At 44.5% G+C, this 230,686-nt stretch carries 184 protein-coding genes, 2 tRNA genes, 1 other RNA gene and 28 pseudogenes (1 of these 215 running past the window's edge); 96 read left to right on the forward strand and 119 right to left on the reverse strand.

Translation table 11 applies throughout. From position 1 onward, the window contains the following. Positions 1–47: 47 nt before the first annotated feature. The 10 genes and pseudogenes from rlmH (at position 48) to V6N89_RS11780 (ending at position 10,089) form a co-directional block, all read left to right on the forward strand. A pseudogene (gene rlmH, locus V6N89_RS11735) lies at positions 48–520 on the forward strand (23S rRNA (pseudouridine(1915)-N(3))-methyltransferase RlmH). A 30-nt stretch (positions 521–550) separates the two neighbouring features. Next, positions 551–2,470: a penicillin-binding protein 2 gene (gene mrdA, locus V6N89_RS11740; protein WP_338517694.1), complete on the forward strand. Its 1,920-nt coding sequence runs from the start codon at positions 551–553 to the stop codon at positions 2,468–2,470. Further along, a complete protein-coding gene (gene rodA, locus V6N89_RS11745; protein ID WP_346992723.1) occupies positions 2,467–3,582 on the forward strand; it encodes a rod shape-determining protein RodA in 1,116 nt (371 codons plus the stop codon). Before mrdA ends, rodA begins: the two co-directional genes overlap by 4 nt. A gap of 64 nt (positions 3,583–3,646) precedes the next feature. Then, positions 3,647–4,525: a septal ring lytic transglycosylase RlpA family protein gene (locus tag V6N89_RS11750; RefSeq protein ID WP_338520263.1), complete on the forward strand. Its 879-nt coding sequence runs from the start codon at positions 3,647–3,649 to the stop codon at positions 4,523–4,525. 357 nt (positions 4,526–4,882) lie between these two features. Then, on the forward strand, positions 4,883–6,067 hold the full coding sequence (locus V6N89_RS11755) for a serine hydrolase (RefSeq protein WP_431189799.1): 1,185 nt from the start codon (positions 4,883–4,885) through the stop codon (positions 6,065–6,067). Between the two features lie 100 nt (positions 6,068–6,167). Next, positions 6,168–6,431, forward strand: a complete 264-nt coding sequence (ybeD, locus tag V6N89_RS11760) for a DUF493 family protein YbeD (RefSeq protein ID WP_338517695.1) — start codon at positions 6,168–6,170, stop codon at positions 6,429–6,431. A gap of 87 nt (positions 6,432–6,518) precedes the next feature. Next, positions 6,519–7,102 (forward strand): annotated as a pseudogene (gene lipB, locus V6N89_RS11765) (lipoyl(octanoyl) transferase LipB). Next, positions 7,095–8,057 carry a lipoyl synthase gene (lipA, locus tag V6N89_RS11770; protein WP_338517697.1) on the forward strand — a complete coding sequence of 321 codons (963 nt, stop codon included), beginning with the start codon at positions 7,095–7,097 and terminating at the stop codon, positions 8,055–8,057. Before lipB ends, lipA begins: the two are co-directional and overlap by 8 nt. Before the next feature lie 169 nt (positions 8,058–8,226). Then, positions 8,227–9,234, forward strand: coding sequence for an asparaginase (gene ansA, locus V6N89_RS11775; RefSeq protein ID WP_346992724.1), 1,008 nt, complete (start codon positions 8,227–8,229; stop codon positions 9,232–9,234). 13 nt (positions 9,235–9,247) lie between these two features. Continuing rightward, positions 9,248–10,089: pseudogene (locus tag V6N89_RS11780) on the forward strand (DUF2797 domain-containing protein). A gap of 74 nt (positions 10,090–10,163) precedes the next feature. On the opposite strand, the gene V6N89_RS11785 reads toward V6N89_RS11780, so the two are convergent. After that, positions 10,164–10,715, reverse strand: a complete 552-nt coding sequence (locus tag V6N89_RS11785; protein ID WP_338517698.1) for an NAD(P)H nitroreductase — start codon at positions 10,713–10,715, stop codon at positions 10,164–10,166. 140 nt (positions 10,716–10,855) lie between these two features. Beyond that, complete coding sequence (locus V6N89_RS11790; protein WP_338517699.1) at positions 10,856–11,461, reverse strand: HvfX family Cu-binding RiPP maturation protein; 606 nt, start codon at positions 11,459–11,461, stop codon at positions 10,856–10,858. Between the two features lie 46 nt (positions 11,462–11,507). Between V6N89_RS11790 and V6N89_RS11795 the strand changes: the two genes are divergently transcribed. From V6N89_RS11795 to V6N89_RS11805, 3 genes and pseudogenes are all read left to right on the forward strand, one after another. After that, entirely contained in the window at positions 11,508–11,684 is a 177-nt protein-coding gene (locus V6N89_RS11795; protein WP_338517700.1) for a hypothetical protein, read from the forward strand. A 241-nt stretch (positions 11,685–11,925) separates the two neighbouring features. After that, positions 11,926–13,792 (forward strand): annotated as a pseudogene (sppA, locus tag V6N89_RS11800) (signal peptide peptidase SppA). 55 nt (positions 13,793–13,847) lie between these two features. Beyond that, entirely contained in the window at positions 13,848–14,378 is a 531-nt protein-coding gene (locus V6N89_RS11805; protein WP_338517701.1) for a SprT family zinc-dependent metalloprotease, read from the forward strand. 63 nt (positions 14,379–14,441) lie between these two features. On the opposite strand, the gene yfbV is transcribed toward V6N89_RS11805, so the two are convergent. Next, positions 14,442–14,891, reverse strand: coding sequence for a terminus macrodomain insulation protein YfbV (gene yfbV, locus V6N89_RS11810; protein ID WP_338517702.1), 450 nt, complete (start codon positions 14,889–14,891; stop codon positions 14,442–14,444). Between the two features lie 469 nt (positions 14,892–15,360). Between yfbV and trxB the strand changes: the two genes are divergently transcribed. From trxB to infA, 4 genes are all read left to right on the forward strand, one after another. After that, complete coding sequence (gene trxB, locus V6N89_RS11815; RefSeq protein WP_338517703.1) at positions 15,361–16,320, forward strand: thioredoxin-disulfide reductase; 960 nt, start codon at positions 15,361–15,363, stop codon at positions 16,318–16,320. Positions 16,321–16,370: 50 nt separating this feature from the next. Then, positions 16,371–17,117 (forward strand): leucyl/phenylalanyl-tRNA--protein transferase, encoded by a 747-nt coding sequence (gene aat, locus V6N89_RS11820; protein WP_338517704.1) that lies wholly within the window; start codon positions 16,371–16,373, stop codon positions 17,115–17,117. Continuing rightward, the gene (locus V6N89_RS11825) at positions 17,114–17,827 is read left to right on the forward strand and encodes an arginyltransferase (RefSeq protein ID WP_338517705.1); all 714 of its coding nucleotides are present in this window, start codon (positions 17,114–17,116) and stop codon (positions 17,825–17,827) included. Before aat ends, V6N89_RS11825 begins: the two co-directional genes overlap by 4 nt. A 135-nt stretch (positions 17,828–17,962) precedes the next feature. Then, complete coding sequence (infA, locus tag V6N89_RS11830; RefSeq protein ID WP_014949333.1) at positions 17,963–18,181, forward strand: translation initiation factor IF-1; 219 nt, start codon at positions 17,963–17,965, stop codon at positions 18,179–18,181. 154 nt (positions 18,182–18,335) lie between these two features. Here the strand turns inward: infA and clpA are convergent, their stop codons facing one another. Then, entirely contained in the window at positions 18,336–20,612 is a 2,277-nt protein-coding gene (gene clpA / locus V6N89_RS11835) for an ATP-dependent Clp protease ATP-binding subunit ClpA (RefSeq protein WP_346992725.1), read from the reverse strand. Between the two features lie 24 nt (positions 20,613–20,636). Next, positions 20,637–20,957: an ATP-dependent Clp protease adapter ClpS gene (gene clpS, locus V6N89_RS11840; protein WP_131092825.1), complete on the reverse strand. Its 321-nt coding sequence runs from the start codon at positions 20,955–20,957 to the stop codon at positions 20,637–20,639. Between the two features lie 209 nt (positions 20,958–21,166). Between clpS and cspD the strand changes: the two genes are divergently transcribed. Further along, positions 21,167–21,385, forward strand: coding sequence for a cold shock domain-containing protein CspD (cspD, locus tag V6N89_RS11845; protein ID WP_014949330.1), 219 nt, complete (start codon positions 21,167–21,169; stop codon positions 21,383–21,385). Between the two features lie 403 nt (positions 21,386–21,788). Here the strand turns inward: cspD and V6N89_RS11850 are convergent, their stop codons facing one another. After that, positions 21,789–24,008, reverse strand: coding sequence for an NADP-dependent isocitrate dehydrogenase (locus V6N89_RS11850; protein WP_346992726.1), 2,220 nt, complete (start codon positions 24,006–24,008; stop codon positions 21,789–21,791). 474 nt (positions 24,009–24,482) lie between these two features. On the opposite strand from V6N89_RS11850, the gene V6N89_RS11855 reads away from it, so the two are divergent. From V6N89_RS11855 to V6N89_RS11885, 7 genes and pseudogenes are all read left to right on the forward strand, one after another. Beyond that, positions 24,483–25,025 (forward strand): rRNA large subunit pseudouridine synthase E, encoded by a 543-nt coding sequence (locus tag V6N89_RS11855; RefSeq protein WP_338517706.1) that lies wholly within the window; start codon positions 24,483–24,485, stop codon positions 25,023–25,025. A gap of 187 nt (positions 25,026–25,212) precedes the next feature. Next, positions 25,213–26,322, forward strand: coding sequence for a tRNA 2-thiouridine(34) synthase MnmA (mnmA, locus tag V6N89_RS11860; RefSeq protein WP_338517707.1), 1,110 nt, complete (start codon positions 25,213–25,215; stop codon positions 26,320–26,322). Next, the gene (gene hflD, locus V6N89_RS11865; protein WP_338520264.1) at positions 26,322–26,948 is read left to right on the forward strand and encodes a high frequency lysogenization protein HflD; all 627 of its coding nucleotides are present in this window, start codon (positions 26,322–26,324) and stop codon (positions 26,946–26,948) included. The genes mnmA and hflD overlap by 1 nt, the downstream gene beginning before the upstream one ends. A 14-nt stretch (positions 26,949–26,962) precedes the next feature. Beyond that, positions 26,963–28,332 (forward strand): annotated as a pseudogene (gene purB, locus V6N89_RS11870) (adenylosuccinate lyase). A 90-nt stretch (positions 28,333–28,422) separates the two neighbouring features. Next, a complete protein-coding gene (locus V6N89_RS11875; protein WP_338517708.1) occupies positions 28,423–29,217 on the forward strand; it encodes an adenylate/guanylate cyclase domain-containing protein in 795 nt (264 codons plus the stop codon). Positions 29,218–29,366: 149 nt separating this feature from the next. After that, on the forward strand, positions 29,367–30,395 hold the full coding sequence (locus V6N89_RS11880; protein ID WP_346992727.1) for a JmjC domain-containing protein: 1,029 nt from the start codon (positions 29,367–29,369) through the stop codon (positions 30,393–30,395). A 9-nt stretch (positions 30,396–30,404) separates the two neighbouring features. Then, the gene (locus V6N89_RS11885; protein ID WP_338517710.1) at positions 30,405–30,863 is read left to right on the forward strand and encodes a GNAT family N-acetyltransferase; all 459 of its coding nucleotides are present in this window, start codon (positions 30,405–30,407) and stop codon (positions 30,861–30,863) included. 6 nt (positions 30,864–30,869) lie between these two features. Here V6N89_RS11885 and V6N89_RS11890 read toward each other — a convergent pair whose 3' ends face one another. After that, positions 30,870–31,298 carry a DUF4826 family protein gene (locus tag V6N89_RS11890; RefSeq protein WP_338517711.1) on the reverse strand — a complete coding sequence of 143 codons (429 nt, stop codon included), beginning with the start codon at positions 31,296–31,298 and terminating at the stop codon, positions 30,870–30,872. A gap of 321 nt (positions 31,299–31,619) precedes the next feature. On the opposite strand from V6N89_RS11890, the gene V6N89_RS11895 reads away from it, so the two are divergent. Together V6N89_RS11895 and V6N89_RS11900 are read left to right on the forward strand one after the other, a co-directional pair. Beyond that, positions 31,620–31,835: a PGPGW domain-containing protein gene (locus V6N89_RS11895; RefSeq protein ID WP_346992728.1), complete on the forward strand. Its 216-nt coding sequence runs from the start codon at positions 31,620–31,622 to the stop codon at positions 31,833–31,835. Between the two features lie 166 nt (positions 31,836–32,001). Then, a pseudogene (locus V6N89_RS11900) lies at positions 32,002–32,261 on the forward strand (xanthine dehydrogenase family protein molybdopterin-binding subunit); the annotation flags it as partial. 188 nt (positions 32,262–32,449) lie between these two features. Here the strand turns inward: V6N89_RS11900 and V6N89_RS11905 are convergent. Continuing rightward, complete coding sequence (locus V6N89_RS11905; protein ID WP_338517712.1) at positions 32,450–32,599, reverse strand: hypothetical protein; 150 nt, start codon at positions 32,597–32,599, stop codon at positions 32,450–32,452. A 251-nt stretch (positions 32,600–32,850) separates the two neighbouring features. Next, positions 32,851–35,225 (reverse strand): annotated as a pseudogene (gene ppsA / locus V6N89_RS11910) (phosphoenolpyruvate synthase). Positions 35,226–35,495: 270 nt separating this feature from the next. On the opposite strand from ppsA, the gene ppsR reads away from it, so the two are divergent. Next, the gene (gene ppsR / locus V6N89_RS11915; protein ID WP_338517713.1) at positions 35,496–36,308 is read left to right on the forward strand and encodes a posphoenolpyruvate synthetase regulatory kinase/phosphorylase PpsR; all 813 of its coding nucleotides are present in this window, start codon (positions 35,496–35,498) and stop codon (positions 36,306–36,308) included. On the opposite strand, the gene V6N89_RS11920 is transcribed toward ppsR, so the two are convergent. Further along, positions 36,305–37,147 (reverse strand): tetratricopeptide repeat protein, encoded by an 843-nt coding sequence (locus V6N89_RS11920; protein ID WP_338517714.1) that lies wholly within the window; start codon positions 37,145–37,147, stop codon positions 36,305–36,307. The two genes, ppsR and V6N89_RS11920, sit on opposite strands and share 4 nt — an antisense overlap. Positions 37,148–37,424: 277 nt before the next feature. On the opposite strand from V6N89_RS11920, the gene V6N89_RS11925 reads away from it, so the two are divergent. Next, complete coding sequence (locus V6N89_RS11925; protein ID WP_338517715.1) at positions 37,425–38,261, forward strand: hypothetical protein; 837 nt, start codon at positions 37,425–37,427, stop codon at positions 38,259–38,261. Positions 38,262–38,267: 6 nt separating this feature from the next. On the opposite strand, the gene V6N89_RS11930 is transcribed toward V6N89_RS11925, so the two are convergent. Together V6N89_RS11930 and V6N89_RS11935 are read right to left on the reverse strand one after the other, a co-directional pair. Then, complete coding sequence (locus tag V6N89_RS11930) at positions 38,268–40,229, reverse strand: tetratricopeptide repeat-containing sulfotransferase family protein (RefSeq protein WP_338517716.1); 1,962 nt, start codon at positions 40,227–40,229, stop codon at positions 38,268–38,270. Between the two features lie 115 nt (positions 40,230–40,344). Continuing rightward, positions 40,345–43,048, reverse strand: a pseudogene (locus tag V6N89_RS11935) (TonB-dependent receptor). A gap of 319 nt (positions 43,049–43,367) precedes the next feature. Here V6N89_RS11935 and V6N89_RS11940 point away from each other — a divergent pair. Both V6N89_RS11940 and V6N89_RS11945 read left to right on the forward strand, forming a co-directional pair. After that, complete coding sequence (locus V6N89_RS11940) at positions 43,368–45,338, forward strand: BCCT family transporter (RefSeq protein WP_338517717.1); 1,971 nt, start codon at positions 43,368–43,370, stop codon at positions 45,336–45,338. Positions 45,339–45,367: 29 nt separating this feature from the next. Next, positions 45,368–45,847, forward strand: coding sequence for a MarR family winged helix-turn-helix transcriptional regulator (locus tag V6N89_RS11945; RefSeq protein ID WP_338517718.1), 480 nt, complete (start codon positions 45,368–45,370; stop codon positions 45,845–45,847). Positions 45,848–45,965: 118 nt separating this feature from the next. Here V6N89_RS11945 and V6N89_RS11950 read toward each other — a convergent pair whose 3' ends face one another. Further along, the gene (locus V6N89_RS11950; protein WP_338517719.1) at positions 45,966–46,313 is read right to left on the reverse strand and encodes an RnfH family protein; all 348 of its coding nucleotides are present in this window, start codon (positions 46,311–46,313) and stop codon (positions 45,966–45,968) included. Next, a complete protein-coding gene (locus V6N89_RS11955) occupies positions 46,310–46,741 on the reverse strand; it encodes a type II toxin-antitoxin system RatA family toxin (protein WP_338517720.1) in 432 nt (143 codons plus the stop codon). Before V6N89_RS11955 ends, V6N89_RS11950 begins: the two co-directional genes overlap by 4 nt. Positions 46,742–46,928: 187 nt before the next feature. Between V6N89_RS11955 and smpB the strand changes: the two are divergent. Beyond that, positions 46,929–47,409: pseudogene (gene smpB, locus V6N89_RS11960) on the forward strand (SsrA-binding protein SmpB). A gap of 36 nt (positions 47,410–47,445) precedes the next feature. On the opposite strand, the gene V6N89_RS11965 reads toward smpB, so the two are convergent. Continuing rightward, a complete protein-coding gene (locus tag V6N89_RS11965; RefSeq protein ID WP_338517721.1) occupies positions 47,446–48,669 on the reverse strand; it encodes an NADH:flavin oxidoreductase/NADH oxidase family protein in 1,224 nt (407 codons plus the stop codon). 130 nt (positions 48,670–48,799) lie between these two features. Here V6N89_RS11965 and ssrA point away from each other — a divergent pair. Continuing rightward, positions 48,800–49,159: a transfer-messenger RNA gene (ssrA, locus tag V6N89_RS11970) on the forward strand. Between the two features lie 204 nt (positions 49,160–49,363). Here ssrA and V6N89_RS11975 read toward each other — a convergent pair. Both V6N89_RS11975 and V6N89_RS11980 read right to left on the reverse strand, forming a co-directional pair. Next, the gene (locus V6N89_RS11975) at positions 49,364–49,732 is read right to left on the reverse strand and encodes a hypothetical protein (protein ID WP_338517722.1); all 369 of its coding nucleotides are present in this window, start codon (positions 49,730–49,732) and stop codon (positions 49,364–49,366) included. A 448-nt stretch (positions 49,733–50,180) separates the two neighbouring features. After that, positions 50,181–51,182, reverse strand: a complete 1,002-nt coding sequence (locus V6N89_RS11980; protein ID WP_346992729.1) for a GGDEF domain-containing protein — start codon at positions 51,180–51,182, stop codon at positions 50,181–50,183. A gap of 401 nt (positions 51,183–51,583) precedes the next feature. Between V6N89_RS11980 and V6N89_RS11985 the strand changes: the two genes are divergently transcribed. The 7 genes from V6N89_RS11985 to V6N89_RS12015 all read left to right on the forward strand — a co-directional run bounded on the left by V6N89_RS11985 (position 51,584) and on the right by V6N89_RS12015 (position 58,281). Beyond that, entirely contained in the window at positions 51,584–52,303 is a 720-nt protein-coding gene (locus V6N89_RS11985; RefSeq protein WP_338517724.1) for an ABC transporter ATP-binding protein, read from the forward strand. After that, positions 52,303–53,745 carry a DUF3526 domain-containing protein gene (locus tag V6N89_RS11990; RefSeq protein WP_346992730.1) on the forward strand — a complete coding sequence of 481 codons (1,443 nt, stop codon included), beginning with the start codon at positions 52,303–52,305 and terminating at the stop codon, positions 53,743–53,745. The genes V6N89_RS11985 and V6N89_RS11990 overlap by 1 nt, the downstream gene beginning before the upstream one ends. Then, entirely contained in the window at positions 53,742–55,055 is a 1,314-nt protein-coding gene (locus V6N89_RS11995) for a DUF3526 domain-containing protein (protein WP_346992731.1), read from the forward strand. Before V6N89_RS11990 ends, V6N89_RS11995 begins: the two co-directional genes overlap by 4 nt. Beyond that, complete coding sequence (locus V6N89_RS12000; protein WP_338517727.1) at positions 55,045–57,240, forward strand: TonB-dependent siderophore receptor; 2,196 nt, start codon at positions 55,045–55,047, stop codon at positions 57,238–57,240. The genes V6N89_RS11995 and V6N89_RS12000 overlap by 11 nt, the downstream gene beginning before the upstream one ends. A gap of 217 nt (positions 57,241–57,457) precedes the next feature. Next, positions 57,458–57,712 (forward strand): DUF4437 domain-containing protein, encoded by a 255-nt coding sequence (locus V6N89_RS12005; RefSeq protein ID WP_338517728.1) that lies wholly within the window; start codon positions 57,458–57,460, stop codon positions 57,710–57,712. Next, complete coding sequence (locus V6N89_RS12010) at positions 57,663–57,818, forward strand: DUF4437 domain-containing protein (RefSeq protein ID WP_346992732.1); 156 nt, start codon at positions 57,663–57,665, stop codon at positions 57,816–57,818. The genes V6N89_RS12005 and V6N89_RS12010 overlap by 50 nt, the downstream gene beginning before the upstream one ends. A gap of 34 nt (positions 57,819–57,852) precedes the next feature. Beyond that, positions 57,853–58,281: a DUF4437 domain-containing protein gene (locus V6N89_RS12015; RefSeq protein WP_338517730.1), complete on the forward strand. Its 429-nt coding sequence runs from the start codon at positions 57,853–57,855 to the stop codon at positions 58,279–58,281. 334 nt (positions 58,282–58,615) lie between these two features. Here V6N89_RS12015 and V6N89_RS12020 read toward each other — a convergent pair whose 3' ends face one another. The 9 genes and pseudogenes from V6N89_RS12020 to V6N89_RS12060 form a co-directional block, all read right to left on the reverse strand. After that, positions 58,616–59,218, reverse strand: coding sequence for a DUF3307 domain-containing protein (locus V6N89_RS12020; protein WP_346992733.1), 603 nt, complete (start codon positions 59,216–59,218; stop codon positions 58,616–58,618). A gap of 20 nt (positions 59,219–59,238) precedes the next feature. Further along, positions 59,239–59,907: a hypothetical protein gene (locus V6N89_RS12025; RefSeq protein ID WP_338517732.1), complete on the reverse strand. Its 669-nt coding sequence runs from the start codon at positions 59,905–59,907 to the stop codon at positions 59,239–59,241. A 191-nt stretch (positions 59,908–60,098) separates the two neighbouring features. Next, positions 60,099–60,902: a sterol desaturase family protein gene (locus V6N89_RS12030; RefSeq protein ID WP_338517733.1), complete on the reverse strand. Its 804-nt coding sequence runs from the start codon at positions 60,900–60,902 to the stop codon at positions 60,099–60,101. Between the two features lie 7 nt (positions 60,903–60,909). Then, complete coding sequence (locus tag V6N89_RS12035) at positions 60,910–61,545, reverse strand: CDP-alcohol phosphatidyltransferase family protein (protein WP_338517734.1); 636 nt, start codon at positions 61,543–61,545, stop codon at positions 60,910–60,912. After that, positions 61,539–62,192, reverse strand: a complete 654-nt coding sequence (locus V6N89_RS12040) for an ATP-binding cassette domain-containing protein (protein WP_338517735.1) — start codon at positions 62,190–62,192, stop codon at positions 61,539–61,541. Before V6N89_RS12040 ends, V6N89_RS12035 begins: the two co-directional genes overlap by 7 nt. Next, on the reverse strand, positions 62,179–63,963 hold the full coding sequence (locus tag V6N89_RS12045; protein WP_338517736.1) for an ABC transporter permease: 1,785 nt from the start codon (positions 63,961–63,963) through the stop codon (positions 62,179–62,181). Before V6N89_RS12045 ends, V6N89_RS12040 begins: the two co-directional genes overlap by 14 nt. Further along, positions 63,963–65,204, reverse strand: a complete 1,242-nt coding sequence (locus V6N89_RS12050) for an ABC transporter substrate-binding protein (protein WP_338517737.1) — start codon at positions 65,202–65,204, stop codon at positions 63,963–63,965. Before V6N89_RS12050 ends, V6N89_RS12045 begins: the two co-directional genes overlap by 1 nt. 42 nt (positions 65,205–65,246) lie before the next feature. Further along, positions 65,247–67,404: pseudogene (locus V6N89_RS12055) on the reverse strand (FAD-dependent oxidoreductase). A gap of 16 nt (positions 67,405–67,420) precedes the next feature. Further along, a complete protein-coding gene (locus tag V6N89_RS12060; protein WP_346992734.1) occupies positions 67,421–69,760 on the reverse strand; it encodes a TonB-dependent receptor in 2,340 nt (779 codons plus the stop codon). Between the two features lie 157 nt (positions 69,761–69,917). Between V6N89_RS12060 and V6N89_RS12065 the strand changes: the two genes are divergently transcribed. After that, on the forward strand, positions 69,918–70,331 hold the full coding sequence (locus V6N89_RS12065) for a hypothetical protein (protein ID WP_338517738.1): 414 nt from the start codon (positions 69,918–69,920) through the stop codon (positions 70,329–70,331). A gap of 16 nt (positions 70,332–70,347) precedes the next feature. Here V6N89_RS12065 and V6N89_RS12070 read toward each other — a convergent pair whose 3' ends face one another. Further along, entirely contained in the window at positions 70,348–70,809 is a 462-nt protein-coding gene (locus V6N89_RS12070; RefSeq protein WP_338517739.1) for an EVE domain-containing protein, read from the reverse strand. 216 nt (positions 70,810–71,025) lie between these two features. Here V6N89_RS12070 and V6N89_RS12075 point away from each other — a divergent pair, with 216 nt between their 5' ends. Then, positions 71,026–73,308 (forward strand): YgiQ family radical SAM protein, encoded by a 2,283-nt coding sequence (locus V6N89_RS12075; RefSeq protein WP_338517740.1) that lies wholly within the window; start codon positions 71,026–71,028, stop codon positions 73,306–73,308. 70 nt (positions 73,309–73,378) lie between these two features. Here the strand turns inward: V6N89_RS12075 and V6N89_RS12080 are convergent, their stop codons facing one another. The 3 genes from V6N89_RS12080 to V6N89_RS12090 all read right to left on the reverse strand — a co-directional run bounded on the left by V6N89_RS12080 (position 73,379) and on the right by V6N89_RS12090 (position 76,727). Further along, positions 73,379–73,765, reverse strand: coding sequence for a hypothetical protein (locus V6N89_RS12080; RefSeq protein WP_338517741.1), 387 nt, complete (start codon positions 73,763–73,765; stop codon positions 73,379–73,381). Continuing rightward, positions 73,765–75,438, reverse strand: coding sequence for a S41 family peptidase (locus V6N89_RS12085; protein WP_338517742.1), 1,674 nt, complete (start codon positions 75,436–75,438; stop codon positions 73,765–73,767). Before V6N89_RS12085 ends, V6N89_RS12080 begins: the two co-directional genes overlap by 1 nt. A 200-nt stretch (positions 75,439–75,638) precedes the next feature. Next, the gene (locus V6N89_RS12090) at positions 75,639–76,727 is read right to left on the reverse strand and encodes an SMP-30/gluconolactonase/LRE family protein (protein WP_338520265.1); all 1,089 of its coding nucleotides are present in this window, start codon (positions 76,725–76,727) and stop codon (positions 75,639–75,641) included. A 257-nt stretch (positions 76,728–76,984) separates the two neighbouring features. Here V6N89_RS12090 and V6N89_RS12095 point away from each other — a divergent pair. Beyond that, a pseudogene (locus V6N89_RS12095) lies at positions 76,985–77,570 on the forward strand (demethoxyubiquinone hydroxylase family protein). 238 nt (positions 77,571–77,808) lie between these two features. On the opposite strand, the pseudogene V6N89_RS12100 reads toward V6N89_RS12095, so the two are convergent. From V6N89_RS12100 to ahpC, 6 genes and pseudogenes are all read right to left on the reverse strand, one after another. Next, a pseudogene (locus V6N89_RS12100) lies at positions 77,809–79,262 on the reverse strand (PepSY-associated TM helix domain-containing protein). A 15-nt stretch (positions 79,263–79,277) separates the two neighbouring features. Then, on the reverse strand, positions 79,278–79,814 hold the full coding sequence (locus V6N89_RS12105) for a hypothetical protein (RefSeq protein WP_338517744.1): 537 nt from the start codon (positions 79,812–79,814) through the stop codon (positions 79,278–79,280). Between the two features lie 8 nt (positions 79,815–79,822). Next, positions 79,823–80,818, reverse strand: coding sequence for a TonB-dependent siderophore receptor (locus V6N89_RS12110; protein ID WP_346992735.1), 996 nt, complete (start codon positions 80,816–80,818; stop codon positions 79,823–79,825). After that, complete coding sequence (locus tag V6N89_RS12115; RefSeq protein ID WP_346992736.1) at positions 80,802–81,959, reverse strand: TonB-dependent siderophore receptor; 1,158 nt, start codon at positions 81,957–81,959, stop codon at positions 80,802–80,804. The genes V6N89_RS12110 and V6N89_RS12115 overlap by 17 nt, the downstream gene beginning before the upstream one ends. Positions 81,960–82,106: 147 nt before the next feature. Then, positions 82,107–83,696, reverse strand: coding sequence for an alkyl hydroperoxide reductase subunit F (ahpF, locus tag V6N89_RS12120; RefSeq protein WP_346992737.1), 1,590 nt, complete (start codon positions 83,694–83,696; stop codon positions 82,107–82,109). A gap of 168 nt (positions 83,697–83,864) precedes the next feature. Continuing rightward, on the reverse strand, positions 83,865–84,422 hold the full coding sequence (ahpC, locus tag V6N89_RS12125) for an alkyl hydroperoxide reductase subunit C (protein ID WP_431189800.1): 558 nt from the start codon (positions 84,420–84,422) through the stop codon (positions 83,865–83,867). 252 nt (positions 84,423–84,674) lie between these two features. Between ahpC and V6N89_RS12130 the strand changes: the two genes are divergently transcribed. From V6N89_RS12130 to V6N89_RS12140, 3 genes are all read left to right on the forward strand, one after another. Next, positions 84,675–85,991: a DUF2252 family protein gene (locus V6N89_RS12130; protein ID WP_338517747.1), complete on the forward strand. Its 1,317-nt coding sequence runs from the start codon at positions 84,675–84,677 to the stop codon at positions 85,989–85,991. Positions 85,992–86,219: 228 nt separating this feature from the next. Beyond that, entirely contained in the window at positions 86,220–87,083 is an 864-nt protein-coding gene (locus V6N89_RS12135) for a hypothetical protein (RefSeq protein WP_346992738.1), read from the forward strand. Then, on the forward strand, positions 87,001–88,158 hold the full coding sequence (locus V6N89_RS12140; protein WP_346992739.1) for an ExeM/NucH family extracellular endonuclease: 1,158 nt from the start codon (positions 87,001–87,003) through the stop codon (positions 88,156–88,158). The genes V6N89_RS12135 and V6N89_RS12140 overlap by 83 nt, the downstream gene beginning before the upstream one ends. Before the next feature lie 54 nt (positions 88,159–88,212). On the opposite strand, the pseudogene V6N89_RS21765 reads toward V6N89_RS12140, so the two are convergent. Both V6N89_RS21765 and V6N89_RS12155 read right to left on the reverse strand, forming a co-directional pair. Beyond that, positions 88,213–89,897: pseudogene (locus V6N89_RS21765) on the reverse strand (response regulator). A gap of 311 nt (positions 89,898–90,208) precedes the next feature. Beyond that, complete coding sequence (locus V6N89_RS12155; RefSeq protein WP_338517751.1) at positions 90,209–90,880, reverse strand: 2OG-Fe(II) oxygenase; 672 nt, start codon at positions 90,878–90,880, stop codon at positions 90,209–90,211. A 446-nt stretch (positions 90,881–91,326) separates the two neighbouring features. Between V6N89_RS12155 and V6N89_RS12160 the strand changes: the two genes are divergently transcribed. From V6N89_RS12160 to V6N89_RS12175, 4 genes are all read left to right on the forward strand, one after another. Then, positions 91,327–92,880, forward strand: coding sequence for a GNAT family N-acetyltransferase (locus V6N89_RS12160; protein WP_338517753.1), 1,554 nt, complete (start codon positions 91,327–91,329; stop codon positions 92,878–92,880). A 159-nt stretch (positions 92,881–93,039) separates the two neighbouring features. After that, positions 93,040–93,855 carry a hypothetical protein gene (locus V6N89_RS12165; protein WP_338517754.1) on the forward strand — a complete coding sequence of 272 codons (816 nt, stop codon included), beginning with the start codon at positions 93,040–93,042 and terminating at the stop codon, positions 93,853–93,855. Positions 93,856–93,959: 104 nt separating this feature from the next. Further along, on the forward strand, positions 93,960–94,697 hold the full coding sequence (gene rluF / locus V6N89_RS12170) for a 23S rRNA pseudouridine(2604) synthase RluF (RefSeq protein ID WP_338517755.1): 738 nt from the start codon (positions 93,960–93,962) through the stop codon (positions 94,695–94,697). A gap of 237 nt (positions 94,698–94,934) precedes the next feature. Then, positions 94,935–97,208: a diguanylate cyclase domain-containing protein gene (locus tag V6N89_RS12175; protein ID WP_346992742.1), complete on the forward strand. Its 2,274-nt coding sequence runs from the start codon at positions 94,935–94,937 to the stop codon at positions 97,206–97,208. 44 nt (positions 97,209–97,252) lie between these two features. On the opposite strand, the gene rpsO is transcribed toward V6N89_RS12175, so the two are convergent. The 13 genes and pseudogenes from rpsO to V6N89_RS12245 all read right to left on the reverse strand — a co-directional run bounded on the left by rpsO (position 97,253) and on the right by V6N89_RS12245 (position 113,796). Next, entirely contained in the window at positions 97,253–97,522 is a 270-nt protein-coding gene (gene rpsO / locus V6N89_RS12180) for a 30S ribosomal protein S15 (protein WP_202261699.1), read from the reverse strand. Positions 97,523–97,629: 107 nt separating this feature from the next. Beyond that, positions 97,630–98,934, reverse strand: coding sequence for a hypothetical protein (locus V6N89_RS12185; protein WP_346992743.1), 1,305 nt, complete (start codon positions 98,932–98,934; stop codon positions 97,630–97,632). Between the two features lie 157 nt (positions 98,935–99,091). Beyond that, positions 99,092–100,063 (reverse strand): tRNA pseudouridine(55) synthase TruB, encoded by a 972-nt coding sequence (gene truB, locus V6N89_RS12190; RefSeq protein WP_338517759.1) that lies wholly within the window; start codon positions 100,061–100,063, stop codon positions 99,092–99,094. Beyond that, positions 100,064–100,465, reverse strand: a complete 402-nt coding sequence (gene rbfA, locus V6N89_RS12195) for a 30S ribosome-binding factor RbfA (RefSeq protein WP_338517760.1) — start codon at positions 100,463–100,465, stop codon at positions 100,064–100,066. A 115-nt stretch (positions 100,466–100,580) separates the two neighbouring features. Further along, positions 100,581–103,191, reverse strand: a pseudogene (gene infB / locus V6N89_RS12200) (translation initiation factor IF-2). Between the two features lie 24 nt (positions 103,192–103,215). Continuing rightward, positions 103,216–104,712 carry a transcription termination factor NusA gene (nusA, locus tag V6N89_RS12205; protein WP_338517761.1) on the reverse strand — a complete coding sequence of 499 codons (1,497 nt, stop codon included), beginning with the start codon at positions 104,710–104,712 and terminating at the stop codon, positions 103,216–103,218. Positions 104,713–104,757: 45 nt separating this feature from the next. Then, complete coding sequence (rimP, locus tag V6N89_RS12210) at positions 104,758–105,216, reverse strand: ribosome maturation factor RimP (RefSeq protein WP_071817471.1); 459 nt, start codon at positions 105,214–105,216, stop codon at positions 104,758–104,760. Positions 105,217–105,540: 324 nt separating this feature from the next. Next, positions 105,541–106,543, reverse strand: a pseudogene (locus V6N89_RS12215) (response regulator). A 2-nt stretch (positions 106,544–106,545) separates the two neighbouring features. After that, a pseudogene (locus V6N89_RS12225) lies at positions 106,546–109,911 on the reverse strand (MHYT domain-containing protein). Between the two features lie 306 nt (positions 109,912–110,217). Beyond that, positions 110,218–110,294: transfer RNA gene (locus tag V6N89_RS12230), tRNA-Met, on the reverse strand. 55 nt (positions 110,295–110,349) lie between these two features. Next, positions 110,350–110,426 (reverse strand) — tRNA-Met (locus V6N89_RS12235). A gap of 204 nt (positions 110,427–110,630) precedes the next feature. Next, positions 110,631–110,933 (reverse strand): 4a-hydroxytetrahydrobiopterin dehydratase, encoded by a 303-nt coding sequence (locus tag V6N89_RS12240; protein WP_338517764.1) that lies wholly within the window; start codon positions 110,931–110,933, stop codon positions 110,631–110,633. Between the two features lie 168 nt (positions 110,934–111,101). Further along, positions 111,102–113,796: pseudogene (locus V6N89_RS12245) on the reverse strand (TonB-dependent receptor plug domain-containing protein). Positions 113,797–114,223: 427 nt separating this feature from the next. On the opposite strand from V6N89_RS12245, the pseudogene V6N89_RS12250 reads away from it, so the two are divergent. Together V6N89_RS12250 and V6N89_RS12255 are read left to right on the forward strand one after the other, a co-directional pair. Continuing rightward, a pseudogene (locus tag V6N89_RS12250) lies at positions 114,224–115,169 on the forward strand (mechanosensitive ion channel family protein). Positions 115,170–115,266: 97 nt separating this feature from the next. Continuing rightward, positions 115,267–115,422 carry an entericidin A/B family lipoprotein gene (locus V6N89_RS12255; RefSeq protein ID WP_346992746.1) on the forward strand — a complete coding sequence of 52 codons (156 nt, stop codon included), beginning with the start codon at positions 115,267–115,269 and terminating at the stop codon, positions 115,420–115,422. A 67-nt stretch (positions 115,423–115,489) separates the two neighbouring features. On the opposite strand, the gene V6N89_RS12260 is transcribed toward V6N89_RS12255, so the two are convergent. Continuing rightward, entirely contained in the window at positions 115,490–115,939 is a 450-nt protein-coding gene (locus V6N89_RS12260) for a MaoC family dehydratase (protein ID WP_338517765.1), read from the reverse strand. A 224-nt stretch (positions 115,940–116,163) separates the two neighbouring features. On the opposite strand from V6N89_RS12260, the gene V6N89_RS12265 reads away from it, so the two are divergent. After that, positions 116,164–117,066 carry a LysR family transcriptional regulator gene (locus V6N89_RS12265; protein WP_338517766.1) on the forward strand — a complete coding sequence of 301 codons (903 nt, stop codon included), beginning with the start codon at positions 116,164–116,166 and terminating at the stop codon, positions 117,064–117,066. Positions 117,067–117,114: 48 nt separating this feature from the next. On the opposite strand, the gene V6N89_RS12270 is transcribed toward V6N89_RS12265, so the two are convergent. The 3 genes from V6N89_RS12270 to ydiJ all read right to left on the reverse strand — a co-directional run bounded on the left by V6N89_RS12270 (position 117,115) and on the right by ydiJ (position 122,100). Continuing rightward, positions 117,115–117,837: a CocE/NonD family hydrolase gene (locus tag V6N89_RS12270; protein WP_346992747.1), complete on the reverse strand. Its 723-nt coding sequence runs from the start codon at positions 117,835–117,837 to the stop codon at positions 117,115–117,117. Then, a complete protein-coding gene (locus tag V6N89_RS12275; protein ID WP_346992748.1) occupies positions 117,827–118,993 on the reverse strand; it encodes a CocE/NonD family hydrolase in 1,167 nt (388 codons plus the stop codon). Before V6N89_RS12275 ends, V6N89_RS12270 begins: the two co-directional genes overlap by 11 nt. 62 nt (positions 118,994–119,055) lie before the next feature. After that, the gene (ydiJ, locus tag V6N89_RS12280; RefSeq protein ID WP_338517769.1) at positions 119,056–122,100 is read right to left on the reverse strand and encodes a D-2-hydroxyglutarate dehydrogenase YdiJ; all 3,045 of its coding nucleotides are present in this window, start codon (positions 122,098–122,100) and stop codon (positions 119,056–119,058) included. A gap of 255 nt (positions 122,101–122,355) precedes the next feature. Here ydiJ and V6N89_RS12285 point away from each other — a divergent pair, with 255 nt between their 5' ends. Then, positions 122,356–123,357, forward strand: a complete 1,002-nt coding sequence (locus tag V6N89_RS12285; RefSeq protein ID WP_338517770.1) for a CobW family GTP-binding protein — start codon at positions 122,356–122,358, stop codon at positions 123,355–123,357. Between the two features lie 13 nt (positions 123,358–123,370). Here V6N89_RS12285 and V6N89_RS12290 read toward each other — a convergent pair whose 3' ends face one another. After that, a complete protein-coding gene (locus tag V6N89_RS12290) occupies positions 123,371–124,681 on the reverse strand; it encodes a dihydroorotase (RefSeq protein WP_346992749.1) in 1,311 nt (436 codons plus the stop codon). A gap of 74 nt (positions 124,682–124,755) precedes the next feature. Beyond that, positions 124,756–125,208, reverse strand: a complete 453-nt coding sequence (locus V6N89_RS12295) for a Fur family transcriptional regulator (RefSeq protein WP_338517772.1) — start codon at positions 125,206–125,208, stop codon at positions 124,756–124,758. A gap of 285 nt (positions 125,209–125,493) precedes the next feature. Between V6N89_RS12295 and V6N89_RS12300 the strand changes: the two genes are divergently transcribed. The 4 genes from V6N89_RS12300 to V6N89_RS12315 all read left to right on the forward strand — a co-directional run bounded on the left by V6N89_RS12300 (position 125,494) and on the right by V6N89_RS12315 (position 130,443). Continuing rightward, complete coding sequence (locus V6N89_RS12300) at positions 125,494–125,883, forward strand: DUF3718 domain-containing protein (RefSeq protein WP_338517773.1); 390 nt, start codon at positions 125,494–125,496, stop codon at positions 125,881–125,883. A gap of 292 nt (positions 125,884–126,175) precedes the next feature. Beyond that, positions 126,176–126,568, forward strand: coding sequence for a DUF3718 domain-containing protein (locus tag V6N89_RS12305; protein WP_338517774.1), 393 nt, complete (start codon positions 126,176–126,178; stop codon positions 126,566–126,568). Positions 126,569–126,757: 189 nt separating this feature from the next. Continuing rightward, a complete protein-coding gene (locus V6N89_RS12310) occupies positions 126,758–129,790 on the forward strand; it encodes a DUF3857 domain-containing transglutaminase family protein (protein ID WP_338517775.1) in 3,033 nt (1,010 codons plus the stop codon). Between the two features lie 254 nt (positions 129,791–130,044). Next, the gene (locus V6N89_RS12315) at positions 130,045–130,443 is read left to right on the forward strand and encodes a DUF3718 domain-containing protein (RefSeq protein WP_338517776.1); all 399 of its coding nucleotides are present in this window, start codon (positions 130,045–130,047) and stop codon (positions 130,441–130,443) included. Positions 130,444–130,534: 91 nt separating this feature from the next. Here the strand turns inward: V6N89_RS12315 and V6N89_RS12320 are convergent, their stop codons facing one another. After that, on the reverse strand, positions 130,535–131,041 hold the full coding sequence (locus V6N89_RS12320) for a GAF domain-containing protein (protein ID WP_338517777.1): 507 nt from the start codon (positions 131,039–131,041) through the stop codon (positions 130,535–130,537). Positions 131,042–131,399: 358 nt separating this feature from the next. On the opposite strand from V6N89_RS12320, the gene V6N89_RS12325 reads away from it, so the two are divergent. Both V6N89_RS12325 and V6N89_RS12330 read left to right on the forward strand, forming a co-directional pair. Then, positions 131,400–131,798 carry a DUF3718 domain-containing protein gene (locus V6N89_RS12325; RefSeq protein WP_338517778.1) on the forward strand — a complete coding sequence of 133 codons (399 nt, stop codon included), beginning with the start codon at positions 131,400–131,402 and terminating at the stop codon, positions 131,796–131,798. 406 nt (positions 131,799–132,204) lie between these two features. Further along, on the forward strand, positions 132,205–132,603 hold the full coding sequence (locus tag V6N89_RS12330; protein WP_338517779.1) for a DUF3718 domain-containing protein: 399 nt from the start codon (positions 132,205–132,207) through the stop codon (positions 132,601–132,603). Positions 132,604–132,732: 129 nt separating this feature from the next. Here the strand turns inward: V6N89_RS12330 and V6N89_RS12335 are convergent, their stop codons facing one another. The 4 genes and pseudogenes from V6N89_RS12335 to V6N89_RS12350 form a co-directional block, all read right to left on the reverse strand. After that, complete coding sequence (locus tag V6N89_RS12335; protein WP_338517781.1) at positions 132,733–133,641, reverse strand: alpha/beta fold hydrolase; 909 nt, start codon at positions 133,639–133,641, stop codon at positions 132,733–132,735. A gap of 159 nt (positions 133,642–133,800) precedes the next feature. Then, positions 133,801–135,603 (reverse strand): acyl-CoA dehydrogenase C-terminal domain-containing protein, encoded by a 1,803-nt coding sequence (locus tag V6N89_RS12340; protein ID WP_338517782.1) that lies wholly within the window; start codon positions 135,601–135,603, stop codon positions 133,801–133,803. 11 nt (positions 135,604–135,614) lie between these two features. Further along, positions 135,615–136,798 (reverse strand): annotated as a pseudogene (locus tag V6N89_RS12345) (acetyl-CoA C-acyltransferase). A gap of 22 nt (positions 136,799–136,820) precedes the next feature. After that, positions 136,821–138,941, reverse strand: a complete 2,121-nt coding sequence (locus V6N89_RS12350; RefSeq protein ID WP_338517783.1) for a 3-hydroxyacyl-CoA dehydrogenase NAD-binding domain-containing protein — start codon at positions 138,939–138,941, stop codon at positions 136,821–136,823. 439 nt (positions 138,942–139,380) lie between these two features. Here V6N89_RS12350 and V6N89_RS21770 point away from each other — a divergent pair, with 439 nt between their 5' ends. The 4 genes and pseudogenes from V6N89_RS21770 to V6N89_RS12365 all read left to right on the forward strand — a co-directional run bounded on the left by V6N89_RS21770 (position 139,381) and on the right by V6N89_RS12365 (position 141,305). Next, positions 139,381–139,890 (forward strand): alpha/beta fold hydrolase, encoded by a 510-nt coding sequence (locus tag V6N89_RS21770; protein ID WP_431189801.1) that lies wholly within the window; start codon positions 139,381–139,383, stop codon positions 139,888–139,890. Positions 139,891–139,910: 20 nt separating this feature from the next. Continuing rightward, positions 139,911–140,099 (forward strand): hypothetical protein, encoded by a 189-nt coding sequence (locus V6N89_RS21775; protein WP_431189729.1) that lies wholly within the window; start codon positions 139,911–139,913, stop codon positions 140,097–140,099. A gap of 9 nt (positions 140,100–140,108) precedes the next feature. Then, positions 140,109–140,874: pseudogene (locus V6N89_RS12360) on the forward strand (SDR family NAD(P)-dependent oxidoreductase). 164 nt (positions 140,875–141,038) lie between these two features. After that, complete coding sequence (locus V6N89_RS12365; protein ID WP_338517784.1) at positions 141,039–141,305, forward strand: hypothetical protein; 267 nt, start codon at positions 141,039–141,041, stop codon at positions 141,303–141,305. 12 nt (positions 141,306–141,317) lie between these two features. On the opposite strand, the gene V6N89_RS12370 is transcribed toward V6N89_RS12365, so the two are convergent. After that, a complete protein-coding gene (locus V6N89_RS12370) occupies positions 141,318–143,831 on the reverse strand; it encodes an excinuclease ABC subunit UvrA (RefSeq protein ID WP_338517785.1) in 2,514 nt (837 codons plus the stop codon). A gap of 178 nt (positions 143,832–144,009) precedes the next feature. Here V6N89_RS12370 and V6N89_RS12375 point away from each other — a divergent pair, with 178 nt between their 5' ends. Then, positions 144,010–145,437: an alpha-amylase family protein gene (locus V6N89_RS12375; protein WP_338517786.1), complete on the forward strand. Its 1,428-nt coding sequence runs from the start codon at positions 144,010–144,012 to the stop codon at positions 145,435–145,437. 115 nt (positions 145,438–145,552) lie between these two features. On the opposite strand, the gene V6N89_RS12380 is transcribed toward V6N89_RS12375, so the two are convergent. The 4 genes from V6N89_RS12380 to V6N89_RS12395 are packed head-to-tail and all read right to left on the reverse strand — an operon-like array spanning position 145,553 to position 149,559. After that, positions 145,553–146,527 carry an NADPH:quinone oxidoreductase family protein gene (locus V6N89_RS12380; protein WP_338517787.1) on the reverse strand — a complete coding sequence of 325 codons (975 nt, stop codon included), beginning with the start codon at positions 146,525–146,527 and terminating at the stop codon, positions 145,553–145,555. 45 nt (positions 146,528–146,572) lie between these two features. After that, the gene (locus tag V6N89_RS12385) at positions 146,573–147,631 is read right to left on the reverse strand and encodes a phosphotransferase family protein (RefSeq protein ID WP_338517788.1); all 1,059 of its coding nucleotides are present in this window, start codon (positions 147,629–147,631) and stop codon (positions 146,573–146,575) included. Positions 147,632–147,640: 9 nt separating this feature from the next. After that, positions 147,641–148,861, reverse strand: a complete 1,221-nt coding sequence (locus tag V6N89_RS12390; protein ID WP_346992750.1) for an acyl-CoA dehydrogenase family protein — start codon at positions 148,859–148,861, stop codon at positions 147,641–147,643. A gap of 11 nt (positions 148,862–148,872) precedes the next feature. Next, positions 148,873–149,559, reverse strand: coding sequence for a histidine phosphatase family protein (locus V6N89_RS12395; protein WP_338517789.1), 687 nt, complete (start codon positions 149,557–149,559; stop codon positions 148,873–148,875). 340 nt (positions 149,560–149,899) lie between these two features. On the opposite strand from V6N89_RS12395, the pseudogene V6N89_RS12400 reads away from it, so the two are divergent. Continuing rightward, positions 149,900–152,452, forward strand: a pseudogene (locus V6N89_RS12400) (TonB-dependent receptor). A 4-nt stretch (positions 152,453–152,456) separates the two neighbouring features. Here V6N89_RS12400 and V6N89_RS12405 read toward each other — a convergent pair. The 4 genes from V6N89_RS12405 to V6N89_RS12420 all read right to left on the reverse strand — a co-directional run bounded on the left by V6N89_RS12405 (position 152,457) and on the right by V6N89_RS12420 (position 155,124). Continuing rightward, positions 152,457–153,461 (reverse strand): XdhC family protein, encoded by a 1,005-nt coding sequence (locus V6N89_RS12405; protein ID WP_346992751.1) that lies wholly within the window; start codon positions 153,459–153,461, stop codon positions 152,457–152,459. 17 nt (positions 153,462–153,478) lie between these two features. Further along, complete coding sequence (locus tag V6N89_RS12410) at positions 153,479–153,832, reverse strand: DsbA family protein (RefSeq protein ID WP_346992752.1); 354 nt, start codon at positions 153,830–153,832, stop codon at positions 153,479–153,481. Between the two features lie 32 nt (positions 153,833–153,864). Next, positions 153,865–154,119: a DsbA family protein gene (locus V6N89_RS12415; RefSeq protein ID WP_346992753.1), complete on the reverse strand. Its 255-nt coding sequence runs from the start codon at positions 154,117–154,119 to the stop codon at positions 153,865–153,867. Between the two features lie 228 nt (positions 154,120–154,347). Then, positions 154,348–155,124 (reverse strand): SGNH/GDSL hydrolase family protein, encoded by a 777-nt coding sequence (locus V6N89_RS12420; protein WP_346992754.1) that lies wholly within the window; start codon positions 155,122–155,124, stop codon positions 154,348–154,350. A 78-nt stretch (positions 155,125–155,202) separates the two neighbouring features. On the opposite strand from V6N89_RS12420, the gene hemN reads away from it, so the two are divergent. Continuing rightward, complete coding sequence (gene hemN / locus V6N89_RS12425; protein ID WP_338517796.1) at positions 155,203–156,576, forward strand: oxygen-independent coproporphyrinogen III oxidase; 1,374 nt, start codon at positions 155,203–155,205, stop codon at positions 156,574–156,576. A 43-nt stretch (positions 156,577–156,619) separates the two neighbouring features. Here hemN and V6N89_RS12430 read toward each other — a convergent pair whose 3' ends face one another. From V6N89_RS12430 to moaB, 8 genes are read right to left on the reverse strand one after another with little or no spacing between them, the layout of a single operon-like run. Further along, positions 156,620–157,693, reverse strand: coding sequence for an ATP-binding cassette domain-containing protein (locus V6N89_RS12430; protein WP_338517797.1), 1,074 nt, complete (start codon positions 157,691–157,693; stop codon positions 156,620–156,622). 1 nt (position 157,694) lies between these two features. Beyond that, a complete protein-coding gene (gene modB, locus V6N89_RS12435) occupies positions 157,695–158,429 on the reverse strand; it encodes a molybdate ABC transporter permease subunit (protein ID WP_338517798.1) in 735 nt (244 codons plus the stop codon). Beyond that, complete coding sequence (modA, locus tag V6N89_RS12440) at positions 158,426–159,349, reverse strand: molybdate ABC transporter substrate-binding protein (protein ID WP_346992755.1); 924 nt, start codon at positions 159,347–159,349, stop codon at positions 158,426–158,428. Before modA ends, modB begins: the two co-directional genes overlap by 4 nt. Further along, a complete protein-coding gene (locus tag V6N89_RS12445; protein WP_338517800.1) occupies positions 159,349–159,588 on the reverse strand; it encodes a molybdenum cofactor biosynthesis protein MoaE in 240 nt (79 codons plus the stop codon). Before V6N89_RS12445 ends, modA begins: the two co-directional genes overlap by 1 nt. Before the next feature lie 5 nt (positions 159,589–159,593). Continuing rightward, entirely contained in the window at positions 159,594–159,842 is a 249-nt protein-coding gene (locus V6N89_RS12450) for a molybdenum cofactor biosynthesis protein MoaE (RefSeq protein ID WP_346992756.1), read from the reverse strand. 2 nt (positions 159,843–159,844) lie between these two features. After that, positions 159,845–160,093 carry a MoaD/ThiS family protein gene (locus V6N89_RS12455; RefSeq protein ID WP_346992757.1) on the reverse strand — a complete coding sequence of 83 codons (249 nt, stop codon included), beginning with the start codon at positions 160,091–160,093 and terminating at the stop codon, positions 159,845–159,847. Positions 160,094–160,107: 14 nt separating this feature from the next. Continuing rightward, the gene (gene moaC, locus V6N89_RS12460) at positions 160,108–160,587 is read right to left on the reverse strand and encodes a cyclic pyranopterin monophosphate synthase MoaC (RefSeq protein ID WP_338517803.1); all 480 of its coding nucleotides are present in this window, start codon (positions 160,585–160,587) and stop codon (positions 160,108–160,110) included. Continuing rightward, a complete protein-coding gene (gene moaB, locus V6N89_RS12465; RefSeq protein ID WP_338517804.1) occupies positions 160,584–161,090 on the reverse strand; it encodes a molybdenum cofactor biosynthesis protein B in 507 nt (168 codons plus the stop codon). Before moaB ends, moaC begins: the two co-directional genes overlap by 4 nt. Positions 161,091–161,215: 125 nt before the next feature. On the opposite strand from moaB, the gene V6N89_RS12470 reads away from it, so the two are divergent. Both V6N89_RS12470 and V6N89_RS12475 read left to right on the forward strand, forming a co-directional pair. Further along, a complete protein-coding gene (locus tag V6N89_RS12470; protein WP_346992758.1) occupies positions 161,216–161,965 on the forward strand; it encodes a HesA/MoeB/ThiF family protein in 750 nt (249 codons plus the stop codon). A 48-nt stretch (positions 161,966–162,013) separates the two neighbouring features. Next, on the forward strand, positions 162,014–163,135 hold the full coding sequence (locus V6N89_RS12475; RefSeq protein ID WP_338517806.1) for a succinylglutamate desuccinylase/aspartoacylase domain-containing protein: 1,122 nt from the start codon (positions 162,014–162,016) through the stop codon (positions 163,133–163,135). Between the two features lie 101 nt (positions 163,136–163,236). On the opposite strand, the gene V6N89_RS12480 is transcribed toward V6N89_RS12475, so the two are convergent. Then, positions 163,237–165,606 (reverse strand): zinc-dependent metalloprotease, encoded by a 2,370-nt coding sequence (locus V6N89_RS12480; protein ID WP_346993803.1) that lies wholly within the window; start codon positions 165,604–165,606, stop codon positions 163,237–163,239. Positions 165,607–166,054: 448 nt separating this feature from the next. Between V6N89_RS12480 and V6N89_RS12485 the strand changes: the two genes are divergently transcribed. The 5 genes from V6N89_RS12485 to V6N89_RS12505 all read left to right on the forward strand — a co-directional run bounded on the left by V6N89_RS12485 (position 166,055) and on the right by V6N89_RS12505 (position 170,000). Further along, positions 166,055–166,900, forward strand: coding sequence for an enoyl-CoA hydratase/isomerase family protein (locus V6N89_RS12485; RefSeq protein WP_338517807.1), 846 nt, complete (start codon positions 166,055–166,057; stop codon positions 166,898–166,900). Between the two features lie 12 nt (positions 166,901–166,912). Further along, a complete protein-coding gene (locus tag V6N89_RS12490; RefSeq protein ID WP_338517808.1) occupies positions 166,913–167,146 on the forward strand; it encodes a YdcH family protein in 234 nt (77 codons plus the stop codon). Positions 167,147–167,208: 62 nt separating this feature from the next. Beyond that, positions 167,209–168,414, forward strand: a complete 1,206-nt coding sequence (locus V6N89_RS12495; protein WP_346992759.1) for an aminotransferase class I/II-fold pyridoxal phosphate-dependent enzyme — start codon at positions 167,209–167,211, stop codon at positions 168,412–168,414. Between the two features lie 92 nt (positions 168,415–168,506). Then, complete coding sequence (locus V6N89_RS12500; protein ID WP_346992760.1) at positions 168,507–169,682, forward strand: saccharopine dehydrogenase family protein; 1,176 nt, start codon at positions 168,507–168,509, stop codon at positions 169,680–169,682. Between the two features lie 141 nt (positions 169,683–169,823). After that, positions 169,824–170,000 carry a hypothetical protein gene (locus V6N89_RS12505; RefSeq protein WP_346992761.1) on the forward strand — a complete coding sequence of 59 codons (177 nt, stop codon included), beginning with the start codon at positions 169,824–169,826 and terminating at the stop codon, positions 169,998–170,000. Between the two features lie 2 nt (positions 170,001–170,002). Here the strand turns inward: V6N89_RS12505 and hmpA are convergent, their stop codons facing one another. Further along, the gene (gene hmpA / locus V6N89_RS12510; RefSeq protein WP_338517810.1) at positions 170,003–171,199 is read right to left on the reverse strand and encodes an NO-inducible flavohemoprotein; all 1,197 of its coding nucleotides are present in this window, start codon (positions 171,197–171,199) and stop codon (positions 170,003–170,005) included. A 66-nt stretch (positions 171,200–171,265) separates the two neighbouring features. After that, on the reverse strand, positions 171,266–171,535 hold the full coding sequence (locus tag V6N89_RS12515; RefSeq protein WP_338517811.1) for a hypothetical protein: 270 nt from the start codon (positions 171,533–171,535) through the stop codon (positions 171,266–171,268). Positions 171,536–171,781: 246 nt separating this feature from the next. On the opposite strand from V6N89_RS12515, the gene norR reads away from it, so the two are divergent. Then, complete coding sequence (norR, locus tag V6N89_RS12520) at positions 171,782–173,353, forward strand: nitric oxide reductase transcriptional regulator NorR (protein WP_338517812.1); 1,572 nt, start codon at positions 171,782–171,784, stop codon at positions 173,351–173,353. Between the two features lie 50 nt (positions 173,354–173,403). On the opposite strand, the gene V6N89_RS12525 is transcribed toward norR, so the two are convergent. The 8 genes from V6N89_RS12525 to V6N89_RS12560 form a co-directional block, all read right to left on the reverse strand. Continuing rightward, positions 173,404–173,853, reverse strand: a complete 450-nt coding sequence (locus V6N89_RS12525) for a GyrI-like domain-containing protein (RefSeq protein ID WP_338517813.1) — start codon at positions 173,851–173,853, stop codon at positions 173,404–173,406. A gap of 74 nt (positions 173,854–173,927) precedes the next feature. Next, the gene (locus V6N89_RS12530; RefSeq protein ID WP_338517814.1) at positions 173,928–175,337 is read right to left on the reverse strand and encodes a sensor histidine kinase; all 1,410 of its coding nucleotides are present in this window, start codon (positions 175,335–175,337) and stop codon (positions 173,928–173,930) included. Continuing rightward, a complete protein-coding gene (locus V6N89_RS12535) occupies positions 175,327–175,845 on the reverse strand; it encodes a YfiR family protein (protein WP_346992762.1) in 519 nt (172 codons plus the stop codon). The genes V6N89_RS12530 and V6N89_RS12535 overlap by 11 nt, the downstream gene beginning before the upstream one ends. 30 nt (positions 175,846–175,875) lie before the next feature. Continuing rightward, the gene (locus V6N89_RS12540; RefSeq protein WP_338517816.1) at positions 175,876–176,976 is read right to left on the reverse strand and encodes a TonB-dependent receptor plug domain-containing protein; all 1,101 of its coding nucleotides are present in this window, start codon (positions 176,974–176,976) and stop codon (positions 175,876–175,878) included. After that, positions 176,973–177,947, reverse strand: coding sequence for a TonB-dependent receptor plug domain-containing protein (locus V6N89_RS12545; protein WP_338517817.1), 975 nt, complete (start codon positions 177,945–177,947; stop codon positions 176,973–176,975). The genes V6N89_RS12540 and V6N89_RS12545 overlap by 4 nt, the downstream gene beginning before the upstream one ends. 223 nt (positions 177,948–178,170) lie before the next feature. Beyond that, positions 178,171–178,662 carry a GNAT family N-acetyltransferase gene (locus V6N89_RS12550; protein ID WP_338517818.1) on the reverse strand — a complete coding sequence of 164 codons (492 nt, stop codon included), beginning with the start codon at positions 178,660–178,662 and terminating at the stop codon, positions 178,171–178,173. 14 nt (positions 178,663–178,676) lie between these two features. Continuing rightward, on the reverse strand, positions 178,677–179,003 hold the full coding sequence (locus V6N89_RS12555) for a hypothetical protein (protein ID WP_338517819.1): 327 nt from the start codon (positions 179,001–179,003) through the stop codon (positions 178,677–178,679). 147 nt (positions 179,004–179,150) lie between these two features. Further along, positions 179,151–179,753, reverse strand: a complete 603-nt coding sequence (locus tag V6N89_RS12560) for a LysE family translocator (RefSeq protein ID WP_338517820.1) — start codon at positions 179,751–179,753, stop codon at positions 179,151–179,153. Positions 179,754–179,965: 212 nt separating this feature from the next. On the opposite strand from V6N89_RS12560, the gene V6N89_RS12565 reads away from it, so the two are divergent. Both V6N89_RS12565 and V6N89_RS12570 read left to right on the forward strand, forming a co-directional pair. Next, the gene (locus V6N89_RS12565) at positions 179,966–181,387 is read left to right on the forward strand and encodes a PLP-dependent aminotransferase family protein (RefSeq protein WP_338517821.1); all 1,422 of its coding nucleotides are present in this window, start codon (positions 179,966–179,968) and stop codon (positions 181,385–181,387) included. 94 nt (positions 181,388–181,481) lie between these two features. Then, the gene (locus tag V6N89_RS12570; RefSeq protein WP_346993804.1) at positions 181,482–181,901 is read left to right on the forward strand and encodes a hypothetical protein; all 420 of its coding nucleotides are present in this window, start codon (positions 181,482–181,484) and stop codon (positions 181,899–181,901) included. A gap of 12 nt (positions 181,902–181,913) precedes the next feature. On the opposite strand, the gene V6N89_RS12575 is transcribed toward V6N89_RS12570, so the two are convergent. The 8 genes from V6N89_RS12575 to V6N89_RS12610 form a co-directional block, all read right to left on the reverse strand. Then, on the reverse strand, positions 181,914–182,948 hold the full coding sequence (locus V6N89_RS12575; RefSeq protein WP_346992763.1) for an ATP-binding domain-containing protein: 1,035 nt from the start codon (positions 182,946–182,948) through the stop codon (positions 181,914–181,916). Then, positions 182,890–183,903, reverse strand: a complete 1,014-nt coding sequence (locus V6N89_RS12580) for an AAA family ATPase (RefSeq protein WP_346992764.1) — start codon at positions 183,901–183,903, stop codon at positions 182,890–182,892. The genes V6N89_RS12575 and V6N89_RS12580 overlap by 59 nt, the downstream gene beginning before the upstream one ends. Further along, positions 183,900–184,622: a PD-(D/E)XK nuclease family protein gene (locus tag V6N89_RS12585; RefSeq protein ID WP_346992765.1), complete on the reverse strand. Its 723-nt coding sequence runs from the start codon at positions 184,620–184,622 to the stop codon at positions 183,900–183,902. The genes V6N89_RS12580 and V6N89_RS12585 overlap by 4 nt, the downstream gene beginning before the upstream one ends. Beyond that, a complete protein-coding gene (locus V6N89_RS12590; RefSeq protein ID WP_346992766.1) occupies positions 184,591–187,728 on the reverse strand; it encodes a UvrD-helicase domain-containing protein in 3,138 nt (1,045 codons plus the stop codon). The genes V6N89_RS12585 and V6N89_RS12590 overlap by 32 nt, the downstream gene beginning before the upstream one ends. Beyond that, complete coding sequence (locus tag V6N89_RS12595; RefSeq protein ID WP_346992767.1) at positions 187,725–190,313, reverse strand: hypothetical protein; 2,589 nt, start codon at positions 190,311–190,313, stop codon at positions 187,725–187,727. Before V6N89_RS12595 ends, V6N89_RS12590 begins: the two co-directional genes overlap by 4 nt. Then, entirely contained in the window at positions 190,261–190,863 is a 603-nt protein-coding gene (locus V6N89_RS12600) for an exodeoxyribonuclease V subunit gamma (protein WP_338517829.1), read from the reverse strand. Before V6N89_RS12600 ends, V6N89_RS12595 begins: the two co-directional genes overlap by 53 nt. A 70-nt stretch (positions 190,864–190,933) precedes the next feature. After that, complete coding sequence (locus V6N89_RS12605) at positions 190,934–191,059, reverse strand: hypothetical protein (protein ID WP_346992768.1); 126 nt, start codon at positions 191,057–191,059, stop codon at positions 190,934–190,936. Then, a complete protein-coding gene (locus tag V6N89_RS12610; RefSeq protein WP_346992769.1) occupies positions 191,052–191,300 on the reverse strand; it encodes an exodeoxyribonuclease V subunit gamma in 249 nt (82 codons plus the stop codon). Before V6N89_RS12610 ends, V6N89_RS12605 begins: the two co-directional genes overlap by 8 nt. A 554-nt stretch (positions 191,301–191,854) precedes the next feature. On the opposite strand from V6N89_RS12610, the gene V6N89_RS12615 reads away from it, so the two are divergent. Next, on the forward strand, positions 191,855–192,511 hold the full coding sequence (locus tag V6N89_RS12615) for a dUTP diphosphatase (protein WP_338517833.1): 657 nt from the start codon (positions 191,855–191,857) through the stop codon (positions 192,509–192,511). Positions 192,512–192,578: 67 nt separating this feature from the next. Here V6N89_RS12615 and V6N89_RS12620 read toward each other — a convergent pair. The 8 genes and pseudogenes from V6N89_RS12620 to V6N89_RS12655 form a co-directional block, all read right to left on the reverse strand. Next, a pseudogene (locus V6N89_RS12620) lies at positions 192,579–194,259 on the reverse strand (AMP-binding protein). Positions 194,260–194,634: 375 nt separating this feature from the next. Continuing rightward, positions 194,635–196,332 carry a putative bifunctional diguanylate cyclase/phosphodiesterase gene (locus tag V6N89_RS12625; RefSeq protein WP_346992770.1) on the reverse strand — a complete coding sequence of 566 codons (1,698 nt, stop codon included), beginning with the start codon at positions 196,330–196,332 and terminating at the stop codon, positions 194,635–194,637. Further along, positions 196,263–197,399 (reverse strand): two-component regulator propeller domain-containing protein, encoded by a 1,137-nt coding sequence (locus V6N89_RS12630; RefSeq protein WP_346992771.1) that lies wholly within the window; start codon positions 197,397–197,399, stop codon positions 196,263–196,265. Before V6N89_RS12630 ends, V6N89_RS12625 begins: the two co-directional genes overlap by 70 nt. Positions 197,400–197,521: 122 nt before the next feature. Continuing rightward, a complete protein-coding gene (locus V6N89_RS12635) occupies positions 197,522–198,721 on the reverse strand; it encodes a ligand-binding sensor domain-containing protein (RefSeq protein ID WP_338517838.1) in 1,200 nt (399 codons plus the stop codon). A 183-nt stretch (positions 198,722–198,904) separates the two neighbouring features. Next, positions 198,905–200,290 carry a ribonuclease J gene (locus tag V6N89_RS12640; protein WP_338517839.1) on the reverse strand — a complete coding sequence of 462 codons (1,386 nt, stop codon included), beginning with the start codon at positions 200,288–200,290 and terminating at the stop codon, positions 198,905–198,907. Between the two features lie 128 nt (positions 200,291–200,418). Further along, the gene (locus V6N89_RS12645; RefSeq protein WP_338517840.1) at positions 200,419–200,769 is read right to left on the reverse strand and encodes a DUF2750 domain-containing protein; all 351 of its coding nucleotides are present in this window, start codon (positions 200,767–200,769) and stop codon (positions 200,419–200,421) included. Between the two features lie 44 nt (positions 200,770–200,813). After that, positions 200,814–201,641, reverse strand: coding sequence for a LysR family transcriptional regulator (locus V6N89_RS12650; RefSeq protein WP_338517842.1), 828 nt, complete (start codon positions 201,639–201,641; stop codon positions 200,814–200,816). A 127-nt stretch (positions 201,642–201,768) separates the two neighbouring features. Next, positions 201,769–201,936, reverse strand: a complete 168-nt coding sequence (locus tag V6N89_RS12655) for a hypothetical protein (RefSeq protein ID WP_338517843.1) — start codon at positions 201,934–201,936, stop codon at positions 201,769–201,771. Between the two features lie 304 nt (positions 201,937–202,240). On the opposite strand from V6N89_RS12655, the gene maoP reads away from it, so the two are divergent. After that, complete coding sequence (gene maoP, locus V6N89_RS12660; protein WP_338517844.1) at positions 202,241–202,597, forward strand: DUF413 domain-containing protein; 357 nt, start codon at positions 202,241–202,243, stop codon at positions 202,595–202,597. A 216-nt stretch (positions 202,598–202,813) separates the two neighbouring features. Then, a complete protein-coding gene (locus V6N89_RS12665; RefSeq protein WP_338517845.1) occupies positions 202,814–203,560 on the forward strand; it encodes a PRC-barrel domain-containing protein in 747 nt (248 codons plus the stop codon). A 22-nt stretch (positions 203,561–203,582) separates the two neighbouring features. Here the strand turns inward: V6N89_RS12665 and V6N89_RS12670 are convergent, their stop codons facing one another. Beyond that, a complete protein-coding gene (locus V6N89_RS12670) occupies positions 203,583–203,894 on the reverse strand; it encodes a metalloregulator ArsR/SmtB family transcription factor (protein WP_338517847.1) in 312 nt (103 codons plus the stop codon). 177 nt (positions 203,895–204,071) lie between these two features. Here V6N89_RS12670 and V6N89_RS12675 point away from each other — a divergent pair. Together V6N89_RS12675 and V6N89_RS12680 are read left to right on the forward strand one after the other, a co-directional pair. Beyond that, positions 204,072–204,420 (forward strand): annotated as a pseudogene (locus tag V6N89_RS12675) (rhodanese-like domain-containing protein). 78 nt (positions 204,421–204,498) lie between these two features. Beyond that, positions 204,499–205,412: pseudogene (locus V6N89_RS12680) on the forward strand (LysR family transcriptional regulator). An 11-nt stretch (positions 205,413–205,423) separates the two neighbouring features. Here the strand turns inward: V6N89_RS12680 and V6N89_RS12685 are convergent. Continuing rightward, a complete protein-coding gene (locus V6N89_RS12685; protein ID WP_338517848.1) occupies positions 205,424–206,029 on the reverse strand; it encodes an exopolysaccharide biosynthesis protein in 606 nt (201 codons plus the stop codon). A gap of 420 nt (positions 206,030–206,449) precedes the next feature. On the opposite strand from V6N89_RS12685, the gene V6N89_RS12690 reads away from it, so the two are divergent. The 11 genes and pseudogenes from V6N89_RS12690 (at position 206,450) to V6N89_RS12745 (ending at position 215,878) form a co-directional block, all read left to right on the forward strand. Continuing rightward, complete coding sequence (locus tag V6N89_RS12690) at positions 206,450–207,781, forward strand: sigma-54-dependent transcriptional regulator (RefSeq protein ID WP_346992772.1); 1,332 nt, start codon at positions 206,450–206,452, stop codon at positions 207,779–207,781. Positions 207,782–207,805: 24 nt separating this feature from the next. Further along, entirely contained in the window at positions 207,806–208,042 is a 237-nt protein-coding gene (locus V6N89_RS12695) for a hypothetical protein (RefSeq protein WP_338517850.1), read from the forward strand. Continuing rightward, positions 208,035–209,549 carry a sensor histidine kinase gene (locus V6N89_RS12700; protein WP_338517851.1) on the forward strand — a complete coding sequence of 505 codons (1,515 nt, stop codon included), beginning with the start codon at positions 208,035–208,037 and terminating at the stop codon, positions 209,547–209,549. The genes V6N89_RS12695 and V6N89_RS12700 overlap by 8 nt, the downstream gene beginning before the upstream one ends. Next, entirely contained in the window at positions 209,539–209,991 is a 453-nt protein-coding gene (locus V6N89_RS12705) for a response regulator (RefSeq protein WP_346992773.1), read from the forward strand. Before V6N89_RS12700 ends, V6N89_RS12705 begins: the two co-directional genes overlap by 11 nt. Before the next feature lie 12 nt (positions 209,992–210,003). Next, positions 210,004–212,065, forward strand: a pseudogene (locus V6N89_RS12715) (response regulator). A gap of 269 nt (positions 212,066–212,334) precedes the next feature. Beyond that, entirely contained in the window at positions 212,335–212,655 is a 321-nt protein-coding gene (locus tag V6N89_RS12720; RefSeq protein WP_338517856.1) for a DUF883 domain-containing protein, read from the forward strand. A 17-nt stretch (positions 212,656–212,672) separates the two neighbouring features. Continuing rightward, a complete protein-coding gene (locus V6N89_RS12725) occupies positions 212,673–213,209 on the forward strand; it encodes a hypothetical protein (protein WP_346992774.1) in 537 nt (178 codons plus the stop codon). Positions 213,210–213,262: 53 nt separating this feature from the next. Beyond that, positions 213,263–213,520: a hypothetical protein gene (locus V6N89_RS12730; protein WP_338517860.1), complete on the forward strand. Its 258-nt coding sequence runs from the start codon at positions 213,263–213,265 to the stop codon at positions 213,518–213,520. A gap of 31 nt (positions 213,521–213,551) precedes the next feature. Continuing rightward, positions 213,552–214,130 (forward strand): CC0125/CC1285 family lipoprotein, encoded by a 579-nt coding sequence (locus V6N89_RS12735; RefSeq protein WP_346992775.1) that lies wholly within the window; start codon positions 213,552–213,554, stop codon positions 214,128–214,130. Positions 214,131–214,451: 321 nt separating this feature from the next. Further along, complete coding sequence (locus tag V6N89_RS12740; protein WP_338517865.1) at positions 214,452–215,096, forward strand: phosphoribosyl-AMP cyclohydrolase; 645 nt, start codon at positions 214,452–214,454, stop codon at positions 215,094–215,096. Between the two features lie 83 nt (positions 215,097–215,179). Beyond that, positions 215,180–215,878, forward strand: coding sequence for a DUF2490 domain-containing protein (locus V6N89_RS12745; RefSeq protein WP_338517866.1), 699 nt, complete (start codon positions 215,180–215,182; stop codon positions 215,876–215,878). Positions 215,879–215,930: 52 nt separating this feature from the next. Here V6N89_RS12745 and yfbR read toward each other — a convergent pair whose 3' ends face one another. After that, entirely contained in the window at positions 215,931–216,578 is a 648-nt protein-coding gene (gene yfbR, locus V6N89_RS12750; RefSeq protein ID WP_338517868.1) for a 5'-deoxynucleotidase, read from the reverse strand. 221 nt (positions 216,579–216,799) lie between these two features. Here yfbR and V6N89_RS12755 point away from each other — a divergent pair, with 221 nt between their 5' ends. Continuing rightward, positions 216,800–216,976 carry a DUF1328 domain-containing protein gene (locus V6N89_RS12755; RefSeq protein ID WP_025255564.1) on the forward strand — a complete coding sequence of 59 codons (177 nt, stop codon included), beginning with the start codon at positions 216,800–216,802 and terminating at the stop codon, positions 216,974–216,976. 33 nt (positions 216,977–217,009) lie between these two features. Beyond that, positions 217,010–217,204: a hypothetical protein gene (locus tag V6N89_RS12760; protein WP_159489361.1), complete on the forward strand. Its 195-nt coding sequence runs from the start codon at positions 217,010–217,012 to the stop codon at positions 217,202–217,204. A gap of 64 nt (positions 217,205–217,268) precedes the next feature. Here V6N89_RS12760 and V6N89_RS12765 read toward each other — a convergent pair whose 3' ends face one another. The 7 genes and pseudogenes from V6N89_RS12765 to V6N89_RS12795 form a co-directional block, all read right to left on the reverse strand. Then, a complete protein-coding gene (locus V6N89_RS12765; RefSeq protein WP_338517869.1) occupies positions 217,269–217,484 on the reverse strand; it encodes a hypothetical protein in 216 nt (71 codons plus the stop codon). Further along, positions 217,485–220,256, reverse strand: coding sequence for a DUF349 domain-containing protein (locus V6N89_RS12770; RefSeq protein WP_338517870.1), 2,772 nt, complete (start codon positions 220,254–220,256; stop codon positions 217,485–217,487). 46 nt (positions 220,257–220,302) lie between these two features. Further along, a complete protein-coding gene (locus tag V6N89_RS12775) occupies positions 220,303–220,596 on the reverse strand; it encodes a YeaC family protein (protein ID WP_338517871.1) in 294 nt (97 codons plus the stop codon). Then, positions 220,593–220,922 (reverse strand): zinc ribbon domain-containing protein, encoded by a 330-nt coding sequence (locus V6N89_RS12780; protein ID WP_338517873.1) that lies wholly within the window; start codon positions 220,920–220,922, stop codon positions 220,593–220,595. Before V6N89_RS12780 ends, V6N89_RS12775 begins: the two co-directional genes overlap by 4 nt. Before the next feature lie 223 nt (positions 220,923–221,145). Beyond that, positions 221,146–222,807: pseudogene (locus V6N89_RS12785) on the reverse strand (alanine/glycine:cation symporter family protein). A gap of 173 nt (positions 222,808–222,980) precedes the next feature. Continuing rightward, positions 222,981–224,114, reverse strand: coding sequence for a M14 family metallopeptidase (locus V6N89_RS12790; RefSeq protein WP_346992776.1), 1,134 nt, complete (start codon positions 224,112–224,114; stop codon positions 222,981–222,983). A 164-nt stretch (positions 224,115–224,278) separates the two neighbouring features. Further along, a complete protein-coding gene (locus V6N89_RS12795) occupies positions 224,279–225,727 on the reverse strand; it encodes a glyceraldehyde-3-phosphate dehydrogenase (RefSeq protein WP_346992777.1) in 1,449 nt (482 codons plus the stop codon). A 149-nt stretch (positions 225,728–225,876) separates the two neighbouring features. Between V6N89_RS12795 and V6N89_RS12800 the strand changes: the two genes are divergently transcribed. Further along, positions 225,877–226,755 (forward strand): DUF2989 domain-containing protein, encoded by an 879-nt coding sequence (locus tag V6N89_RS12800; protein WP_338517874.1) that lies wholly within the window; start codon positions 225,877–225,879, stop codon positions 226,753–226,755. Between the two features lie 151 nt (positions 226,756–226,906). On the opposite strand, the gene msrB is transcribed toward V6N89_RS12800, so the two are convergent. The 3 genes and pseudogenes from msrB to glgX all read right to left on the reverse strand — a co-directional run. Then, positions 226,907–227,311, reverse strand: coding sequence for a peptide-methionine (R)-S-oxide reductase MsrB (gene msrB / locus V6N89_RS12805; RefSeq protein ID WP_346992778.1), 405 nt, complete (start codon positions 227,309–227,311; stop codon positions 226,907–226,909). A 111-nt stretch (positions 227,312–227,422) separates the two neighbouring features. Continuing rightward, positions 227,423–228,977 (reverse strand): annotated as a pseudogene (gene gndA / locus V6N89_RS12810) (NADP-dependent phosphogluconate dehydrogenase). Positions 228,978–229,181: 204 nt separating this feature from the next. Further along, positions 229,182–230,686 (reverse strand): annotated as a pseudogene (gene glgX / locus V6N89_RS12815) (glycogen debranching protein GlgX) (it continues 584 nt past the right edge of the window).

The following is a 230,686-nucleotide window of genomic DNA, read 5'->3' on the forward strand; positions in this document are numbered from 1 at the left end:
TTAATAGCGTCGCTAAGCGTTTGTAAGCAAGTAGTAAGGGAAACGAAGTGCGCATACAAATTGTCGCAGTGGGAACGAAAATGCCCAACTGGGTAAATGCTTAGGTGTAGACGAGTTTATTCGTCGCTTTCCCAGTGACATGCCGGTAAATTTTACCGAAATACCCGCGGGAAAACGCGGCAAAAATGCAGATATAAAGCGGATACTTGAGAAAGAAGGCGAGCTTATGCTTGCTGCTATCCCAAAAGGAAATCGTATCGTCACGCTTGAAGTTACAGGCAAACCCTGGGATACCCCCACCCTCGCCAAGCAGTTGGACCTTTGGAAAATGGATGGCCGAGATGTCAGCCTTTTAATAGGTGGCCCCGAAGGATTAGCCCCTCAGTGTATTGCTGCTTCTGAGCAAAAGTGGTCTCTATCAGCCTTAACATTGCCACACCCACTTGTTCGTATTATTCTCACAGAGAGCTTATACCGTGCGTGGTCTGTGACCCAAAATCATCCCTATCACAGAGAATAGGTCGCGAAACCACAAATGCAAAGGACGTCAATGCACCGAAAACGCCAAGCTATTCGCGACCACTCTGCTGAAGCAAACCTTTTTGCGCGTAGAGCAACCATCGCGTTTATTATTGTCATTGCAATGCTGGGTGTTGTCCTAAACAATTTGTATTCTTTGCAAGTAACTCAGTACGAAGATTACCAGACGCGCAGCAACGGCAATCGCATAAAAGTACTGCCTGTTGCGCCTAATCGCGGCCTTATTTACGACAGAAATGGCATATTGCTCGCTGAAAACCGCCCAGTTTTCAGTCTTGAAGTTATTCCTGAACAAGTCGAAGATATTGAAGACACGTTGGAAAAGCTCACGGCATTGATGGGCATCACTGACGACGAGTTAGAGCGTTTTCAGTCATCACTGAAAGGCACCCGCCGATTCAAGCCCGTAGCATTGCGCACGCAATTAAGCGAAGAAGAAGTCGCACTCTTTTCGGCCAGCAAGCACAAGTTCCCTGGCGTTCAGATTGAGGCGCGTTTGGCGAGATATTACCCCTATAAAGAGACGCTCACGCATGCGCTTGGCTACGTTGCTCGCATCAACAAACGCGATCTCCAAAAACTTGTCGAAGCAGGGCTTGAAGACAACTACGCCGCTACGCATGATATTGGAAAGCTAGGTATAGAAAAATACCATGAGGAGTTATTACACGGGAAAGTTGGCTATCAGCAGGTAGAAGTCAACAATCAAGGGCGCATTATTCGCGTTCTTAACGTTGAACCGCCAACCCCAGGCAAAGACATCGTACTCAACCTAGATTTATCGTTACAGCTCGAAGCGCAACGCATCATTGAAGGGATCCGCGGCGCTATCGTGGTAACAGATGTGAAAACAGGTGGCGTGCTCGCGCTCTACTCAAACCCAAGCTACGACCCTAACTTATTTGTTCATGGTATAAGTAGTAAGAATTACTCCGCATTACTTAATTCGCCAGACCGTCCTTTAATAAATCGTGCAACGCAGGGGCAATATCCGCCTGCGTCAACGGTCAAACCGCATTTAGGGTTACTAGGTCTCGAAGAAGAGATAATTACGAAAGATTACACCATAAAGGATACAGGGCGTTATCGTCTTCCTAACGTGAGCCATGTATGGCGCGATTGGCGTTCATGGGGGCACGGCGACGTTGACCTTACCAAGGCCATTGCGGTGTCGTGCGATACCTATTATTACGAGCTGGCTTATAAGCTAGGCATCGACAAAATTAGCGAAGCTATGTATGAGTTTGGCTTTGGCGATTTTACGGGTATTGATTTATACGAAGAATCTGATGCCAATATGCCAAGTCGAGGGTGGAAACGTGCACGGTTTAACCAACCTTGGTACATTGGCGACACAATACCTGTAGGTATCGGTCAAAGTTATTGGACGACGACGCCAATTCAACTCAATCACTCTGTAAATACCCTTGTCAATAGAGGCGAGCGTTTTATTCCTCAAATTATTAGGGGCTACATGAATACTGATAGTTCTATCGACCTTATACCACTTAAGTCGCTTCGCCCTATCGAGATCAAAAAGCAAGAAAATTTAGATATTATCTTAAACGCCATGCATGAGGTGGTAAGTGGTGAAGAAGGCGGAGCAAGAAATGCATTTGCGAATACTCATTACGACTCTGCTGGAAAGACAGGCACAGCACAACTTTTTTCTGTTGGACAGAACGAAAAATATGATGCAGAAAAAGTTGACGAAAGACTTCGGGATAATGCGATGTATGTCGGCTTTGCTCCTTTCAATGACCCTGAAATATCCGTAACAGTCGTATTAGAAAATGTTGGTGGTGGTAGTAAAAATGCTGCCCCGGTAGCAAGGCAGATTATGGATTTTTATTTCAGAGATCGTGTGTTTGAAACCGTGAACAACGATATTGATGACCAAAACGACCAGACGTTAAGTAATTCGCAATGAAACGAGCAATGTTAAACCCAAACAAAGTTAGCTTTTTACAGCGAATTCATATCGACGGCTGGTTATTATTGGGGCTATTGGTATTAAGTGGCGTGGGATTGGTAACCCTCTACTCGGCATCAGGCCAAGACATGGGGCAGATGCAGCGCCAATTTGTTCGCTTGGGGTTGAGCTTTGTCGTTATGCTAGCACTTGCCCAACTTCCTCCTGGGTTTTATCGAAGGTTGTCTATCTACGCGTTCGTTATTGGCTTGTTGATGCTTATCGCCGTACTGCTTTTTGGTGATATGGGCAAAGGTGCTCAGCGTTGGCTGGACCTTGGTTTTGTTCGTTTTCAGCCCTCTGAATTAATGAAACTTGCCGTTCCTATGATGGTGGCCTGGTATATCAGTAAATATACCATGCCACCTAACACAACCCATATCATCGTTGGTTTTTCTTTAGTGGTTGTCCCTACTATTTTGATTGCCAAACAACCCGATTTAGGCACGTCTTTGCTTATTGCCAGTTCAGGTATTTTCGCCATCTTTTTAGCAGGTATGAGCTGGCGCCTTATTTCTGTCGTCGCAGCTATGATTGGCGCTTTTGCCCCCGTGATGTGGTTCTTTTTAATGAAGGACTATCAAAAACAGCGAGTACTGACATTTCTAAACCCTGAAAGCGATCCGTTAGGTTCGGGTTATCACATCATTCAATCTAAGATAGCCATCGGCTCAGGTGGTATTGAAGGGAAAGGCTGGCTTCAAGGTACGCAATCTCAACTAGAGTTTTTGCCCGAAAGGCACACAGACTTTATTTTTTCAGTGTTTAGTGAAGAATTTGGATTGACTGGGGTTGTTGTTTTACTAGCAATCTACCTGTGTATTATTTTGCGTGGACTAATTATTTCAAGCAAAGCGCAAGACGCCTACTCCAAACTTTTAGGCGGTAGCATCACTCTCACATTTTTTGTATACGTGTTTGTCAATATGGGCATGGTTTCTGGTTTACTGCCCGTGGTTGGTGTCCCTCTGCCGCTGGTCAGTTATGGCGGTACATCCATGGTGACATTGATGGTAGGTTTTGGCATTCTAATGTCTATTGCCACCCAAAAGCGATTAATGTCCAGATAACATCATGTTTAACCTTTCATTTCATCATGTACATGACTTAGCGTTATTCATTGCTCGTGGTGTGATGGTAGCGGGGCTAACCTTAGCGATTGTTGCATGTCAAAGCACGCCTGAGGGCAGGTATACACAAAGACAGGATTCAGCGCCTAAGCATGTATCTAAAACCCCTGAAACATTGGATGCTGTTCCAAAGTTTGAGGCCTATCGCATGTTTAACAGCAGGCCCTACAAGGTATTAGGTAAGCACTACACCCCTATGACCTCAGGAAAAGGATATGAGGAAGTGGGTCTTGCGAGTTGGTATGGCCAAAAGTTTCATGGGCATTTGACATCAAATGGTGAAACTTACAACATGTTTGCCATGAGCGCCGCGCATAAAACCCTGCCGCTTCCTTCATATGTGCGCGTGACTAATCTTGAAAACGACAGACAGGCTATTGTCAGAGTCAACGACCGAGGGCCGTTTCACGACAACCGTATCATTGATTTGTCTTATGCCGCTGCGGTGAAACTCGGCTATCAAAGCAAAGGAACCGCTAAAGTAAAACTAGAGGTTATCCACTTTGACGAAAACAATAACGTTACCGTTGGCAACAAACCTACAGTAACCTACGACGAGTATCTCGGCATTGCAGTTGTACCAACGACAAAACCAGTACTAGACAACAATGAGGGTACAGCTTCAAATTCGAGTTTACCCACGCAAAGTGATGAACCAGCAATCTATATTCAAGTTGCAGCACTCTCTGACGCTCAAAAGGCTAAATCAATTTCTAACGTACTATCGGCGTTGTATCAAATTCCAGCACACCTTCCTGTATCCGATAATATATATAAGCTTCAGTTAGGCCCAATTTTTGAAGATGCTATTGCTTCTGAGGTTCTTGAGCAACTTAAGCAAAACGGATATCCAAACGCCTATAAAATTACGCAAACGCTGTAGCAATAACAAAGCAACCAGTTACAACGCTTTGTCTAAAATTGATACCTAAAAATGCCAAATGTGGCAGCAATGTGTCATTCAGCAGGCAATATCAGTATTTCTTCGCCAATTACCTACTCAGGTTTAAACTTTTTTGATACAACACACTCTAATAGAAGATATAGACCTTTGCAGTACGTTTTTACAGCAAAGGTCAACGTGCTCTATTTATAGCTCTGGCTTTCTATTCACCCTTTCGTTAGGATCATATGTAATAGCTGGGCTAACAGCTAAACTTGTGTGACCTAGATGCAGTTTAAAATTGCACCGCGTCACCTTTATAAATACACGGACACAACGGTCAAAGAAATTAGAACCATGCTTAGAAAAATTAAACGCGCTAAACCGTCTTTATTCACTTTTGCTTTTTTAATGCTTGGTGCATTACTGCAAATTGCCAACGCGGCGGTGGTTACACCACCCGCTCCCACAGTGGCAGCAGAAGGCTTTCTTCTTACCGATTTTGAAACTGGACATGTCATCGCCTCTAAAAACGAAGATATGCAGCTAGCTCCAGCCAGCTTGACCAAAATCATGACCATTTACGTTATCGGTAAAGAATTGCAGGCTGGCAATATTAGTCTAGATGACGAAGTGACGATTTCAGAGAATGCATGGGCGAAGAAATTTCCAGATTCTTCAAAGATGTTTATTGAAGTAGGTACCCAGGTTTCAGTACGCGACTTGCTGCGCGGTATTGTTGTTCAATCTGGTAACGACGCCTGCGTCGCGATGGCTGAGCACGTAGCGGGTTCTGAATCTGCATTTGCAAGCATGATGAATGCGCATACCGCATCACTGGGTATGACAGGAACAAACTGGGTGAACGCACACGGACTACACGATCCAGACCATTACACCACACCTCGCGACATGGCAACACTGTCACGTGCACTTATTTCTGAAACTCCAGAGATGTACAAAATTTACAGCGAGAAAGAGTTTACGTACAACGGTATTAAGCAATATAACCGCAACAGCTTGTTATGGGACAAGAGCCTTAATGTTGACGGCATTAAAACAGGCCATACATCAGACGCTGGCTACAGTCTAATCACCTCTGCTGAACAAGGCGGTATGCGTCTTATTTCTGTAGTGATGGGGACAGATAGTGAACGCGCGCGAAAAGTCGAAAATAAAAAGCTTTTGAAATACGGATTCCGTTTCTTTGAAACGCTTACGCCTTATGAACCTGGTCACAGCTTTGTTGCACACAGAATTTATATGGGCGATAGAGAAACGGTAGACCTTGGAATTAACCAATCTACCCCCATAACTATCCCACGCGGTCAGGCAGCGAACCTTGAAGCAAACTTCGAGCTTGATAAGGAACTTGAAGCGCCATTAGCGAAAGGCCAAGTTGTAGGTAAGTTATTTCTTCAACTCGAAGGCGAAGATGTAGCGAGCTATCCTCTTGTTACGCTTCAAGAAGTAAAAGAAGGCAGCTTCTTTAACCGCATGAAAGACTACATTATGCTTCAGCTAGGATTCGATGATGAGTAACGGCGTATAAAATACGTCAAAAACCTAGTTGTGAAGCGGCCAGATTTGTTACAATCTGGCCGTTTTTTTATATGAGATTACCAGTACCAAGGATATCGCCATGGATACCCGTTTCGACGAACTACTTGATTTTCCTACTCACCAAACCTTTAAGGTCATGGGCGTTGCTCATGAAGACCTACCTCAACAAGTGGTTACGTGTTTACAACAACACGCACCAGGCGACTACTCGCCGACGGTCAAACCGAGCAGTAAAGGTAGCTACCACTCTGTCTCTGTTAGCGTACGCGTGACCAGTAAAGAGCATATGGAAACCATTTACACAGAGCTAGCGAAACTTGAACTAGTTAGGGTTGTATTATAAGTGGACGAGCAGCCTACAAGCAGCCGAGAGCATAGCGTTATTATTCGCCAACTTGGTCGCCAGCCATATGAGCCTATTTTTAAGGCCATGCAGCAATTTACTGACCAGCGCAGCGAGAACACGCAAGACGAAATTTGGCTAGTTGAGCACGACGCTGTCTTTACTCAAGGGCAAGCAGGTAAAGCCGAACATATTCTTATGCCGGGTGATATTCCTGTTGTACAAGTTGATAGAGGTGGTCAAGTCACCTATCACGGCCCAGGTCAGCAAGTTATATATCTCATGCTGAACATTCGACGCAGGAAACTAGGTGTACGACATTTAGTCACGGCCATGGAAGATGCAGTGGTCGGACTACTTGCGAAGTACGAGCTAGACGCCTATCCAAAGCCCGACGCGCCTGGTGTTTACGTTGATGAAAAAAAGTTTGCTCTCTAGGCTTAAGAATACGTAATGGCTGCTCATTTCACGGCTTGGCGTTAAATGTTAATATGGATTTATCGCCGTTTCAGAGAATTAACCCGTGTGGTTACGCAGGTATGGAGATGATCGATACCGCTTCACTTCACGGGCCTACTTCGCTAGAAACCGCGGGTAGTGAGTTAACTGACTTATTGTTAGCAGCACTTTCCATTACCCAATCAACATACAAAGAAGGTTTTGATGAGTAACGCACGACCTCAAGCGGGGGTAAAGCTCCGTGATGATGAAAAAGTAAAACATATTCCTGTTACGATAATTCCTACAGAAAAGGAAGAAATGCTGCGTAAACCGGAGTGGATCAAGATTAAGTTGCCTCGTTCAACGGAAAAAATTGATCACATCAAGCAAACGCTTCGCAAGAACAAGCTGCACTCAGTGTGCGAGGAAGCAAGCTGCCCTAACCTAGCAGAGTGTTTTAACCACGGTACTGCCACCTTTATGATATTAGGTGATATTTGTACCAGACGCTGCCCATTTTGTGACGTTGCTCACGGTAAACCGCTTCCACCAAGCGCGGAAGAGCCTGAAAAGCTAGCAAAGACGATTGCTGAGATGAACTTGCGTTACGTGGTTATTACTTCTGTTGACCGTGATGACCTGCGTGATGGCGGTGCCCAGCACTTCGTTGACTGCATCAACGCCATTCGCGAACACAGCCCGTCTACTACCATTGAGGTGCTAGTGCCAGACTTCCGTGGCCGTATGGACCGTGCATTAGAAATCTTTAAAAATGGCGTACCTGACGTATTCAACCACAACCTTGAAACTATCCCACGCTTGTATCGTGAGTGTCGACCAGGCGCGAATTATCAGTGGTCTTTAGACCTGCTTAAAAAATTTAAAGCGCAACATCCTGATGTTATGACGAAATCTGGCTTAATGATGGGTATGGGTGAGGAAAACGAAGAAATTGAAGGCGTTCTGCGTGACTTACGTGCACACGACGTAGATATGTTAACGCTTGGTCAATACCTTCAACCGAGTCGCCACCACTATCCTGTCAAGCGATATGTGCATCCTAAAGAATTTGATGCACTAGGTGATTACGCGAAAGAAATTGGATTTACCCATGCCGCTTGTGGCCCAATGGTACGTTCAAGCTACCATGCAGACCAACAAGCTGCCGGAAAAGAAGTTAAATAATACATAATCAGAAAAAGCGGTGACTACACCGCTTTTTTTATGCCTGTTATTTAAACCTGCAAGCGTCATTGTGTTTCACCAAAAATGGCCATACAAGGGTGACAATCCATCAAGTATTGTTAGAATGCCGGACACAAATCAGTTTCTTTGTGAACCTTAAGGGCACTTGATGCGCAAACATATATACATTGCCTATACCGGCGGAACCATTGGCATGAAACCTTCAAATCAAGGGTATGTTCCTGCCGCGGGGTTCTTGGCAGATACACTAAAAAACATGCCTGAATTTCATCGCCCAGAAATGCCGCTTTTTACGCTTCACGAATATGACAATCTTATCGATTCATCGGATATGAATCCTTCTGATTGGCAACGCATAGCAGACGATATTGCCGATAACTATGATGCCTACGATGCCTTTATTATTTTACATGGCACTGACACCATGGCATACACCGCGTCGGCTCTGAGCTTTATGCTTGAAGATTTGTCAAAGCCAGTAATTGTAACAGGCTCACAAATTCCTTTGGCAGAACTACGTTCTGATGGCCAGGTCAATCTACTTAATGCCCTTTATGTGGCGGCTAACTACCCTATTGCCGAAGTAGGACTATTTTTCAACAATCGCCTTCTTCGCGGAAATCGCAGCAGGAAAGTAGATGCGGATGGATTTAGTGCGTTTGATTCGCCTAATTATCCACCACTTTTAGAAGCTGGTATTAATATTCGTGTTAAGGCAGGTCAACTAGCCACCAGTCCTTCTAACAGCTTGACGGTGTCAGACGTTAAAGCTCAGCCTATTGGTATGGTAAGCCTGTACCCAGGTATCGCACCAGAGGTCATAAAAAATACGCTTCAGCAGCCCGTCAACGCGCTTATTTTACTGAGCTATGGTGTAGGCAACGCTCCTCAAAATCCTGAACTTATCGCACAATTAAAGTACGCAAAAGCACGTCAAATCCCTGTGCTCAACTGTACCCAATGTATGCGCGGGCGGGTAAACATGGGAGGCTATGCAACAGGACACGGCCTTCAAGAAGTCGGTGTGCTCTCAGGAAGTGACATGACGCCTGAGGCGGCGCTGGCGAAGCTTCACTATTTATTAAGTAAAGATTTATCTTTCGAACAAGTAAGTACGATGCTGACAAAGGACTTACGCGGCGAACTAAGCGAATAAAATAGGTAATACTGTGACAACGACACACACTGGCGTACTACGCAAAATGCGTACACATGCAGATATAAATAATACGGTAAATTACACCTTGCCCATTGGTGATGATGAAGTTGATATCAACGCGCTAATTGGTCGCGAAATATCGCTTACTTATAACGGTGAAATTAACTGTGTTCATTGTAATAGAAAAACCAAAAAGAGTTTTAATCAGGGGTACTGTTATCCTTGCCTTATCTCATTAGCGCAATGCGATAGCTGTATCATAAAGCCTGAAAAGTGTCATTATCATGAAGGTACGTGTCGTGAGCCCGAATGGGGTGAAACTCACTGCTTCAATGAACACTTCGTATATCTAGCCAATACTCTAAGACAGTTAAGGTTGGTATCACTCGACAAATAACTGACGGTGTTTCTCCTCGTTGGATGGATCAAGGTGCAACGCAAGCCACCGTAATGTTGCGCGTACCAGACCGTCTTACCAGTGGCCTTGTGGAGACGATGTGTAAATCACATATTGCTGATAAAACTAACTGGCGCACAATGCTAAAGGGCCAGCCAGATAGCGTTGACTTATTGCAAGTAAGAGATGAGCTGCTAGACAAAATTTCTGATGAACTTGCAGCCTTGAAACAAGAAAAAGGCTTGCAAGCCGTAAGTGAGGTTTCAAGCACTACCCATGATATTCACTACCCTGTTAATGACTATCCCGTAAAAATAAAGTCGCTGAATCTCGATAAAGACCCGAGTTTTTCTGGGGTATTAAACGGTGTTAAGGGGCAGTATTGGCTTTTGGATAACGACAGGGTTATCAATATAAGAAAATTCGCGGGATACAAGGCTACACTGACATTTTAGCCGCTTCGCTTTAAGGGCAAAAACGGTAAATAAGCCGTTTTTGCTCAACCTTTTTAATTGTTGTAAGAATGGGCCTATCGCCAGTGCTCAAAAAAATCTGCTGTGTTTCGTTGCGGCTTAGGCGCTGGTTCAAATGCGGGTGTTCCTAAATAAAGAAAGCCTACAATTTCATCTTCCTCAGCTAAACCCAAACCATTTTTAACCGTATCGCATTGCGCATAGCTACCCGTGCGCCACATGCCGTTAAAGCCTTGTGCTACCGCGGCCATTTGCATTGCCATCACACCACAGCTTGCTGATGCAATTTGCTCTACCCGTGGCACCTTTTCGTGTTCTTGATACTTCGCAATGGCTACGATAACCATGGGGGCGCGATGAGGCAATTGAACAGCCCTTTCAATTTCTTTCTGCGACTTTCCATTCTCTATTGCAGACTGCTCGTAAAGCGCACCAAGTTTATCGAGGCCCTTCCCTTCACATACGATAAAGCGCCATGGCGTTAAACAAGCGTGATCCGGTGCACGAAGTGCTGATTGCATGATATTTTCAAGCGCATCATCACTGGGTGCAGGCGCAGTCAATCGAGGTTGGGAGCTTCTGTTCAATAATAACGTTAATGCATCCATGTGGAGTCTCCAGCGTTAAATCGTCGTTACGCGAGCAAATTGCTCATTACTATAATTGCTCGATCCTACGGCTCAGATACAAAAAAGACCAGAAAAATCCGGTCTCTTTTTAACTTCGATATTGCGCTTAACGATACCAGCTAGCGTTTTTCTTTTTCACTAGTTAGAAAATAATCAATGCTGACATAGCGCCCGCCACCATAAACAAATAGTACAAAAAGCATGACAAAATACGTTGCGGCAAACTCAATACCGTTGTTGAGCACCACAAAATTACCACTTGATGTTAACCACTCATAGTGCCCGTGTTCTTGTAACAGCGATTTAGCCGCAGCAAGCTTTTCGGGTGCAGCCATGATACTTTCATTAAGTAATAAGGTGCCGTCAGCCAACCAAGAAGATGCATCGGCGATAGCCAACCAGCCATTTTCACCATGAACACTTACCATGGCAACGATCATTGTTACCATTAAGGGAATACTGACTAAACGCGTTAGTGCGCCTAATAATAATAGTATCCCGCCTACAAGTTCGGCCGCCGTAGCTAAAAACGCCATAACGAATGGAAATGGTAGACCTAGACCATAGTCTTCATTCCCAAACCAGTCGACAATGCCTTCAAAGCTAGAGGCTTTATTCCAACCAGCTTGTATCATTACTGGCGCTAAGTACAATCGCAGCAATAGCAAGGGTATCCCATCAGCCAGCTGAAGTCTTTCAACCCATTGTGTATAGAGGCGTCGCATTTTTGTTATCCTTATAGTCATTCATAGTAAAAGAGAACGGCTTATCATGAAAAAAATTTCATCTGAACAAGACAAGCATTCACCGTTTTCTCGAATAATGCAAAAAGGTCACAAGAAAACGGGATACAAACAGACGTCAGGTAAGCTATTGCTCGCGTTGAGCGAAGATGATCACAAACGCATCGCACAGCTCGTCGCAAAGTGGCTTGAAACAAAGCGATAAACGTAGCGTTCCGTTAAGAACGTAACAAAAAATTACAATTATATTCGCGATCTTATTTGTTTTCGGTAACATAATAACAAGGCAAGCTGGGCAAGGTTTATGAACATCTTGTGATATACAAGCATGTGTCGTTTTTAGCGCACGTTTGATTAGACGCGAGCCCGTTGACGCAGACTATGCTGAATGTGGTTGTATAAAAATAACGACATTTATTGAATACATTAATAAAAGGTAGTGATATATGGCAGCCAAAGGAAGTTGGACGAAATCCTTGTTTATTGGCTTGTGGACAGTGCTTAACTTTACCCGCAAACTCTTTTTTAACGTCATTTTCTTATTGATTTTTGGCGGTCTCATTATCGCTATTGCAAATCAAGACAATGATCCTCTTAGTGTTAATGCTGACAGTGCGCTTCTGCTTACACTGAACGGGCAATTGGTGATAGAAAAAGAAAGCGTTGACCCTTTCGAACAGTTTATTCAAGAGTCTCTTGGTAGCGAACCAGAAAATCCAGAAGTACTCGTTCGCGATGTCGTTAAGGTATTAGAAAATGCCCAAAAAGACCGCCGTATCAAAGCGCTTGTTCTAGACCTTCAAGGCTTGAGAGGTGGCGGACTTGATAAACTACGCACCATTGCAAACGCGATAGACGAATTTAAAACCTCTGACAAGCCTGTATACGCAATCGGCGATTACTTTTCTCAAGATCAGTATTACCTTGCCGCGCATGCCGACAACATTTACCTAAACCCTATGGGCGGGCTAATGTTTGAAGGCTATGGACGCTACGGCATGTACTTTAAAGATATGCTAGAAAAGCTTAAGGTCACCACGCATATTTTCCGCGTTGGGACGTATAAGTCTGCCGTTGAACCTATCATGCGTAACGACATGTCAGAAGAAGCAAAGCAGGCTGAAAAGCAATGGCTTGATGGCTACTGGTCGCAGTATAAGGAAGATGTAGCTGCTGCTCGCGGTATTGACGTGACTAATTTTGACGAAACACTCGATGGACTTCTTGAGAAATTTGAAGCTGCTGGTGGCGATTTTGCGCAGTATGCGCTCGACAATAACTGGGTAGATGCACTTAAAACCCGTGAAGAAGTTCGTCAAGAGCTCATCGAATTAGTGGGTAAAGACGAGAACAAACTTGGTATCAATTATACTGCCTACAACACATATCTTAAGGTGGTAAACCCGCCAATGCCTGCGCTTGAGAACGAAATTGATAAAGTCGCTATCGTTGTTGCGAAAGGAACTATCTTAGATGGAAATCAAAAGGCTTGGTACAGTTGGCGGCGACAGCACCGCTCGCCTGCTACGCAAGGCGCGTATTGATGACAATGTAAAAGCGGTGGTACTTCAAATAGATTCACCAGGAGGTAGTGCTTTTGCTTCTGAAGTGATTCGTCAAGAAGTACTCGAATTACAACGTGCTGGTAAGCCAGTAATTGCCTCTATGAGCACTTACGCAGCGTCTGGTGGTTATTGGATTGCTGCTAGTGCAGACCGTATTATTGCAAGTCCTAGCACTATCACAGGTTCAATCGGGGTTTTTGGTATGTTTATGACATACGAAAATTCGCTTGATTATTTGGGTATACACAGCGATGGCGTTGGTTCTACCGAACTTGCTGGCTTTTCTGCAGTTCGCCCTCTTGCACCTGAGTTTGGTCAAATTTTACAACGCAACGTTGAAAATACTTATGGCAACTTCCTCTCGTTGGTTTCAAACGCAAGAGACATGTCTCTAGACGACGTTGACAAAGTAGCACAAGGCAGAGTTTGGATTGGCAATGATGCCCTTGAACTAGGCCTTGTAGACCAATTGGGAACGTTAGATGACGCAGTAACGGCTGCGGCTGAACTGGCTGAGTTAGAGAATTTCGACACGTTTTATGTGCAGCGCACATTGTCTGCTCAAGAGATATTCTGGAAAGAGTTCTTTGGTCAAGCTATGACATTTGTAGGTAAATGGCAGTTTGCTCATGCCGATTCAGCCTTGGTTAATGAGTTTAAGCGCGTGTTAAGTGAATTTAGCATGGTAAGCCAACTTAACGACCCTAAGGGAACCTATGTGCTTTGTCTTCCCTGCAATGTAGAATAAGCAATGCTAAGTTGAAACTGCGCTTAAGCAGTTTCAACTGCATGTATCGAAGTTTTTGCATTGCGAGTACACTGACATCGCCACTCAAGATCTAACAGAACAACAGCGTTGTGCCATTGCCGACGCTGTTTTTGCTTGTTACAGACAGGCTGAACGCTTTTTTAATCGCTCATTCCCTACTCCTACCATTACGTACCGTCGTTCAGGGAGAAATGCAGGCACAGCATTTCTTCAACAAAATCGCATAAATTTTCATCCTGTCTTATTCAAAGAGAACACAGAGGCATTTTTAAGCGACGTTATACCTCACGAAGTGAGCCATTTAATCGTATGGTGTTTATATGGAAAAGTAAGACCCCACGGACGAGAATGGCAGGGAGTAATGCGTCAAGTATTCGGCTGCGAGCCAAACACTACCCATCGTTTTGAAGTAACCAAACATACAAAAAGCGTGCAGTATCAATGCTTGTGTGCTGTTCACGCGATTTCCGTACGACGTCACAACAACATACTAAAAGGTGCACAGTATCGTTGTAAAAAATGTAATGGTACTTTGATCGAAAATAAGGTGGCAGGGGTAAACTGATAAAAGTTACGAGCGTGCGTTAAGCGTTCTGGTAAGCGTGAGACTCGCTTAGGCTAGCATGCTCTAATTAAACCACTGTTTTGTGAACACGCTGTCTAAATCGTTAAACGCCGTCTTTAACAGTTGAGCGAGTTCCCTATATTTTGGTTTTGACTTTGCTGAAGATACATTGCACCCCTGCGAGCGCATTTTTGCATGGATGTCTTGATACCAGCTTTTCAGCTGTGGAGGTAAATATTGATCAGAACGGTGCCCCAACCACAGAAGCCCTTGCATAGGTAAACTCAGAAAAAACGCACCGATCGCAATCGTTTGAGGTAAATAGTCGCTGCCAAGATGTTGCAACAGAAGCGCACAAGACAAAATGGCTGCAGGCGGCATAGTCTTTATGGCAAACTTAGTAGCTGAAATAACACGACATTCTGGAAAATACGTATAAAGCTCTTTTTTCACTGGCCATGTCTTCATGTACTGCTGACCATCTTTTAACAGTGTCATCACTGATTGAGACATGCCTCACCTCTAGCTGTTAATACATCATTAACGTGTCTGTATTTGTGCTTTTATTTAAAACTATCAAAAAACACGTCATCACCTTTCCAAATTGTAATACGGTTTTACGTTTATACAAGCGGCTTAGGTCAATTCATATGACGATTTTTTGAAGCGGATATTGCCAACCTTTCACAAGTTTAATTTGTTATGCGCCCTCACTTGCATGAGTGTATCAAACGACTTATTCACGGTACTTGTGCTGAGTAATTTCCTCTTTTGAGTATACCACAGAGGCCAGTTACAACTAAAAGAAGCATGACTCTTTGAGTGACATTTTCGTCGCTTAAAGGCATCATACCCCCTTTGAAAATATAACGACAAAAAGAAACGCAGGCGTTAAAGGTTGAAATACATATTAATGACCTCACTTAGCGTTCTAAGAGATTGACAAAAGTAGCCCGGATGGGTGAATTATTTGGAGACGAAAATGGCAGAAAGCAGACACGTCCGTCTACTTATCTTGGGCTCAGGCCCAGCGGGTTATTCAGCAGCAGTTTATGCTGCACGCGCAAATTTAGAACCGGTTCTTCTTACTGGTATACAACAAGGCGGGCAGCTTACTACCACTACGGAAGTAGAGAACTGGCCTGGCGATCCTGAAGGCCTAACTGGCCCAGATTTAATGGTTCGTATGCAAAAGCATGCTGAAAAATTTGATACGGAAATTATTTTCGATCACATCAACAAAACTGACCTGTCTAAGCGTCCATACACGCTGTACGGTGACAGTGGCACTTATACCTGTGACGCACTGATTATTGCTACTGGCGCATCGGCAAAATACCTTGGCATGGAATCAGAGCAAGCGTTCATGGGTAAAGGTGTATCAGCTTGTGCAACGTGCGACGGATTTTTCTATCGCAACCAAAAAGTTGCCGTAGTTGGTGGTGGTAACACCGCAGTTGAAGAAGCACTTTATCTTTCTAACATTGCGTCAGAAGTACATGTGATTCACAGAAGAGACACGTTTAGAAGTGAAAAAATTCTTGAACAGCGTCTCCGTGATAAAGCGGAAAATGGCAATGTCGTTCTTCACCTAAATCGCACTTTAGACGAAGTGATGGGTGACGACATGGGTGTGTCTAAAATAAGAATTAAAGACACCAACGGCGATGCAACTGAAGAACTGGACGTAATGGGATTGTTTATCGCAATTGGTCACAAGCCAAACACGGACATATTCGACGGCCAACTTGAAATGAAAGACGGATACATCGTGGTTAATAGCGGCACAAACGGTAACGCAACACAGACTAGTGTTGAAGGCGTTTTTGCGGCAGGTGATGTAAGCGACCATATCTACCGCCAAGCAATCACCTCAGCAGGCACAGGCTGTATGGCTGCGCTTGACGCTGAAAAATTCTTGGACGGCCTTGCGTCTGAATAAGACTAGCGCAATTTATCAAGGCCCTACGCTGAAGTGGGGCCTTTCTTAAAATGCTCGCTTTACATTATATTGAAGAAGGCGCGCCCTTCCCTTCCGTCGATACCGCACTCAATGAACCAAACGGCTTATTAGCCTTTGGTGCAGACCTTAGCCCTGCTCGCTTATTTTCCGCTTACTCTCAAGGTATATTTCCTTGGTTCAGTGATGAAGAGCCTTTGTTGTGGTGGTCACCAGACCCTCGTGCAATCATTGAACTTGACGAGTTTATTGCGTCAAAAAGCTTGAAGAAGCTAGCGCGCAAACAGCGATACCCCATTACATTGAATCATGCATTCGACGAAGTTATTGAAGCGTGCTCGAGTATTCCTAGAAAGAGCCCGAACAGTGAGGACATGTCTAGCGAAACCTGGATCACTGATGACATGGTTGAAGCTTACAAGCATCTCCACGCGCTAGGTCTCGCGCATTCTGTAGAAGTGTGGGATGGTGACGACTTGGTAGGCGGGCTTTATGGCGTGGGTATTGGTAAGGTTTTTTGCGGTGAATCTATGTTTCATTCCAAGAGTAATGCATCAAAACTCGCGATGTTAGCGCTTGTTGAGCATATGAAACAACACAATATGGCGTTTATAGACTGTCAGCTTCCTACTGAACATTTAAGTTCATTAGGCGCTAAGGCAATTACTCGACGTCAATTTACTGAAAAACTGTACCGTAACAACCACACTTTAAATGATGAAGGTGCATTGTCGTCTGATTACCTTGCACGTTGGCAGCCCAAGGTTATTACGCCATGAAGTTTGGGATAACACAGTCCTTTAATTGTAGCTACTTGCCAGATGAGCAAGAGCGGCTCTTGGTCTATGCTGAAGACAGTGTCTTTCAAGCGTGGCAATACTCACAGCTAATACAAGCGGGCTTTCGGCGCAGCGGAGAACAAATTTACCGACCTCATTGTCTTAATTGCAAGGCGTGTAAATCTGTGCGCATTCCCGTGGCCGATTTTGTCCCTTCTCGCAGCCAGAAACGGATATTACGCAAGAACAAAGAGTTTTCGGTAAAGTTTGCTGACAAACCAGCCCCATCCTATTCCCCCCTGTATGCGCGTTATATTACACAAAGACATGCAGATGGAAGTATGTACCCGCCATCTAAAGAGCAATTTGATAACTTCGTATTGTGCGACTGGATGAAAACGCATTTCTTAGAGGCATATGACGGGGATAAGCTCATCGCTGTTGCGGTGACTGACGTGGTAGACGAAAACGAGCAGTCGAATGCTCTATCGGCGCTTTATACCTTTTTCGAGCCTGAATTGGAACACGCATCGTTGGGCACATGGATGATACTGCAACAAATAGAACAAGCTAAACATCTTGGCTTCCAATACGTCTATTTGGGTTATTATGTGGAAGGCTGTCAAAAAATGTCGTACAAACACAAATTTCTGCCATTTGAGCAATTTATTGATAATCAGTGGCAACGTGTTTCTACAAACACACTATAAACTAGGTCGCGCGATACAATTAATGTAGTTCACCAACATATTTGGTGGAAAAGACATTATTTTCTTTACACTGAACCCAAGATTGGGTAAGGTCTGCGCGGCAAAAATTTTGAATTACTGAGGTAACTGCTTTACATGGCAAAAGAAGATTGTATTGAAATGGAAGGTACTGTGCTAGACACACTACCTAACACTATGTTCCGCGTTGAACTAGAAAACGGTCACGTAGTGACTGCACACATCTCTGGTAAAATGCGTAAGAACTATATTCGAATTCTTACTGGCGATAAGGTCACCGTTGAGATGACTCCTTACGATTTGACCAAGGGTCGTATCGTTTATCGCGCAAGATAATGAGCCATTGAAGCGGTAACGCATTGCAAAAAGCCCGGTCTAGTACCGGGCTTTTTTATTGTTTTATCACTGACTCATATTGTCTTATATAGACAAGCAATAAAAAAGGGCTGTGTCAGCCCTTTTTCAAGTATCTTCAATCTAATGACAGCGATTAGCTTGGCTCAGCCTCTTCTGACGTGGCATCAACACCTGTATACGAAAAGGTTAACTTGTCATCTTTGCAGTCAACCTTGACGTTGCCACCTTTAGATAGCTCACCGAACAAGAGCTCGTTTGCCAACTCTTTCTTAAGCTCATCTTTGATAAGTCTCGCCATAGGTCTTGCCCCCATTGCCTTATCGTAGCCCTTCTCTGCAAGATAAGCTCTCGCATCACTGCTGACTTCAAAGGATACACCTTTCGCGTCGAGCTGGGCTTGCAGTTCAATAATAAACTTGTCTACGACTTGAAGAATAACTTCTGCATCAAGGTGGTTAAACCAAATGATCCCGTCGAGGCGGTTTCTAAATTCAGGCGTGAATACCTTGTTGATCTCGCTCATGGCATCATGACTATGGTCTTGCTGTTTAAAGCCAATAGACTTACGGACGGTCTCTTGTACACCGGCATTCGTGGTCATCACCAACACAACGTTTCTAAAGTCTACCTTGCGGCCGTTATTGTCAGTGAGTGTACCGTGGTCCATGACTTGCAACAGGATGTTGTAGATATCGCTATGTGCTTTTTCTATTTCATCTAACAGTACAACAGAGTACGGGTTCTTTATGACGGCGTCAGTTAATAGACCACCTTGGTCAAAACCCACATAACCTGGAGGTGCACCAATTAGACGGCTCACAGCATGGCGTTCCATATACTCGGACATATCAAAGCGTACTAATTCTACGCCCATGATTTTAGCGAGTTGTTGGGTAACTTCAGTTTTACCTACGCCAGTAGGGCCTGCAAACAAGAAACTCCCTATCGGCTTGGTTTCTGTGCCTAGACCAGAACGAGACAATAGTATTGCGTCATTTAGCGTCTCTATCGCTTTGTCTTGGCCAAACACCACCATTTTAAGGTTGCGACCAAGATTTTTAAGAACTTCTTTGTCAGACGCCGATACCGACTTTTCTGGAATACGCGCCATTTTGGCAATAATTTGCTCAATATCACCTACGCCAATTGTTTTCTTGCGCTTTGAAGGTGGTAATAGGCGCTGGCTAGCCCCAGCTTCATCCATGACATCAATCGCTTTGTCAGGAAGGTGACGTTCATTGATGTACTTAGCTGAAAGTTCAGCAGCAGCCTGAATCGCCTTTTGTGTAAAGCGCACGCTGTGGTGCTCTTCATAACGGCTCTTAAGGCCCATCAAAATTTTAGTCGTGTCGCTAACGCTTGGCTCGGTTACATCTACCTTTTGGAAACGACGAGCAAGCGCACGGTCTTTCTCAAAAATTCCTTGGTACTCTTGATAAGTCGTAGAACCGATACAGCGCAACTCGCCGCTAGATAACTTAGGCTTAAGCAAGTTTGACGCATCCATAACGCCACCAGATGCAGCGCCTGCTCCAATGATGGTATGAATTTCGTCTATGAACAAAATAGCGTTCTTGTCTTTACCCAGCTCCTTTAAAATAGCTTTTAAGCGTTTTTCAAAGTCACCGCGGTACTTTGTACCTGCCAAAAGGCCGCCCAAATCCAACGAGTAAACCGTACTTTCTGAAATTACATCCGGCACGTCTTCATTTACAATACGATACGCTAGCCCTTCGGCAATAGCCGTTTTGCCCACACCAGCTTCACCAACCAGCAGAGGGTTGTTCTTACGACGGCGACATAAAATCTGAATTGTGCGCTCGACTTCAGAGTCACGGCCAATTAACGGGTCAATCTTACCGTCTTTCGCATACCGATTTAGATCTGTAGCGTATTTGCTCAACGCAGACCCACCCTCTTCTCCAGATTCGCCTTCTTCAGAGACTTCTGGATTAGCTGGTTCGTCATCGTCTGCTTTGCTCACGCCATGGCTGATAAAATTCACCACATCAAGACGGGTCACATCGGCTTTTTTCAAAATATAAACCGCTTGCGATTCTTGCTCGCTAAAAATAGCAACAAGAACGTTTGCATAGGTTACTTCATCTTTACCAGATGACTGAACATGAAAAACAGCGCGTTGTAACACCCTCTGAAAACCAAGCGTAGGCTGAGTTTCCCGATCGTTTAACTGGTCATCCAGAATAAGCGGCGTAGTATCTTTTACAAAAGAGAGAAGCTCGCTCTTAATCGCTTCTATGTCGGCGCCACAAGCCTTGAGCGCATCTCGAGCAGCTGAGTTATCAAGCAGTGCCAACAGCAAGTGCTCTACCGTCATAAACTCGTGACGGTGCTCTCTGGCAAATACAAACGCACTATTTAGCGTTTGTTCTAATTCTTTATTTAACATATTGCTCGCCCTCTACAAAATACCTTATGCCTGCTCCATCGTGCACATCAGCGGGTGCTGATGCTTGCGTGCATATTGATTAACCTGCATTACTTTCGTCTCTGCTATCTCAGCAGTGAAAATGCCGCACACGGCTTTTCCTTGATAATGAACGGTCAGCATAAGTTGGTTGGCTTTCTCAGCGTCCATATTGAAAAACTGCATGAGTACTTCAATAACGAAATCCATTGGTGTGTAGTCGTCATTGTTCAACAACACTTTATACATGGGAGGCGGCTGCGGCTTTTGTCGCTGCGCGTCTTTCAGTTTTTCCTTTTCAATACTAATAGCGTTGTCTTTACTCATAACTTAATAATAGTGGTTTCATGACAGATATGTGTACAAACTTTCGGATAAATTTATTCACATTTGTCCTTGACATAATATGGTTAAAAAATCTACATTTTGATAGTGGCCTTGAGTATGTAATTTCATATACGGGCTGGCCACTGTGCCTCTGGTTCTATAATGGGGGCATATACGTGTGAGTTCAAGGATTAAGAGGAAGTCGAAGTATGGCGGTTGGCAAAGTTAAATGGTTTAACAACGCGAAAGGTTTTGGGTTTATCGTACCAGAGGATGGCGGAGAGGATATTTTTGCACATTACTCAACGATCCAAATGGAAGGGTACCGTTCGTTGAAAGCGGGTCAAGAAGTGACGTTCGAAGTACAGCAAGGCCCTAAAGGGCTACACGCTGAGAACATTGGCTTCAAAGAAGAACCTGAACGTTAAGAAAGAATTTTAAAGGCCTGACTGACAACAGTCGGGCTTTTGCTTTTTTAAGGCAAGAATGTTACGAAAAAAAGTATCTGCACTGTCTGGTACTTGGTTTTTTGTTTGCCAAAATTCAATCCAATTCCTTCCTCTTTTATAATTAAGTTTCGTTTAGTAATGCGTTCGTTTTACAATTCTGTTCAAATTGCCCCCCTGCATGACTAGTTTCGGCTATTTTTTTCAACACCGTTCATCTTCATTTTTCTCCTCTATCGCCAACTTAAGTATGTATACCAATAAGTATTAAACGTATTGCTTTTCGGCCAAAAACGAAAAAGCCCTGCAAGAATATCCTTGCAGGGCTTTTTTATTTCTTAAAAAAATGAATCTCACTCAAACGTAAAATTCATTGCTTTTTTTACTATGCACTAAGAATTGCTTTAAGCGTCGCACTTGGTGACATTGTAGCAAAAAGCTTGTCTTCATCAGGGTAGTAGTAACCGCCAATTTCTTGTGCGCTACCTTGTGTTGCATCTATCTCAGCAATAATGCTGTCGATTTTCGCTGACAACTCTTCAAATACCGGTTTGAACTGCGCCGCTAGGTCTGCATCTTCCGTTTGATTCGCGACTTCTTCAGCCCAATATAAACCTAGGTAAACGTGGCTACCACGGTTATCTAGTTGGCCAGCTTTACGAAGCGGAGACTTACCATTGTTAAGCAGTTTTTCAGTTGCTTTATCAAGCGCTGTCGCAATGACTTTCGCTTTTGTATTGCTGTGTTTGATAGCAACATCTTCAAGTGATACCGCTAGTGCTAGGAATTCACCCAGTGAATCCCAACGCAGGTGGCCTTCTTCAACAAACTGTTGAACGTGCTTAGGTGCACTGCCGCCCGCGCCCGTTTCGTAAAGGCCGCCGCCCGCCATCAATGGAACAATTGATAGCATTTTAGCACTAGTACCAAGTTCTAAAATTGGGAACAAGTCTGTTAGATAGTCACGAAGTACGTTACTGGTTACTGAAATAGTATCCAGACCGCGAATTGCACGTTCCATGCTGTAACGAATAGCGCGTACCGGAGACATAATTTGAACGTCTAGACCGTTTGTGTCGTGGTCTTGTAGGTACTTTTCAACTTTCTTAATAAGTTGTGCGTCGTGTGCACGCTCGTCGTCTAGCCAGAATACCGCTGGCATACCAGATTGACGAGAACGAGTAACCGCCAACTTAACCCAATCTTGAATAGGTGCGTCTTTCACCTGACACATACGCCAGATATCACCTTCTTCAACGTCGTGAGAAATAAGTACATTACCGTCTTGGTCAACAATAGACACTGTCCCATCAGCTTCTAGCTCAAACGTTTTGTCGTGTGAACCGTATTCTTCCGCTTTTTGCGCCATTAGGCCAACGTTAGGTACCGTACCCATAGTGGTTGGATCGAACGCACCGTGTGTTTTACAGAAGTTGATAACTTCTTGGTAGATAGTTGCGTAAGTACTTTCAGGAATTACCGCTTTAGTATCGTGCGCCTTACCATCTGGTCCCCACATCTGACCTGAGTTACGGATCATTGCAGGCATAGATGCGTCAACAATTACGTCGCTTGGTACGTGAAGGTTAGAGATACCTTTATCAGAGTTAACCATCGCAATTGGCGGACGGTCTGCATAGCATGCATTGATGTCTTTTTGAATTTCAGAACGCTGACTTTCAGGCAGGCTGGCAATTTTGTCGTAAACACTGCCAAGACCATTGTTAGGATTAACGCCTAGTTCTTCAAACAGGTCACCCCATTTGTTAAATAGGTCTTTGTAGAATACTTTTACACAGTGACCGAATACGATTGGGTGAGACACCTTCATCATGGTCGCTTTTACGTGTAGTGAGAAAAGAACACCTGTGTTCTTAGCGTCTTCAATTTGCTCTTCGAAGAAGTCACACAAAGCCTTTTTGCTCATGAACATGCCGTCGATGACTTCGCCAGCAAGCAAGTCTACGCGAGGTTTAAGCGTTTTCTTGCTACCATCTTTACCAGTGAATTCAATGCTAACGTGGCCGTCTTTTTCAACAGTCACTGATTTTTCACCAGAGTAGAAGTCGCCCCCGCGCATGTGCGCAACGTGAGAACGTGATGCTTGCGACCACTCACCCATTGAATGTGGGTGTTTACGGGCATAATTCTTAACTGCTGTCGGAGCACGACGATCTGAGTTACCTTCGCGCAAAACAGGGTTTACCGCACTACCTAGTACTTTTCCATAACGTTCACGAATTTCTTCTTCTTCTGCGCTTTTCGGTGAATCTGGGAATGCGGGTACGTTGAAGCCTTTATCGTTAAGTTCTTTTATAGTGGCACGTAGCTGAGGAATTGAGGCACTGATGTTTGGAAGTTTGATGATGTTGGCATTAGGGTCTTGCGTCATCTCACCTAGTTCAGCAAGTGCGTCTGGCACCCGTTGCTCTTCAGAAAGATACTCTGGGAAATTTGCCAACACACGCGCAGCAAGAGAGATATCGCTTAGCTCAACGTCGATATCTGCCGCTGCAGCAAACTTCTGGATAATAGGAAGCAATGAATACGTCGCCAACATTGGCGCTTCATCAGTCTTCGTATAGATGATCTTAGACTTGGTCATTATATACCTCAATTTTGTCCGGCAGCGTACTACCGTTTTAGTCCATTGGGTCGCAACAACTCGCAATATGTTTATACTGCGCCCATAGTCATTGCGATACGTAATTGATGCTTTCCACTAAGTACCGAAAGGATACTTAGCCACTTGCTGATTTCGTCCTCGTACACCACTGAGCTCCATTCTATCGCCACAACACGCCTTTCATGCTCCACACATGAACTCGCATTTCCCTACCGATAACTGCCTAATAAATGTACGAATGCACAGTCTTATCGATTTGACTGCGTTCATTAGTATAGGGTCGAAAGTTTTAGTTACAAGTCATACCATTGTCTTAACATATAAGATCAACGAATTTATCGACTAACTTTGCTAAAACTAAGCAAACGTTCTTTCTTTTTTAGCTCCCGACAAAGTGTCATCCGCGTGTTAAAATAAGCGTGTTTTATAAAACTTTTCACCTCGGTATCATAAATGTCATCAACGTCCACTGTTATTCTTTTCAACAAACCGTATCAAGTCCTTTCACAGTTCACTGATGCAGACGGCAGAGAAACACTCAAAGACTATATTGATGTGCCTGGTGTTTATGCAGCAGGCAGATTAGACAGGGATTCTGAAGGCCTTTTGGTTCTCACCAATGACGGAAAGCTTCAACATAAACTCGCCCACCCCAAAGCGAAAACCAGTAAGACCTATTGGGTACAAGTTGAGGGCATACCAGATGATGCGGCCATAGCCTCTCTCACAAAAGGCGTTGAACTAAAAGATGGGATGACCCGGCCAGCCAAAGTTAAACGTATGGAAACACCTGATGTTTGGGAAAGAAATCCTCCTGTTCGATTTAGACAGTCAATACCGACTAGTTGGCTTTCAATAACCATAAGTGAGGGCAGAAACAGGCAAGTACGCAGAATGACTGCACATGTTGGATACCCCACTCTACGCCTTATTCGTTATCGCGTAGGTAACTGGACCATTGACGGTATAGAAAATGGTAAATACATTTCTATTTAAGAGTTGAGATAACATGTGAATTAACCAGCATAATCTGTTAAAATGCGCGTCCTCAAAAAAGGGTCCTCCTGAAAAACACTCCTTCCGCTATCGTTCCGGTGAGCGAATCGCGCGTGGAGTGACTTGAAAATGTAATTTTGACCCTTACTTTTCAGTTCCTTTTAAATAAATGAGTGTGCAATACGTAGTGAGTGATATCGATTCCAACGCAAGCAAAAAAGTAATCGTCGGTATGTCCGGCGGCGTCGATTCGTCTGTTTCAGCTTACCTGTTACAACAGCAGGGTTATCAGGTTGAAGGGCTTTTCATGAAAAATTGGGAAGAGGACGACAATGATGAATACTGTGCTGCTGCTGAAGATTTAAAAGACGCTCAAGCCGTCGCGGATAAGCTTGGTATTGAACTTCACACTATCAATTTTGCTGCAGAATACTGGGACAACGTATTTGAGTACTTTTTAGAAGAGTACAAAGCGGGTCGCACCCCTAACCCAGATATTATGTGCAATAAAGAAATCAAATTTAAAGCATTTCTAGAGTTTGCTGCTGAAGATTTAGGCGCAGACTATATTGCAACTGGCCATTACGTGCGTAGGCGCGAAGTTGATGGCAAGTGGCAAATGCTGCGCGGTTTAGACAATAACAAAGACCAGAGCTATTTCTTATATACGCTTGGCGAAGAGCATGTTGCAAAAACGCTTTTCCCTGTCGGAGATATTGAGAAGCCGCTAGTGCGCAAAATTGCTGAAGAGCAAGGTCTTATCACGCATGATAAGAAAGACTCAACAGGTATCTGTTTTATCGGCGAACGCAAGTTTAAAGACTTCCTAGCCCGCTACCTTCCTGCTCAGCCTGGCATCATCGAAACAGCTGAAGGTGAGGAAATAGGCCAGCACGAAGGATTGATGTATCACACGTTAGGCCAGCGCAAAGGATTACACATTGGTGGCCTCGCTAAATATGGTGATGATCCTTGGTACGTAGTAGATAAAGATGTAGCGCGCAATGTTCTTATCGTCGGTCAAGGCGCCGACCACCCTCGCCTATATTCAAAAGGTTTAATTGCAAAACAATTACATTGGGTAGACAGAAAAACCCTATCCGAGCCTATGCGCGCGGTAGTGAAAACGCGTTATCGCCAGGCTGACATTCCTTGTACAATTACGCCAACCAGTACTGACACTATTGAAGTTGTCTTTGACGAACCTCAAAAAGCAGTAACACCTGGTCAGTCTGCTGTGTTTTATGCCGATGAGGTGTGTCTAGGTGGTGGTATTATAGAGAGCTATATCCGTTGATGTTAGATTCAGATATTGAAAGCAATTTAGCGCTCGCTGGCGTGTGCCAAGCTGCTGCCCTTGTTCAGCAGCTCGCGCGTCGAGGTACATCGGACAACGAAGCCGTTGAAGCAAGTTTATCGAGTATCTTAGTCACTGATCCAGAAACACCACAGCAAGTTTTTGGAAAATTGGGCAATCTAAAGCTAGGGTATACAACCCTTGCTTCGCAACTTTCCGATAAGCAGGCTACCAAAGACTCGGAACTCACGCGATACGTTGCCAGTATATTGGGTTTAGAGCGCAAACTTGCTAGCAAACCCAAAGCCATGCAAGAGCTCGCTGAACGCATTTCACATGTACAACGGCAGCTCGCTCATATTGATTTCCAAAACCCCCAAATAATATCCTCGCTGGCCAGTATTTACAGCGACATTATCAGCCCCCTCGCCCCTCGTATTCAGGTAGCAGGCAACCCAGACTACCTAAGTCAACCTGCAACACAACATAAAGTGCGCGCTATACTCTTAGCGGGCGTGCGTGCAGCGGTTATGTGGCGACAGATGGGTGGAAAAAGAAGAAACATATTATTTAAACGCAAACACATTCTAAACAGTGCTGTTAAGGCACTACGATTAATAAACTAGTGAGGAGCTTTAAGGTGGAACTGAGTCAGTTAACTGCAATTTCCCCTGTCGACGGTCGATATGCTGGCAAGAGCGTAGAATTACGCAGTATTTTCAGCGAATACGGCTTACTAAAATACCGTGTAGAAGTAGAAGTACGTTGGTTGCAAATGCTTTCTACTAACCCACAAATTGAAGAAGTTCCTGCCTTTTCAGATACATCTAATGCCCTATTAGATAGCATTGTAAGTAATTTCAGCGTTGACGATGCCATGCGCATCAAAGAAATAGAGCGCACAACTAATCACGATGTCAAAGCAGTCGAGTACTTTCTTAAAGAGAAAGTAGCCGATAACAGTGAGTTGTCTGCAGTTAACGAGTTCATCCACTTTGCATGTACCTCTGAAGACATCAACAATCTATCTCACGGTTTAATGCTGCGTGAAGCGCGCGAGACCGTTATTCTTCCTTACTGCGATAAGCTAATTGAAGCGCTTATCGAACTTGCTAAGCGCTATCAAAACGTGCCAATGATGGCGCGTACTCACGGTCAACCTGCTTCACCGACCACGATGGGCAAGGAAATGGCTAACGTCGCTATTCGCCTTAAGCGCCAGCGCAGCCAAATTGCTGGCGTCGAGTTACTCGGTAAAATAAACGGTGCTGTTGGTAACTACAACGCACACCTATCTGCGTATAAAGAAGTAGATTGGCATGGCGTTTCACAAAATTTTGTTACATCTCTTGGTCTGACGTGGAATCCGTTCACAACACAAATTGAACCGCATGACTATATCGCTGAAATGTTCGATGCAATTGCTCGCTTCAACACTATTCTTATCGATTTTGACCGCGATGTGTGGGGCTATATTGCACTAGGTCACTTCAAGCAAAAAACTGTTGCTTAGGTGAAATTGGCTCTTCAACTATGCCTCACAAAGTGAATCCAATTGACTTTGAAAACTCAGAAGGCAACCTTGGCCTTGCCAATGCGATTTTTGACCACCTTGCGGCTAAGCTACCTATTTCACGCTGGCAGCGTGACCTTACAGACTCAACCGTTTTGCGTAATTTGGGCGTAGGTGTTGGCTATGCGGTCATTGCTTATCAAGCAACACTAAAAGGAATTAGCAAGCTTGAAGTAAATGAAAAGAGCCTTCTAGACGAGTTAGATAATAACTGGGAGTTGCTTGCAGAACCCATTCAAACAGTCATGCGCCGTTACGGTATTGAAAAACCATACGAAAAACTGAAAGAGTTAACGCGTGGTAAAAAGGTAAATGCACAAGTTATTGCCGAATTTATTGATAATTTAGACATGCCTGACGCAGCTAAGACTGAGCTAAAAGCACTTTCACCAGCAACTTACATTGGTGATGCAATTAGGCTTGTTGATCAGTTATAAAACCTCATTTGGTTTAATACACTAAAAATGCGGTCATTGAACCGCGTTTTTTTATAGCTATTACAACGTCATCTGCAAAGGATATGCACCATGGTAAAGGAATACTGCAATACAACGCTCCGTGACGCGTTGAGCAATAACAATGAGGGCTTAAGGCAACGAGTACTTTCCTCTACTATTACTCGTCCAAGAAAGCCCTTGCAGCACAGTGATTATCGGCGTGAGCTATTACCTTACTGCGCGGTTATTTTTGCTGATTTATCTGGTTTCCAAACACTGAGTCGGCTTTATGGTGATTACTGTGCCTTTGTGACCATGACTCAGCTTACTGCCTATTTCGAAAAATCAGCCCATGAGTGTGGCGCTCGTATTATAAAAACAAACGGTGACCAACACATTGCAATTTGTCATCAGCCTAAAACAAATACATGCGGGTTGGCAGCCCCTGACTACGCAAATGTTCAAAACGCATTGTTCTACGCCGATGCGATTCACTGTATAAGTAATCAACATGCGATTCTAGGCCCGCTGCAGTTAGGGATGCGAGTTGGTATTGCTTTTGGTGATGTTATTGTTAGTAACTCGCTCTGTACCGAAAAGCAAATAGACATATGGGGTAGCACCGTTAATTTGGCCGCCATGATAGAGCACTACACACAACCTTTTACAACTGCGTTAGATGAACAAGCGTTTGGAGTATTGAGCTGTGCACAGCCTGAGGCATTTATGCCTTGTGAGCTAGATACAAAAATTGGACGCTTTCGCGTTTATTGCCGTCTACAAAAGCCTATTACAAATAGTCTCATTGGTTGTAACGTTACACATGGAGACATGCAATACCAAGCCTTCAAGCAGTTAACTGGAAAATATAGTCCCTATCACTGATAATAAGCGCTTTAATTATTCGCACCTTTGAGACTACATGACTAACTACTATCTTGAGCACTTCGACATAGATCTTTTTCTTCGAGAATATTGGCAACAAAAGCCCGTTGTGCTTAAACGTTTTTTCCCTACATTTGTTGATCCTATTGATGAAAACGACCTTGCTAGGTTTAGCACAAGAAGCTGAAGTCGACGCCCGGATCATTAACAATATCAACGGAAATTGGCATGTGGAACAAGGGCCAATAGAAGACTTTGATAGGCTATGTAAAGGTAAATGGACCTTGCTGGTTCAAGGCGTTGACAAGTACATCCAGGATGTTTCGCCTATACTCGCCCCGTTTTCTTTTATTCCAAACTGGCGACTTGACGATTTAATGGTGAGTTTTGCCACAGAGGGCGCAGGCGTTGGCGCTCACATTGATCAATACGATGTTTTTCTCGTCCAAGGAAAAGGAAAACGACGCTGGCGTGTGGGTATGCCCGGAGAATACAAAGAAACATTCCCACATCCTAAACTACGTCAAATAGAGGGATTTGACGCTGTTATTGATGTAGTTGTTGAACCTGGCGATGTGGTTTATGTTCCTCCAGGTTGGCCGCACGATGGTGAAACAGTAGAAGATAGCTTGACCTACTCGGTTGGCTATCGCGCACCAGACAACCTGCAGCTTGCTGAAAGCCTTGCGATGATGTTAGATAAAGGCGAGCATAATTTCAGATATACAGACCCTCAGCGTACACTACAAAATGCTGCTTATACCGTAACCCCTAACGATGTTGCATCACTCAAGCAACAACTTATTGAAGCAATCAATAGCGAAGGGTTTACTCGAAGTTTACTTGAAGCAATGAGCGAACAAGGAATACCGGAATATCCTCTTGATACCGACGTGTCTCTCGAGCAAATTGCCAATGAATTTGCAGCTGGGATTAGTTTTGCCCCTGCTGCGGGTGTCCGTGCATTAGTGAGTTATGGTAAGCAGGGTTTACCAAGAGCCCTATTTGTTAATGGATCGCAGTTTGAATTCGCCAACAGCGATAGAGAATGGATTGAAGCGCTTGCAAGCGGCGACGTGCTCAATGCTACATCATGCCAAGATGCCCCCTCTTTTACATTTTTAGAAACCTTGACTACACTCATCAATAATGGCTATTGGGAATGGTATGAGGCATAGATATAAACAATGGGGCTCACAGTCATCAGTGTCGACTGGGAAAAGGACAAACATCGACTAAAAGCACTAAGGGAACATGTATTCGTATTAGAGTGGCGGGTACCAGAAGCTAGTGAGTTTGATGAACAGGACGACTCAGCCTGCCATATATTGATTCTGAATGACAATGATGAAGCAATAGCCACTGGACGTTTGACCAAGCGTGGGGAGCTAGGACGAATAGCGGTAAAGCGAAGCCACCGAACCCTGCCAGTATATCGCGCTTTGTTTGCAGCATTGTTGAGTGCTGCTAAACAAAACGACGTTCCAACCGTCAAGGTCATTTGTAACCTTGAAAGTGTATCCTACCATCGCTCGATAGGTTTTATCCCAGATGGACAGGTGTTTATGGATGCTGGCGTACCACGCCAGCGCCTTAAATGCTCTGCAGAGCGGTTTCCGTTACCCGATGTAACACAGTTACACTAACTGGCATTACACCTGTTCTTGAGCAGCCCATAGCTCATCATAACTCTGTATTTTATAAAGCCCTTCTGCACGAGTCTCTAAAAGCGTGGCCAATTCATTGGCTGCTTTGTCCGTAGGAGAACTCGCTCGCAAGTTTGCCGCTTTCATCTGCCACATCATAGAAAAATATTTCATAGCTTCGCGAGCGTTTGGTGCATTGCCCTCAGGCGTAAAGTCAGCTGGAAGATCGCCACTCATGACCCAAAAACGTTTATTGTCTTGTGCTTTGATTTTCCACACCGCAACATAAGGTACAAGGTAGCGACTTTCTGACGCTACAACGCTATCAAATAAAACACCATTCTCTGCAAGGTGTTTGTTAGCACGTTGAAACTGCTCTCTTACCCACTCTGCGCGCTGTTCTTCACTAAGTTGCTGATTTTGAGGTTCTGCCATAAGTATTCTCTTTATTGTTCTTCGTTACTCGCGCACTCTGTGTATTGCGGTAAACAATACGATGATGCACTCGCTTATAGATAAGCTTCTTTGTACTTTATTTCTTTGCGGTGATCTAGAGTAAAACCACACAAGAGCTTCAAACTCGGCGCAAGCGACTATTTATTGACCAATCAGCATTACATTGATTACTTACCATCGTCAGCCTAGTGAGTAGCGAAAGACAAATCGTTACATTTTAATAGTTGGCAAATTTGCAGATATCTTCCATTATGTTAAGACTGGTTGCGTGTGTAATGAACAATTGGGAGAACACCATTTATGCGAACATTACGACTTACATTTGGCGCAATAATGTTACTCAGCGGCATTATATTAACACTGTTGCCGGGCTCAATACTGCTAGTCGTCGGCGGATTGGTGATGCTGAGTTATGATTGGCCTCGTGCCAGAGGCTGGCTTAAGTACAGCCAAAAAACAATGACGACCGGTGCGCGTAAGATTGACCGTTTCTTGTTGTTAAGAAAACTTCGATAGTAAACCTTCTACAACAATGAAAGGCTCTTGTATTGTAGAGTCTTTCCCTTCCCTCTTCTCGCTTGTCGCAGAACTCTTGCTACTAGTCTTAAGTCAATGCGAAAACATAACTCTCGTGTTACGTTAACATCCCCATACTTATAATAATCATACGAAGCCTATAATAGTAACAACAACGGCTATCAGTGATGGCATTACTTTTGATAAAGGCCGAGTTCAACAAAGTAACTTCCACAACTATCGTGTACCAAGAATGAGCGATTCACCATTAGACGTTGAGGTTAAGGTCGTTGAGAGCGATGCCCCACCCGCTGGCGTAGGCGAACCTGCCCCCCTGTCTACGCTCCAGCATTGTGCAATGCTATTTTTGCTGCCTGTGGCAAACGCATCAGGCAGTTACCCATTGGCAACCAGTTGAAAGCGTAATTCGCATTCATCTTAAAGCAAAAATAAAAAAGGAGGCAATAAGCCTCCTTTTTTGTGATGACTAACGTGCCAATAGGTTATTCACATTAGCACTTATCATGTAAGTCGTAATGTAAGTCACAATGTTAACTTTCAATTTAATGACAAGAAATTACAAAAAGAGAAAGATTTAGAGAGTGACAAATACGTTATTCGTAATTGCGTTCCATCCACATGATTTTCATTTTTAGGTCAAGAATTTCTTTTTGTGCATCCGCCAACTGCTCCGCTACAGAAGGCTGCTGCATGTTATGTTCTTCGCTATTTTTTACTGAAACAGTGCTATCGTTGTACGCCATAATAAGTCAACCACGCTAGTTAAAAATTCAATGATCAAAATGTGTAACCCACCCTGAAATATTACACCGATAACAACAAAAAGTCATTGAGCAAAATCGATAATCACTATGTTTTTTATCAATAATGTCGGTAGATGGCGTGATATAAACGTTTATCTCTTTAACATTATGGCTAGGTTATAAACGCTCAAACAAAAAAGAGGCCACCCTGGCCTCTTTTTTAATGAACAACTATCTTGATAGCGCTGTTGTTATCCGTGCTTTTCCGCCAGATATAGCCATGTTTCCACTACGGTATCAGGGTTTAAAGACACTGAATCTATCCCCTCTGCCACTAACCACGCTGCAAAGTCTTCATGGTCTGAAGGACCTTGACCGCAGATGCCAACATATTTGCCACGCTTCTTAGCAGCTTGAATTGCCATTGATAGCAAGGCTTTTACTGCTGCATCACGTTCATCAAACAAATGAGCAATAAGGCCACTATCGCGGTCTAGACCCAGGGTTAATTGCGTTAAGTCATTTGAACCAATCGAGAAACCGTCAAAAATGTCGAGAAATTGATCCGCAAGCAGCGCATTTGAAGGGAGCTCACACATCATGATTATGCGTAGTCCATTCTCACCCTTTTTCAGTCCCTGCTCTTCAAGCAATTCAATGACTCTGCGACCTTCTTCAAGAGTACGCACAAACGGGATCATAATCTCTACATTTGTAAGACCCATTTTATTGCGAACGCGTTTAATTGCTTCACACTCTAGAGCAAAACAATCACGGAAGTCTTCCGAAATGTAACGGCTTGCACCACGGAAACCTAGCATTGGGTTTTCTTCGTCAGGCTCGTATTGATAGCCGCCAACTAAGTTAAAGTACTCGTTGGACTTAAAGTCTGACATGCGAACGATGACTTTCTCTGGTGAAAACGCAGCACCGATAGTCGAAATTCCCTCGACGAGTTTTTCAATGTAAAACTCCGTTGGAGACGCATAACCCGCAATCATATCTGTGATTTCTTCTTTCAACTCTTCTGGCTGACTGTCGAAATTCAGTAAGGCTTTTGGATGCACCCCAATCATTCGGTTAATGATAAATTCTAAGCGCGCTAAACCAACGCCCGCATTTGGTAATCTCGCGAAATCAAATGCACGGTCTGGGTTACCGACGTTCATCATGACTTTTAGCGGTAGGTCTGGCATAGAGTCGATGCGTGACGTCACAACATCAAAATCAAGCTCATCACCATAGATATAACCAGTGTCACCTTCAGCACAAGACACGGTAATCTTGTCGCCTGTAGTAATGCTATCAGTGGCATTTCCACAACCCACAACGGCTGGGATACCAAGCTCGCGTGCAATAATTGCCGCGTGGCAAGTACGGCCGCCGCGATTAGTCACAATCGCTGACGCCTTTTTCATGATTGGCTCCCAATCAGGGTCCGTCATATCAGTGACAAGTACATCGCCAGCTTGAATTTTGTCCATCTCTTCAATGGAGCCTAATACCTTGGCAACGCCCGCACCAATTTTATGACCAATAGCGCGACCTTCCACAACAATGTTGCTCTGGCCTTTTAGCTGAAAACGCTCAATACTTTGCGAGTCTTCGCGGCTGCGCACAGTCTCTGGACGCGCTTGAACAATGTAAAGCTTTCCGTCGACACCATCTTTTGCCCACTCAATGTCCATAGGACGCTTATAGTGGCTTTCAATGATTTGAGCCTGCTTTGCCAGCTCCATCACTTCTTCGTCGGTTAGAGAAAACGTTTTGCTGTCGGCGACATCGATATCGACAATAGACACTTGCTTTCCGTGCGACTCATCATCAGAGTAAATCATCTTAGTCAGCTTACTGCCCAAATTACGACGAACAATCGCTGGCAAACCTTTGTCTAGGGTCGGTTTGTGAACGTAGAATTCATCAGGGTTTACCGCACCCTGTACTACCATTTCACCTAATCCATATGAGCTGGTGATAAAGACGACATCTTCAAAACCTGATTCAGTGTCGATGGTAAACATTACACCCGATGATGCAATGTCACTTCTGACCATGCGTTGTATACTAAGCAGACAAAGCTACACCCTTGTGGTCGTAGCCTTGGTGAACACGGTAAGAAATTGCGCGGTCGTTAAAGAGTGAAGCAAACACGTGCTTTATTGCCACTAGGACAGCGTCATAGCCTTTTACATTAAGGAATGTTTCTTGTTGACTAAGCAAAAGATGCATCCGGCATGTCTTCGGCCGTAGCTGAAGAGCGAACAGCGAATGATGCTTCATCGCCAGCATCCCCTTGCAGAGTAACAAAAGCCTCTTTAATGGCTTCTTCTAGATTCGCTTGGAATGGCGTATCGATGATCCACTGGCGGATATTCTTTCCCGCTTCTGCTAAGGCATTGACGTCGTCAACGTCCAGTGCGTCTAGCACATCGTGAATCTTTGCTTCTAGGCCGCTTTGTTCTAGAAACTCGTTAAATGCTTCGGCGGTGGTTGCAAAGCCACCTGGCACCTGCACACCGGCGTTAGCCAGGTTTGAAATCATCTCGCCTAATGATGCATTTTTGCCGCCAACGCGACCCACATCATGCATGCCCAGTTCTTGATACCAAAGTACGTATTCTTGCACAGCCCAAGCCTCCAGCTTTTTTTATGTGTAGGGTATGAGGTATGTCTCGCGTTTTGTCTTTTTTAGCGCGAAACACATCAATTTTTGTCGACCAGTGGTAAATAACCACGTTCGGATTGTCCATTACGTTTGACAGCTAAGTATAGCTAAATACTGCCAATCACAAGAACCATGTAGCTTTTCGACGAAATCATCTTAGAATGGGGAAATTCAGAAAGTAAACTCTTTATTACTTTTGTAATAAAATTACAACAATGTTAAGGATATGTTGTGCGTACAGCTTTTTATATTTCAGATGGTACAGCCATAACTGCAGAGGTCTTTGGCCACGCCCTGCTTTCATTATTCCCCGTTTCATTCAATCACAATACCATTCCCTTTGTTGAAACTGAGGAACAAGCGCACAGAGTTCTTGAACAAATTTCTGAAAGTTTTCAAGACACCGGAGAAAGGCCGCTCGTTTTTTATACAATTGTGAATGTAGATATTCGCAAAATTATCGCAAAATCAGTGGGTATCAATTATAACTTCCTCGACCAGTTTGTGGCGCCACTAGAAAAAGTTCTGGGTGTGCCTTCAAAACCAGAAAAGCATCGAACGCATAGTATTCATGAAACAACGTATGACATCCGTATTGAGGCGGTAAACTATGCGCTGGCAAACGATGATGGCTCAAACCTTAAAGACTATGATGAAGCCGACATTATTCTAACCGGAGTCTCACGCTCGGGTAAAACGCCAACGAGTCTTTATCTTGCGCTTCAATATGGCATAAAAGCGGCAAACTATCCGTTTACAGAAGAAGATATGGGAGACATGCTTAAACTCCCGCCTGCATTGCGTCGCTTTAAGCCCAAGTTATTCGGTCTTACTATCGCAGCAGATAGGCTACATCAAATACGTTCAGAGCGCCGTGCAAATAGTAAATACGCGTCGCTACCGCAATGTAGGATGGAGTTAAGAGAAGTAGAGAATTTGTATCGCAAAGAAAAAATACCCTTCCTAAATAGCACTAAATATTCTATTGAAGAAATATCTGCAAAAATTTTGGCGGAAACAGGGCTAAAACGTCGTAAGTACTAATTTGATTCCTGTGTCATTGATGTCGCATTTACACGAGTTGAAAGCTCGCGTAATCGCTTAAATTCACTGGCAGGTAAGTGGTTAAGATCGGCTTTGCTTAGCCATTCCCTAGCGCCAGCAATGTCATTTTGCATGTGAGATATTTCAGCAAGACGTAAATGCAAAATACTTATTCGAACAGCGTCAGAAGAAGAGATTGCTAACGACAAACCTTGTATGAAAGCCTCTTTTGCCTGGGCAATCTTTCCGATGTTTCGCAGTGCGACGCCATAATTATTGAACGCAACACCAATTTGCTGCTTATCATCAAGCTGCTTTGCCCACTCAAGTGAAGACAGTCGATATTCAACATGCTTTTCGTAATTATCGGTGCGATAGGCTATATGGCCTAGCTCAGCAAAAACTTCGCGATAGAACGCTGGATCACTGTATTCATACTCAACAAGCCCTGCGACGAATGCTTCCGCTTGGGCTAATCTGTTCAAGGCAACCAGTAAATTTAGGACTTCTAATGCTGTCTGTTGCGCTGGTTTAGCCTCGTATTGCTTGGAGTACCCCTCAAGCGCCAATTCGAATGATTGTGCCGCTTCATCATTTCTACCGCGGATTACTAACCATTTACCAAGCAGTTTTGAAATAAGAGGCTCATAAGAGGATGGAACATCGGTACTATTAATCCACGGTCGTAATGCCGCATACAACTCATCTTCCTGATGAAACTCGAACAACCACGTTAATCGCGTTGCTTCTAGTTCCCACCAAGATTCACTACCGACATCGTGTTTACTTTGTGCAGTATTTAACAACGCAAGGCATGAACTGGGGGTTTTATCACACAAGGTGTCGAACGCTTGAGCGTATGTAAATGGCGAAGTAGAAAATAACGTACAACAAACCAAGCACATTGCGAGTGCTTTTGCATTAGGGGCGCGCAGAGAATCAACAGAGAAAAACAAAATTACTGATATGAGTTAAGGTTGGTTGTACTTTTACTAGTATAACGCACCAGCATGTAGAATCGCTATTGTTATCAGCAACAGTGGCCTTTTCTTTGACAAGGTTGAGGTTATGCTATTCTATAGTTAAAGATTATCGTATAAAGCAAGGTTGCGATATATGAAGTTCGTTCGAAGCATTCAGCTTGTAGCAACCCTTTTCATTTTCTGTTTTTCACTGAGCCCAATAGGTTCAGCAGCAACGCTATTTACTCCAGGCCCAGACAAATCAAACGACAGAACACACGCATTTTTTCACGAGCTACTTACACAGATTGTTGGCGATAAATATGTAATAGCAAGTCGACCGCATCAAACGCAAAACCGTTCTATTGGGCTGTTAGCGACAAAAGCTTACTATGACGTTATCTGGACAGCAGAGAGCTCAGAGCGTGACGAAACCATGCTACGCATAGACTTTCCGATTTTTAGAGGCGCGCTAGGTATACGAGGCAGTATTATTCGCAAAGACTATGAGCCCTATTTCAACGCCATTACATCTATAGACGAATTTAAGCAAGTAAGGCTATGTCAGGGCCACAACTGGCCAGATGCAGACATTTTAGAATACTCAGGGTTTCTTGTTTATCGCGCAGTACATTTTGAATCTATGCTAGAGATGGTTTCGAGAGAACGCTGTGATGCCATCGCACTTAGCATTTTTGAAGGCTACGGTGAAATGGAAGCCTTTGAAGCAAAGTATAGCGAGTTGACGTTCAGTACGTCTGTGCTACTTATCTACCCCCAGTCTTATTACTTTTACGTCAAAAAAGAAAACAGTGCCCTCGCATTATTGTTAGAAGAGCGGCTCCGTCTACACCATCTATCGGGCGACTACGACTATTTATTGTCTAGCCACCCTCTCACAAGAGATGCTTTTCCTTTGAGTAAATATGACACTGCTTCTAAGATCATCGTGCAGCCAGGCAACGCTTTTTTTGATGACAACGACAAGTAAGTGACATTAGGACACTGTTTCTATTAATGATGTAAGGAAACGTTCATAGGGTTTCCATTGAGCCATGCCCGACTTGTATATTGGCTGTCGTACCTGTTCTGAACTGGGCGTTTTAATAACGCGTTTTGTTTTATAAAAATCGAGACACTGTGGTTCAAATTCTAGTCCACAAAACGTCAACATTCGTCTTACTTGCCCTTCCAGATCTTCAAGCACATCCTCATGTTGAACCGTTAAAATGTCACCCTCAAGTACATCATACCAATGACTCATCAAGACGCAGTAGGCGTTGTAGTAACGACCAATATCTGACAGCCCGTAGCTAAACTCCTGCCCTTCACCAAACAATTGCTTGAAGCCACTAAAGCAACAGTCCATGGGGGCACGCCTAGCGTCAATAATTTTTGCTCGCGGTAATATCTTTTTAATCAATCCAATATGGATGAAATTATTGGGCATTTTATCAATAAAAAACGGCGCACCGCGTCGATACGCCTGAGTCTGCGCCAAATAGCGCTCGCCTAGGCTTTTAAGTGCATCATCATCTAGTTCATTAACATTAAATGGATAGGCGGTTTGCCCATGGCTTAACGACGACGCAATACCTAAAATATCGTGCAGTTCCATAGTACCGTCGACAAGAGAATGTGACGCTAATATCTGCTCAAGTAAGGTCGACCCAGCACGTGGCAAGCCAACAATAAAGATAGGATCAGGGGCTTGGCACCCCTTCGAGGCGTCAAAACTCTTTGGGGTAAATGCTTTTTGCTGTGCGGCAAGTGCAGCTTCTGTGCGAGAGATGTCAAAGTTCAATGTACGCTTTTTAAGCCCATTACCTTTTTCGTAGTAATCAAAAGATGTTTTCGCATCGCCCGCATCTTCAAAGCCCTTACCTAGCGCAAAGCACAAGTGAATAACATCATCTAGCTTGGTAGCCTCATTACTTACATAGCGCTGCATTTCAGTAAGCATACTCTCATCAAAACGGTAGGTTTTGGTATTAGCCAGACTCCAATAGGCGTCGCCAAAGTCTTTGGCAAAGGCAATAGCCTGCTGGTAAGCGTTAACAGCGCTCTCTAAGTTACCTTTTGCTTTGAATGCATGGCCTAACGCCACCCATATTGCAGGCCTATCTTGATTTTCTTCAAGAAGCGCATTGTAAATAGTAATAGCATCGTCAATCTCACCCACGCCTACTAAAGCATGTGCTAGACCCACTTTGACCGTGAAACTGTCAGGGCTTTGTGCTAAACGATGGCGTGCAACCTCAACAGCGCGAGGAAACTTGCCCAACTTAGCTAACAAGCTTTGATAAGCAGCCGCGGCACGGTCATTATCTGGATAGAGCGCTACACAACTTTCTAGCAAAAACTCAGCATCGCCATACACCTTAAGCTGTACACCAATTTCTGCAAGCAACATCATGCCTTCTGGATGATGCTTATTGTCTTTAAGGAACGCCCTACACACTTGCTCGGCTTTGTGAAGTTGCCCTTCATGCATAAGGTCAGTGGCTCCTAGAATAGGCTTAGGTAGCGCTTTTAAAAAGTCGATTTGTTGCTGACACAGCAGCAAGGCTTGTTCTTGATTGTCTGCGATGTAAATACGCTCAAGTTGCTGCCATGCGCTCAATAATGCAGGGTTAAAGCGGGTTGCTTGATAAAACCCATGAGCAGATTTTTTCTTATCAGAGTTAGCATAGCAATACCCCAACTCCTGAAACGCGCGACCATAGTCTGGGAAACGTTCAATGAGTTGATTAAGCGATATAATTGCCTCTTGAATTTTTCCCATTAGCCTGTGAGCGACAGACCTTAGATACATGGCTTCCCGAACCGTATCGTTAACCATTTTATGCCCAGGCTCGATGTTGATAATGTCGTTACACAGACTAATAGCGGCTTGATGTTGAGACTGCATGAGCAGTGTTTTGGCTTTTTGAAGCTGTTGTTGTTCTTGTTGGTTCATTGACGTCTTAACTAATTGCTACACGTGAAAATAATAAACGGCAAACTCAAAGAGTTCGCCGTTTATTATTAGATAACGATTTAACGGCGTTATAAAACGCCGCCATGCGCTGCTTTTAATAGTAGTCGTACGAGAATCTGAACCCTATGGTTCGTGGTCTATTAGTAACGACTTTCGGCGTAAACTGCTGCGTATCAATATTGAGAATGGCGCGTTCGTCAAACACGTTATCAATATACAGCTCGGCTTTCCACACATCGTTAGTAACACCAATGGCAAGATTTGCCAACACATAAGACTCTTGGACATAGCGGCCACCCCGGAAGGTATCACCGTTTGAAGCGGCGTAGGTTACCCCCTCGTAAACTGCAGCTTCTTGTTGAATCTTCAATCCAGACCCTGTGCCATAAATCAGCTGTGTAGCGTCTTCCATTACAAAGGCGTCCATGACCATTCCAGCCAAGCGATCATAGGTATAACTAACAGAGCCATTAACATATCCGCGTTTGTCACCTTCCATTTCGAAGAAATAACGCGCATTAATGTTGCCAGAAAACTCAGCAGAATAAGGTAGTTCGGAGCCTACACCTGCAGCAATACCTTCTAGCTCAGAATTAATTCGAGTTAATTCTGTATCCAAAATACTAAACGCTGCATTGATCACCAAATCGTCGGTGGCTAACCACGTCATATCCGCATCAATACCTTTAATTTCAGCGTCGCCAACGTTATCGGTGAACACCAAGAAAGAAATATTTGTTGGGTCAAAACGAGACGTTTGAAGATCTTCAATTTCGGAATAATACGCCGTGGCATTCACGCGAACCTGTCCATCGAAGAAATCGCCCTTAAGACCAAGCTCATAGTTGTCTAAGGTATCAGTGGTGGAATAAACAGGAATACGGAAGTTTTCAAACTTACCCGACTGATTTGTTGCTAAGCCACCACCAACGCGGTTTGTAACAGGTGGACGGAAGCCCTCTGAATAGTTGGCAAACAATAATACATCATCTGTTGCTTTCCAATCGATGGAGAACTTAAAGATGGTATCGTCTACAGTAAGAACGCCATTATCGTCAAGCAAGTCAACTTCAAGCTGACCACTTTGAATTGCCGCAGCAACAGCATCAGGGTCTAGGCCCACAGCGGCAAGTTCGTCAGGGTCTAGAGTACCAAAAGCGCGAATTCGACGAGTTACGTCTACGGTCGAAGTAGAGCCAACGTAAATATCATCAATTTCGTACCAACGTGCGCCTATACTGGCCGTCAGTCGGTCGGTGATGTCGTATTCGAACTGACCAAATACGGCAATTTGTTCGATTGTGTGCGTTATGTCATTGATAAAGCTAACTTCTGAAGGGAACGGCCCACCGTTACTGTTTATACCTTCATTGCCCACTAGTGTGCGCTGCAAATTGTCAAAGCCAAATGTCGTCATTTCGGTATTGGCAATTTTGAACTGCCCCACTGTGGCTATTTCTTGTTCATCATAGAACAAGCCTGCTGTTACGCGCCAAGGCGTATCCATGGTTGTATTAAAACGAATCTCGTGTGTATTACGCGTGGTAGAGGTATCTTCGCTGTAGAACTTGGTAGGGTCTAAGCAACGTTCGTCTGCTGTATTTTCAGGCGTGTCGTAGTGATTACACACGTAGTATGCTGAGAACAAGCCACCGTTCGTGTAGCTAGGTGTAATCGGCAAGTGTGTCAATCTCTCTATCTAAATAGCCACCCGTATAAACAATATCGAGTTTTTCTAATCGGCCTTCTAACGTCCACGTAGTAAGGCCAAATTCGTCTTTGTTTTCCTCTTGTTGGAATCGGATTGCTGAACTTTCACCTTCCAACGTTGGGTCATATGCAAATACACCCTCGGTATCAAGCGTTTGCTGCGTGTGCTGAACAAGCAACTCCCAATCGTCATTGATAAGGTATGAGAGCCCGAAACGCGCACCTGAATAGGTCGCATCGTTAAAATCTTCTTCAACCAATGCATCGTTTTGCGGTGAAACAACTGCCGCTTCGGTGTTTGAAGTAATATTAGGGTTGGTGATGCGATTTGCGTCCATGCCAACAGGGTCAGCAAGAGGCCCACCCGAAATGCGGTCTATTACGACGGCACTTCCAATATAACCACCCTCGCCTGGCACATTGCGCACATTATCAATCCAGCCACCTTGCTTGTCGTTATACGCTGCAACACGAACGGCAAGATTGTCGGTAAGTGGCATATTGAAATAGGCTTCTACCGCATTACTCATTTCACCGTCTTTCGTAAAGCCAATGTTGGTATCAAAACCTGCGGCAAAACTTAAGTGATCTGGCTTATTGGTAATTAAGCGTATAGTACCAGCCTGAGAGCTTGCACCAAATAACGTACCTTGAGGTCCAGGCAATACCTCGACACGCTGCACGTCAGTGGCATATACGTCTAAATTTCGACTTACCATAGACACGGGCATTTCATCAAGATAGAACGCAACCGAAGGCTGTAGCGCTTGAACTGACGACAGCATAATATTTGATTGTGTGGTAGCAGCACCGCGAATATAAATTTCGTTTTGTCCAGGGCCTGTACCTTGGAACACGACGTTAGGAAGGAATTCTACATAGTCTTGAAAGTTATCAATACCTAAATTTTCAAGCGCTTTGCCATTTAACGCTGTAACGGCCACAGGCACATCTTGAATAGATTCTGCACGTTTTGTTGCAGTAACCTCGATATTTTCAAACTTTGCAGCGGTTTCGTTTTCCTGTGCTAAAAGAGAAGAAGACGCCAATGCAGCGACAATTGCACAGCTAAGCTGAGTTTTTCGCATTTCGTGTGTTTCCTTTGTTTGGATTTTTATTCTTTGGACAGTATTTACTCAAAATACATATCGAAAGGATCATATATAACGATACACCAAGGAAAAATAATTTCTACTCTAACGGTTAATAATTAAACTAATTGGCGAAATTAGATAAAATAACAATGGATATTAATTATTTACTTTGACAACAAACACAAAAAATACGCAGCACGATTCATTAAACAAACATCACTAATAATTTCATCTGATATTTAATAAAACTGCACCTTAAGGTATATTGCAACGTAGAAGTAGCTGTTTTGAAAAATGGAAGGAAATATTCTGCGTGAATGAGAATCAAAGTACGTCGCCGCTTAATAAACCCGTATTTATTACGTCATCAACGCTAATATTGTGTTTGCTTTTGTTCGCTGCGAGCGCACCCGATGCAGCTAATGCTATCTTCCAAAAACTCCAAAATGCCATTGTGACGAACGGAAGCTGGTTTTATGTGCTTACCGTTGCCGTGATTGTATTATTCGTTGTCTTTTTAGGCGTGTCTCGATATGGCGAGATAAAGTTGGGCCCCGATCACGCAGCACCGGAATTTGGCTTTGCTACGTGGCTAAGCATGTTATTCGCGGCGGGAATGGGTATTGGGCTCATGTTTTTTGGTGTCGCCGAGCCATTAATGCATTTCTTAGCGCCCCCAACTGCCCAGGCTGAAAGTGTTGACGCTGTTCGAGAAGCAATGAAAACGACCTTCTTTCATTGGGGAGTACATGCATGGGCTATTTATGCTGTTGTGGCATTAATTCTTGGCTATTTTGCTTATAGACAAAACTTACCGTTAACACTTCGTTCAGCACTCTACCCGCTTATTGGCGATAAGATATATGGGTGGCCAGGCCATATAGTCGACATCTTTGCAGTTACCTCGACAGTATTTGGCGTTTCTACTTCATTAGGCTTTGGCGCATCGCAAGTTAATGCAGGCTTTAACTATTTATTTGGCTTGCCTTCAAACACGGCGGTGCAAATAGCCATCATGGCAGGCGTTGTAGGTCTTGCTGTGATTTCTGTGACAACAGGTCTTGAAAAAGGCATTCGACGTTTGTCAGAAACCAATATGATTTTGGCAATTCTCTTACTGTTGATTGTGTTGGTATTGGGCCCCACGGTCTTCCTCTTGCAAGCCTTTATGCAAAACACAGGGGCATATTTATCTGACCTTGTTCGAAACACCTTTAATTTATTCGCGTATGAGAAAACAGATTGGCTTGGTGGCTGGACCATTTTTTATTGGGGCTGGTGGCTAGCATGGGCGCCTTTTGTTGGTTTATTTATAGCGCGTATCTCATATGGTCGAACCATAAGGGAATTTGTGCTTGGTGTTTTGCTTATTCCTTCTGCTTTTACTCTGTTCTGGATGACCGTGTTTGGTAACGGCGCCATTGATCAAGTGCTAGTACAAGGCAAAGATGTACTTGCGAACATGGTTAATGAGGACACATCCGTAGCGCTATTTGTTTTCCTAGAGCAATTTCCATTCTCTTCAGTACTTAGTTTTATCGCCGTACTGATGGTCATTGTATTCTTTGTCACCTCATGTGATTCTGGCGCGATGGTTGTCGACATGCTGTGTTCGCACGGAAAGAATGATACGCCGCTGTGGCAGCGCGTGTATTGGGCGGTTGGCGTTGGTGTTGTCAGTTCTGTTCTGCTTTATGCGGGAGGACTTGGTGCACTTCAAACCATGACTATCGCTGCCGCATTACCTTTCGCCATAGTATTACTTATTGCAATATCCGGGTTGTTGAAAGCCTTACGTGTAGAGGCGTACAAACGGGAGAGTTTGCAAGTGCTAGCGGGTACACCACAGCATAGTGACGCGGACAAGAATTGGAAAGAACGGCTTGAGAACATCGTTACATTTCCAGATGAGAAAGCCGTTAAACGTTACATTAACAAGGTGGTAAAAGCAGCGGTATCTGAAGTGGGTGAAGAGTTCAAGGCACAACAGTTTAGTGTTGAAATAAGTGAAGAAGACGAAGCGTTAATACTTACCGTCAGCTTAGGGAATGACCCGGATTTCGTTTATGCCGTTTACCCTGTACCCACAGAGCAGCCTGAATTTGGTCCAAGTGAAACACAAGCACTAGACGAAAACGAAAAGGCCACGTACTATCGCGCCGAAGTGCACCTCAGTGAAGGCGGCCAAAATTATGATATTATGGGTTGGTCAAAGATATCAGTGATAAATGATGTGATAGACCATTATCATAAACATCAACACTTTATTCATTTGCTCAAGTAGCTACGCGCTACGCATTTGTTGGAATTAAGATGCGAAAAGAAGAAGAACTATTAGTGGCATTGCGACGTGTTATTCGCGCCGTAGACCTACGCAGTAAGCAACTAAGCAAGCATGTCGGGCTTACTGGTCCTCAGCTGCTTGTGATGCAAAACATTGAAGAACGCCCAGGTATTATGGTGCGAGAAATTGCAGAGAACATTAATTTAAGCCCTGCAACGGTTACCAACATTCTTGACCGTTTAGAATCTAGAGACCTTGCTACGCGTATACGAAGTACTCAAGACAAACGTAAAGTGGGTGTATTTCTAACTGAGCGTGGTAAGGAAGCCGTCGTCGATGCGCCGCGTCCTCTACAGGAGCACTTTGTTGAGCGTTTCTCACAGCTAAAAGAGTGGGAACAAAGCCAAATGGTGGCAACTGTTCAGCGAATTGCCAGCATGATGGACGCTGAAGACATTGATGCGTCTCCGTTTTTGGAGCTGGGCAGCATTTCTGAAAAAACAGTATGAACACAAATGGTACGTAGATAGCACCATTAGTCTTATGCACTTGGATAAGAAAGCAAACTTACTACCAACAAAAAACGGCCTTTCGGCCGTTTTTTAGTTTTAAACAGTTGGTAATCAGCTAAGACTTTGCTTTAAGCGGGTTTAACTTTCCCCCTGTGACCTTATCTGCACGCCCCTCTTCTTTCGCCTTTTCAGCACGACGTTTTCTTATCTCTTTAGGGTCGGCGATAAGTGGGCGGTAAATTTCAATACGATCACCATCGATTAGCGTGTCGCGAAGTTTAACCACGCGACTCCAAATACCTACCTTCGTGGCCGTCAAATCGATTTCAGGAAATTGCTCAACTATATTGGAGGCTGCAATGGCTTCTTCTACCGTTGCACCTGCTTTAATTGCAATATCAACAATCGCTTGCTTGGTAGGCGTGGCATACGCAACTTCAACGTTAATGAGTGGTGAACTCATGCGTAAACACTCCTTGCACGTTCAGTGAATGCGGCAACCATGCTACTCGCTAGGCTATTAAACACTTTACCAAAGGCCATTTCAGCAAGTTTGTTGGTAAACTCAAACTCAAGATTAAGCTCAATTTTACACGCATCTTCCGACAAGGCTGAAAATGTCCAACCGCCTGTTAAAGAACGAAACGGACCATCTACCAGCTGCATATTAATTTTTTGCCCTGGTACTAATTCATTATGTGTTGTGAACCATTGCTTTATTCCAGCTTTTGCCACCAACAAAGACGCCTTCATGCTTTGTGCTGAAGAGTCTAAAATTTTACTATCAGTACAACCGGGTAAAAATTCGGGGTAAGACGCAACATCGTTAACTAAGTTAAACATGGCTTCTGCACTGTGAGCAACCAGTGCACTTCTATGAATACTTGGCATTTATTCCACTAAACTAATAACTCTTGTACAGCATTGTATCACAGAAAAATTAGCTCGCTTCTATTCGCTTTCTCATATTCGCCCTCATTATGGAATTTAACGATTCATTAGAAAAAGCGCTTTGCAGAAACGAAATTGTGCGTAGCACATAAAGACATTTCTTCACACTATCAGTATAATAGCGACTATGAAAAAGAATAAAGCCAACAAAAACACCACCGGTAATATCGCGCTCAATAAAAAAGCGCGCCATGATTATTTTCTCGAAGATAAGTTTGAAGCTGGACTAGAGCTTCAAGGGTGGGAAATAAAAAGTATTCGTTCTGGTAAAGTAAACATTACCGACGCCTACATCATTATTCAAAATGCCGAGGCCTATTTGGTAGGCTGTCGCATTAGTCCGCTTAACCAAGCATCTACCCATGTGGTTGCGGCTCCAGAGCGCGCTCGTAAGCTTCTGCTTAATAAGCGAGAGATTGACTTGATTGATGGGGGCACGTGACCGTCAAGGTTACTCAATTGTCGCCACTTCCATGTACTGGAAAAAGTGCTGGGTGAAACTTGAAATTCACTTAGCGAAAGGTAAGCACGCTCACGACAAGCGCGATACGCTCAAAGACAAAGATTGGCAGCGCCAGAAAGAAAGAATGATGAAACACAGCGTTTAACGCTGTGTTTTCTTTCCCCTCATAAGCGCCAGGTTGTTACCCCACGTCCCGTTTTGTCATTTTCTTGCGATGCAGCATATCTAAAATTAAGCTCCACAGAGGAGATGGATTGCGCAACGTTGTTAGGTTATTGCCCAGACGCCTAAGTTGTCGCCTTACCATCGCCATATTCGCCAAGCTTGCTAACGATTTATCTTTCCAGCTACAGTGTGGGATCGTTCCTGAATAAGTCCATTCCTGTTGCCACTTTTTAGCTAAGTCAGGCGTTATTGCCAAAGCACTTGCTAAACCAACCAGTACGCAGCCTTGTTCGATAACGCGTTCGGCCACTTCTGCACGCTTAATGCCGCCTGTCGTCATTAACGGAATATCCGTTTTGCTTTCAAGTACCCGCGCAAATTCAAGAAAATACGCTTCGCGCGCAAGCGTCGTATCATCTCGAGTCTGCCCTTGCATGGCAGGCGCTTCGTAGCTACCGCCTGACAATTCGATAATATCAACACCCAACGCTTCTAAACGGTTAACCACTTCACACGCATCATCAAAAGAAAAACCATTTTTTTGGAAATCGGCAGAATTCAGTTTTACCATCACGATGAAGTCTTTTGCACATACAGCGCGAATTTGACTCACTATATTGATAAGTAAACGGGCACGGTTAATGATAGAGCCCCCCCACTCATCTTGACGCTGATTGGTTAAAGGTGATAGGAACTGCGTGAGTAAGTAACCATGTGCGGCATGAATTTCAACGCCATCAAAACCTGCGAGCTCGGCTTGTTTTGCTGTTTCAACGAATCTCTTGCATACATCGTGAATGTCCTGACATGTCATTTCTCTTGGGTTAGCGAACAACTTAGAATGCTTACCCATATCAAGGGGAACCGCTGAAGGCGCAATGGCTTTACTCTGCATTGCTTTAAATACTTGCCTTCCAGGGTGATTTAATTGCAATACCGCCAGTGCACCATTCGACTTAATAATTTTTGCCCACTTAATGAACGGCGCTAAGTCAGAGTCTTTATCTAGTGCTACCCCACCTGGCCCGGTCATAGCACTTTTATCTACCATCACATTACCTGTGATCACCATGCCTAAATTGCCATGAGCCCAATACCGATACAATGAATACAACGACTCACCCGGCACGTTGCCCAGGCTAGACATGTTCTCTTCCATAGCAGCTTTCACTAGGCGATTACGCACAGTCACGCCACATGGCAAGGTATAGGGAGAATACAAAATAGAATCTGAAGACATTTACACAACAAGCCTTATTAAGATGCCGTGTACTTTAATCGTTATTGCGCATAAATGCATCTTTTGAAAGCAATTTATAAAAGAAACGTTTAACAAAAATTGAGTTGTGTTATAATCCGCTTTCACACTCGGGGCTGATTAGGATTCGACAGGATCTAGGAAGCCGGAGGTGCATGCAGAGGTGCGGTTTGCCTCTTTAAAAAGCCGCATTTAAATAGTCGCAAACGACGAAACTTACGCACTAGCCGCTTAATAACCGGTATAGGCCCTTCCACCCTAGTCTTCTCCTGCTAGCGGGGATTCGGAAGGTCATCCAAGTAGGATAGCGAGGGAACCTTGTCTGAGGGTGAACCGCGAAACAGTATCAGGCCAGCTGCAAGGAAATCCTGTTTGTCGGAGTTCCAAGCAGTTAAATAAATGACAAACTAAGCATGTAGTACCAAAGGTAGACATTTTCTGGACGCGGGTTCAAATCCCGCCAGCTCCACCAATTCAAGAAAATAAGACGTCCTATGACGTCTTTTTTTGTGTCCACAATAGATGAAAGTTATTAGTTTTGCGCATATTTAACGGTCATTGGCACTCAGTGGCCGTAAAAGTAAAAACTAACAAATCATATTTTTCACACTTGAACATCTGAAAATTACGAACAGCTATGCTACCAAAGCTGTTCGTCACAAACTTCGACTCTTCATTAAATAAATGTATTGGACTGTAGCGATTCTTGCGGGTCGTCCGCTAGAGTAATAATTTCTTTCATCTTTGCATATGCTGCGTAGCGAGACTGAATCAACATAGCGTCTTCACGGTGTATACCTTGTTTAATATTCCACTCAATCGCAACTCTTTCGAGTACTTCCAAAGGTTCCAATGCATTTTTTTGTTGAACGGTTTCGGCATGTGATAAGTTGCAAGTACCGCAACTGACTGAATAGGAGTATTGGTTGCAGATCCATCCTCCACTCTTGTAAAAAACTGGCTTATTACCACACTGTTTACATCTTCCGACAAATATCGTGTCTAATTCGAAATAGTCATACGCTGTTTGTTGGTTTTCACTCATTATTTAGCACTCCTTGCACTTATGCATATTCCTGTCTGATTATCTACTGAGTTATAGACATTACGATAAACACCAGCTGTTTTTCTAGTAAAAATTAATGCACACATACCAATGTGTTGACAATAATTAGACCGCTTTTCATAAAACGGTCAGTGCCGCGTGACTTAATGCCTTTGTAGTTATTAGGTTTAAGCCGTTTCGTGTTGCTGTTACCGACCAATTCTTGTCAAAAGCTATTCGTGCATCTTTATAGAATCAATGAAAGAACGGCGGACATAAAAACAAATGTAATAGTGTTTTACTACAAACGAAGTAAGACACTATCAAAATAAAATCTACAAATTTAAAGACGAATAGACAAAGCGTTTGTGGGAGGGTTTAAAAGAATGCTTGCTTTCTTGTATGTCTAATCAAACAAAATCCCATACCGAAAGGCATGTTTTTTTCTTTAGGCGACGATTTGTAGCCGAGGAGATATCTGGTTTCGCCCTCGAGATTTAGCATTGTACAGTTCGGTATCTGCACGATTAAACAACGAATGCCATGTATCTTCAATTGATGTTGAGAATGTCATTCCAATGCTAATGGTAACAGAGACCGACGCATTACCTTCTTTGATCTCAAGCGTTTCAATTTTCTTTCTTAACACGTCTGCCAACTTAAATGCCTCGAGCTTAGACTCATCCGACACTAAAATTGCAAACTCTTCGCCACCTAGCCTTCCGATAATATGGCTATCATCAAGTTCGCTATGTAACTCTGACGCAATGACCTTCAGCACGCTGTCGCCCGTGGGGTGACCATATTCGTCATTTATAGTTTTAAAATGATCAATGTCTATCACCATAAGTGAACAGGACATAGCATCTTCCTTTGCTAACCTCTCGTTGGCTTGACGGATGAACGCACGACGACCAAAAATCCCTGTCAGTTCATCAATGTTGGCCAAGGTTTCCCATTTAAGCTTTTGCTGAGTAACTAAAATAAAAGGAAGGAGTACAGAGGTTGTGATACACAATGCGATATGTGCGGCAATGCTTCCCCCTGTAAAACTTTGCGTAACACTGCCTAATTGCGCCCATTCGTTATATGCCAACGTAACCGACTGGCAGGCCATAACCGCAGCATGCACGGCCAACACTGCACGAAAGAAACGTCTGAGCCCCGGAAGTACATGGTTTTGTGAGGCGTTAAATACACGAAAGCAGAGTAGAAAAACCACTGCGATAGCGGCACTGGCAAAAGCTTGATGATATTGAGTAAAAACTGCCATCAATACGATGACCGCTACACCTGCAGTGGGAATAACCCTAGCCCATCTGCGAATATTCGACTTCGTACTGCCACCGTCTAAGCGAAGAAAACCGACGAGCAGCAAATAGCTAGCAATAAAATAAAAGACACTTGAAACGTCGGGCAATACACCAACAAGACTAAAAATTAGACCCACACAATAAACAAAGCAGGATGAAGCCCACAACGAAAACACTAGGTACTTCTATCTTGTTTTTTGCGAGTATGAGGAAGTAACTTCCTACGGCAATGTTCACACCAAATGATGCAAACACCAGAAACATCATTACAGATATCACAGGTATTCCGTCACGTTTTAAAGCTGCAATTCTCGCACAAAAGCCTTTCCCTTAGACAATACAAAGGTATTAAAAGTTGGCGCTAGGTGTCTTAAAACATACTTGTTTAACAGTGTCATGATGAAAATGAATTTTTATCTTCCGCATCAAATTGCAAACAGCGTCAAGTCGCTTTTTACATTCTAACCAAGAAAACGTTTTCATATCACGACTGTAATAGTATAACATATCGCAAATTTTTTATCTTAAACGTCGTTACATGCAAAACACATCTGTGATAACCGCTAACAACCTCACTGTTACTATTGGTCAACGCACACTGCTAAACAATCTGAATTTCGAAGTAGGCAAAGGCGAAGTGTTTGCTTTGCTAGGCGGCAATGGTGCGGGGAAATCAACTACCCTCAAAACGTTTTTAGGGCTTATGAAGCCAAGCATCGGACAAGCCTCTGTAATGGGCTTTGACGTGACCAAGAACATTAATGATGTCCGTAAATCAGTTGCTTACCTACCCGAGTCAGTAACGCTTTACGGCCACTTATCTGGCGTAGAAAACATACGTTATTTCTTGTCTGTTGCAGGTATAGAAAGAGACGACACATCAATTTTTGATGCATTAAAGAAAGTAAAGTTACAAGAGAATGCATGGCATTCTCACCTTAGTAACTACTCGAAGGGAATGCGTCAAAAAACAGCGATTGCCCTTGCCCTACTTCGCAATGCGCCCGTGTTGTTTTTGGATGAACCTACATCGGGTTTAGATCCAGCCGCCATTGATGAGTTTAATAACTTAGTGTCAGAGTTATCCACTAACGGCGCCACCATTTTTATGGTAACCCATGATGTCTATGGTGCTTGCCAAGTTGCCCACCGTATTGTGTTGTTAAGTAACGGTACATTGACTGGCGCATTTGAACGCGAAGGCAATACGCCTATTGATACAGAGGCTGTGCATGCTGCTTTTGCGGGGCGCGCATAATGACAGACAACGTGGTAAAAACGATTTGCGCCGACCAATGGCGCTATTGGCTTAGAACGAAAGTAGCCACCACCGTACTCTTGTTCGGTGCTATTTTGACCTTAGCCGCGTTAGTAGTAAATGCGTTTCACATTCATGAAACTGCTCACGCCAGAGAACATTTACAGCAGGAAGCAGAACAGCGTTTTTTGTCTCAGCCAGATAAACATCCTCATAGAATGGTTCACTATGGGCACTATGTTTTTCGCACACCTACTGCGCTTAGCGTGATTGAGCCCGGCGTCGATACCTACACTGGCAACGCCATTTTTCTTGAAGGGCACAGACAAAACAGTGCAATGTTTGCTGAACAACGTCAATCAGTAGGTCTAACGCGCTTTAGTAGCCTTACCCCTAGCTTCTTGGCTTTGGTACTCGCTCCCCTTTTCATTATTCTTATAGGCTATGGCAGCGTATCCCGCGAACGTGAGGCCGGTACGCTCACATTATTGCTGTCGCAAGGCGCCACGCGTCAACAGTTGGTGTTTGGCAAACTTATTGCCCTTACACTAGCCAGTGCCGCGTTACTTCTACCCCTGATTATTGCAAGTATGTACGTTGCGTTTTTCAGCGAAAGTGCTGCTGTCGTCGCGTTGTTTTGCGTGGGCTATGTGCTTTATTTTCTTTTTTGGGCTGCATTGGTAACGGCATCTTCCGCTATTTTCAGCCGCAGTAATGTAAGCTTTACCGTGCTCATTGTGATGTGGATGGCGACATGTGTGCTGCTTCCACGCTTAGGTAGTAGCGTAGCGACTAACGCCGTGCCTTCGCTTGGGAAACTAGAGTCTGACTTTAAGGTTGAGGAAAAGCTGCGCAGCTTAGGCGACGGCCACGATGTAAACGACCCAGCCTTTAAGAAACTTCGCAGCGACTTGCTCGCCAAATATAACGTTTCTTCTGTAGATGAACTTCCTGTTAACTTCAGAGGGATAGTGGCGCAATATTCTGAAGGTCGCCAGGCTAAAGTGCTAAACGAGTTTGCTGAAAACCGCATGCAAGAAGAGCTTGACCAAGCGCAAATTGCCCGTCAATTTGGCTGGTTATCTCCTACTGTCGCCTTACGCGCGTTCTCTACTTTACTTGCTGGTACCAGTATAGAAACTCACCATCGTTTTTTGCGTGAAGCCGAAGCGCTACGCCTTGAGTTCGTTCAAGGCTTAAACAAAATTCACGCCGAAAAGCTCGATTTTAAACTTGATATGAACCGCAATAAAAGCGAAGAAGCCGCTGACAAAGCGGTGGTAAATGCTAGTAACTGGGCCATTTTATCCTCTTTTCAATTTGAACCTGAAAGCCCGGGTGCGCGCATCCACAGCGCAACCGTATATGGTTTTCAGCTGCTACTTTGGCTCGGTTTATCCTTTGCGCTTCTGCAGTTGGCGGTAAGGAGGCTGCACCCATGATCCGTTTAAACGATATTAAACGCGAAACCCGTTTTGTATTTGGACATAGGCAGTTTATCTCTACATTGCTAGTTATATTGCTGCTAAGCACAGCAGCGTTGTGGTCCGGTCATGCTGAAATGCAAGAACAACGGGCCACTATTGAACGTTTGTTAGAAAAAGACCGCATAGAACGAGAGGCTGCGCTTGCCCACCAAAAAAACTTTGGTAGTGCAGCCTATTACACATTCCATCTTACCTATGCGCCACCATCACCCTTAGCATTTGCGGCTATTGGTGAGCGTGATGTATTTCCATGGAAGCACCGCATTCGCATGCTCGCGCTTGAAGGACAAATTTACGAGAGCGACACCGACAACCCTGAACTCGCATTTTTGGGGCGTTTCGATTTTGCATTTGTAGTTAGCGTTCTACTTCCACTTTTCATCATTTTGCTTCTTTATGACTTAAAAGCAAAAGAGCGAGAAGCTAAGCGTTTTGACTTACTCAACGTTACAGCGACAGACAGCCACGCGGTATGGACAACACGCGTGTTGGTAACCCTAGTGCTTATTGTGCTTGCCACATTGGTGCCATTCGTGATTTTTGCCGCAATAAATAATGCCTCTGTGGGCTCAATCTTAGCGGCCTGCGGCGTCGTTCTGGGCAACGTTATTGTGTGGACTGTCATTGTACTTATGATAGGTGCAGCATCTCGTTTTGCTACATTTAGCGCAACCCATTTAGCATCAATTATGTTAGGTATTTGGTTGTTAAGTATCGTTTTAGTGCCCGTGGTAGGACACACGGTAGTGAACGCCACAGTTGAAACGCCGCAAGGCGGTGACATTGTACTTACACAGCGTGAGGCGGTGAATAGCGCATGGGACAAGCCTGTATACGATACGTGGGCGCCCTTTGTAGCAACGCACCCTCAATGGGCTGATTACACAGAATACGACCCTGAGCGCGATAGTTCGTTTAATTGGAAATGGTACTACGCTTTTCAACAAGTTGGCGACCAAATGGCCGAAGCGCTATCTCGCGATTACCAGCTCGCCACGCGTCAAAAAGATGAACTTGCAGGCTATATCGCCCTTTTGTCTCCGTCACTGCTTACGCAAAGACTACTTTCAGATATCGCCGATACCAACGTCGATGCCATGGTGGGCTATGAAAATCGCGTACGCGAATTTCATGCTTCATTACGCCAGTTTTACTATCCCTTGTTTTTCAAAACGCCCGAGTTTTCACCTGCGCGCTTTGAGCAATTACCGCAATTTGCACCAACAATAAAGACAACATCACAGGAACACACCGATGAAAACTAATTGGGTAAAGTCTACCCTCGCAATCAGTATTGCCACACTTTTGCAATCTCCAGCAATGGCGAAAAGCAGTGACAGTAATAAAGAAGCGGACGTTGAAAAAATCACTGTACACGGTATGCACCGAGCGTATCAGGGTGCCTTTGAGTACAAAGAAGTACCTGCCGCTGCACAAGACATCGATTTGGGCTTAATTAACGATGCGGGAGCCATCAACCTTAACGATGCGCTTGATTTATCTGCGTCAGTAGCCAGACAAAACAACTTCGGCGGTTTGTGGAACAGCTTTGCTATCCGCGGTTTTGCGGGTGATGAAAACCTGCCAAGTGGTTTCCTGGTAAATGGGTTTAACGCAGGTAGAGGGTTTGGTGGTCCTCGTGACCTTTCTGGCATTGATCATGTAGAAGTATTGAAAGGTCCGAAAGCAGCATTATTTGGTCGTGGTGAACCAGGTGGTGCGGTTAACTTGGTTACTAAGCGCCCTCAGTTTCGCGAAGGTGGCGAAGTTAAGGCCACCTACGGCAGTTGGGAACAAGTGCGTTTAGAAGCTGATGTACAAACCGTTACTGGTGGCTCAGAAAACGTTGGCGTGAGACTAGTCGGTTTCTATGAGGATGCTGAGAGCTTCCGTGATACGGTAGAAACAGAACGCTTTGGTTTCTACCCTTCTGTAACATGGGAAGCATCAGATGATACTAGAGTGACATATGAACTTGAGTACACTGAACAAAAAATTCCTTTTGATCGCGGCGTTGTCGCTATCGATGGCCAATTGGGTCATCAACCTATTGAGACCTTTACTGGCGACCCTAGTGGCGACACCATTGACACAGAAGTGGTTGGTCACCAGCTAGAAATTTCACACAGCCTAAGTGAAGATTGGAACCTTTTGTTAGGTGCAGGCCTTCGCGATACCACGTTTGAAGGTAATGCACTTGAGAACAATTTTGGTGGCCGTCAAACACTTTTCATCGACCCTGATCAGGCACTACTTTCACGCTTTAAGCGCTATCGTAATTTCGAAACAGATTACCTTGTACTGCGCGGTGAAATAGCGGGCCAATTTGATACAGGCTCACTGACACATCGCGTTATTATTGGCGCAGATTACGATAAATTTGAAAATGACCAAGTTATTTTGCGCTATCGTCCGCCGTTTTTCTCGGCAGATACGGATATAAATGATCTGGACCTAGACCAGTATCTTGTGGTTGATATTTTCAACCCAGATTACTCCCCTTTGCCAGAGGTACCGCTCTCTGACAACCTTGACAGGTTGGAAGTACAGGAGGCTTGGGGCGTTTACTTTCAAGACCAAATTAATATTACAGACAAGTTCCAACTGCGCTTAGGCGGGCGTTTTGACAAGTTTGAGCAGGAAATTGATAACCGCAGAGCCGATCCGGTTAGCACCACCAAGCAAGACGATACGCGCTTTTCGCCGCAGGTAGGTGCTGTTTACTTGTTTAACGACAGCACAAGTATTTACGCCACGTATGGCGAAGGCTTCCGTCAACTTACCGGTTCTGACTTTGCAGGCAACCCTTTTGAGCCAAACCAGTCTGAGTCGACTGAAATTGGTATTAAAGCTGACCTAACGTCAATGTTTGATAATGTTCGTGGTGACATCACGTTCTCTATCTTCCACATTGAACAAAGCAATATTCTTGTATTTGACGATAGCCCTGAAGCCGCTGATGGCTTTTTCTTAACTCCAGCAGGTGAAGCACGTAGCCAAGGGGTGGAGCTAGATGTAAATGCAGAATTCGAAAATGACGTTCAGCTTTGGGTGTCATATTCATTTGTTGATGCAGAAAGCACAAACAACACGTCTGATCCAAATTTTGTTGCGGCTATCGAAGCGGGTGATCCACTTATCAACGTGCCAGAAAACCAGCTGAGCATACAGCTTAGTAAAGGGCTTTCAGTGTCTAATATGCCTGTGCGTATTGGCTCTGGCTTGTTGTATGTTGATGAGCGTCTTGGTCAAACAGGTACAGACTTCTTCTTACCAAGCTACACCACTGTTCGCGCGTTCGCTGAGATTGAACCAATTAACAACCTAACTGTGCGCGTTGCGGTAGATAACCTTTTTGACAAAGAATTCTACACCAACTCCTTTGCTGACGTATGGGTAGAGCCAGGTGCACCACAACGCTTTAGGCTTACAGCGGCTTACCGTTTCTAAACAATAAACGGTAAAGCTTAAGCATATAAGGCTCGCTCGATTTTCGTTGCGAGCCTTTTTATTATCAATATTTTCTAAAAAGAGTCTCAACAGCGCTCTACTGTTTTACCTCCCCTACTCTCTATAGACTAAAGGCTAATGTCATAGGCTAGTACTACAGCACCCGCCATGATGTATATGAATGATTAACCATTGTAGAAAAGGAGCGCACGCCACTATGGCAGTAAAGAAGTACACACATTCAACGTTTCTTGGTTTAATTGCCCTGTCACTTGCCTCATCGTCCTTTAGCCTTCACGCGGCCACCAAAATCGTTACCGCTGATGAAGTAAACTGGGGTTATTTAAATCCAGCGCGAGGCGAAAAGAGCCCTGGTGCGGCAGACCTATGGGGAGACCGCACAAAGAACACGGCTACTCGGCATGCTGGTGCGTTTCAAAGAAGGCTTTTCGTCTCCGCCACATATTCATAACATCACGTACCGCGGTATCGTTATTGATGGTGAAATGCATAATAGTGACCCCGATGCCAAAGCCATGTGGATGCCAGTAAATTCATATTGGACACAATACAGGTGAAGTGCACATTACCGCGGCTAATCAAAGAGCCAACATGATTTACCTTGAAATAGATGAAGGACCTTATTTGGTACTGCCTTCATCGGAACACTTTGATAACGGTGAACGCCCAATTAACTTGCACCGAGACAACCTGATTTGGCTTCACAACACTGATCTCATAAATGTTGTGAATGATGGCGTGAAGGCCGTATACCTTTGGGGTGACACGCAAGCTAAATATGGCACTATGATAAAGCTACCGAAGGGTTTTGATGGTGTACTTGAAAGCACAGGCAATGAGTTTCGTAGCGTGCTTATTCAAGGTGAAGTGTCGCTGAAAGCAGAGCATGACAATGTAAAATCGCTGCTGCCCGGTAGCTATATTGAGTCGGACGCACCATCGGTGCACCACATCAAAAACACCAGCGACGGTGACGTAACCTTGTATGTTCGCACTAACGCACCGCTTAGTATTAAATAAGCAAAGCGAAAAATTTCAGATGAAAGCGCAGCATTAATACTGCGCTTTTTTTGTTTTCACTTTGACGACAAGTTAATGTTGCCCAGGTACCATGTGCATAGTAGCCCTATTGCTATGGTAATGGTAACGCTGGTTAGGGTCCCCAACAGCACATACTCAGTTAGCTTTCTGTCTTGATGTTTTGTTAGATCACCAAACCTAAAAATAGACTTAGCGGCAATCAGAAAACCAATAGCTGAAAATTGATTTAGGAGCACAAAAGTAAGCATCAGTATACGCTCCAAATAGCCAATTCGCTGACCAGCCAGCGCTAAGGTTTGTCGTGCTTCTAAGCTTAATGTGAGTGCATCAGCAGGGCTGGCCCCCGCTTGCTTGTCGACAAGACGTCGTTACTCCACGGCGATAACAACTGCTTAATCACAATAGAACTTGGCTTCAACACCGCCAGATACGCTAACAACACCGCGACATGCTGACTTTGAATATTGTTTGCGTAATGATGAATCAACTCAGTTTGGCCCGTCAAAAACACAAAAACGCAAAAGATAATGAACAGATGAGCAAACTGATCGAGCAAGAAAAAAGCGGTATTTTTGGGGCAGTACGACTTTATGATGTCAATGACATAATGTGATACCGCAATTGCGCTACAGCCAAGTATTAAGGTTGTGTTACTTACATTTTTTGCAAATAGATACATGGCGATGCTAGCTAACAAACCATGAATTAGTGCGTGAGCGTAGACATGTGGTGAACGGGCATGCTTTTTATTTCGACTTTCAACCCAAGAATAGGGTTGTAAATAAAAGTCGGCCAACAAATGAGCAACCAACAAACCCAAAAGTAATAGGGGCTGCATTAAAGCAATATCATCGTTTACCTGTGTAGTTGATGCGACAGATGCTGTGACAAGAGGTACAGTATTAACACTAAGCATTGGCGTCCTTTGCAATCTTATTAAACGTCTTGTTGAGAAACTCGCAGTTCCTGCTCCATAAAGCCCACATAATCAGCCAACAATTTATAGTGGCTGGCATTTAATATACGGGTGATATTGCTTCTATTTTTTCCTAAAGATGTTGCCACAGTATCATGGTTTTTGTCTGATGAAATCAAATAAGCAAGAACGGTTTCAGACTGGGTTTGAGTTAGGCCGCTTATGTGCGCATCTGCAAATTGGGTGAGTAATTGTGTCTTATGTAAAAGCAACTTCACTCCACTGGCCAATGCTATGTTTTGGCCCTTTAGGTTATCAAGGCCTCGTCCTGACAGTACAAAGGCTTCACCTGAGCCTGTTTTTACTTCATGCTGCCTGAAACTAGCACTGCCCACACCACAACAAAGCTTAACGTCTACACTGGGTGAAAAGGCTTTCATCGCAAGGCGTAAACCTACTGTCACATGCATTCCAGCAGCAGCATCACGTGTTACGAACTGAAATGCGTCGCCTCGGAAAATGTCAAAAAAGCCATCATATTGCAATGCGTAAAACTTAAGTTGCTTTTCAAGTTCTTTCATAATGGTGGAAAAATCGGCATCAGAGAACGATTGCGACTTTACGATATCCCCAGTTACCACAGCTACGAAAGGCAATATATTGGCTTTATTAGATGGTGGTGTTGTCAAAATCTCTCTCCCGCTAATGCTCAGGTTTTCTTATTTAATTGAAAAAACCTGTGTTACCTAATATACACACAAAAGCAAATAACACCAAAAACAATCACATTTTACAAAGTTACTCATTTTAGTAACATAAAACAGTAACTCTTAAGACAAAACCGAGAACGCGTTAGTCGCTCATACGCTTAACGGAAACGCTATTTCTTCGATACAGGTTTAAAGGGCTGTAGTAACAGCGCTAAAATACTGGCATTTTCTTTGGAGGCAGGCACATCTCTTTGACCAATCGGCAAGGTTTCATCGCTATATGCAGCGCGAGATGTAAAGGTGTTAAACAACCTATCCCACCAGCTTACGCTAAACCCATAGTTGGTGTGCGATTCACTTTTTGCTTGGCTGTGATGAATGCGATGAAGTCGTTGGGTAATCAAAACCAGCCCTACTCTGTCGTCCCACTTTTGAGGCAATCGAATATTGGCATGGTTAAATAGCGCAAAACCGTTCAGCGCTATTTCAAAAATGATGATAGCGGCTGCTGGAATGCCAAAAATAACAACTGCAGCCGTTTTAACACCTAAGCTTATGGCGATTTCGATAGGATGAAAACGTAGCCCTGTGGTGGTATCCACATGGCTATCGGCATGATGCATCTTGTGCACTCGCCAAAGCAGAGGAATAGTATGAAATAGACGATGTTGCCAATAAATAACGATGTCCAGCAACACAACACACACCACCACAACAAGCGCTGTTGGGAGAGTACCAACAACGTTAAACAAACCTATACCATTAGCGTGCGCCCACGCAGATACACCAATTAGCGTTGTGGGTAGAAGTATTCTTGCAACAACCGTCCCGGCAACAACCATAGCAAGATTGCCTACCCATCGGGTCTTTCTATCGAGAACGGCTTGCCGAGCTGGTTTGTAAGCTTCAAGTATTGCCATTACAGCAAATACGCCTAAAAACACACTAAGCCGAATAAAAGAAGCATTGTCCATGGTTGTATCAACTATTACCGTTGTCTAATTCAACACGTTGCAGTGTTTTAAATCCACCCACTATGCGCGTAATGAGTGTTATGAAGCACGCAGCAGCAAACAAGTAAGCTAATACAGGAAAGTAGTTTGGCCATATACAAAACGCTAAAAACACTAAAATAGTCTCGCTACCTTCTGTTAGCCCCTGCATGTAATAAAAGCTTTTATTTTTAAACTGTGGTCTGTCTATCTGAAATTTTTCAGCCGCGATAGCAAACGCAAGAAAACTACTCCCCGTGCCAATAAAAGTTGCCAGTAACACCATAGCAGGCACGCCCCACTGTGCTGGCGCAGCAATACCGAATGCAAGTGGAATAGATGCATAGAACAAAAAGTCTAAACAAATATCTAAAAAGCCACCCGCACTGCTACTGCTTTTTTGATAGCGCGCCAGTTCACCATCCAGTCCATCACAAACCCTATTACCGATAATGCAGGCTAGCGCAATGTTCCACCAGTTAAGAATAATAAAGGGGACGGCACATAGCCCTATCAAAAAGCCTACAACCGTAATTTGATTTGGCGTAACACTGTATTTGTCCAACCCCACAATAAACGGTCTTAATATTGGTTTAATAAACGGGGTTACTTTTGCATCTAGCATGTTGTTAACTCTATAATTTCGCCACCTGCAGACACAGCATCATCGCTATCGTGCGTGACAAGTACTGCAGGAATATTTTGATGTTTTAGCTGTTCAAAAGTCCAGCGTCGAATTTGCTCGCGTAAATTGCTATCCAGCTTACTAAAAGGCTCATCGAGCAAAATGGCATTTGGCTCGGAACTTAGGGTTCTAAGTAATGAAATTCTTGCCTGTTGACCGCCAGAGAGTGAACTAACAGCGCGCTTTTGAAGCCCTTGCAAACCTACATTTTCAAGCATGGCTGCAATATATTCATTTCTTGCTTCTTTGCTGCCAAACTTTCCCTTGGGCATGGCAAAAGCAATATTTTCTTCCACTGTCATGTGTTCAAACAACAGCGAATCTTGAAACATCACGCCAACACGACGCAAGTGCGCTGGCTTATCTGACAGATCGCTGCCATTTAGCATCACATTACCTGTAAACTGAAATGGTGCACTTAGATGCCCAGAGATAGCGCGCAATAGCGTTGACTTGCCAACACCACTCCGCCCAATGATAGTGAGCACGGTGCCAGCTTTAACTAACGTATCAATACAAAAAAGACGCTTACCTTCGTTGAAAATCTCAAGATTATTGAGGGTTAGCTCATTTTCACTCTGCAACATGGTTTCCCTCTCTATGCTTGACGGCTTCATGGTTGATGTCTATTGCGTGGCCTTCGTCTTTGCTACTCAAACGGTGAGTCTTCCGAGGATTATAAACAACACGCGGTAGAGTCCAGGCTACAACGAAGCCAATAAGAGGCATAACCATCTGAACAATCACGTACGCAGCAGTAAGCCTCGTGCTGCTACCAGACACTGACGCCACAGCTTCGGTTGTCACTGTGGGTATTGCCCCGCCCGACGCTAGTAAGGTAGGCAAGTATTGACTTAAACTAATTGCAAACCCTAATGCCCAAGCTACGAAAATAGGCCCTATCATTAGTGGAAGTTTTATAACAAAAAACACCTGCATGGGTGTTTTCCCCAAACTTTGTGCCACCATGGTGTACCGCGGGTCAAATCTGCGATACACCACCGCCAAAGAAAGAAACACATATGGCAACACGTAAACCATATGGGCAATATAGGTGTGAAACCATGTGGCAGACTGCAAGAAGAGTTGCTGAAACCACACTAAACCATAGAGAAACGCGACACCAGGCACTAATAAGGGTAGGAATAACGCCAGCGACAGTATTGTCATCGTAGACTTTTTACCTGGTCGCAGTACTTCTGCTTCAAGCGCCATTAATACCACGACAATCGATGACACACTGGTTAATAACCCCAATATCAATGTATTTATAAAGGGCTGCGAAATAGTACTAAACAGAGTTTGCCAGTGAATAGTGGTTAAGCCATCAGGTATCATGGCAGGAAACACCCAATATTCTGCAAAAGAGTACGTCACGACACTGTAAACTATCGCCCCTACCAGCACGATGTACGCCGCTATAATTGCGTACGAAGCACCTTTTACTGCACGGTCAGCAAAATGTCTGCGACCAGAGACCATTAACACTTGCCCCATTACCGACAAACCGCGCTCGATAGCCAAAAAGAGGCACAGCGCAAAACATGACACGCCCACCTGGACAAGCGCACCAGCAGACCCCAACAGCCGCATAGACAAATCGATATGATTAAACCAATGCAGTACCGCTACTGCCAATGTGCTTGGGTTATTCGCCCCTAGAATAAGCGGTATTTCTACATTGGACGTGGCAAATACCAGCACCGCCAAAAGCGGCAACCGAATTTTAGGAAATAGCGTTGGCAGTACAAGAAGAAAAAAACAGGCTATACGACTGTACCCTAGCGATGTCCCTACCCTTGTATATTGCGTCAACTTAGAATGAATGGAAGGTTCGGACATGGCGCTCAGCGCCATCAACACAATAAAAGGCAGCTCTTTTAAAGCTAGCGCTGCTAAAACACTGAGCCCATATGCATCAAACGGTAAGCTGTTTGATGTGGTTGACACTAAAGCGCTGCCATCAAGCGTAAACAGTCGAGCAAAAAAGCCTGATGGACTAATCACAAAAACGAGTGCAATGGCCGCCGCCGCGTGCGGTATAACCAACAGCGGGCTTAACAGTGCCTGTATTTTTTGCATGGCACGCGTTTGATAGAAAAACGCCAACAAACAAAAAGCACCCAATGTCGCCAAAAGCGTTGAACCTACCCCCGTGAAAAGCGACAGCCCAGTCATTGTCATCATGTCTTCAAGCGCAAAAAACGACAAGAAAGGCTTAATTGAGAACTGCACCTCACCAATAGCAGGAAAATAGCCAAAGGCGGGAAACACTACACCGATAATGCCAGCCAACACGGGAATGCATAAAAGGCTCAGCATCAGCCAGCGCGCCGTTACCGTAAATGTAGAGAACATTAGTAACGTGCTCCATAACGCGCATACCACGCTTCTCTGATGGCGTCAGTCCAACTTGCATGCGGCTCGGCTAACAGTGTTGCCGATGCGTTTTGTTGCAATGAAGACGCGTGCCTTTCTTTTTGTTCAAACAAGGTTTTTTCTTGTTCATTAAGCAGTGATATATCGAGTACGGTATCGTCGCCCCATACACTTAACTTTTGCTTTTCTGCTTGCGCAACCGGAGATAGCAAAAAATTCACCACGCGCTTTGCGGCAGCCTTAGAAGACGAGTTGTAAGTTAGCCCTATAAAATGCACATTAGCTAAACTGCCATCGCGCATCACATAAGTTCTGATATCAGTGGGTAAGTCAAAACGGTTGACCGCGCTTGGAATTTCAGCGGCCGTAAATGAAAACGCAAGTGACAGTTCACCACTGTCCATAAGACGTTGCAATTGCGAGGCTTGACGCAGCATAGTTTCGCCGTCTCGCCACATAAGGGGGTGTAAAGCGTCTAGATAGCGCCACAGTGCTGGCAGCACCATGCCAAGAGCACGATCATCAACTGGCTGATAAAACAACGCTTGCTTGTCTTTGTTTAGCGCAATAATGGCGTATTTTAAAAAGGTAATACCCAAGTAGTCACTAGGTACTGGATAGGTAAAACGTCCTGGGGCTTGCTGACTTGCGCTGAGCAGTTCATGTATGTCTGTGGGCGGTATAACACCCAGCTTTTCGAAATGAGACTTTCGGTAGTAAAACACCATAGACGCTTTGCCCCAAGGCGCTTCCATTCCGTTCGTCTGCTCCCCAAAGTCAGTGACCATTGCAGTGTTATTTTGAGGGTTGGTCAGAGCAAAATGTTGTAACGAAGGCACCCAATTAGGTGTCAGCAAGCCATGTTTTTTCATGGCTGCAAAGTTTTCGCCGTTTATCCAAATAAGATCAACGCTGCTTTGAGTGTCATTACCCGCCGCCTTCTCAGCAAGTACTCTCGATACCGCATCACTGGTATCAGCTAGCTTCACATGTTGAAGCGTAATGTTGTACCTCTGCTTTACCTGCTCTGCAACCCATTGCAGGTAGCCGTTGACCTGCGCACTGCCTCCCCAAGCGTAAAACGCCACTGTATTGTCGCCATTTTTTTGCGAAATTTCTTTAGCAATAAGCGACGGCGAAAACACAAGGTGTGCTACGGCAATACATAAGTAACAGAGTAACGCGCTCACCAAATACCGTTGATGGCAATAGGCTATCATTTTACTCGCCAATTGGTGCGCAGGTGATCGTTCACTTTTATGTTAGCCTCTTCGCCACGTGTGGAACTTTTCAACATAGCCTAAGAGCTTCTCTGGCGCATTTGCGCGCTTCCAATTACCCGCTGCGTATTTCGCCCCTTCAGCCCACGTGGGATAAGCGTGAATAGTGCCCAGGATCTTGTTTAACCCGAGGTCGTGCTTCATCGCAATAACAAACTCAGCAAGTAAATCATAAGCATGTTCAGATACAATGGTCACACCTAAAATTTTATCTTTGCCTGGCGGCGTAAGTACTTTAATAAACCCCTTACGCGCGCTTTCTGCTACCGCTCTATCTAGCTCGGCAAATTCATAACGCGTTACTTCAACCTCAATACCTTGCTCGGCAGCATCGCGCTCATTTAGCCCTACGCGCGCCACTTCAGGGTCGATAAAAGTAGTCCATGGGATAACACGATAATCCACTTTGAATTTCTTGAACGAGCCAAACAACGCATTGACCGCTGCATACCACGCTTGGTGGGCGGCTACGTGTGTAAATTGGTATGGACCTACCACATCATAAGCTGCAAAGATATTTGGCATGAGTGTTTGCAGGTATTCATCTGTTTCAATGGTACGGTCAAACTGAATACCCAAGTCTTCAAGACCAAAACCGGTTAATCGCGCTTTGCGACCCACTGCGACAATGACTTCATCATACTCGATGGCAAGCTCTTGGCCTTCCTTTTCAGCAATAAGCAACTTAACGCCGTCTTTGTTTTCAAAACGAAGGGCTTTGTGCGACGTAAGTACGTTTACACCACTGTCTCGCAACACAGATTCCGCGTATTCAGCAACATCTGAATCTTCACGGCCCATTAAGCGCGGTGCTAATTCAACTTGAGTCACTTGACTGCCCAGACGTGCAAATGCCTGTGCCAGCTCGCACCCAATGGGGCCGCCACCAAGCACAATTAACTTTTTAGGCGCAGTGTCCATATCAGCAAACTTCGTCCACAACGTGTCTGACGTTACATAGCCACTTTCTTTAATGCCAGGTAATTCAGGTACAAAAGGCGCAGCACCCGTTGCCACCACAATGTTTTTCGTCGTAAGAGTTTGTGTTCCGCCGTCATTTTGTTTTATTTCGACAGTCCAAGGGTCAACAATTTTTGCGTAGCCTTTAACCACATCAACCCCAAGGCTAGTGTATCGTTCAACACTGTCGTTAGGTGCAATTGCAGCAATCACCTCGTGCACTCTAGCCATGACTTTCTTAAATGACATGGTGGGCGTAACCGCATCTAAGCCATAGCTGTCTGCGTTTCGCATTTGATTGGCGACTTTTGCAGATTTAATAAGAGCTTTACTAGGTACGCACCCGTAATTAAGACAATCGCCACCCATTTCCCCAGCCTCTACCAGGGTAACTTTGGCTTTAACCGCTGCCGCAATGTAGCTTGTCACCAAGCCGCCAGCATAAGCGCCAATGACAACTAAATTACGATCGAATTTTTTAGGTTTGGTATAACCTTTATAAACACGACGGCGGTTAACAACAGCGACGATAGCTTTTGCTATCCATGGGAAAATGCCCAGCAGAACGAATGAAAAAATTAATCCTGGAGACACAATACCTGAAAGGCTATCTATTTGAGCAAGTTGAGTACCTAAGCATTGACATACACGGCGGTGCCCGCCAACATCCCTACTTGGCTTACCCAATAAAATGTCCAGGTTTTTAGTGAGGTCAATCCCATCAGTAGGTTGATTAAAAAGAACGGAAAAACCTAAGCACTAAACGAAGTGTAAAGAGATAGAAAGCCCCTTGCTTTTCTACACCTTCATCAATTTTTTTCAGTTTCTCTTTAAACTTGTTACGCACCGTGTCGCGCAATATGAAGCGCGATACAAGAAATGCCAGTGTCGCCCCAATGCTTGAGGCGAAAGACACTATAATAAGGCCTTGCAGCAGGCCAAACAACGCACCCGCCGCGAGTGTTAAAATAGCAGCTCCTGGTAAGGACAGCGCCGTAACCGCCACGTAAACGGCAAAAAATACGCCAACACTCAGTACTGGATTTGCCTCGATTTCGCTTTGAAAAGTGTCGAGAGAACCTTTCATTCCCTCCAACGTCAAATAGTTATTCAAATCGAAATGAAAGAAGCTCACTATGGCGGCAGCAATAACTGCCAGAAGCGCTATTTTCTTTAACATACCTTATTCCTACCCCTTAAAACGCGTATTGCATAGTGACTTGTGCATGTCTTGGCATATTTGGCATGACCAAGGTTGCTCCAAAGAAACCGCCTTCAAACAGTGGCTGCCAATTGTCTTGATCGGTAACATTGATGATATCCAAACGTAATCGCAAATCATCATTAACGAAATAGTCTGCATTCAGGTCAATGGTGTATTGGTCTCGAATATGCACCGTCTGTAAGAAATCAAGCGGGAAAGATTTTGTATACAGTGCACTCGCGCCTAAACTTACATCATCAGTTACCTTCCAGCCTGCATTCACCGAGAAAATTTGAGGTGGGATACCTTGCACACGAGAATCCGAAGGTGCAAACGCTGCAAACGAAGGCGAACCAACGCCCGTTCCCTCTATTATATCAGGACGACTATTATCAAAAGCATCGGCTACCTGCGCTGTGCCTTGGAATGCCGCTGAGTCATCAAAACGTGCATCAAGATAACTGTATGCTGCATTTACCCAGTGATCGTCTGCCTGATAGAACATTTGAAGCTCTAAACCTTGCGTTTTCACACCACTGTTACTGCCATCACGATTGCGAAGGCTTCGCGTTTGGTCAAATAGCGACGCCTCTGCATACCACGCATTGTTCGGCGCATATTTTACACCTACTTCATAAAGCGTGTTCTCAGTAGCGAAGTTAAGTGGGTTTATTTCGTTGTTACCGCCTAATACAGTGCCCCCACCCATACTGTTCGACGTCGCATCGTTTTCTGAAAATGCCGCGTAAACATTAACGGCGTTAGTGAGTTTATAAACAGCACTAAGCTGATAGCTTGTTAGCGTATCGCTATACGTATCGGAGGCCGCTTCAACGCCTTGGGGAGCAAGAGGATCGCGAGCTTCAACATCGTAGTAGTCTACACGCACACCTACAATTGTAGAGAAATTATCCGTCCACGTTGAGCGCTGTTGCAGTGCAACACCGGTTTGCCACGTCGTTGAATCAGTGGTGTCAGACAGGTTAAAGTCTCCCGCACCATCACCATCAAGGTCATACTGGGCGCCAGGTGAGACAAACACGCCGGGACGAAGTTCAACTAGACGCGCTTTTTGTGCATCAGTTAGTGGAATTACGCGGTTTGAAATAGGACCAGTAAGGTCAATAGGGTTATCGGCTTCTGTAGTAAATTGGCTGTAACCCAATACATCGTTATAACGCAAGGCAACGCCAACGGTGGTCAGCTGATTGTCACTCCACTTATAGTCAATTTCGGTGCGGTTCTCAAATGTATCAGCGCCATCGATGATTTCCACAAAGCTGTTTTGTGCAATCTCTTCACGCTCCAGATATTGGTAATAAGACATATTTCTGATGCTGATATTTTCAGCATACTGATAGTTAATATTACTTCGCAGTACCGAAGTTTCGGCACCATTAATGTCATCGGGATTAGTGAATACGCGATTTCTTGGGATAACCACTTCGCCTGTTGGAGAGATTATCGCGCCAGCCCCCGGAATCGTGCTTCCATTAGGCTGAACGCCTTGACCAGTAATATAGATACCATTATCAATCAAGTTTTGTGTAGGACGGTTTATACCCGCGTTATCTGGATAATCAGTATCGTAATACTCCGCACTCACATCCCACGTTAGCGCCTCGCTTGGCGTGTAACGATAGGCTATAAACAAGTTCGTGCTATCTCTGTCGGCAAAGTCGTAGAAGCTCCCATGATCAAGGTATTCAGCACTAATTCGAACCCCGCTTTTCCCTTCTTCAATGGCAGTACCATAATCGACCTGCGCTGAATACTGATCCCATCTGCCTGCGCGCAGAGTGACTTTACCTTGGCTTTGTGAAGTTGGTGCCACTTTCGTTTGAAGATTGACAAAGCCGCCATTGCGCTGCGTGCTGCCAAACAGCACCGACGATGGGCCTTTTACCACGTCAATCTGTTCTACACTGTTGAACGACAGCGGCAAACCAAAACCATTATTACCCGCTTGTCGACGCACGCCGTCTTGAAAAAGTTCTCCCAGCTGACCGCGAATACTCGGCAAACTTGGCGTACCAAATCCGCTTGAAGCATAGGCGTTTGGCGCAGCCTTTACAATATCGTGCAGGTCGTCAATATTGAGCGCTTCAATTGCCTCGGCTGACAATGACGTTACGGAACGCGGCGTTTCTGCTGCACTTAAGCCAGCGCCGAATAATCCTTTTAACGTATTGTCGCCTGGATAAAGTGTATCTAAAGACTGTTTATTACCTTTTACCTCGACAACTTCAATCTCTGAAAGTTGTTGTGCCGCAATTCCCTGACTTACAGCTAGAGCAAGCGCACTTACCGCCATGCCTATCATTTTATTCATTTATTTTTCCGTGTTTTTAATTCTTGTTCGACAAGACCGATACGCTGTCTAAAAAATTTCAGACCACACGCTAATTTTCAAAATAAATAACTTTTTGAAATTATTTTTTTGAACACTCGTTCTATTGTGGTCACATCCTTTAATACTTGGAGTTTACATGCAACACACTCAATCAGATATTTCTAATCGCCTCAGCTGGGCACTACTCGCATTGCGCGTGTCTATATTTATCGTAATGTTCGTATGGACACTTGATAAATTTGTTAACCCCGCGCATGGCATGAAAATATTTGAACATTTCTATGGCATTAGCGGCTTGGCTGAGACCGCCGTATACGTTATGGGCTCATTTCAACTGGCGCTGGTGCTTGCGTTTTTAGCTGGTATAGCGAAGCGTTATACTTATGGTCTTGTATTCTTACTGCACGGTGGTTCGACATTGTCGTCATTCCCACAGTACATCGATGCATTTAACAACCTACTATTTTTCGCAGCATGGCCAATGTGGGGTGCATGTTTTGCACTTTACCTTCTTCGTGACGCCGACACACGATTCGCGTTATCAAAGTAAAACACGCGCAATACCGCTATTTGGCGGCAGTATAAAGCTGCTGCCATTCGCCCTCGCTGACTGGCATAATACTTAAACGGCCCCCCTTTTTAACAAGCGGTAATTCCGAAATTGATGGCATTGCTTTAATCTCTGCTAGCGGCAGTACCCTAGTAAACTTCTCAACAAATTTTACGTCTACGCGAAACCATCTTGGATTATCTTGTGAAGACTTAGGGTCATAATACTTAGATTCTGGATCAAACTGAGTTGTATCTGGATAGCCTGCTTTTACCACTTGCGCCACGCCAGCTATACCCACTTCTTTGCAACTAGAGTGGTAAATAAACACCTTATCGGACAACGCAACACTATCGCGTAGAAAGTTTCGAGCTTGATAATTACGCACACCATCCCAAGGCTCTGTCTGCTCCACTCTGTTAGCTAAATCATCGATTGAAAATGCGTCAGGTTCCGTCTTAAATAGCCAATACGCCATATCATCCTCATTGTTGAATTCGCACTTGCCTAACAGGAAATCAAAAAAAAGCAGGCGTTCATATAAGAAACTACTTACACAAGTATACAAAGCCTATCAATTTAATGACAGTGCTATACCGCCGACCCGTTAAGACTGTTATAATTAGTGATTCAAATCTGAAATTCGACTTTTGAACATTTCAGCCACTTTCTGTTTTATCTAGATGTGAATACTATGCAAGCCACCATTAAAGCTGACCGCGGTCTGTTTTCTTACCCTAAATACTGGCCGCACTGCTTTGGTACTGCGCCTTTCCTACCAATGTCAAAGGAAGAAATGGACGCCCTTGGATGGGACAGTTGTGACGTTATTTTGGTCACTGGCGACGCGTATGTAGACCACCCTAGCTTTGGTATGGCAGTAATAGGACGTGTTCTTGAAGCACACGGCTTTCGTGTTGGCATTATTTCTCAGCCCGACTGGACCAGTAAAGACGACTTTATGAAGTTGGGTAAGCCTAATCTGTATTTCGGTGTCACTGCCGGTAACATGGACTCGATGATTAACCGCTACACATCGGACAAGAAGCTTCGTCATGACGATGCTTACACGCCAGGCAATGTGGGAGGCAAACGCCCAGACCGCGCAGTCACCGTGTATTCGCAGCGTTGCCGAGAAGCCTTCAAAGGTGTGCCCGTTATTGTTGGCGGCATAGAAGCGAGCCTTCGCCGTATTGCTCACTATGATTATTGGAGCGAAAAAGTACGTCGTTCAGTGCTGTTTGACTCAAAAGCAGACATGCTCTTTTTCGGCAATGCAGAGCGCCCGCTTGTGGAAGTAACACATAGACTTGCCGCAGGAGAAGACATTGCTGATTTGCGTGATATTCGCGGCACAGCAATCATAGTTAAAGAAGCACTACCAGAATGGCAAGGAGTAGACTCGACCTCGTTAGACAGGCCAGGAAAGATTGACGCGATTCCAAGTCCTTATCAAATGGAACCCGAGTGCGACTCTCAAGACAAAGATAGCAAAAGCAGTGAAGCCCCTGAGGCCTCACCGATTGTTATTCAGCCTGCTCAGAAAGAAAAGGAAAAGCGAAAGCCTTGGGAAAACGTCTACGTAAAATTACCTGCATTCGAGACGGTAAAAGATAACAAAGTACTTTATGCCCATACCTCTCGCATATTGCACCAAGAAACAAATCCCGGCTGTGCAAGGGCGCTTATGCAGCGCCACGGTGATAGGCATATATGGATAAATCCACCTGCAATGCCGCTTGAAACTGACGAAATGGATGCGGTATTTGATCTGCCGTACCAGCGCGTTCCTCACCCGGTATACGGCGACGCTAAAATTCCAGCGTACGACATGATACGTTTTAGCATCAATATTATGCGTGGCTGCTACGGCGGCTGTACGTTCTGCTCTATTACTGAGCACGAAGGTCGCATAATACAAAGCCGTTCTGAAGACTCTATTATTCGAGAAATTGAGCAAATACGCGATACCGTACCGGGCTTTACAGGCGTAATTTCAGACCTAGGTGGTCCGACTGCGAACATGTATCGCTTGCGTTGTAAAAGCCCTAAAGCAGAAGCAACCTGTAGGCGCCCTTCTTGCGTATACCCCAGCATTTGTGCACACATGGACACCGACCACAAACCTACCATCGATTTGTATCGTCGTGCGCGCAACTTACCTGGTATTAAAAAGATATTGATTGCCTCTGGCGTTCGTTATGACTTGGCTGTAGAAGACCCGGAATATGTAAAAGAGCTGGCGCTACACCACGTAGGCGGCTATTTGAAGATCGCGCCAGAACATACTGAAGACGGTCCACTTTCCAAGATGATGAAACCGGGTATGGGCAGCTACTACCGCTTTAAAGAGTTGTTCGATAAATACTCTCAAGAAGCGGGTAAAAAGCAATATCTAATTCCTTATTTTATCGCTTCCCACCCTGGTACGACCGATGAAGATATGCTGAGTTTGGCAATTTGGCTTAAAGAGAATAAGTTTAAGCTAGATCAGGTGCAGAACTTTTACCCGTCGCCAATGGCCACGGCAACAACCATGTACCATACCGAGGTGAACTCTTTACGTAAAGTCACCAAAGACAGTGAAGACGTGCCGTCTGCTAAGGGTGAGATACACCGCAGACTGCATAAAGCGATGTTGCGTTATCACGATCCGAAGAACTTTGCTCAGATCCGTGAAGCATTAGTAAAAATGGGACGAGAAGACCTGATTGGTCGAGGCCCTCAGCATTTAGTTCCACCAGAATCTGCAGACGAGAAGCGTCAAAAAGCGTCTCGAGGTAGACGAGGAGAACGAGCGCTGACTAAACACACTGGTCTTCCACCCTCGTTTCAGCGAAAAAGTGCGAACAAAAGCAAACAAGGTACAAAGCAAAAGCGCAGCGACGGTGGGCAAGCTAACCGCCAAGGTCGAAACGGCGTCACTTCATCTCGTGGTAATGCGTCCAAACAAAAGCAAAGCAGTAATAAGCGATAGAGAGCTTGAATGTTTCGCACAAAAAAAGCGCCTTTATGGCGCTTTTTTTAAGAGTATAGACAGCGAGTAGTTACTCGTAGCTTGCGGTACATGACAGCCCTGCTACTTCCTTTTCATCACCCGTTTGGTTATTGCGTAAAATACAACGCTCTCCATGTTTTAAAAGGGTAAAGGTATAAGCAGGGTTGTTGTGACGTCCCTCAACAGGTAAGCCTCTATTATCCATATGTGCTTTACGTTCAATGCTAAGTTCAGAGGAACGTGTAAAAGCATCATCTGCAAGCGTAACTTCAACGTCGCCAAACCACTGGCTAATAGTGCTAGCAATGTTTGCCTTTTGCGATGCTGATACCGACGTCAGCGTGGCAGGAACAGGTTCGTTTGCATATGTCATCATACAGCCACTTAACAACGAGGCCACAACTATTGATGCGCCGAGGTGCTTAACCAAGGTCATTAATTGCGCTCCGTAATAATGGGTTCGTTAATCTTATTGTGTAAGAACAAACTGTCTTTTGTCTCGTCCATTGTTTTTATAGACAACAATTGCTCGTTTGACTCACTTGAAACACGCTCAACAATTGGTTCAGCAGACGTTGCGACTACCGGACAACTACCTGTCTCAGCATATTGTAAAGCAGCTGCCAGCATACCCTCTTGCGGATCACCAAGGGCTTTAGTGAAATCATCGTCAACGTCACAACCTGGCAACTCAAAATCAAAATTAGGCGTGGTAGTCGGCATAAAGCCATCGGCATAATCACCAAAGCCTTTGTTATTTACACCTTGGAATTGGATTGTGAAGTATGTTTCGCCACAGTTATCTGTAGGATAGAAGCCATACGGCTTACCACAAGTTGTAGAGCCAATCTGAACCACTTCTACATCAATTCCACTTAACGCGTTCATTACAGCTTCACTCGCCGAACATGTGGCACCTGTTGTGATCACATATACACGTGTAAGCGAAAGACTAGGCAAAACATTATCCGTCAGTATGCCTGCATTGTAGTCAATTTCATTGCTATAGAATGGCGTGGGTCGAATTGTGCCACCCGTAACAGGATTTGTATTTGGGTTTTTATCATTAAACCTAAGTGTTTCAAATGTTGCATTATTAGTCTGGCTCGGGCCTGCAACCATGTAAGACATTTGCGATGCTAATGCGAGCAAACCGCCACCGTTATAACGTAAGTCAATAACAAGCTCAGTCACATTTTCATCTACAAATTGATCAAATGCGCCAATCAGGTATTCCTGCGCCGTGCGAATAAAGGTGTTGAATTGAAAATAACCTGTTTTGCCGTTAGCAGTGTCCAAAACTTTTACATTTTGTACGGGAGAAACAGCAATATCGCCAGACGTTATCTCTGTCGCTAACGTTGTACCATCTTGAAGCTCGAACTCGAAGCTTACGGTTGTGCCCGCGCTTTCGGGGAACAAACCTGCGTTAATTGAGTTAACGCCAGCTTGGGTATTGTCATTGACAAAGTCTACACCATTAACACGCGTTACTTTTGCGCCACGCGGAACGCCTGCAAGGGCAGCTGGAGAATTGTCTTCGGTATATCTTACTACCAGCTCACGAGGCGGTGTATTATTGACAAACTCCCAATCAAAACCAAACCCAGATGACACTCCAGATTGAGACAGTTGATTGTATTCGTCTGTCGCTTGTGAGAAATGGAAATTGTCCTTTGGCGTATTACTCAGCGTTAATTCTGTCGTTTTTAATTGGTCGAAGTACGCCAAAACTGAGAAGTTATCAGGATCATTGTCAGGAACTTCGTCGTACCAAAGATAGGTGTCGTTCGTCCACGAACGTAACCATAATTTTTCATCTAATTCTGTACCTTGAGTATCGGGATAAGCTTCGCCTGAAAATGGGTCGATACCCGTCCGAGGGCTGGCACATTTGGCAATAAAGTTAGACTGAGCCTCATACACTCCTGCTTCCCACTCACTGGTCACAGGCGTAGTAGGTGTAGTCGGTGTGGTAGGCGTTGTAGGTGTAGTCGGCGTAGTCGGTGTAGTTGGCGTCGATGAACTGCCACCGCCTCCTCCGCATCCTGCGAGAAGAGAAACAGTTACCGCCAGTGCGACTGAAGAAAGCTTGCACACTTTTATCATTGAAAACGTCCTTTATAATTTGTTACTAAATGATATTGAGGAAATGCCGAGCAGTGATAGTGCCATAGGGCTTATCACGTCGCCACCGCACTTTTTTCAAAAGTGTTTCTAAATGTGTATGAACGGATCGTAGGTCACACACCATCATATAGACCTTTCAAAGGATAGTTTTTATTCATTAAGTTTTATTTACACTTTGTTCAATGCTTTACAGACTTAGCTCTTGGAAAAGGTAAAAAACCAACATGTGTCGCTGTCAGGCTGCTAACATAATACCCGTCTTCGACCTCTATAGCGCCAGTGACAAATGAAAATTCGCCACTTGGGTCTTGATAATTTTCAATAACACGACCAGCAGTATCAAGCTTCATTAGGTGCCCATAATCTTTTGCAGAAGGCCGCATAAAACTAGGCAACCTTTGTATCATACCGCGCACGAAGGGGTATGGTGCCAAGACGTCGGCAGCATGTGAACGAGGAGACGCAAGACCAACAAGAAACCCGTCTTTGGTCGCCGAAACATTGTCTGGAAACCCTGGTAAATTTGCGACAAATTCCTCACAAGACCCTTTTGCCTCCCCTTGTAAATGACACCGTAGGATACGGTATTTACCTGTTTCATTAACCAAAAGAAAGCGCCCATCGTGGCTAACAGCTACGCCGTTTGCAAAGACTAAACCATCTAGCAGTAGCTCAGCGTGTTGTACGTCTGGCTGATAGGCATATACCCTACCGTGACCTTGGTGCTCGAATATTTCGAGAAAACTGGCCGCGAGCGTGCCGCCATAGGCTTGTGCGGAAAACTTTGTTGTCGCATCAGTAAAGTAAATGGTGCCATCGCGAGAAATGTCGACATCGTCAGCGTATACAATGGGACTGCCGTTAACACTATCAAGCAGCACACTGACATTTCCATCAGGAGATATGCTCAATAAGCCTCTCACCGCATCGGCTACAATTAGATTATCTTGGCTATCGAATTCAATGCCAAGAGGGCGGCCCTTAGTATTTACCCAGCGCGCAAATCCAACGTCACCTTTCCTTTGCAACAAGATATACCCAGAATGACTAGATGTAGCGATATCGCCTTGGCTATTTATGGCAAAATCTTCTGGACCGAGGTCTTTACCCATAGACAGCTTTTCAAGGTTGGCTAATCGCTGATTAACCTCAAAAGGGCCCGTGTAGCCTTTATTTGTATCGGGTTGCCACGCCACTGGCGATATCGAGGTTGGCCAAAAAATCAGATAACCCAGCATAGCTAGTCCTACTGTTAGCATAATCTTCATTACTTTCCCTTTTTCCACCATGTTGCCACCACCGCATCGTACATATTTGCCGCGTAATTCGGCCAGCGCTTGTTGAATCATTTCTGACCAGGTCATCGCTAAAATAAAACGAAGTCCAAAGCGAATGCAATGTCGCTATTACGTTAAAAATGCTTTAAGAACAATCCAAAGTGCGGCATTGCTGGGTAAATTAAGTATGAGTGCAGGCTTTTATTGAGCCCGAATATGCAACATTGTAGTTAATTAAGGCGGATACCATGCTCAGTGATGTCACGACAACGCGAATCTCGTCGTTAATGGACAAAGAACTAAGGGCTAGCCATGCAGGCGAGACCTAGCGCGGTCTGGATATACCGAGGCGCGCTTGTTGCTGACGTATTGTGTTTAGTAGTTTCCTTTGGCAATACCCGCAATACTAAGCATAGGCAAGCATTGCGCAATTTCGCACTCACTCACCTTGCAACCGAGCGCGAACATCTGCGCACGTTTGAAGAGGACATGCCACCGTTTAGGGGGAGTTTTGCCCTATTAGTTTGGATTGTGGCTGGTTTTTTAACTGGGTTTCTCCCACGATTACTAGGTTACGACTGGTTTTACTACACCATTTATCACGTTGAACAATTTGTCGACAAACATTACGCCGCCCAAATTGACGTATTAAAAGCACAAGGCAATTGTCACGACGTCGTTGTGAAAATGTGCAGCATGCAATGCGATGAACAAGAACACCGTGATGAAGCGTTTGCTAATATGCGGTGCAGTCCTTCGGCATTGATGAATGTATGGGGCAACCTTGTCGGCAAAGGTTCGCATATAGCCGTACTTATTGCCAAGCGAATATAAAAATAAAACAGCGATATCGAATAATGGGAAAGCGAACAAGACAACGACCAGCAAGAGCTTGTGATAGCTGTGGCTCACTCGCCCCAATCCAATTTAGAATTACCACGGGGCAAGAATGGAAAACGGTGTGCAAAACATGCCAAACCAGCTCCAAGCACCACCCTAACTATGCGTATGGTGGTACTTGGAAACAAGACAAACGCAACTAAACGTTCATTGTGTTGCCTTGCGCGCCCTCTTACGTTTTGTCGATAGCGGTGTGATGCACAGACGTTTGCAATTTAAACAAGTGCTTAGCACGCCAGACACTCCACATGACAAACACCGCCATTGGCACATTTAGCTGTAAAGAAGCTACGCTAAATATCGCACCTAAGCATGAACTATTGAATAGGTAGCGAGCAATAATAAAACGCTAACGCCTGATAACATCAACCACATTGCTTTTGTTAACTTTGGTACGGCAATAGTAAGCACAATGTTGAGCAACATTACCGCCCAAAAAACACCCGCTAAAGGCAGTGTTAATGATGCTGTGGCTAGCATGTCAGCGATTGCCGTAAGCGATAATGCACTTACACTGCCCCACACTGTTGCATACCACAAGCGCGTAGCCAGTGGTGGGTGTGCTTTTTTAGACAACCAAATTTCCATGCCCGAAACACAAAGCATGGTTAACATAACGCCGAGCACGAAATACAGCCATTTGCTGGTTAGCCCGGCAAAATCACCGAAATGCAGCCGATACATTGACCACACTAATTGTTTGCCCCACTCGCCGTGTTCATAGCCCGCAACGCCGATAAAATTGCCCGCGGTGTCGAAGCGATACCCTTCCGCGTATATCATACGGTTGGGCGCTTTGGCATAAATTTCTATAAACTGCTCGGGTTTTCCAACCTCGTGTACGGTAAGAAAAATAGGAGATTTTTCTGGCGCTAAAGTCTCCATCTGCCCAAATGCTTTGCCGATGGCAGGTTTGCCTTCTTGCACCTCAAGCACGGGATCTGGTGTGAATATTTGTTCGACTATTGCGTCTCGATCGCCGCCATAGTTGAGTGACGCCACTAACACTAGAATGACTCCAGCCAAGCCAAAATAAGCCCCCGTTATGCCAATAATCAAATGAAATGGCGCTGCCCATAAACCAAAACGGTTATGTAAATCGATTTGAGCCTGTTGACCGTTTCCTTTACGGCGAAGTTTAAATGCATCTTTTGTTATACGCTTGTGAGCAATAATGCCTGAAAAAACCAAAGCACAAATTACCGCGCCCAATGCACTGACTAAGATCATTCCCCAGCTATTTGGGAGATTTAAGTACAAATGCAGGTCGACTAACATTTGAGTAAAGGCAACATTTTCCTTTTCGAGTAAATTGCCATTATTGTCTGCAAAAAATGCAGCATGATCGTTTTCCACCACAAGACGAGGTATATCAGAGGTAGGAAACACCACATAGAGGTGATTGGTCTCTTGCGTGTTATCAGCCAGGAACGTGTCCATCGCTTTTTCAATGGCTTGGGGCGTCACGCTCTCCATTTCTTGAATATGAGGCTGTTCCCAACGCTCAAACTCAAGGTGAAATACCGCTATTGTGCCTGACAAACACACTAAAAATAAAAGCACACTTAAAAATACACCAGCCCAGCTATGCGCATTTAGCGCTTGTTGCTTTGTTGTTTTGTCCATTTTTAAATTCCCTGGCTATATTGGTAGTACCAAGAGTACTGGCACACTTAAGGTGGCTACTGCAGTGTAAATACCCAACGTCAAACCTTTTCTTGTGGTGGCAAGATAATGATAAATCGCGCCTCCCCACAAAATAGGAAGCAATACCGCCGCTAGCGCTAATTTACCTGGAGTAGATAACGGCATGGCAGCGCAAAATGCTAGCGTTATCAACACACTGCTCAACAATAACGCCACAAGCACCACTAGCACGTTGCCTATATTTGCCCACGTATTGCGCATAGTGAAGTTTAGCGCCCTCGGTTGTGGGGTATTTTTCGGAAGTGGCAAGACCGTCTGATTAAGATAAATAAAAGGCCATACCAATAAGCCTGGTAAACATAAGGCATAAAGCACACCAAACTCCCAACCTTGTGCATACGACCATACAATTGTTGAGATAAGCCATACCAACAGCCCAATAACAAAGAAAGCCAGCGTTTGAGAACGCCAGCTTTTATAGACCGTTGCTACAGCACCAAGTGTTAGTGCACTTGCGAATACTGTAAGCATAAAAATTCCTAGAATGAATAAGTCAAAGATGCATTAACGGTGCGTCTTACACCCGGGAAGCAATCGCCTCTGAACAAGCAAGAAGTTAAGTACTCTTTATCCGTGATATTTCGAATATTGAGCTGTAGATCTAAATCGTTTGAGACTTCATAGCCCAACATGAGATCGCCTAATGTGTAGCTTGGTGTCTCATATCGAATCAAACCATTTTCAGACACGGTTTCTCCAACATAGCGAACCCCCGCGCCCATTCTAAGACCGGACAATGCCTCAGGTGCATAATTCACCCATAGTGAAGCATTGCTATCTGGCTGTGCTGATAGAGCAAAGCCGTTTGGATCTTCTGCGTCCATGGTTGCTGCGGCAAACTGTGCTGTCACTTCACCAAAATCAAGGCGACCTTCAACCTCGAATCCTTCGATAGAGGCAACGCCCTGTTGCTGTGCGGCCTCTGCTGGCAGCGCATTTGGATTAGGTAAGTTTGATACTTCTATGTCGTAGTAGGCAAAGGTAATATAACCAGGCAGCATAGAAAGTTCATACTTTATACCCGCCTCATACTGGCGACCTTCTTCGGGTTTCAGTTGATTGCCGTTGATATCCAACCCAACAACGGTTTCAAACGACTCAGCGTAACTCACATAAGGTGATACACCATTATCGAAACGATACAAAATACCCGCAGAATAAGAGGTTTGCGTGTCGTCTTGCTTCGAAACGCCGTTATCGTTTTCAACGCGATCATGACGAAGTCCCAACGTAAAGCGCCAATTGTCGAGTGAGATTTGGTCTGATAAATACAAACCCGTATCCGATACGGTTTGTTCTGGTGCATCATTGTATATAGCGTCGAACACCGACTGGTCAGGCGCGCCTGTGTAGACTGGATTAGCCAAATCAAGGATGTAAGTAAAGTCGCCTGCAAAGGCACCACCACCAGCGTAATATGCAAAATTAGCGTCGGTATCAACATTTTGGTATTGAACACTAAGCAAGTAGATCATGCTCCAACGCACCCGTTGTAAATAATTTGCTTACCCGTACGTCAAGTGCATGTTGATTGAACGCATTATCTGCTTGATAGAAAGTCCGTGGAACAAACGTGTCTGTCGGTGCTATTTGGGCACCAGCAAAAGCATTGACATATCGTGAGCCGCCCGTAAATGTCGGCCACGCTTGATGATAATCAGCCTCTCCATCACGCCACAGCGCGGTGAAAGATACCGAAGTTGTATCATTAAAGATGTGCTCGCCTAAAAGCGTAACCTGACTTGATTTCGTATCAAACTTATTAAAGCCTGGTTCGCCTGCATACACATTTTGGTCAGGTAAGAAAGTCCCGTCGGGGAGCGGCAACAGTGTACCTTCTACTGGAATGAACTGTGCACCAGTATCGCTGTCAGTATCTTGGAATAGACCGATTAACGTTAGCGTTGTGTTGTCCGTTGGCATGTACGACACTGAGGGCATAAGCACCTGTGTGTCGTCAGTGACATAGTCTACCTGAGAATCGGAATCACGGTACAGACCAACAAAGCGCCCTACCCACTTATCGTCGTCTGTAAGACTACTGTTAATATCTACGCCGATTTCGGCGCGAGAAAACGTACCGTACGAAACGACAATTTCACTGCCTTTACCAAGCGTTGGTGTTTTAGAGACGTAGTTAATTATACCGCCTGGTGAACCTTGACCATAAAGCACTGACGCAGGGCCTTTTAACAGCTCTACTTGCTCCATGGTATAGACCTCGGCGCGCGTAGAGTTGTAGCTGCCAAATAACTCCTGAATAGAGTCACGATAACGAGGGATACTAAGTCCGCGGGAAGAAACAGAGTCGACACGCGTAGCATACCCGTAAGACTCTCCTGTCACACCAGCCATGTACGTTGCTGTTTGAGAAAGATTCAACGCACCTTTTTGTTTGATATCAAGCGCGCTTTCTATCGATATCGTGCGTGCAAGCTCCACAATGGGTGTATTGGTTTTCGTTGCACCAAAAGGAGAACGCTTTTCAACAATTTCAACTTTTTCAATAGAAGCTTCATCAGCTTCCTTGGCTTTATCTTGCGCATTTACTTGTAAAGAATAACTAATAGCGATAGCTATCGTTAGCGCACTCAACGTCAATGTTTGTGTGTTCATAGGTATTTTTTAGTTTGTTGTGTGTTTGGAAGTGCGCATCCTAACAAATACATATGAAAATGATAACCCTTATCATTTAGATTTAAAAAAATATTTTCCACAAAAAAGGCCTCATGATGAGGCCTTTGAAAAAGTGATTGTTAATCGTTACGCTGCGGCAGATTCACTCTCAACGTCTACCACTTCGTGACTGAGCAAATATTCGAATGCTGCAAGAGATGCCTTAGCGCCCTCTCCCATCGATATAACAATTTGCTTGTACGGCACAGTGGTTACGTCACCTGCTGCAAAGATACCAGGTTCTGATGTGTGACATTTACTGTCGATAACTATCTCACCGTAAGGTGTCATTTCGACGGTATCTTTCATAAATTGGCTATTGGGTACTAAACCAATTTGTACAAACACCCCTGCCAATTCTCGCGTGTGAATGTCGTTAGTGGCGCGGTCTTGATATTCAATCGCGTTCACTTTGCCATTCTCAGCAGTTATCTGACGCGTTGCGGCGTTCTTGATAATAGTGATGTTGTCGCGTTTTTCCGCTTGATCAATCAACACTTGGTCGGCTTTTAGTTCTGGCATGAATTCGAACACAGTGACCGATTTAACGATACCAGCCAAATCTAGCGCAGCCTCTATACCAGAGTTACCCCCACCGATAACCGCAACGTCTTTTCCTTTAAAGAATGGGCCATCACAGTGTGGGCAATACGCCACGCCATTACCGATATTCTCACGTTCACCGGGAACGCCAAGTTCTCTCCATCGTGCACCAGTGGCAACAATGATAGAACGCGTCTTGATTTGTTCACCCGATGATAGCGTAATGGTTTTTACGTTACCTTTTTCGATACTATCGACACGAACATGCTCTTTTAGCGTGATATCGTAGTCTCGAACGTGTTCCATTAAGTTACCAACAAGCTCAGGACCCGTCGTTTTTGGCACTGAAATAAGGTTTTCGATGCCCATGGTATCTTTAACCTGCCCACCGAACGTCTCTGCTACGACAGCAACTTTTAAGCCTTTTCTCGCGCTGTAAATAGCCGAGGCAACGCCTGCAGGGCCTCCACCGATAACCGTAACGTCCTGCAGGGGTAAAGCATCACTTTTATTCGCAGACTTTAATGTTGGATCACGCTCTAGTAGTTTGTTGATTAGCACCGAAGCATCAACTTTACCGTTAGCGAACAGTTCGCCGTTAAGGTATACACTTGGCACACCTTGAATATCGCGTTCTTTGATCAAGCTCTGATACAGGCCGCCATCAATCATCTCTGTCTTGATATTCGGATTGAGCAGTGCAAACTGATTCAGTGCTTGCACAACTTCAGGACAATTATGGCAGCTCAAGCTAATGAACACTTCGAAATTAAGCGGCTCATTAACGGCTTTGACCATGGCTTTTACACTGTCATCAAGTTTAAGTTCAGTGCCAGCGCTGTGCAGCATTGCTAAAATAAGTGAGTTGAATTCGTGACCGCCAGGAATACCCGAAAAGCGGATTCCTGTATCTTCGCCGTCAGCTTCAATTAAAAAGCTAATTGCACTGCGAAGTTCGCCGTTTGTTTCACGCTCTTCAACGTTGAGTTTGTCGCTTACACCTGCGATGTCGGACAGAAACTTCACAAGCTCTTCGCGCTTGCTATGTTCACCGGTCTGTACGACAAAGGTCACGTTTTTTTGCATTGTTTCGGTATAACCCTTCAATGCTTGTAAAATTTCTTTAGTTAACACGGTTGTTCTGCCTTATTTTCGACACGCCGATCCCCGCCAACCTATTGAAGGTCAACAACAAAGCGGAAATTGGAATTGTTTAATGAAGGAGCGGATACCCGCTCCTAGTATGGAATATGCCTCACGCCCAATTGATAAAACATGCGTAAGGCATGCTAAGCCTATCGCTTAGATTTTACCTACAAGGTCTAGAGAAGGAGCAAGTGTTGCTTCGCCTTCTTTCCACTTAGCTGGGCAAACTTCGCCTGGGTTGTTCGCTACGTATTGTGCAGCTTTTACTTTACGAACTAGGTCGTCTGCGTCACGACCAATACCTTCAGACGTAATTTCCATTGCTTGGATAATGCCTTCAGGGTCAACAACAAATGTTGCACGGTCAGCAAGGCCCATGTTTTCGCGCATACAATCAAAGTTGCGTGTAATTTCACCTGTTGGGTCGCCGATCATTGCAAACTTAATCTTGTTGATTGTGTCTGAAGAATCGTGCCATGCTTTGTGAGTAAAGTGCGTGTCTGTAGATACTGAAAATACCTCTACGCCGCGAGATTGAAGTTCTTCGTACTTATCAGCAATATCGCCAAGCTCAGTTGGGCAAACAAATGTGAAGTCTGCTGGATAAAATACGAAAACTGCCCATTTACCTTTGATGTCTTCGCTGCTTACATCTACGAATTCGCCGTCTTTAAACGCAGTTGCTTTAAAAGGTTTGATAGCAGTGTTGATCAATGCCATGTTTAATTCTCCATTTATGGTTTTAAATTAAATTCGCAAGCGGCTTGCATACGAATATAAACTGTACGGTTATTATCGAGACTTGGTTTTACAATAAAGTGAAAGCACATCACTTCAGATAAAACGGTTGTCTCGTCAATGTGGGATAAAGAATAGCGTGGACGGTTTTAAAAAACTAATTGGTAAATATGAATCGCTTAATCAGGTTATTGAATTGAACGATTAATTTTTGTGTAAGAGGGTCTTATGCGCAAGCAGGAAGTAGCAAAAGAAATTGCTAGAGTTGATGGAATGCCTCCTTCAGCCACATTAGGAAAACACATCAAAATGGCAAGCAGCCCCTTCGTATTTTATCGCGGAAGTGCCTCGCTGTTTTACAAAGACATCAAGGATGGCATCATCTGCTTACCAAAGAGTTTAGACCGCATCCCGCTTACTAGCATTGTCGGCGACTGTCACGCTTCAAACTTTGGGTTTCTTACGGAAGAAGGCTCACACGGCGATACGGTAATTTTTGCTCCCAACGATTTTGATGATGCATGCGTTGGACGTGCATACTGGGATATCTTTCGCTTTATGACCTCGCTACGCTTAGTATTCGAGCATTGCAAAGGCATTTTGGACGGCCGTTTTTTTGTAGACGAAAAGTTATTATCAAAACCTATGATCAATGACGAAGACGTCAATTTTGCTCATTCCGCCTTTCTTACTAGTTATATTGATACCTGCAGACGCGTCGTAGACGCCCCTTCTGTGATCAATGAGGCACAAGATACTCGTCCCGATAAGGTACCAAGCAAGCTAGCAAAATTATATGACAAAGCCGCCGCCCGCAGTGCAAACGGAGGATCATTTACGACCAAAAGCGCATTGGCAAAAGCGGTTTCGTTAGAACCCGAAGGTCTAGCGTTTAGGTCAAATCGCAGTAAGTTTATTCCCTTACCAGAAGACAGGTATGACGAACTTTTACAGGCGTTTTCTCCGTATATGGACGACAATGTCGTCGATATTGTTCAGCGAATAAATGCAGGAACGGGCTCGGTGAACTTAGCCCGCTACTACTTTCTTGTAGGGCCTAGTAAACCGCATTGCGAAGAACATTTTTCGTTTTGCCACATCGTAGAAGTTAAACAACAGCGCACGGCCGCGCCACTTTTCTACTTTCCCTCACTAAACCCGGTAAATCGACTCAATGCGGCTCACCTAACGGCTCGAAGCCAGAGACGAATGCAGCGCAGTCCCGACCTTCTTTTGGATGAAGTTCATTTCGAAGATGAACACTATCTCGTTCGCTCGAGACACCACGCAAAGGTTGGCATTGACCCTCACGATATTGCCATGGGCGCTAAAGCCGCAACTGGTGGCTTTGTCTATTTTGCACAACTATGCGGCTACACGCTTGCACTTGCTCATTGCCGTGGCGACCGCAGAAGTACCCGATTTGCGAGAGCCTCAGTGACGCAGATAAGCGCGTGTAGCGATGCACTAATCAATAGTGCTAACCAGTACGCAATGCGCGTTTGTGAAGACCACCGATGGTTTACCCAGGCTATACGGCAATAACGCAGCGTGTTATAGCCTTTTTTATTTATAGCGCTATCCATTGGTTTAAATAACATTACCTATAAAACACAAACCATTGAATTATATAGACTTATAAAAAATCAGCCTGAATCAAATTAAGTCATTTCTACCCGTGTAAAAAGCATCTACTCTGCGTTCATAATTCAACAATATCACTGTCATAACATACCCATAGAGAGTGACAATAATTTTTTAAGGGACGATAAATTGAAAGCTTCGTCAACAGTTTTAACGGCGGGAATACTATCTGCGCTTATCACTAGCAACTGTTTTGCTTCTGATACTGCAAAGCTACAAACCCAAGCACAGGCTTCATTGCACAAGGCGTGCAGCAAAGTTGAACAAGAATCTCTAACGCTAATTAGCACAATTCAGGGCGACAACGGCACATCGCAAGCGCAAGCAAAGCGCCATACGGTAAGGGCGATTATCACTGGCAAGCGCAACTCGGGCTTTTTTATACAAGAGGAGTTTAGTGATAGTGATAACAACCCAGCGACCTCTGAAGGAATTTTGGTCATTGGGCAAACTGATATGCCAATTGGTCATAAAGTTGTCGTCTCTGGCACCGTTAACGAAATCGAAGATATGACGGTTTTCATGCCCGATTCAGATGTAATTAGTTGCGGCAAAAGCGAAGCCATTTCTCCTGCGTTGATTACCATTCCTTTTGAAGTCGACTTAGAATCTCTAGAAGGTATGCTAGTGAGCATAGAGCATGCTACGGTAACAAGCACCGCGAATTTGTGGCGAGAAGGTGAGATTGTTGTCAGTGACGCAATAAAGCGTCAGCCTTCTGATATAGCGGCTCCGTTTACGTCACCCTATTTGCAGGCGATAGAGCGTGCAAAAGAAAACCTGTTGATTGTTGAAGACAACAGTGACGAACAAAATCCCGCATTGCTTAGCTTTTACCCCGAATATGGTTACAACCAATCAATCCGCATTGGAGATACCTTGTCAGCGTCAGGACCTCTTTTGCACAAAAATGGTACCTACTCTACTCAACCCTGTTACACCAGTATCTATCGTTTCCACCCGCAGTGGTGCACCCAGTGTAACCGAAGGTAATTTATCAATTGCGACTTTCAACGTGCTCAACTATTTCAATGGCATGACGACACGTGATGGTAGCACCACGTTTGATTATAAAGCGAATCGGGGTGCAAAAGATAAACGAGCATTCTTATTACAACAGGAGCGCATCGTTAGCGCCATATTGGCCATGGACGCTGACGTAGTAGGTCTAATGGAGATTGAAAATGATGGTTTTTCTCAAGATAGTGCCATTGCCGCACTTTCTAGCGCAATAAATGCCTCACTTTCAACAGATAGACAGTACCAGTTTATTGAAACTACCAATGGTAAAGGCATTGGAACTGACGCGATAACGGTTGGCTTACTTTATCGAAGTAATGTGGTTGAACCTGTTAGTCAGCCTCTTATAATCCCGATGCCAGAACAGAAAATGCATAACGGTAAATTGGCACGCATGCGCCCATCACTGGTTCAGGTATTTAATCACAAGGTGTCAAACAAAGACTTTGCGGTTGCAGTTAACCACTTTAAGTCCAAGGGGTCTAAATGTGCAGAGGACATTGCAGAACAAGTGTCCAAACAGGATGCTGTTCAAGGCAGTTGTAATGCACTTCGTGTGTCTGCGGCTGTCACTTTGGGCAATGCATTAAATGACCCCGCGCTTCCCGCACGAAAAGTTATTTTAGGAGATTTAAATGCTTACAGCGCTGAGGACCCTATCGCCGTGCTAACCCATTTCGACGATGTAAAACGCGGTTATACCATTATGACAGCGAAAAATACCGAACATGACAAAGGACAACCTGTGCCTGTAAAAGCAGGATTCGGTTATCACAATCTTGCCAAGGCTTTTGACCAAAACGGGTTTTCGTACTGGTATTACGGCTCTCAAATGGTAGGAAGTTTAGACCATGTTCTAACGAGCACGGTTATGCTTCAAGAAGCTGTAGATGGCACACACTGGAACATTAATTCTGTCGAAGCCTATCAACTGCAATACAACCAAGCATTACGCTACTTTAATGACGAGAAAGGATATGAATTTACCGGTGTAGGCCCATACCGAAGTTCTGACCACGACCCGTTTATTGCAACATTCAATTTATAAATTGTCCAATAACAAAAAAGCGTTTATCTCACAGAGTAAACGCTTTTTTTGATGTTATGCTTTGGCAGCCACAACGCCAACTAATTCAGATGCGTCGGACAAGTCGATTTCAATACCAATTCGCTTTATGTATTGATCTCTTTTGCTCGTTTGCGTGGGTGAAAGCGTATTTTGCATCAGTACTTTTGCAGCTTTTTGGGACGTCTCTAACTGTTCAGATGTTAAATCGTCGGCAAGACAAATTTGTGCTGACACCTTCAGTAAACTGAGCGCAATCTGTTTATCACTAGGTGCCAACGTAAGCGCTTGGCGCAAGTTATTATAAGCAGGCAACAGTCGGTTCTCTTTATAGTTTACCGTTGCCATATGCTTCAGTTCTTTTGTCGTGAACTGGATTTCATTGCGCTCTATCGACTCTTGATTTAGATATTCATTGACCACTTGAGAAGTAAAGGTATCCCCTTCTATCTTCATTCTTAACTTATCTAAAATGCTTATACAGTGCTCACGCATACCTAGTTCGTGAAAGGCCTTCATCTTATCTAGGCTGTCTTCTAACGACAGTCCGTCTGTAGTTAGGTTTTGGCACTTCATTAACGATTCAGCATTACGTTTATCATCTTTAAGACACAATACTCTTGCCTTAATTACATCTAGCTGGTTATCGAGTTGCCCTTGAATACCTTTCTGTGCACGCAGCTCTTCAAGCTCAGATTCTGCGCGTTTGATGTACCTTTCACCATCGGTCCCCCTAAACTTGTAGCCAAGTCTATGGTTGCACGAATGACGTTAAGGGTAAGCTGTGGCGAGTCATGAATAGAGTTTTTGGCATACTTCGCCATATTCTGAACAGCCGTCAACTGCCCTACTTTGTCATGGTTAAGGCGCGCTAAATCCCATAGACGCTTATTGCGCTCTATATTTCGCGGCGCTAAACGACTCGCTTCTTTCATTTGCTCGTAGGCAACATCAAATTGTTCTTTTTCAATAAAGTACTGTGCAAGCAGGTCGTAAGTTAAAAAGCGCGTATCTTTGCGCTTTAACAAATCATCAACCAATAGCTGAGCTTCTTCCAGCTCATCTTGGCGCAGAAGAGCTCGCGTTAGCCCAATATGAACCCATGCGTGATCCATACACTGTAGTAACTCACGAAAATAGTTTTCTGCGGTTTCGTAATCACGAAGCAACAACAGACAATCGCCTATAAGGCGTTTAATGCGTGGGTGGTATTCACATAGACTTGGGTCTTTTAATTGGCGCTCTGCATAATACATAGCCGTCGAATAGTCTGCTATTTGCATGCAATACAACATTTTATGCAGCTTGTAACGCGTCTGAAGCAAATGCTCGAAACGCGACTCTATTTTGTTGCGCTGAAGGGGTTTCACCCAAAAATCGTCGGGCTGCAGTTCAACAATGCAGTTCACAAGTTCAGGTGACGTCTCTGCGCTAAGAAAGATAACAGTTGTTGTATCGCTGATATAGCCCAAATGTTTAAGCTCTTCAAACAAATGGAAACCATCTTTATCGTGACTTACGTTAAATGACAACAATACAAAATCAAACTGGCGCTCTTCGCAGAGTCGCTTCGCATGATAGGCATTAAACGCACTTTGAACGTACTTTATACCTATTTGATGTAATGCTGATGTTATGACCTCATGCACTAATCCCTGGTTATCAATAACCAATACATGCATGTCTTCCCTTGGGGTAGGAGTAGGTATTTTCTGAGACATTTACCAATCACTGTTTGCGTCTTCCTGAAGTGAACAACGCGTTCCTGGCAGTAATCCAAGAAACGCTGCACGACTTTACTGCACGTTAAAGGAAGGCCCACACATCATTTTTTCGATGGTGTAGAGAGAAACTAACGTGCATACAGGCGACTTTTCTTATTACTATAAATCCTGTTGAATTAATAGTAGCACTTAGTCGCCTTTAAACGCTAGAGTAACTTAACAATAGCGTTGCTTCACTTTTGGCTTAGAAACACAATTGTACCTAAACAGGAACGTCCACTCAGTATCAAGGTTACAAATTGATAGGCTTATTTAGGTGGGTCAATGTTGTCGTTAACACTGCCGTTAACTCTAAACCAGCCAGCAACTGAGTGCCTTGGACGCACCGCGGGCAATACTTCATGCGGAAATTGCTCGCTTAAGAAAACCACAAATGTGCCCAGTTGCGGTGTTACTGATATACCGCGTATATCCTCTTCATCACGATACAATATTAGTTCACCTCCATCGTCAGGCTGCCAATCTTCATTTAAGTATGCCACTAAAGAAAGCACTCGATTACTTTGCCCACGAAACGCATCTACATGGCGTTTGTAAAATTTACCGGGTTCATAACAAGCAAAGTGGCTTTCAAAAGAGAACAAGCCCATAAAAAGTGTACGATTAATATAGAGTTTTAATGCGTCACACCATGCCAGCCAGAGCGCCCCTTCTTGGGATGACCCGGTTATCCAGCAAATCGTATCACCTCTCACTTCACTGACATGCTGAAAATCATCAGCACGACCAATCCCTGCCGTTTTATATTCTTTGTGATGTAGTGTTTCTTGGCATGTAGCAAGCGCATTTAAAATAAAATCAGGTAGACCGTTTTTCTGAATGGAAAACCCTTTATTGACGAGGTCTTCTACGATGTTTTCAAACAGCGATTCTTCAAAAACATGCAGTGGCTGATGTAATGCTAATAGGTCTCGATTCATTGTGTATTAAGCCAACCTTAACGTATTTGTGGCGATGGGAATAGAAAGGCACCATTGAACAGAAGTGCTCACGAGTTTGTAGAAGCGCGTTATACCGACCTTTAACCAACGGGGCAATAATTTGCTAAAGCATTACTCTCGCTATTTTTTTGTCGCGACGAACAAAATTCTTCATGTTTAAAAAAGTCGCATGTATTTTGCTTATATTTTGTCGAGTTAAGGGAGTGTAATCAGCTAATTAATTAAACTGTCGAAGAGTATTAGCAGTACGAAGTATCATCATCGAATGACCTTAAAAAGTACTAAAAGTTTTATCACGCTCTACACTTAGTTTATCGGCTTTATCGTGTGCGATAAGCCAATGTGACATGAAATGCGATGTAAAGCGCAAACACTTCCCAGTGACAAAAGTGTTGGGAATAACGAATAGAGGTAGTGAGTAATTCATGAGTCAAGATCAAACACAAATAGAAGAAACAGAGCATCATTTAGATCTACGGAATCTTCGCCTAGACGACTACAACGACGTTAAAGCGTTGATGGACGAAGTCTATGTAAATGTGGGAGGAGCATGGCCCTACAGCAACTACAAAGCGCAGGTGACTACCTTTCCCGACGGCCAAATATGTATCGAAGATAAGGGAAAAGTGGTTGCCTTTGCCATTTCAGTAATTGTCGATTATGACCAATTTGGAGACAAACATTCTTATGATGAAATAACTGGCGATGCGTACCTGACCACTCACGATCCTAACGGTGACGTGCTCTACGGCGTTGAAGTTATTGTATCACCGGAATACCGTGGCCTCCGTTTAGGACGGCGCCTATACGAAGCGCGTAAAGAACTGTGTCGTAATTTGAATTTAAAATCAATTATGGCAGGCGGTCGAATTCCAAATTATAAAAATTATGCCGAAGACATTTCACCCTATGAATACATTGAGCAAGTAAAATCAAAAGACATCTACGATCCCATACTCACATTTCAGCTATCCAACGGTTTTGAAGTAAAGCAAGTAATGTCTGCTTATCTGCCAGAAGACGAAGCATCGAAGGGTTATGCCACGCTACTTCAATGGCACAATATTTATTACGAACCGGGCACCCCATCACTGATTGCAAGTAGAAAGTCCAACGCTCGTATCGGCTGTATACAGTGGCAAATGCGCTATTTTAACAACGTGGATGAACTGCTTCAGCAGGTCGAGTATTTTGTTGACGCCCTGTCCGATTATTCTTGCGATGTTGCGCTGTTCCCAGAGTTTTTCAACGCCCCTCTCATGGGATTGAGTCCATCCGATTCTTCTATTGACGCAATTTGGCATCTAGCGACTTACACTGATGAGATTCTTACCTCTATTTCGCATCTCGCTGTGTCATACAATATAACCATTATTGCTGGCTCTATGCCTGTGGTTGAAGAAGAGGAACTGTTTAATGTCTGCTACATTTGCAACCGCGATGGCACCATAGAAAGCCAATACAAACTTCACCCGACGCCACATGAAAAAGAAGACTGGATCATGAAAGGCGGCAACCGTCTAAAAGTTTTCGATACTGATTTTGGTAAAATTGGCGTGCTGATTTGTTACGACGTGGAATTCCCTGAACTTGCTAGAGTGCTTTCTGACCAAGAAATGCAAATATTGTTCGTCCCCTTTTGGACTGACACAAAGAATGGTTATTTACGCGTGCGCCGATGCGCACAGGCACGCGCTATTGAAAACGAATGCTATGTCGCTATAGCGGGCAGCGTGGGCAATTTACCCAAAGTTGATAATGTGGATATTCAGTACGGACAAACCGCGGTATTTTCACCAAGCGACTTTGCATTTCCTCATGATGCCATTGTGTCAGAAACAACGCCAAATACCGAAATGACCCTCATTGTAGATTTAGATTTAGACAAACTTACTAAACTTCAAAACGAAGGTTCAGTTAGGAATTACCTTGACCGCAGACGAGACTTGTATCGCGTTGAGTGGCTGGGAGAAAAGTAGCTTATTTGGAGCAAAATTGTGGTTGCGGCTCACCATAGCCGCATGCACCTTTCGATTACCCTTGGCAATTAACGCGAATTAGCGATAACATGAGATTTGCGCGAAAATAAAAAAGGTTTTTGAGTAAAAGAAACCACCAAACGAGATCATCGAATAGCTATGGCAAACAATTCAAAAAACGACGAATTTCCGACTATCAGACTGGATGAAGAGGATCGTCGCGATTATCAAACCAAACGACAGGCCACGCCTGGAAAAGCGTCGTCTACACCATCTTCTTCTCTTTCACTCAATAGTTCCTCACCCAACAATTCAGGTGGTGGCAATGGCGTGTGGTTAACCTTAATTGCGTTAATTGCACTAGCAGCGTGCGGCGGCTGTTATTACCTATACACCTTGTTAGAACAGCAAAAGGTTATTGCCCAAGAAGCGGACAAGCGCATCGTCCAACTGGAGAATAAACTATCAGCCACTGGCGAAGAGATTGGAGAGTCTACGGTTGCACTTCAGGTCAAAGTAACTGAGCTTAGCAATAAAACTAACGAGTTGTGGGAGCAAATGGATAAGCTTTGGGCTTCTGCGTGGCGCAGAAACCAAAAAGAAATTGCCGACCTAGGCGACCGTGTTAGCAATGTGCAAACTTCTCTTGATAAAAGCATTGTTGGCGTGGCAGACGATGTTAAAGCGCAAACTGCAATCATTGGTTCATTGAAAAATCAGTTGGCCTCACTGGCAGATGAGCTTTTGGCAGTTAATGTACAACTTGAACAAGCGCTTGGCGATAAGCAAAGTGCTCAGCAAGATGTTCGCACGCTAACAGACAAACTATCGGTCTTAGAGCAACGTAACGCCACGCTGTCGGGCCGAATTGCGAGCTTAGAAAATGAGATCCGCGATATCGCCACTAAAGTGGTTACTCGGGGCTCAAGCAACTCTACTCCTCCTCCTTCGCCTTCTTCGGCAGGTACGTCGTAGCGAAAACCCCAATAGTCAAAAAAAGAAGGGGCTTATCGCCCCTTTCTTTTTGTCGTGATACCATTACAAACAAGCTCAACTAATTTCCAAGGACATCTCTCTCGATGAGTGACAATACGCTCAAGCGTTTAAATAAATACATCAGTGACACTGGCCTGTGTTCTCGCCGCGAAGCTGACAAACTTATTGAGCAAAACCGCGTTACTATTAACGACAAACAACCAGAACTTGGCACTAAAGTAGGCCCGTCGGACAAAGTAAAAGTAGACGGTAAAGTGATTGGTGCGGTAGCCGCAGACAAGTCGGACCGTGTATATATCGTTTATAACAAACCTATTGGTATAACGTGCACAACAGAGAGACACGTAAAAGGCAATATCATTGACGCCGTTGGGCACAAAGCCAGAATATTCCCCGTAGGTCGATTAGACAAGCCCTCTGAAGGGCTCATTATTTTGACGAGTGACGGCGATATTGTTAATAAAGTCCTCCGTGCTGAAAATGCTCACGACAAGGAATACCAAGTCACTGTCGATCAGCCCATTAGTGATAGGTTTGTCAAACGTATGTCTAGAGGGGTTCCCATTCTCGGTACTGTAACCAAGCCGTGCGTGGTAAAGCCAACGGGAAAGAACACTTTTACGATAATATTGACTCAAGGCCTCAATAGGCAGATCCGTAGGATGTGCGAATTTTTGGGGTATGAAGTTACAAAGTTAAAGCGCACCCGCATTATGCATCTAGAGTTGAAACACTTGAAGCCGGGGCAATGGCGAAATTTGACCGAAAAAGAGCTCACCACGTTACAAAATGCAGTGCGTCATTCAAGCAAGACAGCTTAATTCGTCATACATCTAAAGCTGTAAGCCGTAAACGTGTAACTATCAGCGAGCGCTAACACCGATAAGTTAGCCCCCTTTATTCTGGTAAATGGCTGGTACAAATTTGCGAATAGACTACATTTATAGTATGTCGTCTTATTCATAACCCAAGTCGTGGAACACAGCCATTACTCATTTCCTCTAGCGAATTTCGATACCAACACGCAGATAATGGCCACCTACGATATGGTATTTGTAGTGATATCAGTGCTTATTGCTATAGGTGCTGCGCTTGTTTCTTTTTCATTATCTGCACGCACAGCACGGGCAGACTTTAAAAATGAACGTGTTTTCTGGTCCTTTGCTTCATCGTGCTTTCTCGGCTTGGGTATCTGGGCCATGCATTTTGTGGGCATGCTAGCTTACCGCCTTCCTTTAGAGGTGTCTTACGACCCTGTGTTAACGGTTTTATCTATTGTGCCTGCGATACTCGGCAGTCTTATAGTAATAGCCTACCATCCCAAAAACCATAAGCGACTGTGGCTCAACAGTATCTTGATGGGCAGCGCAATTGCGAGTATGCATTACACTGGCATGATGGCGATGAGAATTGAAGCGGCTATAGTATACAACGGTTGGCTCTTCTTACTTTCAATTGCACTTGCCATCGCGTTATCCGGAATTGCACTTCATATTCACCAGAGTGTGATGAATAGGCAGTTCAACATCACCCAGCAAATACTGCCAGCCGTCGCAATGGGTTGTGCTATTTCCGGTATGCACTATACCGGTATGATTTCCATGCATGTATTTCCAATTTCAACAACCGTTTTTTCTGATAACCAGCCCCATAAAGACTTGGCTTATCTTGTCGTGTTTATGGTGGCCTTTTTTACTGTTCTATTTGTACTGCTGTTTGAGCTACGCGCTCGCACATTATCTTCAGACAGGTTTACCGCCGTATTGAACACTGTACAAGAGGGCGTCATTACATTTGATACAGATGGCAGGCTTGAATTTGTAAACCCAGCAGCGCTAGCCATGTTTGGCTACACTAAACCAGAAATAAGACACAAACGTGTCAGCGAACTTCTTAGCCCTAGTAAAGAAGGCCTTGCCTCACTGCTTAATGAAGTAATAAAGGCAGCTAACTGCCCAGAACCTCGCAGCACCCCGCTACGAGTAAAAGGCCTTAAACACAATGGCGATACATTTGCACTCTCGCTTCTTGTTAATAAGTTGCCTGGAAATCATAAATCGTTCGTATGCACAGTAAAAGATTTGTCGGATGTGCAAAATCAAGAGGTCTTTGCGCAAACCGTATTTGACACGTTACCTGATATGTTGTTTGTAAAAGACGCAAGCGACCTTTCCTTCACTCATGTAAACGATATGGGCAGCAAGGCACTTGGGATAGACAAAACAGAACTTGTTGGTCTAACTGATTTTGACATATTTGAACGAACAGATGCTGAAAGGATTATTGCCTCTGATTTAAATCTACTTGAACAACCGATAAAAGAAAGCTGTGAAGAACACCCTTTTACCCTCAATGGTGAGGAACGCTTTTTACAGACAAAGAGGGTCGTTATTAATGATTCAAGCGATAAACCTAGGTATATACTTTCCCTTTCTGAAGACGTAACGGAGTTGAGAAAAACGCAACGCAAGCTTGAGTCGCTAAACAAACGTATGTCTATGGCAGCAGATGCAGCACATATTGGCGTTTGGGAATGGAATTTAGAATCCAATGAATTGATTTGGGATGATTGGATGCACCGCATCTACAGTATTCCAAAGGATGAGTTTGATGATAACTACTCAGTGTGGGCTAACACCGTGCATCTTGATGATTATGAGTCAGTAAGAACCAAGATTGACAATGCTATTAGTAATAACACAGAGTTTCATGCTCAGTTTAGGATTCAATTGTCCAGAGACGTCATTAGGTACGTGAGAGCCGATGGGCGCATTGAAGGGAACAAAATGTTTGGAATCAATGTGGATATTACCGAACAGGTTGAAGCCGAAATAAGAATAACCGAGCTTGCTAATCACGATACATTAACAGGTCTTGCCAATCGAAATGCCCTATCATCGTTTGTAAAACAGGAGTTTTTACGCATAGAGCGAACACTGAAAAAGTGCCTGTGTCTATACCTAGATTTGAACAAGTTTAAGCCTATTAACGATGCCTATGGACATGGCGTGGGTGATGAAGTCCTTATTGAAGTCGCTAGGAGGCTGAAAAAATTATGCCGTGTTTCTGATTTGGCTGCACGTGTTGGAGGTGATGAGTTTGTCGTTGTTGTTACTGATGTTGACGCGCACTTCTCACTTGAAGAACTCATATCTCGAGCACAAAATACAATTAAGCAGCCTATTTATACAAGCGTCGGCTTTGTCAGCATTAGTGCCAGTGTCGGATATGCGTCGTATCCTGATGAAGCGTCAAACCTTTATGAGCTTATTAGAATGGCAGACAAAAGGATGTTTGAAGTCAAAGGCGTAATAGGAGAAAAAATTCAATAGGTATAAAAAAAGCGCCCGATGGGCGCTTTTCTTGAAACCTAGTCTTAGCGACGTAGACCTAGACGCTTGATAAGGTCAAGGTAACGCTGAGCGTTCTTGCCTTTAAGGTAGTCTAGAAGCTTACGGCGTTGGCTAACCATACGTAGAAGACCACGACGTGAGTGGTGATCTTTCTTGTGATCAGCGAAGTGACCTTGAAGCTTGTTGATGTTGTGAGTAAGCAAAGCAACTTGAACTTCTGGTGAACCAGTGTCGCCTTCTTTAACGCCATACTCAGCAATGATTTGTGCGGTTTCTGCTTTAGTTAGTGACATATCATTCTCCTTAAATAATGCTTCGCCGATCACTAATTCAGCAAAGCGGAATGAGCCGCGTATTATAATGACGTTTGCGCACTTAGCAAGTCGCTATCTAAAGTATTTTAATAGCAGTAATCGTCCATTGGTTTTTTATCGTCACTTAGACGTTTTTCTAGCGCATCTCGGTACGTTATGCTTTCTAAAAATTTCTGCGCCTTAGATTCACCATTATCAGCGTCAGATGCATAGGTTCTATAAACCTGAAGTGCTAATTTTTCCTTCTGCTCTTGATTAGTAATTGCAGCAAGCTGTTGTGCAACAAAGTCTGGCTCTGAAAATGCACCGTATTGCAAAGTCATAAACACAGCTTCGTCAGTATCAATACCACTTTGTTCCCGCACCCAGCGTAGTGCAGACTCGGTATCTCTTCCAGCCCAACGCTGCACGACCTTAGTCACTGCATTTTCATAGGACTCAGCCGATGCCCCATTAACGTACCAATTTGCTGCTTGTTCAGGTTTGCTGAAAATATAATTATTGAAGATTGCATTTCGAGCATTGCGTTTCATATCCCCCTCACCTGCAAATGAATACCAATCTAGTGCCGCCGTTAAGTCCTTATTCGCCCAGCTAGCAAAAAATGCATGGTCAATACTTTCATTATTCGCTGTATTTACCACGTTCAACATTTGCTGAAAGTCATCAGGTGATTCTAACGATTTTGTTATTTGAAGAATGCCCTTGGTTCTATCATCTTCAGAGGTAAAACGCTCCAGTAAATTGAGGGCATTGCCTACCCCATTTTGAGACAAGGATGCAAAAATCCGAGAGACAAGAAAAGTATTATCAACATCAATGCCGCTGTCTTTGTCATGCGCCAAATACCAGTCAATAGCAGCATCAGCATCACGAGCAGCCCAGCTTTCAAGCGCTGATACAGCAAGAAAATAGCCATTTTTATTGTTATCTTTTTCTTCCATCAGATAACCAATGGCATGCGCAGGGTCTAATTCAGCAAGTCTTACTGCAGCAGCATGGACAATGATATGACTAAGCAGGTTGTTATCCCTAATATCCCAGTCATCAACGATCTTTTTCAATGTCGCTGCATCAGCGTTAACAATTAGAGATATCGCCTTATTGAGGTACGAGATATCGTGGGCAGGGCCCGAATTCAAAAGCTGCCATAGATCTTGGTCATGCATTGATACAGACGTAGAGACACTCTCTTTTTTGTGAATAACATCCGTTGCACCAGATACTTGACCTAACGGAACGCTTAATTCAGAAACACGATTGTTTTCGGGACCACTGCTAGTATCTGTATACCCAGTCGTATTGAATTCGTTGTCGTTTATTTGCGTGCCGAAAAAAATGCCAAGCCAACGCTTACTATCCAAAGAGAAACTAAAAGTATTTTCATGCAACCATCCTTGTCTACACAGTACTAACGACATAACCTGTTTGAGAAAATTCACCACAAACCGATGCGAGATTGTGTAGTGATTGAAACATCGTACCCCATCAACGGGTTAAATGCATAAAAAGCTCGCCAAACCCAAACAGGCGAGCTTTATGAGGGACTTACGAGTAAACAACTCGCCTTTTGGGATTAACGAATATTTCGTTTTTTGGTATGCCTTGATCTTTTGGATCACGAACCCCTTCCCCAACGCCTAGAAACAAGCCGTTAGTATCAGTGCCGTGGTAGACGCGATATGCCGTGCCTTCTTCAAGGTCGGTATTGCAAGTGCCTTTTACCGACTGCCCATTGTCATAACGCAGACGTTCACTGTCACTTATTGTGACAAATGGTAGGCGACTAACTGCAGTGTCCATAGGAATAAGCAAGTCGTCTAGCGCTTTAAAGTCGCCTTCTTCCAGTGACTCTTGAATTTCAATCAGCTTATCCAGAGATACCATTTTATCAGTGGGATAATCTGCAACTTCAGTTCTGTGCAGGCGGGTCACATAAGCCCCACACCCTAAGTTCTGACCCAAGTCATCGACAATCGAGCGAATATAAGTACCTTTGCTGCATTTGATACGCATATCGACATAAGGCAATGCAATACGCAGAACGTCAAGCTCAAATACTTCTATGTCACGAGGCTCGCGCTCTATCTCAATGCCTTGACGAGCATAGTGATAAAGTGGCTTCCCCTGATGTTTAAGTGCAGAAAACATGGAAGGAATTTGCTTACTCTTGCCTAAGAATGCAAGACACGCTTCGCGAACTTGCTCTTCGCTAACACCTACGGGTTTCTCTTCAACTACTTCACCATCGGCATCTGACGTTGTTGTTCGAACACCCAGTTGCGCAGTCACTTCATAGGTTTTTTCTGCATCAAGCAGGAATTGAGAAAACTTCGTTGCCTCGCCAAGGCAAAGTGGAAGCATTCCACTAGCAAGTGGGTCAAGTGCACCCGTATGACCCGCTTTTTGCGCTTTATACAACCAGCGGACCTTCTGCAGTAGCTGATTAGATGAGCCACCAAGCGGTTTATCTAGCAGTACAATGCCGTTTATCTCACGGCCTTTACGACGTCTTGCCATCTACTCCTGCTCTTGTGAATCGTCTTGCTCACGTTTTGACTCATCAGATGCAATGGTCTGTGATACAAGATTAGAAATGCGCATACCCTCTACAATCGATTTATCTTCAAAGAAATGAAGGTCTGGTACAGAGCGCATACGAATTCGCTTGGCAAGAATACTGCGAATAAACTTCTTGTATTCAGCAAGCTGCTTAATTTGTGCTTTACCTTCTTCTTCGGTGCTGTTGTAAATCGTCACAAAGATCTTTGCATGCGCTAAGTCTCGAGACACATCAACATCAGACACAGTAATCAGAGGGATATCACCCACACGGTGCTTGTATTCGTTTTGAAGAATGCTCGCTACTTCTTTATGAACTTGCTGAGCCACTCTATCGGTACGTGAAAATTCACGAGCCATTTTATTCTCCTTTCCCGTTTCATCACGGCTTTTCTATTAAACTCGTATCAAGCTAAATAGACAAAAGCGGGAGCACTCGGCCCCCGCTTTTCACATGCCGAATAAATTCAGGCAATTAGATTTCGCGTTTAACCTCAACGATTTCGAAGACCTCAATTTGGTCACCTACTTTCACGTCGTTGTAGTTCTTAACGCCGATACCACATTCCATACCGTTACGAACGTCTTGAACGTCGTCTTTAAAGCGACGAAGTGACTCAAGCTCACCTTCGTAAATTACTACGTTATCACGTAGAACGCGGATAGGATTGCTACGCTTAACAACACCTTCAGTAACCATACAGCTAAGCAATTGCACCAAGTTTAGGCGACTTAAATACGTCACGTACTTCTGCAAGACCAATGATTTCCTGTTTGAATTCAGGTGCAAGCATACCGCTCATGGCTGCTTTCACTTCATCGATTAGGTTGTAGATTACGCTGTAGTAACGCAGATCAATTTCTTCAGCTTCTAGAACGCGACGTGCTGTAGCATCTGCACGGACGTTAAAGCCTAGTACAATAGCACCCGACGCCGCCGCTAGCGTTGCATCAGTTTCTGTAATACCACCTACACCACTACCAACAATATTAACTTTAACTTCAGACGTAGAAAGCTTAATAAGTGATTCAGAAATTGCTTCTACTGAACCTTGTACATCAGCTTTAAGTACAATGTTCAGCTCGCTTACGTCACCTGATTCCATGTTTGCGAACATGTTTTCAAGCTTCGCTTTTTGCTGACGTGCAAGTTTAAGTTCGCGTTTCTTCTGATGGCGTTTAGCGGCAACTTCACGTGCTTTACGCTCGTCCTTAACAACCGCAGCATCTTCACCTGCAACCGGAACACCAGATAAACCTAGTACTTCCACTGGCGTTGATGGGCCAGCAAGCTTCATCTCTTTACCATTTTCGTCGCGCATAGCACGAACACGGCCGTACTCTTCACCACAAAGTAGGATATCGCCTGCACGCAATTGACCTTCTTGTACAAGTACAGAGGCGACTGGACCGCGGCCTTTATCAAGGCGAGACTCAATCACAATACCACGACCTGGGCCTTCAGCGACGGCTTGTAGGTCAAGAACTTCAGCCTGAAGTACGATAGCTTCAAGTAGTTCATCAACACCCATACCCGTTTTAGCAGATACGTTACAGAACTGGTGCTCACCGCCCCACTCTTCTGAGATAACTTCTAGTTGAGATAGCTCAGTTTTAACGCGATCTGGATCAGCAGTCTCTTTATCCATTTTGTTAACTGCAACGATAAGTGGAACGCCAGCAGCACGAGCGTGCTGAACCGCCTCTTTCGTTTGTGGCATTACGCCATCATCTGCAGCAACAACAAGGATTACGATATCTGTAGCAGTTGCACCACGTGCACGCATTGCAGTAAACGCGGCGTGTCCAGGTGTATCAAGAAACGTAATTTCACCGTTGTCAGTGTGCACTTTGTAAGCACCAATATGCTGGGTAATACCGCCCGCTTCGCCATCGGCTACTTTCGCACGGCGAATGTAGTCAAGTAGTGACGTCTTACCGTGGTCAACGTGACCCATGATGGTTACAACAGGAGCACGTGTAGTTTTCTCACCACCTGTACCGTCTGCCAACAATTCATCTTCAAGGGCATTATCGTTAACTAGCTCGTATTTATGGCCCATCTCTTCAATCACTAGTACCGCGGTATCTTGGTCTAGTACTTGGTTGATGGTTGCCATTTCGCCCATCTTCATCATCGTCTTGATAACTTCGTTAGACTTAATTGCAAGCTTACTTGCAAGTTCACCTACCGTGATGGTCGCGCCAAGTTTAACAACACGCTCTACAGGCGCAGCTGGCTTATTAAAGCCTTGCTTAAGGTGCTCACCTAAGCATTTTTCTTAGATTTGCGACGACGACGTGATGAACGCTCAACTTGCATATCTTCTTCGTCTTCCGCTTCTTGCGCATAACGGTTTGAATGCAAGTGGACTTCTTCTGCTTCTGCTTTCTTACGACGCTCTTCTTCTTCTTTCCAGCGACGCTCGTTTTCTTCAGCAAGCTTGCGTGCTTCATCAGCCGCTTTTTTCGCGTCTTCTTCAAGCTTCTTCTGCGCTTCTTCTTCTTGCGCTTTACGTAGACGCTCTTCTTCCTGACGCGCTGCTTCTGCTTCCGCTTTCTCAGCTTCTGTCATCTCAGGCTCGTCTGCCTTACGCGCTTCCGCTTCTTTCTTAGCTTGTTCGGCACGGCGTGCACGCTCTTCATCTGCAGCTTTCTTAGCTTCAGCTGCTTTGCGCGCTTTTTCCTCAGCCGCTTTTTTCGCTTCAGCTGCTGCTTTTTCTTCAGCCTCGCGCTTCAAGCGAGCTTCTTCTTCAAGACGCTTTGCCTCTTCTTCGGCTTGGCGCTGTTGCTCCTCGACGTCGCTGCGCTTAACGTAAGTGCGCTTCTTACGCACTTCTACTTTAACCTCTTTCGACTTGCCCACGCTTAATGTGCTTGTCGTTTTACGCTTCAACGTCATACGCGTCGGTTCGGCTGCGCTACCGTGTTGCTTACTTAAATGATCCAATAGTTTTTGTTTCTCGTCTTCGTTTACCTGATCGCTAAGCACTCTTTGTGATACCCGCGTCTTTAAACTGGCCAACCAATCGGTCAACGGTCGTACCAATGTCGCTGGCGAGCTTTTCAATAGATACATCTGCCATTACGTAATTTTCCCCCTGTTGACCTTACTCTTCTTCACTGAACCATACGATGTTACGAGCGGCCATAATTAGCGCGCCAGCTTTCTCTTCGTCTAGTTCTTCGATATCACTGATATCATCGGTACCTTGTTCTGCTAATTCTTCTAGGTCGGTAACACCGCGGCTGGCCAACACATAAGCCACGTGCTTACTCATACCTTCAAGATTTAATAAGGCTTCTGTAGGTTCTGCACCTTCTAACGACTCTTCGTTCGCTAAAGCGCGTGTCGTAAGATAAGCTCGCGCTCTGTTGCGCAGCTCTTCCACAGTTTCTTCGTCTAACCCGTCAACAGCAAGCAGTTCACTTGCTGGCACATACGCCACTTCTTCAAGTGTGGTAAAGCCTTCATCCACAAGTACAGATGCGAACTCTTCGTCAATATCCAGACCTGTAGTAAACAGATTAAGCACTTTTGCGTTTTCTTCTTCGTGTTTCTTGTTGAGGTCTTCAACCGTCATCACGTTAAGTTCCCATCCTGTTAGCTGGCTAGCCAAGCGAACGTTTTGACCACTACGGCCAATTGCTTGTGCTAGGTTGTCAGATTCAACTGCAACGTCCATAGTGTTGCTGTCTTCATCAACAACAATTGATGCAACTTCAGCTGGTGCCATCGCATTGATAACAAACTGCGCTGGGTTTTCGTCCCAAAGTACGATATCTACACGCTCACCGCCTAGCTCACCAGATACTGCCTGTACACGAGAACCACGCATACCAACACAAGCACCCACTGGGTCTAAGCGCTTATCATTAGTTTTAACCGCTATTTTTGCGCGTGAGCCTGGATCGCGAGCTGCAGATTTAATTTCTAGTGTTTCTTCCGCGATTTCTGGTACTTCTAAACGGAATAACTCAACTAGCATGTCTGGGTGAGTACGGCTAATAAATAGCTGCGCGCCACGTGCTTCTGGACGGATAACATAAAGAAGACCACGTACTCGATCGCCCGGACGGAACGTTTCGCGAGGAAGCATATCGTCGCGATAAATAACACCTTCAGCGTTGTTGCCAAGGTCAATGATAATGTTGTCGCGGTTAACTTTTTTAACTGTACCAGTAACTAACTCACCAACTTTATCTTCGTACTCAGCAACCATTTGCTGACGCTCAGCTTCACGCACTTTTTGTACGATTACTTGCTTAGCCGTTTGCGTTGTAATGCGGTCGAACTTTATTGATTCAATCTGTTCTTCCACATAGTCGCCTAGCTGAATTTCTGGTTCGTCAACTTGCGCTGCAGACCATGTAATTTCGGCAAATGGATTTTCCTGTTCTTGATCATCAGGAATAACCAACCAACGACGGAATGTATCAAAGTCACCTGAAGTTCTGTCAATGCTCACACGAACTTCAATCTCGCCTTCGTTTTTCTTTTTCGTTGCGCTTGCAATAGCAAACTCTAGCGCTTCAAAAATTTTCTCTCTAGGCACTTGTTTTTCATTTGAAACGGCTTCCGCCACTAACAAAATTTCTTTATTCATTTTCGCCTCACTTTTGCTTTCGTCGATGAAAGCAGAGCTGTTCCGTTAATCGAACGTGGGAACAACGTTACCTTTTTCGATATTCGCCACAGCTAACTGGAACTGCTGGCCATCCACTTCAATACTTACAATGCCGTTTTCGCATGCCAGTACCTTGCCTTTAAAATTACGTCTGTCGTCCATTGGCATAGACAAACGAACTTGAACTACTTCACCCACAGACTCAATGTAATGCTTCTCTTTGAAAAGCGGTCTGTCCATTCCTGGTGATGACACTTCCAAGTTGTATTCAGTGCTAATTGGATCTTCAACGTCCAAAATCGCACTGACTTGATGACTCACATCTGCACAATCATCTACGGTGATACCGTTTTCATGATCAATAAAAACGCGAAGAATCGAATGCTTCCCCGCTCGAACAAACTCGATGCCAACCAATTCAAAGCCCAGCGCTTCTACACCGGGTTCAAGCATTTCGGTTAGTTTCTCTTCAAGTTTTGCCAATGCAAACCTCCAAAAACGAAAAAAGGGCCTTAAGCCCACCTGTCATCACCCGGCTCAGCGAGGCTGACTCCAGGTTTTAATACAACAAAAAGCCCCGGACTAGCGGGGCTTTTATTAAAATTCTGAACCCATACCTGCCAACAAGGCAGTTGCAAGCCCATGGGTAAAACCACCACAAAGGTGATAGCTTGCTAATAACGAGTGCGTTACTTTCCTAAACACTGAGGGAGCCCGACCTCGTCATTCAATGCGCATATTATACTGGTAGGCGGCATAATAAGCAACCGACAAAACTCTTGTATGCGTCGTATTGTGTTGCAAAAGCTACTCTTCGTCTTTAAACGTCGCTTTTATCTCTAAGATTTTCGGTAAGTTTTCGATAAGCAAATCCACTAATATTGGTTCAAAGTGTTTGCCTTTTTGGCCTTTAAGGAAGTCCACTGTTTTCTCTATGCTCCACGCTTCTTTGTAAGGCCTTTTGCTAGTCAGCGCGTCGAACACATCAGCGATGGCACATATCCTTCCTTCTATAGGGATATCTTTTCCAGCTAAACCGCGGGGATAGCCGCTCCCATCCCATTTTTCATGGTGAGTTAACGACACGGATTTTGCCACTTTTAATAGCAATGAATCACCGCAGTCGCCAATAATCTCAGCGCCGATCTCGGGATGATGCTTCATTAATGCAAACTCTTCATCAGTCAACTTGCCCGGCTTTAGCATAATACTATCAGCTATACCTATCTTTCCTATATCGTGCATGGGAGCAGCATGAAGCAGCGTTTCGGCCTGCTTGTTAGACAAACCGTAGGCCAGCGCTAACTCTCTTGCGTAATGGCTCATCCGCATAACATGCATGCTCGGTTTCGTTATCTTTATATTCTGCAGCACGCCCCAAGCGCTGTACCACTTGCAAACGACTTTCGAGTAACTCATCCGCTTGAACAAGACTTAGGTGGTTCTTCACCCTAGCCTTTACTATGGCAGGTGAAATAGGTTTGATAATGTAATCAACGGCGCCTGCGTCAAACCCTTCAGCTTCATCGTGCTCATCATTTAAGGCAGTAACAAAAATAACAGGAATATGCTTAGTTTCGTTTTTCGCCTTCAATTTACGACACACCTCAAATCCAGTAAGCCCTGGCATCATAACATCAAGGAGAACCAAATTAGGTTGGCGGGTAAAGGCTAGTTTCAATGCTTCTTCACCGTTTTTAGCAAAGACAAGTTGGTAGTCTGAGGCAAGAAGCTGCTTAAGTACACGTAAGTTTACAGGCTCATCATCCACCAATAGAAGTGTTGGTTTTGCTTCTTCGATTTCTAACATGACTACTCTCGTGATCTTTCTAGTTCTTCAATTAACGTATGAATACGCTGTTGTGCTAACTCAAACTCAAAATCGTCTATATCTAATAATATCTGAGATACTGCTTCTTTGTAGTTGCTCACCTCAATGTCTCTTAAAAAGATAAGTTCGTCTTCATCAAGCATATTTTGTTCGACGCTGATTAACATGCGCCTTAGGTGAGACAATAATAACTCTTTATCTATGCTTTCATTAATCGCGCGCTCTCCGTACAACGATGAATCGCTGAGCATTTTCTCAATTAAATCAATAGCGTCTCGTAGACCATTTACGTCTTCCACGCTTATGTCATTTTTATTAGCCTGAGCTTCAAGCTGAACCGTTCTCTTATAGAATGTGGTTAAACACAAATTTCCTGACGTGCCTTTTAAACTGTGGGTAACTGCGACCGCTTTTTCATAGTTTTCCGAAATCAAGGCACTCATCAAATCATCAATTTTGTCTTTACTGTCGGTGACAAACTTATCGATTTCTTTCAAGACTAGTATTTCACTTCCCCACATTTTTACAGCTTTTGGCATATCAATAATGTGGGGGCTATTGATTGACGGCACGTCGTTATCAACTGTTTCGTCAGTGCTTGAAATCGAACCAGTAGCAATTTGAGAAGTAAAGGTATTTATATCGAATTCTAGAACCCGCGCTACTTCACTCATCAACAATGGAAAATCAACAGGCTTGTTTGCAAAACCTTGCATCCCCGCATCCTGTGCGGCGTGCTTGTCTTGAATTAGAACGCTTGCGGTTAACGCTACTATGGGTATTGCAGGTAAACTGTTTGATTCCTCGTAGGCCCGTCTTTGTCTCGCGGCTTCCAAACCATCCAGTTTTGGCATCTGCAAGTCCATCAACACAACGTCGTAGTTGTTATCGCGCATTTTTTCTAACGCTAACTCTCCGTCCGTAGCGCTGTCTATGCTATGACCCGCTCTTTGCAATAGTAAGCTTAACAGTTCAATATTTTGGAGCACGTCGTCAACTATTAATACGTGAAGTGGTGGTAGCGCTAGCGATGTGCTTTCATCGCCGGATGTATCACTTGCTGGGGCAAGTGATACAGGTTTTAGTGGCAATCTAAAAGTAAATGTAGAACCTCGCCCTTCAACACTTTGCGCAAATATATTCCCCCCATTAGCTCAACAAGTTGTTTGGAAATAGTTGTGCCAAGACCAGGTGCCACCATACTTGCGGCTCATTGATGCGTCGGCTTGGGAAAATGGGTCAAAAACACGTTCAACTTGTTCGGGGGTCATCCCTATTCCGGTATCCGACACCTCGAAATACACTTGCTTATTGTCACTATAAACTCTCGCGAGTACCTCTCCTTCATGGGTAAATTTTACGGCGTTGCCAATAAGGTTATTGAGAACCTGCCTGAGTCGCTCGGGTACACCGTGGTAACCTTTGGCAACGGAGTCATCGACCTCTAATGTAAGCGCTACTTTCTTTCGTTTTGCTTCAAGCCAAAAGGTAGAAATAACTAAATCAAGTTCTTCACGAATACAAAAATCACGATAATCTAATTCAAGCTTCCCTTTGTCGAGCTTGGCGCTATCTAAAATGTCATTAAGAAGATGCAGTAACGACCTTGCCGAGCGGTTGATTGTAGTGAGGTGCGATTTCTGCTCCTCTCGAAGTGACTCACTTAACATTAAATCGCTAAAGCCAATGATGGCATTCATTGGCGTTCGGATTTCATGGCTCATATTAGCAAGGAACGCTGTGCGAGCGGCCGCTGCCTGCTCTGCCTTTTCCTTGGCGATTTTTAACTCTTCTTCCATCTGTCGACGAGCTGTTATATCAGTAATAAACCCGTCAATGAATAGCAGCTCACCGTCTTCTCCTTTTACACACGTTCCTTGTTCTATCACCCAACGAATATCACCCGACTTACTGACAAGTCGGTACTCTATGGTAAACGTATCTTTGAATGCCGCGACATCACTAAGCATGGCTTTATCATCAGGGTGATATAGTTCAGAAAAATGACGCTTGGGATTGGGAAGAACAAAGTCCTCTGGTGGGTATCCAGTAATTTCTTTGATGGCTTTACTAATAAACACCATAGGCCAGCCGTCTTTACACAAAGCTCGATAAGCAGCGCCGGGAATATTTGAGATCAAGCTACGAAATTTGGCTTCACTTTCTCGAAGTGCATCTTCCATTTTCTTTCGCGCTCGTAAGTCTGACGCGAAAGAGACAAACACGGGTTTATCATCTATCTTGGTATAGCCAATACCCACCCTAGCCGGAATTCGTATTCCGTCCTTGCGATAAATCTCTACTTCGCGCCCTGCCCCGATAATTTGCTCGGTTGGTACTACTCGCTGATCAAAAAAGTCATCGTCATACAAATGACGACGTTCAGGGGGCACCAAATTTGCGGCGGGCATACCTATAATCTCGCTTTGCGTATATCCGTATATGTCTTTAACCGCTGGGTTTGCAGTACGAACAATGCCTTTACTATCCACCGTCAAAATGGCATCGACAGCAGTATCCGTAATCGCACTTTGAATACGCTCACTTTCTATAGCTCGCAACATGACATCTTTGTATTTAAACAACAATGTGATACCCAGCACGATAGCAATCATAGTCACCGTAAAGATAGCAATCGAAATCGCCAGAACTGATGAGATTTCAGAAGTCTGATTGGATGTTTCAAGTCCTGGCGGTAATACAAATCGGGCTGCCGCCATCCCGGTGTAGTGCATCCCAGCAATAGCCAACCCCATAATCACACTGGCTAATACAACGTGTTTACCCAGTAAATTCTGTGTTTTCGCTGCCGCAGCAATGCCAAATTTAATCCATAAAGACAGCATCGCAAGCACAACCGCAACAACAATTGATAACAAGAAAATAGATAGGTCGTACCTTAGCAAGGTAGCCATTTCCATTGCAGCCATGCCGCTGTAGTGCATAGTACCAATACCTGCGCCGACCAAAACGCCACCAATGACAATTTCAGTTTTTGATATTTTGTATTTAACCAAAAGGTTTAGTGCAACCCATGCTGCGGCGATGCCCGGAATGGCAGAAAGCGCGGTAATAGTGACGTCGTAATCAACAGGAAGGCATAAATCGAACGCGGTCATGCCCAAAAAGTGCATGGACCAAATACCACCTCCAAGAGCAAGACTCCCTGTCCCCAGTAGAATATTTTTTCTGCACTTGTCTTCGGTAACCGCGGCTTGCCCTGCAACGTTAAATGCCATGAATGCCGCGAAGATTGCAACGATGAGTGAGAGTAAAACAAGGGGAAGGTTATAAAAACCATCAATAAGCCTTGCGCGTTCTTCAATGGAAAATAGTGTCGACAACATTAAATAAATGGCCTTGTGTCGTGGCGAACAACAAAATAGAACGTGTTTTTATGTGCCCATAACTCGCCAAAAATTCGTATTTGAACAAGTTCGTTATATAAGAATTAACGCAATATGCATATAACCTAGCACAAGTTTTAAGACCCATAGCAACTATATATTTAATTTGTGCTAATAAGGATTACACGCGCTGTAAATAAGCGCGCGAATACTACTAAAGTCTAAAATTTTACCGAGAGATATTAGATGCAGTACCAAAATTTTGAGCTGAAAAGAAAAAACCCAGCCTAAGCTGGGTTTTTTATGTGGTTGCGGGAGCAGGATTTGAACCTACGACCTTCGGGTTATGAGCCCGACGAGCTACCAGACTGCTCCATCCCGCGTCTGAACGGTTTGACACGCATAATGCATATCTAGAAATTCTGGTATCATTTTCTGTGGTTGCGGGAGCAGGATTTGAACCTACGACCTTCGGGTTATGAGCCCGACGAGCTACCAGACTGCTCCATCCCGCGCCAGAAAATTACTATTGAAGTGAATTGCTTTAGCGCCTCGCCTCAATGTGGTGCGTATTATACATAGGGACTTTTCTAACACAAGTGCCTAACATCGAAATATTTCAATTTTCTGACTGTTCGCGGTTAATTTAACCAAAACGAACAAACTTAATACAAAATATGTACAAAAGTGAACGTAACTTCCCGTTTCGCACTCCTTTTCTACTTAAATTTTTCCATTTTTTCAGCAAGCACGAAGTCCAATTCACTTAAACCGTCTACATCGTGAGTCGTCAAGCGCACTTCTACTCTGTTATAAACATTAAACCATTCCGGATGATGTTTTAGTTTTTCTGCCCAAATGGCAATCTGTGACATCCATCCAAATGCTCTAATAAAACTTTTGAACTTGAATGTCTTTTTGATGGCATCACCATCTTGCTCCCATTTGACATCATCAACTACTAAAGCGTTAAGTTTATCAAGCTGAGTCTGAATTTCTTCGTTTGATAGCTTTGTTGGCATGTTGGCTTCCTTATTCACTGTTTTGTTGCCTACTGTAATGAAAGAGGAAAAGATTAAAAGAAGTGTGGATGATAAAGAATTTAATGACTGGCGCTAATTCTTTACAAAAAAGCTTACCTTCATATAGGGCTTAGCTTATTCACTTTTCACACAGCAGTGCGGTGTAGGTTAGAACTCCACCGCTAACCGAGCATAGATTTGACGTCCACGAGGGTCATGAACTTTTGAATCAAAACCACTGTTGGTAAATACTTGAGGAGGCTCTTCATCAAACAGATTGATACCGCCCACCGTCAATACGTAGCTTTGTTCCGTATCAAATACACTGCCAAGGTCAATGTTGTACTGCGCATCCACCGTTACTATGCTGTCGATCTCATAGAAACCGTTGGCACAGCCAGCAGTGTTAGACGTCCCATCAGCACAGTTTTGATCATCGTCATACGACGAAATATAACGTAAGAACAAGTTGGCGGCGTGAACATCATGCTGCCATGCTAACCCAATATTCATGCGCAGTTCAGGCGAAGACACACCGATATTGTTGAAGTTTCTGCGCCCTGCGCCGTCTATATTACCTGCCTGAGGATCAGAGAGGTCATACTTAGTGATGTAGGTCGCATGGATAGATGGTGTGAAGCTTCCAAGCTCGGTTTCCATCTTGTAACTAGTAACAAAATCGACACCTGATGTTTCCAGTGAACTCGCATTCACATACGTGTTGTTAATTTGCAGTACAGGCCCTGTTAGCGGGTCACCCGCACGAACTATTCGGTCAGTGTCGGTTGGGTCTGCATTTAGCAAGGCTTGTGCGTTCTCTTGAATAATCAAGTCTTCAAATTCAAAGTTCCAGTAATCAACTTCGATAGATAGATCTCTGAATGGCTCATAAGAGAAACCGAGGTTGTACGCTGTTGATTCCTCTGGCTTTAAGTCCTCATTACCCACCGTGCGCACTGCCACAAAGGCTTGTGCACCTTGAACAGGGTCAACCACTTGCTGCAGCGACGTTGCGCCACCTTGTGCTAAGAATACCGTAGGCGCTCTAAACGATGTGGAGATAGAGCCGCGCAGAGAGAATTCATCGGTTGCACGCCATGACACCGCTAATTTAGGGTCAACTGTACTACCGATGCTGCCACCGTAGTCTTCGTAACGAACCGCAACTTGCACATCAAGTTCGTCATTTATCGGCAACGCAAGTTCACCAAATGCAGCCCACACGTCTTGGCTACCGTCTAGATCAGGGTTACCGATAACAAAAGTAAAGCTATCTTGATTTGACAGTTCGTCATAGTCTTGCGAAAGCTGGTTTTCTCGATATTGAATACCAAGTGCGAGCGCGGCATAACCACCGCCCATTTCAAATGCATCGAACGATGTAAAGGCCTCGAAAACCTCTAAGTCTGCTTTTGAGTCAATAACCTGACGACCAGTGAAAGAATCTACTACATACGACGAGTTAGGAGCAGTTGTATATGATGTAGCGAAAGGATTATAGAACTCACACGCACCTTGTCCCGGCGCACCTGTCACTGGGTTACAGTCTGAACCACCAAAACCAAGTAAGGCCAGTTGGAACTCTGTATTTAGCACATCAGGTACAGAGAACTGAAAGTCGTTTACTGCACGCGTATAGCTTATCTCCCAGAAACCACTGTCAGTTACGCCCTGAATGTTGGTGCTAAAGCGGAATGTATCTGATTCAGTATTTGCAGGGTCACCCGGTTGCCCGTTACCCTCTGCACGTCCAAAAAACGATACAGAACGACCAAATGGGTTTTGCGGATGATAATCTGGAACCACTGGCGCAGTGAGAATTGGGAAGCTTGGCGCACCGCCCCGCTCTGCCCGGTTTCTTGCCATGCCAATCTCGGTTGTCCAAGTGATATCATCTGTGAATTCGTATTCTGCTCGTGTGTACGCGTTGATGCGGCTTTCATCAGGCACATAAGAATAGAACGGGCCAAAATCAAATCCGCATAGACCTACTTCAAGCCCCGGCACTGTGCCACTAGGGGCAAGAACCTGCGGATACCCTCCAAATTCTTCACATCCGTACGGATCAATAACAGGAACCCCTGGCGCAATAAAGTAACTTGCTGGGTTACCAAGTGCACTTGTATCATCTTGCGGACGGCTAAGTCTTCTATCACTAATAAAAAGTGGAGAGCGGTTGGTGTAACTAATAGCGGCAATTACATTGCCTTTGTCACCTGTAGCGCCCCAAAGACCTTGCAGAATATACTCTTTATTATCACCGTGCGCGCCGTCTTGGTAATCAACACTCACCATTGCGCCATCATAGTTGCGTTTAGTAATAAAGTTTACAACACCTGCTACCGCATCAGAGCCGTAAAGCGCTGATGCACCATCTTTAACCACTTCCATTCGGTCAATGGCTATCATGGGCACCAATGAACTTGTGTCGACAAAATTCAGACCTTCATTTGTCGGCTGCGCATTGACCACTTGGCGTTTGTTATTAAGAAGAACAAGCGTTGATGCTACGCCGAGGCCGCGAAGGTTAATATTGGATGTACCTGCAGTTGCATTCTGAGTAAATGCATCAGGATTATTTTCTGCACCTGTATTGATGGTGAGCGTTTGGGTTATGTCGGCAATGTTTTTTGCGCCGATGGCGTCTATCGCGACGCTGTCAACAACGGCAAGGGGAGAAGGAGATTCAAAGTTTTCGCTACGGCGTACAAAACTACCGAGTAACAAGAATAAGTTCTACGTCTTTTTTAGCTTCTTTCTCGCTTTCTCCGTCAGCATCCTGAGCTGTTGCAAGAAAAGGAGAACAAAACAGTGCGGTGCCAACCATTGCAGCAACCGCGGTCTTACGCGTTTTCAATTTCATAGTGTGATTCCAAATCTGGGCTTATCACTACCTACTTAACTACACACACGCTCCGCTAGTAACAGGCTGTTCGATTTCGTGTTGTTATTGTCGAGGTAACCGCGTATCGGTGACCTACCTAATTGATACTATGCCCCATTTTTAATTTTGTAAATTTATTGTGAATAATATGTTCACATTAATTTTACACATGGTCTGACCACCCATACTTACGTCGTAAGCCGATAGCCCATCGTATTTGGCTGCCTTTCTTTTCAATTCACTATGAATAACTTGCGCTGACTGTGAAATATGTTCATGTCAAATGCTACCTATCAACAAATGAAAAATAAAAAAGCTCGTTGTTTCAATCAATTAGGATACTGATAAAGAGGAACGTTTCTTGTTTGTATAGTCTCATCGCAGTTAAGAGATACCAAAGGCATATATGACGTTTCCTAAGCTAGAAGAAATCTATTCACTACTCAGCGAAAAATTAGAAGCGTGGGTTGAGGGCGCTATAACGCTTATTCCAAACATTGCTGTAGCCTTTATTATCGCTATTGTTTTCGGAGCTCTTGCTAAGTTTGTTGGCAACATTGTTGGCAAACTCATGCGCAGAACGTTTGAATCTAGACAAATTGCTTAGCCTGCTGACTTCTATTATCAAGTCGATTGTTATTATCGCGGGTATCTTTATTGCGCTGGATTTTGTTGGATTAAAAGGGACTGTCACTTCATTACTTGCAGGTGCAGGTATTGTGGGCCTCGCTATAGGTTTCGCATTTCAAGATATGACAGAAAACTTCATTGCTGGCATTGCGATGGGCATTAGAAAGCCCTTTGATATTGGCGATGTTATAGAAGCGGAAGGCGTATTTGGCAACGTCAAAGAAATTAATCTTAGGAATACTCTAGTAGAGACGTTCTATGGTCAACTTGAAGTCATTCCGAATAAAATTCTGTTTAGGAACATATTAACTAACTATTCCTATCTTGGTTATAGAAGAATCGAGGTACCCGTAGGCATATCTTACGCCGATGATATTGAAAAAGCTGCAGAAGTAATAACGTCGGCAATGAATGACAAAGACTATGTCATTAGAAAAGACGAAACCGCTGTATATGCTGAGTCTTTTGGTGACTCGAGTATCAACTTATTACTGTGGTTTTGGATTCGATACCCCGATGAACCAGGGTTTATGTATGTACGACATGATGCCATCAATACGGTAAAAACTGTACTCGAACAGAATGACATCCTTATCCCCTTCCCCATTAGGACACTGGACTTCAACGCTAAGGGCGGTGACAAGCTTAGCACTATGCTGGATAAAACCAGTCAGCCTGGTGAAGATGAGAATCATGAAGACGGTCATGAAGAACAACATTAATTTTAGTAGTGAAGCACAGTAGTGATGTTAATTGTATGTGCGATCACTGTATAGACGAAAAGAGTTTTTGACACCAACGCAACACGAGGAAAGAGACATGAAACTACAAAACTTAATTAAACTACGTTACCTGATAGTTGCATTAGCGTTCGCCGCTGGTTTGAGTGGTTGTGCAACAATAGAAGGCGCTTATGAGGATATTCAAAGTGCGGGAGAAGCAATCGAAGAAGGGGCAGAAGAGGCTTCAAACTAAAATAAAGTGCCTCTCATCGTGGCTCCGTTTGGGTTGTTTAGGAGTCACGATGATATAGGTATATAGGCTAGGGCTTTAGGACTGCAAGCATAAGAAAACTTCCTACCAGCGCAGGGTTTCCACTCGACTTAAGTACACAACTACCATCCACTTTAAACAGTTTTCCCTGGGGTTTATCAATCACCTCTTTCAGTGTAAATGTGTACTTCACCGCATCGCCACTTTTCACGGGTTCCAGAAAACGCAGTTTATCTATACCGTAATTGATCATAGACGCAATTTTATCACTCGGTGCAATGACCTCGCCAAACGCTTTCGGCATAAGGCTAGCGGTCAAAAAACCATGAGCGATGGTGGTCCCAAACGGGCTTTCTTTTTGGCAACGCGTTTTATCAAGATGTATCCATTGATGATCGCCTGTTGCATCTGCAAACTGGTTTATCATCTCTTGAGTGATCGTTGACCATTCTGGTTGACTAAGCACATCACCTACGGCTAAATCTATGAGTGTTTTCATTTTTCAGTCCAATTAGCATTTATCCACGATAAAACTACTATTATTCACTTGAATGTTTCAATTAACTTTTAATAATAGGTATTTATAAATATTCTTGTTACACTAACGTAAATTATTCGTAGATGCTATGTAGCAATAGGTAGCTCAGCTATTTTTGCAGCAATACCTTCGCCGCGTTTCCCTGTTTCGGCTCTTACAAGGTATTTGCGCTTAAAGGATTAAATATGAATCTCAATAGAATAGATCTGAATCTCTTTGCCGTCTTTGACGCCATTTATACTGCGGGAAGTTTAACCAAAGCAGCCGATGTTTTATGTATAACACAGCCTGCAGTAAGTAACTCTTTAGCGCGTTTGCGTGAAATGCTCAATGACCCTCTTTTTGTCAGAACGGGGCACAGCATGACACCTACACCTGTCGCACAAAATATTATTGTGCCCGCTCGACAAGCATTGGCTTTGCTTCGCAAGAGTGTTCAGGAAAGCCATACGTTTGACCCGCTAACTGCAGAAAAGTCATTCAATTTTGCAAGTAGAGATTTGTTAGAAGCTAGCATCATGCCGCGACTAGTAGCTCGTCTACAGAATTTAGCGCCGAATATTTCCCTGACGAATTATGAAATTCCGCGGAGTCAGGTAGTCTCAGCAATGGCCGCAGGAACACTGGACTTTTTTGCAGATGCCTCAACATTTACCGACCCGCATTTGTGTAAAGAGAAAATTGCTCAAGACCGCTTTGTTGTGCTAGCCCGCAAAAATCACCCTGCCCTCAAAAACGGTTTAAACCTAGATACATTTTTACGCCTCGGCCATATTAATGTGTCTCAACGTAAGTCGGGGGCGGGTCCAATCGATATCGCATTGGATAAAATGGGTAAACGTCGTAAAGAAGTAATGCGAGGCCAGCACTTCTTAACTGTCCCCAGTACCATTGTAAAGACTGACCTTATCGCTTGCTTACCGTTTCATTTAGCGAAACATTACGATTTGGCGATTTACGAAATGCCGTTTGACTTACCACCTGTCGAATACTACCTCTATTGGCACGTGAGTGCTGATCATGACTATGCTCATATGTGGATGCGTGAGCAGATCATGGAAGTAGCTAGTAATTTCAAGCCTCACTAAAGACGCAAAAAAAGCCCTGAAAAATCAGGGCTTTTTTATATTTTCGCGTTAGTTCAATGTAGTAAAGTGAATAGCACTTTGTAGCTTATCCGTATGGTGGATAGTGTGAATCGCTTTCGTAAAGTCACTTTCTTTTGCCTCAAAAATGTTCTCTACGTAGTTTTGTGGATTCATATCTATGAACGGGAACATACTACTTTGTATTTGAATTTGTAGCTTATGACCTCGTTTAAAGGTATGCAGTACATCGTACAACTCAAAATTTACTAAGCTTGGTTCATTTGGAGTAAAAGCCTTTGGCTCAGACATACTTTCTCTAAATCTGCCTCGAATAACACCCCAACGCACCAGCTCGTGACGATTTCCTTTATCCTTATCGACTTTATTTGTGTTGGCATCCACTGATGGGAAAACATCAACCAGTTTTACAACAATATCAGCGGCTGATTTGTTGGTAGAAAACCATAGGTCTAAATCAATTGCGCCCGCTAGAGTCAGATCATCTTCTAAGATATCAGTTTCAAATACCAGCACATCAGGACGGCGCGCAGCAAAACGCTGGTCTTCAACCATATACGGTCTATCCCACCCGCGACCAATTTTAGCCGAATGAGGAACAGGTTTTTTAGGGTCGCTGATGTAGTCCACACTGCCTGCGTTGCCCTGCTCTGCTTTGAGCTTTTCATTTCCAGACAAATAAAGGGTGTGTTTTTTGGTGTTTTTCGGTGGCCAGACGTCGAAGTGTCTCCAACGGTTACTGCTAGGTTTCAAACATAGTCGCGGTTGAAATAGTGCTCTCACCTGCATCTTTTAAATGCTCAGTAAAAAAGGGCAGTAAAATTTCATGCTGGAACCACTCGCTGGTATCAAAACCGAAATGTGCCTCGCCTAATTCCGTACCGCCTTTTTCACTGTTCCATTGACCGTGATACCAAGGCCCCATTACCAGCTTGATATGCTCTTCTTTGTTGGCTTTTGACATTGTTTGATAGGTATACAGCGGCCCGTATAAGTCTTCAGTATCGTACCAGCCGCCGACTACGAGCGTTGCAGGTTTTGTATCTGACAGGTGCTGAAGTACATCTCTCGCTTTCCAGTAGTCATCGTAGTTTGGATGTTCTGTTAACTCATTCCAAAATGGACGTTCACCGTGGAAATAGTCTTTGTTAACGTTTGACAAAGGCCCAAGCGATTTAAAGAATTGGTAGCCATCTGGCGTCTTTGACTTCATGCCTTCAGGCCAATAAGCAAACTCTCCATCACGTTGCTTATCGAAGGTATCAAAAAAGATGAATGCCATTGGTGTGACAAACGCACCATTTCGGTGAAAATCATCAAAGAACCAATCGGCAATAGGTGCTTGAGGTGAGATTGCTTTCAGTGCGGGGTGGCTGTTAATGGAGCCTACTGACGTATAGTAGCCGGGATATGACGTTCCCCACATACCTACTTTGCCATTGTTACCTTTAATGTTGTTTACAAGCCACTCGATAGTGTCATAGGTATCCGTTGCGTCATCTGTGGCGCGCTTCCCTCTGGTATACGCATCCTGAGGTCGCATGTTAACGAACTCCCCCTCAGACATGAACTTGCCTCTTACATCTTGGAAAACAAAGATAAACCCTTCTTTTTCAAAGATTTCACTTGGACCAAGACGCGGTTTGTATTTGTCACTTCCGTAGGGCGCAACACGATATGGCGTGCGTTGAAACATTATTGGATAAGTTTCATTTTTATCATTGGGCACGTAGACTGATGTGAATAGCTTGATGCCATCCCGCATCGGGATCTTGTATTCGTATTTCGTATAATTGGCGCGTATGTAAGCTTCTCTTGGGCTTACTTCCTTTTTAGTTTCAGCGTGCACCGCACCGCTGGTCATTAAAAGCAGCATGAGCGCTACTTTTAGATATAGAGCAACTTTCATCTCTTGTCCTTTTTTATGGTTTTATATGACCTTTAATGACATGTTTTTCGGTTACATGCCACTTATTTAAGTATCTCATCAATAACATGAATTGGATGTTTTGGCTTTGTACCTTGAAACCTAGCAACTTGGCTTCGACACGAAAACCCAGTAACAAGTACTTCGCTTTTTTGCTGGTCTTCAAAGGCAGACGACCAACTCATGTCAAATAGCGAACGGGATGCGTCTAAATTTGATACCTCGTGACCAAACGTTCCTGCCATACCGCAACAACCTGACGCACGAGGCAGCAATGAAGCCCCCAATTTCTTGAAAATACTCACCCATCGCGCCGACGTTTGCGGAAGTGCTGTTTTTTCGCTGCAGTGCGCCATGAGCGTGTACGGCCGCGACGTGATGTTTACAACAGTCCGTGCGATATTCTCGAACTCGGGCAGTTCATTCAGCCATTCATCAATGGTGTGAACGTGAAAGTCCCCTCTCTTTTCACCAAGGGTCTTTACATACTCGTCTCTAAAGCAAAGTACGAGCGAGGCGTCGGCCCCCACCATCGTTATCCCTAACTTATGAATCGCGTTTAACTGCGCGGCCATGTTCTTGGCCTGATCGTTAAATTTATCAAGAAACCCCTTTACGTGCGCGGGCTTACCATTAGGAGTAAAAGGCATTAACACGGGTATAAGACCCACTTTTACAATGACACTCACCAAGTGCTCGACACACTGTGCGTCATAAAAGCTAGTAAACGGGTCTTGTACTATCACCACGCGTTGCCTTTGCTCATTGGCGTTCATGTTTCTTAATGCTTGCATGTCAAAGGGCTCAACCACGCCAGCAGTTCGCTGCGCTAGGGTTGGCGATGACAGTAACGGCATATCAACATAACCTATCGTGCTTTGCATAACGCGCTTGATTAGTGCCGACCCCATTATTTTATTGTGAAGAGCAGGAACGCTAGCAGCAAGTGGCGCGATTCGCTCAACATTACTGACTAAAAAATCTTTTAGCGGGCGCAAATAACGCTGATGGTAAATAGACAGAAACGTGGTCCGAAACTCTGGTACATCAATGTTCACCGGGCACTGGTGTGTACAGGACTTGCACGCCAAACAGCCGTCCATCACTTCTTTTACTTCGTGAGAGAAGTCTTCCTTACTACCAAACCATGTGTTTAGACACTTTTTCCACAAAGGCGTTTTAAATGCATGAGCCGTGAGCGTGGTTTTATCAAGTGTTTGTGGAGATGTAGCAACAACGAGTCTTACCCACTCTCTCAGCATGCTTGCTCGCCCTTTGGGAGAATGGCGTCTGTCTTGTGTGACTTTACTCGACGGACACATAGGCGAAGTTGGGTCATAGTTGAAACACAAGCCATTACCATTACATTCAAATGCTGGTGCGACAGCGGCTTTAACCTCAATGGGTATAACTCGCTCTACCGATGCACGCTTTTTGTCTTTCACGCTAACAAGCTTAGCGTCACTGTTAAAAGGCGTACATATTTTACCTGGGTTCATCTGATTATGAGGATCGAAGGCTGCTTTTATCTTCCGCATTTCCTCAAACAACACTTCGCCAAAAAACGCTGGGCCATATTCGCTTCGAAACCCTTTACCATGCTCCCCCCACATTAACCCGCCGTATTTTGCCACAATCGCCACAACTTCATCTGATATCTTGTGCATTAACATTTCTTGAGCAGGGTCTGACAAGTCCAGCGCTGGTCTAACATGCAACACACCTGCGTCTACGTGTCCAAACATGCCATAGGCAAGGCCGTGGTTATCCAGTAATGCTCTGAATTCTTGAATGTAATCAGCAAGGTGCTCAGGCGGTACCGCCGTATCTTCCACAAACGCGATAGGTTTCTTACTACCTTTTGATTTTCCCAACAAACCAACCGCTTTTTTTCGCATAGCGTAAATACGCTGAATGTCAGCTTTGCTGTAAGTAATTGCATAGCCAGAAATGCCGCCCTCGCCACTTTCTATCGATTGTTTAATGGTCGTTTCAAATTGTTGAATATGTGCTGACATCTCTGTTTCAGAGTTTGCATTGTATTCAACAAGGTTCAGGCCAAGAAGTTCACTTTCAGGTACATCTGCAATGAGTTCGTGAATGTCGTGCCATACAATGTCTGTCTTTGCAAAGTTAAGTACCGTACTATCTATGGTTTCAACACTCGTTGCGCGAGCTTTCACCAGTTGCGGTGCATGTCTAAGCGCATCGTCAAACGAACGGTAAGTGATGTTTATTAACGCTTTGTATTGCGCAATGTCATCTAACGACAAGGTTGCTTCAGTAATAAATGCAAGTGACCCTTCAGAGCCCGCAAGTAGTCGGCCAATGTCAATATGACCATCGTCATAAGCGTGCGCTAAATCATAACCTGTGAGGAAGCGATTCAGCGGCGGAAATTTCGTTAATATTGCATCACGGTGTCCAACACAACTCGCTAAAACCTGCTGGTAAATTTGACTTTCTTGACTAACGCCCTTTGCTTTTTGCTTGGCCTCGTCTATCGGTAATGGCTTAGTTTCAACAAGTTCGCCATTAGCGAGAACTGCCGTGAGACCAAGCAAATGGTCGCTTGTCTTTCCATATACCAATGACCCTTGGCCCGAGGCATCGGTGTTAATCATTCCACCCAGTGTGGCGCGATTGCTTGTCGATAAATCAGGGGAGAAAAACAACCCAAAAGGGCGAAGAATGTCGTTTAGCTGATCCTTAACGATGCCCGTTTGTACTCTCACCCATTTTTCTTCAACATTTATTTCAAGCACATGGTTTAAGTAACGGCGTATATCAACCACGATCCCTTCCGTAAGGCTCTGTCCATTGGTTCCTGTGCCGCCGCCTCTCGCGGAAAACGCCACTGAGGGGTACTGCTGACCAATTTCTCCTATGATTTGGCAATCTTTGTTGTCTTTAGGATAAATAATAGCCTGCGGCAGTTGATAATACACTGAGTTGTCTGTGGCATGTACGAGTCGCGCACTGTAACTCGATTCAATATCACCAGAAAAATCGCTGACTTTCAGAGCATTAATAAATAAAGCGTATTGTGGGGATAGATTTGATTCTGGCGTTAAAACGGGAAGACTCAACGTGGGACCTTTTTGTGTTATTCACTATCGGACAATGTCTTTTGTTAACGCTATAGCGTTCGACAATGTTGTTTTGACCAATACTACTGTTATAGAGAATAGCTCCTTCAACATATTGTTATAATATAACATTACTTATTTTATGTATAGAAAAAGGCCTTGTGGCATAATAAAAGCAATACAGGCGTTAAAGACAGTATTAAAGGCGCACGAGGTTTACATACAGTGCGCTTTTGAATAAACAAGTAGGTCAACATGATTAAAGCAGTGCCCACCAACATCATTACTGGATTTCTAGGCGTAGGAAAAACATCTACTTTACTTCACTTGCTGAAGCAAAAACCTCGTTCAGAGCGATGGGCACTGCTGATCAACGAATTTGGTGAAGTCGGTGTGGATGGTGCTATCGTGTCTGGCTCAGTTAATCACCCATCAGCGCCTAACACCAAAGACGTCTTCATTAAAGAAGTGCCAGGCGGTTGCATGTGTTGTGCGGCAGGTCTTCCAATGCAAGTTGCACTGAACCAATTGCTTGCGATATCTAAGCCCCACAGACTCCTCATAGAGCCAACTGGTTTGGGGCATCCGAAGGAAGTACTTCAAACGCTGTCCGCTCCTCACTATCGGGATGTGCTTGAAATACACAATACGCTCACACTTGTTGACGCCAGGAAACTAACTGACAACCGATACACAACCCATCCCACATTTAACCAGCAAATTGATATTGCCGATGTAATTGTGGGCAACAAACACGATTTATATACCGAAAAAGATAAGGTATCACTATCAACGTACATCAGCGCGCGAGGCAAAGAACAGACGCCTATTACCTTTACAAGCCACGGCGCAGTAGATATCTCGCTTTTGATAGGACAATCAAAGGTTGTAGATTTGATCAATGCGCCGAAAGCAGAACACTTACATCATCATGAACACGCGCAAGCTGAACCGCAAATACCTCAAGCTGGTTTTTTGAAAATTGAAAATGAAGGTGAAGGTTTTCACGCCGTAGGCTGGCGATACGCACCAGATATTGTATTTAACCGACAAGCTCTTCTTAATTGGATAGCACAATTAAACGTGGAGCGACTTAAGGCGGTGGTAATTACGACTGACGGTATTTTTAGCCTTAACCTGGCCGAAGGTATGCTAAGTGAGCGAGAGCTCAATGAGTGTTTAGAAACACGCATTGAGATCATCGCAGCTGAAACTAATTCAGAGTGGGACGCACAATTAGCACAGTGTAAGCTTTAACGCACCGCAAAGATTAACTTGCTCTGGTATATACCACGCTGCCATCGACCATAGTCAACACAGTTTCGCCAAATAAGGTATGCCCAATAAACGGCGAGTTTTTTGACTTAGAAGCAAAGTAATTGTCAGTGACATCAAAAGGCGTTTTTAAATCAAAAAGCGCCAAATCTGCTTTTTCTCCAACCGCAATACGCCCGCACGATATGTTAAAAATCTGGCCCGCTTTTTTACTCATAAGGTCAATACATGTTGAAAGTGATATCTGTCCCGATTTTACAAAGTGGGAATACATAAGAGGAAAAGCGGTCTCCAAACCAATGATACCAAAAGGAGCGCTCGCGATATCTTGCGCTTTTTCATGGGGCGCATGTGGAGCATGATCGGTAGCAATTGCATCAATGGTGCCATCCAACAGTGCATGTCGGCAAGCCAACATGTCTTCCCGAGAGCGAAGTGGCGGGTTCATTTTCCAATTTGCATCTAACGTACCGTCTTTTTTCACTGCGATATCTTCGTCGCACAACAAAAGGTGGTGAGGAGATACCTCTACTGTTACATTTGCGCCCGCTGCTTTCGCATTTTTAATTGCTTCAATCGATGCCTTGGTAGACACGTGAAGCACATGATAGTGCCCGCCTGTTAGTTGACTTAGGCGACACCCTCGCTCTACATGCACTGCTTCTGAGCTTGATTTTATACCCGGCACCTTGAACTTTTCAGAGACTATACCTTCATGAATGGCGCCATTGTTAGACAGTGATTCATCCTCGCTATGATCTAGTACTGGAACATCTAATGCTTTGGCATTTGACAGCGCTTGAGCAAACAGGGCATCGTTTTGCACACCTTTGCCATCATCGGTAATGGCTATAGCCCCTGCTGAACACAAAGCGGCAAAATCAGTAATGGTTTCGCCAGCCAACCCTTTGGACAATGCACCTGTTGGGTAGACCTTGCACAACCCCCGCTCTTTTGCACGGTTAACCATAAATGTAATAACATCTGCCGTGTCTGCCGTAGGTGACGTATTAGGCATAGAAACCACCGCCGTAAATCCGCCTTTTACTGCCGCCCTACTCCCAGACTCAATGTCTTCTTTATACTCCAGGCCGGGTTCGCGAAAATGAACTTGGGGGTCAAGAAGGCCGGGTGACAAAAAGTGGCCATTGGCGTCAATAATAGTGCATCCAGAATCATCCAATGGTGTCGCTGATACCTTTCTAATGACACCACCTTCTATTAAAAGCGATATTGGTGTTTCACAATCTTCACTTTCGCCCATTAAACGAGACATGGTAAATGCATTATTAATAATAGTTTTCATGGAGAATACTTCTTAAAAACGAGTAGTAAGAAATGATGTTCATGGCACCGGAGGCGAACATCACAAAGAAGGCGTTAACGGCAAGATTCGCAAATTCCCTCAACCTCTAAATGTGGGGTTACGACTTCATGACCAATGTCGCTGGCATGGCGTTGTATTAGTGCAATAATGGCATCATCTAGCGGTGATTCATGCACCTTATTACACTTTGTACAGATGAAAAATTGAGACATACCATGCTCGTCGCAGCAGGATAAATGTGAACAACTCACGTACTTGTTGTTGTAGTTAAGACGATGAGTTAGATCTGCATTCGAGAGATAATCTAGCACCCTATAAACAGTCATAGCCTGAATGTTTTCCGCATAAACCTCTTTGTAAACTGAAACTATGTCGTATGCAGAGAGCGGAACACTTGAATCAACGAGAATTGATAATATGCGTTGGCGAATCTTTGTGAGCACAAGCCCTGTCGTGTTGCACTTTCTTGAAACACTGAGCGAGTCATCCTTACAAGTAGTTGCCATTTATCTAACCTATCCGCAAAACACAACTGTTATAATATAACATTACTTGTCAGTACAAAAGTTCAAATGATGATAAATGTGGCATTATCAATTGCGAATTGATTTGCTTTTCTACAAAAGTAATATGTCAAACAGCAACTAACCTATTGATATTTAATTTCAAAACCAAAGACACTATGTCATAAATATACCTATGTATATTTATTGAGATTTCCCACCATCGATTTCTGGCGTTTAATTCTTATCAAGCAAAGAAACACCCTTTTGTTGATTAAGGAAATTACCATGTTGAAAATCGTTAAAACTATTGCTGCTGCAGGCGCTTTATCATTCACAGCTTTTGCTCATGCTGACGTGAGCGAAGCACTCGCTAATATCTGTACTATCGTGCAGGCAGACGACAAAGGCGAACTTCGCAAGAAAATGCGTGCTGTAGAGTCTGACTATCGTTTGAAGCTTGGCGACTATTACTCTGGTATTAGCTGCGGTGGAAACAGTCTTATCCGCACGGCGATGTTGAGTAATGCTGTAGAAACAGGCGAACTACTTGTGAAAAAAATGCCAAAAAGTGATCTGGAAGCACCAGAGGCTGACGGCAAAACCCTTCAAGCTTGGGTAATGGAAAACGGCCTTCAAGACAGCCCTATCGCCGCTGTAATAACGGCGCGCATGTAACTGGTTTCACGCCATGTGAAGTAAGTTCAACATGGTTGCGGGGTTCGCTCTGCAAGGTAAGAAGCGGCTTTCGGGCCGCTTTTTATTTTTTGGGGCCTGCATAACGCGGCCATCTTCTAAATCACAGCATTCCAAAACAAGAAATAAGCAATAATTATCAATCAGTTACAAAAATCACGTATAAATCTCTATACCTCGTTATTTAACGTTATGTTTTTTAAAACATAAATTTCGGCTTTAATTTGCGGCGTCGAGCAAACAAACGTTAACCACATTACGAAGGAATTTAACCATGTTGAAAATCGTTAAAACTTCTCTTGTTATTGCAGCTACATTGGGTGTGTCAGGCATGGCACAAGCAGACGTAAACGAAGCATTAGCAAACATTTGTACTATCGTTCAAGCGGACGATAAAGGCGAGCTGCGTAAGAAAATGCGTGCGGTAGAGTCGGATTACCGCCTTAAGCTGCGCGATTACTATTCGGGCGTAAGTTGTGGCGGGAATAGCTTAATCCGCACAGCGCTATTGAACAATGCGGTTGAGGCGGGATCACTGCTTGTTAAGAAAATGCCGAAAAGCGACCTTGCAGCGCCAGAGGCAGATGGTAAAACCCTTCAAGCATGGGTAGCAGAAAACGGTCTTCAGGACAGTCCTATTGCAGCAGTAATCAACGACCGTCTGTAAAAGAATTCACGCCATGTGAACCAATTCAACATGGTTGCAGAGAAATCTGCACTTTAAGAAGCGACCTGCGGGTCGCTTTTTTCTTATTTGTTTTAAAATAATTTGCATGACTATAGCATGCAGCACTAAAAACCATCATCGAATTTCGTTATAGTGCGTGCTTGATGTTTACTGTATGAAATGGATTTTATGAAATCAGTTTTAGCCATGATTTGGATGGCGCTTTGCTTTATTACCATTGCTCCTTTTTTCACCTTCGCTGCGCAATTTCACACTGCTCCCACACCGGACTGGCCAAAAGTTCACAATGTTGACGTTAGCACAAGTGTCCCTGTTGACCTTATTTCCAATGGTGTTTATTACCGCCTTGTTGATGACCAAATTAAGGTAGAACCCAATGGGCAACAGCATTACTTCTCTAGAATTGCACAAACGGTTGTTAATGCTAAAGGCCTAGATGATAGCTCTCTCATTGAAATCCACTTCGACCCTACTTACGAGACACTGATTGTTCACGACATCAGCGTTGTTCGAAATGGAAATCGTGCTAGTAGACTAGAGAGTGCGGATATATCCATATTTAACAGCGAACAAGACCACGAACGCAGGATCTACGATGGCACCGTGACCTATAATGCAATCTTAGGTGATGTATTGGTAGGCGATACTATAGATTACAGCTACACCATTGTTGGAAGCAATCCCGTTTATAACGGTTTATTCTCTACTAGCAGAACGCTTTTGTGGGGTGTTCCCGTTGAAGATCAATACCACCGAGTATTATGGGGAAAATCTGTCCCTCTTTACGCCAATCAAATAAACGGAAGTACGGACGTACTCATTGAAGAAAAGGATGACTTTACTGAATATAACGTTCGCATAGCACAGGCAGCTCCATTTAGATATGCCACTCAGACGCCTGAATGGTACTTGCCACGACACGAAATTTTTTACTCTGAAATTGCTCGATGGGAAGAGGTTAATGACTGGGCGTTGTCACTTTACAGTGAATTAGGTAGCGACGATTCTATAAAGGCGATAGCTAACCGTATAAAAAGTCAGGCAACTACACAGTCTAGTCAGCTCGCATTGGCACTTGATTATGTTCAGCACAATATTCGCTACATCGGCATTGAGCTAGGTAATAATTCCCATGTGCCAACACCAGCAAGTGAAACCCTTCAACTTAAATACGGCGATTGCAAAGATAAGAGCGTACTGCTTCTTGCGATCATGGAAGAACTTGGCATTACTGGGTTTCCTGCGCTTGTTCACACAAACATTGGAAAATCACTAAATAGTTTGCCCCCTTCCGTCTCGCGCTTTGACCACGTTATTGTTAATGCAATTATCAATCAAAAGTCCTACTGGCTCGACCCTACGATGACAGATCAAATTGGACCTTTAGAGAGCCTTTATCAGCCCGATTACGGTTATGCCTTAGTTGTTAGCGAAGAAACCCAAACATTAACCGACATGAATACAAGCAGTATCTCTAACGTTGATGTTATCGAGGCTTATACAATTCCAGCGAACATTGAAGAAGCCGCCGAACTTAAGGTGACGTCGAACTATTTAGGTCGACAAGCACAATACATGCTTGCGAGCGTTGAACAAAAAGGCGTTGCAGGTATGTCTAAACGGTATCTGGAGTACTATCAGCGAAGCTATCCAGATGCCGTATCCATCGCCCCTCTTACATTTTCGACTAATAAGAATACTGGGTGGGCGACAATGGAAGAGAGTTATTTGCTAGAGAATGCTTTTACACAAACAGAACAAGGCTACGAAATGTATTTCTATGCCTCTGATATCAGAAATCAACTCGTAAAGCCCGAGGTTGTGAAACGAGACTCGCCCTTTGAACGGCCTCACCCAAGGCAGGTATCTAACGCCGTTAAGCTGCAATTTGCAGATGATAGTTGGGCATTTGATGATGAATCATTTACTGAAGACAACCCATATTTTCGGTTTAGTTTTGACGCAAAATTTGAAGATAAACTGCTTACACTTCAATACCAATATACGTCAAAGCAAGACCATGTACCTGCTGATGAAATAAACGCGTATCTAGATGCCATTAAACGCGCTAGAGACATGTCTAGCTACAGCATTATTTGGTACAAAAACAATCACACGGATACGCCGGATGAATCAACGCCTGGTTCAACTGACGTAGATGTGATTGATGAATATGAATATATCGGATGGTACGTAATAGCCAGTATCGTGTTTTTTGCCCTTATGGTAATTGATTGGCGTTTTGCTGCTACAAACAGAAAAGATAGTGAAGACCTCAGGTTTCAGCCTACCCCGCTATCAAAATTCATCATACTGTCAACAATCACGTATGGTTTATATGCCAGTTACTGGGTGTATAGGAATTTTTACCTCATTGAAAAGCAAGATCGAAAAGGTACTTGGCCTATTGCTCGAGGTATATTTTCTCCATTCTGGCTGTACGCTCTGTATCAAAAGCTCGCCCTTTTTGCGGCAAATAACGGTGCGACAACATCCAGAAGTGAAGAAACACAGAGAGGCGCATTGCTTTTTAATAACGCAATAGCGGTGATATTGGCGCTTACTTATTTAGCACTGATCATTACCGTCAATGTTGTAGAACATACAGCTATCAGCTTATTGATTACGCTTCTTCTGCCACTGCCGCTTGTGCCATTTGTTTTGCAAGTAAACAAGTGGCATGCATCGGCTAGTCAAGATTTTAAAAATGGAGCGCGCATCGGTTTTAGGCATATTTTTATCAGTCTGATATTTTTACCTTTGCTACTTCTTGAGTGTGCTAAGTCTTTGCATCTTGCACCGCCCGGCGACATCGTTGAAGGGAGCGATTTATGGTCTGGCGATATCGCATTTATGTACCGTGAAAAAATCCTATCTGGTAACGAGCGCATTCAATATTTCTACAGCGACGCTATTTTTTCTAATCAATTAGATGGAAATGGTTTTACCGAAACCAAAGTGTTCTCATATTGGATTGACGATGAGTCGGGCTTGGTTTGGGAATATGCAGACTATGAAACAATTAAAGATATTCAAGTCGAGTATGCAGAAGACGACCTAGACAATACATTGATTACGATCGTAAGAGACGATGAAACGGACTTCATACTTTTTGTGACGCCATATACGGGCAAAGACAAATTGTTTGTCAGTAAATTGAAGTCAAACTGGGCGTCCAAAAGAGGAAACAAGGTAAAATAGCCAGTGTTAAAGTCGAAAAACAAGCACAAATTTTACGCATTCACTGCTCACCTTTTGCGCATGAAAAGGTAAAGCAAAACTCTCTACAGCCCTTATTCTGCCTATGTTTAAGGCTTCTTTTTTGAAAGAAGCCTTAATGCATAACGTATTTAAAACAATACGCTGTTATTTGCCTGCATGTTTTTTAAACGCTTTGGTTGTTTTTTAATTAATCCCGAACAGACAAACAATTAATAACCGAAGGAACTTTAACCATGTTGAAAATCGTTAAAACTTCTCTAGTAATCGCCGCTTCATCTTTAGCTTTCTCTAACGCAGCTCAGGCTAACGACATTAACGAAGCACTTGCTAACATCTGCACCATCGTTCAAGCTGACGACAAAGGTGAGCTTCGCAAAAAAATGCGTAGTGTTCAGTCGGACTTTAAACTAAAACTTCGCGACTACTATTCTGGCATTACTTGCGGCGGTCAAAGCTTGATTCGCACGGCACTTAAAAACGACGCAGTAGAAGTTGGTACGCTGCTTGTTAAGAAGATGCCAAGCAAAGACTTACAGGCACCTGAAGCAGACGGAAAAACGTTACAAGCGTGGATTGCCGAGCAAGGCCTGCAATCTTCACCAATTTCGGCAGAGCTGAACGACAGAATCTAGGACAGATTCACATAGCCATGTGAACCTCTTCAACATGGTAGCAGAGCAATCTGCACAGTAAAAAGCGACCCACAGGGTCGCTTTTTCTTTTTCAGTCACATAAATGTCGAATATTCGAGAATATAGACACGATCCGGGCTATACGCTTTAGCTCTTCTACTTCAGTTTCCCCCCATTTGGCATATTGCCCTACTGACTCACAACAAATAATGCCAAACGGCGAAAATGTATTCTCGAACACATAGTCCATCAAAGAAAACACTGACTCACTTTCAAAATAGCTATCAGCAAAGCACGAAGTATCAGGGTGGTTTCTTGCATCAATGGCTAATATAGAGTGCCGCTCGAGTATGGCCTTGAAATATTCAGGATAACGCTTTGACGAATATACAACGCTTGTAGGTAAAGAAAATTCCTGATTAACCCGCAATGCTAAACAGGTGATATCAGATTTATCTTGGCTAAATTTCCACAAGCTGACACGGTCGGCATTGGGGATGATTTTGACCACAGCGACACAAACTGCTTTGAAAAAGTCAGGAAGCGTAACCTCGGGATTTGCCAAGGTGATACTTAACTCAGTAAATGGATCGAGCATTCACTTCCTCCCGGTTGGCAAATTAAAGCTACACGTCTTATAGGTATTTACTATTTACGTTCATAATGCTCAAAAATGCCAAATTTTTAAGACCATGAATGGTTCGCCTAGCGCTAATAAATAGAAAAAAGTGTGTTTTTCCTTTATTTATTGCGCGCAAAACGATCACTAGAACAGTTCTGAAAAATCCCAAAAAAACACATAAATTCAATATATTAAGCTATCAAAATAACTATATACAGTAATTAATGGTATTGAAAGCAATACCCTGTTATCTCACTGCATGTTTTTTAACCGGGCATAGTGTCCTTTAATAGAATTCGAACAGGCAAACAAATTAACCGAAGGAAATTTAACCATGTTGAAAATTGTTAAAACTTCTCTAGTAATCGCAGCTTCTACTTTAGCTTTCTCTAACGCAGCTCAGGCTAACGACATTAATGAAGCACTAGCTAATATTTGTACAATCGTGCAAGCAGACGACAAAGGTGAACTTCGCAAGAAAATGCGTAGTGTTCAGTCGGATTTTAAATTGAAACTTCGCGATTACTATTCTGGCATTACTTGCGGCGGCGAAAGCTTGATACGCACAGCCCTTAAAAATGATGCGGTAGAAGTGGGAACACTTCTTGTAAAGAAAATGCCAAGCAAAGATTTGCAAGCACCAGAAGCAGACGGCAAAACATTATCAGCTTGGATTGCTGAGCAAGGCCTTCAGTCTTCTCCAATCACAGCAGAACTAAACGAACGTATTTAATAAGAATTCACATTACCATGTGAGAAGATTCAACATGGTGGCAGTGAAAACTGCACTAAAGGCCCCTTTTTAGGGGCCTTTTTCTTTTACACTGAGTCAACGCAAACACTATCGCGTGCGCTTCACTAATCAAGCCAACCAGCATCTCCTCTTACTATTCATCTCGCATTGTCTTTGCTTTAGTGGTTGACTGGCATTGCATCAAATTGCATATACCAGATATTACCAAAGGCACGTGACAAGCTATTTCAGCGGCTCCGATAAGTGATTACCCGCCAAACAAAACAAATAAGGTATCCATTCACATACGTCGTTATTTCAGTGCATGTTTTTCTTATTGTGCAGATGGGGTTTAATGCATCTCAACGAACAAACACAACCTCTTAACAACCGAAGGAATTTAACCATGTTGAAAATCGTTAAAACTTCTCTAGTAATTGCAGCATCATCTTTAGCTTTCTCTAACGCGGCGCAAGCCAATGACATTAACGAAGCACTAGCGAATATCTGCACTATCGTTCAAGCAGATGACAAAGGTGAGCTTCGTAAAAAAATGCGTAGCGTACAGTCTGACTTTAAAATGAAGCTACGCGATTACTACTCTGGTATTTCGTGCAACGGTCAAAGCTTGATCCGCACAGCTCTTACAAGCAACGCAGTAGAAGTTGGTACACTTTTGGTTAAGAAGATGCCAAGTAAAGATTTACAAGCACCTGAAGCAGATGGCAAAACACTATCTGCTTGGATTGACGAGCAAGGCCTTCAAGGCTCACCGATTACGGCAGAACTTAACGGCCGAATCTAAGAAACAGTACATGTATTGTCACGCCATGTGATACACCAGTTCAACATGGTAGCGGCAGGATGCCGCTCTGAGGCCTCTTCGGAGGCCTCTCCCTTTTCTACCCTTACCAAACCTTCTTTCTACATATCGCTAAACAACAAAGTTATCAATATGGTCTGCGGCCCACTGTGCTTGCTCGCGATGGATCCAATGCGTTGCGTTTTCATGTTGATAGACAGTAAGTTTTTCCACATAGTTGGGTAAACCATCAAGTATGCTTACATCGAACGCATCGTCGTTTTTGCCCCATAACACCAGCGTCGGTATCGCAATTCTAATGCTCGGAACACGTAAAGCAGCAAGTTCATTGTCTTCTGCATCGGTTAAAGGAATAGCTTGCGGCATATTTTTATAGTAATTCAGCATCGCTTTTAGCGTGTCGCTGTTTTTCCAGCCAGACAACAGTGTATCAGCATAGCGTTTGTCGCATGAAAACAAGGTATCGCCTAGCATGTTTCTTAACAACGAAAAATCTGACTGAACTAGCGCTTCATGAGCATCGTCAGCAATAAGTTGATGTATATACTGGCTCTTTTGTCGCTGCGTTCTACTGGTCTTTAAAAGTGATGTAAATGTAGAAGGATGCGCGGCATTCATAATGATAAGTTTGGAAAACAATTTCGAATGAAAAGCGGCCAAAGGCCAGGCAATGGCGCCGCCCCAGTCATGACCTACAAGCACAACTTGTCTTTTACGCCCAACTAATTCAACAAAAGCAGCAATGCGCGCTAGCAGCATGGGAACGCTATAGTCTTCAATGTAGGAAAGAGGTTCAGATTTGTAGTAACCCGGTAAATCTGGTGCAACAATATCGAAACGCTCAGGAAGATGGGTAATAAGCCCCTCCCAAGCATGTGCGTTTTCTGGAAAGCCGTGCAAGAAAACCAACAAAGGGCGCTTACTCTCTGTATCGACAGTACTCTCATAGGTATTACTGAGATAATGAATACTATGACCCTGCACTTCTATGAAATGATCGTATAATTTTCGCTTTTCCATATGCTGCTTTCCCATACACGTGTTTCTGTACATTTCCGTGTTACCGAAACAAGTAAATTAAAGATATAAAAAAGCCGAGCGCTTAAGACAAAACATCGTCAGCAGCCCGGCTTATTCACGCGCTTATTTACACAAGTGCGTTATTTATGTAATTAGCAATTACTCAATTGCAAACATGCTTTCTGGCATTGACATAAGGTTGTCAGCACCTGATTGCATTGCAGACACAAGTGAGCGAGTGCGAGTTAACAAGCGGTCGAAATAGAAACCTGTCGTCAAGATTTTGCTCTGATAGAACTCAGTTTCTGTGCTACCCGCATCTAGCTGCTCTTGCGCTTTAACTGCCATTTTCAGCCAGAAGTATGCCACTGTCACATAGCCAGAGTACATCAGATAATCAACAGACGCTGCACCAATTTCATCTGGATTAGACGCGGCGGCCTTACCGATATCCATTGTTATCTGTTGCCACTCATCAAGGTGAGAACTCAATGCATTCGTCCAAGCGCTAAACTGCGCGTTGTCGCGAAGTGAATTACAATAATCACGCACTTCTTGTACAAACACGTTAAGTAATTCACCGTTAGAACCCATTACCTTACGGCCAAGCAAATCAACAGCTTGGATACCTGTTGTGCCCTCATACATTGTACAAATACGGGTGTCGCGAGCCAGCTGTTCCATGCCCCACTCTTTGATAAAGCCGTGACCACCATAAACCTGCATACCATAGCTGGTTGACTCTTGCGCAGTCTCAGTAAGGAAAGCTTTAACAATAGGTGTTAGGAATGCAAGCTTAGCATCTGCCATTTGTTTTTCTGCCGCATCGTCACCATAAAGCGTCACATCAACAAGCTGCATGCAGTAAGCGGCTAACGCACGATTACCTTCTGCAAACGCTTTTTGTGTAAGTAGCATACGGCGCACGTCAGGATGTACGATGATAGGGTCAGCTGGACCATCAGGGTTTTTACGCCCTGTTAGTGAGCGAAACTGAATGCGATCTTTCGCATAGCGCAGCGCACCTTGGAAAGATGCTTCTGACGCAGCCAAACCTTCAAGGCCTGTACCAATACGCGCAGTGTTCATAAACGTAAACATGCAGTTAAGGCCACGGTTTGGAGGACCAATTAAGAATCCCTTTGCACCGTCAAAGTTGATGACGCAGGTCGCGCTCGCTTTGATACCCATCTTGTGTTCAATGCTGCCACAGGCTACTGCATTTCTGTCTTGCTTCTCGCCGTCTGCACCTACGTTAAATTTAGGTACAACAAACAGTGAAATGCCCTTTGTGCCTTCTGGTGCATCAGGTAAACGTGCAAGCACAATGTGAACAATGTTATCTGACATATCGTGTTCACCTAAGCAGAGATGAAAATTTTTGTACTCGGTTAGGCTGTAGCTGCCATCTTCCTGAGGCTCTGCACGGCATTTCAACATGCCTAGGTCTGAACCACAATGCGATTCAGTTAAGCACATTGTACCTGTCCACTCGCCGCTAATTAGCTTTGGTAAGAACTTGTTCTGCTGCTCTTCAGTACCGTGTGCTTTCAGAGTTTCCATACAACCTTGACTTAAGCCCGGGTACATTGCCCACGAGTGATTAGCACCCGAGAACCATTCAGCAATAATTGACGATAGCGAGTAAGGGAGAGCTTGACCACCGAAATCTTCAGGATGAGACATGCTAGGCCAACCGCCTTCCACGTACGTCTGGTAAGCTTCTTTGAAGCCTTTAGGCGTAGTAACTTCACCATCAACCCACTTACAGCCTTCTTCATCGCCAGAGGCGTTAATCGGCGCAAGTGTATTTTCAGAGAACTTAGCGGCTTCGGCGAAAATTGCTGTCACCAAGTCTTCAGAAGCTTCATCGAAACCCAGTTTTTGATAATGACTTTGATAATCTAGTAACTCATGCGTAACGAACATAGCGTCACGTTGAGGTGCTTTATAACCTTCCATACTAATACCTACTATATAACTTCAAATAGACCAGCAGCGCCCATACCGCCACCGATACACATGGTGCAAACTACATATTTCGCACCGCGTCGTTTACCTTCGATGAGTGCATGACCCACCATACGAGCACCGCTCATGCCATAGGGGTGACCAATTGAAATAGCCCCGCCGTTTACGTTTAATAATTCATCTGGAATGCCCAACTTATCGCGGCAATACAACACCTGTACCGCAAACGCTTCATTGAGTTCCCACAGACCTATATCGTCCATGGTCAATCCATGTTGTTTTAATAATTTAGGAATAGCGAATACTGGACCAATGCCCATTTCATCTGGCTCACAACCTGCAACCGCAATACCGCGATAAATACCAAGTGGTTGCGCACTGCCCTTCGCGGCTGATTGCTCGTCCATTATTACCGTTGCGCTTGCGCCATCAGAGAGTTGACTTGCGTTACCCGCGGTAATGCAACCACCTTCAATCACTGGATTTAGCCCTTGTAGTCCTTCCAAGGTAGTTTCTGGGCGGTTGCCCTCGTCTTTTGACAGCGTTACTTCGCGCTCGCTAGTTTCGCCAGTCTCCTTATTGAATACAGCTTGCACGGCAGTAATAGGCACAATTTCATCATCGAACTTGCCTGCTTGTTGCGCGGCTGCTGTACGCATCTGGCTTTGGTAGCCATATTCATCTTGCACATCACGGCTAATGTTGTAGCGCTTGCCGACTACTTCAGCAGTTTGAAGCATAGGCATATAAATATCTTTATGCTTCGCAACCAAAGCTGGGTCCACCGCACGAAACATATTCATGTTTTTGTTTTGAACAAGCGAGATTGAATCTAAACCGCTAGCAACCATAATGTTGGTGTCACCTGGTTCTAATAGCATTGGCTGCGGTGGCAATAGCGTACATACCTGAGCTGCATTGTCTATCTAACGTCATGCCAGCCACCGTCACAGGCAAACCACCTGCAAGTCCTGCAAGACGACCGATGTTCATGCCGCCACTACCTTGCGTTAGTGCGGCGCCCATAACGACATCATCAATACTTGCTGGGTCAACACCTAACACGCGCTACGGCGTGCTCAATCGCATGACCACCTAACGATGGAGCGGGTAAATTATTTAGTGCGCCTTTATAAGCGCGGCCAATTGGCGTTCTAGCGGTACTTATAATAACTGCATCACGCATAGGGTTTATCCTTTTCGTTAGCTTATTTCTTATAGTGTTTAAAGCTGCCGCCATCTTGCGCCAGTTTCACCAATAACTCACTCGGCTCTAACCACATTTTGCCGTAGTCACCAAGCTGATCACGATAAGTCGTCAGCTTGTCTAAAATGGTGCCCAAGCCGACTTCGTCGGCATATTGCATTGGACCGCCGCGGTACACTGGGAAGCCGTAGCCATACACATAAATCACGTCAATATCGCTTGATTTAGCAGCAATACCTTCTTCAAGAATGGCTGCACCTTCATTGATAAGTGAGTACATTACGCGCACCAAAATTTCTTCGTCGCTAATGTCATCGCGTTGAACGACCCCTAATCGCTCAGCTTCTTGCTTAGCAATTTCAAGTACTTCAGGATCAGGTACGGGAACGCGGCTGCCCGGCTCGTAGTTGTATGCACCACGCCCCGTTTTAAGACCATTGCGCCCTTTTTCGACAAGGCGGTCTGCTACCGCGCCATAGGCAGGGTCGTGAGCGATGTGCTCTTGTCGAGACTGGCGCACATAGTAACCAATATCCAAGCCTGCCATATCACCCATGGTAAATGGCCCCATTGGCATACCAAATTCGGTGAGCACTCTGTCAACCTGCTCTGGCGTTGCACCTTCAAGTAGTAATCTGTTTGCCTCGCGGCCGTAGGGTTCAATCATACGGTTACCGACGAAGCCAAAGCATACGCCAACGAGTACTGCGACTTTCTTAATTCGCTTCGCCATCTTCATGCATGTCTTGATAACTTCAGGTGATGTTTTGTCTGCTTTAACCACTTCAAGCAAGCGCATGACGTTTGCAGGTGAGAAAAAGTGCAAACCAATGACATCTTCAGGGCGTGATGTCGCCGTGGCAATCTCGTCGATATCGAGCGTTGATGTATTCGACGCTAAAATCGCGCCCGGTTTACATACTTTGTCAAGCGTTGAGAAGACTGTCTTTTTCACTTCCATCTTTTCAAACACAGCTTCAATGACCAAGTCCACATCAGCAAGATCGTCATACGACGTAGTCCCTGATAACAGCGACATACGAGCTTCTACCTGATCTTGAGTCAGTTTTCCTTTCTTTGCGGAGTTTTCGTAATTCTTGCGAATAAGCGCTAAGCCTTTCTCAAGCGCCTCTTCTTTTAGTTCCAGCATAGTGACAGGAATACCAGCGTTGGCAAAATTCATGGCAATACCACCGCCCATGGTGCCTGCACCGATAATGGCTACTTTCTCGATACTACGTTCAGGTGTTGACTTGTCGAAGTCACTGACGTGACCTGCGGCGCGTTCGGCGAAGAAGAAATGTTGTTGAGCACGTGCTTGCGGAGTGTTCATGCACTCCATGAAAAGCTTACCCTCATTTTTAAGGCCAGCATCAAAATCTAGCGTATAAGCACCATGAACCGCTTCAATACATTTCAGCGGTGCAAAAAAGCCTCGTGCTGCTTTTTTCGTTTGCGCTGTGACAGCGTCAAAAACCGCTTGAACATCATCGGTCATAGACAACGTGATATCGCAGGTACGCTTAATGGCATTACTTGGCGTTAGCGACGCTAAATATGCTTTGGTGTCGTCAAGCAAGTGTTCTGGTTTGTCTGAAATCTTATCAAAAACGTTTGGCAGCTTTAGTACCGACGTAGGCTTGCCACTTGCTATCATAGTAAGCGCCGTTTGTGCATCAGCCAGTCGTGGTAAACGCTGTGTACCGCCAGCCCCAGGCAAAATACCTAAATTAACTTCGGGTAAACCCACTTTATTTTCAGCAAACGTAATGCGGTGATGACACGCTAATGCTACTTCTAGGCCGCCACCAAACGCAGGCCCAGGAAGAACGGCTACAACGGGCTTTGTCGCGTTTTCAATTTTATCTAACACTTCGGGCAGCATGGGCGAAAGATCACCGCCAGAGAATTCACTGATATCTGCCCCGCCTGAAAAAATGGGTAATGATGATGAAATCACAATAGCGTTGACGCCATCATCATTTAACGCTTGCTCAATGCCATCGATAAGGCCAATGCGCAGTGCGCGAGATAAGGCATTAACTGGCGCGCTTTGCATCATCAGCGTTGCTACGCCTTGTTGTACGCTGTACGCCACTGCTTGATTTTCCGTCTGTGTCATAACCATGTCCTGTTTATCACGTTAACCGGATGTTATTGCAGTGTTGTCAATCATCCAAGTTTATTGGTGTTATAGACATTTATCACAATATTTAATATTGACCGCAAAGCCTTTCAAAACCGCATTTTCCCTTGGACACTGCGCCCTCCCTCAGCTAACGAATGTTTGACAGTCAATCCAACCAGTGTTTTTGTTAATACACTCATATATTTATTTACATTTTGCTTACAAAGGACATTTTGCTATGCAAGTGTTAAAAACGCCTGAAAGTGCTTTCACCAAAATCGTTGATTTCCCCTATTCACCTCAATATGTTCAAGTTACTGATACGGTGAGCAGTGAGATTGCCATGGCTTACTATCAAGCTGGACCCAAGGACGGTCATACTATTTTACTTATGCATGGAGAGCCCACTTGGGCCTATTTGTACCGAAAGATGATGCCGGTTTTAGCTGAAGCGGGGTTTAATGTATTGGTCCCCGACCTTATTGGATTTGGACGCTCTGACAAGCCTACAAGACGAGAGGACTATACATATGCGCGTCATGTTATTTGGGTAAAAGAATGGTTCAATCAGGTAGTAAAGGGCCCTGTTACTTTGTTCTGTCAAGATTGGGGGGACTGCTTGGCCTTCGACTTGTGGCAGACATGCCCGAACGTTTTACTGGCGTTATGGTATCGAACACGGGCCTCCCGACGGGGGATCAAACACCAAGTGACGCTTTCATTAAATGGCGCCGCTTTTCCCAGGACGTTCCTGTATTTCCAACATCAAGCATCATACAAGGCGCAACCGTTACCGAGTTATCGCAACAGACACAAGACGCCTACGATGCGCCCTTTCCTGACGAAGAGTACAAAGCAGGAGCTCGCATTTTCCCCCTCTTGGTGCCAGCAAGCGCTGACAACCCTGAAGCGCAGGCAAACAGAAACGCTTGGGAAAGTTTGAAGCAATTTGGCGCGCCCTTTATGACTGCATTTGGAGATAGCGACCCTGTGACTGCGGGGGGAGACCGTATTTTCCAAAAACTCATCCCCGGCTGCCAAGGCATTGAGCATGTCACTATCAAAGGCGGTGGCCATTTTATTCAAGAAGATAAAGGCGAAGAGCTCGCCGAATTACTTAAACAATTCATTAGAGATACGCATAATTTATAGGAACCAAAAATGGATGCACTTTTAGATTTTACCTAAGCAATGTTGTTTTAATAACGGGAGCTGGAAGCGGCTTCGGAAGGCTACTCTCACTTGGTCTTGCCAATCGTGGGGCTAAGCTTGTGATTACTGACATCAATGAATCAGCGCTAGAAGAAACAAAAAATGACGTTAGTAGCCTTACTGACGTCGTATCGCTTGCAGGTAATATTGCTAGCGAAGCACTCAATCAAAAGCTCGTCGAACTAGCAATAGATACCTTCGGCCGCTTGGATATTGCGGTAAATAATGCAGGTATTGCCCACAACCCTGCTCCCGTGCACCAAATGACAGAAGAAATAATGGATACGCAATTTGCGGTAAACGTAAAAGGCGTTATGTTCGGCATGAAGTATCAAGTACCCGTGATGCTGGCGCAAAAGCAAGGTCATATTCTCAACGTCAGTTCACTTGCAGGGTTAGGCGGAGCCCCTAAGGGGGCGCTTACGCTGCTGCAAAACATGCTGTCTCGGGAATAACTCGCACAGCCGCTGTGGAATATGGCAGAAAAAATGTTCGCGTGAATGCGATTTGTCCATTCTACAGCCCTACCAACATTTTAAATGTGGATGGCTATAATACGCCCGAGGCGAGAGAACAATTAGGACAAGGAAGCCCAATGAAGAGACTGGGTGAACCACAAGAAATCGTCAATACAATGATGCTGCTTCTATCCCCTGGAAACAGCTACATGAATGGTCAAACCATCGCTGTAGATGGCGGAGTAACAGCCTGGTAGCTCATTAAGTATAAACCTCCATACCAATGTATAAGACCGTATGTTTTGTTCTTTTTCTTAATAAGTTTTAATTAAGGTGAACAAACAAAACCGATGAACGAGGCGAGTGCAACCGCCTCAATCATCTTAACTTTATTAATACAGTCTTTAGCCGAGGTAAAAGCATGAAAAACGCAAAAACACTTGCTTGTGCATTGGTATGCTGTCTTGGGATAGGTGCTGCAATGTCAGTTGCTAACGCCAGTGAAGTTAAGCAAAATACCGGTTTCAAAACGCTTCAAACAAAGCAAACAGTCAAAAAAGCACGTAACGACAGAATGTCTTCTTTGGTTGTTTCCAAGCGTGTGGCACACACCTCAGTGTCACATAACGCTACTACAGTTCGCCTTATTCATTCTTCTCTTCCAAGCGAACAAGCCACTGCACAATAAGTAAATTAACAATCAACGCTTAGCCTGGCGCAGAAAAGGCGCTGTAGCACTTTTTTCGTTGTTAAACACTTGGTTTGGCGTGCCTGAGCAAACAATCTGACCACCTTGTCCCCCTGCGTTAGGCCCTACATCAATGATGTAATCACTGTTGGCCGCCACATGCATATTGTGCTCAACCATGATGACTGAATTTCCCTTTTCAACCAATCTATTTAGGTGCGTTAAAAGTAATGAAGTATCTGAGAGATGCAGTCCAGTTGTAGGCTCATCTAACACATAAAGTGTATTGCTGCTTTCTGCTCTTTTAAGCTCAGTGGCTAATTTTATCCGCTGTGCCTCGCCACCGGATAATTCTGTTGCTGGTTGACCCAATGTTATATATCCCAACCCGACACTTTCTAGGGCATCAAGTGCTCGCATCACAGCACTTTCCCCTACAAAAATATCCCTTGCGTCACTTACACTTTTTGAAAGGACGTCAGCAATGCTCAGCCCTTTGTATTTTACTTCTAATATTTTGTCTTTGTATCGTTTCCCACCGCATTCAGGGCAAGGGGAATATACGCTTGGCATAAAGAGTAATTCAACTGAAACAAAACCAACGCCCTCACAATGAGGACATCGACCTTTAGCAACGTTGAAGGAAAAGTGACCTGCATCAAAGCGGCGTGCTTTTGCATCAGCAGTCGCTGCGAACAATTTTCTTACTGCGTCAAACAACCCCGTGTAAGTAGCCAAATTAGAACGAGGAGTTCGGCCTATAGGTGATTGATTTACGACGACCAGTCGTTCAACATTACTTCCTGCATTTTCTATTGTGCCTTTGACGCTTTCCATCGGTTCGCTGTCTAGTAACCTCTGAGCTGTTAGCAACTTTGTATCACCCTCTCTAGGCTGTTTAAAATCACGTTTTAAATGTCGCTTTACTAAGCCTACTAATGCTTGACTCACTAAGCTAGACTTGCCAGAGCCAGATACCCCAGTAACGGTTACCATAACGCCAAGCGGAATATCACAATCCACACCTTTTAGGTTGTTTTTATGCACGTTCCGTAGCTTTAGAAAACCAGTGGGACATCGAACCTCTTTATTTTTTATGTGAAGACCGCGTTGCATAAACTTCGCAGTTAGTGACGATGACTGATTTTGAAGCTCACTAGGAGGGCCACTGTAAACTAGCTCGCCACCGTTAATGCCTGCTTTTGGGCCCACATCTACAACCCAATCCGAAAACTGAATGACACGCGGGTTGTGCTCAACAACAAACACTGAATTACCTGAATTTACTAGTGCTTTGAGTGCCTCAAGTAATGATTCAACATCTTTAGGATGAAGTCCCGCTGAAGGTTCGTCCATCACATAAACGACACCAAAGAGCGTCGATTTTATTTGCGTTGCTAGTCGCAGACGCTGTAACTCACCAGGAGATATAGTGGTTGTGCTTCGTTCTAGTGACAAATAGCCGAGACCTAAATTTATGATAGGCGCTAACCGTGAACGAATATCGCTGGCAATACGCGTTATGACCTTAGCTTTTTCACTATTCTCATTTGCTACCGCGTCAAGTAAGTCTGACATGCACTGGTCAACTTTTCCTAGAGACAAGCGAGAAAACGTTACAATATCCATCTCTGCAATTTTGACTGAAAGAGATGCTTTTTTTAATTTCTTACCTTCACAGACAGGACACGTAGAAATAGATAAAAAAGGAGTGATTTTTTGTTTCGCTTTTTCTTTTTGTGATGACTTAAACGTGTCTAACACATGGCGACGTGCGCTAACAAAGGTGCCCTTATAACTTGTTGGTTCGCCCTCACTTAATGCCTGTTGAGTTTGCTTCAAATTATAATTGCGGTAAACACCCACCTGTGGCGCTTCATCCGTATATAAAATCCAGTCACGGATGGTTTTTGGTATCTCATGCCAAGGTACATCAACGTCAATATCCAGAGACAGCAATACCCTAACGAGGTTTTTCCCTTGCCACGCCCCAGGCCATGCCGCTATCGCGCCTTCACGAATAGATAAGGATTTGTCGGGAACCAATGTGCTTTCATCCACATCAAACACCTTGCCAATGCCATCACAATGCTCACAAGCACCTTGCGGGGTATTGGGTGAAAAAGCATCCGCATAGATGATACCTTGCCCTTCAGGATAGTCGCCTGCTCGTGAAAACAACATTCTTACGCTATTGAAGAGTGTTGTAATGCTGCCAACAGAAGAGCGAATAGAGGGCGTACCTCTCTGTTGATGTAGACCAACGGCAGGAGGTAAACCTTCGATAGATTCAACCTCAGGCTGTTCTATTTGATCAATAAGACGGCGCGCATAGGGTGACACTGAATCTAAATACCGATGCTGCGCCTCGGCATAAAGCGTTCCGAAAGCAAGTGAAGACTTCCCTGAACCCGATATACCTGTAAAAGCGACAATTTTATCGCGAGGTATATCAACGTCGAGGCTTTTTAAATTGTGTACTTTGGTACCTCTTACGCGTACGCAGTTGTTAATGTCTTTCACCATCGTTTCCCATTGCCTGTGGTCAGTCACAGTATGGGTATGTTAGACCACCCACTTTTGATCAACTAGGCACCAGACACCGCTCACCCATTTTATTGAATACGTATGCACCACGTTTAAAAATTGAAAACAGAATGTAAACATGATGTTGATGTAATTTTTATTTCAACAGGACACATCAATGAACATTGAACGTATCAAAACTCGCTCAACAAGTGCACTTGCCGCAAGTTTGCTTTTGAGCACCCTTAGTTTTCAAAGCAGTGCAGATGTCATATTGCACGCCTTCAACTGGCAGTATGATGATGTTGCCGCAAGAGCCCAAGAAATTGCTGATTTAGGCTATAAAAAAGTTCTAGTATCCCCTGCTTATAAGTCAACAGGCGATCAATGGTGGGCACGATATCAACCACAAGACTACCGCGTTATCGACAATCCATTGGGTGACACGGATGATTTTCGCGATATGGTCAATGCGCTAAACGCAGTAGGTATCGAAACATACGCTGACATTGTATTTAACCACATGGCAAATGAAGCCTGGAAACGTTCAGACTTAAACTATCCTGGTAGTGAAGTGTTGGCCCAATATGCCGCCAACGAAACCTACTACGATAGCATTACCTTATTTGGTGACGTAAGTAATGGTCTGTTTGGTGGGGGCGACTTTCACGGGACATTCGACCAAGGCGGCCCAAAGTGTATTAGTAACTACAGCGACGTAGGCGATGTGCAATACAATCGTCTGTGTGGCGCACCACCTGATCCAGGCCTACCTGATTTAGACCCTAACAACTGGGTAGTAAGTCAGCAGAAGGCATATTTGCAGATGCTAAAAAATATGGGCGTCACTGGTTTTCGTGTCGACGCCGCAAAACACATGACGAATTATCACATTAATGCCGTATTCGACAGCACCATCAAAAATGGCGTACATGTTTTTGGCGAGATAATTACAACAGGCGGTGCTGGCAGCGGCGAATACGATAACTTTCTTGCTCCCTACCTCTCTGACACTGGGCACTCAGCGTACGACTTTCCGTTGTTTGCACAAATCCGAAGTGCCTTTAGTTTCGGCGGCTCTATGAATTCACTGGTCGACCCTGGCGCATACGGTCAAGCTCTCGCGGGTGATAAAGCTATTACTTTTAGCATCACCCATGACATCCCCTTAAACGATGGTTTCCGTTATCAATTGATGGATCCAACCGATGAGTTTCTTGCCAATGTCTACGTGCTTGGCCGAAATGGCGGTGTGCCTCTGATGTACTCTGACAACAATGAAAGTGGTGATAACCGCTGGGTTGATTTGTATAAGCGAGATGACATTAAAGGCATGATCGAGTTTCACAATGGTACACAGGGAAGCGGTATGCAGGTCATTAACTACAATGACTGTCTCATCTTGTTCAAACGCGATCACAAAGGTGTAGTAGGCATTAATAAATGCGGCAGTGGACAAGACGTATGGGTTAACACGGCGACCGACAACCTTTGGTGGTACAGAAACTACCGTGACACGCTAAGCAATGACGTACAAACCATTACAAGCCAATGGCACAAGTTTTATGTTCCCGGACGCAGTGCGCGCATGTGGCTGATGGAATAACTCACGCTGAGCGCAGCAAAAAAAGCCCGATGGACATTATTCACATCGGGCTTTTTTTGCTGCGCTCAGCGTTTTAAGGCAGGATTTTTAGCGAATTAACTCTAAGGTGCTCTTTCTAAGGTAATATCACCATCTTGCCTTTTACTTCGCGATTCATGACTTTAGCCATGGCTTTTGTGGCTTGTTCAAGAGGTAGAGCTTCGTCAACGACAACTTTCACTTTGCCCTGCACATACCATGTCAGTAGCTCTTTCATGTTGTCGGCAAACCCTTTGGGGTCGTGTTGAGTGAATGAACCCCAAAAAACACCCATTACCGAATAACCTTTTACTAGCGCTAGGTTGACAGGGAATTTAGGTATTTCGCCACCTGCAAAGCCCACAACAAGCAGACGCCCTTCCCATGCCATGCTGCGGCTACATGCATGGAATGTGTCACCGCCCACACATTCGTACACTACATCAGCACCTTTGCCACCTGTCACTTCTTTAAGGGTCTCTTTTAAGTCTTTCTCTTTGTAGTTAATAAGCACATCTGCGCCGTGTTCTTTCGCCAACGCTAACTTTTCTTCTGTTGAACACACCGCAATGACCTTGGCTCCCATGATTTTGCCAATTTGTACCGCGGCCAAGCCCGTTCCGCCAGCGGCACCAGTAACCACTAAGGTTTCGCCTGGCTGAAGCTTAGCTCTTTGCTTTAGCGCGTGGTGCGCAGTCGCGTGAGCCGTAACTAGCGCCGCACCCTCGGTAACATCAATGGGATCGGGTAACGGCATTACGTGTGTGGCAGGAATTAATGCCTTTTGTGCGTACCCTCCTAAATTGGATAATGCGATGACTCGCTGCCCTTCTGCTAAATGCGAGACGCCCTCACCTACCTCAGCGATGGTACCGGCTACCTCGTTGCCGGGAATGAACGGGAATTCAGGCTGCATTTGATACAAGCCTTGTACCAAAAGGCCATCGGGAAAGTTAACACCTGCAGCTTGCACGTTAACAACGACATGGCCTTTCTTAACTGCCGGATCAGGTACATCTTTACACTGAAGCTCATCAATTGGGCCAAAGGCTTCACATACGATTGCTTTCATGTTTTCTCCCTAAAAATTTAATGCGCTAGTCGCGCTGATATTCTGTTATGCATCTTGATGTATGGTTTGGTTCGCTATTTGCGCCAGTGGACGCACCATTGCACCTAATTGCATTGCCTTTTCACTCGATGCATTTCCGTCATGAGCGCGCTTCACCACGCCCTGCAAAATAGCCGCTAAACGGAAAAAGCTAAACGCAAGATAAAACGTCCAATTTTCAATGCCAGCGATGCCTCTTCGCTTGCAATAACTCTCGATATACGCCTTCTCACTTGGAATACCTAACGCAGCCCTGTCTAGTCCGCCTAGTCCTGCGGCATGGGCTATGTCACTGGGTAAACGCAGCTGCATACATTGATAAGCAAGATCTGCATAGGGGTGCCCTAATGTAGAGAGCTCCCAATCCAGCACGGCAACAACATGCGGGCGAAGCGCATCGCTCATGTCAAACATCATATTGTCTAATCGGAAATCGCCATGCACCAAGGACACCTGGCCATCGTCTTCTGGCAAGCTGTTCTCTAAATAGGTAATGAGCGATTCAATCTCTTCGATATGCTCAAGCTCTGAAGCGCGATATTGCTTAGTCCAGCGACTTAACTGACGCTCAAAGTAGCTTCCCGGCTTGCCGTAATCTGACAGACCCGCCTTTTCAATATCAACACTGTGCAGTGCAGCCAATACGCGATTCATTTCATCGTACATTGCGGTACGTGTTTGTGCTGAATCAATTTCTGGCAGCGCACTGTTCCAATAAATGGCGCCTTCAACAAAGGCCATAATATAAAACATACTGCCAATGACACTGCTGTCTTCGCACAAATGAAACGCTTTAGGTACAGGTACATCACTTCCCTGCAGCGCGTTAATAACTCGAAACTCTCTATCAACTGCATGAGCAGACTTAAGCAGCTTACCCGGAGGCTGACGGCGTAAAACAAACACGCCCTTGTCGGTCGTAAGTTTAAACGTTGGGTTTGACTGGCCGCCCGCAAACTTGTCGGCAGCAGTAGCGTGCCCCACTTCTGGGCACGCTGTTGATAAGTATTCATTCAGCGCAGATAAATCAATGGCATGCGCCGCCTTTGCGGTTTCCTTAGACACACCTTCTCCTTACGCGTTCTTTTCAGCAATGAGGTTACGGCCTAACTGCATCATATGTACTTGATCAGGGCCATCAGCCAGCTTGATGGTACGAGCATAGGCGTACATCGCCGATAATACAAAGTCCTGGCTTGTGCCTGCTGCACCGTGCATTTGAATAGCTTCATCAATCACATTGCAGGCCATAGTGGGTGCAACAATTTTAATGGCTGCAATTAAGTCGCGAGATATCTTGTTCCCATAGCGGTCCATTTTATCTGCCGCTTTTAACGTAAGTAGCCTTGCTTGCTCAATGTCACAATACATTTTGGCAATGCTTTCTCTTACAGACTGCTGCTTGCTTAATGGTTTACCAAAGGCAACGCGTTGTTCAACACGTTCACACGCCATATCAAGCGCGCGTTGCGCACAGCCAATAAGACGCATACAGTGGTGAATACGACCTGGCCCCAAACGCCCCTGCGCAATTTCAAAGCCGCGGCCTTCACCCAGCAATAGATTTTCTGCAGGAACACGAACATCTTCAAACAACACTTCAGCATGCCCAACAGGCTCATCGTAGTAGCCCATAGCAGACATGGGTCGTACTATGGTCACTCCCTTTGTATTCATGGGCACTAAAATTTGAGATTGCTGCTGATGGCGGGGCGCATCAAAGTCGGTTTTCCCCATCACCACCATAATTTGACAGTTCTCATTCATCGCGCCACTGGTATACCATTTTCGTCCATTGATAACGTATTCGTCACCATCACGCTTAATTGACGTTTCAATATTCGTTGCATCGCTTGACGCCACAGCAGGCTCGGTCATGGCAAATGCGGAGCGTATCTCGCCGTTCAATAGAGGTTCTAACCACTGTTTTTTGTGCGCATCGCTACCATATTTTGCAAGCACTTCCATATTACCGGTGTCTGGCGCACTACAGTTAAAGATTTCTGAGCTAAACAGTACGCGGCCCATTTCTTCACACAGTGGCGCATACTCAGCATTGGTTAGCCCCGCACCATACGGCTTGTACTCTTCTGGTAAGAACAAATTCCACAGCCCGGCATCTTTCGCTTTTTGCTTAAGCGTTTGCATCATGTCGGGCGTTTTCCAGCGTCCCTCTCCTGATGCGCTTTCTACGGCATGAATGTACTCCTGTTCGATGGGATACACTTCCTGTTCCATAAAAGCCTTGAGTTTATCCAAGAGCGCTTGTGTCTTTTCGTTATATTCAAAATTCATAACTGCCCCATTTAGCTGTAGGTAATGGCGTGTAACCTGTCCGTAACATCCAGGTGCGGTACACTATTAAAATTATTCAAGTGAAAGCCTTTAGCATTGGCATAACACTGAGAAAAGCTCGCATTGCGAATTTGAAGGTTCATATTAATAACAGTAGCATCGTCATAGCCTAAAATTTGTTTAAGCATCATGGCAATTGCGCCACCCGAGCTCACCACCAAAACACGCTTAGCGTCGAGCTGTTGAAGCTGTTTAAGCACCGCAGAAACGCGGTCTTCGAATGCACGCCATGTTTCATCCAAGTGTGCATGGTCAAGCGCGTCTTGCGACCAAGCAAGCATGGCTTTCTTAAGTAAACGGTAGTACTCAGAGGACGGTGCACCTTCTGGAACTTGTTGTTCGGGGTAACGGTGCAAATAGGCCTTTGCGACAGCCTGAAAATTAAACTCATTCAGCCCACTGTCAACGTTGGACTGAGGCAGTACATGGTTACTCGACGCAATGCCCGCGGCAATACCCTCTTGCGTCTCTCTGTGTCGCACCATGTCACCCATGAACACTGAGTCAAATTCAATATCGCGATGCCTAAAATAATCGCCAAGCCAGTAAGCTTGTTGCGCCCCTAACTCACTTAACTTGTCGTAATTTGCTTTTCCGAAGGATGCCTGGCCGTGCCGAACCAGATAGATATCAGTCATTTAGTGCCTTGATGTTATCAATATGTTAACTCTCTAAGGTCATAGTAAGGAAAGTGGCCTTATAAGTTTAATTGATATTTTGAATGGGCATGCATCATGTGAAGCTATGTGAAAGTGCCATGACTGTCGAGCCTGCGCAGTTTATGAACAACTTTCAGCATGTTAAAGTCAAAGTCGTGCAATATTGCTGCAATAGGTTATATATTATCAGTACACTAAAGGTGAACAGCGGTGCCATGGATGCACACACTTTGATGGAAAATGCATTGATAGGCTCTATTTTGATTAGAAGAAGAGCTTTTGCATTCGTGAATAGATTCGCAAACGAAAAAGAAAAACAATGAAGTTATCAACACACACACAACCGCTCCTTGCTATTTTGTCAGTTAGTGCACTTGTCTCACCAATTTATGCACAGAATATAGAGAGTGATGAAACCGCCTCTCTTGAGCGCATACTTGTGCAGGCACAAAAAACCACACAAAACATACAAGACGTTCCTGTTGCGGTCACTGCCCTATCTGGCAAAGACGTAGTGCAGACTGCAAGTCGTGATATTTTTGACTTACAAAATTACGTACCTGCATTCGCTGCTTTTCAAAGCCAAAGTGTCACAAATTCTGGTTTTTCAATACGTGGCATAGGGACATCTGCACAAAATTTTGGCTTTGAATCCTCCGTGGGTCTTTATGTCGATGGTGTCTATCGCTCACGCCAAAATGCGTTGATTAACGATTTAATTGATGTGGAATCAGTTGAAATATTGCGCGGCCCGCAAGGTACACTGTTTGGCAAAAATACTGCAGCGGGAGCAATGACGGTGACTTCCGTAGCACCTAGCCATGAACAAAGAAATGGTTTTGCAGAGGTCATGGTTGGCAACGATGACTTAGTAAGACTCAGCGCAGCATCTTCATTTTCTCTTATTGACGACATACTCGCGCTACGGCTGTCTGGCTTTTCAGCCAAAAGCGACGGTTTTATCGAAGACGAAGTTTCTGGGCAAACCCTGAACAATCGAGACCGCTCTGCGTTTAAAGCACAGCTGCTCTATACACCAAACAATGCAGTTAGCATGCGGTTAATAGCGGACTATGGTGAATTAGATGAGCGTTGTTGCGGCGCATTGACGTACCAAAGCAATATCCAAGCAAATGAGATTGAGGGAAAATTCGGTACCGATGCCTTGTTATCGCTTCCTCCCTTCAATGCAACCATTTACAACAGAAGCCAGTTTTATGACTTTAAGACGTCATTATCACAGGCGCCTCTATCTCGCATGGAAGATAAAGGCCTGTCACTGCAAGTCGACGTTGCGATTAACTCGGACTGGGATCTGGTAAGTATTTCTGCATACCGCGCATTTGATAGCCTAGACACCGTCGATACTGACTTTTCTAACGCAGATCTTCTTACGGCAACCAATGATGCGCGCCAGCAGTCTTTTTCTCAAGAATTAAGGCTGCACTATGACAGCGACAATGTACGCGCCATTCTGGGTGCCTATTACTTTTCGCAAAACCTCGACCTTACTTTTGACACCACAACACAAAGTGACTTCGACGCATTTTTCAACGCCGCAGCAGCCGACATACTGCCTCTTGCCAACGGGATAAATCAGTTGAGCGCACTAAGTGGTGGACTTATTGCTCCCGCGGCGGCGCCAGCGCCTGCGGGGACGGAATTTAAGCACAATGCTTATCAACAGCAAGACAGTATCGCGGTTTTCGCGCAAGCAGATTGGACATTAACCGACACGCTTAGCCTAACCACAGGGCTTCGCTTCACTCACGAAGAAAAAAGCATTGAAGGGCAATATTTCGAGCAAGGCTCTGGTATAAATGGTTTGCCTCAAGACCAAGCGCAATGGCCCAACGTGCCAGCCGCAATAGCCGGGCTAGAAAGCATTGGTGTGGCGCTGTTAAATGGTGGCTCACCAACCGCTGAAGCGCTTATGGCTATTGCGCCGTTTCAACAAGCCGGCTGGGGCTACTTCTTTTTGGGTTCGTCGGCAGTGTTACCAAGGCCAGACTTAAGCGAAGACCTTGAAGATGAACAGTTAACTGGAACGCTCAAGTTATCGTACTCTCCGGATGAAAATACCCTCACTTATGCCAGCGTAGCAACAGGGTTTAAGGCCGCGGTACAAATACAGACCGTATTTTGCCGTCTTTAGACCCGCTTTTTGACGCTGAAAAATCGCGCAGTGCCGAAGTAGGCATAAAACGTGATTTTCCCGAATACAGATTGAGAATAAATGCTGCAGCGCACTACACACGAATCACGGATTTTCAGGCGACTACATTTACAGGCAGCGGCTTTAATCTGCAAAACGCTTGGTGACATCGTAGTAAAAGGTCTCGAGATTGAAAGCACCTGGCTAGTGTCTGACAATACAGAGGTACATATCAATGCAGCGCGCACGCTTGCAAATTTTGATGATTTCGACAAAGGGACCTGTTGGGTTGCTTACACCTGGCATACTGGTATCGACGACCCTGGTCGTCAGCAGCCTTCAGATCCATTTTGCTCAAGAGGTGGCGATCGCGTCGGCTTCGAACCAGAAAACACCTTAGCAGTAATGGTTAACCATCACTTTAGCGTCAAACAATATCCGTTAACTGCCAGCCTAGATTATCAATACGTTGGCGACGTATTTTTAGACGACGCTAACGACCCTTACAAATATGCTGATTCGTATACGCTATTTAACGCGAGGATCAGCATGGCTATCCCACAATGGGACAGCGAAATCATAGCATGGTCGAGAAACCTATTTGACGAGCAATATGTGGCTCGAAGTGGGTTTGATGTGCCTGTACAAACTGGAAAAATCATGGCCTATCCAGGCACACCAAGAAGTGTTGGTGTGACCTTTAGAAAACGTTTTTGAGTCCTTACTTTTGAAGGTGTGCGGGTTTACTATGGAACAGTGCATGGCACTGTGAAATCACTGATAAGGCGATATGCTCAGGCAGTTCGCCACCTATATCAAAGCCCGCCGGACTGGCAAAATAATCGCAAAAGTTGGTGTGCGTTATACCCGCCAAATCCATGATTTCTTGTTTTCGATGTAATGGCCCAAGCATAGCAACGTAATGCACCTGCTGCTGACTCAGCACGTTGAGTGCTTTAGCATCTATTTCACGATGGTGCGACATAAGTACCGCAGCCTGAATGTTGTGCTCAGCCATGTGCAAAGCCAGCCCAGAAGGGTCTGTATCTTCTATAAGATAGTTAACTTCTGGGAAGTGCTCTACACGGGCTTGTGCGGGCCTTGGGTCCCACAGACTCACCAACCAACCTTGTTGATTCGCCAGGTAGGTCATAAACGTTGCGTCAAAACCACCACCTACGACGAGCAAGTGAATAGGTGGTCTCAATGGAACGGACAGCATCTGCGACTCGTTTTGCTTTGACAAGATGGCTTTGGTTGCTGACTTAACACCTAACTCAGCATCAGACGCTACCGATTCGCATGTAGCGACTGTACCTGCCACATCTGTGCGCCATTCACACCGTTTTCCCGACGAAAGTAAGTGGTTTACTTGGTCTAATGCCAAATACCCATTTGAAGCATTAAGCGGCACAAGGGATAGATGCACAACGCCGCCGCACCCCACGCCAAGTTTAAAGGCAATGTCCTCTTCATCTTCGTCATCGTAAACCGCGGTACGGCTGACACCATCAGCCATAACGCGGTGTGCTTTTTTCACGATATCGCTTTCGAGACAGCCGCCGCTCAAAATGCCTAGTTGATGCCCTGCATCACTGAACAGCATCATCGCGCCCGCTTTTCGATAACATGAGCCTTCTGTTTTAAAAATAAAACCAAGCACCCATTGGTGCTTGTCTTTCAGCGGCAGCCACTGATTTAAAAGATGGTTAAGATGATTACTCATAGACTTTCCATCACGCCCTATTGCTGTGCGCTAGCGGCTTGCTTGATAAACGCCGCCAAGGTTTCTGGCTCTTGAGCACCCGCTACCCCTTGATTACCTATAACAAACGTGGGAACGCTTTGTACGCCGCGTTGAAGCCAAAGCGTTTCTTCTTCTCGCACTTCAGGCGCATATTGCTGCGACGTCAACGCGTCTTTCGCTTCTTGTGCATTAAGGCCAATCTGTGATGCTTCTTCTACCAACACATCAATACTGTTGATATCTTTTGCGTGTGTGAAATAGGCGCTGAACAGCCTCAATTTCATGGCTTCTTCCAGCCCATTTTGTGCAGCAAAATGAATTAGCTGATGCGCCTTAAATGTATTTTGCATACGACTTTCGTCACTGAAAGAAAAGGTGAAACCTAAATCGTCACGGCTTTGACGAGCCTTGCTCTATTTTCTGCACTTTGTTGCTCGCTGATACCGTATTTTTCCATAATATGCTCGCGCAAATTTTGCCCTTCTTCTGGCATGGATGGGTTCAGCTCAAACGGGTAAAACTTGATATCAACATCGATGCCCTCAACCATTTTGATGGCTTGTTGTAGTCTCTGATAACCAACAATACACCAGGGACAAACTACATCGGATACCATATTTACCGTGACTTTTTGCATATTCGCTCACTTGATTGTGGGATAAACGCCAAAACAGCGCTTAAAAAATTGACAGTTGCGCAGTACGTTATCCATTTAAGTCCTGAACAGAAAGATAAGGGTACTGGCAATGCATACATTAAGTTACTTTACTACACCACAAGATAAGGTTACAAAAAGAAACTTCAAGTATTTTCTGGCCTAGAAAGACAAGACGCGCAAATAAAGCGATAAGTTTATGTGTATTTTTTAGTGTTGTCCGTATTCTTCAATAACACTCACCACCTGGTTTGCCCAAATAGCATATCCTGCTGACGACGGATGAAATCCGTCTTCCGCCATCAAACCGCTTTGCTGCATTTCACGCATGGTAGATGCCTTGTCCATGAGATTTATGGTAAGCATGCATGTGTTCGGTGTATCGCTGACATGTGCCTTTAATGCGTGGTTTAACAGCGCGGCGCGATAGCCTAACAATGCCCTCAAGGGTTGAGGGATCACGGGAAAAAGGTGTATCGGAGGCAACGCGGTGTAAATAATATGCGTATAGTTAAGCTGGTTTGTCAGGTGCTCAGATGTCGCACACAAATTCTTTTTCCAACTTGACAGTGAGGCAAACCGCGTTACGTCGTTGACCCCCATCGACACTAATGCAGAACATGTCGAGGGCGTCTGAAGCGAGGGCAAAAGCGACGCCACATCGCTACTAGTAAAGTAGGTCGTTGCGTGCAGCGAAAGGCCAGAAAAAGACAATGGCGTTAGCTTTTCAGACAGGTAACCACTTAAGGCATGTCTTTGTGTAGTGGCGCCAACACCTGCCGCGGCCGAATCACCGATAATGAAAAAATGCGCCTTATCTTGTGATTTTTGTTCGACGAATTCATCGCTATCGAAACGATATTCACGAGCCCCACTCGGCTCATCTAAACGCAGCGCTTTCTTTCTTACCCATACAGCTTGAAGCGCCAATATCGGCAACAACAACACAATAGTCATATTTAACAACATAAGTTTGAAGTAGATCAAAGCCTCTCCCCACCATCTCTGTAAAATTAGTTCTAGCGATACCAATCCCTATTTCATTGATACAAAAAGATCATCAAAATGACAACACCTGTACTGACAAGCCGTTCATCGTCGTTTATTAAAAAATACGCTCAGCACGCACCGCGATATACATCCTATCCTACTGCTTTAAAATTTGAGCCTGTTGATGGCGATATTTTGTTTGACGCAAGTACATCTAGTGGTGCAGACACCTTAAGCTTGTATGTACATATTCCATTTTGCAAAACACTTTGTTACTACTGTGGCTGCAACAAGCTGGTCACGCGTCATAATGAAAAAGCAGATGATTACTTAACGTATCTTGAAAAAGAAATGCTGGCGAAACACGCTATCACGGGTAACAAAAAAGTTGTTGCTCTGCATTTGGGAGGTGGTTCACCGAGCTTTCTAAGTGATACACAGCAAACGTTTTTGATGTATTTATTGAAAAAGCACTATACCTTTGCAGCCGATGCAGAACTCTCTATCGAGCTCGACCCTCGAAACGTCGATAAAGCGTATTTAAAAACGTTAAAAAATTTGGGGTACACCCGATTGAGTTTTGGACTTCAAGATACCGACTTTAACGTACAACAAACGATAAACCGAGTACAAAGCACCGCGCATATTGCAGATTTGGTTTTTGAAGCCCGTACGCTTGGCTTTAAGTCTATAAACCTTGATTTGATATATGGCTTACCCCACCAAACTCGCGACACATTTAAAACCACTATTGCGGCGACAAAAGCCATGCAGCCAGATAGGATCTCGCTATTTAGCTATGCACATTTGCCTGAGCGTTTCGCCGCACAACGCAAATTTAGTGATGCCATTTTGCCAAGTGCTGAGCTTAAAGCTGAGCTTTATAACTTTGCCGTAGATAGCTTTAAAGGCATTGGTTACGAGATGATTGGGCTAGATCATTTCGCAAAATCAAATGACAGTCTTGCTATCGCGAAGAACCAGGGTGTGCTGCACCGTAATTTCCAGGGCTATACCACGCGAGGCGAAAGTGACCTCTTGGGCATTGGTGTGTCGTCCATCAGCACAATAGGAAATGCTTTTGCTCAAAACCCGAAAGAACTTAAGGCCTACTATGCTCGTGTCGACGGTAATCTGCCAACAGCTACCATTGGGCTCAAACTAAGTCATGACGACCTTATTCGCCGAGATGTCATATCCGCGTTAATGTGTAACCTAATGCTCGACAAAACCGCTATTGCCCAAAAACACCACATCGATTTCAATAGCTATTTTGCACAAGCACTTTCTAACCTCGCCCCTCTGGAACGTGATGGATTAATAGCGCTTAACGACGATAACATTGTTGTGCCAGAACACGCGCGAATATACATCCGCGCTATCTGCGCACGTTTTGACGCTTATTTAAACAGTGATGAAGTACTTACGCGTTACTCCAAAGCAATTTAGAGGGCAGCACCGCGAGCGCAAGCAAGTGAGCGAAAGGAATCGGCTAAGGCAGTTTAAACCGAGCAAGCACAGGGGTACCAGCGCGAAGCGCTAGGCGCTCAGCTGAAAGTGCACTAACACTGGCGTACAATAATTGAGGGTTATGTGTTGCGCCACTACCTTCTTTAATTTGCAGCGTCAACAATACCTTGGCTTTTTTGCTATGGTCTTGCTCAACGAAGCCATCTACAGTCGTAATAGTACAAGGAAGTGTGTTCAAGATACTTGAGGTTGAGGTTTCATTAATCAACTGTACATTGGTGTCTATGCTGACATCGCAGGCTTTGACCGTAAACTTTGCCAGTTCAATGCCATCAGCGTCTCTTTCAACGGCCAGGCTATCTAGGCACACAAAGAGCTCTTCGTTGGCCACGCTTACGTGCGCAATATTGCCACTGCTGTCGCGCTCGCTTAACACACCAGTAATCAGTGCAGACGGCACCTCAATGTCACCAGCAGAAAATATCTGTTGAAGAACGGCACTAACTTCTCCATTTGATGTCACCTCACCATCTACAATGTGAAGCATTTCGTCACTAAACAGTGCCAAATCTTCGAGGTCGTGAGAGATGACCACACATTTCATGCTTCTTTTGGAACAGCTCGCTTTAAGAAAGCGATATATTTTGCGACGTGTCGCGACATCTATCGCGCTAAGAGATTCATCAAGTAACAGTACATCAGGACCATTCACCAGCGCTCGAGCGATAGCAACACGCTGCGCCTCGCCGCCAGAGAGTGTAGACACAGCGCGGTCCAACAAGTGTTCGCAGCAACACCCTTTTGCAGCCTCATGCAACGACATGGCATTCGCTTTTGCATGGCGGCTAGCCAGTGAAAAATTACCGCGCACATCTACGTGTGGAAACAGCATGGGCTGCTGAAAAACAATCCCCACTTTTGCACTGTGCATACCCCATTCTGCGCTGACTTGTGCACTAGGCTCAACGCCCGCTAGCGCGCGTAGCAGACTGCTCTTACCTGCCCCCGACGGGCCAGTTACACCTATAAATTGGGTACCCTCACTTAGATGAACCTGTGCCCTTATACGAGATGATAGTGAAACTGAGAACTTCATATTAAGTGCGCCGAGTACTGTCTACATGGCCAAAGTGCCCGGACGAGTAACCTATAGTTTTGCTATTGAATTTATAAAGTAAAGCAAGCAACATGAACGAAAACAAAAGTAGCCCCAAAGAAAGGACATGGGCCTGTTCATAGGCCAATGACTCCACTTGCTCATAAAGGGCAATAGATAACACTTGAGTCTCACCGGGTATATTCCCGCCAATCATCAATACCACACCAAATTCACCGATAGTGTGTGCAAAACTCAATGCAAATGCCACCATGATTGGCGCTTTACTCATTGGTAAAACAATGCTCGTAAAACGTCTAAAAGGCGAATAGCCGAGAGTTTGCGCAACCTCTAAGAAGCGCTTATCTAGCTGCGTGAAATTGCTATACAGCGGCTGTAATGAAAATGGTAACGAGTAAATGAGTGAACCAATGACGAGGCCTTCAAAACTAAATGCTAGCGTATGACCGGTAAGTGACTGCCACACCTGGCCAAGCGCCCCGTCAGGGGAAAATGCAATAAGTAAATAAAACCCGAGCACCGTGGGTGGTAATACAAGCGGCAGCGCGAATAACGCCATTAAATAGGGCTTTATACGTCCTTGCCAATTTGCCAACCACCACGCCAAAGGCAATGTAATCAGCAACAATATGGCACTGGTTATCACCGCAAGTTTTAGCGTTAGCCAAATAGCGTCAAACGTATCAGCGGAAAAAGACTCAAATAGCGTTGTCATTGCTCCCCTCTTTTACCGATTGCATCATTTGCTTTAGCCGCTAGCTCAACGCCAAGGTATCCCCACGAGGATAACTGATTTTGCACATGCTTTGAGAGTACATATTGCACAAACAAGTCCACTATCGCTAGGTTTTGTGTAGCATGTTGGAAGTCTGGTGTTTTTGCGTCAAACACATTGGGGTAAAGCTGTGCCCTGTGTTTACTGTTTATTGCCATAGACTGCACGATAGGTTTGTGAAGGTGAGCAGGCACCAAAGCCGTGGTTATCGTCTCACTATCACTATTGGGCGCTTTGGCAATGTCCGGCGTGAGCGAATAGGCAATGAAAGCGCCGCTCACGCTTTTTGTAGAAAAAAACTGATAGGTTTGCAGGACATTCTTGCCCGTCACTCGCTGGCGCGTTGCTCTATTCCATAAACCTAAAGACTGAAGCGTGTCTTTCGCGGCCTCACCATAAGGTGCAAGTTTTGGGTTGGCTATAGCAATCCTACCCGTCGACAGCGCCGTTTCTATCTGAGATGACAGTGAACGGTTCTCCTCACTTAGCTCTTTTGCGCGGTGCACAAACGCTAATTGTCCCACAGCGTAGTCCACTACGTTATCGGCGTGGATAACACCTTGGTGCGCTAACGCTAATGGACGCCGTTTGTCTGCAGATAAAAACACGTCGAATTGCGCACCGTGTTGCAGTTGTGCAAATAAGGTTCCGCTAGATGACACCGTAACGATGACATTAACTCCTGTAGCGCCGGTAAAACCTTCCGCAATTGCGCGAAGCGGCGCAGCAAAATTAGCAGCCACCGCCACGCGAACAGGTTCAATATCGTCGGCCTGAGTACGCGCTTGTGCAAAAGGAGTGCACATAAAGGTAGCCACCAGCAAGCTGATGTTAATGAATACAGCGCGCAAAAGCTGCATCAGTCTTCACTCAATGAATCTGCGTTGTGCATCCACTTTAACGCCGCTTTATCGTCAGAAGCTTTGGCTTCAACCCATGTTGATGTATTACCCTTAAACTCTTTTTTCCATAAGGGGACCGACTGCTTTAACATGTCCATAAGGAAGTTAGCAGCGTCAAATGCGGCTTGTCTATGCGGTGCAGCAGCCCCAACCCACACAATTTGCTCGTTGTTATAAATGCGCCCTACGCGGTGCACGGCGCTTAAGCATTCGTTAACGAGAAGCGCTCTGTAGCTTGTTCAACCAACAGCAGTAATGCGTTTTCCGTCATCCCTGGGTAATGCTCTAGCTCAATTCCTTCTATATTGCCGTCTTGATTGAAATCGCGTACTAGGCCAGTAAATGTCACCATTGCCCCTGTATTTCCCGGCGACGCACTCTGAGCACCTTGTTTTAGCTCGTCATAGAGTGCATTTAGTTCAAAGCCCTCTTGTTGAACCCTAGCAAACATACCTAGCCCCCTGTCACAGGCGGGAACAATGCAACTTCGTCGCCATCTTTAACTGCAGTATCCGCGTCGCATAGCTGCTGATTAACCGCAGTCAACACGCTGCCTGACAACGCAAGTTCCCATTTTTCACTGCGCTCTCGCAATGCATTTATTAAACTGGCAACCGACGCGCCATCAGAGATTGCTAGTGTAACCTTGTCTTCACCGGTTATTTCGCGGGTTTGTGCAAATGTTTTAACTGTTATGTGCATGCTTTATTCGCTAATTAGTCTGTGCTTTTCCAATGGCCTGTTTTGCCACCTTTTTTCTCTAATACACGCACCCCTTCTATGTACATGCCCGGGTCGATAGCCTTACACATATCAAACAAGGTAAGTAGAGCAACATTAACTCCTGTGAGGGCTTCCATCTCTACCCCTGTCTTTCCGCTGAGTTTGCAATAGCACGTGGCTTTAATGCGATGTTGCGCCTTATCAATATCAAAATTAACGTCAACTTTTGAGAGCGCAAGTGGATGGCACAGTGGGATAAGGTCACTACACTTTTTAGCGCCCTGAATTCCGGCAATGCGCGCGACCGCAAAAACGTCACCCTTGGCAATGGTTGCCTCACTAATTTGTGTGATCACTGACTCACTAACGTAGATAAAACCCTCAGCAGTGGCTTCACGCTGGGTCACGGCCTTATCACTCACATCGACCATGTTTGCCTCACCGCCAGCGTTTAAATGGCTAAACGTACTCATGCTTCCACCAAGTGCTTAACAAAGTTGCACGGTCGAAAATCTGCATCAAGTTGGCTGGCAATAATTTTTTCCCATGCCGTGCGACACGCCCCCGTTGAACCAGGCAAGCAAAAGATGACGGTGTTATTTGCAAAACCAGCAATGGCGCGAGACTGAATAGTAGACGTGCCGATTTCTTCAAAACTGATCTGGCGAAACAACTCGCCAAAACCATCGACCTCTTTATCAAATAAAACGCTAATTGCTTCAGGCGTAGAGTCTCTGTGCGTAAAACCTGTGCCGCCAGTGATGAGAACGGCATGGATGTCGCTTTGCGCAATCCATTTTGATACCACTGCGCGCTGCTGATAAATATCATCTTTGACTAGCGCTCTGTCTATCAGGTTATGACCTGCAGACATGAGCGCGTCTTTAAGGTAATCACCTGACTTATCGTTTTCTAATGAACGGGTATCTGAAATGGTAAGAACTGCAATATTCAGAGGTTGGCTGACGACAGACATATAAATTCCTAATTTGCTATGCGACATTGTGGCAGGTTTTGATAAAGTACCCGCACAAAACACTTATTGGTTAACACTTTATAAGGGTGCACACCATGAATTCAACATTTAAGTTGGCATAACCTATGTCTAAGCGCCTAACGCATCAACAGGCTATGCGGTACAACCGACAAATTGTGCTGCCAAAAATTGATTTAGAGGGTCAAGAAGCGCTCTTAAATGCTCACGCCATTATCATTGGTGTTGGTGGACTTGGTACAGCTGCCGCCACCAGCTTATGTTCAAGTGGTGTAGGCAAGATAACCCTTATTGACTTTGATAACGTTGAAGAAACGAATCTGCACCGCCAAACGCTTTTTAGTGAAGACGATATTGGGCGCAGTAAAGCCCACGCAGCAAAAGCCCGATTAGCCGCGCTCAACAGTGACTGCGAGATCGCCGTTGTTGACAACGCTTTTTCTTCTGAACACGAGGCGCTTATTGCATCGGCAGATGTGGTACTGGACTGCACTGACAATACACACAGTAGAGATAGCATAAATACGCTTTGTTTTCGCATGGGCACCCCGTTGGTATCTGGCGCAGCAATTCGCTTTGAAGGCCAACTTTTTGTGGCTATTCCGGGAAAAAGTCGGTGCTATGGGTGTCTGCGCACCCTGTTTGAAGCCCCCGATTTAAGTTGTGTTGAAGCGGGCATTTTCTCACCTATGGTCAATATGATAGGCACTTATCAGGCCATGCTTGCCATGCAGGTACTTATGGAGTTTGACGACCTGCCGCTTAATAAGCTGATTACCTTTGACGGATTGCGGCACGAATGGCAGCAGTGGGCATTACCCAACACGCTGTCTTGTGAACTTTGCGCAACAGACTAATCAAGAAACACTATAAGAAAATAAGACAGAATTTAGGCTAACAGTGACATGACAACACAAGTAGTGAAAAAACACATGGTCGTAGCGCAGAATGCGTCAGGCCGGAATATGAATGTGCCAATATACAGAATGAAAGGCACAAGACCTGGCCCAACGGTTTATATTCAAAGCTCCATTCACGGCGCAGAAGTCCAGGGCAACGTTGTTATTTACCACCTAATTCAACGACTAAAACAAATGGATATCTGTGGCGAAGTGATCCTTGTGCCTAACTGCAATCCTATTGGCACTAACATTAAGGCTGGCGAGTATACGCTCGGTCGTTTTGATCCAGTAAACGGAACAAACTGGAACCGGGGGTACTTTTTTGACAAAGACGCCGTCGAGCAGTTCGCAAAAACAGTGACGCCAGAGGAGTCGCTAGACTGCCTTAAACAGCGGTTCCGTGCTCACTTAAGTCATGCCATTGACAATAAACTCGCACAACCATGGGGGCTGGGTCTAGCTCAACAGCTGAACCTGAAGTTACAACAAATGGCGGTTAACGCTGACTACGTGCTTGATTTACACAATGGGCCAGTGTCCACCCGCCATATCTACATTCCCGAATATGCCAAAGACAGCGCCGGACTGTTCAATATTCCTCACTGTATATTCATCCCCAACGTATTTGCAGGCGCTTTAGACGAAGCGACATTTTGCCCGTGGTGGACCTTGCAAGATAGTATCAAAAATAACCTAGGTCGCGACGTTAACTTCAACGTAGAGGCCTTTACGCTGGAAATGGGAAGCCAAGAAGTGATCGACTTTACCGAAGGTGATATCGATGCAACCAGTATACTAAGTTATCTAAACGCCAAGGGAGTATTGCATCAGTGTGATATTACGCCCAAATCGATGTCACGCTTAGGGGTATATTTGAAAGATTACAAAACCATGTTTACCGATTGGGGAGGTATGGTGGAATACATTGCCAAACCTGGCCAAGAAGTTAAAAAAGGCGAACCCTTGGCGCAAGTGCTTAACATTGATGATTTGGACAATGAGGATGGCAGCAAAACGCTTTACGCACCATGCGATCTTATCCCAATTTTACACTTCCCATCCGCTTCAGTACTTAGCGGTACTCAGCTATATAAGGTATTTACCAACTATCAAACGCTTAAGTGATCGATGTACTTTTGGTTGTAATATTGGCTTAAGCGCACGTCTCTCAACGGAAACAAAAAGCGCTGCCGACGACGGCAGCGCAATCAAATAACGCTTATATCTTAGATAGGAGAACCAGGCGGCAAAGGCTCTACGTCAAAGCTACCGTTCCAGGTTCCATACTTCCAATAAGACTTAAATTGGTCGTAGATGACCTCATAGCGTCCATCATCGGCCTCATCTTCTAACCATTCGGTGAACTCTAACAAAGCATCTTGCGCCGCTAATTTTACATCAGGCGCAAGTGCATCGCTATTAACAGCTTTCATAATTGCATTTAGCGCAACAAGTTTAAGCCTTTGATTCAAAGGGCTAATCGCCTCGTTTTTGTACCAGTGGACATTGAGGATTTGCTTAATAAGCAAGGCTACATCAACTTTTCTACGTCGGTCTTTACTGCTATAAGCCTGCCAATGCAAACGGTTAAGCCTTTCTGGGTGTAAAAGTAACTCAAATGCAAAGTTAGCCGCTGAGCCAGCAGCTGATACCGGGTCAAGCATTAACCCCATTTTCCCTTTGAAGTGTTCGCGCGTAACATCATCGCCATAGGCGGTTGGTGGTATTAACGCCAATACAGCCTCTGGAAACGCCAGATACTGAGCCGTTGTTGCAGTGATTAACTGCTGCATTGCTCGTTCTTGCTCCGCTGGGGCAACAAATTTCTGGCCCTGTGGCGTAGTATAATCCCCTTTCCTTTCGTACTCGTAGTGTAGCCCCCCAACCTGTTTTGCTACCGCTTCTAGCTGGTATCGATGCAATAAGTAAATTGGTACTAGCGCATTTTCAAGTGACGATAAGCTGCTTTTTTCAGGCAATGTGTTAAGCCCTAAATTAGTCAGCGCAAGTTCGCGAATAGCTGAAATTTCATCAAACGCATCAAGCGGGTTACTGCCGTTTTCCCACATGTGCCCGTTAGAAGAACCATGCCGGGCACTACGCGTATCTGAGTCAGACTTAAACTTAAGCCCTTTATTACGCGTTTGCACAATAAGCTTTGCTAAGCCCTCAGCTTCTGCGCTAGCGACATTATCACCGCCACTGAAGTCTTGATAGCCATACGCAATCGCATGCTTGTCCCACTCACCAATGCCTTTGTCGTAAGCACCCTCTAGTGAAATTTTGCCATTGACTAAACTAATTCTTGGGTGGGGGTAATCCATTACCGAGGCACGGTCGTTTGCACTTGCCGCAAAATTGTGAGCAATACCCAGTGTATGACCTACTTCGTGCGCAGACAGCTGTTTTATTCTGTCCAATGCCATGGCTTGCTGTGGCGTGGTATCTTGGTTCCCTTCTTTAAAGGGGCTCGTAAGTCCAAGGGCAATTAGATAATCTTGCCTTACGCGAAGAGAACCCAGCGTAACATGCCCTTTCACTATTTCACCTGTGCGCGGGTCGACCACTGACGAACCATAAGACCAGCCGCGTGTGGCCCTGTGAACCCAGTTAATTACGTTGTAGCGCACGTCCATAGGATCTGCCCCTTCAGGCAGAACTTTCACTTGAAACGCGTCTTTATATCCTGCAGCTTCGAACGCTTGATTCCACCAGCTCGCTCCCTCGCGTAGCGAAGACAGAACAGGTTCAGGAATACCTGGGTCCAAATAGTAAACAATAGGCTCCACCGCCTCGCTCATAGCGGCATGCGGCGACTTCTTATGTAAACGGTGACGCGTAATGAAACGCTGCTCAGTAGGCTCACTAATTGGCGTTGAATAGTCGAAATACCTAAATTTCCAATACCCAGAATAGGGATGATAAACCCGCGGCGTATAGTTGCTATCTGGTAAGGCAACAAAGGAGTGATGAAGGTGAACCGACACACTTTCGGCATCTGGGGTCACTTGTTGTAAGTATGCACCAGGTGATTTACCCGCAAACGTGACAAGCGCTTCAAGCTCGGTATTTTTTTCGAACCCTTTTGTTTTTGGCAAGTAAACACCGCTGCGCATTTTATCGACGCTAAAGCTCCCTTGCTTAGTACGAGAAAGCCTATTGGCAATGCCATGAATATCACTTAGCAAGAATGGCGTATAATCAATTAGCACAGCACTCTCATCCTTTGCAACAATGGCAAAACCGGCGATAACAGAATCGGCAAACGCCTCATCAATGCTTTGCTTCTCAGCCGCGCTGCCATAAGTTGCTCTGTATTCGGTATTATGTTGCTTCAATAACAGTTTATTGCCAAAACGGTCAAAACTCACCAGACGCGTTTGACCGAGTTGTCCGCGATCTAACCCTATATCGTTCGACCCAACGCCATAAGGCATACTACTTTGAAAAAGATACTGCTCATCCGTTGTCGGCACAGCCAAGTACACCCTGTCTTGGTCTTCATCATAGTACATAGGAATAAAACCTGACTTTTCCGTCATGTTTTGCGTAAACGCCTCAATGGTTGGCGTTTCAGCGTGAGCAACTGACAACATAGAAAAAAGACAGGCGATTAGCCCTGCCCAAAACAACCCTGTTTTCAATGTATGTTTTGCCAGTGATCTACGCTGACGAGTACACGATTGAGCGTGCTTTACGTGAAGCATTTAAAATTCCTTATCTTGTATTTGCGTACAAAGCGGTATGACACCAATAAAGTAGCGGCGTGATGAGTGTTATCACATGATTTAATTTAACTTTGCGAAACAACGCCTTGGGTCATTGTCACTAGCCTACCCCAACACGCAGCCTTTGCCTATGCCCATTCATCGCACAACAACACACTAGTCAGTGAGCCTTGTGCTACAACAAACTTAACAATTATATACAAAAACAATAAACTCATTATATTTAGCAAAGGATTATCAAAAAATAGCACCACTGATAATGTAGCTTTTGTGTTAACACACGTTAAATACACCAATCAACGACAAGGTATGAAAAATGACTTACGAAGGCTACACTACATTTAAAACGCGCCAAGACGGTGCTGTACTAACGGTAACGTTTGATTTCGGGCCAGTGAACGTGCAAGGGCAAGAAATGCTAGAAGACTTAACCTACCTTGCAATGCGCCTTGAAAGAGACAGAGACGTAAAAGTAGTTGTATTCGATTCTGCTAACCCCGAAATCTGGGTATGCCACTACGACACCAATCTTCTTAAAGATATGTCAATAGAAGCGGTATCTCGACAAGACGCTAAATTACTTGATTTACAAAGCGTTCTAGAGCGCATTAGTCGCTTGCCACAGGCCACCATTGCCAAGCTAGAGGGCGTGGCACGCGGTGGTGGTCATGAATTTGCGCTAGCGTGCGATATGCGTTTTGCCGCACGTGGTAAGTTTAAGTTTATGCAAATGGAAGTTGGCATGGGAATTCTACCCTGTGGCGGCGGAGCATCACGTATGGCAAGGCAAGCGGGCCTGGGGCGCGCGCTTGAAATAATACTCAGTGCAAGAGATTTTGACGCTGACGAGGCCGAAGCTTACGGTACCATCAACAAAGCGTTAGAACCCGATGAAATTGGGCCTTACGTCGATGCGCTTGCGAAGCGAATTGCACTTTTCCCTGCTGAATCGATTAATGCGTGTAAGCAAGCGGTGTATGAATCTATCGACCGCCCTATCGACGATGCGTTAAAAGCAGAAGCGTATTGGCTGTATCAAGCGACCAGTAAGACACCCGCAATAAAACGCTTTGCAGAAGCTGACGCACAGGGTATGCAGTTTGATATTGAAAATCAGCGTAATTGGAATGATTTAGTCGTCGCTGTCCAAGACATAAACTAAAGGAGGTTTAGCATGTTAGGTGAAAACCACTCGCTTTTGTGTGACTTTCCTCAGCACAAAGACACCTTTAATCAACTTAACGCTACAGATAGTGAGTTTGCTGAGCAGGCAAAACGCTATCACGCGTTAGATGAAGAAATCAGGCAGCTTGAGGAGTTAGGCTCGCCAACAACCGATGAGCATCTACACACCTTAAAACACGACCGAGCCGTGTTAAAAGACGTACTATACCAAAAGTTGAAATAACAACTCGGGCTCGTGGTAATCTGTGCAGTAGCGATTTAACTTTTGCGCATTAAGGAATAAACGTGAAGTTTGCAACACGTGCTACTGCCATTTCTCCCTTTCTCGCCATGGCCTATGGCGAGAAAGCATCAATGCTTGAGCAACAAGGCCATGACGTTATTCGCCTTAACCTTGGCGAACCCGATTTTGGTGCACCAGATGCGGTGCTTGAGGCATTACAATCATCATTAGATACACCAGACTATCCTTATACGTCTGCCCTTGGTTTGCCGCAACTTCGCCAAGCCATTAGTACGTTTTATAGCACCTATCATCAATGTCACATTGACCCTGCCCGCATTGTAGTTACGGCTGGCGCCTCAGGCGCATTGTTGCTGACGAGTGCAGCGCTGGTTGAAGACGGTGACAATATTCTATTGGGTGACCCCTCTTACCCGTGTAATCGTCGGTTTTTAAATGCGTTTGGAGGCGATGTTACCCTCATTCCTACCTATGCCGATGCTAATTTTCAGTTGACACTTAATGACGTCAAGTCTCACTGGAAAGACAATACCAAAGGCGTGCTTATAGCCACACCGGCTAACCCAACTGGCACAGCAATCACTATTGAAGAATTAACAGCAATTGCAGCATACTGTCAGCAGCATGAGGGCTTTTTAATTGTCGATGAAATCTATCTCGACCTCGCTTTTTCAAAGTCAGTATCAACTGATAGCGACCGCTCTCACGCAAAACTGCAAAGTGTACTTGTGCATGAACAATACCAAGACACGATAATTGTCGTTAATAGCTTTTCAAAATACTTTGGCATGACTGGTTGGCGGCTAGGCTGGTGTGTGGTGCCTCCGACCATGACACCGATTATGGAACGCCTGTCGCAAAACCTATTTATATGCCCCTCTGCACTTGCGCAAAAGGCCGCGCTGGCATGTTTTACGCCAAGTGCATTGTCGCAATGCGAGCAAAATCGAATTACGTTGAGTGAACGTGCCCATAACGTCTTAGCTGAAATAGAAGCGATGGGACTTCACGTCGATGCAATTCCACATGGTGCTTTTTATGCTTACATCAACATTGAAAAAACCGGGCTAGATGCAACGACGTTTTGTGACGCGTTGTTGTCTGAATATCACGTGGCATTAACCCCTGGCAATGACTTTGGCCATCATCGCGCCCACTGTTACGTGCGTTTGTCGTTTGCCACCGATGAAACACGCTTGAATGAAGGGCTAAAGAGGCTGCGTATGTTTGTCCAATCACTACACTGATTTCATGAATACACACCTATTATCTAAAAAAATAATACATATGATCACTTATGCGTATATTGACATGACAGATAAGACAACAGGACATAAACATGAGTAATGTACGTGAGTTTGATGTGGTCATTTTCGGCGCAACGGGTTTCACTGGAAAACTAGTCGCAGAATATTTTCAGGCGCAATACGGTAATGATGAGACCGTAAAGTGGGCAGTAGCCGGGCGCAATGAGACTAAGCTTAATGACGTGAAACAGTCGCTTGGAATTAGTGAGAACATTCCTAGCATTGTGGTTGATGGCGACGATGAAAGCGCGCTAAACGCGATGACAAAACGTACACATGTTGTACTCACCACAGTAGGTCCATACCAAATTTACGGTGAAAAGCTGCTTAGCGCCTGTGCTGACAATGGAACGGGTTATACTGATTTGTGCGGAGAACCCGCATGGATGCACCAGATGATCAATAAATATGAGGAAAAAGCGAAAGCAAGCGGTGCTAACATCGTCTTCTCGTGTGGCTTTGACTCTGTGCCTTTTGATTTGGGCGTACATTTCCTACAGACCCATGCTAAACAGCAGACCTATGAACCCATTGAGTATGTCAAAGGCCGTGTGCGCGGTATGAAAGGCACATTCTCAGGGGGCACAGCGGCAAGTTTAAAAGCAACTATGGCGGCAGCGCATCAAGACAAATCAATTATGGCGGCGTTAATCAACCCATTTTCTCTTGCGGGCAATGAGATGATTCAAGCGCAGCCAGACGGCAACAAGCCCTACCTTGATGAACAGCTTGGCACCTGGGTGGCGCCGTTTATTATGGCAGCCATTAACACCAAAAATGTACATCGTTCAAATTACTTAAGCCAGTATGCCTATGGCAAAACGTTTCAATACGACGAAATGATGATGACAGGTCCAGGTGAAAAAGGTAAAGCCATGGCCAAACATGTTGCTGGTGACAAGTCTTTGGCAAGCGATGACGGCCCTAAGCCTGGTGAAGGCCCAAGTAAAGAAGAGCGTGAATCAGGTTTTTACGATGTTCTTTTTATTGGGACAGCTGCCAACGGCGAAATGCTGTCGGTTTCAGTAAAAGGCGACAAAGACCCTGGTTATGGCTCAACCAGTAAAATGATTGCGGAATCTTCAATTTGCTTGTGCAAAGACGTGTCTTTGAGTGGCGGTTTTTTCACTCCTGCGGCAGCGTTGGGCGATAAACTTATCAGCCGACTGCAAGCAAACGCGGGGCTCACTTTCACTATTGAGCGCTAAACGACCAACGCTTACTGGTTTGTTTTTATTAGAAGTGGCGAATTTCTATTCGCCACTTTTTATCCACCCTCTACATTAATTCCACACTTTATCGCTATTTTCTCACATTGAATTTTGCACTAAATAAATGTTGGAGCGGTAATGTTGTCTATATCTACATATGTAAAATCACTTTTGCTACTAATGGTGCTTATAGCACCTGTCAAAACCTACGCGGGTTTTATACTTTTCACAGACCGCGATGCGTGGGAAGCAGCGGTGACCTCACCGTTTGCGCAAAGTACGGCGCGCCAAGACCTAGCGCACCTTATGCTTTAGTATTAAGCCTGCATGGCTAATTCGTCATGAGGCCCAAAGACTTCATAGTGGATATGTGCTTCTTTTACCCCTTTCTGGACAAGCTGGGATTTGACGAAAGCCATAAATGCGACGGGCCCACACAAATAAAAGTGACCGTCTTTTACAGGAAGTGAAATACAGTTAAGATCAATCAAGCCAGCATTGACACTGTACTTTTTGGCATCGTCACTATTTTGATACCAAGTATGTACTGACCAGTTATTTTTCCAACACACCTCGATAGAGCGATGATAAAAAGAGTGCTGAGCTCTACCTTCACATGCATGTAGAAAAGTCACGCTTCTATTTTCTGATCTTTGATTAATAGTCTCTAGCATTGCCATCATCGGTGTAACACCAACACCAGCAGAAATAAGCACTACAGGAGTATCCCTTTCGTCGAGGAAAAAGTCACCTCGTGGTGGAAATAGCCTCAGAATGTCACCCTCATGAACATTGTCATGTAAATGGCTAGACACCACGCCTACAAACGGCGTTGATTCTCGTTTAACCGATATTCGGTAATGTGTCTCACACGGCGCATCAGATAATGAATACTGCCTGATTTCCCTGTATTCGTGGTCTTCTGGGTGAAGTTCAACTCCAATGTATTGACCTGGCTTATACGAGATAACTGGCTTTCCATCTTGCGGTGTCAATACGAAACTAGTGACTAATTCAGACTCCTCGCGTTTCTCGGTGACGACAAAGGCACGCTTGCCTATCCAGCCACCTACCTGCTGCTCTGTGGTTTCATATAAGGTTGCTTCTTTATCAATAAATACATTTGCCAACTGAATGTAGGCATTAGTCCACGCACGTTCGATATCATCGGTAAAGCCATCTCCGAGCAACTCTCTGAAGGTTTCAATGAGATGGTGCCCCACAATGTCATAGTCGTTGGGCTGTATATTCAAACTCGCATGTTTGTTTGAGATGCGATTAACCGCTTCCTCAAGCACGTCTAAATTATCCAGGTGATTAGCGTACGCAACGATGGCATCAAACAACGCTGTTTTCTGCTTTCCTGTTTTTTGGTTTGTCATATTAAAGGTATGTTGTAACTCAGGGTTGTGCTTGAACATGCGCGCATAAAAATGTTCTGTTACGGCGCTTCCCACTGCTGTAAGCACAGGTATAGTATTTTTTACGGTTTTGATGTCTTGCTGAGATAGCATAAATGCTCCTGTAATTTGTGTTGAAAAGCAGTGAAATCGTTATCAAAAGAGAGAAGGACATCGCATTTAGAAAGACTTTGCGCCAAGACTATGCATGCCAACACAGCGCACGACATAACCGACTTTAAACGCTCCTGCGCTAACGATGGTTAATATATGAGCGAATACTTGTTGCGTAAGCGAGAACTGTTCTGACACGCCGTACGTCATCACGAGACATGCCAAAAAGATAAGCATATTGCTCAACATCAACCGATTGCCTGCGGTTACGCACCTTTGCGCTTGATGTAGATGTAAGCCTGTTTCGCTCAGCGTCTGAAAAATGTGATTTTGCATGCCTTCCTCCATTTAACCTTGCGTTTACTCATCGTTTGCAAACGCGCTTACAGAAGACTTATCAATTTGGATGCCAAAAATTTAATTAAATAAAATCAATAATTTAAAAATACACTCACTTAAAAAAAGTCATAATGACTCACCACAAAAGAGAGTCATTATGACTCATATGATGTAAATTAACTCAAAAGAAGCTACACTCTAGGTTGTTCGCGAATCTAAAATTTTCACCTAAGGGGTCACGGCATGGCACTTTCACAACGCGATTTATTAAACTTTTGTGCTCAGTTGCCAAGGCTAATTGGAAAACCTGGCGGATATCAGGACTGTATAGAGCAGTTATCGCTATTACTTCATTGTAATACTATTGCCTTTTTAAAACGCCAAGGTGATGTCTTAATCCCCACCGCCTTAAAAGGATTAAGCCTAGACACAATGGGGCGTCAATTTCATATTTCGTCTCACCCCAGATTCTTTGAAATTGCCCATGCTTCTAGTTTTGTGAGGTTCCCCAAACATTGTGAGCTTCCCGACCCTTTTGATGGACTACTACTTGGCCGAGAAGGCAACCTTCCCGTGCATTCTTGTATGGGGTTCTCCATACATAACAACTCGCGACTTATTGGCGTTGTGACCTTTGACAGCTTGGAACAGGGCATATTTGACGATATAGACAGCGAGTTGCTTGAAACCTTGGTACAAGCGCTCACACACTTTTTCGTTGCCGATATGCAGCAGCATCAGTTAAAAGCGCAAGTTAAGCAGTCGGCACAATTAAAAGCGGCATTGAGCAGGCCTGAAAACTTAACTGACGTTAACGACTTCATTGGTCAAAGCGATCAAGTTAAGGCATTGAAGAAGGAAATAGCTATGGTTGCCGCGACAGATTTTGCAGTTCTCGTTGTCGGAGAAAGTGGCACAGGAAAAGAGCTTGTGGCCCATGAAATTCACCGATTGTCTAATCGAAGTAATGAGCCGCTAATCTACGTTAATTGTGCTGCATTACCGGAAAACCTTGTTGAAAGTGAATTGTTTGGTCATGTGAAAGGCGCATTTACTGGTGCAGAAAATTATCGTGCAGGTAAATTCAAAATTGCAGATGGAGGGACGCTATTTCTCGATGAAATTGGAGAGCTTCCCCTACCCTCGCAAGCAAAATTGCTGCGCGTGTTACAAAGCCAAGAAGTACAACCTCTTGGACAAGATAAGGTTGAGCAAGTCAATGTGCGTGTTATTGCTGCAACGAATCGACAGCTAGAAAAAGAGGTCGATTTCGGTCACTTTCGCGCAGATCTGTTTCATAGACTCAATGTCTACCCTCTTGTCATTCCACCGTTGTCCCAGCGTCAGGGTGACGTGGTATTGCTCACTGGCTTTTTTATTGAAAAGCTGCGCCGAAAATTAGGACTACGGCAGCTTCGCGTTGAGCAAAGTGTGCTTGAAGAAATGGAGCGCTATCGTTGGCCAGGTAATGTCAGGGAATTGGAACACTTTTTAACAAGGGCTGCGGTAAAGGCGTCATCAGAAACATCGCATCATATAGTAAATATCAAGCTACGCGACTGCGAGGCGCTTGGCGGGCAACTGGAAAAGAATACGCTCGACATTGAAGACGAAACACCACCGCCCCTCTCCATTCCCTCGCAATTAGCCTTGAGAGAAGAAGTGGATAGATTTCAATATGATCTGATCAAGCGTGTGTTATCAGAAGAAAAAGGAAATTGGACTAGAACCGCCAAGCGACTGAGCGTAGATAGGGCGAACTTAGCGCGCTTAGCCAATCGCTTGGGCATTACTGTGAAGCGCGCAGTTAACTGAGCAGTATTTTGGTTTGCGAGCTTAACAGGGACCATTTAAGTTGTGGTTATCTATGCAATAGCAATGTACACATCAATTGCATTACCATTAGGATAATGTTCAAAGTCTACGGTAAACAACCTTTGGTATTCGGGTGAAGTTTGGGAGAAGTATTGCCAAACTTGCGTCCAAGCATCAATCGCAATTTGCGGCATGTCTCCTGTACGGCTGAAGACAAGATACTTTCCTGCAGGTACCGTTATGGTTTCAATCTTCGTGTTGGCCTTGTCAACACTGCCGTCAAAGCCTGCAAGGACCGTGAAGTCTCCCGTATGATCCGATTCATAGTCATAATAAACGCCATAAACACGCTCACCACCGCGGTAGTCCACAGGCACCTCTGCATCAAACTTTTGCCATAACGCGGGAATTTTTCCCTTATCGGGAGACATTTCTGCTGCATTATTCGTTACGGTAGAATATCCGCTTACCGAGACTTCTTGTACGTGTCTAACTTCCATATTTTATTCTCTACCCTGTTGTTAACCTATTTGTAAGTAAGCAGTGTAGCAATGCACTAACGACATCGTCTAACTTAATTTTGCAAAGGTAGGCACATGTGAACACGTGTCCCTACATCGACTTGGCTGTCAATGCTTATGGTCCCTTTTAACTTAGCCGTCACCAAGTTATGCACAATATTCATTCCCAAACCAACACCGCCTCGTCCTCGTTTGGTCGTGAAAAACGGCTCGAATATTTTGTTCACCGTGATAGGTTTCATACCCTGTCCGTTATCCTCAAAATCAATGTAAACCTGCTCACCATCTTCCTTTACGCTCACCTCAATGTGATTGAGGTTTTCGCCAGAGAACGCGTGGTTAATTGCATTGCTAATGAGGTTATTGATTATTTGTGTCAGAAGACTTGGATCAAGAACGGTTTTAGGGTTATCTCCCGTTACTGACCACGTCACCTTGTTTCTCACCATAGAGACCGATAGAGTCTGCATAAGCTCTTCTAGATAAGTCTTCACGTAGATTTGGCGTCCCTCGGCAACGACTTGATCTGCGGAAATTTGTTTAAAATTGCGGATTAATTCAGTGCATCTGTCTAAGTTATTTTGGATAAGCTGGTCGGTATTTTTCAGATTACTTAAAAAGCGATGTAATTCACTTTTCTTTATTGCGTTATCCTCTAGTCGCGCAAGAAATAGCTCGGCTTCATCGCCAATAGTACTAGAAGAGGTAACAACAATGCCAATAGGCGTATTAATTTCGTGTGCAACGCCCGCTACCATCTCGCCCAATGAAGCAAGCTTTTTGGACTCTATTAAATGCTCTTGCGTATCCCTTAACGTTTCCAGAGTTTTCGCTAGCTCTTGGTTAATCGCTTTATTTTTAAGGAACATTCTTGTGATGATAAGCGTAGACAATGAAAAAATGAGCAATATACACAAGCCACCGAAAATAATGACGTATTGTTTGTCGATAACTTGTGCTTGCTGCGCAACTTCAGATGACTTGGCGTCTAGCGCTTTTGAGGTATCGGACAACTTCAAACTGGTTTCCCCAAGCAATACGCTTTGAGCTTCCACCTGCTGTTTTAGCGATGCTAATACCGACATTTGCTCATCAATACTTGCCTGTGCTTCTTTTTGCTGCCGCTGGGCATCGGCTCTAGCAAGCACATACGCTTCATTGGTCTGTGTTAGTCTGTTGGCTGTCTCAGCTAATGCTACATTTTTTTCATCCAGCAGACGTTGTCGCTCCTCCAATAAGCTTTGATTAAGCTGTAGCTTGTTAGACAAAGCGGCATAATCGCTTTGCACGTCTTCAAGAATTGAACGTTGTTTTTCTAGCTCTAAAGAGGTGGTTTCAAGGCTGCGCTTTGCTGAAGTATTTTCGTCTAGTAGTCGTTGAATGGCGGCTTCTGTCTCGCGATAAAGACTTGCAACATCAAGCTCAGTTCCACCATATAAAATTAGCTCGGGTTTAATGGTCAAGCCTTCGTAAACTATGTTGGGCTAGGTTTATCTGAAACGATATTCTGCCACGATTTGTTTCATCTGTAGTTTGAGTGACAATATCGACCATTACGTTGTAGCGGGTGTCGCTGTTTTCAGTAACCACTAATACGCCTTTGCCTCTCAAGCGTTCAAGCAAACGGCGCTTTTGACGAGAGTCTACATTGGACAAGTAAACAAGGTGGGCGGTATGCATCGCTTGCAGGTCTTTAGTATTTGATACGTTTAATGGTTTGCCTTTTATGCGTTCTCCTTCTAGTGATGCCAGCGCAGAATGCATTTCATCGTCATAGGGAACAATAACGGAATAGGTGTCCGAACTTTTATTCTGAGGCCACGTTATGTTTTTTATAAATTGGGTGACGAGTACCGCTTTAACTTGAGATTCGGCATATTCCTGAGCAACAGTGAACTGACAAAAAACCAAAGTGTACGCTATTAAAACGATGACTCGTACGAACAAGGTCCGGTGTATAAACAGAAACATAAAAAACGTTCCCTTAGTTCAAAAAAGTGTTTAGAACAGATAACTTATTGAGAAAACAACATTTCTTCCTTCCATTGGAAAATCGTTCGGAAAACCCAAGCCCAGCGAAAAAAGCGCAGTGTTTGGTGACGGTTCACGAATATCATCGTTAAATACATTGCGTGCAGTCAAGCGCGCACTCCATTGTCTGTCTGGCTCCCATAGCAAGGTAACATCAACTTTGTGATAATCGTCTATTGTTGGACGAGCATCAACTAGTTGTCGCTCACGACCCGTTATCCAGTTACTTTGCACAGACATCAACCATGTTGGCGCAAACTGATAGCGCAAATCAAGAAAACTTGAAAATCTTGGAACTTGGTCTTTGTCTGCGTTGCTATCCGTAAGTTGCGCATCAAGAAACGAGACATTAATTCGCGTCGTTAACTTCTCGCTAACCCGCCAATTAAGTTCGGCTTCTATCCCTTTGCCATCTTGTTGACCAATATTTTGAAATATGAAGGTATCATCTAATTCAATAAGCTCGTCTGATTCATAATTGAAGGCGTTCAATGAGCCCTTTAACTTTGAGTTAAACCGATAATCAAAGACCAACTCAAACGTTTGAATTTCCTCAGATTTAAGGTCTGGATTACCCAAAGTTGTTGGGTTGTTAATAAAAACAAGCTCGGCGGCTTTAGGGGCACGAAAGGCAGAGCCATAAAGGGCTTTGAGCGTGAGTTTGTCAGTCGCACTGTAAACCAGCGCCAAACGTGGATTCACCGTGCTTCCAAAGTCAGAGTATTTGTCGTACCTGACGCCAGCCGTCAATGCCCAATCATCAGACACTTGCCATTCACCTTGAAGAGATACGTACCAAATGTCTCGTTCGAAATTTGGCGTGTAGACAAATGGGGTTCCACTGACGTCAATGATTTCATCTGAAACCAGGTCAAAAGGCCTTGTGTCCACATCGAGAACGCCGGGGCCAAAGTTCTTAAATTCGCGAACATCTTTTAACCCTGCCCGCTCTGCACCAATGCCGAGTCTTATGCGATGATTGTCAAATCCAGAGAAAATAAGGGCACTGTTTAGTCTATAGCGATAACTTTCATAGATAGGGTTGCCGATGACACCGTCGGGAAAGTTCACAGGAGTAAAGGGGGTAAAAACAGGTTACCGTCATCTCCTACAGGCCATGTTCCCTCTGGGAATAATTGAAACAAACCGTCAAGCTTGTGATTCGTATACGATGCATCCGTTTCAAAGCGAGTAAACTTGTCAATGTCGGTTACCCAGCGCAGTTGGGCGGAAATTGTCTCGCTAATATCGCGATCGATGTCATTGCCAATTATACCAGCTCCACTGCCCATCTCTTGTTCGGAGCGCCAATACCAGCCGTTGAACGTGAGTTCATGATATGTCGCATTAACGTGAATATTATCAAACTCCCCGTCCCGCTGGAGCACTCCGTATTGGGTCACGCGCTCACTGTCATTCCCCTTTCGTTGTCGCGTAATAGACAAGGCCACCGATAAATCATCTACAGAAAACTGGCTGTTAATCCAAGCTTCAGAGTACTCGAATGAGCCCACATTGACGCCAGCGCTGGTCCCCGCCAAATCGCTAGGAGATTGGGTAATGATATTGATTACCCCACTGAACGCATCGGCACCATACACCGCCGAACCAGGTCCTCGAATAAGTTCGATCCGTTTAATAAAGTTAACTGGGTATCTAAATGCATAAGGCACCGACAGTGCAGTAATTTCGGCTATGTTTACGCCATCAATCAAAACTAGAACGTTCGGTGTATTATTGTTGCGAATACCTCGTATTCCGAAGAGACTGGTTAGGCGGTTGACAGAATTTGAAACATGAAGACCGGGAATTTGTTCTACTGCTTCAGCTAGTGTGGTGGCCCCCATAGCTTTGATATCTTCTTGTGTAATAACAGAGACAATGGATGGCGCTTCAGAAATGGCATTTGATGTACCTGTAGCGACATTAACTTTTAGAATTTCATCAAGATCCATCTCAAGTAAATTTTTAATATCTGCTTCGGCAACTACAGAGCCTACAAAACAGCAAGTAATAGCAACAGACACTAATTTACGTACCATCGACCTTCCCAACCTTGAATAGGTAACAATACTCAGTGCATATGTTCATCTTTAAGAGAAACTTAGCACAACAGCTATATTATTACATTTTCTTTAACGTTGAGTATGAACACAAAAAGACAAGAATACTAGACTACTTTTGGTTATTCGGTGCGTGGTGAAACACTATTTCTATACAGCGCTTTATCTATTTGAGCCGCTAAGCATTGTTGCCGTCAATCAGCTACTCTTTGATTAGACTGAACACATGCTTGTTATAGAAAGTGCCGTTTTTGAATATGGCCTGATTCAGAATTGCCTCTTCGACAAAGCCACATTTCTCTAGTAGTCGCATAGAAGGTGTATTGCCGGAAAAGACGGCGGCATGAATACGAACAATATCACTCGTGGTAAAAACCTCTTCGCACAATTGCACAATCGCTTTTGACATTAGTCCTTTGCGCCATGCTGATTGCGCTAACCAGTAGCCAATTTCTCCTGAGCGTTTGTACTCAAATTCACCCGGCATAACACCGATACATCCGATGCAGATATTATCAACGGCGATAGCGCGCACGATACCGTGATGACTCCCTTCCTCTATCCACCATTTAGCATCTGAGGCCGTATACGGCGAGGGAATCTTGGTAGAAAGATAGTGCGTAACGTCTTCATCGTTAAGAATTGAGACTAGTGAGTCTATGTCACATTCTTTAAAAGGCCTGAGTACTAACAAACGATCTCCTTATCTTAATCAAAGCGCAGCGCATAGGTCAGTTTGCAGTCTATGTATTTTAAAATTTTATTTACCACACGAGGCACTGACACTTCGCTAGCCTTATTGTTTTTGGTTGCTTCGACAAAAATATCGCAATCATCATATTGTACTTGCTGGCGAATAACATAGTCGTTTAGCTCGTCGAATATCGCTTCGTGAAGAGGCACTACTCCAACAAAAACACCGTCGACGCTGCTAGGATAAAAATGCGCCCCCCTAATGTCTTTTTTCAATGTATAGGCTTGCATCATATCTAGCTTAAGCAAGCGAAAACTCACGCTGACAGTAGTATTCTTCACAATAAAAACAAGGCTCCTCAATGTGCTAAAATGGGCCGATTTTCATCGACAATTAATGTTCTTGTTTGCTCGACAAACGTGGTCACGACGCCTTACTTTTAAAATAAATACGACAGCACGTGTTGTAGTGAGCAACACGTACTAAGTCTATAGAATTAAGAATAAAGTTGCAGCTGTTGCCGCACCCATCGTTAAATTGAATTGTTTTCTTCTCGCTGGCGAGCTTAACCATAAGCGCAGTTTAGCGCCTGCCGCTGCCCACAGTGAAATACACGGAAATCCAATAATGGCAAATGCCAACACTATCGCAAGACCAGAGTAAAAGTAGTGTTCCCCGGGGATGGAAAACGTTCCGACACTTGCTAACGCCATCATCCACGCTTTTGGATTTACAAGCTGAAACAAGGCCCCTTCCCACCATTTAAGCGGCCCTCTGCCTGATGCTTTACTCTCTTCAAGCTCACTTACAGGTGCTGTTGCTATTTTGAATGCCAACCACAATAGGTACGCTATACCAAGCACTTTAAGCAAGGTGTAGAGAAGTGGGAACAAGACGAAAAGCGCTCCTAACCCCAATAGTGTGCTAATCATTAGTCCTGCAACACCAATGACAATACCCAACATGTGTGGCAAGGTTTTCGTGTAGCCGAACTGAGCCCCAGACGCCAATAACATCATATTGTTCGGTCCTGGCGTTACAGTGCTGACGAAAGCGAAGCTACACAGTGCTACAAATAACGATATTTCCATAATTAAGCCTCTCTCGTGCAAAACAAATTGAGAAGCCAGAGTACGCTAACACATCTGTACTAAACAGAATCAATAAAACACATAAACAACCATACAGATAACCAGAATCACTCACTGTATGGTAGTATTTTCACCAAACTGTATGGTTAGAAAGCGATAAGAAGTGCGTTATATTAAAGTGTATGGGCAAGTCTTATAGGTTTAAACGTGCTATGTCACTATATATGCATTTAGCGAATGAGCTGAAAGATCAAATTCACATTGGTCGGTATAACATCGGTGATAAATTGCCATCTGTTCGTCAGTTGGCCAAAGAGCACAAAGTGAGCATTGCTACGGTTCAAGAAGCATATCGTGTTTTGGAAGCTCAGCTCTATGCAATAGCTAAACCAAAATCGGGCTATTTTGTTGCCAATACCGTGCCCTTTGAAAACACACCAAAAATGACAAAACCGCCGCAACGCCCTATGGATGTCTCTCAATGGGAAGACGTGCTTGATATGTTACTTAACACATTTTCTAAAGAGGATGATGTTAACGTACGCTGCCAATTTCAGCATGCGATGCCAAACATGCACGCGAAAACGCTAAAGCCCCTTATAAAGCGGCTTTACGAGCTAAACAAAAATAGACCTCTTGATGGCATGATTTACGGCGACGTAAAAGGCGATATTGCGCTTCGTAAACAACTTAGTAGAGTAGCGGCTGCGTCGGGCTGTCACCTGCATCTTGATGAATTTGTGGTTACTTCTGGGTGCCAAGAGGCGCTGTCGGTGTGTCTTCGCGCTGTCGCTAATGCTGGTGACATCATTGCTGTTGAATCTCCAGGCTTTTACGGTGCGATGCAGGCCATTAAGGGCGCGAATTTAAAAGCACTGGAAATTCCAACAGACTCTCATTCAGGGCTCAGCTTAGATGCATTAAGACTAGCCGTTGATCAGTGGCCAGTTAAAGCTATCCTCGTTACCCCCACAGTAAACAATCCACAAGGGTTTGTTATGCCTGACAGTAAAAAACAGGCTCTGTATGCCCTCGCACGAGAATATGATATCGCCATCATCGAAGATGACATATACGGTGACATTGCTTATTCATACCCTAGGCCACGCACCATAAAATCTTTTGACGAAGATGGACGTGTCTTGCTTTGCTCTTCCTTTTCAAAAACGCTCGCGCCGGGTTTTCGAGTGGGCTGGATTGCCCCTGGTAGTTTCAGAAACAAAGTACTCCACGTTAAATATGTCAGTAGTTCTATGTGCCCTACTTTGCCTCAGTTGGCCATTGCAGATTTTATCGAACAAGGTGGTTACGACAGGCACTTACGCGCAATGCGACAAGACTATAGAAGCGCCAGAGATACGTTGTTAAAAGATATTAAGCGACACTTTCCTAAAGAAACCTGCGTGAGTTACCCCGAAGGTGGATATGTGCTTTGGGTTGAACTGCCACCCCATTACGATTGCGTCAAACTGGCTGACAGAGCACGAGAGCACGGTATTTTCATTGCGCCTGGCCAGCTATTTTCAGCCACGGGTAAATACCGCAATTGCTTACGCTTTAACTTTATCGATAGTACGCAAGAGGCGCGAACCAACGCCATTGAAGTATTGGGATCTCTTATCCAATCACAGTAAAAACGTAATATTAGTGTAGGTTGATCCACATCAACGCAAGCGTAGGCCATATTGACCACAATACATTTAACTTATTCAACGTGTGAACGTGCGTATGCTTACCCTTGTAAACAATGTTAACGCCAATGATGAGATTATGCCTGAAGCTCATGGTCTCTATCGATTGTCTTTGAAACCAGATGTTCAAATAGCAATCGAAAGCAAACCCGTATTTGGTGCTAACATAACCTTTCACGAGAGCGTGTTAGTCCACGCAAGTTTCATCGCTAAGCCCGAAAACATCATTGGTTGGGTGGATCACGGTGGTCTCTCTTATTTCAATGTAAGTTCAAGTAATGAAAAAAGTGAAGCCGTAGCCACACTGCTGCCCTCGCAATTTTTACACGTTGACGGCGGAATACTGCGCGTATCTAGTGATACGCGTGTCTATCTCATTGCCAAAAACACTGAGGATATTCAGCAACATGGTCTCTGCTTTTTTCTCCAGCGTAATTGTTTATGGGCAATCGATTAGTGTGTTTCCAGACTAATTCCTGTACTCGCCATTCTCGACTTTTTCGGCTCTTTCGGTAATGGCCGACGCCAAACCAGAATAACGTTTGTCGCGGTTTTTAACCATGTTAGAAAAAGTGTCTTCATTGGATATCATCAGACATCCAGTTTTTGCGCGCGTCAGCCCGGTATAAACGAGACCACGATGAAATAAGTTTGCTGCATTGTCACTTTCTGGTGGCGGCAAGAACATTACCACATGGGCAAACTCTGAACCTTGTGACTTGTGTATCGTCATAGCAAAAACGGTTTCATGCTGTGGAAGGCGCGATAACGATATACTACGCAACTCCCCTGTTGAGGCTTCAAACCACGCCTGGAGCTTTCCGTTGTTATCTGGCCAAATAACGCCAACTTCACCATTGGATAGACGCTGGGGGTGATGGTTTTTCAAAATCATAATCGGCTGGCCTTGGTAAAAGCGCCCTTCTCGCCGTTTTATTTTGTCTTTTAAGGCGTTGTACACAAGCTCATTTAGACCTTCTACGCCCATTTCGCCTTTGCGAATTGGTGTTAGCCATCTAATACCATTAAGCGCAGACATCGCGCTACGAGCACTTTCTGCATTAAACAATGAAGAGAAACTTTGTCTCGCAAGGTCGGAAAGTTCACGTTTGGAAAACGAAGAAGCAGCAAGCAATTGAACCCCTTCCTTCAAGAAGTCGCTACTTTTTGACATACTTGTACTGCCGTTAGTAGGCGCATCGCCTATTGCCAACAAAGCTGCATTCGCATCACCTTGCTGAATTGCTGTTGCAACTTCAGCCACCTGTCCCTTAAATCGCTGGGGCGCTTGTAGTGTTGCCACCCACGATTTGGCACTTTCATCGACCTGCAATAGAGGTAAATGAGGACATAAGGTGGCAATATGTTGTCGCATAACAGAAGGCACAGCTCCTATGTGGGAACTATCCACCGAAGCGGTTTGTTCAACCAACTGTTCAAGCACATTACCCAATTCGACGGCTAAGCAATTGGTCTGCATCACCAATAAAGTATAATTTCGCATGGGCAGGCAATGCTCTCACTATTCTCGCCATGAGGGCTAAATCAACCATGCTGGCTTCATCAACAATGAGCACATCGATATTGAGCAGACGATGGCGATGATATTGCGTCTGCACTGTGTGTTCACGAAGCCCAAGTAATCGATGAATAGTAATGGCATCGGTCGGGACCCTTGCCAAGGTGTCGTCATCAATTGCCCCTCTCAGCCCTTCAATACTATTGAGAATCGACTCCGTCATTCGCTGCTGAGCTTTACCCGTTGGTGCAGCCAACACAATGTTCAGCTCGCTATCAATGGCTTGAAGCGCAAGCAACAAACGCAAAACCGTATAGGTTTTCCCTGTTCCCGGGCCGCCATTAATCACTCCAAAACGCTGAACTAAACACTTGGCTACCGCCACCTGCTGCCAGTCTTGCTGCTGTGTGGTTTCAGTGGGAAACATAGAGGCCCAAATAGACTTAAGGTTCACCACCGCACTGTCATCAAGCGGTTCGAACAGGGTTCGTTCGACCACGCTCTGCGCTATCTCCTGTTCAAAATCGTAGTATCGCCTGCTGTATAATCTTCCGTGTTCATAGACAAACAACTGAGCGGCGCGTTTATCCTCTAAGGCACCTTTTACTATGCGAATTAGCGAGGTAAGTGAAGGAAACATGATTCCTTCTTTTGCAGACTTTTCTTCAATTTGGCTTGCCTGTTCACCATTAGCGTCCTGCGTTACGCTTTTGTCTTCAAAATATCGAGTATTGGCTATGTCACAAAGCGATACACAGCTATGACCATTTCGCTGCATGTAGGACAAGCACACTAACAGCGCACTCCACAGCGCAGCCTCGTCGTCATTTAACGTGCTAACTTGCGAAAACTCTTTGGCAACAAATTTATCGATTGCTTCGATACCAGCCAGCTTATCCAGCGTCAGCTCTATCGCAGATTGATGTAACAATGTTTTCACTCCAACTCCCAGTCATCGCCAAAACTAAGTTGTTGCTGATTAGGTGTTTTCTGCGATGCCTCAGAATGCACGTCGTTCTGTTCATTCATTGAGTCCGCGGGGTTGTTGCCGTTTGCGCCAAATATATTGTCTAACCGTTGCAAGTAACTCATCTCGATTTCTGTATAAAAAACCCCCTCACCTTGCGTATTGTCTGGATGCATACCGCGTAAATAAAGGTAATAAACACCACCAAAATGCCGATGTGGTTCATAATCTTTTAGCGTATTTTTGAGGTATCTGTGTAATGCCAGGCAATAGATCAGGTACTGTAAGTCATACAGGTGATGTTGGTTATTTTCACAGAGCATCGCGCACTGATAGCTGGTCATGCTATCCCCTAACCACGTCGATTTATAATCGGCTACGTAAAACTTTCCTTCGTATTCAAAGATAAGGTCGATAAAACCGTGCATCATACCCTCGAGCTCTTGCATCATAAGGTCTGGAGCTTCCTGAGCTTGCGATCCAAGTGTCTGTGCCAACCGCGCTCTGTGTTCCATCAACAGGTCGCGTAAGGGCGCCCATTTGCTTTGCTTAAGAGGAAAGTAAAATTCTGCTTCACGCAACGTTTGAGACAAAGAAAGGTCAGATAATGACATCGCCATATTGGGAAATAATGGGGTGCACAGCACCTCGTCTAACCATTCATAAAGCGCTAAGCGCGTCTTCTTCGTCAAGCCCAAAACGCGCGATGAGCTCAGTCCCCGTATCTTCCCAAGTCGGTGAGCTAAAATCGTTGTGCTCCAACAAGTCATGTAGCAAGTTACCTGCACCAGCTCCTTTTTGTAAAGTAAATCGAATTGCCGTTTTGGTGTCTTGCGCCGAATTGAGCTCAGCACCGGAGCCCAAGGATAACGAAAGATCTGAAATCAGCTCTTCGTCTCGAACGGTTTGCATAACGGGAATACTCGGCACAGAAGAAGCTGCGTCCACGACACGTTGAGAAACGCTGGTAAGCCGACTTAATGCTGAAAATGAAAAAAGTCGCCAATCTTCGCTACTTGTTCCCGTAAACTGAAGCGCATAAAGCGACGGTAGTGTCTCGCTATCATCAAGTCCGGTATAGGTTTCAATCACGTCATCAACGTTTATATGGCTGGCGTGCGCATCGTCTTCATGCGTAATACGTTCTAATGTGTCGTGCCAGTATCCCTCATCACCCTCTACGTTCATTGCCCGAGCCAGTGCACTTTTTTCGTTCCCATCTAACGGCAAAATCCCCATATAACAACGATGGGCAGCTCGCGTAACAGCAACGTACGCAAGTCTCATATCTTCGGCTTCCCCTTCCGCGCGCACGCGAGCAATCGCTTGCTTGGTTTGTCCAAGCTGTAATTGCAAATCTTGCTTCTCTTCATCGTAGAAAGTGAACACATTCGACATGGATTTTCCGTTTCGCGCCGCATCTTTGTAAGCGGTAGCAAACGGTATAAATACTATAGGGTACTCCAGGCCTTTTGACCCGTGTTGCGTAATAATGCGAATGAGCTGGCTATCGCTCTCCAGCCTTAGAGTCAGCTCTTCATTACTATCGGGCTGATGGATCTGATGATTTAACCAGTCTAACAATTGCTCAGGTCGTGGGTAGGTCGTACTCGCCTTCTCTAATACTTCCGCAAGGTGCAGATAGTTAGTAAGCGCCCGTTCCACGTCATGACCAATAAGCTGATAGCTTGACTGCATCAAGTGAAGTAACACACTCATACAACCTTTTTGCAACCAAATCTCTCTTAACATTGTGACCTTGTCAAAGGCACTATCCCATAATGCGTCGTTTTCGTGATAAAGCAGTTCGATAAGGGTTTGCGGGCTATATCCCCATAGCGGTGAGGCTAAGCTTGATGCCACCTTACTAGTATCTGAGGCATGCCATATTCCGTTGAGCAGTCGTAATACGTCTTTTGCTTCCACAGAGGTGAATAGGTTGCTTCTGTCGCTTAAGTAAACGCTAGCCAGGCCCTTTTGCTGAAGCACATATTTTACTATGTTAGCCTCGGTGCGGTCTTTTACTAAGATAGCGATATCAGCTGGCTTTACTGGGCGAGCGGCCTCCCGCCCCTTGAACGAAGCTTCATGCAAAAGGCGGTAAATTTCTTGAGCAATCCATTTGGCCATATTGCGGCGCATAGACGTTGCATCTTGTTTGTTTTCAATGTGCATGCTGACGTAGTTCATCGCGCTACGTGATTGATTGTCGACACTAAGCGAATCGAACAAAGGCGTTTTCGCCGCACTGGCTTTATCTGTGTAGGCAACGGGGTTGTATTGTATTGAAAACCCAAACACGTCTGGTGGAGCTTTTGACGTCAATGTTGTACCGTAAAAAAGCCTGTTGTACGCTTTTACCATTCCTTCTACAGAACGCCAGTTAGTATTCATTACCCAGCGATAGTCGGCTTGTCGGCCAGCTTTAAGATAAGTAAAAATATCACCTCCGCGGAAGCGATAAATAGCCTGTTTTGGATCGCCTATCATCAGCAGCGCACTTTCAGTACAACTTGAAGACACTGCTTCAATTTGCTGTGCACTTAGTGTTTCATTGTTTTGTGTGTGTTTTTTGGGGTAAACCGCATCGAGTATGGCATATTGCTTAGCGTCGGTATCTTGGAACTCATCAATAAGCGCGACGGGGAATCTTTTGCGTAATTCAGCAACAAGCGTATTGTTCGGCTTTACCACTTCATCTGCCAGCATGCGAATAAGATCATCAAAATCAATAACGCCAAGCTGTTTCTTTTGTAGCAAAACACGAGCCTTTATAAACTCAATGCCTTGTGTGACTAACTTAAAAGTAGGAATTTGTGCAAGCCCCGCATCCCTATCTGCTGCCGCTTCCTCAATAGACTTTGTCAGTGCCTTAATAGGTGCAAGAATTTCCTTCACCCCAGACTTATTTCGCGCATATCGACGACCGTCTAAGAACGCCAGCGCCTCGGCGGGAGCGACAAGGTATTCACCATTTTCTCTACATCCGCGCAGCCAAGCCTTCAACGCAGCAAGCTCCTGAGGGCGCTCTTTTTTGTGCGCAGGCGTTTTAATAAGCTGCTCGGTCAACAGCGTTTCATTGTCTTCAATTTGCTGTAAGTGCTCAGAAAACCGCTCAAGCGTCGTTTCAGGGTTATCATTTAATGCGGCTTCAAACGCCTCTCCTATGCTTTTTTCATCAAGCATAATAGGCGTAAGTGTACTTTTTATACTGTTACTGAATTCTGATAGAAATCGCTCGGGAACGTGCCATCCAGCTTGAGCCAGTAGTAAGAAATCCTCTTCGTGCTGACTTACTTTGCGAATGTAATCCTCTGCCGCCTGAAGATAAAGCTCACTAGTGTCATTGCCAAGGTTTAACGACATGGCAAATCCGCTATTAAAGGCAAGTTGCGCAATAACGTGCTGACAAAAGCCGTGAATAGTAAACACCGAAGCGTCATCAAGCTCAAGCTGCGCAGCTTTTAAGCGCGCTAAGCTATCGTCAATGTCATTATTATTAAACAGATGCTGATATACTGGGTCACAATCTTCAGCGAGTATACCCTTGTTGTCCTTGGCAGTTTGCCATACCTTGGTCGCCTCTCGAAGCGTATTTGCCACCCTTCCTTTGATTTCTTCCGTTGCCGCTTTAGTAAACGTCATGACCAGAATGTCTTTAACGGTCAACTTTTTCTCAAGCAAAAATCGTAGATACAAACGCGTGATATTGAATGTTTTGCCAGTGCCAGCGCTGGCCTCGATTAAATGCCTGCCGTGAAGAGGCATGTTCACTACATCGAGCAATTGTACTGTCATAGCTTCTCCTCCTCACTTGCATTTGCCACCATGGCAAACAACGCGAAACCCTCGGCATATGGCATATCCCGCCAAGCAATACCTTGTGGAAACAACCATTTGAGGTAAGGATTATTCACCATGTCTGCACTAAAAGGCCCTGACGACTGCTGCCAATTTCGTAAGACCCGAGCCGCTTCATCGCCGTCAAACAATGTATGAATGTCACGCGTTAGTTTTGTGACAAATTCATCTGATGCGATGTCTTCATCCTGATGGCTAAGCAACGCGCTAACAATATCGTAAAAGCGTTCTGGGGTTGCTTGACTTACTATTGCTGCACTTTCGGAACGCCGTTTTCCAGGTACCAGCTCAGCCATAAGGCTACTATAAAGTGGTGTGGGCACTGTATAAACGGTGCTAAACAACACTTCGACAAATTGCAGTAGTTTTTGTGCTGTTTCCTTAGGAACGGGCATAAAGCGGCGCTTCATCAGCGTGGTCTCTCCCTTCTCCCAATCACAGAAGAACACATCAAGGGGAAGTTGAGCATGACTTGTTGCTTCTTCACTGCTACTGAATATAAGTTGAGAGATAAAGTATCCAAGTGCTCGTGTATCACTAATCTTGCCAGCACAAAGCTCAACTAGGGCCCCACTTGCTTCAAATGCGCTAGTAGAAAAAACACAATGTTGGCCCTCATAACTTGCTGTCTTTGGCTCTGCATCATGTGGGCCCATTGCATGATTTAGTGCAAGTGCGCCTGCTTTCCACATTTCAAGCTCTTCCTTTGCGACTGGGTTATCTGGAATATCACCACGCAAAGATGCAAATTCTACGACCTTATCACCATACCCGTGATTGGCAGTATTCTCGTCAACTGTCTGCGTACGTTCTGGTGCACAAAACAAGGCGTCAAGTACCTGATAGCGCACCAATGCATTAGTCTCAAATGGCTCGCTGTTCTCCAGCAAGGTAAATGACTGCGATAAATTGACGCCTAACCGCTGAATGGAGAAGTAAGCAAGAGGGTCACTAAACGCCCTCGCAACCTGCATTGCAGACAATCGCAGTTTATTCGCCCCTGTGCGAACGCTATCTTGCTGATCTGACATAGCCAGCGCCATCCGCGTTTTATCATCTGCGTGTTTGTCACATGCGTTCTCTTGTAAAGGCTGCTCGTCGCGTAGCTGCGCTTTACGCAATGAGTCAGCTAATCTAAGCCAGCCCGTTTCATAGCCCGGTAGCTGGCCTGTAAAACTGCTTTCGCTGAACGGATGCAAAGGCGCATGTGTAACATAATTGTCCAAATCAACGCCGTAACCAGCCTCCAACATATCAAGAAACTCAGCAAGCACTAAACTAGGTTGGCGCTCGCTGTTATTGGTTACACTATTGCCTTGATAACTCAGATACAGACTTTCTCGCGTTGATATAATTGCCTCGAGAAACAAGTAGCGGTCTTCCAATCTTCTCGACCTGTCGCCGATTCTGCGAACGGGCCCGGCCATTAAGTCAAGGCCAAGGGGCGTGGATTTACGCGGAAACTCACTGTCGTTAAGACCAAGAATACACACCTTTTTAAAGGGAATACTTCGCATTGGTAACATAGAACATACGGTAACCTGTCCTGTCATAAAATGGTTGCCCGCATCGGGCGACGAGAAGCGGTTAAGTAGCAACTCCCTTACTTGTCTAAGGCTTAATTCGTGCTCGTAGCTGGCCTCGTCACAGCGAGCAGAAAGATCCGCTGCGACTTTTGCAATAAGATCCCAGCTATGTTCTTGATCTGATGTCGGTTTAAAGCATGCATCTCGTAAAGCAATGAGATCTTTAGCCCACACTTTTGGCGTTCTAGGTTGCGTCAACTCTCGAGAAAAAGTGCCTAATAGGTCGACAACTTCAATTAATTTGCCCAGCGTGAGAGCGTTTTGTCCTTCAACATCAGGAATGCTTAACATACCCTCAACGATGGTTTCATTGTCGGGTGCAAACATGCCAATTAGCAGACGTCGAATTCCCCACCACCAGCTGTAAGTGTCTTGTGAAGTAACCCCATCGGATACAGCGTTTTTATGCTCGCTGTTTAATCCCCAGTGAATATGTGCTTGTTTAAGCCATACGACCATTTGATCTATATCGTCCTGACTTATCGAAAACCGTTTCTGAACCGCATCAAGCTGCAAGTAGTCCATTACGTTAGAGACACCAAAACGGCTATCTGGCAGTTGCAATAGTGCCATATAGGCAGCAATCAGGGGTTCTGCATCCATCGGACTTCTATCAGCAATGGAGCAAGGCAGCCTTACAGGGCCATTACCCGCCATGTTTCTTGTCCCAACACGATGAAAAACTGCATCAACGAAAGGAGCATAGTTCTCAATAGCAGGACACATAACAAGAATGTCCGATGGTGTGCGTGTCTTGTCTTGAGAAAGCCAATGCAATAAATGGTCATGCAGAACTTGAACTTCGCGAAGCGCTGAGTGTGTACACATGATTGCCACACTATCGTCGTTCTGCTCTACTTCGTGAGACACTGACGGCGTCCCATCACCCGCTGAGTGGAGAGGAGCTAAGCGCTTTCGCTTGCAGAATGTCATCATGAATGTAGTCCAGCAAAGGTAATGACGATACATGCTTTTTTGTATCTTCCTCACTGTCTAAAATAATAGGGGAATCAAACGCACTGATTTCAAATGTATCGAGTTCAGTCAACAGATTGAATAGCTCCCTTCCTTGCTTACCTAAATTACCTAACAATGGGTTGGGTTGGGCCTCACTCATCCACTTTTCTAAGCCTTCCATTCGCAGTTGCTTAGCCTGTTCACTACTGCTTTTTGCATCGCCCCAATAATTGACGCTTGGGTTTAGGTGAAAAATATGAATATCTATGTGTTGTGCTAGCGCATCAAAAAATGAAATTAGCTGAGGGGCCATCGTGTTTATCGCAAACACAATAATACGGCTAGGTAAGGTATCTATGCTATTACATTCTGAAAGTGCTTGTACCGTTTGCTGATGTAACCGAGCTGGATGCAAAGGTTGTGTCGCGGTTAACACCCGCCAAATCTCACTCTGCCAGATTTCCATTTCATCAAATACAACTCGCTCATTACGCTCCCACGCAAACAGCCAATCAGGGCGATAAAGCAAGTATTGTTCATAAACATCGGCCAGCGCAGTAGCTAATTGTAATCGCTGAACACCCTGTTCAGTAGGGTTGCTAAGCCCCTTTCCAGTATCGATTTACCTGAGTAAATGCATCGGCGCTAATCAGTGATTCATCCTGAAGAATATTGTCAATTCTCCACGTTAGTACCTCTCGACGATAAGGTGACTGCTTAGGCACTTTGTCGGCGCCAAGTACCTTTCGCGCGGTATTCCACATAAAACGAACCTAGCAGTGGAAAGTCGATGTTCATCGCAATACCTTGCGTATCTGCCAGCTGCATACTCACCCAGTGTTGCATTCCTGGACTTTCTACTAGGATAGTTTCTGGTTCAAACACACCGCCAGGCTGTTGCTGAAGCAAAGTCGTAAGAAGAAAACTTAAGTGCTCAAGTTTGTTAGATGGGTAAAGCGCAAGCAATCCTGAAATCCTTTATATATCAAACTTTAACGTTAACGCGGGTACGCCTTCTCGGATATGCAGATTTTAATGATAATGAATGGCATAACGCAAAGGTAAATGAAGGCTAATGGAATGAGTGTATCGCAATGAAGGGCGCAGTTACATCATTGTGTTGTCGGGATTTGGGCAAAAAAAACCCACACAGACCTCAGGACACGAAAAATCTGTATGGGTAAGGTTTACGGGCTGCCCAGTAACAACGTGAATAAGCGTTGCCTGGCACTCATTCACGTTAGCGCTACTGATCAGCACAGTTAACACTATGGTTTTTGCAGTAACGATGCCAAAAATTTAATCTAATAAATTCATAGACCTATAAAAACAAGCATAAAGTATAAAAGACATTGAACAATAAATATGGTGCAAGTGCACCAATAAGAAGCAACTGACAAGCTCGCATTTTACTACTTCCCAAGAAGCGGCTTTTCGCAAAGCACTTTTTCGAAACAGCCCATTGCAGTACAATTCAACGCATAACTTATTGCTTTACTCATCATTACCTAGGAGTTTCGATGTTAACTGCACAGCAGCTGGCAACCATGCTAAATCTACAAGATAAAATGAATACGAAAGTCAACCCAGATTGGCTAAATGCTGGCTACGGCTACTTGCGCGCAGCAATGGTGGAATCAGTTGAGGCCATTGAACATCACGGTTGGAAATGGTGGAAAGCTCAGCAAAAGGACCTTCCTCAACTTCAAATGGAGTTGGTAGACATATGGCACTTCGCATTAAGCGCCTGCATTATTGAATTTAAGGGAGATGTATCAGCATCAGCTCAAAGCATTGCCGCTGAGTTAGCAAGTGGAAACACCACTGTTGAGTTTGACGGTAATAAGTATGATGCGTCTAACCAGTCGCTACTAGATAACCTCGAGTTAATGACCGGGCTTTGTGCCGCAAAGCGCTTTAGCGTTCCTTTATTCATGTTTATCGTGGGTCAGTGCGAAATGACTGCGAATGAATTATATCGACAGTATGTTGGAAAGAATGTATTGAACTTCTTCCGCCAGGACAACGGTTATAAAGAAGGCAGTTACGTAAAAGTGTGGCAAGGCCGAGAAGACAACGAACATCTTGTTGAGGTGATGGACGCGCTAGACTTATCTAAGCCTGAATTTAGCGATTTGGTCTATGAAGGATTAAAGTCACGTTACCCAACGGCTTAACACCCATAAATTAAAAAGGGCGCTATCGATTAGCGCCCTCTTCACTTATGTACTTTGTGTAAGCCTATTAAGCGTTCACCCATACTAACTTTTCACTGTAAGAGCCCTGAATGATATCTTCAAATCGCTCTTCTAATACATGACGTTTAACCTTAAGCGTTGGCGTTAACAAGTCGTTCTCGATGCTCCATTCATTTTTCATCACTACAACTCTGTCCATCACTTGGTGACTTTCTAGATTTGCATTAATAGCTTCGAACGTTTTCTTCAAGCTTGCTTCAATTTCCGCTTTGTCCTTCTTCTGAGCATCTTCACTTAGCACAAGTAACGCAACCGGCTGCGGTAAATTAGTACCTGTCACACAAACCTGCTCAACAATGGGGTTTTCCATAAACTTCGATTCAATAGGCGCAGGTGTAACATATTTACCCTTCGCCGTTTTAAAGATGTCCTTTAATCGACCGGTAATCTTAACGTATCCATCTGCATCAATAACGCCTTTATCTCCGGTACGAAGATAACCGTCTTCAGTGAAGACTTCCGCCGTCTTTTCAGGCTCTAAATAGTACTCTAGCATGTTGCAAGGAGACTTAACCTGGATCTCGCCCTCTTCTGACGTTCGAATATCTACACCATCATAAGGTCTGCCTATACAGCCAATTTTGTCGTGCCTAAATGGAACACTGCCCGTGCCATAGGCACTATTTTCGGTCATACCCCACCCTTCAGAGATATTGATACCGATTTTCGCAAACCACTCGATAACCGCGGGCGCCAGAGGCGCCGAGCCGCTTGCCCATAGTCGCGCGTTGTTGATCCCTAATCCGTTGCGGATTTTCTTTGCCACAATTTTGTTGAGGAATGGAATTTTCAACAACGTATCAAGTTTCTTCTGCGGCATTTTAGCCAATACGCCCATTTGAAACTTGGTCCATAAACGGGGGACAGAAATGAATAACGTAGGCTGACAATGGCCAACATCGCGTTGAAATGTTGTCAGGTCCTCGACAAAGTGAATTTTACCGCCGCTGTAATAACTTGAAAGTTCAACCAGCACACGCTCGGTGATATGCGCCAGAGGCAAGTAGCTCATGGTGCGGTCGTTTTCATTAATACCCAACTGGTCAAGTGAACGACGTGCCGCCCAACATGCAGTGTTATAGCTATGTACCACGCCCTTTGGCTGACTAGGTACTACCAGAGGTGTAGATGATTGTCATGATGTCATCCATATCTGGCACAGGCGAGTCTGTTATGGGCGCTATATCCATAAATTGATCCCACTGTTGCTTAGTCGCTATATTTGGATAAGGAAACGCAACAGTGAGGTATTCAGAAGGAATAGAAGCAACTTGCTCCGCCGTATTATCTAGCTTTCCAACAAACAACAGTTTTACATCAGCGTGCTTGAGGACGTACTGCACTGTATCTGGACCAGCTGTCGAAAAGATGGGTACAGAAACGTGCCCCGCCATCATGATGCCCAGATCGGTAATAAACCACTCGGCACAGTTTTTTGAAAAGATGCCAATACGGCTGCCACTAGGAAATGCCATTTCACGTAAACGAGCAGCTACTTTGCGTGCCTGTTCAGCGACCTGTCTCCATGTAAAATCGTGGTATTCGCCTTTAATAGGCTGCGTTAAAAAGACGTCGTCGCCACGGGAATGCTCCCAATGGTATAACATACTTAATGGCGATTTAATTACTTCCGTGCTGTTGGCATTTGCTGTCATATCTAGCGGCATAGTTCACTCATTTGTTGTTATAATGTAGCTCATTTTTACAATGATTTCACAGACTTCTAATAAGCCTTATTTTTTAGCGAATGACAAGCTTTTTAAACAAGCGTTTACATTCTATGCGACGAATAGCGTGGCATCGAGGGTAAGATTTAAATTTCTTATAGTACTGGCTTTTGTTTTATGATGGTCTTATCACTTGAAATCTATACCTAAATGCATGCCGAAAAAATTGCAATCGTGGCTTGTCAGTCCCTGCAATATGCGGCCAACTTTAGGTTTAGCGCTAAACCTGCCAATCTTTGAACAAAAGCGCAGTAACAGCGTCAGCATCACAAGGTTTGGCGTAGAAGTAGCCTTGGTGAAAATAGCATGCCTTGCTCAATAGAGCCTCGGCTTGCTCTTTTGACTCAACCCCTCTGCAACACAGTTCATTTTCAAACTCGACGCGAGTGAGATGGTTGTTGCGACCAAAGCTTCATTTGCGTTCCCTGGCGCCATTTCATTAACAAAACTCTTATCAATTTTGAGCACTGACAATGGATAACGTTTCAAGTAGCTCAACGAAGAGTATCCTGTACCGAAGTCATCGAGCGCGAGCACAAAACCTTCATCAACAAAACGCTGTATTTGACGAAGCGCGTTGTCGGTATCGTCCATCAACACGCCTTCTGTGATCTCAAACCGGAACGCTTCTTTGGGAAGGTCAAACTCATTTATCAAACCAAACACACTGTTTAAATCAAACTCAGTCTTGAAATGCATGGCAGACAAATTAATTGACACATAACCATCGAAACCCGCTTCGTACCACCGCGATAAGTCCTCTGCCGCACGGCGCATAGCCTTTCGAGTAACTTCAATGATGTATTTGAGCTCTTCAAGCACAGGAATAAATTGGTCAGGGTACAGTGCCTCATCATCGAGTTTGCCACGCAACAATAACTCTACACCGACGGTTTTGTGCGAGCGGGCATCAATAATTGGTTGATAATGGTTAAAGAAGCTGTCGTCAGAATAGGCCCGTTTTACCTTGTTTTCTAACTGCAGCCTTGTCTTCGCTCGCTCATTCATGTCTCGCGTGAAATAGGTAAACCCACTCAACGCATCTTTCTTGGCCGTGTACATAGCCACATCAGCCTGTTTTATAAGCTCAGCAGGCTCAGACGCATCTTCGGGATAAAAAGCCACACCAATACTGCAAGACACACGCAGCACTTCTTCAGCAAGAGAAATGGGCGTTTCGACCGACTCAATGATTTGCCCTACAAATGAGCTAAGGTCGTCCTCATTGGTAACCTCTTCAATAACAATGACAAATTCATCGCCACCAAGGCGCGCCACGGTGCCAGAATCAGCGACTAAATTGCGCATACGATTTGCCACAATGCGCAGCAATTTGTCGCCATAATCGTGGCCCAGCGAGTCATTAATGCCCTTGAATCTATCTAAATCGACAAACATGACGGCGACTCTGTGTTCGTGATGCCTCGCTAGAGCGATAGCATGCTCCAGTCTGTCTAGAAGAAGGGTTCGATTGACTAAACCAGTTAAGCTATCGTAGGTCGCTATTTTAAGTAACTTACGCTCGGCATTTTTCTGCTCAGTGATATCAGAAATCACGATGAGATAGTGTTCTGGCGTATTACTCTCACCGCTAACAGCAGTAATATCGATAAGCACGTCGTAGCGCTTGCCGTCAGCACCATCAATGACTCCTTCGTCTTTCCAGAAATCACCACCTTGTAAGTCTGGTAGCTTGGCTGACAACTGGCGATTCAACGTTGGGTAGCGAAGATATAGTTTGGCTAGCTGCTTAGGAAGAGGCTCTTTCTTATTGAAGCCAAAAACATGTTCAAAAGCTGGGTTTGCTGCCACCAAACGTTTTTCGGCATCAAAGATAAGCACCCAGTCTCGAGTTTGCCTGAATGCATCGCTAAACAGAGTAACTTGGTGCTGTGCTTTATGAAGCCTGAATAACTGTTTCTGTCTCGATAACAAATACGCGATTAAGAGCGCCACCAAAAGGCTTGCATAGATACCGTACGCCAACGGTGAACGAAGCGGCGCATAGGGCATTGAAAGGGTGATTTCTGCTTAGGTAACACGGTAAAGTCAAAACTACCTGGTGTAGGGGAAACAGAGAACACATAGTCGCCAGGTTCAATATTGGCAAAGGTTATCTTGGCATCTTCAGTTAAGCCTTCGGTGACAATGCGCTGGCCTTTAAGTAGCTTGTAATAATACTTTACTTTGCCAATACCAGACATGGCCAGTGAAGAGAATTTTATGGTCAAGCCAAAATCTTCGTGCCCTAAATCAAAGTGATGACCATTGAGGTTCATAAGAGGCTGTGCAAGCTCACGATTATCCACTGCCACTTCAGTAATTGCCGTTTGTTTACTGACAATGCTTCGGCTTGTTTCAATGTCCTCAAGCTGCGAGGCAGAAAAGACAACTGCACCGCTAGTAGAGCCGTACGCAAGTCGACCATCGTTTAGTTTAAGTGAAGCACCTTGATTGAACTCCGAGACACTGAGCTCTCGCCCATAAATATAATTCTTTATTTGCCCGGTGGCGGGGTCATATTTGTGCAACCCTTTGTGAGAGCTAAACCATATATTGCCTGTATCATCTTTTTGTAAACCATAAATGGTGTTTGATAAGAGCAAATTCGAGTCATTTAAGTTATAAAGCGGCTCAAACGTATCAACATCTAACCCTACCAGTCCAACACTATTGTATGCCAACCAGAGAACGCCGGTGTCATCAACCACCCAAGAAGAAATTGAACGGTTGCGCCCCCGCTGAGATTCTGGGAAGCGATAGACAAGTTCGTGCTCTGATGTTGTTGGGTTTATCAGCCAGAGCCCGCCCTCTGTCGCCAAAAACAATCGACCTTCGTGATACTCTGATTCGCCTAAGAAACCATGAGTAAAATTAATATCGAAAACCCGAGGATCTAAGTCGAGAATTCGCAGAGACTTGAGCTTGGTATCATAGGCGACAAAACCTTCGTTCCCGACGAAGTAAAGTGTACCGTCTCGTCCAAGAGTCGTGCCTGCACTATACGCATCAAAAGCCTCTTCAGTTCCCCCTGTTGACACTTTAGGACGCGTTGTTTCCTGAGTGCCTGGATCAAACAACCGAATTCCTTCGTAAGTTTGCAGAAACAATTTATTGTCAACTGTTGGAATAATGCGTTCAATTGTACCTTCACCGATATAGGTTTGACGCGAGTGTGTCGCTAAATATTGCTCTGCTTTGCTTAGGTGCTGAAATCGTAATGGTTTAGCCCATTAGACGTCCCAATCCACAATTTATTCGGCTCGGTTTCGGCAAACGCCCAAGTCACGTGACTGGTTAAAGACTGCTCTTTGCCAAACCGTTCATTTTGTATAGTAAAAATGTCCGCACTTTTTACGCCAAAATACAGCGCCCCTGCATAGATTGAGCTCAACCAAATATTGCCCGTCTCATCTTTCGCTATTGCTGTTATTTTTTTATCAGAAATGGCGGTAGTGCCATTATGCGGTTCTAAGATGTGCTCATGTTCCCAACCAGCTGCTGTCTTTGTTAATGAAAACAACCCTCTATTGGTACCAAGCCAAAAACTATCGTCTTTGGCTTCTTCCATAGTCCAAACATTTGTTTGGTCTACTACACGCTCAAATGCACCGCTACTCGCGCCTCTAAGTTGTGCAAGCAACTTGCTTTTATCAGCGACAAATACGTTTTCAACGGTAGATAGCCAAACTCTGTCACTGTTATCGAGCATCAAAAACTTCGCATTGGCATTGTCTAAGTTTGTTTCAATACCATTGAGGTATTCAACTGGCGTCAAGGATAGATCTTTATCGTTCAAGTCGTTAGCAAATAACCCAGTTGTGGTAGCCACTAACAGGTAATTATTTACCGTTATCGCTGCTCTAATACTGTGAAAGTTTTCGATCTCTGTCTTGCTTAACGTTGCGATGGTTTCAAGCGTATTTGTTTGTGTATTAAAACGCTGTACTTCTTCGCCAAGTGCAATAATCAAATTGCTCTCGTCTTGCCAATGAAAGAACTCGGCATGCTGAATGAAATCCTCAAGCTCGTGATAAGGTTTTGGTTCAATCTGAATAACCTCTTGTGTAGACAAATCGAGGTAAAAGACACCTTGTCCATATACACTAAACCAAAGCGCTTTGTTTTCTTGAAGCGTTAGTTTGTAGATTGAAGAGTCAACAAGCGTATTGTTAGGGCCTGTGATACGACGAGTATTGACGCCATCCCACCGTACCGCACCTCCCTCAGTCGCTATCCAAACAAACCCTTCTTCGTCCACAACGATGTCATTCACAACGTCTTGTGGTAAACCGTTCTTAGTTGAAAGAGACTGGAACACTGGGTTTGACAGACGCGGTGAGGCTTCAGCCGTTAGAAAGGCAAAGAAAAGTAAGAAAATCAGGAGGGTAAAGCGGCTCATACCAAAGGTCGTTACTGTTAAATTTTTTATTATGCGCTCAAGTGTAACAGAATGTTTTTAACATGGGCAGCAAAGAAATTGCTCCACTAATGACCACACGCTTTTTATTTAACTCTATGATTTTATGTGCTTATTGTGAAAACGTATTACCTAAGCAAAGAGCGCAAATCGTTAACTCAACGATTAGTCTTGTTCTATGGGTATTCTACCAGTAGCGACGACTTGCCTGCGAATACTTGGTTGTGGAGATAGGCGATATAGATCACCATTTCGGCCCACGTAATGTTTCGTTATTCCGCATTCACGTGCAATCTCTGCATGTACTTTTAAATGCTCTTCTTCACCGTGAACGGGAATTGCAATTTTAGGTTTAACCCAGTGGTACATCAATTTAAGTTCTTCTGCACAGGGGTGACCACTGGCATGTATAGGTAGTGTGCTGTCTGCACTATGAATGACCTTAACGCCTTTTGCGTCTAATGATTTGGTCAATCGCCCTACCGTTTCTTCATTACCTGGAATGACAATAGACGAAAAAATAACCGTATCACCTTTTTCAAGTTGCAAGTGAGGATGTGCGTCTTTAGCCATGCGCGACAGTGCGGCATTTTTTTCCCCCTGGCTACCCGTTGCTACCGCAAGCACTTCATGCGCGGGAAGATAACCCAAATGTTGAGGGTCAGCCAATGTTAGCGAATCAGGCCAGATCCCCTGTTGTTTTGCTATGCCATACATATTGATGAGTGCACGCCCATATAGTGCAAGGTGGCGTCCTGTTTTTTTAGCGATGCGGGCAAGTGAAATAAGTCGCGCAATGTTGCTACCAAAACACCCCACCACAACCCGACCACTCAGAGGGGTAATTGTGCTAAGCAAACCATCATAACAACTGCGTTCAGAAACAGAGAAACCGGGTTTAGGAGCGTTAGTAGAATCTCCGACTAACGCCAGAATTTGTTCATCGCCAAGTTTTTTATATAGCGCTGCATCAAAAGGCAAGCCTGTGATCGGATTGGCATCGATTTTCCAATCTGCAGTGTGCAATACTTTACCAACGGGCGTATCAATTTTAAGGGCAAAAGGTTCTGGTAGGGAATGAGTAATAGCTAACCACGTCACTGAAAATGGTCCTATGTGATGCGTTTCATCAGCGTGTACTTCTATTATAGGCACTTTGTTGGCAAGCTTGCTTCTTGCCAATTTTCGTCTTAGCACTTCTGCAGTGAATGGGGTCGTATAAATAGGCTTTTGAAAGCGTTGCCACAGGTATGGAATTGCCCCTACGTGGTCTTCGTGAGCATGCGTAATGACTATGCCTGCAAGTGCCTCTTTCTGATTAGCAATAAATGAAGGGTCCGGTGCCACAACCCTATGCACATGTTGATGGCTAGCAGAAGTGGTATTGGTCCCCTCGTCTAGGTAAGGTGCTTTCAGCGGCTCATCAAATGATACGCCGCAATCAACCATAAGCCAGCTGCCATTGTGTCCGTACAAATTGAGATTCATTCCAATCTCGCCTGTTCCGCCAAGAGGAACAAACCATAAATCATCAACACCTGGATACAACAAGTTTACCCTACCCCATCATTTACGCGTTTTTAGCTTTTGCAGCAATAGCTGTTAAGAAGCGCCATTTTTGGCCTATCGCAATTGCTTTTCATAACGTTGTAAACGGTACAATTACAATCAGGATCACACTACAAGTAATCAGCAAATTCTTCTGGAGTAATAACCTCTCCTTCCTCGGCAGGAACAGGGCAAACAATAACCATAAGCTCATCTTGCGTCATACCTGGTACCCACTTAGTGAGAAACTCTTCGCTTGATAGTGACATAGCCTCACAGTGCGACCAATCATCGGTCGCCCACAGAAGCGCCAATTCAGCGTCAGGCCATACAGGAACACCATCTTCTTCATCAGTGGTTAACATTACACAACCATGCTCATCCTTGAGGATAAACAATTGCTGTGTTTTCTTGATTGTCGCTAAACTCACTTCTAAACGTTCAAAAGCGTTTTTGTCTAACAAAGGGTGCATTTGAGACATACAATTCCTATAAATTTTGGTTATTAGGCTTACGTGGTGTTGGCTTATTGTTTCGTGACACTGTCAATAATTTCAGACAGTCCGACCCGCCTTACTTGTTTCATTGTATGCACGTAAACATTAAATGAAATACTGTCCAAAGATGCCAGCATGGTCACTTTGGCATGCTCGGGGAATTGCGCTTCAACGCCTACAGGAAGAACCGCTATTCCGCCCTCACTAACTAGATTATTAATAGCAAGATTGAGCGAGTTGGTTCTCAGTTTTGCATCCCGCAGCTGAGGGTATGTCGTTAGCAACCAATCTCGCGCTTTTGCCCCCCAATCTATGGCAACAAAATCAGCCGAATCAACCGTCTCTGAAGCTTCTCCCACGCGATATAACGCCAATTTTTTTTCAAGCATTATCTCGCTGTTCACCTCTTCTGATTTTAGCGGCTCTGTGGAGAACGCAATATCAGTGACTCGCTCGTGAAGTTGACGCGACAACGAGTCTAATGTCAACACTTCCGCTTTCACCGACCAGTCAGGAAAACCATTATGAAGATGGCTTAACATTTGGGGTAACAGCAACTCGCTCGCTAACTGTGTCGCGCCACAAACAACATATTCAGATGACTGGATTTGCAGCTCTTGTTTCGCTTCATTAAGCGTTGAGCAAAGCTGTCTAGCATAAGGCAATAGTTTTTCGCCCGACTGCGTTAGCTGAATGCTATTTCGTTGGCGAATAAACAGTGTCGTGTGGAAATACTCTTCGAGTAATTTTATTCTTGCACTCACCGCGGACTGAGTTAAATAAAGATTTTCCGCAGCTTTTCCGAAATGACGTGTTTTGGCCACCTCTATAAAGGTGGTAAGAAAGCGTATATCCATGCTTATATAAAAACCGAATTAACGTAACGTTAAAATTGACACAGATAATACGGTAAGTAAACACAAAAGCACAGAAGCGCACCGTCGTAAACGGTACGCTTAATCAAAAATTCACCAAGTCGCTTATTTAGTACTCTTCTTGGTGCAGACGACGTTGCTTGTCACGGCGTTGCAAAGCTCTTTTTTGCTTTGCCTTAACATTACTTTGACGCTTGCCATTCGACTTTTTCGCGTGAAAGTCATCCTCTTCTACCGAGTCCCATTCTTCACGCTGGTAACGATAGTCTTTACTCATTGATTTCTCTAATTGTTAGGGTTGTTGACACCTTTTAATTATTGACCGAACCACAAAAATGAAAAACGAATTTTAATCATCGTAGCGATAAGAAATTTTTATTGGTGAAGAAATTCAGTACAGCAGATGTAGTTACTACGATGAATATCAGTAAAATCGGGGGCTCTATGAATTCTGGCCTTTCCTTTTTTGGAGCTTTGATATTGTTCAATTTTTTTTATTGATAAGAGAAAAATCTTTTGTTTTATCTTCTGCTCATTTTCACTTAAAAGTGCGCTGAACATAAAACAACGTTGGGTACATCATGAAAAGTCTAGCTATTCGACTCTCAGTAAAACCATTTATCGATCGCCAGAAGTTTCCTTATGGCTTTCGTAAGTCTGGCGACTTCAGTATCACTGAAGCCGATTTACTTACTCGTTATGGAAAAACATTATTGGGCCTTGAAAGTGGAGAACTAAGCCCTGAAAGTGAAGACGAACGTCATTTCGTAGACTTCATAAGCGGTAAAGCACAAGCAGAAAACAGTGTTGAGAAAGCGTGGGTAAAATACGTTCGCTTGGCGCGAGGTAAAAAGCATTTCTACACATTACACAGTAGTGCTAGCAACCAGTCTGACTATGATGATGACTATACTGACGAAGAATTTGATGTGGCGTAGTCCAACATACTAATTGCCATTAACAAAAAGCCCACTCGTGAAAATGAAGTGGGCTTTTTTTTGCCTAAATTGATCTTGATGGACACAGCACAAGAACAAAATTGAGAAACAGTAAGGAATGTCTACACTTAAGTTGTGTGACGCTAGCTATGTTGAATCGCGCCAATGTCGAGCGCTGGATTTATGCCACACAGGCACGTAAAGGAGGCCGTCAAGATGATTATTAGTTCAAAACAGCTTACCCATTTTGCAATTCATGCGACCGATGACAAAGTCGGAGGAATACGGGACATACTCTTTGACGACGAAACCTATACCGTTCGCTACCTTGTTGCCGATACCAATACTTGGCTGCCGTTAAGTCGCAAGGTAGTTATTTCACCCATCTCAGTGGTGAACTTAGACACAGATGGCGGTTCGATACATATTGATATGACCGTCGAGACCTTGAAAAACAGCCCATCAATAGATGAACACAAACCCGTCTCTCGTGAATATGAAGAAAATCTCTTTAAATATTTCGGCTATGGTTATTACTGGATTGGACCAGGTTCGTGGGGAGAATTTGCGCACCCCAATGAACTGGTTGAATTACAACGTCAAGAGAAAGATGACTCGACAGCCATTGAAAACAAAGAAAATCACTTGAGAGCATGCGGCGAAGTGACGGGCTATGAAGTTGCGACACAAACGGATAATGTGGGCCACATCAGCAACTTTATTATTGATAATAACAGTTGGGAGATTGTCGCTATTGTCGTCGATACCAATAACTGGTTACCCGGCGGTAAGCATCTTGCGCTTCTTCCATCAGACATCACTAATATTGATTGGGCAGCACATCACGTTACCGTTTCGCTAACGCAAGAAGCATTAATGAAACGGCCGGAGATTGACCAAGATAAATTATCAGAATCTGGATATATCGAAGCACTATGCAAAGATATTAAAAACGCTAGCTAGCACGTAAAAAATACTCGCCTTATTACTCGCAAAAGAATTCGTACATTAGTGCAATAAGGCGCTTCACCCTCTCATCGGCAAGGCGATAGTAGATGGTTTGACCATCTCGTCTTGTTGCGACCATCTTCGATTCGCGCAATAACGCTAAATGCTGTGAAATCACTGGTTGGGAAACACTGACAACTTCTAGCAATTCACTCACGGACTTTTCTTGTTTAAGTAATGAACAAAGCACCATCAAGCGTGTCTTGTTGGCAAACTGCTTCAAAAAAATTTCAGCCTCTGATGCATGCTCCATCATATCATCTGAACCAACTATCATTTCCTCTGACATAACCACTCTCAGTTTGTGTTAACCTTACTCAAGGTAAGCTGATACTATACTAAAGTATAAGGCTTTCTGCTGAATTGCCAATAAATGCGACGAAAAGACATAGCTTATATTGTTTTCAATGCGACACAAATATACATTAGGCTAAACTTATATGATTTTAGAACCAAAGGAAATAGCATGCTTATCGACTTAAAAACACGTATTGATAATATCGATTACGAACTTCGAACCATAACAGCCAAGCAAGCTGCAGAAGAGATAACACTCAATAAGGGTATGCTAGTTGATGTGAGAGAGCCTTCTGAAGTCGCCAATCAGCTTAATCAACGGTGCTGTAAACATACCAAGAGGCGTGCTTGAAATGAAAATGCTAGAACAAGTAAAAGAAGCAGCAACCCCTATTTATCTTCACTGCGCCTCGGGAATGCGAGCAAAACTTGCTGCTGAGCAGTTAATTAATATTGGTTATGAAAATGTCAGCGTCATTACGTGTTCGATTACAGATATTAATCAAGCCACAGCGTAGTGATTGCTCCCCGTGCTAGTGTCAATTCACAAGACTATGCTATAACTGCGTAAAAAGTCCCAAAGGAACAAAATTCAGATGCTCAAATCGACATTAGAGCAATGGCGAATGTTCAAAGCCGTCGTTGACGCTGGCGGGTTTAACCAAGCAGCCATCGAAGTACACAAAAGCCAATCAAGTGTTCATCACGCCGTTCAAAAGCTTGAAAATGCCATTGGTGTAGTACTGTTTGAAAATGAGGGACGTAAGGTTAAATTGTCACCGCAAGGTGAACTTATGTATCGACGCGCTTCGTTTCTCCTCAATGAGGCACATAAGCTTGAGGCTGTTGCAACGAGTTTGCAGACGGGTACAGAAACCACACTTCGTATTGCCGTAGACATCATCTTTCCATCTGATCTCTTGTACAATGTTTTGGCAAAAGTTTCAGCTGAGTTCCCACTGCTAAGGATTGAAATAGAAGAGACTGTACTAAGTGGCGCAAATGCGCTTCTCAGTGAAGGCAAAGTCGATTTAGGTATCTCTCCTTTTGTCTTTCCCAATGGCTTCAGCGAAGACTTGTGCGAAATCGCATTTGTAGCAGTCGCCCATGCCGATCATCCTCTACATCAATTAAATCGAACCTTGACCCTTGAAGACCTTAAAACGCACCGCCAAATCGTTGTTCGCGATTCCTCTGCCGAGCGCAAAGCAGACGTGGGCTGGTTAGGTGCCGAACAGCGCTGGACGGTAGGACATGTTCGAACATCGCTGGATATTATTGCGCAAGGCTTGGGCTTCGCCTGGTTACCAATAGCAATTATTCAAGAAGAGCTTGATAACGGTACATTAATCCCGCTACCAATCGACAACGGTGCGGCTTTGCGTAAAGCGTTGCTGTATTTATCATTTGAAGACGGTGATACGCTTGGACTGCAGCGGCCAGAGCTTTTATGGGCGAGTTGCGCTATCAAACGATGAGTTTACCCTCTTCCGGTATGGTAAGTGAATAATCAGAACCGGTTTATGCTGCCACTGTTAATAACTGCCTAAACCCTAACGTAAAACCGAAAGCTGAAATACTTACTCCAATTAGCGCAACTGCGCCGTCATCAGCTGCCATACCGATGGCCATAATAAATACCGCCAACGCAGGTATGAATCCCATGAAAGGGATAAGCTCTAGTGGCACCATGATAAGGCCACACCCAATACAACATAACGCTATTAGCGATCTAAAAAGCGTATGTCGCATAAAGAAACAACGTGGAACGAGAAAGCGATCGATACGCGTTGCGTAAGGTTTTGCTTTTTCTACCACGCTTCTAAGCTGATCTGCTTCACATTCAATAGACATTATTTTTTGAGGTAACCACGGATGGCGACGACCGAGTAATATTTGCAAAGCAATGAGTAAAATTGTCGCACCCGCCAAAGATGGTACGCCAGGAACCGCTCCGATGGGCGTGCATGCCAAAAATGAGGGAAACGCAAGCATTGGACCGAACCCCCGCTTTTCCATTACATCCCAAAAGTCACTGAACGCAAATACATCTTGTTGACGACGAGGCTGCATCTTCGCCAGCATCTCGTACAGAGTCATTGATCTAACGGGCTTTTTGTTCCACATTCTTCCATCCTTTGATAACAATGCCCCTCTCCTATCTACTGCATTTGCAAGGGGACATTCACACAAAAACACGTTTGCCTAGCGCACAAGAATCTGAAGTTTGCGCGCGCGGACGACGGCTGAAAACCTACGTATTGAGTGAAAAATGTGCGAATAATATGCCATTCAAATAACTGAACGCTCTTTTTTGATATCGGAATACTTTTTGCAATCCCCAAGGATAACCCATGCATACTATGCAAAAACGCCGCAAGCTTATGAAAATTTTGCTCGTTTCGTTGTGACTGAACGCCATTCAGTGAAACCAGTTAAACAGCTCAAGGCGCGTTAACATGCACAATAAGTTAGCGTATGATTAAAATAATGTATTGATATTGCTCTATTATTTAAAACTATAGAGAAAATGAGAGGGACACCCGCGTGCTTACCGTATTACTTGTCGATGACGACTCAGAATTCACAGAAGTTGCCTGTACCATAATTGAATTTCTAGGGCACGAAGTACTCACTGCAGCTACGTTAGAAGAAGCACGTAGCTGGTTAGAAAAAGAAACCTTCGACCATATACTACTAGACTTCATGCTGCCTGACGGGAGTGGCGCACACTTATTCAATGAGCTAGATGCGCTACCTAAGCGACCACGCGTCACGCTTATCACAGGTCACCCATCGGTAAAAGGTGTCATCAAGGGGCTGTGTGGGCCGAACATAGACTACCTTGTAAAGCCTATTCAACGAGAAGAAATCGAAGCAGTATTATCGCAAAAGCCAAAGGCCTCAGAGCCGAAAGAAGAAAAGATTGAAAAGCACTTCGACCTTCTAATTGGCGAGTCGCCAGTCATGAAAGACTTGTATAAATTGATTTCACGCGTAAGTAAAACTAGCGCAAACGTCATGCTTTTAGGCGAAAGCGGAGTGGGTAAAGAAGTGGTGGCAGCAGCCATTCACAAAGCGTCGCAAAGTGAAGGTCCGTACATTGCCACAAACTGTGGTGCCTTCTCTAAAGAACTCATCGGCAGTGAGCTATTTGGACATGAAAAAGGCGCATTTACTGGTGCGGTTGGCAAAAAAGAAGGCGTTTTCGAACAGGCTGAAGGGGGTACGCTATTTCTTGATGAAATAACAGAAATGCCCATTGATATGCAGCCCAACCTGCTTCGCGTGTTAGAAAATAAAGTTGTTATTCGTGTGGGTGGAACGAAAACCATCCCCGTTAACTGCCGCGTGGTTTCTGCAACAAACAGAACAATGGAAGAAATTGCGCAAAGCAAAGTGTTGCGCGAAGACATCTATTTTCGCCTTGCTGTATTCCCTATCACCATTCCCCCATTGCGAGAGCGCAAACAGGATATCCCGTTATTAGCCAAAACCTTTATTGAAGAATTTAACAAAGATAATGACGCTAACTTTAAATGGGAAGAAAGCCAACTCGACACGCTGCAGGCTTATGATTGGCCAGGCAATGTTCGAGAGCTTCGTCACTTTGTGCATCGCGCCGCCATCATGAGCGACCCAGAAAAAAGCGATATCGAGTTACCTAAAACAATTGAGTCACCGTTTGCACAAAAGCAAAGTACAACTCCAGCATTACAAGCAGGACGAACCATTGAAGACGTAGAAAAAGAACTCATCTACGCCACGCTCGAAAAAGTTAATGGTAATAAAACCCTTGCGGCCGAAATGCTTGGGATTAGCACCAAAACCCTATACAACAGACTTCACGCTTATGGCGACTTGAGCAAAGAAGACTAATTAAGCACTAAAGAGGTAGTGGTTATGACTGATGAAGAGTTCTCTAAACTGAGCGTGTTCGTGCACGATGCACGTAAACCCCTTAACAGAATCTCTATGCAAGCGGAACTGGTAAAGATGGCTATCAATGGCGAAGTGTCTCCTGACAAGGCTGCCGCGGCGCTTGATAAAATAATCAGCAGTGCAAAAGATTGTAGTCTTAAGCTGGCTGAATTGACGACATCAATGGGCCAAAGTGTAGCGAGCGACAAGAATGATTAACCGACTATTGTCATCGATATACAGTTGGATAGTCATTGTCGTCACCGTCATTGTTATTATGACGGCAAACGCTTTTTATGTAGTGAGTACACTTAACGACTTGTCCTCTCTTGAGGCTCGGTTGTTTACCACTAACCGCGTGATAAATGCGGTTAATCGGTTACATGTCGCAGTGCTTCGTGTTGAATCTGGTCAACGTGGTTTCTTGCTAACTAACAACACCAACTATCTGTCCGATTACACCGAAACGCTCAGTGTTGTGAATGAGTTCATGGATGAAGTTGAGGTAAGCGCTTTTTCATCGGATATAAAAGAACAATCCAAACATATTAGTGCGTTGCTAACGCTGACCAAACTAAAAATTAATAAAGTTATAGAAGCAGTAGAGCTGACAAAAGCAGGCCGACGGGACGATGCTTTAGCGCTGGTTAACAGCGATAAAGGGTTTGAACTTTATGAACAGTTTGAAAGTTTGTTCAGAGAAATCGACGAATCTGAAAGGGATATGCAGGGAACGCATCTTGCCAACCTCATGGAGCTACGACGCGACTCGGTGAACACGTTAATTATATCCTCAGCGACAAGTGTATTGCTCATTATCGCGGTTTTTATATTACTTAAAATCAACTCTCGCGAGCATGAAAAATATCAAGCAGATTTGGAATCGATCAATGAAGCGCTTGAGTCACGCATAGAAGCGCGAACGCAAGAACTCAGCATGTATTCTGACGAACTAGCACGAAGTAATAGAGAGCTTGAGGATTTTGCTTTTGTGGCTTCACATGACCTGCAAGAGCCTCTAAGAAAAATTCGGGCTTTTGGAAATAGGCTTGAATCTGGCTACGCAGATGTTATCGACGAGCGTGGGCAAGATTTTCTTGCGCGAATGCTAAATGCTGCAGAGCGCATGTCCATGCTTATATCGGACTTACTCGCATTTTCTCGCGTATCTACAAGGGGAAAAGAGTTTGTAGATGTTGACTTAAACACGGCGCTAGCCAGTGTTGTCAGCGATCTCGAAATTGCCATAGACGAAAAATCGGCAACAGTAACAATAGATGATATGCCTACTGTTCGCGGCGATCGCTCTCAGTTGGAGCAATTATTTTTAAATTTGATTTCAAATGCTTTGAAGTTTCAACCAAACGATGTGGCTCCTGAAGTGAATGTGAGCCTATCGAAACCAAGTGACGATGAATTAGCGTCCCTTTTGATGTCAGACGAGTTCGAATGGATAAAGATTGACGTGAAAGACAACGGCATAGGGTTTGATCAATCCTTTGCTGAAAAGATTTTTGCGCCTTTTCAGCGACTACACGGCAGAAGCCAATACAAGGGCACGGGAATAGGTCTTGCGGTATGCAGGCGTATCGTAGAAAGACACAATGGTCAAATATCGGCAACTAGCATCTCAGGTAAAGGCGCCACATTTACTATTTTAATGCCCATTGACAGTGAACCCTTTGGCACGACAAATACAAGCGGAGAACAACAAAATGACGCGTAAACAGACACAACCTATCAATATACTCATGGCAGATGATGATGAGGATGACCGCTTACTCACCGTAGACGCATTAAAAGAAAGCCGCGTACTTAACAATTTATTTTGTGTTGAAGACGGAGTGGAATTACTCGAGTTCTTGCGACATGAAGGCAAGTATGAAGATGCTGAGCAATACCCTCGCCCATCGCTTATTTTGCTTGATCTCAATATGCCAAGAAAAGATGGGCGCGAAGCACTACAGGAACTTAAAAACGATCCTAAGTTGCGCAGCATCCCCGTTGTAATCTTAACCACGTCGAAAGAAGAAGAAGATATGCTCAGAGGATACGACTTAGGTTGTGCCTCATATATCACTAAACCTATGAACTTCGAAGGACTTGTAGAGCTAATGAGGGCACTTGGACGCTATTGGATTGAATTTGTTGAGCTACCACATGAATAGCGAGGTTGCCCTATGACTGAGGTCATTAGAGTCCTTTTGGTAGAAGACGATGAAGACGATTATTTGTTAACCTCGGACTACCTAACTCATATTGAATCGCCAAAATTTGAGCTCACCTGGGTCACCGACAGCAGTGAGGCAATGGCTGCATTAAATACGCACACCTTCGATTTGTGCCTCTTAGACTATCTATTAGGGGCGGAAAATGCCCTCGACGTCCTGGCAACATTGAAATCGAATCAGATAAATCTGCCTGTGGTTATTTTGACCTAGTCAGTCTGATGCTGCGGTTGATGAAATGGTGATGCGTGCTGGTGCGGCCGATTATCTGCAAAAATCTGAAATTGAAACCCCGCGATTTATGCGCACCATTCGTTATGCACTAGTACGACGTGACATAGAAAATGAGCGCTTAGAGCGCAATAAAATTGAACAGAAAAATAAAGCGAAAGATAAGTTTTTAGCTCATCTTGGTCATGAATTAAGAACGCCCCTAACCTCTATTCTTGGTTATACAGAACTGCTGATAGACGATACTAAGAACAAAGGTATTGAGCAGGAACTGGCAATCATACATTCTAATGGCAAGCACTTACTTAGCCTGCTTAACGACTTGTTGGACATGTCGCGTATTATGGCCGAGAAGCTAGAGCTCAACGTTAAAGACGTTAATTTATGCGCATTCCTCACTGATATTCATTCATTGATGCGCTTAAATGCGAAAGACAAGGGTATTAGCCTTGACCTTGTATCCAGCACGCGTATTCCAGAGTTTATAAAAACCGACCCGACAAGACTGCGTCAAGTACTGCTTAACCTTGTATCAAATGCAGTAAAGTTTACTGATAAGGGCAGTATCACTCTTACTGTATCTCTTGATGAATCCGCAGATAAAAGCAAGAGTACACTGAAGTTTTCTGTAGCAGATACTGGTATTGGTATGCCTCCCGATAAACTCAATAATATCTTCCAACCTTTCGAACAAATTGAAGATGTGATGAGAGCGAATCATGGTGGAGCCGGGCTGGGACTTGCTATTTGTAATGAGTTGGTCAGCAAACTGGGAGGCGACATTAGCGTTGAATCTCGCTTAGGACAAGGAAGTACATTTACTTTTACTATCGACCCTGGCGACATTTCTTCTCAACCACGAGTTGATTTAACACTTGGACAAGTAACGGCGGTTGAGCCCAGTATCATCAATCTACAGGTACAAGGCCGCGTACTAATTGTCGATGATTTGCGTGAAATAAGACGCTTAACAGGGTATATTGTCAGCCAGTCACAAGCAGATATAAGCTTTGCTGAAAATGGCGTAAAGGCGCTAGAGGCAGTGCTACAAGCGGAAGAAAATGGAACCCCGTTCGATCTAGTTTTAATGGATATTCATATGCCAGTTATGAATGGCATTGAAGCGCTTCACGCATTGCGGCGCCATGGACAGTCTTTGCCCGTGGTTGCGGTAACGGCAGCAAGCAGAAAAGGCCTAAAAGAATCGCTAATTGCCGAAGGATTTAACGATGTAATCGGCAAGCCAATTGACAAATTTGCGTTAGTAAAACTGCTGACGCAATACCTTTCTCCAACCCATGCCATCACATTCGCCAGTGTTGAGAAACACATTACGGATATGCCGATAATGGCCTCCTCTGCACTTGAGCAACAACAAAAGGAAACATCTTTACAAACAGATAACGCCGAGCTAGACGCAGCTAAAACCCAATCTAACACCAACGACGTGCTGGTGATTGAAGATGACGAAGACGCCGCTGAGCTTTTGCAACTTTTTCTGACTCATTTAGGGTTTAATGCATGTATAGAAAATAGTGGCGCCAGTGCGTTACAGCAAGCCAGTGAAAAAGCGTTCGGCCACATACTAATGGATCTAACGCTCCCCGATTACAATGGCTATGATTTGGCTGCACTTTTAAAAGCCGCACAGCCAGATGCCTGCCTCACCATTGTGAGTGGGCATGAAGCCGATAAAGACGCCATGTCTTCAATAGGTATTAGTAATGCATTGCTTAAACCTATCACTAAAGACGATTTGGCTAACGTACTATCATTTAATTAGGCCTACAAACATTGCAGGCCTTTAACGCAATGCATTCACTACTTAAAAGCTACATTATCGTTACAGCCAACACGTCCTTTTAAGTGCGAAAAATTTACAGTCTTTTGCAGCAAACCCTGTGACAGTTTCCCACAGCACATTTAGCTTAGCACTCCATCGCTTGCCTAAAATCAAAATAAGGCAATATTTTCATATAGTTACCAAAAACCTGAGATTGGTACGGGCGTTGCAGCCTAAACTATGAACCCATAAAGTTTAAGGAGAATATTATGGCTACGCAAACTACAAATAAGTCTCAGGCCAACAAATCAAATGGTGCGACAGCACCAGGGCATCCGCTGACAGACTCTATGCAGGCATCGCTGCACGCCTCAGTAGATAAGCTAGCTGACAGCGCTGGTATTGTGGAAGAAAACTTACGTAAAACCGCAACGTCATCCGCCGAAAATATGTCCGCGCGTAAGCGCCTTGCTGAAAAGAAATGGCACGCGTCAAAAGTGCGCGCCTATGCTGTTGAAAATCCCGTAGCGACAGCAGGGATTGCATTTGCCGCAGGCATGCTAGCTACCGCGCTATTTCGCAAAAAATAAAAGGTCGGTTACCCTTCATGGTTACTTTACCTGACTTTAGCAGGGCTCACTATGTCTTGAGCCCTGAAAATCCATATAAGCTCACACCACCCAATGCCTCTACTTTGTTTATGCTGAGCGAAAGACATTATGCATCAAGCAAGGATTCTGCAGCCTATGGACAACAGGGCTTCAAAGACAATGACACTTTCGAAGACCCATCATACGACGAGGTGTTTAACGCTATAAAGAATGCGTACAAACAGAGGCAGGCACAATATTTTGCTTTTGCGGATGTGTTGGATGGCGAACTACAGTTGATTAAAAAGTCATTTGTTGTGTCTGCTTTTTCGGCGTTGGCAGTGTTCGCACTAACCATAGTGTGCTGGTTACTAATCAATGCCGTGCTCGCGGGCGCTTTATTCCATTTTGGCGCAGGCTTCCTAACCATTTGCACCTTACTACTTATCGGTAATATCGCGCTAACACTCGTCTTTGTAAATCTTGCGAAAAGCGCATATCAGTACGCAGGCATTACTCGTATTATGAAGTTTATTAAGCGCTGTTTTGGTTAGTGAGTAAGTACAGATTGTTTGGATCAACTCATAGATTTAAAGAGATGGATACCATGAATATTTTTTTAAAACAAAACATTAGCGATATTTCAGAAAAAGAGCATACTTATATAAAGCAGAAGAACAATGCCGACGTTGCATTAAAACATGCAAAACATAAATGCGCACTATTGATGGGAAAGCCTGAAACGCTCATTACTATAATGGGAATAGGCGCATACAAAGGGGCCACTGATGCAAACCCAAAAGCACGGCGACACCAGGCGCTACTGTCGATGGGACGCACTGCGTTGCTGTCTCTATTTCACTGAAAATCAGCAAGAAGTATAAGGAATTTGTCTGATGAGCTATAAAACGTATTTCTCCACTTTCACAAAGCGCTTGGCCGTTATAAGCGCAGTTGCTTGCACGCTTGGCGTGTTGGCAGCATGCTCATCAACCCCCGTAGCGGCACCTACACCTTATAAAGAAGCGAATGCAAAAGGAGGCTACGGCTATTTCAGTGAAAAATTAGCTGATGATCTTTATCGCGTTCGTTTTAAAGCCACAGATAAAACGCCTGCCGATATTGTGCAGCAATATGCATTGCACAGAGCAGCAGAAATTGCGCAGCAAAATAACTACGCCTATATTACCGTTCAGAAAACTGACGTTGATAAAAAGCCGGTACTTGCAAGAGAAGTGACGCCCAATAACGATAAGCCAGTTATTTTGCTAAACGACAGACAGTGCACTATGTCAGGCTGCGAAGAAGTAGCGCAACCTATGGCAGGGGCCACGACAAACGACGTCGTCAAAAAACAGATTAACAATATTTATTTCACTATCACGGTAAAGATGAGCCGCACAGACGATGGCCTAAACAAAAATGTTTTAGACGTTTCAAAGGTATTGGCAAAGCCACTTGAACCTAAGAAATAATCGATATTGAGTAAGGGAGCCGAGTGCTCCCAATACTTTCCCTTACCCTTACTTTCGCTTACCTTCCGTTACCTTCCCTTACCTGCCGTTACCCGTTAAGGGGGCGCATTTGCCAATCAAGGCGCGTCTTTTTCATAATGATTCCAATACATTAAAGAAACATCAGCATGTATTAACATGCCGTTAATGCCTTTTTAATGTTGCGCAAAAGTTCATGTCATCCTTTCTATATATGCTTATCACTATGCACTGCCAAACAATGAAACCATTGTGCAGTGAACTAAAACTACGTTTTATTTTGCAGACTTAAGGAGTCCAGCGATGAAAGCATTATCAACATCTATCTCAAAGATTACTCTAGTTCTAACTGCTGCGCTTGTGACAACTGGCTGTAGCGCTGTTGCAAAACCACAAATGTCTAACGCCACGGCAAGTAGCGCGACTTCATTACAAGCCAAAGCCCTCGACAATACCCTTTTGTATTCTGACGAGTGCATAACTGAGCGAGAAGTAGTTAACGCTCAAAAGATGTGGGGTAATGGCATAGTTCGCATAGGCTCAGTGTTCACTAACAAAGGTGATTACTCAGCAGAGGCTGCCGACTTTATTCAAGATATGTATGGCTATGACTTGAGCAGTGTTCTGTTTAAGCCTACGTTAGCAACTAACGATCAGTTTCGTTCCAGTTTTGACGCAGCGTTGTCTTATTTCGTGGGCGGCAACGACGCATATGCCGAAGACAAGGGTTTTGCTATAAAACCCTACACTAACGTTAAATTCGACAACGTGGGTATTATTAATAATAGTTGTCGTATGGCAGTCGCGATGGGTAACTACTTCTTTACTGATACGTCAGGCGGCGAGACAAAAGTTGAGTACACCTTTGCTTATGTCAAAGATAGCGATGGTGATTTGCGAATTGTCGCTCACCAGTCATCACTTCCTTACAACCCCACTTCTAACTAAGCAATAAAGGAGTAAAGCCAATATCTGGCTTTACTCCTCTTTCAAAACACCAAAAAACACACCATCCACACGTTGAGATTATTATGGACATTAAACCCTGTGCAGCAATCCGCGCACTCGCGCTAACTTTATTGCTTCAGTTCAGCACACTTACATTGGCAACAACAAACGACATACAGTCGTGGAATGCAATAACGCTTATAGGCGATGCTAATGAACGAGGCGATTGGCAGTACTGGTTTGATGGACATATGCGATTTAAAGAGGATGCGTCACAGCTTGGCGTTTCTATCTTTAGACCGGGTGTTGGCTATCGTATGAACGAAGACCTAACGCTATGGCTTGGCGTGGCAAGAGTCACCATTGATACAAACGAACAAACGATAGAAGAAGACCGACTGTGGCAACAGGCAACCTATTCCCTTGCGAATTTTATGGGTGGCAACGTAGTCGCAAGAACCCGTCTAGAGCAACGCTTTAGACGCGATGAAGGCGACGACACCGGGCATCGAATTAGACAATTCGTTCGCTGGTCAATGCCCTTAACTGATCAGTGGTCGTTAGTGGTATGGGATGAGTTGTTTATCGCGCTCAACGACGCAGACTGGGGGCAGCGTAGAGGGTTTGACCAAAATCGTCTATACGTAGGACCCGCTTATCAACTTAGCAACCAATGGCGCGTTGAAATGGGATACATGAATAATTACATAAACCCACCCGGTAACAGCGCACAAGCCCAGGTAAACCATAACCTGTCTATCGCTTTCTTCGGTAGCTGGTAAACTCCCGCATCAAACACGCCAGCTTGCTATTGGCATTAAGCTGGCGTTTCTATTAGCTGTTATCTAAATGTAGTGTATTCGCTCGCTCTATCCATTCGAGATCTTTGGTTTGTTCATCAAGCGTACCCTTAGCATCCTCAAGGAAAATTTGACAAAAATAATCGACGGCTTTTAGCCGCGAGCGATAGCCCTTAAGCTGAATCTCCATTTCTTGCATCGCATTTGAGAACTCACAGTTAGATTTTGCCAACTCATAGTCACATTTTAGATAGGCACAAAGCACATCTGCCGCTTTTGCCAGTGTGACATGTTCATCTTCCTTATCTTGCTCGATAAGTGGTGTGTATCGTGCCTGCAATGCTTCTGGAAGCGTTTTAATGAGCATCGCTTCAAAGCGGCGCTCAAGTTTTTTAATAGCAGCAGTGGTCTCAGGATCGTGATACTTAACTGGACTGGGTATATCACTCATACCCGCTATCTCACTTCCCTCGTGAAAAATTGCCATTGCCGCAACCCGGTCAGGGTTAATGTTTTCGCCAAAGACATCACAAGCAATGGCACCCAACATATGCGCCACGACTGATGCTTCGTAAATATGTGTAGAAAGCATCTCTTCTTGAAATTGTGCCATCAGGGGCCAGCGCTTAACGTTTCTTGCTCGCTGCATGAGGCCAATGAAAGCTGAATGTGTATTTGCCATAGCGCGTTCCATTATTTGTCGTTGTTTATTACTTCTAAGGTAAGTGACCTGTGTAAAAAGTGCAAAAAAACCTGTAAAGCAGAAATTATCCATACCTAAACAGCTCAGCCAAAACTATAACAAAAATACATTTAAACAATACAAATCAAACACTTAAAAAAACAGGCACAGCACTCGCATGACTCATTGTGACATTAAGGAAGCAATAAGAGGATTTAGCTATGTTAGGTTGGGCAATTACATTTTTTATCATCGCCATTATTGCAGCAGTTTTTGGTTTTGGAGGCATCGCAGGTGCCGCTACAGGTATAGCGCAGTTTCTGTTTTTTGTATTCATAGCGCTACTGGTTATTTCACTTATCGCTAATGCACTTCGTGGTAAAGCACCTAGAGCATAGATAAGCACCCATTTTAGGAAAAGGAGAAAGGATATGTTTTCATTTAAAAATTTATCAAAAGTACTTGTCGCTTCAGCATTTGCACTTTCACTAGCCGCATGTGGCGATGGCGAAGCTGAAGACGCAGGCGAAGAGCTAGACGAGATGGTTACCGATGCAGGTAATGCAGTAGAAGACGCGTGCGAAGATGTGAAAGAAGGCGTCGATGCTGAAGACAAAGATTGTTAGGCAATCAATGTGAAAAAAGCCAGACATTACGTCTGGCTTTTTTATTTACGAATAAACAAATTCGCTACACTTCTTCCCCACCCAATTCTCGGGCAATATCATCTAACGTAGAGAGCGTTGAATCAAACTCACCAACGACATATCGATACCTCACGCTAACGTGATGGTCACTTCTACCAAATTTAACTTTCAAACCCTCAGCATCAATGTGCTTCACCGTGTTCAAAAACCGATAGGCCGTCATCTCACTTTCGAATAGATACTCGATACTATTCTCCATTTAAGCAACGACCTCAGGGTGAGAAGCAAGTACATTGGTTACGCGCGAAACCAATGCCTTTTCAGCTTTTTCGATAGGCCCGACAAGGATCCAATCTGACAGTAGTGCCGACGCGTCTGGCGCTTCCCCTTGCTCGAGTTTCGCAGTCATAATTTGTAGCTGCACACTAGAGCGAATAGAAGCATCGCTTTGCGGGCTAGGCATGTCTGTCGCCACTTCCAGCGCTACAGTAAGCCACTGACGATCGTGGTGAACATGAGAAGATGTCTCATCGCCTGCTTGTTCAAGCAATGACGTCCATCGCTTCCCCACTTTTGCTTTCAGCGTTTCCAAAGATTCATCATCTTGCTCCGACGCATTACTAAGCAAGGCATTCAACGCATCAACACGCTCCCTCTGTGATGCTAACATTGCATCACGAGCTTGCGCCTCTTGTCGTTGTTCAAGCTCAGTCACTTTCCGTTCAATTTTAGCACGGTGTGCGTTGGGTAACGATTGCAACGCTTCTTTGATTGGTTGGATCGCGTCTTTGAACGCACTGTCAGGTAGGTTTGTATCCAAACCTTGTAAAGACGCCATTAAATTCTCGACTTGAGCGTTAAACGCATGATTTTGCGATTTACGCTCTGCTTTTAAGCGCCCGAAAACGGTGTCGTTCGCACTTTTGAATTCAGCCCATAAACGGCTTTCTTCACGCTTACCTGCATGCCCAATTTGCTTCCATTGTGCTTGAAGCGCTTGGGCTTGTGAGGCGGCTTCTGCGACGTCTTCAGCCCCTGATAGTGCCTTTACATCATCAACAAGCTTGCGTTTTTGTATTTGATTTTCTTGCTGCCATTGGTTGATTTTCGCTACCAATTCAGAGGATGCTGATTTCCATTCTTGCTTTAGCACTTCATAATTGCTGCGCTCAACTTGACCCGCAGCATGCCACTGCTTGGCTAGCTTGTCGTAGGCTTTAGCCAGCTCACCAGTCGGCATATCACTATCAAGCGCCTTAACATTCGCAATTATTGATTGGCGAGTTTCCAAAGCAGCGGTGCGTTTTGCGTCAAGTTCAGCATAATGCGCTCTACATGGTTCGAATGCACGCTCAAGAGCCTCATCAAATGCGCTTTGAAGAGAGTCTTTCTCTCCAGCATCATCGCCCATTGTCGTAAGCGATAGCCACTGCTTCCTAAGGTACTTAATCGCGTCACTTCTGGCTTTGATATTATCAACCTGCGTTGCTGCTAGCTGTTCCGCCTCCTCAACTAACGCGGGCTTTCTTGGCGCAGCCAAGTAGTCTTGCCAACCAGCAAGACGAGATACATCGTCCTGTGTTTTTTCAAAGCGTTTGGTTAAAGATGACTTTTCATTATCTGGAAGTGCTACAAAGCTATCCTTCACCTTATTAAACTTGACGATGGCTGCGCGAAATTTCCCTTGAGCGATGAGGTTATCAATTAAAGTAAGTTGTTTTTTAACTGCTTTTATCGCACCAGCTCGTTCGGCCTTCGCCGCTTTGGTAATCGCACTTACCTGCTTGGTAGCGTTGGCATAGCGAGAGCCGAAAGTTTGTGGCAGTTGAATCAACGCGTCTTTGGCTTCGATATACGCACGCTTGACATCTGCGAACTCATCTAACATAGACGTAGCAACATCGTCTTTGCTGGCCGCTATACTCTCAGCCAAGGATTCAAGGTTTTGCAACCTTACCAGCAACTTTTGGCCGTACTGTTGCTGCATTGAAAAATCATCAAGTTTTGCATTGAGATTTTTAACCGTCGTATTGAGGCGCTGTAGATAAGAGGCCTCAGAATCTTGTGTTATTTGTCGAACAAGTTGTTCGATCGTCGCTTCTAACCCTCGCACACTCTCGTTCACCGTAGCTACATCGGCAAGAGTGGCATCGCACAAACGTTCGCCAAACAACCAATCGACCTGTTGAGTTGCATGTTCTACTTGCTGCTGTGCGAGTGCCTTAGTGTTGGCCAGAGACTGAGCTTGTTGCTCTGCCTCCCAAGCTGGACGGATCCGTGCTAAATATCGCGCCACCTGCTCAGCAATACGAGCTTGCTTCTCTTCAAGCGCTGCACGTTCATCTTCATTTAATATATCTGCCTGGCTAAAGAGGCCAGCCAATTCGCTTTCAAGCTCATCTTGTCGCTGTATGACTAACTCTACATCGGTTTTATCGAGCAGAGCTTGATACTTAGAAAGACTTAACGTGAGTTGCTTTCTTAACTCAACAGGTTTCTGCTCAGCGAGTTTGATGGCCTCTATACGCGCATCAATATGGGCCAATAACGCTGGTTCACTGACTTTTTTGGCAAGTTTTTGAAGCGAAGCTATATCAGATTGCTCATTTACCATGTTAGCGCGAAGTGCTTCACTCGCGCCATTTAAGAAAACAAACTGCGTAAAGGACGCCTTATCAACTTTTTCTATAAGCGCACGGGCAAGGTTATCGTCACCCAATAAACTCGGATCCTTTTGAACGATTTGCGTCACTTGTTCGTTATTTGCCGACTCGGTTAGAAACGCGGCTTTTTCCTGACGAGTCAGTGCAATATCGCTTTGTCCGTGTACAGCTTCACTCACCTTTTTCTCACACACGCGTTTAACTCTAGGTGACTTTGCGATTTGCGTCATTTTTAGCCACAGCGCAAATACGTTGAGCTTTTCTAGTGCCGCCAAACTCACATCATCATTGTCGTCGTTGAATGCCAACTCGTGAAGAATCGTTTTATCAGAGGCCTTTTCTGGTGAAAGGTTTTCGATAGCCTGCATCCTTTTCTCAGGCTTTGGACTTGCGTGCGAAGGCGCAAATAGTCGACTAAATATCATCCTGTTTAAACCGCGCTATAGTATTTTTATCGTCTTGAGGTTCATTAAGAGAACGCTTGAATTCTGATTTACTCTTGTGAACAATTTCACCGCTTTCGCCAATAGTCATATGTTCAGAAGACTTTTCAATTTTTGATTGATAAAGCATAACGGCTTGCATACTGCTCGCCTTTTGCTCTTCATTAAGTGGCGTACCGTCTGGCCACTTTCCTGTTTCAACAGCACTGCGCAGACGCTCGTATATCTCTGGCGTCATGCTGGCCAATAATGCATCTATATTCATTTAGGAAAACGCTTAATGTAAACAATACGCGCGCGGTTAATGAGGTACCATACAAAGCCCACTACCGCACCCAAAATTGCTAAATTGTGTTGCAAATCACCAGGACGCGTTCCGCCCCAGTACATAAAGCCAAAACTGGCTACAAAGATCAGCATAGCAAGCAATGATTGATTTTGAATACTCTGTAATTTCTGAAATTTTTGTAAGCTTTGTTTGCGCTCAATATCTTCAGAGGTAGCGTCGCCAATCTTAAAGCCGCAATGGGGACAAGTTTTCGCCTTATCAGACGTTTTCTTATTACACGAAGGACAGTCAACTAATGCCATACGTTGCTCCTGTTTAGTAGGTGCGAATGAGAAACGAGAAACCGCTTTTCGTCTTCTCGTTTAAACGCGGACGGCTATCATACTTAAGATTATGTCAACAATGAAGTCGATTGCCGTCTTTAGAAAACAAAAAATGCGTGCCTAGCACTTTTACAAAAAAGGCTGAAACACGCATTTATTAATGGGCTACGCTACGTTGTCGTTGCCCTTAGTGAAAGTTTGACTATTTTTTATGTCGACTCCAATAGTCGTTTACTGTTTCTTTCATTTCTTTGCACAGCAATACAATACCGAACAGGTTAGGAAGTGTCATTACCACAATGGCAACAGCAGACAAGGCCCATACCAATGTTGTATCAGAGAACGCCGCCCAAACAAAACCTGCTACGTAAATTACGCGGTAAGGCATAACAGAACGCGGCCCAAACAGGTATGTCATTGCGCGGTCGCCGTAGTAAGACCAGGCAATGGCTGTTGAGAATGCAAATAACATAAGACCAATCGATACAATGTATTGACCGAATTCACCAAAAAAGCCTCGAGTAAATGCAATGGTGGTCAGCGCAGCAGAGTGCACCAATGACTTACCGCTAACTTCTAGATTTTCTTTAACCTACTTTACCATCAACAATCTTCAAGGTACCGGTGAAAAGGTCTTCGCTCCCCACAGAATACTTAACGTCTTCAGCAATTGAGCGTGAGTTAAGTAATGTGAAGCCATCGCTTACCGCAGTACCATTTACTACTGTGATTGACCCTGTATAAGCTTCTACAACGTTACCTTCAACTTCGTTAAGGTATCCGTAAAGCTTATCGACGTCAGCTTGCTTAGAATCATCGTACTGCCCTGCAACAAAGAACATGTCCGAACGATCAAATACGTTTTCATGCTTTTCTTTCCATACGCCTGATGAAAGAATAACAAGACCTAGTAACCGTACAAATTAGGATCGTATCAATAAAAGGCTCAAGTAGTGAAACCATACCTTCAGATGCTGGCTCTTTGGTTTTCGCCGCTGCGTGAGCAATGGGCGCAGAACCTTGACCTAGCCTCGTTCGAGAACAAGCCTCGGTTTACACCTCGGTTGAAGGCATACGCAAGCGATGCTCCAAGGAAGCCTCCGGCTGCCGCAGACCCTGTGAACGCGTCGCCAATTACGCTGGCAAATGAAGGCCCAATGTTTTCTAGGTTCGCAAGAATAACCGCCATCGCACCAATTAGGTAGATAACTGCCATTACCAGCACAACACGCGCGGTGAATGCTGCGATGCGCTGGATGCCACCTAAAATAACCAGTGCCAAAAGAATGCCCAATACGCTACCCACCATCCATGGTTCAAAGCCAAATGTAGCCTCAATACTTTGCGCAATACCATTACTCTGCGGAAGGTTGCCAGTACCAAATGAACTCACAACGGTAGCGATTGCAAATGCCACAGCCAACCATTTCATATTTAGGCGACGGTCCATGTAATACATAGGTCCACCTGCCATAGTGCCATCTTCAGTTTTAACGCGATACTTGTGAGAAAGTGTCACTTCGACAAATTTAGTTGTCATCCCTAAAAACGCTGTAACCCACATCCAAAAAAGCGCAGCAGGGCCACCAAGAAAGATAGCAAACGCAACACCTGAAATATTACCCGTACCTACTGTCCCTGACAGCGCCGTGGTGAGTGCGCGAAAGTGAGTGGTATCGCCCGGGTCGCTTTCTTTATCGAACTTACCCGTAACGACTTGCCACGCATGCTTGAAAAAACGAATTTGCGGAAATTTAAGATAAACAGTGAAAAATAGACCGACACCTAGCAGCACATAAGGAAACCAAAACGCGCCTCCTAAAAAGCCGTCTAACATTGTTAGAAAACCGTATAACCCTTCCAAGGTATTTCCCCTTTTTTATTATGATTACTTTATTTATTGTGATTATATTTAGACATTGCTTGCTACTGTATCCTTTCTTACCGCTCATCTACAGTGCAACAACGCCTTATTTTCTTGCGAAAAGGCCTCTTATTGAGGCCTTTGATCTTGAAGCTAGTGCTTCAACCTGGTTTTTAATCGCCTTTCAGCTTTTTTACTACTGCATTAACGCCGATGAGTAAATCTTCACCTAGCTGCCTACTGCGCTGTACTGACCACCCATAGATGTCATCCGGTACGTCCGCGTTGTCTTTAAACGGCATTTCAACCGTATAGGCCATACAAGTAAACTTCTCGCCTACAGCGTTTGACGCAACGGTTAGATTAGCTTTACCAGGCTCATCCTTGTCGTAGCCAAATTCATCTTGGAATTCAGGCGTTGCACTTAATAGTGCGGCTTTAAACGTATCTTCCAGCGCTTTTATTTCATCACAATAGCTTGGGTTGCCTTCGCTCCCTGCAACAAAGTTGTACGGTAATGCCTCATCACCGTGCAAGTCTAGATACATATCAACATAGGTCTCGGTCATGGCGTCAAGTACGTAAAGCACTTCTGGGCTTTTCTCTGCCGTTGGCGTTGCCCACTCACGGTTTAAGTTAGTGCCTACCGCATTAGTACGCAGGTGACCACGAGCACTTCCGTCTGGGTTCATATTCGGCACAATGTAAAAGACAGCATTATCAAGCAACTGCCGCGCCAAACCATCTTGTTCATCAAGTAGTCGATAAATAATGCCTTCAGCACACCACTCTGCCATCGTCTCACCTGGATGCTGACGAGCTGTAATCCAGACCTTTTTCTTTTCAGGTGTCTCTTCACCAATGACAAGCAACGACATATCGCGGCCATCAAGAGTAAGACCTAAAAAGCGGTGCTCACACAATAAGGACATCTGCGCATCGTGGACAAGGTCAAGATGGCGCTCGTAGCTATAAGGAATAAAGTACGCAAAATAGACACTTGGTTGCTCTAGAGTCAGTGAAAATGAAAGATTGTCACCATCAAAAGCGCTTGGAATTCTGAACCACGTTTGGCGATCATATGACGCAAGAACGTTATACCCTTTCCAGCCTTCTGGATAAGCAGATTTCGCCAAATTTTCAATTGTCATTTTATGGGTGACAAACGTTTCGCCAACCAACCTAAAATGGAACCACTGCGCAAATTCTGATTGATTGTCTTTTGGGATAGCCAGACGAATGTCTTCGGGTGATTGTGCGCTAACAACTTCAATGTTGCCGCTGTCGAATTGACTTGAGATATGCATAGACTGTCGTTTTCCTCATTATTTGTGCGCTAATTTAGCATAGACACCATCACAAATACCACGCGCACAGGAGGGTTTTATAATGCAAAAAGTAAACATTCTGTTTACACCATGAAAAAACCGACCACTTGGGTCGGTTTTTTCATCACATTGTTGTGTATCGCTTAAAGCGGCAGTGTTGGAAAGCTCAAGCCAGCCATGTCGCGCACTACGCGAAGTACCTGACAGCTATAACCAAATTCATTGTCATACCATACATAGAGTGTAAGTCGATTGTCTGCAGCAATGGTTGCTTGAGAATCAATAACAGATGCGGCACGAGAACCGACCAAATCGGTTGATACAATCTCTTTACTTGCTGTGTAATCGATCTGATGCTGAAGTTTTGAGAACAGCGCGGTATCACGCAAAAATTCGTTCACAGCAACACGGTCTACCGACGACTTGAGGTTTAAGTTAAGAATAGCAAGTGAAACATTCGGTGTAGGTACACGAATAGCGTTCCCTGTAAGCTTACCCGCTAACTTAGGATAGGCTTTAGCAACCGCTTTAGCTGCGCCAGTTTCAGTAATTACCATGTTGAGAGGTGCACTGCGTCCGCGGCGATCTCCTTTGTGGTAGTTATCGATAAGGTTTTGGTCATTGGTGTATGAATGCACCGTCTCGACATGACCATTATCAATGCCATACTCTTCATCAAGCGCTTTAAGTACTGGCGTAATTGCATTCGTTGTGCAACTTGCCGCAGATACAATCGTATCTTCTGGAGTCACTTCTTCATCGTTAACGCCGTGCACGATGTTCTTGATGTCACCTTTACCTGGCGCAGTTAAAATCGCTTTTGCAGCGCCTTTTGCTTTCAGGTGAAGACCGAGGCCGTCTCGATCACGCCAAATACCTGTGTTGTCGACAATAATAGCGTTGTCGATGCCGTATTGTGTGTAATCCACTTCATCTGGGCTATTAGCATAGATTACCTGAATATAAGAACCGTTTGCCTTAAGTGCATTGCGCTCGTGGTCAACGGTAATGCTACCGTTAAATGGGCCATGAACAGAATCGCGACGCAATAGGCTGGCACGCTTTTCTAAATCACCGTCACGGCCGCCACGAACTACGATGGCACGTAGACGCAATTTGTTGTTTTGTCCTTGACGCTCGATAAGCAATCGAGCAAGTAAACGACCTATACGGCCAAAACCATATAGTACAACGTCTTGAGGCTTCTGATCGTCCTCTTTCCCTGCAACGTCGTTTAGTTTTTCGTTGAGGTAGGCCGTAAGGTCGCTGTTGTCAACCGCTGAACCATAGTGGAAATCGAAGGCCAATTTACCAATATCAATTTGCGCCATAGGTGCAAGTTGCATGGTGCTAAGGGCTTCTAAAATGGGGTAGCTTTCACGTAAACGTAGTTTAATACCTTCGTGCAGGCGCACTTTTCGATGCGCTTTAATAACATCAATGGCACTGGCGTTTAATAGCGAGCGGCCATACACAGAGATCTCAACTGCCTTATTTCGGTATAGTTTACCGATAAGGGGCAACATCATTTCTGCGTATTCCTGACGCTCTTGCCAGCTGCTTTGTAATTCCTGCTCAAACTGTTGATTCATGCTTCTGCCTTCGTCGATATAAAATTGCGTTAATTGCACGTCAGCTTATTATTATTGTTAGGGTACACTAGGTGAGGTATCGTCTGACGGTGACGAGCAGTATCTTAATTAAACTCACAAGGATGACCAAATTGTTGATAAGTTTCATAATGCTAATAAAAAGCGCTTTTAACGCCGCATTATTTAGTAAGTTTCCAACAAAGCGGAACTCAAAGCTTGGCACTGCTATCTTATGGGCTGTTTTGGTTAGCTTACTGCCTGGGTGTGGCGATTTGTTCGAACCGACCATAAGGGAAATTTGTGAAGAACAAAGTGAGCTGTGCTTAGATCTCAGTCTAGATGCCCGTTGTCGCTTTGAGCGCGCTGACATTATTCGCCAGCGTTATTACCATCAAAACAGCGAGGATGATGCCTATAAATATCCATTGCTGCTGCATTTCGAAGAATATTTAGAATGTGTTGAAGAAGTACAACACATAGAACACGTGAAGCGAAAAGGAAAGGAAGCAACCCGCCTAAAAGGTGTAATTACAGCAAGGAACGAAATTAAGCGTTTAAGTAGAGAAACCAAGACATCACTAGACCCTTATCTTTCCTACTATCACTGGACAAGATATAACGATGAACAAGCGTTTCATCGTCTAGAACGCTTTGTTGCAAGCGACCGCGTTAGCGACCCAGAGTTACTTGTTTCAGTTGCGTCAGCACAGATAAAATCAGATCAGGCACGGGCCATGGCAACGCTCTATCGAGCGTTGGGCCTTTATACCGATAGCGACGATATTGATGTGGGTATCTATCATTCTCTTGCTTCTATTGGCATGGATAGTGAAAACTATCGATTGGCATACGTATGGTACGGTGTTGCAGAAGAATTTGACGATTCACTACCCGATATACAACGCAAACAACTCGGGCAGTCATTCAACTTACCCGTGGAGATATTGGACAGAGTTGTTGAAGATATCGTCAGTGCATTAAATAGTAATACGTTTAATGCTGAAAAACTTATGCTCAATAAGCTTTAATTTCTGAAATTTACTTTCATAAAAAAACATAATGAAAACGCAAAAAACCGTCAAAAATCGACGGTTTTTTTATTATTTCTGAAAGCGACCACAAAACAAGGTTAAATTTTAACCAGATGTTTACCTTAATAGCATCGTTTCAAACTGTGCCCTAGCCCTTTACGGTGCTGGCATCATCCCCTTTAAATGTCATTGATACTGAATTTACGCAATATCGTTGACCTATTGGCTCTGGTCCATCGGGAAAAACGTGACCTAAATGCGAGCCACATTGCTTACAGAAAATTTCAACTCGGCGCATGCCATGAGATAAATCTTCGCGATAATCCACATTCCCCTCATCTAACTGCTTGTAAAATGAAGGCCAGCCACAGCCTGCATCAAATTTTGTGGTGGAGGGAAATAATGGCGCTTCACAGCATTTGCAGACGTATAGGCCGCTGCGACTTTCATCAAGTAACACACCTGTAAATGGTCGCTCTGTGCCGGCTTCGCGGCAAATGCGGTACTCTTCCTCGCTCAGTGTTTCACGCCATTGGCCATTATCATGTGACATACATTACCTCTTGAGAATAAAAAAGGTGTATTTGCTACCAAATACACCTTCATACATAGTTTGTTACAAGTCAGACGTTACTTATCAGGGTAAGTGACTGCCGCAAATCAATTACTTTTTGATAGCCGTTTGTGGCCTAGAAGGATCACTCCATTCAATATGGTACTTCTTACCTGCTGGCTTATCGATACGTTGATAAGTGTGTGCACCGAAATAGTCTCGCTGGCCTTGAAGCAAGTTGGTAGGTAACACAGCGGTGCGATATGAATCATAGTAGCTTAGTGCAGACATCATTGCAGGACACGGCACACCCGCTAGCGTTGCTTGAGCAATAGACTCTCGCCAATCGGCCTGATATTGGGTAATTTGCTCTGCGAAATAAGGGTCCATAAGCAAGTTCGCTAGATCTTCATTATTTTCGTAGGCCTTTGAGATAGACTGAAGGAAGACCGCACGAATAATACAACCTAGCGCGCCAAATCTTGGCAATTTCACCGAATTCAAGCGCCCAGCCATGCTCTTTGCCCGCCATGGCCATAAGTTGGAATCCTTGCGCATAGGCGCAGATTTTCGAGCAGTACAGGGCTTGCTCAAGCTTATTAATAATAGACATCTTCTGTTCATCACTGAACACAGGAGCGTCTGGGCCTGCCAATACCTTGCTTGCCTCTAAGCGCTCATCTTTCAAACTAGAAATGCTACGAGCAAATACTGCTGAGGTAATGGTTTGAGCTGGGCTTCCAACTTGTAGCGCGCTGACCGCTGTCCATAGCCCAGTGCCTTTCTGTCCTGCCCTATCAAGAATAACATCAACCAACGGTTGTTTAGTCTCAGGGTCTAATTGCTCAAGCACTTCTGCACTGATTTCCATCAGATAGCTATTAAGTTTACCTTCATTCCAACGGCGGAATACCTCGGCAATTTCAGCAGGTGCCATATGCAGAGCTTGTCTCATCACATGATAAGTTTCACAGATAAGCTGCATGTCTGCATATTCAATACCATTGTGAACCATTTTTACATAGTGGCCCGCACCCACTGGACCAATATAGGTTGCGCAAGCCTCACCCTCTAGAACAGGCTGCCCAGGTGTATGACTTTCAAGCGGCTTACCCGTTTGAGGGTCAACTTTGGCGGCAATTGACTTTAATACAGGCTCAATGCGCGTCCACGCGTAAGGGTTGCCAGAAGGCATAAGTGAGGGTCCAAAACGTGCACCGACTTCGCCACCTGATACTGCTGTAGAAAAGAATATGAATTTACCTTTGTATTGCTCTTCGCGAGCTACAGAGTCTGTCCACAAGCTGTTGCCTGTGTCTACTACGATATCATCTGCATGAATACCTGCATCAATAAGGTGGTTACATACATGGTCAACAGGGTCGCCAGCAGGCACTGAAATGATAATAAGATGAGGGGCTTTAAGTTTGCTAAGAAGCTCGGTATACGAACTGCAGCCTTCAACGCGAGGTTCCGAACCAGCGCTTCGCTCGCTTTCGTCTTTTGCTAAAATCGATTCGACTTTATTTTGGTCCAAATCGAAACACGCAACGCGATAACCGTGATCAACTAGGTTCATGGTGAGATTGCTTCCCATCACACCCAAACCGATAAATCCAATATCACACGCATTGTCGTCGTGCGAATTACCACCTTTATTTTGCATAGGAACACCCTCACATTTCAGATGGGAGCGCATGATACCACCTGAAGTAATAAAGAACAGCCAAACATCGATAAATTAGTACGGTATGCCGTATTTGTCGCCAATGGTAAATGTAAAAGGCGCGTATTAAAAACGCATTACCCTAAATATTGCCCTTCTGCCCTGTAATTCAAGCAACCTGCGGGCTAAGCCATATGCACATTGTTAACCATCAAAACTCGCAAAACTAAATAATGTTAACGATGAGCTTGCCTGTAAGAACACTTTCTGAATGCAAATAGAGGGCTGCTCCTCTAACGACGCATAACGCGTATCCAAATGCATTGTCCAACCGCCTCTTGGTAAAACAGAAGGCAAATGAAAGCGTACGTCGCTATCACTGGCATTCACGCACAAAAACCAGTGCTCTGCCTTTTGGGAGCCTGTGGAACACCCTTTAATTTCAACGCCAAAGGCCTTGTTGTGCTGCGCATTCCAGTCTTCAGAGGCTTTATCCGAGCCATCAGGCTTATACCAATTAATCTCCTTCACGTTTCTTGAGAGATTATAGGGGTCGTCATGTAGCTTTAGTTCGCTTAACAGTGAAGATGACTGCCTGAGGCGAATGACATACTGACAAAAACGCAGAAAGTCTTGTTTGCGCTTGTTTAACTCCCAGTTTAGCCAACTTATCGGATTATCTTGGCAGTAGGCATTATTATTGCCGTTTTGAGTTCGACTTAGCTCATCTCCGCCTAAGATATGCGGCGTACCTTGAGAAAATATCAGGGTCGCAAACAGGTTGCGTTTTTGCCTTTCGCGCATTGCAATAATACCGGGGTCGGCGGTTTCACCTTCTACACCATAGTTAGCCGAAAGGTTGTGACCGTGACCATCGCGATTGTCCTCTAAGTTATCTAGATTATGACGCTCTGCGTAAGTCACCATGTCATGAAGCGTAAAGCCATCGTGATAAGTCACGTTGTTAACCGACGTACTGATATGCCGTCGGCCTTTATGGAAAACATCGCGAGACCCCATAAGCCGGGTTGCAAAGTCGGCTGTAACGCCGTCATCGCCGCGCCAGAACGCCCTAACCGTGTCGCGATACTTATCGTTAACTTCTAGCCATGGCGCTGGGAAATTACCTACCTGATAACCGCCAGGGCCTATGTCCCAAGGCTCAGCGAGCAGCACTCTATTTTTCAATACTGGATCGCTTCCAATCGCCCGCAACAAACCCGACTTTTTGTTGTATTGTTGAGGCTCTCGACCAAGACTTACCGCCAAATCAAACCTGAAACCATCAATACCAATAACTTGCACCCAATGTCGCATTGCATCAAGAATAAGCCCCATCATGAACGGCTGTGCAGTATTGATGGTATTACCGCAGCCAGAGTGGTTGGAATAAAATAGCTCGCCCGTTTTTGACTGTTCAATCAAGTAGGCTTGATAAGGACAAAACCCTTTGTATGACAAAATTGGGCCACCTTTACCAGCTTCTGCGGTATGGTTAAATACCACATCGACTATCACTTCAAGCCCGGCTTTATGGTATGCAGAGACCATCTCTTGAAGTTCTGCAAGTGCATCACTGACGCCATACCTAGGCTCAGGTGCAAAAAAGTTAACGGGATTATAGCCCCAGTAATTCGTCAACCCTTTTTCTGTGATAAATGGCTCGGGCATAAACGAGCAAAGTGGCATGAACTGAACCGTGGTAATAC

Origin of the sequence: Alteromonas gracilis (assembly GCF_036870955.2) — a bacterium.
Lineage (GTDB): Bacteria > Pseudomonadota > Gammaproteobacteria > Enterobacterales > Alteromonadaceae > Alteromonas > Alteromonas gracilis_A.

Bases quoted from the DNA above. Each gene is read 5' to 3' on its own strand.
- moaC (WP_338517803.1), bottom strand. From the start codon at position 160,587: ATGAGTACGTTTAGCCATTTAAACGCTGGCGGTGAGGCAAACATGGTC.
- V6N89_RS12080 (WP_338517741.1), bottom strand. From the start codon at position 73,765: ATGACCTTGGTTAAGCACCTCGGCGCATCAATAGTTGTGGCCTCGTTG.
- lipA (WP_338517697.1), top strand. From the start codon at position 7,095: ATGAGTAACGCACGACCTCAAGCGGGGGTAAAGCTCCGTGATGATGAA.
- V6N89_RS12110 (WP_346992735.1), bottom strand. From the start codon at position 80,818: ATGATCTACTTGCTTAGTGTTCAATACCAAAATGTTGATACCGACGCT.
- V6N89_RS11850 (WP_346992726.1), bottom strand. From the start codon at position 24,008: ATGACCAAGTCTAAGATCATCTATACGAAGACTGATGAAGCGCCAATG.
- V6N89_RS12405 (WP_346992751.1), bottom strand. From the start codon at position 153,461: ATGAGTAATCATCTTAACCATCTTTTAAATCAGTGGCTGCCGCTGAAA.
- V6N89_RS12155 (WP_338517751.1), bottom strand. From the start codon at position 90,880: ATGAATCGAGACCTATTAGCATTACATCAGCCACTGCATGTTTTTGAA.
- ansA (WP_346992724.1), top strand. From the start codon at position 8,227: ATGCGCAAACATATATACATTGCCTATACCGGCGGAACCATTGGCATG.
- V6N89_RS12310 (WP_338517775.1), top strand. From the start codon at position 126,758: ATGAAATCAGTTTTAGCCATGATTTGGATGGCGCTTTGCTTTATTACC.
- V6N89_RS11925 (WP_338517715.1), top strand. From the start codon at position 37,425: ATGAAGTTCGTTCGAAGCATTCAGCTTGTAGCAACCCTTTTCATTTTC.
- V6N89_RS12790 (WP_346992776.1), bottom strand. From the start codon at position 224,114: ATGCATATCTCAAGTCAATTCGACAGCGGCAACATTGAAGTTGTTAGC.
- modA (WP_346992755.1), bottom strand. From the start codon at position 159,349: ATGCAGCTTTTGCGCGCTGTATTCATTAACATCAGCTTGCTGGTGGCT.
- V6N89_RS12745 (WP_338517866.1), top strand. From the start codon at position 215,180: ATGGACATTAAACCCTGTGCAGCAATCCGCGCACTCGCGCTAACTTTA.
- V6N89_RS12505 (WP_346992761.1), top strand. From the start codon at position 169,824: ATGTTGTCTATATCTACATATGTAAAATCACTTTTGCTACTAATGGTG.
- V6N89_RS12255 (WP_346992746.1), top strand. From the start codon at position 115,267: ATGAAACTACAAAACTTAATTAAACTACGTTACCTGATAGTTGCATTA.
- V6N89_RS12335 (WP_338517781.1), bottom strand. From the start codon at position 133,641: ATGGAAAAGCGAAAATTATACGATCATTTCATAGAAGTGCAGGGTCAT.
- V6N89_RS12760 (WP_159489361.1), top strand. From the start codon at position 217,010: ATGTTTTCATTTAAAAATTTATCAAAAGTACTTGTCGCTTCAGCATTT.
- V6N89_RS12565 (WP_338517821.1), top strand. From the start codon at position 179,966: ATGTCACTATATATGCATTTAGCGAATGAGCTGAAAGATCAAATTCAC.
- ybeD (WP_338517695.1), top strand. From the start codon at position 6,168: ATGGATACCCGTTTCGACGAACTACTTGATTTTCCTACTCACCAAACC.
- V6N89_RS11790 (WP_338517699.1), bottom strand. From the start codon at position 11,461: ATGCGACGCCTCTATACACAATGGGTTGAAAGACTTCAGCTGGCTGAT.
- clpS (WP_131092825.1), bottom strand. From the start codon at position 20,957: ATGAGTAAAGACAACGCTATTAGTATTGAAAAGGAAAAACTGAAAGAC.
- V6N89_RS12315 (WP_338517776.1), top strand. From the start codon at position 130,045: ATGTTGAAAATCGTTAAAACTTCTCTAGTAATCGCCGCTTCATCTTTA.
- V6N89_RS12740 (WP_338517865.1), top strand. From the start codon at position 214,452: ATGAAAGCATTATCAACATCTATCTCAAAGATTACTCTAGTTCTAACT.
- V6N89_RS12050 (WP_338517737.1), bottom strand. From the start codon at position 65,204: ATGATAGCCTATTGCCATCAACGGTATTTGGTGAGCGCGTTACTCTGT.
- V6N89_RS12030 (WP_338517733.1), bottom strand. From the start codon at position 60,902: ATGGACAATGCTTCTTTTATTCGGCTTAGTGTGTTTTTAGGCGTATTT.
- V6N89_RS11855 (WP_338517706.1), top strand. From the start codon at position 24,483: ATGTCATCAACGTCCACTGTTATTCTTTTCAACAAACCGTATCAAGTC.
- V6N89_RS12340 (WP_338517782.1), bottom strand. From the start codon at position 135,603: ATGGAAGGTTATAAAGCACCTCAACGTGACGCTATGTTCGTTACGCAT.
- V6N89_RS12775 (WP_338517871.1), bottom strand. From the start codon at position 220,596: ATGAATATAGATGCATTATTGGCCAGCATGACGCCAGAGATATACGAG.
- V6N89_RS12275 (WP_346992748.1), bottom strand. From the start codon at position 118,993: ATGAAAGTTGCTCTATATCTAAAAGTAGCGCTCATGCTGCTTTTAATG.
- V6N89_RS12290 (WP_346992749.1), bottom strand. From the start codon at position 124,681: ATGAAAACTATTATTAATAATGCATTTACCATGTCTCGTTTAATGGGC.
- V6N89_RS12475 (WP_338517806.1), top strand. From the start codon at position 162,014: ATGACAACACAAGTAGTGAAAAAACACATGGTCGTAGCGCAGAATGCG.
- V6N89_RS12655 (WP_338517843.1), bottom strand. From the start codon at position 201,936: ATGAGTAAAGACTATCGTTACCAGCGTGAAGAATGGGACTCGGTAGAA.
- V6N89_RS12090 (WP_338520265.1), bottom strand. From the start codon at position 76,727: ATGAAGATTATGCTAACAGTAGGACTAGCTATGCTGGGTTATCTGATT.
- trxB (WP_338517703.1), top strand. From the start codon at position 15,361: ATGGCAGAAAGCAGACACGTCCGTCTACTTATCTTGGGCTCAGGCCCA.
- V6N89_RS12590 (WP_346992766.1), bottom strand. From the start codon at position 187,728: ATGACAGTACAATTGCTCGATGTAGTGAACATGCCTCTTCACGGCAGG.
- hmpA (WP_338517810.1), bottom strand. From the start codon at position 171,199: ATGCTATCTCAGCAAGACATCAAAACCGTAAAAAATACTATACCTGTG.
- V6N89_RS11785 (WP_338517698.1), bottom strand. From the start codon at position 10,715: ATGGATGCATTAACGTTATTATTGAACAGAAGCTCCCAACCTCGATTG.
- infA (WP_014949333.1), top strand. From the start codon at position 17,963: ATGGCAAAAGAAGATTGTATTGAAATGGAAGGTACTGTGCTAGACACA.
- V6N89_RS12575 (WP_346992763.1), bottom strand. From the start codon at position 182,948: ATGCGAAATTATACTTTATTGGTGATGCAGACCAATTGCTTAGCCGTC.
- V6N89_RS11965 (WP_338517721.1), bottom strand. From the start codon at position 48,669: ATGTCTTCAGATTCTATTTTGTATTCTCCCTATACCTTGCCATGTGGC.
- V6N89_RS11750 (WP_338520263.1), top strand. From the start codon at position 3,647: ATGGTAGCGGGGCTAACCTTAGCGATTGTTGCATGTCAAAGCACGCCT.
- V6N89_RS12705 (WP_346992773.1), top strand. From the start codon at position 209,539: ATGACGCGTAAACAGACACAACCTATCAATATACTCATGGCAGATGAT.
- aat (WP_338517704.1), top strand. From the start codon at position 16,371: ATGCTCGCTTTACATTATATTGAAGAAGGCGCGCCCTTCCCTTCCGTC.
- V6N89_RS21775 (WP_431189729.1), top strand. From the start codon at position 139,911: ATGACTGCATTTGGAGATAGCGACCCTGTGACTGCGGGGGGAGACCGT.
- V6N89_RS12755 (WP_025255564.1), top strand. From the start codon at position 216,800: ATGTTAGGTTGGGCAATTACATTTTTTATCATCGCCATTATTGCAGCA.
- V6N89_RS12685 (WP_338517848.1), bottom strand. From the start codon at position 206,029: ATGTGGAACAAAAAGCCCGTTAGATCAATGACTCTGTACGAGATGCTG.
- V6N89_RS12770 (WP_338517870.1), bottom strand. From the start codon at position 220,256: ATGCAGGCTATCGAAAACCTTTCACCAGAAAAGGCCTCTGATAAAACG.
- clpA (WP_346992725.1), bottom strand. From the start codon at position 20,612: ATGTTAAATAAAGAATTAGAACAAACGCTAAATAGTGCGTTTGTATTT.
- cspD (WP_014949330.1), top strand. From the start codon at position 21,167: ATGGCGGTTGGCAAAGTTAAATGGTTTAACAACGCGAAAGGTTTTGGG.
- yfbR (WP_338517868.1), bottom strand. From the start codon at position 216,578: ATGGCAAATACACATTCAGCTTTCATTGGCCTCATGCAGCGAGCAAGA.
- V6N89_RS12045 (WP_338517736.1), bottom strand. From the start codon at position 63,963: ATGTTCTCTACATTTACGGTAACGGCGCGCTGGCTGATGCTGAGCCTT.
- V6N89_RS12060 (WP_346992734.1), bottom strand. From the start codon at position 69,760: ATGAATAAAATGATAGGCATGGCGGTAAGTGCGCTTGCTCTAGCTGTA.
- V6N89_RS12070 (WP_338517739.1), bottom strand. From the start codon at position 70,809: ATGGCGTATTGGCTATTTAAGACGGAACCTGACGCATTTTCAATCGAT.
- V6N89_RS12720 (WP_338517856.1), top strand. From the start codon at position 212,335: ATGGCTACGCAAACTACAAATAAGTCTCAGGCCAACAAATCAAATGGT.
- hemN (WP_338517796.1), top strand. From the start codon at position 155,203: ATGACAACACCTGTACTGACAAGCCGTTCATCGTCGTTTATTAAAAAA.
- V6N89_RS12035 (WP_338517734.1), bottom strand. From the start codon at position 61,545: ATGCTAGATGCAAAAGTAACCCCGTTTATTAAACCAATATTAAGACCG.
- V6N89_RS12545 (WP_338517817.1), bottom strand. From the start codon at position 177,947: ATGGTACGTAAATTAGTGTCTGTTGCTATTACTTGCTGTTTTGTAGGC.
- V6N89_RS11895 (WP_346992728.1), top strand. From the start codon at position 31,620: ATGCGAACATTACGACTTACATTTGGCGCAATAATGTTACTCAGCGGC.
- V6N89_RS12765 (WP_338517869.1), bottom strand. From the start codon at position 217,484: ATGGAGAATAGTATCGAGTATCTATTCGAAAGTGAGATGACGGCCTAT.
- V6N89_RS12650 (WP_338517842.1), bottom strand. From the start codon at position 201,641: ATGGATATACGCTTTCTTACCACCTTTATAGAGGTGGCCAAAACACGT.
- V6N89_RS11905 (WP_338517712.1), bottom strand. From the start codon at position 32,599: ATGGCGTACAACGATAGCACTGTTTCAGTAAAAAATAGCGAAGAACAT.
- V6N89_RS12105 (WP_338517744.1), bottom strand. From the start codon at position 79,814: ATGCTTACAGTATTCGCAAGTGCACTAACACTTGGTGCTGTAGCAACG.
- V6N89_RS12615 (WP_338517833.1), top strand. From the start codon at position 191,855: ATGTTAACTGCACAGCAGCTGGCAACCATGCTAAATCTACAAGATAAA.
- V6N89_RS11950 (WP_338517719.1), bottom strand. From the start codon at position 46,313: ATGAGTTCACCACTCATTAACGTTGAAGTTGCGTATGCCACGCCTACC.
- V6N89_RS12410 (WP_346992752.1), bottom strand. From the start codon at position 153,832: ATGCAAAATACATTTAAGGCGCATCAGCTAATTCATTTTGCTGCACAA.
- V6N89_RS12140 (WP_346992739.1), top strand. From the start codon at position 87,001: ATGGTACCTACTCTACTCAACCCTGTTACACCAGTATCTATCGTTTCC.
- V6N89_RS12595 (WP_346992767.1), bottom strand. From the start codon at position 190,313: ATGATGACATTCTGCAAGCGAAAGCGCTTAGCTCCTCTCCACTCAGCG.
- V6N89_RS12370 (WP_338517785.1), bottom strand. From the start codon at position 143,831: ATGGTGAAAGACATTAACAACTGCGTACGCGTAAGAGGTACCAAAGTA.
- V6N89_RS12725 (WP_346992774.1), top strand. From the start codon at position 212,673: ATGGTTACTTTACCTGACTTTAGCAGGGCTCACTATGTCTTGAGCCCT.
- rluF (WP_338517755.1), top strand. From the start codon at position 93,960: ATGAGTGACAATACGCTCAAGCGTTTAAATAAATACATCAGTGACACT.
- msrB (WP_346992778.1), bottom strand. From the start codon at position 227,311: ATGTCACATGATAATGGCCAATGGCGTGAAACACTGAGCGAGGAAGAG.
- V6N89_RS11890 (WP_338517711.1), bottom strand. From the start codon at position 31,298: ATGGCAGAACCTCAAAATCAGCAACTTAGTGAAGAACAGCGCGCAGAG.
- V6N89_RS12450 (WP_346992756.1), bottom strand. From the start codon at position 159,842: ATGTTTGCTAGGGTTCAACAAGAGGGCTTTGAACTAAATGCACTCTAT.
- V6N89_RS12295 (WP_338517772.1), bottom strand. From the start codon at position 125,208: ATGGCAACTACTTGTAAGGATGACTCGCTCAGTGTTTCAAGAAAGTGC.
- V6N89_RS12065 (WP_338517738.1), top strand. From the start codon at position 69,918: ATGCAACACACTCAATCAGATATTTCTAATCGCCTCAGCTGGGCACTA.
- V6N89_RS12330 (WP_338517779.1), top strand. From the start codon at position 132,205: ATGTTGAAAATCGTTAAAACTTCTCTAGTAATTGCAGCATCATCTTTA.
- V6N89_RS12390 (WP_346992750.1), bottom strand. From the start codon at position 148,861: ATGAATTTTGAATATAACGAAAAGACACAAGCGCTCTTGGATAAACTC.
- norR (WP_338517812.1), top strand. From the start codon at position 171,782: ATGGCACTTTCACAACGCGATTTATTAAACTTTTGTGCTCAGTTGCCA.
- V6N89_RS12325 (WP_338517778.1), top strand. From the start codon at position 131,400: ATGTTGAAAATTGTTAAAACTTCTCTAGTAATCGCAGCTTCTACTTTA.
- V6N89_RS12665 (WP_338517845.1), top strand. From the start codon at position 202,814: ATGATTATTAGTTCAAAACAGCTTACCCATTTTGCAATTCATGCGACC.
- V6N89_RS12305 (WP_338517774.1), top strand. From the start codon at position 126,176: ATGTTGAAAATCGTTAAAACTTCTCTTGTTATTGCAGCTACATTGGGT.
- V6N89_RS11885 (WP_338517710.1), top strand. From the start codon at position 30,405: ATGGGGCTCACAGTCATCAGTGTCGACTGGGAAAAGGACAAACATCGA.
- V6N89_RS11985 (WP_338517724.1), top strand. From the start codon at position 51,584: ATGCAAAACACATCTGTGATAACCGCTAACAACCTCACTGTTACTATT.
- nusA (WP_338517761.1), bottom strand. From the start codon at position 104,712: ATGAATAAAGAAATTTTGTTAGTGGCGGAAGCCGTTTCAAATGAAAAA.
- V6N89_RS11975 (WP_338517722.1), bottom strand. From the start codon at position 49,732: ATGAGTGAAAACCAACAAACAGCGTATGACTATTTCGAATTAGACACG.
- V6N89_RS12010 (WP_346992732.1), top strand. From the start codon at position 57,663: ATGCTGGTGCGTTTCAAAGAAGGCTTTTCGTCTCCGCCACATATTCAT.
- V6N89_RS12240 (WP_338517764.1), bottom strand. From the start codon at position 110,933: ATGCCAACAAAGCTATCAAACGAAGAAATTCAGACTCAGCTTGATAAA.
- V6N89_RS12085 (WP_338517742.1), bottom strand. From the start codon at position 75,438: ATGATAAAAGTGTGCAAGCTTTCTTCAGTCGCACTGGCGGTAACTGTT.
- V6N89_RS12625 (WP_346992770.1), bottom strand. From the start codon at position 196,332: ATGCCCTATGCGCCGCTTCGTTCACCGTTGGCGTACGGTATCTATGCA.
- V6N89_RS12500 (WP_346992760.1), top strand. From the start codon at position 168,507: ATGAGTAATGTACGTGAGTTTGATGTGGTCATTTTCGGCGCAACGGGT.
- V6N89_RS12285 (WP_338517770.1), top strand. From the start codon at position 122,356: ATGATTAAAGCAGTGCCCACCAACATCATTACTGGATTTCTAGGCGTA.
- V6N89_RS12000 (WP_338517727.1), top strand. From the start codon at position 55,045: ATGAAAACTAATTGGGTAAAGTCTACCCTCGCAATCAGTATTGCCACA.
- V6N89_RS12485 (WP_338517807.1), top strand. From the start codon at position 166,055: ATGACTTACGAAGGCTACACTACATTTAAAACGCGCCAAGACGGTGCT.
- V6N89_RS12645 (WP_338517840.1), bottom strand. From the start codon at position 200,769: ATGTCTCAAATGCACCCTTTGTTAGACAAAAACGCTTTTGAACGTTTA.
- V6N89_RS12730 (WP_338517860.1), top strand. From the start codon at position 213,263: ATGAATATTTTTTTAAAACAAAACATTAGCGATATTTCAGAAAAAGAG.
- V6N89_RS12515 (WP_338517811.1), bottom strand. From the start codon at position 171,535: ATGCAAAATCACATTTTTCAGACGCTGAGCGAAACAGGCTTACATCTA.
- V6N89_RS12480 (WP_346993803.1), bottom strand. From the start codon at position 165,606: ATGTTGTCAGTTGCTCACGCTGAAACGCCAACCATTGAGGCGTTTACG.
- mrdA (WP_338517694.1), top strand. From the start codon at position 551: ATGCACCGAAAACGCCAAGCTATTCGCGACCACTCTGCTGAAGCAAAC.
- moaB (WP_338517804.1), bottom strand. From the start codon at position 161,090: ATGTCTGTCGTCAGCCAACCTCTGAATATTGCAGTTCTTACCATTTCA.
- V6N89_RS12695 (WP_338517850.1), top strand. From the start codon at position 207,806: ATGACTGATGAAGAGTTCTCTAAACTGAGCGTGTTCGTGCACGATGCA.
- V6N89_RS12300 (WP_338517773.1), top strand. From the start codon at position 125,494: ATGTTGAAAATCGTTAAAACTATTGCTGCTGCAGGCGCTTTATCATTC.
- V6N89_RS12265 (WP_338517766.1), top strand. From the start codon at position 116,164: ATGAATCTCAATAGAATAGATCTGAATCTCTTTGCCGTCTTTGACGCC.
- rpsO (WP_202261699.1), bottom strand. From the start codon at position 97,522: ATGTCACTAACTAAAGCAGAAACCGCACAAATCATTGCTGAGTATGGC.
- V6N89_RS12375 (WP_338517786.1), top strand. From the start codon at position 144,010: ATGAACATTGAACGTATCAAAACTCGCTCAACAAGTGCACTTGCCGCA.
- maoP (WP_338517844.1), top strand. From the start codon at position 202,241: ATGAAAAGTCTAGCTATTCGACTCTCAGTAAAACCATTTATCGATCGC.
- V6N89_RS12320 (WP_338517777.1), bottom strand. From the start codon at position 131,041: ATGCTCGATCCATTTACTGAGTTAAGTATCACCTTGGCAAATCCCGAG.
- V6N89_RS12415 (WP_346992753.1), bottom strand. From the start codon at position 154,119: ATGCAAAAAGTCACGGTAAATATGGTATCCGATGTAGTTTGTCCCTGG.
- V6N89_RS12490 (WP_338517808.1), top strand. From the start codon at position 166,913: ATGTTAGGTGAAAACCACTCGCTTTTGTGTGACTTTCCTCAGCACAAA.
- rodA (WP_346992723.1), top strand. From the start codon at position 2,467: ATGAAACGAGCAATGTTAAACCCAAACAAAGTTAGCTTTTTACAGCGA.
- V6N89_RS12525 (WP_338517813.1), bottom strand. From the start codon at position 173,853: ATGGAAGTTAGACACGTACAAGAAGTCTCGGTAAGCGGATATTCTACC.
- V6N89_RS12395 (WP_338517789.1), bottom strand. From the start codon at position 149,559: ATGACTGATATCTATCTGGTTCGGCACGGCCAGGCATCCTTCGGAAAA.
- V6N89_RS12380 (WP_338517787.1), bottom strand. From the start codon at position 146,527: ATGAAAGCAATCGTATGTGAAGCCTTTGGCCCAATTGATGAGCTTCAG.
- V6N89_RS12780 (WP_338517873.1), bottom strand. From the start codon at position 220,922: ATGGCATTAGTTGACTGTCCTTCGTGTAATAAGAAAACGTCTGATAAG.
- V6N89_RS12735 (WP_346992775.1), top strand. From the start codon at position 213,552: ATGAGCTATAAAACGTATTTCTCCACTTTCACAAAGCGCTTGGCCGTT.
- V6N89_RS11945 (WP_338517718.1), top strand. From the start codon at position 45,368: ATGCGAAAAGAAGAAGAACTATTAGTGGCATTGCGACGTGTTATTCGC.
- V6N89_RS12350 (WP_338517783.1), bottom strand. From the start codon at position 138,941: ATGACACAGACGGAAAATCAAGCAGTGGCGTACAGCGTACAACAAGGC.
- V6N89_RS11795 (WP_338517700.1), top strand. From the start codon at position 11,508: ATGAAAAAAATTTCATCTGAACAAGACAAGCATTCACCGTTTTCTCGA.
- V6N89_RS12165 (WP_338517754.1), top strand. From the start codon at position 93,040: ATGGCAAACAATTCAAAAAACGACGAATTTCCGACTATCAGACTGGAT.
- yfbV (WP_338517702.1), bottom strand. From the start codon at position 14,891: ATGTCTCAATCAGTGATGACACTGTTAAAAGATGGTCAGCAGTACATG.
- truB (WP_338517759.1), bottom strand. From the start codon at position 100,063: ATGGCAAGACGTCGTAAAGGCCGTGAGATAAACGGCATTGTACTGCTA.
- V6N89_RS12670 (WP_338517847.1), bottom strand. From the start codon at position 203,894: ATGTCAGAGGAAATGATAGTTGGTTCAGATGATATGATGGAGCATGCA.
- V6N89_RS12470 (WP_346992758.1), top strand. From the start codon at position 161,216: ATGTCTAAGCGCCTAACGCATCAACAGGCTATGCGGTACAACCGACAA.
- V6N89_RS11880 (WP_346992727.1), top strand. From the start codon at position 29,367: ATGAAAACGACCTTGCTAGGTTTAGCACAAGAAGCTGAAGTCGACGCC.
- V6N89_RS12700 (WP_338517851.1), top strand. From the start codon at position 208,035: ATGATTAACCGACTATTGTCATCGATATACAGTTGGATAGTCATTGTC.
- V6N89_RS12455 (WP_346992757.1), bottom strand. From the start codon at position 160,093: ATGCACATAACAGTTAAAACATTTGCACAAACCCGCGAAATAACCGGT.
- V6N89_RS12560 (WP_338517820.1), bottom strand. From the start codon at position 179,753: ATGGAAATATCGTTATTTGTAGCACTGTGTAGCTTCGCTTTCGTCAGC.
- V6N89_RS12020 (WP_346992733.1), bottom strand. From the start codon at position 59,218: ATGCTTAGTGTTAATACTGTACCTCTTGTCACAGCATCTGTCGCATCA.
- modB (WP_338517798.1), bottom strand. From the start codon at position 158,429: ATGACAACGCTATTTGAGTCTTTTTCCGCTGATACGTTTGACGCTATT.
- V6N89_RS12015 (WP_338517730.1), top strand. From the start codon at position 57,853: ATGATTTACCTTGAAATAGATGAAGGACCTTATTTGGTACTGCCTTCA.
- V6N89_RS12040 (WP_338517735.1), bottom strand. From the start codon at position 62,192: ATGTTGCAGAGTGAAAATGAGCTAACCCTCAATAATCTTGAGATTTTC.
- V6N89_RS11875 (WP_338517708.1), top strand. From the start codon at position 28,423: ATGGTAAAGGAATACTGCAATACAACGCTCCGTGACGCGTTGAGCAAT.
- V6N89_RS12005 (WP_338517728.1), top strand. From the start codon at position 57,458: ATGGCAGTAAAGAAGTACACACATTCAACGTTTCTTGGTTTAATTGCC.
- V6N89_RS12430 (WP_338517797.1), bottom strand. From the start codon at position 157,693: ATGAAGTTCTCAGTTTCACTATCATCTCGTATAAGGGCACAGGTTCAT.
- rbfA (WP_338517760.1), bottom strand. From the start codon at position 100,465: ATGGCTCGTGAATTTTCACGTACCGATAGAGTGGCTCAGCAAGTTCAT.
- V6N89_RS12635 (WP_338517838.1), bottom strand. From the start codon at position 198,721: ATGAGCCGCTTTACCCTCCTGATTTTCTTACTTTTCTTTGCCTTTCTA.
- V6N89_RS12795 (WP_346992777.1), bottom strand. From the start codon at position 225,727: ATGAATCAACAGTTTGAGCAGGAATTACAAAGCAGCTGGCAAGAGCGT.
- V6N89_RS12800 (WP_338517874.1), top strand. From the start codon at position 225,877: ATGCTAATAAAAAGCGCTTTTAACGCCGCATTATTTAGTAAGTTTCCA.
- V6N89_RS12115 (WP_346992736.1), bottom strand. From the start codon at position 81,959: ATGAACACACAAACATTGACGTTGAGTGCGCTAACGATAGCTATCGCT.
- V6N89_RS12075 (WP_338517740.1), top strand. From the start codon at position 71,026: ATGCAAGCCACCATTAAAGCTGACCGCGGTCTGTTTTCTTACCCTAAA.
- V6N89_RS12160 (WP_338517753.1), top strand. From the start codon at position 91,327: ATGAGTCAAGATCAAACACAAATAGAAGAAACAGAGCATCATTTAGAT.
- V6N89_RS11995 (WP_346992731.1), top strand. From the start codon at position 53,742: ATGATCCGTTTAAACGATATTAAACGCGAAACCCGTTTTGTATTTGGA.
- hflD (WP_338520264.1), top strand. From the start codon at position 26,322: ATGTTAGATTCAGATATTGAAAGCAATTTAGCGCTCGCTGGCGTGTGC.
- V6N89_RS11755 (WP_431189799.1), top strand. From the start codon at position 4,883: ATGCTTAGAAAAATTAAACGCGCTAAACCGTCTTTATTCACTTTTGCT.
- V6N89_RS12130 (WP_338517747.1), top strand. From the start codon at position 84,675: ATGCGCAAGCAGGAAGTAGCAAAAGAAATTGCTAGAGTTGATGGAATG.
- V6N89_RS12260 (WP_338517765.1), bottom strand. From the start codon at position 115,939: ATGAAAACACTCATAGATTTAGCCGTAGGTGATGTGCTTAGTCAACCA.
- V6N89_RS11930 (WP_338517716.1), bottom strand. From the start codon at position 40,229: ATGAACCAACAAGAACAACAACAGCTTCAAAAAGCCAAAACACTGCTC.
- V6N89_RS12570 (WP_346993804.1), top strand. From the start codon at position 181,482: ATGCTTACCCTTGTAAACAATGTTAACGCCAATGATGAGATTATGCCT.
- V6N89_RS11955 (WP_338517720.1), bottom strand. From the start codon at position 46,741: ATGCCAAGTATTCATAGAAGTGCACTGGTTGCTCACAGTGCAGAAGCC.
- V6N89_RS12365 (WP_338517784.1), top strand. From the start codon at position 141,039: ATGAAAAACGCAAAAACACTTGCTTGTGCATTGGTATGCTGTCTTGGG.
- V6N89_RS11825 (WP_338517705.1), top strand. From the start codon at position 17,114: ATGAAGTTTGGGATAACACAGTCCTTTAATTGTAGCTACTTGCCAGAT.
- V6N89_RS12535 (WP_346992762.1), bottom strand. From the start codon at position 175,845: ATGTTTCTGTTTATACACCGGACCTTGTTCGTACGAGTCATCGTTTTA.
- V6N89_RS21770 (WP_431189801.1), top strand. From the start codon at position 139,381: ATGCCGGTTTTAGCTGAAGCGGGGTTTAATGTATTGGTCCCCGACCTT.
- V6N89_RS11990 (WP_346992730.1), top strand. From the start codon at position 52,303: ATGACAGACAACGTGGTAAAAACGATTTGCGCCGACCAATGGCGCTAT.